At 67.6% G+C, this 223,524-nt stretch carries 208 protein-coding genes, 2 tRNA genes and 1 pseudogene (1 of these 211 running past the window's edge); 102 read left to right on the top strand and 109 right to left on the bottom strand.

Annotated features, from left to right (window positions below; genetic code table 11):
• Positions 1-61 carry the 5' end (the start) of a cupin domain-containing protein gene (locus tag A3OK_RS0118255; RefSeq protein WP_019906335.1) on the bottom strand. It extends 368 nt beyond the left edge of the window, so 61 of the gene's 429 nt are visible here — the first part of the coding sequence; it begins with the start codon at positions 59-61; its stop codon lies beyond the left edge, outside the window.
• 22 nt (positions 62-83) lie between these two features.
• Positions 84-908 (bottom strand): hypothetical protein, encoded by an 825-nt coding sequence (locus A3OK_RS0118250; RefSeq protein WP_245259379.1) that lies wholly within the window; start codon positions 906-908, stop codon positions 84-86.
• A 390-nt stretch (positions 909-1,298) separates the two neighbouring features.
• Here A3OK_RS0118250 and A3OK_RS0118240 point away from each other — a divergent pair, with 390 nt between their 5' ends.
• Positions 1,299-4,196, top strand: a complete 2,898-nt coding sequence (locus A3OK_RS0118240; protein ID WP_026597405.1) for a phosphoenolpyruvate carboxylase — start codon at positions 1,299-1,301, stop codon at positions 4,194-4,196.
• Positions 4,197-4,250: 54 nt separating this feature from the next.
• On the opposite strand, the gene A3OK_RS0118235 is transcribed toward A3OK_RS0118240, so the two are convergent.
• Positions 4,251-4,970 carry a YggS family pyridoxal phosphate-dependent enzyme gene (locus A3OK_RS0118235; RefSeq protein WP_019906331.1) on the bottom strand — a complete coding sequence of 240 codons (720 nt, stop codon included), beginning with the start codon at positions 4,968-4,970 and terminating at the stop codon, positions 4,251-4,253.
• A gap of 213 nt (positions 4,971-5,183) precedes the next feature.
• On the opposite strand from A3OK_RS0118235, the gene leuS reads away from it, so the two are divergent.
• The 7 genes from leuS to A3OK_RS0118200 all read left to right on the top strand — a co-directional run bounded on the left by leuS (position 5,184) and on the right by A3OK_RS0118200 (position 13,892).
• Positions 5,184-7,784, top strand: a complete 2,601-nt coding sequence (gene leuS, locus A3OK_RS0118230; RefSeq protein WP_019906330.1) for a leucine--tRNA ligase — start codon at positions 5,184-5,186, stop codon at positions 7,782-7,784.
• A 129-nt stretch (positions 7,785-7,913) separates the two neighbouring features.
• On the top strand, positions 7,914-8,465 hold the full coding sequence (gene lptE / locus A3OK_RS0118225) for an LPS assembly lipoprotein LptE (RefSeq protein ID WP_019906329.1): 552 nt from the start codon (positions 7,914-7,916) through the stop codon (positions 8,463-8,465).
• Positions 8,462-9,493, top strand: a complete 1,032-nt coding sequence (holA, locus tag A3OK_RS0118220) for a DNA polymerase III subunit delta (protein WP_026597403.1) — start codon at positions 8,462-8,464, stop codon at positions 9,491-9,493. The genes lptE and holA overlap by 4 nt, the downstream gene beginning before the upstream one ends.
• 92 nt (positions 9,494-9,585) lie before the next feature.
• On the top strand, positions 9,586-11,475 hold the full coding sequence (mnmG, locus tag A3OK_RS0118215; RefSeq protein ID WP_019906327.1) for a tRNA uridine-5-carboxymethylaminomethyl(34) synthesis enzyme MnmG: 1,890 nt from the start codon (positions 9,586-9,588) through the stop codon (positions 11,473-11,475).
• Entirely contained in the window at positions 11,465-12,106 is a 642-nt protein-coding gene (gene rsmG, locus A3OK_RS0118210) for a 16S rRNA (guanine(527)-N(7))-methyltransferase RsmG (protein WP_026597402.1), read from the top strand. The genes mnmG and rsmG overlap by 11 nt, the downstream gene beginning before the upstream one ends.
• The gene (locus tag A3OK_RS0118205; RefSeq protein WP_019906325.1) at positions 12,103-12,945 is read left to right on the top strand and encodes a ParA family protein; all 843 of its coding nucleotides are present in this window, start codon (positions 12,103-12,105) and stop codon (positions 12,943-12,945) included. Before rsmG ends, A3OK_RS0118205 begins: the two co-directional genes overlap by 4 nt.
• Before the next feature lie 53 nt (positions 12,946-12,998).
• Entirely contained in the window at positions 12,999-13,892 is an 894-nt protein-coding gene (locus A3OK_RS0118200) for a ParB/RepB/Spo0J family partition protein (protein ID WP_019906324.1), read from the top strand.
• 86 nt (positions 13,893-13,978) lie between these two features.
• Here A3OK_RS0118200 and mnmE read toward each other — a convergent pair whose 3' ends face one another.
• From mnmE to A3OK_RS0118175, 5 genes are all read right to left on the bottom strand, one after another.
• Positions 13,979-15,286 carry a tRNA uridine-5-carboxymethylaminomethyl(34) synthesis GTPase MnmE gene (mnmE, locus tag A3OK_RS0118195; protein WP_019906323.1) on the bottom strand — a complete coding sequence of 436 codons (1,308 nt, stop codon included), beginning with the start codon at positions 15,284-15,286 and terminating at the stop codon, positions 13,979-13,981.
• 243 nt (positions 15,287-15,529) lie between these two features.
• Positions 15,530-16,873, bottom strand: a complete 1,344-nt coding sequence (gene rho / locus A3OK_RS0118190) for a transcription termination factor Rho (protein ID WP_019906322.1) — start codon at positions 16,871-16,873, stop codon at positions 15,530-15,532.
• A gap of 373 nt (positions 16,874-17,246) precedes the next feature.
• The gene (locus tag A3OK_RS0118185) at positions 17,247-17,948 is read right to left on the bottom strand and encodes a Smr/MutS family protein (protein ID WP_019906321.1); all 702 of its coding nucleotides are present in this window, start codon (positions 17,946-17,948) and stop codon (positions 17,247-17,249) included.
• Positions 17,945-19,126: an MltA domain-containing protein gene (locus tag A3OK_RS0118180; protein ID WP_051093043.1), complete on the bottom strand. Its 1,182-nt coding sequence runs from the start codon at positions 19,124-19,126 to the stop codon at positions 17,945-17,947. Before A3OK_RS0118180 ends, A3OK_RS0118185 begins: the two co-directional genes overlap by 4 nt.
• A 58-nt stretch (positions 19,127-19,184) precedes the next feature.
• Positions 19,185-19,913: a Tim44/TimA family putative adaptor protein gene (locus A3OK_RS0118175; protein WP_019906319.1), complete on the bottom strand. Its 729-nt coding sequence runs from the start codon at positions 19,911-19,913 to the stop codon at positions 19,185-19,187.
• A gap of 417 nt (positions 19,914-20,330) precedes the next feature.
• On the opposite strand from A3OK_RS0118175, the gene secB reads away from it, so the two are divergent.
• The 3 genes from secB (at position 20,331) to hisS (ending at position 23,228) form a co-directional block, all read left to right on the top strand.
• Positions 20,331-20,840, top strand: a complete 510-nt coding sequence (gene secB, locus A3OK_RS0118170; protein ID WP_019906318.1) for a protein-export chaperone SecB — start codon at positions 20,331-20,333, stop codon at positions 20,838-20,840.
• 252 nt (positions 20,841-21,092) lie between these two features.
• Entirely contained in the window at positions 21,093-21,578 is a 486-nt protein-coding gene (locus tag A3OK_RS0118165) for a DUF3429 domain-containing protein (protein ID WP_019906317.1), read from the top strand.
• Between the two features lie 111 nt (positions 21,579-21,689).
• On the top strand, positions 21,690-23,228 hold the full coding sequence (hisS, locus tag A3OK_RS0118160) for a histidine--tRNA ligase (protein WP_019906316.1): 1,539 nt from the start codon (positions 21,690-21,692) through the stop codon (positions 23,226-23,228).
• 105 nt (positions 23,229-23,333) lie between these two features.
• Here hisS and A3OK_RS0118155 read toward each other — a convergent pair whose 3' ends face one another.
• Positions 23,334-23,774, bottom strand: a complete 441-nt coding sequence (locus A3OK_RS0118155; protein ID WP_019906315.1) for a MarR family winged helix-turn-helix transcriptional regulator — start codon at positions 23,772-23,774, stop codon at positions 23,334-23,336.
• Positions 23,775-23,934: 160 nt separating this feature from the next.
• Here A3OK_RS0118155 and A3OK_RS0118150 point away from each other — a divergent pair, with 160 nt between their 5' ends.
• Positions 23,935-25,260, top strand: coding sequence for an MFS transporter (locus A3OK_RS0118150; RefSeq protein WP_019906314.1), 1,326 nt, complete (start codon positions 23,935-23,937; stop codon positions 25,258-25,260).
• 12 nt (positions 25,261-25,272) lie between these two features.
• On the opposite strand, the gene A3OK_RS0118145 is transcribed toward A3OK_RS0118150, so the two are convergent.
• The gene (locus tag A3OK_RS0118145) at positions 25,273-25,824 is read right to left on the bottom strand and encodes a L,D-transpeptidase family protein (RefSeq protein ID WP_019906313.1); all 552 of its coding nucleotides are present in this window, start codon (positions 25,822-25,824) and stop codon (positions 25,273-25,275) included.
• Between the two features lie 299 nt (positions 25,825-26,123).
• Between A3OK_RS0118145 and A3OK_RS0118140 the strand changes: the two genes are divergently transcribed.
• Positions 26,124-26,810: a response regulator transcription factor gene (locus tag A3OK_RS0118140; protein ID WP_019906312.1), complete on the top strand. Its 687-nt coding sequence runs from the start codon at positions 26,124-26,126 to the stop codon at positions 26,808-26,810.
• Positions 26,811-26,826: 16 nt separating this feature from the next.
• Here the strand turns inward: A3OK_RS0118140 and A3OK_RS0118135 are convergent, their stop codons facing one another.
• Positions 26,827-27,048, bottom strand: a complete 222-nt coding sequence (locus A3OK_RS0118135; RefSeq protein ID WP_019906311.1) for a hypothetical protein — start codon at positions 27,046-27,048, stop codon at positions 26,827-26,829.
• A 187-nt stretch (positions 27,049-27,235) separates the two neighbouring features.
• On the opposite strand from A3OK_RS0118135, the gene A3OK_RS0118130 reads away from it, so the two are divergent.
• The 5 genes from A3OK_RS0118130 (at position 27,236) to A3OK_RS0118110 (ending at position 31,163) form a co-directional block, all read left to right on the top strand.
• On the top strand, positions 27,236-27,688 hold the full coding sequence (locus A3OK_RS0118130) for a Crp/Fnr family transcriptional regulator (RefSeq protein WP_026597401.1): 453 nt from the start codon (positions 27,236-27,238) through the stop codon (positions 27,686-27,688).
• A 92-nt stretch (positions 27,689-27,780) separates the two neighbouring features.
• Positions 27,781-28,044: a YARHG domain-containing protein gene (locus A3OK_RS0118125; protein ID WP_019906309.1), complete on the top strand. Its 264-nt coding sequence runs from the start codon at positions 27,781-27,783 to the stop codon at positions 28,042-28,044.
• An 85-nt stretch (positions 28,045-28,129) separates the two neighbouring features.
• Entirely contained in the window at positions 28,130-28,972 is an 843-nt protein-coding gene (dapD, locus tag A3OK_RS0118120; protein WP_019906308.1) for a 2,3,4,5-tetrahydropyridine-2,6-dicarboxylate N-succinyltransferase, read from the top strand.
• Between the two features lie 222 nt (positions 28,973-29,194).
• Positions 29,195-30,076 carry an alpha/beta hydrolase gene (locus A3OK_RS0118115; RefSeq protein WP_019906307.1) on the top strand — a complete coding sequence of 294 codons (882 nt, stop codon included), beginning with the start codon at positions 29,195-29,197 and terminating at the stop codon, positions 30,074-30,076.
• 166 nt (positions 30,077-30,242) lie between these two features.
• A complete protein-coding gene (locus A3OK_RS0118110) occupies positions 30,243-31,163 on the top strand; it encodes a phosphatase PAP2 family protein (protein ID WP_019906306.1) in 921 nt (306 codons plus the stop codon).
• 484 nt (positions 31,164-31,647) lie between these two features.
• Here the strand turns inward: A3OK_RS0118110 and A3OK_RS0118105 are convergent, their stop codons facing one another.
• Positions 31,648-32,400, bottom strand: a complete 753-nt coding sequence (locus A3OK_RS0118105; protein WP_019906305.1) for a TerC family protein — start codon at positions 32,398-32,400, stop codon at positions 31,648-31,650.
• Positions 32,401-32,445: 45 nt separating this feature from the next.
• A complete protein-coding gene (locus tag A3OK_RS0118100) occupies positions 32,446-33,384 on the bottom strand; it encodes a lipid kinase (protein WP_019906304.1) in 939 nt (312 codons plus the stop codon).
• Between the two features lie 478 nt (positions 33,385-33,862).
• Between A3OK_RS0118100 and A3OK_RS0118095 the strand changes: the two genes are divergently transcribed.
• The 4 genes from A3OK_RS0118095 (at position 33,863) to A3OK_RS0118080 (ending at position 37,744) form a co-directional block, all read left to right on the top strand.
• On the top strand, positions 33,863-34,711 hold the full coding sequence (locus tag A3OK_RS0118095; RefSeq protein WP_019906303.1) for a hypothetical protein: 849 nt from the start codon (positions 33,863-33,865) through the stop codon (positions 34,709-34,711).
• Between the two features lie 15 nt (positions 34,712-34,726).
• The gene (locus A3OK_RS0118090) at positions 34,727-36,202 is read left to right on the top strand and encodes a hypothetical protein (protein WP_019906302.1); all 1,476 of its coding nucleotides are present in this window, start codon (positions 34,727-34,729) and stop codon (positions 36,200-36,202) included.
• A 118-nt stretch (positions 36,203-36,320) separates the two neighbouring features.
• Positions 36,321-37,313 (top strand): SPFH domain-containing protein, encoded by a 993-nt coding sequence (locus tag A3OK_RS0118085; protein ID WP_019906301.1) that lies wholly within the window; start codon positions 36,321-36,323, stop codon positions 37,311-37,313.
• Positions 37,310-37,744 carry an NfeD family protein gene (locus A3OK_RS0118080; protein ID WP_019906300.1) on the top strand — a complete coding sequence of 145 codons (435 nt, stop codon included), beginning with the start codon at positions 37,310-37,312 and terminating at the stop codon, positions 37,742-37,744. The genes A3OK_RS0118085 and A3OK_RS0118080 overlap by 4 nt, the downstream gene beginning before the upstream one ends.
• Before the next feature lie 86 nt (positions 37,745-37,830).
• Here A3OK_RS0118080 and A3OK_RS0118075 read toward each other — a convergent pair whose 3' ends face one another.
• Complete coding sequence (locus A3OK_RS0118075) at positions 37,831-38,253, bottom strand: organic hydroperoxide resistance protein (RefSeq protein WP_026597398.1); 423 nt, start codon at positions 38,251-38,253, stop codon at positions 37,831-37,833.
• A 288-nt stretch (positions 38,254-38,541) separates the two neighbouring features.
• On the opposite strand from A3OK_RS0118075, the gene A3OK_RS0118070 reads away from it, so the two are divergent.
• The gene (locus A3OK_RS0118070; protein ID WP_051093042.1) at positions 38,542-39,054 is read left to right on the top strand and encodes a MarR family transcriptional regulator; all 513 of its coding nucleotides are present in this window, start codon (positions 38,542-38,544) and stop codon (positions 39,052-39,054) included.
• 194 nt (positions 39,055-39,248) lie between these two features.
• On the opposite strand, the gene A3OK_RS0118065 is transcribed toward A3OK_RS0118070, so the two are convergent.
• On the bottom strand, positions 39,249-39,617 hold the full coding sequence (locus A3OK_RS0118065) for a cytochrome c family protein (protein WP_019906297.1): 369 nt from the start codon (positions 39,615-39,617) through the stop codon (positions 39,249-39,251).
• 331 nt (positions 39,618-39,948) lie between these two features.
• On the opposite strand from A3OK_RS0118065, the gene A3OK_RS0118060 reads away from it, so the two are divergent.
• Together A3OK_RS0118060 and A3OK_RS0118055 are read left to right on the top strand one after the other, a co-directional pair.
• A complete protein-coding gene (locus tag A3OK_RS0118060) occupies positions 39,949-41,382 on the top strand; it encodes an FAD-linked oxidase C-terminal domain-containing protein (RefSeq protein ID WP_019906296.1) in 1,434 nt (477 codons plus the stop codon).
• 80 nt (positions 41,383-41,462) lie between these two features.
• Positions 41,463-41,750, top strand: coding sequence for a hypothetical protein (locus A3OK_RS0118055; RefSeq protein ID WP_019906295.1), 288 nt, complete (start codon positions 41,463-41,465; stop codon positions 41,748-41,750).
• Between the two features lie 12 nt (positions 41,751-41,762).
• Here the strand turns inward: A3OK_RS0118055 and A3OK_RS0118050 are convergent, their stop codons facing one another.
• The 5 genes from A3OK_RS0118050 to A3OK_RS0118030 form a co-directional block, all read right to left on the bottom strand.
• A complete protein-coding gene (locus A3OK_RS0118050) occupies positions 41,763-42,443 on the bottom strand; it encodes a hypothetical protein (protein ID WP_036303135.1) in 681 nt (226 codons plus the stop codon).
• A gap of 26 nt (positions 42,444-42,469) precedes the next feature.
• A complete protein-coding gene (rlmJ, locus tag A3OK_RS0118045) occupies positions 42,470-43,315 on the bottom strand; it encodes a 23S rRNA (adenine(2030)-N(6))-methyltransferase RlmJ (protein ID WP_019906293.1) in 846 nt (281 codons plus the stop codon).
• Positions 43,316-43,319: 4 nt separating this feature from the next.
• Positions 43,320-43,979, bottom strand: coding sequence for a ribonuclease T2 (locus A3OK_RS0118040; protein WP_019906292.1), 660 nt, complete (start codon positions 43,977-43,979; stop codon positions 43,320-43,322).
• Positions 43,976-44,443 (bottom strand): hypothetical protein, encoded by a 468-nt coding sequence (locus A3OK_RS0118035; RefSeq protein WP_026597396.1) that lies wholly within the window; start codon positions 44,441-44,443, stop codon positions 43,976-43,978. The genes A3OK_RS0118040 and A3OK_RS0118035 overlap by 4 nt, the downstream gene beginning before the upstream one ends.
• Positions 44,444-44,571: 128 nt before the next feature.
• Entirely contained in the window at positions 44,572-45,618 is a 1,047-nt protein-coding gene (locus A3OK_RS0118030; RefSeq protein WP_019906290.1) for an extensin family protein, read from the bottom strand.
• Between the two features lie 87 nt (positions 45,619-45,705).
• Here A3OK_RS0118030 and A3OK_RS0118025 point away from each other — a divergent pair, with 87 nt between their 5' ends.
• Positions 45,706-46,569 carry a methyltransferase domain-containing protein gene (locus tag A3OK_RS0118025; RefSeq protein ID WP_019906289.1) on the top strand — a complete coding sequence of 288 codons (864 nt, stop codon included), beginning with the start codon at positions 45,706-45,708 and terminating at the stop codon, positions 46,567-46,569.
• A 183-nt stretch (positions 46,570-46,752) separates the two neighbouring features.
• Here A3OK_RS0118025 and A3OK_RS0118015 read toward each other — a convergent pair whose 3' ends face one another.
• The 4 genes from A3OK_RS0118015 to A3OK_RS0118000 form a co-directional block, all read right to left on the bottom strand.
• On the bottom strand, positions 46,753-47,013 hold the full coding sequence (locus A3OK_RS0118015; protein WP_019906287.1) for a hypothetical protein: 261 nt from the start codon (positions 47,011-47,013) through the stop codon (positions 46,753-46,755).
• 223 nt (positions 47,014-47,236) lie between these two features.
• Positions 47,237-48,529 (bottom strand): adenylate/guanylate cyclase domain-containing protein, encoded by a 1,293-nt coding sequence (locus tag A3OK_RS0118010; protein ID WP_019906286.1) that lies wholly within the window; start codon positions 48,527-48,529, stop codon positions 47,237-47,239.
• 126 nt (positions 48,530-48,655) lie between these two features.
• Positions 48,656-49,330 carry a methionine biosynthesis protein MetW gene (gene metW / locus A3OK_RS0118005; protein WP_245259378.1) on the bottom strand — a complete coding sequence of 225 codons (675 nt, stop codon included), beginning with the start codon at positions 49,328-49,330 and terminating at the stop codon, positions 48,656-48,658.
• 14 nt (positions 49,331-49,344) lie between these two features.
• Complete coding sequence (locus A3OK_RS0118000; RefSeq protein WP_026597395.1) at positions 49,345-50,487, bottom strand: homoserine O-acetyltransferase; 1,143 nt, start codon at positions 50,485-50,487, stop codon at positions 49,345-49,347.
• 373 nt (positions 50,488-50,860) lie between these two features.
• Between A3OK_RS0118000 and A3OK_RS0117995 the strand changes: the two genes are divergently transcribed.
• The 3 genes from A3OK_RS0117995 (at position 50,861) to A3OK_RS0117985 (ending at position 53,886) form a co-directional block, all read left to right on the top strand.
• Positions 50,861-51,724, top strand: coding sequence for a chorismate mutase (locus tag A3OK_RS0117995; RefSeq protein WP_019906283.1), 864 nt, complete (start codon positions 50,861-50,863; stop codon positions 51,722-51,724).
• Positions 51,725-51,812: 88 nt separating this feature from the next.
• On the top strand, positions 51,813-52,934 hold the full coding sequence (locus A3OK_RS0117990; RefSeq protein ID WP_026597394.1) for a histidinol-phosphate transaminase: 1,122 nt from the start codon (positions 51,813-51,815) through the stop codon (positions 52,932-52,934).
• A complete protein-coding gene (locus A3OK_RS0117985) occupies positions 52,927-53,886 on the top strand; it encodes a prephenate/arogenate dehydrogenase family protein (RefSeq protein ID WP_019906281.1) in 960 nt (319 codons plus the stop codon). The genes A3OK_RS0117990 and A3OK_RS0117985 overlap by 8 nt, the downstream gene beginning before the upstream one ends.
• Positions 53,887-53,913: 27 nt before the next feature.
• On the opposite strand, the gene A3OK_RS0117980 is transcribed toward A3OK_RS0117985, so the two are convergent.
• From A3OK_RS0117980 to A3OK_RS0117935, 10 genes are all read right to left on the bottom strand, one after another.
• Positions 53,914-55,008, bottom strand: a complete 1,095-nt coding sequence (locus A3OK_RS0117980; protein ID WP_019906280.1) for a DUF2125 domain-containing protein — start codon at positions 55,006-55,008, stop codon at positions 53,914-53,916.
• 105 nt (positions 55,009-55,113) lie between these two features.
• Positions 55,114-55,503: a hypothetical protein gene (locus A3OK_RS23055; protein WP_036302375.1), complete on the bottom strand. Its 390-nt coding sequence runs from the start codon at positions 55,501-55,503 to the stop codon at positions 55,114-55,116.
• A gap of 197 nt (positions 55,504-55,700) precedes the next feature.
• Positions 55,701-56,480: a lysophospholipid acyltransferase family protein gene (locus A3OK_RS0117970; RefSeq protein ID WP_019906278.1), complete on the bottom strand. Its 780-nt coding sequence runs from the start codon at positions 56,478-56,480 to the stop codon at positions 55,701-55,703.
• A gap of 72 nt (positions 56,481-56,552) precedes the next feature.
• Positions 56,553-58,289 carry a gamma-glutamyltransferase gene (ggt, locus tag A3OK_RS0117965; RefSeq protein WP_019906277.1) on the bottom strand — a complete coding sequence of 579 codons (1,737 nt, stop codon included), beginning with the start codon at positions 58,287-58,289 and terminating at the stop codon, positions 56,553-56,555.
• A 79-nt stretch (positions 58,290-58,368) separates the two neighbouring features.
• A complete protein-coding gene (locus A3OK_RS0117960; RefSeq protein ID WP_019906276.1) occupies positions 58,369-58,851 on the bottom strand; it encodes a hypothetical protein in 483 nt (160 codons plus the stop codon).
• A 9-nt stretch (positions 58,852-58,860) separates the two neighbouring features.
• Positions 58,861-60,147: a 23S rRNA (adenine(2503)-C(2))-methyltransferase RlmN gene (rlmN, locus tag A3OK_RS0117955; protein WP_019906275.1), complete on the bottom strand. Its 1,287-nt coding sequence runs from the start codon at positions 60,145-60,147 to the stop codon at positions 58,861-58,863.
• Positions 60,148-60,241: 94 nt separating this feature from the next.
• Positions 60,242-60,613 (bottom strand): hypothetical protein, encoded by a 372-nt coding sequence (locus A3OK_RS0117950; RefSeq protein WP_245259448.1) that lies wholly within the window; start codon positions 60,611-60,613, stop codon positions 60,242-60,244.
• A 175-nt stretch (positions 60,614-60,788) separates the two neighbouring features.
• Positions 60,789-61,478, bottom strand: a complete 690-nt coding sequence (locus A3OK_RS0117945) for a uracil-DNA glycosylase (RefSeq protein ID WP_019906273.1) — start codon at positions 61,476-61,478, stop codon at positions 60,789-60,791.
• The gene (locus A3OK_RS0117940; RefSeq protein WP_019906272.1) at positions 61,475-62,995 is read right to left on the bottom strand and encodes a bifunctional UDP-sugar hydrolase/5'-nucleotidase; all 1,521 of its coding nucleotides are present in this window, start codon (positions 62,993-62,995) and stop codon (positions 61,475-61,477) included. The genes A3OK_RS0117945 and A3OK_RS0117940 overlap by 4 nt, the downstream gene beginning before the upstream one ends.
• A 121-nt stretch (positions 62,996-63,116) precedes the next feature.
• Positions 63,117-64,070 (bottom strand): class I SAM-dependent methyltransferase, encoded by a 954-nt coding sequence (locus A3OK_RS0117935; protein WP_019906271.1) that lies wholly within the window; start codon positions 64,068-64,070, stop codon positions 63,117-63,119.
• 127 nt (positions 64,071-64,197) lie between these two features.
• Here A3OK_RS0117935 and hemH point away from each other — a divergent pair, with 127 nt between their 5' ends.
• The 3 genes from hemH to hisG all read left to right on the top strand — a co-directional run bounded on the left by hemH (position 64,198) and on the right by hisG (position 67,554).
• Complete coding sequence (gene hemH / locus A3OK_RS0117930) at positions 64,198-65,280, top strand: ferrochelatase (protein ID WP_019906270.1); 1,083 nt, start codon at positions 64,198-64,200, stop codon at positions 65,278-65,280.
• 107 nt (positions 65,281-65,387) lie between these two features.
• The gene (locus tag A3OK_RS0117925) at positions 65,388-66,542 is read left to right on the top strand and encodes an ATP phosphoribosyltransferase regulatory subunit (RefSeq protein ID WP_019906269.1); all 1,155 of its coding nucleotides are present in this window, start codon (positions 65,388-65,390) and stop codon (positions 66,540-66,542) included.
• A gap of 31 nt (positions 66,543-66,573) precedes the next feature.
• A complete protein-coding gene (gene hisG, locus A3OK_RS0117920; protein ID WP_026597393.1) occupies positions 66,574-67,554 on the top strand; it encodes an ATP phosphoribosyltransferase in 981 nt (326 codons plus the stop codon).
• 8 nt (positions 67,555-67,562) lie between these two features.
• Here hisG and A3OK_RS0117915 read toward each other — a convergent pair whose 3' ends face one another.
• The 3 genes from A3OK_RS0117915 to hemE are packed head-to-tail and all read right to left on the bottom strand — an operon-like array spanning position 67,563 to position 69,449.
• Positions 67,563-67,919, bottom strand: coding sequence for a lysozyme inhibitor LprI family protein (locus A3OK_RS0117915; RefSeq protein WP_019906267.1), 357 nt, complete (start codon positions 67,917-67,919; stop codon positions 67,563-67,565).
• A complete protein-coding gene (gene hemJ / locus A3OK_RS0117910; protein WP_019906266.1) occupies positions 67,916-68,368 on the bottom strand; it encodes a protoporphyrinogen oxidase HemJ in 453 nt (150 codons plus the stop codon). The genes A3OK_RS0117915 and hemJ overlap by 4 nt, the downstream gene beginning before the upstream one ends.
• Positions 68,369-68,378: 10 nt before the next feature.
• Positions 68,379-69,449: a uroporphyrinogen decarboxylase gene (gene hemE, locus A3OK_RS0117905; RefSeq protein ID WP_019906265.1), complete on the bottom strand. Its 1,071-nt coding sequence runs from the start codon at positions 69,447-69,449 to the stop codon at positions 68,379-68,381.
• Positions 69,450-70,072: 623 nt separating this feature from the next.
• Between hemE and A3OK_RS0117900 the strand changes: the two genes are divergently transcribed.
• From A3OK_RS0117900 to A3OK_RS0117870, 6 genes are all read left to right on the top strand, one after another.
• Entirely contained in the window at positions 70,073-70,903 is an 831-nt protein-coding gene (locus A3OK_RS0117900) for a pyruvate, water dikinase regulatory protein (RefSeq protein WP_019906264.1), read from the top strand.
• A 51-nt stretch (positions 70,904-70,954) separates the two neighbouring features.
• A complete protein-coding gene (locus A3OK_RS0117895) occupies positions 70,955-71,569 on the top strand; it encodes a Maf family protein (protein WP_019906263.1) in 615 nt (204 codons plus the stop codon).
• Between the two features lie 56 nt (positions 71,570-71,625).
• Entirely contained in the window at positions 71,626-72,468 is an 843-nt protein-coding gene (locus A3OK_RS0117890) for a shikimate dehydrogenase (protein WP_019906262.1), read from the top strand.
• Positions 72,465-73,070: a dephospho-CoA kinase gene (coaE, locus tag A3OK_RS0117885; RefSeq protein ID WP_019906261.1), complete on the top strand. Its 606-nt coding sequence runs from the start codon at positions 72,465-72,467 to the stop codon at positions 73,068-73,070. The genes A3OK_RS0117890 and coaE overlap by 4 nt, the downstream gene beginning before the upstream one ends.
• A 35-nt stretch (positions 73,071-73,105) precedes the next feature.
• Positions 73,106-73,831: a DNA polymerase III subunit epsilon gene (gene dnaQ, locus A3OK_RS0117880; RefSeq protein WP_026597392.1), complete on the top strand. Its 726-nt coding sequence runs from the start codon at positions 73,106-73,108 to the stop codon at positions 73,829-73,831.
• Positions 73,832-74,009: 178 nt separating this feature from the next.
• A complete protein-coding gene (locus tag A3OK_RS0117870; protein ID WP_019906258.1) occupies positions 74,010-75,290 on the top strand; it encodes a PHB depolymerase family esterase in 1,281 nt (426 codons plus the stop codon).
• A 7-nt stretch (positions 75,291-75,297) separates the two neighbouring features.
• Here the strand turns inward: A3OK_RS0117870 and panC are convergent, their stop codons facing one another.
• The 9 genes from panC to A3OK_RS0117825 form a co-directional block, all read right to left on the bottom strand.
• Complete coding sequence (gene panC, locus A3OK_RS0117865) at positions 75,298-76,161, bottom strand: pantoate--beta-alanine ligase (RefSeq protein ID WP_019906257.1); 864 nt, start codon at positions 76,159-76,161, stop codon at positions 75,298-75,300.
• Positions 76,162-76,250: 89 nt separating this feature from the next.
• Positions 76,251-76,658: a hypothetical protein gene (locus tag A3OK_RS0117860; protein WP_081631263.1), complete on the bottom strand. Its 408-nt coding sequence runs from the start codon at positions 76,656-76,658 to the stop codon at positions 76,251-76,253.
• Positions 76,659-76,706: 48 nt separating this feature from the next.
• A complete protein-coding gene (locus A3OK_RS23050) occupies positions 76,707-77,966 on the bottom strand; it encodes a BatD family protein (RefSeq protein WP_019906255.1) in 1,260 nt (419 codons plus the stop codon).
• Positions 77,967-78,040: 74 nt separating this feature from the next.
• Positions 78,041-78,982, bottom strand: coding sequence for a tetratricopeptide repeat protein (locus A3OK_RS0117850; protein WP_019906254.1), 942 nt, complete (start codon positions 78,980-78,982; stop codon positions 78,041-78,043).
• Complete coding sequence (locus A3OK_RS0117845; protein ID WP_019906253.1) at positions 78,982-79,911, bottom strand: vWA domain-containing protein; 930 nt, start codon at positions 79,909-79,911, stop codon at positions 78,982-78,984. Before A3OK_RS0117845 ends, A3OK_RS0117850 begins: the two co-directional genes overlap by 1 nt.
• Complete coding sequence (locus tag A3OK_RS0117840) at positions 79,908-80,921, bottom strand: VWA domain-containing protein (RefSeq protein ID WP_019906252.1); 1,014 nt, start codon at positions 80,919-80,921, stop codon at positions 79,908-79,910. Before A3OK_RS0117840 ends, A3OK_RS0117845 begins: the two co-directional genes overlap by 4 nt.
• 5 nt (positions 80,922-80,926) lie before the next feature.
• Entirely contained in the window at positions 80,927-81,394 is a 468-nt protein-coding gene (locus A3OK_RS0117835; protein ID WP_019906251.1) for a DUF4381 family protein, read from the bottom strand.
• A gap of 3 nt (positions 81,395-81,397) precedes the next feature.
• Entirely contained in the window at positions 81,398-82,330 is a 933-nt protein-coding gene (locus tag A3OK_RS0117830) for a DUF58 domain-containing protein (protein WP_019906250.1), read from the bottom strand.
• Between the two features lie 25 nt (positions 82,331-82,355).
• A complete protein-coding gene (locus A3OK_RS0117825) occupies positions 82,356-83,369 on the bottom strand; it encodes a MoxR family ATPase (protein ID WP_019906249.1) in 1,014 nt (337 codons plus the stop codon).
• A 385-nt stretch (positions 83,370-83,754) separates the two neighbouring features.
• Here A3OK_RS0117825 and A3OK_RS0117820 point away from each other — a divergent pair, with 385 nt between their 5' ends.
• The 3 genes from A3OK_RS0117820 (at position 83,755) to A3OK_RS0117810 (ending at position 86,211) form a co-directional block, all read left to right on the top strand.
• Positions 83,755-84,657, top strand: coding sequence for an alpha/beta hydrolase (locus A3OK_RS0117820; protein WP_019906248.1), 903 nt, complete (start codon positions 83,755-83,757; stop codon positions 84,655-84,657).
• A gap of 49 nt (positions 84,658-84,706) precedes the next feature.
• Entirely contained in the window at positions 84,707-85,423 is a 717-nt protein-coding gene (locus A3OK_RS0117815) for an MgtC/SapB family protein (RefSeq protein WP_019906247.1), read from the top strand.
• 101 nt (positions 85,424-85,524) lie between these two features.
• Complete coding sequence (locus A3OK_RS0117810) at positions 85,525-86,211, top strand: SDR family oxidoreductase (protein ID WP_026597389.1); 687 nt, start codon at positions 85,525-85,527, stop codon at positions 86,209-86,211.
• 21 nt (positions 86,212-86,232) lie between these two features.
• Here the strand turns inward: A3OK_RS0117810 and A3OK_RS0117805 are convergent, their stop codons facing one another.
• Positions 86,233-86,589, bottom strand: a complete 357-nt coding sequence (locus A3OK_RS0117805) for a hypothetical protein (protein ID WP_036302370.1) — start codon at positions 86,587-86,589, stop codon at positions 86,233-86,235.
• Positions 86,590-86,856: 267 nt separating this feature from the next.
• Here A3OK_RS0117805 and A3OK_RS0117800 point away from each other — a divergent pair, with 267 nt between their 5' ends.
• Entirely contained in the window at positions 86,857-87,729 is an 873-nt protein-coding gene (locus A3OK_RS0117800; RefSeq protein ID WP_026597388.1) for a C40 family peptidase, read from the top strand.
• Between the two features lie 138 nt (positions 87,730-87,867).
• Here the strand turns inward: A3OK_RS0117800 and A3OK_RS0117795 are convergent, their stop codons facing one another.
• The 4 genes from A3OK_RS0117795 to A3OK_RS0117780 are packed head-to-tail and all read right to left on the bottom strand — an operon-like array spanning position 87,868 to position 90,690.
• Positions 87,868-88,329 (bottom strand): low molecular weight phosphatase family protein, encoded by a 462-nt coding sequence (locus tag A3OK_RS0117795; RefSeq protein ID WP_019906243.1) that lies wholly within the window; start codon positions 88,327-88,329, stop codon positions 87,868-87,870.
• 36 nt (positions 88,330-88,365) lie between these two features.
• On the bottom strand, positions 88,366-88,878 hold the full coding sequence (locus A3OK_RS0117790) for a UPF0262 family protein (RefSeq protein ID WP_019906242.1): 513 nt from the start codon (positions 88,876-88,878) through the stop codon (positions 88,366-88,368).
• A gap of 7 nt (positions 88,879-88,885) precedes the next feature.
• A complete protein-coding gene (gene hisD, locus A3OK_RS0117785; protein ID WP_019906241.1) occupies positions 88,886-90,181 on the bottom strand; it encodes a histidinol dehydrogenase in 1,296 nt (431 codons plus the stop codon).
• Positions 90,181-90,690 (bottom strand): DUF2948 family protein, encoded by a 510-nt coding sequence (locus A3OK_RS0117780; RefSeq protein WP_019906240.1) that lies wholly within the window; start codon positions 90,688-90,690, stop codon positions 90,181-90,183. Before A3OK_RS0117780 ends, hisD begins: the two co-directional genes overlap by 1 nt.
• A gap of 215 nt (positions 90,691-90,905) precedes the next feature.
• On the opposite strand from A3OK_RS0117780, the gene A3OK_RS0117775 reads away from it, so the two are divergent.
• Positions 90,906-91,271, top strand: a complete 366-nt coding sequence (locus A3OK_RS0117775) for a hypothetical protein (RefSeq protein ID WP_019906239.1) — start codon at positions 90,906-90,908, stop codon at positions 91,269-91,271.
• Positions 91,272-91,329: 58 nt separating this feature from the next.
• On the opposite strand, the gene murA is transcribed toward A3OK_RS0117775, so the two are convergent.
• Both murA and A3OK_RS24400 read right to left on the bottom strand, forming a co-directional pair.
• Positions 91,330-92,619 (bottom strand): UDP-N-acetylglucosamine 1-carboxyvinyltransferase, encoded by a 1,290-nt coding sequence (gene murA, locus A3OK_RS0117770; RefSeq protein ID WP_019906238.1) that lies wholly within the window; start codon positions 92,617-92,619, stop codon positions 91,330-91,332.
• A 151-nt stretch (positions 92,620-92,770) separates the two neighbouring features.
• Positions 92,771-92,947: a hypothetical protein gene (locus A3OK_RS24400; protein ID WP_196805450.1), complete on the bottom strand. Its 177-nt coding sequence runs from the start codon at positions 92,945-92,947 to the stop codon at positions 92,771-92,773.
• Positions 92,948-93,292: 345 nt separating this feature from the next.
• On the opposite strand from A3OK_RS24400, the gene hemA reads away from it, so the two are divergent.
• Positions 93,293-94,636 (top strand): 5-aminolevulinate synthase, encoded by a 1,344-nt coding sequence (gene hemA, locus A3OK_RS0117760; RefSeq protein ID WP_019906236.1) that lies wholly within the window; start codon positions 93,293-93,295, stop codon positions 94,634-94,636.
• 7 nt (positions 94,637-94,643) lie between these two features.
• Here hemA and A3OK_RS0117755 read toward each other — a convergent pair whose 3' ends face one another.
• Positions 94,644-95,162, bottom strand: coding sequence for a TspO/MBR family protein (locus A3OK_RS0117755; RefSeq protein ID WP_019906235.1), 519 nt, complete (start codon positions 95,160-95,162; stop codon positions 94,644-94,646).
• A gap of 127 nt (positions 95,163-95,289) precedes the next feature.
• On the opposite strand from A3OK_RS0117755, the gene A3OK_RS0117750 reads away from it, so the two are divergent.
• Together A3OK_RS0117750 and A3OK_RS0117745 are read left to right on the top strand one after the other, a co-directional pair.
• Positions 95,290-96,456, top strand: a complete 1,167-nt coding sequence (locus tag A3OK_RS0117750) for an aminotransferase class V-fold PLP-dependent enzyme (protein WP_019906234.1) — start codon at positions 95,290-95,292, stop codon at positions 96,454-96,456.
• Between the two features lie 62 nt (positions 96,457-96,518).
• Complete coding sequence (locus tag A3OK_RS0117745; protein ID WP_019906233.1) at positions 96,519-97,016, top strand: hypothetical protein; 498 nt, start codon at positions 96,519-96,521, stop codon at positions 97,014-97,016.
• Positions 97,017-97,025: 9 nt separating this feature from the next.
• Here the strand turns inward: A3OK_RS0117745 and mdoH are convergent, their stop codons facing one another.
• On the bottom strand, positions 97,026-98,948 hold the full coding sequence (mdoH, locus tag A3OK_RS0117740; RefSeq protein ID WP_019906232.1) for a glucans biosynthesis glucosyltransferase MdoH: 1,923 nt from the start codon (positions 98,946-98,948) through the stop codon (positions 97,026-97,028).
• 238 nt (positions 98,949-99,186) lie between these two features.
• Here mdoH and A3OK_RS0117735 point away from each other — a divergent pair, with 238 nt between their 5' ends.
• Positions 99,187-100,662: a glucan biosynthesis protein gene (locus tag A3OK_RS0117735; protein ID WP_019906231.1), complete on the top strand. Its 1,476-nt coding sequence runs from the start codon at positions 99,187-99,189 to the stop codon at positions 100,660-100,662.
• A gap of 105 nt (positions 100,663-100,767) precedes the next feature.
• On the opposite strand, the gene A3OK_RS0117730 is transcribed toward A3OK_RS0117735, so the two are convergent.
• Entirely contained in the window at positions 100,768-101,877 is a 1,110-nt protein-coding gene (locus tag A3OK_RS0117730) for a hypothetical protein (RefSeq protein WP_019906230.1), read from the bottom strand.
• 212 nt (positions 101,878-102,089) lie between these two features.
• On the opposite strand from A3OK_RS0117730, the gene A3OK_RS0117725 reads away from it, so the two are divergent.
• Complete coding sequence (locus A3OK_RS0117725; RefSeq protein ID WP_019906229.1) at positions 102,090-104,423, top strand: Tex family protein; 2,334 nt, start codon at positions 102,090-102,092, stop codon at positions 104,421-104,423.
• A gap of 60 nt (positions 104,424-104,483) precedes the next feature.
• Here A3OK_RS0117725 and A3OK_RS0117720 read toward each other — a convergent pair whose 3' ends face one another.
• The 9 genes from A3OK_RS0117720 to A3OK_RS23045 all read right to left on the bottom strand — a co-directional run bounded on the left by A3OK_RS0117720 (position 104,484) and on the right by A3OK_RS23045 (position 112,319).
• Entirely contained in the window at positions 104,484-105,830 is a 1,347-nt protein-coding gene (locus A3OK_RS0117720; protein ID WP_019906228.1) for an L-serine ammonia-lyase, read from the bottom strand.
• Positions 105,831-106,020: 190 nt separating this feature from the next.
• Positions 106,021-106,539, bottom strand: coding sequence for a phosphate-starvation-inducible PsiE family protein (locus A3OK_RS0117715; RefSeq protein WP_019906227.1), 519 nt, complete (start codon positions 106,537-106,539; stop codon positions 106,021-106,023).
• 190 nt (positions 106,540-106,729) lie between these two features.
• Positions 106,730-107,287: a DUF4337 domain-containing protein gene (locus A3OK_RS0117710; RefSeq protein WP_019906226.1), complete on the bottom strand. Its 558-nt coding sequence runs from the start codon at positions 107,285-107,287 to the stop codon at positions 106,730-106,732.
• Positions 107,288-107,388: 101 nt separating this feature from the next.
• On the bottom strand, positions 107,389-108,435 hold the full coding sequence (locus A3OK_RS0117705; RefSeq protein WP_019906225.1) for a sulfate/molybdate ABC transporter ATP-binding protein: 1,047 nt from the start codon (positions 108,433-108,435) through the stop codon (positions 107,389-107,391).
• Between the two features lie 4 nt (positions 108,436-108,439).
• On the bottom strand, positions 108,440-109,318 hold the full coding sequence (gene cysW, locus A3OK_RS0117700; protein WP_019906224.1) for a sulfate ABC transporter permease subunit CysW: 879 nt from the start codon (positions 109,316-109,318) through the stop codon (positions 108,440-108,442).
• On the bottom strand, positions 109,311-110,168 hold the full coding sequence (gene cysT, locus A3OK_RS0117695; RefSeq protein ID WP_026597385.1) for a sulfate ABC transporter permease subunit CysT: 858 nt from the start codon (positions 110,166-110,168) through the stop codon (positions 109,311-109,313). The genes cysW and cysT overlap by 8 nt, the downstream gene beginning before the upstream one ends.
• Positions 110,169-110,275: 107 nt before the next feature.
• The gene (locus tag A3OK_RS0117690) at positions 110,276-111,238 is read right to left on the bottom strand and encodes a sulfate ABC transporter substrate-binding protein (RefSeq protein WP_081631262.1); all 963 of its coding nucleotides are present in this window, start codon (positions 111,236-111,238) and stop codon (positions 110,276-110,278) included.
• A gap of 693 nt (positions 111,239-111,931) precedes the next feature.
• Entirely contained in the window at positions 111,932-112,078 is a 147-nt protein-coding gene (locus A3OK_RS24165; RefSeq protein ID WP_019906221.1) for a hypothetical protein, read from the bottom strand.
• A 4-nt stretch (positions 112,079-112,082) separates the two neighbouring features.
• A complete protein-coding gene (locus A3OK_RS23045; protein WP_019906220.1) occupies positions 112,083-112,319 on the bottom strand; it encodes a hypothetical protein in 237 nt (78 codons plus the stop codon).
• Between the two features lie 400 nt (positions 112,320-112,719).
• Between A3OK_RS23045 and A3OK_RS23735 the strand changes: the two genes are divergently transcribed.
• Complete coding sequence (locus tag A3OK_RS23735) at positions 112,720-112,941, top strand: hypothetical protein (protein WP_081631214.1); 222 nt, start codon at positions 112,720-112,722, stop codon at positions 112,939-112,941.
• A gap of 322 nt (positions 112,942-113,263) precedes the next feature.
• Here the strand turns inward: A3OK_RS23735 and A3OK_RS0117670 are convergent, their stop codons facing one another.
• Both A3OK_RS0117670 and A3OK_RS0117665 read right to left on the bottom strand, forming a co-directional pair.
• Positions 113,264-113,659 (bottom strand): hypothetical protein, encoded by a 396-nt coding sequence (locus tag A3OK_RS0117670; protein WP_019906218.1) that lies wholly within the window; start codon positions 113,657-113,659, stop codon positions 113,264-113,266.
• 75 nt (positions 113,660-113,734) lie between these two features.
• A complete protein-coding gene (locus A3OK_RS0117665; protein WP_019906217.1) occupies positions 113,735-114,190 on the bottom strand; it encodes a helix-turn-helix domain-containing protein in 456 nt (151 codons plus the stop codon).
• A gap of 68 nt (positions 114,191-114,258) precedes the next feature.
• On the opposite strand from A3OK_RS0117665, the gene A3OK_RS0117660 reads away from it, so the two are divergent.
• Positions 114,259-115,032, top strand: coding sequence for a cation transporter (locus tag A3OK_RS0117660; RefSeq protein WP_019906216.1), 774 nt, complete (start codon positions 114,259-114,261; stop codon positions 115,030-115,032).
• A gap of 29 nt (positions 115,033-115,061) precedes the next feature.
• Here the strand turns inward: A3OK_RS0117660 and A3OK_RS0117655 are convergent, their stop codons facing one another.
• The 4 genes from A3OK_RS0117655 to zapE form a co-directional block, all read right to left on the bottom strand.
• Positions 115,062-115,574, bottom strand: coding sequence for a DUF3060 domain-containing protein (locus A3OK_RS0117655; protein ID WP_019906215.1), 513 nt, complete (start codon positions 115,572-115,574; stop codon positions 115,062-115,064).
• Positions 115,575-115,848: 274 nt separating this feature from the next.
• The gene (locus A3OK_RS0117650) at positions 115,849-118,188 is read right to left on the bottom strand and encodes a xanthine dehydrogenase family protein molybdopterin-binding subunit (protein ID WP_019906214.1); all 2,340 of its coding nucleotides are present in this window, start codon (positions 118,186-118,188) and stop codon (positions 115,849-115,851) included.
• Positions 118,185-118,664: a (2Fe-2S)-binding protein gene (locus A3OK_RS0117645; RefSeq protein ID WP_019906213.1), complete on the bottom strand. Its 480-nt coding sequence runs from the start codon at positions 118,662-118,664 to the stop codon at positions 118,185-118,187. The genes A3OK_RS0117650 and A3OK_RS0117645 overlap by 4 nt, the downstream gene beginning before the upstream one ends.
• Before the next feature lie 467 nt (positions 118,665-119,131).
• Positions 119,132-120,277: a cell division protein ZapE gene (gene zapE, locus A3OK_RS0117640; RefSeq protein WP_019906212.1), complete on the bottom strand. Its 1,146-nt coding sequence runs from the start codon at positions 120,275-120,277 to the stop codon at positions 119,132-119,134.
• Positions 120,278-120,584: 307 nt separating this feature from the next.
• On the opposite strand from zapE, the gene A3OK_RS0117635 reads away from it, so the two are divergent.
• From A3OK_RS0117635 to A3OK_RS0117625, 3 genes are all read left to right on the top strand, one after another.
• Entirely contained in the window at positions 120,585-121,175 is a 591-nt protein-coding gene (locus tag A3OK_RS0117635) for a GNAT family N-acetyltransferase (protein ID WP_019906211.1), read from the top strand.
• A 119-nt stretch (positions 121,176-121,294) separates the two neighbouring features.
• Complete coding sequence (locus A3OK_RS0117630; protein WP_019906210.1) at positions 121,295-121,606, top strand: hypothetical protein; 312 nt, start codon at positions 121,295-121,297, stop codon at positions 121,604-121,606.
• Positions 121,607-121,724: 118 nt separating this feature from the next.
• Positions 121,725-121,943: a hypothetical protein gene (locus A3OK_RS0117625; RefSeq protein ID WP_019906209.1), complete on the top strand. Its 219-nt coding sequence runs from the start codon at positions 121,725-121,727 to the stop codon at positions 121,941-121,943.
• Between the two features lie 15 nt (positions 121,944-121,958).
• Here the strand turns inward: A3OK_RS0117625 and A3OK_RS0117620 are convergent, their stop codons facing one another.
• The 3 genes from A3OK_RS0117620 to A3OK_RS0117610 all read right to left on the bottom strand — a co-directional run bounded on the left by A3OK_RS0117620 (position 121,959) and on the right by A3OK_RS0117610 (position 124,942).
• The gene (locus A3OK_RS0117620) at positions 121,959-122,645 is read right to left on the bottom strand and encodes a hypothetical protein (protein WP_019906208.1); all 687 of its coding nucleotides are present in this window, start codon (positions 122,643-122,645) and stop codon (positions 121,959-121,961) included.
• Positions 122,646-122,760: 115 nt separating this feature from the next.
• Entirely contained in the window at positions 122,761-124,434 is a 1,674-nt protein-coding gene (locus A3OK_RS0117615) for a formate--tetrahydrofolate ligase (RefSeq protein ID WP_019906207.1), read from the bottom strand.
• A 286-nt stretch (positions 124,435-124,720) separates the two neighbouring features.
• Positions 124,721-124,942: a heavy-metal-associated domain-containing protein gene (locus A3OK_RS0117610; protein ID WP_026597382.1), complete on the bottom strand. Its 222-nt coding sequence runs from the start codon at positions 124,940-124,942 to the stop codon at positions 124,721-124,723.
• Positions 124,943-125,225: 283 nt separating this feature from the next.
• Between A3OK_RS0117610 and A3OK_RS0117605 the strand changes: the two genes are divergently transcribed.
• Positions 125,226-126,698 (top strand): EAL domain-containing protein, encoded by a 1,473-nt coding sequence (locus A3OK_RS0117605; RefSeq protein WP_019906205.1) that lies wholly within the window; start codon positions 125,226-125,228, stop codon positions 126,696-126,698.
• Positions 126,699-126,800: 102 nt separating this feature from the next.
• Positions 126,801-127,715 (top strand): TIGR01459 family HAD-type hydrolase, encoded by a 915-nt coding sequence (locus A3OK_RS0117600; RefSeq protein ID WP_019906204.1) that lies wholly within the window; start codon positions 126,801-126,803, stop codon positions 127,713-127,715.
• A 43-nt stretch (positions 127,716-127,758) separates the two neighbouring features.
• Here A3OK_RS0117600 and A3OK_RS0117595 read toward each other — a convergent pair whose 3' ends face one another.
• Both A3OK_RS0117595 and A3OK_RS0117590 read right to left on the bottom strand, forming a co-directional pair.
• Complete coding sequence (locus A3OK_RS0117595; protein ID WP_155912068.1) at positions 127,759-128,292, bottom strand: protein phosphatase CheZ; 534 nt, start codon at positions 128,290-128,292, stop codon at positions 127,759-127,761.
• A gap of 61 nt (positions 128,293-128,353) precedes the next feature.
• The gene (locus A3OK_RS0117590) at positions 128,354-128,737 is read right to left on the bottom strand and encodes a response regulator (protein ID WP_018046001.1); all 384 of its coding nucleotides are present in this window, start codon (positions 128,735-128,737) and stop codon (positions 128,354-128,356) included.
• Between the two features lie 276 nt (positions 128,738-129,013).
• Between A3OK_RS0117590 and A3OK_RS0117585 the strand changes: the two genes are divergently transcribed.
• Entirely contained in the window at positions 129,014-130,027 is a 1,014-nt protein-coding gene (locus A3OK_RS0117585; protein WP_019906202.1) for a bifunctional riboflavin kinase/FAD synthetase, read from the top strand.
• Between the two features lie 27 nt (positions 130,028-130,054).
• Here A3OK_RS0117585 and A3OK_RS0117580 read toward each other — a convergent pair whose 3' ends face one another.
• The 3 genes from A3OK_RS0117580 to A3OK_RS0117570 all read right to left on the bottom strand — a co-directional run bounded on the left by A3OK_RS0117580 (position 130,055) and on the right by A3OK_RS0117570 (position 132,721).
• Positions 130,055-130,825 carry an anti-sigma factor gene (locus A3OK_RS0117580; RefSeq protein WP_036303113.1) on the bottom strand — a complete coding sequence of 257 codons (771 nt, stop codon included), beginning with the start codon at positions 130,823-130,825 and terminating at the stop codon, positions 130,055-130,057.
• Between the two features lie 90 nt (positions 130,826-130,915).
• Positions 130,916-131,563: a sigma-70 family RNA polymerase sigma factor gene (locus A3OK_RS0117575; protein ID WP_019906200.1), complete on the bottom strand. Its 648-nt coding sequence runs from the start codon at positions 131,561-131,563 to the stop codon at positions 130,916-130,918.
• A 48-nt stretch (positions 131,564-131,611) separates the two neighbouring features.
• Positions 131,612-132,721: a patatin-like phospholipase family protein gene (locus A3OK_RS0117570; RefSeq protein ID WP_051093037.1), complete on the bottom strand. Its 1,110-nt coding sequence runs from the start codon at positions 132,719-132,721 to the stop codon at positions 131,612-131,614.
• Positions 132,722-133,147: 426 nt separating this feature from the next.
• Here A3OK_RS0117570 and ispG point away from each other — a divergent pair, with 426 nt between their 5' ends.
• Positions 133,148-134,461, top strand: a complete 1,314-nt coding sequence (ispG, locus tag A3OK_RS0117565; RefSeq protein ID WP_019906198.1) for a flavodoxin-dependent (E)-4-hydroxy-3-methylbut-2-enyl-diphosphate synthase — start codon at positions 133,148-133,150, stop codon at positions 134,459-134,461.
• A gap of 329 nt (positions 134,462-134,790) precedes the next feature.
• Positions 134,791-136,728 (top strand): potassium transporter Kup, encoded by a 1,938-nt coding sequence (locus tag A3OK_RS0117560; protein ID WP_019906197.1) that lies wholly within the window; start codon positions 134,791-134,793, stop codon positions 136,726-136,728.
• A 24-nt stretch (positions 136,729-136,752) separates the two neighbouring features.
• Here A3OK_RS0117560 and A3OK_RS0117555 read toward each other — a convergent pair whose 3' ends face one another.
• The 3 genes from A3OK_RS0117555 to A3OK_RS0117545 all read right to left on the bottom strand — a co-directional run bounded on the left by A3OK_RS0117555 (position 136,753) and on the right by A3OK_RS0117545 (position 141,245).
• Positions 136,753-137,508 carry a cell wall hydrolase gene (locus A3OK_RS0117555; protein ID WP_245259447.1) on the bottom strand — a complete coding sequence of 252 codons (756 nt, stop codon included), beginning with the start codon at positions 137,506-137,508 and terminating at the stop codon, positions 136,753-136,755.
• A gap of 330 nt (positions 137,509-137,838) precedes the next feature.
• Positions 137,839-140,736, bottom strand: coding sequence for a preprotein translocase subunit SecA (gene secA, locus A3OK_RS0117550; protein ID WP_019906195.1), 2,898 nt, complete (start codon positions 140,734-140,736; stop codon positions 137,839-137,841).
• A 296-nt stretch (positions 140,737-141,032) separates the two neighbouring features.
• Positions 141,033-141,245 carry a hypothetical protein gene (locus A3OK_RS0117545; RefSeq protein ID WP_019906194.1) on the bottom strand — a complete coding sequence of 71 codons (213 nt, stop codon included), beginning with the start codon at positions 141,243-141,245 and terminating at the stop codon, positions 141,033-141,035.
• A gap of 457 nt (positions 141,246-141,702) precedes the next feature.
• Here A3OK_RS0117545 and A3OK_RS0117540 point away from each other — a divergent pair, with 457 nt between their 5' ends.
• A complete protein-coding gene (locus A3OK_RS0117540) occupies positions 141,703-142,605 on the top strand; it encodes a peptidylprolyl isomerase (RefSeq protein ID WP_019906193.1) in 903 nt (300 codons plus the stop codon).
• A gap of 121 nt (positions 142,606-142,726) precedes the next feature.
• Here A3OK_RS0117540 and phbB read toward each other — a convergent pair whose 3' ends face one another.
• Together phbB and A3OK_RS0117530 are read right to left on the bottom strand one after the other, a co-directional pair.
• Positions 142,727-143,455: an acetoacetyl-CoA reductase gene (gene phbB / locus A3OK_RS0117535; protein WP_019906192.1), complete on the bottom strand. Its 729-nt coding sequence runs from the start codon at positions 143,453-143,455 to the stop codon at positions 142,727-142,729.
• A gap of 200 nt (positions 143,456-143,655) precedes the next feature.
• The gene (locus A3OK_RS0117530; RefSeq protein ID WP_019906191.1) at positions 143,656-144,837 is read right to left on the bottom strand and encodes an acetyl-CoA C-acetyltransferase; all 1,182 of its coding nucleotides are present in this window, start codon (positions 144,835-144,837) and stop codon (positions 143,656-143,658) included.
• 325 nt (positions 144,838-145,162) lie between these two features.
• Here A3OK_RS0117530 and phaR point away from each other — a divergent pair, with 325 nt between their 5' ends.
• Complete coding sequence (gene phaR, locus A3OK_RS0117525) at positions 145,163-145,783, top strand: polyhydroxyalkanoate synthesis repressor PhaR (protein WP_026597377.1); 621 nt, start codon at positions 145,163-145,165, stop codon at positions 145,781-145,783.
• A gap of 98 nt (positions 145,784-145,881) precedes the next feature.
• Positions 145,882-146,157, top strand: a complete 276-nt coding sequence (locus A3OK_RS23040) for a hypothetical protein (protein WP_026597376.1) — start codon at positions 145,882-145,884, stop codon at positions 146,155-146,157.
• A 99-nt stretch (positions 146,158-146,256) separates the two neighbouring features.
• Here the strand turns inward: A3OK_RS23040 and rpmF are convergent, their stop codons facing one another.
• On the bottom strand, positions 146,257-146,445 hold the full coding sequence (gene rpmF, locus A3OK_RS0117515) for a 50S ribosomal protein L32 (protein ID WP_018046018.1): 189 nt from the start codon (positions 146,443-146,445) through the stop codon (positions 146,257-146,259).
• 336 nt (positions 146,446-146,781) lie between these two features.
• Here rpmF and A3OK_RS0117510 point away from each other — a divergent pair, with 336 nt between their 5' ends.
• The 12 genes from A3OK_RS0117510 to A3OK_RS0117455 all read left to right on the top strand — a co-directional run bounded on the left by A3OK_RS0117510 (position 146,782) and on the right by A3OK_RS0117455 (position 157,164).
• Positions 146,782-147,177, top strand: coding sequence for a helix-hairpin-helix domain-containing protein (locus tag A3OK_RS0117510; RefSeq protein WP_019906188.1), 396 nt, complete (start codon positions 146,782-146,784; stop codon positions 147,175-147,177).
• A 110-nt stretch (positions 147,178-147,287) separates the two neighbouring features.
• A complete protein-coding gene (locus tag A3OK_RS0117505; protein WP_019906187.1) occupies positions 147,288-147,914 on the top strand; it encodes a ribonuclease D in 627 nt (208 codons plus the stop codon).
• 323 nt (positions 147,915-148,237) lie between these two features.
• Positions 148,238-149,005 (top strand): lipopolysaccharide-assembly, LptC-related protein, encoded by a 768-nt coding sequence (locus A3OK_RS0117500; protein WP_051093036.1) that lies wholly within the window; start codon positions 148,238-148,240, stop codon positions 149,003-149,005.
• The gene (locus A3OK_RS0117495) at positions 149,005-149,745 is read left to right on the top strand and encodes an LptA/OstA family protein (RefSeq protein WP_051093035.1); all 741 of its coding nucleotides are present in this window, start codon (positions 149,005-149,007) and stop codon (positions 149,743-149,745) included. Before A3OK_RS0117500 ends, A3OK_RS0117495 begins: the two co-directional genes overlap by 1 nt.
• A 38-nt stretch (positions 149,746-149,783) precedes the next feature.
• A complete protein-coding gene (gene lptB, locus A3OK_RS0117490) occupies positions 149,784-150,638 on the top strand; it encodes an LPS export ABC transporter ATP-binding protein (protein ID WP_026597373.1) in 855 nt (284 codons plus the stop codon).
• A 484-nt stretch (positions 150,639-151,122) separates the two neighbouring features.
• Complete coding sequence (gene rpoN / locus A3OK_RS0117485) at positions 151,123-152,670, top strand: RNA polymerase factor sigma-54 (RefSeq protein WP_026597372.1); 1,548 nt, start codon at positions 151,123-151,125, stop codon at positions 152,668-152,670.
• 152 nt (positions 152,671-152,822) lie between these two features.
• Entirely contained in the window at positions 152,823-153,434 is a 612-nt protein-coding gene (gene raiA / locus A3OK_RS0117480) for a ribosome-associated translation inhibitor RaiA (RefSeq protein ID WP_026597371.1), read from the top strand.
• Positions 153,435-153,618: 184 nt separating this feature from the next.
• Positions 153,619-154,086 (top strand): PTS IIA-like nitrogen regulatory protein PtsN, encoded by a 468-nt coding sequence (ptsN, locus tag A3OK_RS0117475; RefSeq protein ID WP_019906181.1) that lies wholly within the window; start codon positions 153,619-153,621, stop codon positions 154,084-154,086.
• A complete protein-coding gene (locus A3OK_RS0117470; RefSeq protein ID WP_019906180.1) occupies positions 154,083-154,424 on the top strand; it encodes a hypothetical protein in 342 nt (113 codons plus the stop codon). Before ptsN ends, A3OK_RS0117470 begins: the two co-directional genes overlap by 4 nt.
• Positions 154,425-154,501: 77 nt before the next feature.
• Entirely contained in the window at positions 154,502-155,944 is a 1,443-nt protein-coding gene (locus A3OK_RS0117465) for a Wadjet anti-phage system protein JetA family protein (protein ID WP_019906179.1), read from the top strand.
• A 209-nt stretch (positions 155,945-156,153) separates the two neighbouring features.
• Positions 156,154-156,438 carry a hypothetical protein gene (locus A3OK_RS0117460; protein WP_019906178.1) on the top strand — a complete coding sequence of 95 codons (285 nt, stop codon included), beginning with the start codon at positions 156,154-156,156 and terminating at the stop codon, positions 156,436-156,438.
• Positions 156,439-156,528: 90 nt separating this feature from the next.
• Positions 156,529-157,164 (top strand): DUF4194 domain-containing protein, encoded by a 636-nt coding sequence (locus A3OK_RS0117455; RefSeq protein WP_019906177.1) that lies wholly within the window; start codon positions 156,529-156,531, stop codon positions 157,162-157,164.
• Between the two features lie 68 nt (positions 157,165-157,232).
• On the opposite strand, the gene A3OK_RS0117450 is transcribed toward A3OK_RS0117455, so the two are convergent.
• Positions 157,233-158,129: a LysR family transcriptional regulator gene (locus A3OK_RS0117450; protein WP_026597370.1), complete on the bottom strand. Its 897-nt coding sequence runs from the start codon at positions 158,127-158,129 to the stop codon at positions 157,233-157,235.
• Positions 158,130-158,258: 129 nt separating this feature from the next.
• On the opposite strand from A3OK_RS0117450, the gene A3OK_RS0117445 reads away from it, so the two are divergent.
• A complete protein-coding gene (locus tag A3OK_RS0117445) occupies positions 158,259-159,053 on the top strand; it encodes an SDR family oxidoreductase (RefSeq protein ID WP_019906175.1) in 795 nt (264 codons plus the stop codon).
• Positions 159,054-159,176: 123 nt separating this feature from the next.
• Positions 159,177-162,662, top strand: a complete 3,486-nt coding sequence (locus A3OK_RS0117440) for an SbcC/MukB-like Walker B domain-containing protein (RefSeq protein ID WP_019906174.1) — start codon at positions 159,177-159,179, stop codon at positions 162,660-162,662.
• Between the two features lie 40 nt (positions 162,663-162,702).
• Here A3OK_RS0117440 and A3OK_RS0117435 read toward each other — a convergent pair whose 3' ends face one another.
• From A3OK_RS0117435 to A3OK_RS0117410, 6 genes are all read right to left on the bottom strand, one after another.
• Entirely contained in the window at positions 162,703-163,641 is a 939-nt protein-coding gene (locus A3OK_RS0117435; RefSeq protein ID WP_019906173.1) for an ABC transporter ATP-binding protein, read from the bottom strand.
• A gap of 24 nt (positions 163,642-163,665) precedes the next feature.
• A complete protein-coding gene (locus A3OK_RS0117430) occupies positions 163,666-163,929 on the bottom strand; it encodes a hypothetical protein (protein ID WP_036303101.1) in 264 nt (87 codons plus the stop codon).
• A 243-nt stretch (positions 163,930-164,172) separates the two neighbouring features.
• Positions 164,173-165,864: a SpoIIE family protein phosphatase gene (locus A3OK_RS0117425; protein WP_019906171.1), complete on the bottom strand. Its 1,692-nt coding sequence runs from the start codon at positions 165,862-165,864 to the stop codon at positions 164,173-164,175.
• Positions 165,861-166,718: a GGDEF domain-containing protein gene (locus A3OK_RS0117420; protein WP_051093034.1), complete on the bottom strand. Its 858-nt coding sequence runs from the start codon at positions 166,716-166,718 to the stop codon at positions 165,861-165,863. Before A3OK_RS0117420 ends, A3OK_RS0117425 begins: the two co-directional genes overlap by 4 nt.
• A gap of 5 nt (positions 166,719-166,723) precedes the next feature.
• Positions 166,724-167,119 carry a DUF1987 domain-containing protein gene (locus A3OK_RS0117415; protein ID WP_019906169.1) on the bottom strand — a complete coding sequence of 132 codons (396 nt, stop codon included), beginning with the start codon at positions 167,117-167,119 and terminating at the stop codon, positions 166,724-166,726.
• A gap of 13 nt (positions 167,120-167,132) precedes the next feature.
• On the bottom strand, positions 167,133-167,687 hold the full coding sequence (locus A3OK_RS0117410; protein WP_019906168.1) for a SiaB family protein kinase: 555 nt from the start codon (positions 167,685-167,687) through the stop codon (positions 167,133-167,135).
• Positions 167,688-168,028: 341 nt separating this feature from the next.
• On the opposite strand from A3OK_RS0117410, the gene A3OK_RS0117405 reads away from it, so the two are divergent.
• The 7 genes from A3OK_RS0117405 to A3OK_RS0117375 all read left to right on the top strand — a co-directional run bounded on the left by A3OK_RS0117405 (position 168,029) and on the right by A3OK_RS0117375 (position 174,251).
• Positions 168,029-169,102 carry an HD domain-containing phosphohydrolase gene (locus A3OK_RS0117405; protein WP_051093033.1) on the top strand — a complete coding sequence of 358 codons (1,074 nt, stop codon included), beginning with the start codon at positions 168,029-168,031 and terminating at the stop codon, positions 169,100-169,102.
• 300 nt (positions 169,103-169,402) lie between these two features.
• Complete coding sequence (gene msuE / locus A3OK_RS23035; protein ID WP_019906166.1) at positions 169,403-170,029, top strand: FMN reductase; 627 nt, start codon at positions 169,403-169,405, stop codon at positions 170,027-170,029.
• 7 nt (positions 170,030-170,036) lie between these two features.
• On the top strand, positions 170,037-170,168 hold the full coding sequence (locus A3OK_RS24760) for a hypothetical protein (RefSeq protein ID WP_019906165.1): 132 nt from the start codon (positions 170,037-170,039) through the stop codon (positions 170,166-170,168).
• Between the two features lie 3 nt (positions 170,169-170,171).
• On the top strand, positions 170,172-170,960 hold the full coding sequence (gene ssuC / locus A3OK_RS0117390; RefSeq protein ID WP_019906164.1) for an aliphatic sulfonate ABC transporter permease SsuC: 789 nt from the start codon (positions 170,172-170,174) through the stop codon (positions 170,958-170,960).
• Between the two features lie 3 nt (positions 170,961-170,963).
• Positions 170,964-171,911 carry an ATP-binding cassette domain-containing protein gene (locus A3OK_RS0117385; RefSeq protein ID WP_019906163.1) on the top strand — a complete coding sequence of 316 codons (948 nt, stop codon included), beginning with the start codon at positions 170,964-170,966 and terminating at the stop codon, positions 171,909-171,911.
• 40 nt (positions 171,912-171,951) lie between these two features.
• Entirely contained in the window at positions 171,952-173,115 is a 1,164-nt protein-coding gene (gene ssuD, locus A3OK_RS0117380; protein ID WP_019906162.1) for an FMNH2-dependent alkanesulfonate monooxygenase, read from the top strand.
• 161 nt (positions 173,116-173,276) lie between these two features.
• Positions 173,277-174,251, top strand: coding sequence for a sulfonate ABC transporter substrate-binding protein (locus tag A3OK_RS0117375; protein ID WP_019906161.1), 975 nt, complete (start codon positions 173,277-173,279; stop codon positions 174,249-174,251).
• 10 nt (positions 174,252-174,261) lie between these two features.
• Here A3OK_RS0117375 and A3OK_RS0117370 read toward each other — a convergent pair whose 3' ends face one another.
• The 3 genes from A3OK_RS0117370 to A3OK_RS0117360 form a co-directional block, all read right to left on the bottom strand.
• Complete coding sequence (locus tag A3OK_RS0117370) at positions 174,262-174,987, bottom strand: hypothetical protein (RefSeq protein WP_019906160.1); 726 nt, start codon at positions 174,985-174,987, stop codon at positions 174,262-174,264.
• 121 nt (positions 174,988-175,108) lie between these two features.
• Complete coding sequence (gene pbpC, locus A3OK_RS0117365; protein WP_245259446.1) at positions 175,109-177,142, bottom strand: penicillin-binding protein 1C; 2,034 nt, start codon at positions 177,140-177,142, stop codon at positions 175,109-175,111.
• Positions 177,143-177,377: 235 nt separating this feature from the next.
• A complete protein-coding gene (locus tag A3OK_RS0117360; RefSeq protein ID WP_019906158.1) occupies positions 177,378-182,723 on the bottom strand; it encodes an alpha-2-macroglobulin in 5,346 nt (1,781 codons plus the stop codon).
• A gap of 175 nt (positions 182,724-182,898) precedes the next feature.
• On the opposite strand from A3OK_RS0117360, the gene A3OK_RS0117355 reads away from it, so the two are divergent.
• Positions 182,899-184,362 carry a trypsin-like peptidase domain-containing protein gene (locus A3OK_RS0117355; protein ID WP_019906157.1) on the top strand — a complete coding sequence of 488 codons (1,464 nt, stop codon included), beginning with the start codon at positions 182,899-182,901 and terminating at the stop codon, positions 184,360-184,362.
• A 91-nt stretch (positions 184,363-184,453) separates the two neighbouring features.
• On the opposite strand, the gene A3OK_RS24160 is transcribed toward A3OK_RS0117355, so the two are convergent.
• Both A3OK_RS24160 and A3OK_RS0117345 read right to left on the bottom strand, forming a co-directional pair.
• Positions 184,454-184,609 carry a hypothetical protein gene (locus tag A3OK_RS24160; RefSeq protein ID WP_018046049.1) on the bottom strand — a complete coding sequence of 52 codons (156 nt, stop codon included), beginning with the start codon at positions 184,607-184,609 and terminating at the stop codon, positions 184,454-184,456.
• 133 nt (positions 184,610-184,742) lie between these two features.
• Positions 184,743-185,792 (bottom strand): cysteine synthase A, encoded by a 1,050-nt coding sequence (locus tag A3OK_RS0117345; RefSeq protein WP_019906156.1) that lies wholly within the window; start codon positions 185,790-185,792, stop codon positions 184,743-184,745.
• Between the two features lie 208 nt (positions 185,793-186,000).
• On the opposite strand from A3OK_RS0117345, the gene A3OK_RS0117340 reads away from it, so the two are divergent.
• From A3OK_RS0117340 to A3OK_RS0117320, 3 genes are all read left to right on the top strand, one after another.
• A tRNA-Arg gene (locus A3OK_RS0117340) sits at positions 186,001-186,077 on the top strand.
• Between the two features lie 395 nt (positions 186,078-186,472).
• Entirely contained in the window at positions 186,473-186,925 is a 453-nt protein-coding gene (locus A3OK_RS0117335; protein WP_019906155.1) for a hypothetical protein, read from the top strand.
• A gap of 729 nt (positions 186,926-187,654) precedes the next feature.
• Complete coding sequence (locus A3OK_RS0117320) at positions 187,655-187,912, top strand: hypothetical protein (RefSeq protein ID WP_019906152.1); 258 nt, start codon at positions 187,655-187,657, stop codon at positions 187,910-187,912.
• Positions 187,913-188,095: 183 nt separating this feature from the next.
• Here A3OK_RS0117320 and A3OK_RS23030 read toward each other — a convergent pair.
• Positions 188,096-189,282: pseudogene (locus A3OK_RS23030) on the bottom strand (IS3 family transposase).
• A 99-nt stretch (positions 189,283-189,381) separates the two neighbouring features.
• On the opposite strand from A3OK_RS23030, the gene A3OK_RS23025 reads away from it, so the two are divergent.
• Positions 189,382-190,095, top strand: a complete 714-nt coding sequence (locus A3OK_RS23025; protein WP_245259445.1) for an IS3 family transposase — start codon at positions 189,382-189,384, stop codon at positions 190,093-190,095.
• 108 nt (positions 190,096-190,203) lie between these two features.
• Here A3OK_RS23025 and A3OK_RS0117300 read toward each other — a convergent pair.
• Both A3OK_RS0117300 and A3OK_RS0117295 read right to left on the bottom strand, forming a co-directional pair.
• Positions 190,204-190,279 (bottom strand) — tRNA-Lys (locus tag A3OK_RS0117300).
• Positions 190,280-190,382: 103 nt separating this feature from the next.
• Positions 190,383-191,957 (bottom strand): 2-isopropylmalate synthase, encoded by a 1,575-nt coding sequence (locus A3OK_RS0117295; RefSeq protein WP_019906148.1) that lies wholly within the window; start codon positions 191,955-191,957, stop codon positions 190,383-190,385.
• Between the two features lie 499 nt (positions 191,958-192,456).
• Here A3OK_RS0117295 and A3OK_RS0117290 point away from each other — a divergent pair, with 499 nt between their 5' ends.
• The 4 genes from A3OK_RS0117290 to A3OK_RS0117275 all read left to right on the top strand — a co-directional run bounded on the left by A3OK_RS0117290 (position 192,457) and on the right by A3OK_RS0117275 (position 196,062).
• The gene (locus A3OK_RS0117290) at positions 192,457-192,942 is read left to right on the top strand and encodes an SRPBCC family protein (protein ID WP_019906147.1); all 486 of its coding nucleotides are present in this window, start codon (positions 192,457-192,459) and stop codon (positions 192,940-192,942) included.
• A 138-nt stretch (positions 192,943-193,080) separates the two neighbouring features.
• Positions 193,081-193,425, top strand: a complete 345-nt coding sequence (locus A3OK_RS0117285) for a hypothetical protein (protein ID WP_019906146.1) — start codon at positions 193,081-193,083, stop codon at positions 193,423-193,425.
• A gap of 353 nt (positions 193,426-193,778) precedes the next feature.
• On the top strand, positions 193,779-195,116 hold the full coding sequence (locus tag A3OK_RS0117280) for a hypothetical protein (protein WP_245259377.1): 1,338 nt from the start codon (positions 193,779-193,781) through the stop codon (positions 195,114-195,116).
• A gap of 217 nt (positions 195,117-195,333) precedes the next feature.
• Positions 195,334-196,062: an ABC transporter permease gene (locus A3OK_RS0117275; RefSeq protein ID WP_019906144.1), complete on the top strand. Its 729-nt coding sequence runs from the start codon at positions 195,334-195,336 to the stop codon at positions 196,060-196,062.
• Between the two features lie 80 nt (positions 196,063-196,142).
• Here the strand turns inward: A3OK_RS0117275 and A3OK_RS0117270 are convergent, their stop codons facing one another.
• Positions 196,143-198,755 carry a bifunctional acetate--CoA ligase family protein/GNAT family N-acetyltransferase gene (locus A3OK_RS0117270; RefSeq protein WP_019906143.1) on the bottom strand — a complete coding sequence of 871 codons (2,613 nt, stop codon included), beginning with the start codon at positions 198,753-198,755 and terminating at the stop codon, positions 196,143-196,145.
• A 98-nt stretch (positions 198,756-198,853) separates the two neighbouring features.
• Here A3OK_RS0117270 and A3OK_RS0117265 point away from each other — a divergent pair, with 98 nt between their 5' ends.
• The 3 genes from A3OK_RS0117265 (at position 198,854) to A3OK_RS0117255 (ending at position 201,912) form a co-directional block, all read left to right on the top strand.
• Positions 198,854-199,516 carry a class II aldolase/adducin family protein gene (locus A3OK_RS0117265; protein WP_019906142.1) on the top strand — a complete coding sequence of 221 codons (663 nt, stop codon included), beginning with the start codon at positions 198,854-198,856 and terminating at the stop codon, positions 199,514-199,516.
• 568 nt (positions 199,517-200,084) lie between these two features.
• Positions 200,085-200,588 carry a MucR family transcriptional regulator gene (locus tag A3OK_RS0117260; RefSeq protein WP_019906141.1) on the top strand — a complete coding sequence of 168 codons (504 nt, stop codon included), beginning with the start codon at positions 200,085-200,087 and terminating at the stop codon, positions 200,586-200,588.
• Positions 200,589-201,132: 544 nt separating this feature from the next.
• On the top strand, positions 201,133-201,912 hold the full coding sequence (locus A3OK_RS0117255) for a restriction endonuclease (protein ID WP_019906140.1): 780 nt from the start codon (positions 201,133-201,135) through the stop codon (positions 201,910-201,912).
• A gap of 86 nt (positions 201,913-201,998) precedes the next feature.
• Here the strand turns inward: A3OK_RS0117255 and zwf are convergent, their stop codons facing one another.
• From zwf to A3OK_RS24395, 6 genes are all read right to left on the bottom strand, one after another.
• A complete protein-coding gene (gene zwf, locus A3OK_RS0117250) occupies positions 201,999-203,522 on the bottom strand; it encodes a glucose-6-phosphate dehydrogenase (RefSeq protein ID WP_019906139.1) in 1,524 nt (507 codons plus the stop codon).
• A gap of 86 nt (positions 203,523-203,608) precedes the next feature.
• Complete coding sequence (locus tag A3OK_RS0117245) at positions 203,609-205,252, bottom strand: efflux transporter outer membrane subunit (RefSeq protein ID WP_155912067.1); 1,644 nt, start codon at positions 205,250-205,252, stop codon at positions 203,609-203,611.
• The gene (locus A3OK_RS0117240; RefSeq protein WP_019906137.1) at positions 205,249-208,527 is read right to left on the bottom strand and encodes an efflux RND transporter permease subunit; all 3,279 of its coding nucleotides are present in this window, start codon (positions 208,525-208,527) and stop codon (positions 205,249-205,251) included. The genes A3OK_RS0117245 and A3OK_RS0117240 overlap by 4 nt, the downstream gene beginning before the upstream one ends.
• A 49-nt stretch (positions 208,528-208,576) precedes the next feature.
• Positions 208,577-211,696, bottom strand: a complete 3,120-nt coding sequence (locus A3OK_RS0117235; RefSeq protein WP_019906136.1) for an MdtB/MuxB family multidrug efflux RND transporter permease subunit — start codon at positions 211,694-211,696, stop codon at positions 208,577-208,579.
• A 106-nt stretch (positions 211,697-211,802) separates the two neighbouring features.
• Positions 211,803-213,173 carry an MdtA/MuxA family multidrug efflux RND transporter periplasmic adaptor subunit gene (locus tag A3OK_RS0117230; RefSeq protein WP_019906135.1) on the bottom strand — a complete coding sequence of 457 codons (1,371 nt, stop codon included), beginning with the start codon at positions 213,171-213,173 and terminating at the stop codon, positions 211,803-211,805.
• Between the two features lie 272 nt (positions 213,174-213,445).
• On the bottom strand, positions 213,446-213,586 hold the full coding sequence (locus tag A3OK_RS24395; protein WP_019906134.1) for a hypothetical protein: 141 nt from the start codon (positions 213,584-213,586) through the stop codon (positions 213,446-213,448).
• A 451-nt stretch (positions 213,587-214,037) separates the two neighbouring features.
• Between A3OK_RS24395 and A3OK_RS0117220 the strand changes: the two genes are divergently transcribed.
• The 8 genes from A3OK_RS0117220 to A3OK_RS0117185 all read left to right on the top strand — a co-directional run bounded on the left by A3OK_RS0117220 (position 214,038) and on the right by A3OK_RS0117185 (position 221,464).
• On the top strand, positions 214,038-215,228 hold the full coding sequence (locus tag A3OK_RS0117220; protein WP_019906133.1) for an aminotransferase: 1,191 nt from the start codon (positions 214,038-214,040) through the stop codon (positions 215,226-215,228).
• A gap of 113 nt (positions 215,229-215,341) precedes the next feature.
• Positions 215,342-215,833: a DUF4112 domain-containing protein gene (locus A3OK_RS0117215; protein ID WP_019906132.1), complete on the top strand. Its 492-nt coding sequence runs from the start codon at positions 215,342-215,344 to the stop codon at positions 215,831-215,833.
• A gap of 25 nt (positions 215,834-215,858) precedes the next feature.
• Positions 215,859-217,070 carry an ABC transporter permease gene (locus A3OK_RS0117210; RefSeq protein WP_019906131.1) on the top strand — a complete coding sequence of 404 codons (1,212 nt, stop codon included), beginning with the start codon at positions 215,859-215,861 and terminating at the stop codon, positions 217,068-217,070.
• A 224-nt stretch (positions 217,071-217,294) separates the two neighbouring features.
• Positions 217,295-218,515: a Gfo/Idh/MocA family oxidoreductase gene (locus tag A3OK_RS0117205; protein WP_019906130.1), complete on the top strand. Its 1,221-nt coding sequence runs from the start codon at positions 217,295-217,297 to the stop codon at positions 218,513-218,515.
• Positions 218,516-218,656: 141 nt separating this feature from the next.
• Positions 218,657-219,940, top strand: coding sequence for a cation:proton antiporter (locus tag A3OK_RS0117200; protein WP_019906129.1), 1,284 nt, complete (start codon positions 218,657-218,659; stop codon positions 219,938-219,940).
• Positions 219,941-220,215: 275 nt separating this feature from the next.
• Positions 220,216-220,425: a cold-shock protein gene (locus A3OK_RS0117195; protein WP_026176335.1), complete on the top strand. Its 210-nt coding sequence runs from the start codon at positions 220,216-220,218 to the stop codon at positions 220,423-220,425.
• A 149-nt stretch (positions 220,426-220,574) separates the two neighbouring features.
• A complete protein-coding gene (locus A3OK_RS0117190) occupies positions 220,575-220,937 on the top strand; it encodes a DUF6481 family protein (RefSeq protein ID WP_026597364.1) in 363 nt (120 codons plus the stop codon).
• Positions 220,938-221,266: 329 nt separating this feature from the next.
• Positions 221,267-221,464, top strand: coding sequence for a hypothetical protein (locus A3OK_RS0117185; protein ID WP_019906127.1), 198 nt, complete (start codon positions 221,267-221,269; stop codon positions 221,462-221,464).
• Positions 221,465-221,568: 104 nt separating this feature from the next.
• Here A3OK_RS0117185 and A3OK_RS0117180 read toward each other — a convergent pair whose 3' ends face one another.
• Both A3OK_RS0117180 and A3OK_RS0117175 read right to left on the bottom strand, forming a co-directional pair.
• Positions 221,569-222,105: a DNA starvation/stationary phase protection protein gene (locus A3OK_RS0117180; protein ID WP_019906126.1), complete on the bottom strand. Its 537-nt coding sequence runs from the start codon at positions 222,103-222,105 to the stop codon at positions 221,569-221,571.
• Positions 222,106-222,319: 214 nt separating this feature from the next.
• Positions 222,320-223,255, bottom strand: coding sequence for a L,D-transpeptidase (locus tag A3OK_RS0117175; protein WP_019906125.1), 936 nt, complete (start codon positions 223,253-223,255; stop codon positions 222,320-222,322).
• Between the last annotated feature and the right edge of the window lie 269 nt (positions 223,256-223,524).

Raw genomic sequence — 223,524 nt, 5'->3', positions numbered from 1 at the left:
AATGGCCGCCCTCCGGGTGGGGCTGCAGCCCCAGTCTGGCGATCACCTCGGCAGCGTTCATGTCGGTCCCCTCGTCGCGTCGATCACGGTTGCGGCGCCGGAATGGCGCCCTGCGGCACCTGCAGACCGCGCGGGGCGGCCCCCTCCCCTCGTCCCGCCCCCTCGGCGGCGGGGGCCTTGGGCGGACGCGGCGACTTCGCGACGGGCTTGGCCTTCACCTTGGCGACCGGGGCCACCTTCACCTCCGGCGCATCGCCGCAGCGGCGGTAATCGAGCCGCGCCAGAACCTCGCCGGCCTCGGAGACGATGTTGAGAAATTCGGGCAGCACCGTGAGCTGCTCGTCCCAGCGCACCGGGCCGCCCGTTGTCGCCTCGAGAGCGGCCGGGCTTCCGCCCCTGCGCAGGGCCAGGAGGTCGGGGCCGAAGGCTGTGGCGGCCTTGTTGCCGATGACGACCTGGAGCACGCGCGTCGTCTCCGGTGTCAGGGGGCGCAGCGGGTTGTCGACGGTGATGGCGCCACTGCGCGTCACCCATAGCGAGACGGCGCCCTCGCCCTCGTAGAAGGCGGCCTGGCCGTTGTCGCAGACCACGATCAGTTCCGGCAGCTTCACGGGGGCGAGTTTGGCCGCCGGCATCGCGAAGGGCGTGGCAGGGACGGCCTCCGCCGGATCGACGGGCTTCGCGACGGGTTTCGGCTTCGGCTTGGGTTTTGGCTTCGGTTTCGGTTTCGCGGCCGGAGTCTCGACTTCGCCCGTCGGCGCGGCCGCATCCTCCTGGGCGAGGGCGGAAGCGCCTCCCAGCGTCACGCACAGGAGAGCGGCGCAGGAGGCGAGAACGAGGCGGCTCGCGGGCCGCACCGTCCCCGGCCGAAGCGTGGAGGGAGGATTGCCGGGGGGGAAAGGCGGCATCGACGGGATCTGCATGGTCCCGAGGGTTACCCCAGGCGGAGCGCGGTTGCATCCACTCGTCGCGCATCGCGAAGCACTTGCCGCGCCTCCCGGGCCATTCGGCGCGTATGCGACGAGCGCTTTCGCACAAGAGCGGAAGGCCGACGCCCGAGGCGCGCATGCCGGAACGGTCCTTGCGTCGTGTCCAACCCCTTGCGTCGATGGGATGCGGAGCCGAAACCATGCGGACGGATTGGACTTGCACCGCGAAGACGCTGGCCGACAAGGCCATCCGGCGGTGGATGGCGGATCGTCATGCGCCCATTGTCGCCAGACCGACGCTCAACCTGATCTAAGACGGTTCGACTTCACGACCACCCAGCTCTTCTTCTGCCCAGACAAGGTCGATCGATGCGCATGCTTGACCGCAGCCCAGCCCATGCGGTTCCCGATTCCGGTGAGCTGGAACAGGACCTGATCGCCCTGATCGAGGAATCTCGTGAGCGGGCGAGCGAGGATCCGTTCCGCAATCCCGTCCTCGCGGTGACGCTCGCGATCACCCGCCGCTTCGACCGCGAGGAGATCGGCGAGGATGATCTCGACAGTCTGTTCGCCCGGCTGCGGCTGCAATCCCTGGTCGCTCGGGCCGAACGCCTGCGCGGCTATGTCGGGCTGGATCACGACGCTCACGCATCGGCGGACGCCACGATGCCCGCGCGCCTGGTGGCCGCGATCCCGAAAGGGACGGGCGATTTCGAGACCTTTCGCGATCTCGTCGGGCGCACCGGCTTTGCCGTGGTCTTCACCGCCCACCCGACCTTCGGCATGCCGAAGGCCGTCGCCGCGCTGATCGCGGAGGCCGCGTCCCAGGACAAGGCGGTCGCGCGCCTGCCCCTGATGGAGAAGGCCGCCGCCCTCTCGACGCGGCCGGATGCCAAGATCAGCCTCGACGACGAGTTCGAACAGGCCTGCCTCGCCGCCAATCACGGCCGCACGGCCCTGGACAGCTTCAACGCCGCCCTCCTCGACGCCGCCCGTGCGCGCTGGCCCGACCGCTGGACCGAACTGGTGCCCAAGCCCTTCGCCATTGCATCCTGGGTCGGCTGCGACACCGACGGGCGCACCGATATCGGCTGGTGGGACACCGTGCGCTACCGCCTGGAATCGAAGCGCATGCAGCTCGACCGGGTGATGCGCCACCTGCCCGACGTGCCGGCCACCAAGGTGGTGCGCGACCTGACGCAGGGCGCGCTGGCGGCCGTGAACCGGCAGCTCGCCGTCGCACCGCGCCTCGGCACCAAACCCTCGCTTGAGGCGGTCCACCGCTTCGCCCTGGCGCTCATCATCGAGCGCGAGCGGGCGCAGACCGATTCCGGTCCGATCCTGGCAGGCCTCGCCGGCGCGCTCGGAGGCGTCGAGAGCGACGAGGACAAGCGTGCCATCGCGCTCCTGCGCTCCGGCATCGCCACCCATGGCCTGTCGAACGCCCTACCGCATTTCCGGCTCAACGCCAGCCAGATCCACAATGCCGTCCGCCGGGTCATCGACCTCGAAGGCGAGCCGACGGATGCGGCCCAGCGCCGCTCGCACCTCTCCACCATCCACGCGCTGCTCAACGACGTGCATCCGGTGGCCGTCGATTTCGGAGCGCTGGCCGCCGAACGCGCCTCGGCCGCGCGGCTGATGATGACGATCGCGCAGATCCTCAAGCATGTGGACGGCAGCCATCCGGTGCGCTTCCTCATCGCCGAGACGGAGACCGGCTATACGTTGCTCGCCGCACTCTGGCTGGCCCGGCATTACGGCATCGCCGACAAGGTCGAGATCACGCCGCTCTTCGAGACGGCGAGTGCCCTGGAACAGGGCATCCGCGTGCTCGACGACGCTCTGCGCAACCCGCATTGGCGTGCCTACCTCAAGCGCATCGGCCGGCTGACCGTGCAGTTCGGCTATTCGGATTCGGGCCGCTACGTCGGTCAGCTCGCCGCGAGCTTCTGGATCGAGCGGCTGCGTCTGCGCATCACCGACCTGATGGCGCAGAACGACCTCACCGGCGTCGAGCTCGCGATCTTCGACACGCATGGCGAATCGATCGGGCGCGGCGCGCATCCGACCTCCCTGCGTGACCGCCTCGCCTATCTCGCGCCGGAGGATTCGCGCCACAAGAACCGCAAGGCCGGGATCAAGGTCCGCCTCGAATCGAGTTTCCAGGGTTCGGACGGCTACCTGATGTTCGGGACGCAGGCGCTCGCGCGCTCGACGGTGGAGCGGATCGCCGAGCACGTCTTCGCCTTCGATGTCGCCGACGACGATTCCTTCGCCGACTATGTCCTGTCCGACGCGCCGGGTGCCGACGAGACCGACGACCCGATCTATGGCGAGGCCGATTTCGCCGCCGAATTCTTCACCGTCGCCCGCCAGGACATGGAGGCGCTGGTGGACGATCCCGGCTATGCGGCCCTTCTCGGCACGTTCGGCCCGAGCCTGCTCGATCGCACCGGCTCGCGTCCCGTGGCCCGCCAGACGGATGGCGGCGGCCCCAGCATGATCACGCATCCGCGCCAGATGCGGGCGATCCCCAACAACGCGATCCTGCACCAGCTCGGCTATCTCGCGAATTCGCTGCATGGCCTCGGCCGGGCGGCAAGCCGCGCGCCCGACCTGTTCCGCGACATGCGCCGCGATTCGGTCCGGTTCTCACGTGCCTTCCGGTTGGCCCAGCACGCCTCGGCGGTGGGCGACCTCGACGTGCTGCGCGCCTATATCGACACGCTCGATCCGGCGATGTGGCTGGAGCGGGCGAGACGGACCCAGCGGGACGACCGGCGCGACGAACTCCTCGTCATCGCGACTGCCCTCGATCGCCTGCGTCTCGCACCCGACCTTCGCCGCCTGTTCGGCCGCCTCACCAGCGACTGGCTGAGCCTGCAGGCGGCCGCGCCCGATCTCGGCAAGATGTCGGTGCGGCTGACCATGCTGCACGCCCTGCGCCTCGCCCTGATCCACAGGATCTGGTTCCTCGCCGTGCATATTCCGGGCTTCCGCCCGCAATCGGGCATCACCCGCGAGCAATTGATCGAGCGCTTCCTGCGCCTCGATATCGACGGCTGCCTCGCCATGCTCGACGAGATCTTCCCGATCACGCCGGACCCGACGCTCGGCCTCAATTTCGGCGAGCCGGCCGGCCCGCGCGACGTCGGCACCTACGAATCGGAACACACGACGATCTTCGGTCCGATCCGCCAGTCCTTCGCCCGCGTCCGCGAACTCTCCGGCATGATCCAGCATGAGGTCGGCGCGTTCGGGTAGCCGACCTCGCCGCTACGACCGAAGCGAGCGCCAGGGGGGTTCGGCGAAGCCGCCTCAGGCTCCCGCCGGGCGCGGCCTTTCACCGAAGATCGCGGTGCCGACGCGAATATGGGTCGCGCCCATCTGGATCGCGGCCGGATAATCGGCGCTCATGCCCATGGAGAGGATGGGCAGGTTGTGGCGCTCGGCGATCCGCGCCAGCAGGGCGAAATGCGCCGAGGGCGGCGCGTCGGCCGGCGGAATGCACATCAGCCCATTGATCGCGAGGCCATGGGTCTCGCGACATTCGCTGAGGAGAACGTCGACCTGCGAGGGCGACACCCCGGCCTTCTGCGGTTCATCCCCGGTATTGACCTGAACCAGCAACTTCGGCGTCCGACCCGTGCGCTCGATCTCCTTCGCCAGGGCCGCCGCCAGCGACAGCCGGTCGAGGGCGTGGATCACGTCGAACAATTCCACCGCCTCGCGGGCCTTGTTGGACTGGAGCGGCCCGACGAGATGAAGCTCGACATCGGGGAAGCGCTCGCGGAGCGCCGGCCATTTCGCCTTGGATTCCTGAACGTAGTTCTCTCCGAAGACACGATGCCCCGCCTCCAAGGCCGGCACGATCCCCTCCGCATCGATGAGCTTCGACACGGCGACCAGCGAGACCGTGGCCGGATCCCGCTCGGAATCATGGGACGCCTGGACGATCTTATCGCGCACGGCCTTCAGGCCGGCGACGACGTCGGCGGCGTTCGGATGAGCGTATCTCGGCGGGGAGGTGTCGGGCATGGTGTCTCGTCAGCGAAGGAGGAAGGGCGCTTTGCGCCTGACCTATCACCCGCAACGCACGCTGCAAGCGCGGGGCTCCGCCGATCATGGCTCTGTTGACCGGCAAACGTGCCGTGCTAGTCCGGCATCCAATCGATCCGGCGCTGCGTCAGGCGCCTCGCCAGCGTGGCATGGCCCATATTCCGGCCTGACCCACTTTTCAGAGTCCGCACCATGACCTCCTCTCCCACGCCCGCCCCCGAGCGCTACAACGCCAAGGATGCCGAGCCGCGCTGGCAGGAGGCCTGGGCCGCGCAAGGCATCTACGCCACGCGCAACGACGATCCGCGGCCGAAATACTATGTGCTGGAGATGTTCCCCTATCCGTCGGGGCGCATCCATATGGGGCATGTCCGCAACTACGCCATGGGCGACGTGGTGGCCCGCTACAAGCGCGCCAAGGGCTTCGCCGTGCTTCACCCGATGGGCTGGGACGCCTTCGGCCTGCCCGCCGAGAACGCGGCCATGGAGCGCAAGGTCAACCCGCGTGAATGGACCTACGCCAACATCGCCACCATGCGCGGCCAGTTGCAGAGCATGGGCCTGTCGCTCGACTGGAGCCGGGAGATCGCGACCTGCGACCCCGATTATTACAAACACCAGCAGCGGATGTTCCTCGACTTCCTCGACAAGGGCCTCGTCACCCGCCGCACGGCCAAGGTGAACTGGGACCCGGTGGACCACACCGTGCTGGCCAACGAGCAGGTCATCGACGGGCGCGGCTGGCGCTCGGGCGCGCTGGTGGAACAGCGCGAGCTGACCCAATGGTTCTTCAAGATCACCGACTTCGCCCAGGATCTCTATGACGCCCTGGACGGTCTGGAGCGCTGGCCCGAAAAAGTACGGGTCATGCAGAAGAACTGGATCGGCCGCTCGGAAGGGCTCGAGGTCCGGTTCGCTCTCGATGGCGGGAGCCGTGAGGCCTCCGAGATCAAGGTCTACACCACACGCCCCGACACCCTGTTCGGCGCCAAGTTCCTGGCGATCGCCGCGGATCACCCGGTCGCCGCGTCGGTCGCCGCGACACGCCCCGAGTTGCAGACCTTCATCGACGAGTGCCGCCGTACCGGCACGGCGCAGGCTGCGATCGATACCGCCGAGAAGCTCGGCTTCGACACGGGCCTGCGGGTGCGCCACCCGCTCGACCCGTCCTGGCTGCTGCCGGTCTACGTCGCGAATTTCGTGCTGATGGAGTACGGCACCGGCGCCGTGTTCGGCTGCCCGGCCCACGACCAGCGCGATCTCGATTTCTCCAACAAGTATGGCCTCGGCAATACGCCCGTGGTCTGCCCGGAGGGACAGGACGCGGCGAGCTTCATCATCACCGACACCGCCTATGACGGCGACGGGCGGATGGTGAATTCGAGTTTCCTCGACGACATGACGACGGACGAAGCCTTCCACGCCGTGGCCAACCGGCTGGAGGGCGAGATTCTGAACGGCGAGGCCGTGGCGCAGCGCAAGGTCCAGTTCCGCCTGCGTGACTGGGGTGTCTCGCGCCAGCGCTACTGGGGCTGCCCGATCCCGATCATCCATTGCGATGCCTGCGGCCCCGTCTCAGTGCCCGTCGCCGACCTGCCGGTGAAGCTGCCGGACGAGGTCTCTTTCGACACGCCCGGCAATCCGCTCGAGCGCGACCATGCCTGGCGCAACGTGCCCTGCCCGCAATGCGGCGGCGCGGCGCGGCGCGAGACCGATACGATGGACACGTTCGTCGATTCGTCCTGGTACTACGCGCGCTTTACCGCACCGTGGCTGCAGGACGCGCCGACCGACCGCGCGGCGGTCGATCATTGGTTAGCGGTGGATCAGTATATCGGCGGCATCGAGCACGCGATCCTCCACCTGCTCTACGCCCGCTTCTTCACCCGCGCGATGCAGGCGACCGGGTGGTCCGGCGTATCCGAGCCCTTCGCCGGATTGTTCACGCAGGGCATGGTCGTCCACGAGACCTACAAGGACGAAGCCGGAGCCTGGGTTCAGCCGGCCGATATCCGGATCACCGCCGATGGCGGCGAGCGTCAGGCGTTTCACGTGAAAACAGATGCTCCGGTGTCCATCGGCTCCATCGAGAAGATGTCGAAGTCAAAGAAGAACGTGGTCGACCCGGACGACATCATCGCGAGCTACGGCGCCGACACCGCCCGCTGGTTCATGCTCTCGGATTCACCACCGGAGCGCGACGTCATCTGGACCGAAGACGGCGTGCAGGGCGCGGCCCGCTTCGTCCAGCGCGTCTGGCGGCTGATTTCGCTCGCGACCGCGATCACCTCGGAAACCGGTGGCTCCGATGCCTCCCTGCGCAAGGCGGCTCACAAGGCCCTCGCGGCGGTGGAAGACGATGTGGAGCGTCTGCGCTTCAACCGTTGCGTCGCGCATATCTACACGCTGTCGAATGCCCTCGACGAAGCGATCCGGTCGGCCTCGGTGTCCCGTGCCGCGGTCACGGAAGCCGCCGGTATCCTCACGCAGCTCGTCGCACCGATGATGCCGCATCTGGCCGAGGAATGCTGGTCGGCCCTCGGACGCGATGGACTCGTCGCCCAGGCTCCGTGGCCCGTGGTCGACCGCGCGCTCCTCGTCGAGGACGAGATCACCCTCCCCGTCCAGCTCAACGGCAAGAAGCGCGCGGATGTCACGGTGCCCCGCACGGCCGATACGGCAACGGTGGAAGCCCTGGTCCTCGCCGACGAAGCCGTCCAGAAGGCTCTCGAAGGCCGCTCGCCGCGCAAGGTCATCGTGGTGCCGGGCCGGATCGTGAACCTCGTCGTATGAGCGCGGCATCATGCTTCCGATCCGACCATCGTCCTGCCGCAGAGGAATCGTAAAGCTTGACGCTTATACGGGTGACGTGAGGGGCGGGATCGCCGTAAACAGCGAGACCGGACGGAGAGCAGTGCTGCGATGATGATGCATGGGTTGAGACAGGCGGTGCGGTCCCGGGCGGCGAAAGTCGCGCTGGTCTCCCTGATGGCCGTCAACCTGTCGGCCTGCTTTCGACCGCTCTACGGACCGACCGCGTCGGGCGAGCCCATGGCCGCCCTCCTCGCCTCGGTGCAGGTCGACGACGTCTCGACCGCATCGGGCCAGGAGCGGCTCGGCCATTACCTGCGCAGCGAGTTGATCTTCGATCTCGACGGCTCGGGCCAGCCCTCTCCGAAGCGGTACCGGCTGAAGATGCAGGGCAGCGAATCGATCCAGACTCCGATCGTCTCCTCGCAGACGGGACGTGCCGAGGCCGGCACCCTGGTCGGGACCATTCGATTCTCCCTCGAGACCCTCGATGGTACGAAGATCATCAGTGAGGGTGTCGCCGTCGCCACCACCACCTATGATCGCTCGATCCAGCGCTTCGCCTCCCTGCGTGCGGCCCGCGATGCCGAGATTCGTCTGGCCAAGACCCTGGCAGATCAGATCAAGACGCGGATCGCCTCCGTGCTGGTGACCAAGCCCTGACCGCCGTCAAGGCCGGCGAGATCGAAGCCCTGCTGCGACGCGGACCCGCGTCGCAGATCGCGGTGATCCTCGTCTACGGGCCGGATACCGGCCTTGTGTTCGAGCGTGCCAAGCGCCTGGCGGAAAGCTTCGTCACCGATCCGTCCGACCCGTTCGCACTGGTCAAGATCGATGGCGATATCCTGGCCTCGGATACCGGCCGCCTCGTGGACGAGGCCGGTACGGTCGGCCTGTTCGGCGGCCAGCGCAGCATCTGGGTCCGGCCGGGAAGCCGCAATTATGCCCCCGCCGTGGATGCGGCTCTGAAGTCGGAGATCCCCGGCGCCCGCATCGTCGTGGAGGCGGGTGACCTCGCCAAGAGCGCGCCGTTGCGAACGCTCTGCGAGAAGTCGAGCCGGGCTCTCGCGCTGCCCTGCTACGCCGATGACGAGCGAACCCTCGCCGACCTCATCGACCGCACCCTTCAGGACCACGGCTTGCGCATCGCCCGCGAGGCACGGGACGTCCTCGCCATGAGCCTCGGTGGCGACCGCCGGGCCAGTTTATCCGAGATCGAGAAGCTCGCTCTCTATGCGAAGGGCCAGACCGAGATCAGCCTGGACGACGTCGAGGCGGTGGTGAGCGACGTCGCCGGTAGCGTCCTGAATACCTTGATCGATGCTGCCTTCGTCGGCCGTAGCGAGGAGGTCGAGCGTGATTATCGCCGGTTTCGCCACGAGGGTATGGATCCCTCGGTGATGCTCGGCTCGGCCTTGCGCCATGCCCTCACCCTTCTCTCGACGCGGATCGCTGGGGATGGGCAGAGCCCGAGCATGATGGTCGGCAATTGGCGCGGCTTGCACTTTCGCCGCAAATCCATCGTCGAGGCCCAGCTCGGGCGGTGGTCGCCCGTCGCCCTGCGCCATGCGGTGCAGCTTCTCCAGGAGGCCGTGCTAGCCTGTCGCCGCGCGCAACCCGACCTTGCCCATGCCCATGCGTCGGCGACGCTCCTGCGCATCGCCACCGAGGCTGCGCGTCGAAGAGCGTGACGATGCCTTCGGTCGTACATCGTCGATCGAGGGAAGGCCTGTCCCGTCACGCCCGGCGTTGACGACTCGCTCCCGCCGCGCCTAATCACCCCATGTCCCAGACGAGTCTCTCCTTCGACGTGGTCGTGGTCGGCGGCGGCCATGCCGGAGTGGAAGCCGCCAGCGCGGCCGCCCGCATCGGTGCCCGCACCGCTCTTGTCACCCATTCCGCCGCCACGATCGGCGCGATGTCATGCAACCCGGCCATTGGCGGGCTTGGCAAGGGCCACCTCGTCCGCGAGGTCGATGCGCTCGATGGCCTGATGGGCCGTGTCGCCGATGCGGCCGGAATCCAGTTCCGGTTGCTCAATCGGCGCAAGGGACCGGCCGTGCGCGGCCCTCGCACCCAGGCCGACCGCAAGCTCTATGCGCGGGCGATGCAGGAAGCCGTGGCCGAGACGGCCAACCTGACGGTCGTCGAGGGCGAAGTCGCCGATATCGAGATCGACAAGGCACGCATCGCCGGCGTGGTCCTGGCGGATGGCCGGGCGATACCCTGCGCAGCGGTCGTGCTCACCACCGGCACCTTCCTGCGCGGCCTCATCCATATGGGCGAGGTCCAGATTCCGGCCGGGCGCGTCGGCGAGGGCCCATCGGTCGGCCTTGCCCAGACCCTCGACCGTCTGGGCTTCGCCCTGGGACGCCTCAAGACCGGTACCCCTGCCCGCCTCGACGGCCGTACCATCGATTGGTCCGGCCTCGACATGCAATCGGCGGATGACGATCCGGTGCCGTTCTCGACCCTGACCGAGCGGATCACCACCCCACAGGTCCAGTGTGGCATCACTCGTACCACGCAGGCGGTACACGATCTCATCCGCGCCAATCTCCATCGCTCGCCGATGTATTCCGGTGGGATCAGCAGCCGCGGCCCGCGCTATTGCCCGTCGATCGAGGACAAGGTTGTGCGCTTCGGCGACCGGGAAGGACATCAGATCTTCCTCGAGCCTGAGGGTCTCGACGACCCGACCGTCTATCCCAACGGCATTTCCACCGCCCTCCCCGAGAGCGTGCAGCGCGACCTGATCGCCTTGATCCCCGGCCTCGAACACGCGGCCATCGTACGGCCCGGCTACGCGATCGAATACGATTACGTCGACCCGCGTGAACTCGACACCACGCTCCAGGCCAAGCGCCTGCCCGGCCTGTTCCTCGCCGGACAGATCAACGGCACCACCGGCTATGAAGAGGCGGCCGGCCAGGGTCTCGTGGCCGGCATCAACGCGGCGCGTCTCGCCGGCGGATCCGCTTTATCCGGCTTCGACCGGGCTGAGTCTTATCTCGGCGTGATGATCGACGACCTCGTGACTCATGGGGTGAGCGAGCCCTATCGCATGTTCACCTCGCGCTCGGAGTACCGGCTCTCGCTTCGCGTGGACAATGCCGACGAGCGGCTGACCCCGCGTGGTGCCGCGCTCGGCTGCGTCGGATCGGTGAGAGCCGAGCATTTCGCCCGCTCACAGACCGAACTCGAGGCAGCGCGCGCACGATTGGACGGCCTCTGCCTGACGCCGGCGGCAGCGGCCCGGCATGGCATCGCGCTCAATCAGGACGGCATCCGTCGCAGCGCGTTCCAGCTGCTGTCCTACCCTGAAATCGGCTGGGACCGCTTGGCCGATGTCTGGCCCGAGCTGAAGGAGGTGTCTCCGCGCGTCGCCGACCGGCTTCGAACGGACGCGACCTATGCGGTCTATCTCGACCGACAGAGCGCCGACATCGCCGCCTTCCGGCGCGATGAAGCCGTGACCCTTCCGATCAAGCTCGATTACGCCGCCATTCCGGGCCTCTCGAACGAGATGCAGGCCAAGCTGGAGGCCATTCGACCCGGCACGCTCGGTCAAGCCGCCCGGATCGAAGGCGTTACACCGGCTGCTCTGACATTGCTGGCGGCGCATGCCCGCCGGGCCGACCGCTCCGCCTCGGCTGCCAGCCATGGCCGGTAAGCCGGACGACCGGGCGCGCGTTCTCGCCCAGGCGAATGTTTCACGTGAAACAGCCGCCGCATTGGATCTCTATGTCGAGCAATTGCGGCGTTGGCAGAGCGTCAAGAACCTCGTGGGTCCGGCTACCCTCACCGAGGTCTGGACGCGTCACATTGCCGATGCCCTTCAACTTTTGGACCTCGCACCCGACGCCACCACCTGGCTCGATCTCGGCTCCGGAGCCGGCATCCCGGGGCTGATCCTTGCCATTGCCGGTCGGGACAGGCCTGGATTTCGTGTCGACCTGATCGAGAGCAACGCCCGCAAATGCGCCTTCCTCACCGAAGTCGCGCGCCTGACCAAAGCACCGGCACACGTGCGCAACGTACGGATCGAGGACGCGATCGGCAGTCTGTCCGGCGTTGCCGTGGTCTGCGCCCGCGCCCTCGCCCCTTTGGACCAGTTGCTCGCTTGGACCGAACCGCTGTTGACAACCGGCACCATCGGCCTGTTTCCGAAGGGGCGTGATGCACAGACGGAATTGACCGAGGCAGCGCAACGGTGGAGATTCGTTTACGATCTGGTGCCGAGCCGTACTGAGTCGGAAGCGCGGGTCGTCCGCGTCACGACACTCTCCCGCGTGGATTCATGACCATCGAACCCTCCTCCGCCTCCAGGGCGACGCCCGATCGGCCTTTGCGCGTGCTCGCGCTGGCCAACCAGAAGGGTGGCGTCGGCAAGACGACGACGGCCATCAATCTCGGCACTGCCCTCGCCGCCATCGGAGAGCGCGTGCTGGTGATCGACCTCGATCCGCAGGGTAACGCGTCGACCGGGCTCGGAATCGATCGGCGCTCGCGCAGGGTTTCGACCTACCATGTGCTCGCCGGCGACGCCTCGCTCGCCCAGGCGGTGGTACCGACCGCCGTGCCCCGTCTACTGGTCGCCCCCTCCACGATGGACCTTCTCGGCCTCGAATTGGAGATGGCGAGCTCCTCCGACCGAGCCCATCGCCTGCGCAACGCCATGGCCGATATCGGCAAGACCGGCGCGACGGAGGGCGTGACCTACGTACTGATCGATTGCCCGCCCTCGCTGAACCTGCTCACGATCAACGCGCTGGCGGCCGCGGATGCCGTTCTCGTTCCGATGCAATGCGAGTTCTTCGCCCTCGAAGGATTGAGCCAGTTGCTGCGGACGGTCGAGCAGGTGCGCGCCGCTCTGAACCCACGTCTGACGATCCAGGGCGTGGTGTTGACGATGGTGGACCCGCGCAACAACCTCTCGAACCAGGTCGCGGCCGATGTTCGCGGCTTTCTGGGGGACAAGGTCTACGAGACCACGATCCCGCGCAACGTTCGCGTTTCGGAGGCCCCGTCGCATGGCAAGCCGGTGCTGCTCTACGATCTGAAATGCGCCGGCTCGCAGGCCTATCTGCGCTTGGCCTCGGAAGTGATCCAGCGCGAGGGCCGGCTTCCGGTGGCGGCGTAGAATCCTCGTTTTTCTCGTGTTTGTGTAGCGTACCGGAGTTGAAGCAGGTGGCGATGGCGGATGAAGTGGCGCGGCCCCGGCTCGGGCGCGGGCTCGCGGCCCTGATCGGGGATGTGGGTGACGATAACGGCGATGCGGGCAAGCCGCAGGCACAGCGCAAGGTCGCCGTCGAATTCCTGCGTCCCAATCCGCGCAATCCTCGCCGTCGCTTCCATGAGGCCGAACTCGACGAGTTGGCGGCATCGATCAAGCTGCGCGGCATCATCCAGCCCATCGTCGTGCGCGCCCTCGCCGGCGTTCCGGATACGTACGAGATCGTCGCCGGTGAGCGTCGTTGGCGGGCTGCACAGCGTGCCGGCCTTCACGAAGCGCCGATCGTCGTCGTGGAGATCGACGACCGGACGTCGCTCGAATACGCCATCCTGGAAAACGTCCAGCGCAGCGACCTCAACGCCATCGAGGAAGCCGCCGGTTACGAGCGGCTGATGAGCGAGTTCCGCTACAGCCAGACCGAACTCGCAGAGATCATCGGCAAGAGCCGCTCTCACCTCGCCAACACTCTGCGCCTGCTGCAATTGTCCAGTTCGATCCAGGACCGTGTCGTCGCCGGCGAGATCACGGCGGGTCATGCCCGCGCCTTGCTGGCGGTGAGGGATCCTGAAGCCGTTGCGCGGCGTATCGTGGCCGAAGGCTTGTCCGTGCGCGAAGTCGAGGCTCTCGCCTCGGCCGAGGTGCCGGACGGGGATTCGCCGCGTCCCGGCCGTCCGCGCAAGCCCGAGCGTGACGGGCAGGTGCACAGCCTCGAACAGGCGATGGCGCGGGCGCTCGGTGTCTCCGTCTCGCTCAAGTCGAAGAACCAGGGCAGCGGCGAAATCCGCATTCGCTACGAGACGGCCGAGGAACTCGACGCCCTGTGCCGGCGGTTCAAAGTCTCAGACGGGGCGTGACGAGACCCTCATTCCGGACCTCGGTGGCTGCACCGCGCGGGCAGGCCTCGGCGAGGCAGGGTCATCGAGGTCGGCTGTAGGTGCATCTACTTGCCGATACAGAACCCCGAGAACAGGCGATCGAGCATGTCCTCGACGCCGACCCGGCCGGCGACTTCGCCCAAGGCCCTCACGGCTAGGCGCAGATCCTCGGCGAGGAGCTCGGGGAGGGCAGGTCCCGCTAACAGTCTGTCGAGATGATCGCGGCACCGGGTGAGCCCGTCGCGGTGGCGTTCGCGCGTAATGAGCGCATCGCCTCCGCCCAATGCGGATTCGGCTCGGGCCTCGATGAGCATGAGAAGCTGGTCGAGCCCCTGCCCGGTCACCGCCGAGATGGCGATCTCGCCATTCGCGATGCCTCCGAGATCGGCCTTCGTCCGCACCGTAACGGATCGATCGGAGAGGGGCTTTGCGTCATTCGCGGGCTCGTCTCCCGCATGAAGGGCGAGGACGAGATCGGCCTGATCCATCCGTTTGCGGGTGCGGCGGATGCCTTCGGCTTCCACGGGATCGACCGTCTCGCGCAAGCCCGCCGTATCGACGATAATGACCGGCAATCCGCCGAGATCGCAGCGAATCTCGATGAGGTCGCGGGTGGTGCCGGGTATGGCGGACACGATGGCCGCATCCCGTTCGCTCAAGGCGTTGAGCAAGGTCGATTTACCGGCATTGGGCGGGCCGGACAGCACCACAACGAAGCCCTCGCGGAGGCGCTCGCCGCGGCGGCCATCCGCGAGGATCGTAGCGATCTCATCGCGGATAATGCGAGCCTTGGCGTGAAGGAGCGCGTCGAGAGCGGTGTCGTCGACATCGCCCTCATCGGAGAAGTCGAGGGCCGCCTCCGCACCGGCCAGGAGGTCGATCAGGCGCTCGCGCCACTCGGCCACCTTGCGGCCGAGGACGCCGTCGAGTTGGCGCAGAGCCTGGCGTCGCTGGGCGTCGGTTTCCGCCTCGATGAGGTCGGCGGCTCCCTCGGCGGCGGTGAGGTCCATTCGCCCGTTCTCGACGGCCCGGCGGCTGAAGGCACCGGGTTCCGCGAGGCGGCAGCCGGGATGCGTGGCCAAGGCCGCCATCACGGCTGAGCGCACGGCGAGGCCACCGTGGAGGTGAAGTTCGGCCATGTCCTCGCCCGTGAACGTATCCGGTCCCGGCATCCAGGCGACGAGGGCGGAATCGAGCACGGTGCCGGTCCCGTGCTCACGAAGCGTTCGCAGGGACAGGCGGCGAGGTGGCGGCAGGCGCTTGGCCAGCCTCACGATGAGAGGTCCGGATTCCGGGCCGCTGATGCGGATGACGGCGACGGCAGCACGGCCGAAGCCGCTGGCGGGGGCGAAGATGGTGCTGCCGTCGCTCATCGCTCAAACCATGCCGGAAAATCGACCTGCGAGCAGGGCTATCGAAAGCCGGCGAACGAGATATTTTCTGAAAGAAAACATCGTTATATCGCAGCGACTTCCACGATGCCCCTCGCTCTTATCCCGACATGGGGAAGAGAACCGGAGGGTGAGGAAGCCTTCCGGATACCGTGCCCGCCGAGACTCGTCTTCGAGTGAGCCTCGGGAGAGGTTCGCAGTGAACGAGAGAGAGACCAGCGCCCCTCAGGTGTTCATCGAATCGAAGAAGTCGTTGTTGCTCTTGGTCTGGCGCAGCTTGTCCATGAGGAACTCGATCGCGTCGGTGACGCCCATCGGGTTGAGGATGCGGCGCAGCACGTAGGTCTTCTTGAGCGAATCCGGCGGCACCAGGAGCTCTTCCTTGCGGGTGCCCGAGCGGGTGATGTCGATCGCCGGGAAGATGCGCTTGTCCGAGACCTTGCGGTCGAGAATGATTTCGGAGTTACCCGTGCCCTTGAACTCCTCGAAGATCACCTCGTCCATGCGCGAACCGGTATCGATGAGCGCGGTGGCGATGATCGAGAGCGAGCCGCCTTCCTCGATGTTACGCGCGGCGCCGAAGAAGCGCTTCGGGCGCTGGAGTGCGTTGGCGTCGACACCGCCGGTCAGCACCTTGCCGGAAGACGGCACCACGGTGTTGTAGGCGCGGCCGAGTCGGGTGATCGAATCGAGCAGGATGACCACGTCCCGGCCATGCTCCACGAGGCGCTTGGCCTTCTCGATCACCATCTCGGCGACCTGGACGTGGCGGGTGGCCGGCTCGTCGAAGGTGGAGGCGATGACCTCGCCCTTCACCGAACGGATCATGTCGGTGACTTCCTCGGGGCGCTCGTCGATGAGCAGCACGATGAGGTAGCATTCCGGGTGATTGATGGTGATCGACTGCGCGATGTTCTGCATCAGCACGGTCTTGCCGGTGCGCGGCGGCGCCACGATCAGGGCACGCTGGCCCTTACCGATGGGCGCCACGATATCGATAATCCGCGGCGAGAAATCTTTCTTCGGCGGAGCGTCCAGTTCGAGCTTGAAGCGCTGCGTCGGGAAGAGCGGCGTCAGATTGTCGAAATGGACCTTATGCTTGATCTTCTCCGGGTTCTCGAAGTTGATCGTGTTGACCTTGAGCAGCGCGAAGTAGCGCTCGCCATCCTTCGGACCCCGGATCGGTCCCTCGACGGTGTCGCCGGTGCGCAGGCCGAAGCGGCGGATCTGGGTCGGCGAGATGTAGATGTCGTCAGGGCCGGGCAGGTAGTTCGATTCCGAGGAACGCAGGAATCCGAAGCCGTCCTGCAGCACTTCCACGGTGCCGGCACCGATGATCTCGACCTCCTTGGCAGCGAGCTGCTTCAGGATGGAGAACATCAGCTCCTGCTTGCGCATGGTGGAGGCGTTCTCGACCTCGACCTCCTCGGCGAAGGCGATCAGGTCGGTCGGGGTCTTGGACTTCAGATCCTGAAGCTTGACCTCGCGATGCTGGCCGAGATCGGCAGCGACCAGCCCGACATCTGCCGACGGATCCACGGGAAGGAGGGAGTCGTTCTGTGACGTCATGGGAGAATTGGAACCGACGATGGACGAGGGTTGATCGGGGAGGACAGTCGGAGGAGCGCCGGATGCCTTGTCGGCACCTGTGGTCGGAACGGCGGTGAAGGCCGGTTCCGCGCATCGTCTATGGGGAGCCAATGGCTCTCGGATGCAACACGGCGTAAAAGGAGGGACTTCCCCATATCGCGTTTCCGCATCCGGCTCAAGTCCACCCCGTCGCGATTCGTCGAAAACGAAACCGGGCTGCCTTCGGCGCGACCTCGCACAGGGTCGGTGCAGGCGAGGCGAGGATGATGATTGAGAAACGCGGATGTCGTCAAATCAGGCGGGACGACCGATCGGTGTTCGTCTCGCCGGAGACGCGTTTCGGTGGGTTGCGTCAGCGCCGCCTGAGCCGCACGTAGAGGGCACCGGCGCCGCCGTGATGGCGCGCGGCCTCCTCGAACCCGATGACGATGCTGCGCAGTTCCGGCGAGCGCAACCAATGGGGAACGCTGCGGCGCAGGACGCCACGCTCCGAGAACGCGTCGTCATAGCCCGCCCCGCCGCCCTTGCCGGTGACGACGAGGACATGGGCGTGGCCCGCCGAGCGGCAGCGCATCAGAAAGCCCACGAGGGCCCCGTGGGCTTCGGCCTGATACATCCCGTGGAGATCGATCCGCGCCTCCACCTTGAGAGACCCCCGTCGCAGGGCGAGGCGCGCCTTGCGTTCGAGACCGGGTAGGGCCGGAGCCGTGACGACCATGGCCGCCGCAACGGTCGACGGCGGAGGTGTCGGCTTCACGACGCGTTTTGGAGGTGCCTTGAGCGGCGCATGGGCGGGGACGGGCATCGGCAACGAGGTCTTGGCCGCGACCGGCTTGGTTGCCACGGCCTTGCCCGCGACGGCCTTGCCCGTGACCGCCTTGGCGTCGGGGGCCTGCGTCTCCGACGTCTTCCGTGGCGGGACTGGAGCGCCGCTCGGCAAGGCCTTGGCCTTCTGCACGGCGCGCCCGCGCAACGGGGTGATCAGCCGCGCGATCTCGCCCCAGAGGTAGGCATCCTCGCCCGAGAGGCCGCGGGGTCTGCGTGGCAGCCTCATGGAATGCCAGCCGGGGCGGCCGGGCCGGAGGAGGGCCCCGCACGCGGCTTCGGCAGCAGGACGATGAAACCGACCGCCTCGCGCAGATCGCCGGCGGCGATCCCCGCCGCTTCGCCGGTACCGAGATAGAGGTCTCCCCGTGCCGGGCCGACGATGGCCGAGCCGGTATCGGCGGCGATTACGAGACGCCCCGGTGCGCCGTCTCCGGCGATCCGTCCTTCGAGCCAGAACGGCGTTCCGTAGCGCCACAGGGTGGAATCGACGGCGATGCTGCGGCCGGGCGTCAGCGGAACGCCGGCCGCGCCCGGAGGCCCGAGGCTCGGATCCTCCACCTCGGCGAGGCGGAAGAAGATGTAGGAGGCATTGGCCCGCATCAGCGGCTTGGCGAGTTTCGGATGGGCGCGAAGCCAGCCGGTCCAGCGCGCGAGCGTCAGCCCTTCGAGGGGCAGGTGCCCGGCCTGAACGATGAGCTTGGCCACCGAGGTATAGGGCTGCCCGTTGCGCCCGTCATAGAGTACGCGCACCGCTCGCCCGTCCGGCAGGCGCACCCGTCCCGAGCCCTGGACCTGGAGCACGAACAGATCGACCGGGTCGCGCAGGTACAGCAACGGACGGGTACGGTCGCCGATCCCGCCATCCTCGATGGCGGCACGATCGGGATAGGGCTCGAATCCGGTCCCCGTCGCCCGTGCGGCCCGTAACGCCGGGTCCAACCCCGGCAACGTCTCGCCGGGGGCGAGGCTGACGAGGTCGTCGGGCCGGGCGAGGGCAGGGGTGGTGAAACCAGGTTCGGCGGAAAGCGCGCCGGTCAGCTCCGGCTCGAAATAGCCGGTGAGGAAGCCCGTCCTCCGCGGCGGGCCCCCCACCTCGCCCGGCCTGACGATGCGATAGGCTTCGAAACTCCCCGTGAGGAAGGCCACGGCCTCCTCGGGCCCGACCGTGGCCGCGCGGGCGCAGGCCGCGGCGAGGTCCTCCGCCAAGCCGGTAACGCTCGGAGCGATCACGACCGGGGGTGCCGAGCAGGTGCGCCGGAACGTCTCGAGGGAAGCGGCCGGATCGGAGCCGGGAAAACCCGGCAGGGTGGCGAGATCGACGGGTTCGAGAACCGCCTCACCGACGCGAAGCGGCCCGGCCGCGAAAGCGACCGGGCCGGGAAGGAATGCTCCGACAAGAGCCAGGACGGCGAAGGACGCGATCGTCCGATACGAAAACCCGGTCACGACAAACCCTGGATCCTCAGGCGCCGGCTTCCGTGGCGACGAGCTGCCAGTTTGGATCGCGGCTGCCCAGGGTGCGGGCGAAGGTCCACACGTCCGGCACCTCGGCCACCGCCTCGGCATTGCCGTCGATCACCTGGCCCTCGGCACTGCGGGTCGCGGTGATGAGGTGCGACAGGAACCGCACGGTCACCTGCGCCACGCGGTTGCGCACGTCCACGGCCACGATCTCCGCCTTGTCGAGGGAGACGAAGGTGGTCTCCACCGTCTCGCGGCGCGTCTCACGGGCCGTGATCTCACGCTCGAACCCCTCGCAGACTTCGCGCGAGAGCAGGCTGCGCAGGGTCTTGCGGTCTCCCTTGGCGAAGGCGATCACGATGGCCTCGTAGGCTCCCTTGGCGCCTTCGACGAAGGAGCGGGGGTCGAAATTCGGCTCGACCTGAACGACGGCTTCGAGCCCGTGCGCGACAGCCGAGCCCGGCTCGGCGATGCCGCGCCAATCACGGACTTCGGACACGGGGGCCGGCGCCGAATCGGATTGGGGCTGAGCCCGGTCGGCCCCCGGGAGCCGCACCACGTTGTCGCCCTCCGGCCGCGCCGGCGCTGCCGGATTGCGGCTCCTGTCGACCGGCTTGAACGGCGAGCGCTCGGTTCCGGTCTTCTGCCCCAGCACCGAGCGGAGCCGCCAGATGACGAACACCGCCAGCGCCAGAAAGATCAGGGTCGTCAAATCGAAAGAATCCTGCATCACCGATCCGATCGTGGCCGTCGCACGACTTGCTTGTTCGAGGAGGCTCCCGAAATCCCGCCGCTGCGCCCTTTATCGGAACGCCGCGCAAGGATCGAGCCGAAGAATCCAAGGATTCCGCCCTGGATATGAAGGCGCAACCCGCGAGGTCAGCCCGCATATGGGACTTCCCGCGCGCCGTATCCAGGCAGGGAGGAGCCATGCCGGAGGCCTCAGGGTCAAGTGCGGATCGCCATCCGCGGAGGCGGCTTCGCGTCTCGGGGCGGACTCGCCGCCCGGCCCCTTCGTCTTGTCGGAGATGGCCCATCGTGTTAGCGCGCTGTCGCTCGGACCCGGCCCTGCGACGATCGGACGATACGCCACGCAGTGGATCGCCGAGGTGCCCCGAAAGACCCCGCGAAAGAGGACGAGAACGCCATGGCCGACACCCCGGCACCGAACGGCAACGGCGCGGCTCCCGCCGAAGACCAGTCGCCCGCCATCAATGCGCTGGCCCAGTACGCCAAGGATCTCTCCTTCGAGAACCCGAACGCGCCGCGCTCGCTCCAGCCGCAGGAAAGCGGCCCGCAGATCAACATCCAGGTCAACGTCAATGCCAAGCAGTTGGCCGAGGCCGATTTCGAGGTCGAGCTGACCCTGGAAGGCGATGCCAAGATCAACAACGAGGTTCTGTTCGCGTTCGAGCTGAACTATGCCGGCATCTTCCGCATGCGCAACATCCCGCAGGACCAGCTCCACCCGGCGGTGATGATCGAGTGCCCGCGCCTGCTGTTCCCGTTCGCGCGCCAGATCATCGCAGAGGCCGTGCGCAACGGCGGCTTCCCGCCGCTCTACATCGATCCGATCGATTTCGTCGGTCTCTACCGCCAGAAGGCCTTCGAGGCGCAGAACCAGCAGGGCGATCAGACCGGCCCCCTCGCCTCCTGATTCGCCGACATCTCAGCGTCGATCTCAGACACGCCCCGGCCGCCTTCGGCGTGCCGGGGCGTTCTCGTTTCCGGATAGGGCGCAGGGCGGGCCTGCTGTTGCACGTGAAAACAGCCGCGCTTGGCGTGGATCGGAGAAGCCTTCCTGGGGTGGAGGAGGCTCCTGAACCGGCGGCGTGGGATGCGAGCCGAGCCGGAACCGTGTCCCGATGCGGGGGTTGCCCGGCGAGACGGATCGAGGAGCTTTTCGCGGATGAGGCCGGACGACAGACGCACGCTCACCGTCAGCGAACCCCGCGCGATCCCCTGGCTCAGCATCGTGTTCGGCTACGGACCGATGCTGCCCTTCGCCTTCGGCGCGGCCTTCGCCTGGTGGCGGCGCGACGATCTCGGAGATGCGATCCTCTACCTCACCATCCTGTGGGGCTGCGCCATCCTGCTGTTCCTGTCGGGTGTGCGTCGCGGCGTCAGCTTCCGCACCGAGGGCGGCCCGAGCTTCACCCAGATCGCCACCATGATCGGCCTGTTCAGTCTCGGCTTCGTGGCGCTCCTCGCCGCCTCCCTCGGCCAGACCGTGACGGCGCTCGCCCTCCTGATCGCCGGTTTCACCGCGGTGGCGATCCTCGATCCCGTCGCCGCCCGCAGCGGAGAGGCGCCGCTCTTCTTCGCGCGCCTGCGCCCGACTCAGATCCCCATCGCCATCCTCGGCCTGTGCGCGCTGCTGGCCCTGAAGCTCTGACGATCTTGCCCCTGGCCTTTCCTGGCCTGATACCCGGCGCGCTTGCCGCTCGGGGGCACCCGCGATAGAGCCCGCGTGACACCGACAGCCCGAACGCAAAGCGAAAACACCATGGCCAAGGCCGAATCCGAGAAGGCCGCCTCCACGAAGGCCGAGACATTGAAGGCGCGCCTGCCGCGCGGCTTCGTCGACCGCCGCACCGACGAGATCGCCGCGCAGCACCGGATGCTGGAGACGATCCGCCAGAGCTTCGAGCTCTACGGGTTCGAGGCGCTGGAGACCCCCTTCGTCGAGTACACCGAGTCGCTCGGCAAGTTCCTGCCCGACCTCGACCGCCCGAACGAGGGCGTGTTCTCGTTCCAGGACGACGACGAATCCTGGCTGTCGCTCCGCTACGACCTCACCGCGCCGCTCGCCCGCCACGTGGCCGAGCATTTCGACGCGATCCCGAAGCCTTACCGCAGCTTCCGCGCCGGCTACGTCTTCCGCAACGAGAAGCCGGGCCCGGGCCGCTTCCGCCAGTTCATGCAATGCGATGCCGACATCGTCGGTGCCGGCTCCGTCGCGGCCGATGCCGAGATCTGCATGCTGATGGCCGACACGCTGGAGAAGCTCGGCCTGTCCGGCCAGTACGTCGTCAAGGTCAACAACCGGAAGGTGCTCGACGGCGTCATGGAGGCGATCGGCCTGGCAGGCGAGGACAAGGCCGGCCAGCGTCTCACCGTGCTGCGCGCCATCGACAAGCTCGACCGGCTCGGCGTTGACGGCGTGCGCCAGCTCCTCGGCGAGGGCCGCAAGGACGAGAGCGGCGACGTCACCAAGGGAGCGGGCCTCGCCCCCGAGGCGATCGAGCGGATTCTCGCCTACGTCTCGTTCCAGGCAGCCCCCGATGCGCAGGGCGACCGGATGGCCTTCTGGGAGCAGTTCTTCGGCTCCTGGAGCGACGTCGTCGGCTCCTCCGAGACCGGCCGCGAGGGCATCGCCGAGCTGCACGCCATCATGCGGCTCTGCGCGGCGGCAGGCTACGGCCACGACCGCGTCAGGGCCGACCCCTCCGTGGTGCGCGGCCTCGAATACTATACCGGCCCGGTCTACGAGGCCGAACTGACCTTCCCCGTCACCAACGAGGACGGCCAGACCGTGCGCTTCGGATCGGTGGCGGGCGGCGGCCGCTATGACGGCCTCGTCGGCCGCTTCCGCGCCGAGCCCGTGCCCGCGACCGGCTTCTCCATCGGCGTCTCGCGCCTGATGTCGGCCCTGCAGCTGATCAAGAGCCCGCTTCTCGAGGGCACCGCGAAGCCCGGCCCGGTGGTGGTGCTGGTCCTCGACCGCGACAACATCGCCGATTACCAGCGCCTCGTGTCGCGCCTGCGCGAAGCCGGCATCCGCGCCGAGCTCTATCTCGGCAGCTCCGGCATGAAGGCGCAGATGAAATACGCCGACCGCCGCAGCTCACCCTGTGCCATCATCCAGGGCTCGAACGAGCGGGAGGCCGGCGAGGTCCAGGTCAAGGATCTGATCGAGGGCGCCAAGGCAGCGGGCGCCATCGCCAGCAACGCGGAGTGGAAGGCGGCTCGCCCGGCGCAGTTCTCGGTCAAGGAAGACGAGATGGTCGAGCGCGTCCGCGAGGTGCTGGCCCGGCATTTCTGAAACGATCGCGCGCCTGTCCCGGACACCCGGTGGGTGATCCGGGAGGCGTTGCGATCAGAGGCTGCGATCTCGCCACGACCCGGAGCGCGCCGGTCGCCTCCGCCCTCACCCGGCCAAGGACAGGTCGGACCTCGCCACGCGGGCAACCGCCCGGTGCAGGTCGCTTGCCGGTGCAGTCCCGTAACTCTCCTCGAACGATCGCTGCGCCCGCTCCCAGAGGGGCAGCGCCTCCTCCATCCGCGCCCATCCCGCTGTGGTGACGGTCAGGGACCGGGTGCGGCCGTCCGGCCCCGGACCGACGGCGACGAGACCGTCCCGGGTCAGGGGCCGCAGGGCGCGGCCCATCGTGGTCCGGTCCATCACCATGATCTCGGCGAAGGCGTTGATGGAAATCGGCGCGACGCGGCTCAGACCGCGCAACACGCCGTATTGGCTGGCGCGCAGGCCGCTGGGGGCAAGGTGGTGGTCGTAATGCTGCGTCAGTCGCCGCGACGCCTGCCGAAGGGTGATGCAGTGGCACGGCGAGGTCGGCGCCGGTTGGTCCATCGCGACAGGTCCTCGATCCACGATCACGGCGTTAAGAGCTGAGCGCTTGTCTAAAGGGTGCATATGCGCCTAAGCAAGGGCCTCACCACCGCGCGATGCCGGGCTGCCGTCTTGCCCGATCGTCGCGCCGGAACATCATGCGGGACCCTGAAGAGGCCGTATGTCCAACGCCACCCCATTCGGCTCGTTGTCGAACGCCGTTGCCGCCCCCCTCGCCCGGCGGAACGTCCATTACGGCTGGGTCGTCGCCGGCGTCACCTTCCTCACCATGCTGGTGACGGCGGGAGCCGTCGGCGCACCGGGCGTGCTGATCCTGCCGCTTCAGAAGGAGTTCGGCTGGGACACGGCGACGATCTCCTCGGCGCTCGCCGTCCGCTTCGTCCTGTTCGGCCTGATGGGGCCCTTCGCCGCCCAGCTGATGAACCGCTACGGCCCGCGCCGCATCGTGCTCCTGGCGCTGCTCCTCATCGTCGGCGGCCTGCTCGCGTCCCTGTTCATGAGCGAGGTCTGGCAGCTCGTCCTGCTCTGGGGGGTCGTGGTCGGAATCGGCACCGGCCTGACCGCCCTGGTCCTCGGCGCCACCATCGCGACCCGTTGGTTCTCCCGCTCGCGCGGCCTCGTCGTCGGCCTCCTCACCGCGAGTTCCGCCACGGGCCAGCTCGTCGTGCTTCCGCTGCTCGCCGCCCTCACCGAGGCGCTCGGCTGGCGCGCGGCGCTCCTCGTGATCTGCGGCCTCCTGCTGACGGCAGGGCTCGCCGTGACGGCCCTGATGCGCGACCGGCCGGAGGAGATGGGTCTGGCGCCCTATGGCGACACCGCCGCCGCCGGGTCGAGGCAGGCACCGGTCGCCATGGCCGGCTCCGCCCTCGGTGTCCTGCGGGAGGCGTCGCGCACGAGCGTGTTCTGGGTGCTGTTCGCCACGTTCTTCATCTGCGGAGCCAGCACGAACGGGCTGATCCAGACCCATTTCATCCCGCTCTGTGCCGATTACGGCATCGGCCCGGTGCAGGGGGCGAGTGTGCTCGCGGCGATGGGCGTGTTCGATTTCGTCGGCACCGTCGCCTCGGGATGGCTCTCCGACCGCTACGACAACCGTTGGCTCCTGTTCTGGTATTACGGCCTGCGCGGCCTCTCGCTGATGTTCCTGCCGTTCTCGGATTTCTCCTTCGTCGGCCTGTCCGTCTTCGCCGCCTTCTACGGGCTCGACTGGATCGCCACGGTACCGCCCACGGTCAGGCTCACCGCCACCCGGTTCGGCCGCGAGAAGGCCAACCTCGTCTTCGGCTGGGTGTTCGCGGGTCACCAATTGGGTGCGGCGACCATCGCTTACGGCGCCGGCCTCTCGCGCACCGCCCTGTCGAGCTACCTGCCGGCCTTCTTCGCCGCGGGCGCCCTGTGCTGCCTCGCGGCCATCCTGGTCATGACCCTGTCGCGTCCGGGCGAGCGCCGGGACGGGGCCGCCGCCGCCGTTCCAGCGAAGGGGTAGCGCATGCGGTCATCACAGGATGTCCAGATGCGTGCGCGCTCCGACGCGCCGCAGAAGCCGGACGAGATCGGTGCGCTTCACCGCGACGCAGCCCTCCGTCGGCAGGTATCCCGCCCGCGCCACATGGAGAAAGATCGCCGAGCCGCGGCCCGGCCGGATCGGCTGGCGATTGTAGTCGAGATCGACCACGAGATCGTAGAGACCGTCCTCCCGCCACATCCGCTCGGCGCTCACATGGGGCGTGGGCAGGGTGATCGGGCGGTTGTAGCGCCGGTCGCGCGGGTCGTCGCACCAGCCGTCGCTCCGTCGCGTCGGGCGCAAGCCCAGCGTGGTGCGTGGACGCGCTCCGAAATGGTCCGGGCGATAGGCACCGGCCCGGAGGCGAAATCGCCCCCTCGGAGACTTGCCGTCCCCTTCCCGCTTCACCTGACCGATGCCCGAGCGGCCGAGCGCGCAGGGGATGATCGCGCCACCGGCGAGGATCTGCCCGCGGGTCGGATCACCGACGAGCCGGCGGACACGGATGTGAGTGAGCGTCGTACGGATCGGACGTTTGGAGATCATGCGTTCGGAGATCGTGCGTTCGGGGATGATGGCCGCTTTATCGACCGGACGGACACAGCGGGGCCAGCCCTGCCCCGGCGACGATGCCCGAAGGTCGAGCCCGGGCGAAACTTTTTCGGTCCTTGGCCCGTCCGGTATGTGCGAAGGCGGCCTTCGCCTCGAAGTCGTTCAAGGTTCTGACATAATAGACTCATCACTCTGGACTGTACGCTAGCGGCCGAGAACTCGGCCGTCTCTCAAGTTCTCGGGATCGACCCATTCGGGGTGCATCCCAGTTGCGTGTGAAAGTATCCCGGCCGATGTCGACCACCCATCGCCTGCTCATCTGCGACGACGACGCGTCCTTGCGCGAAACGCTGATCGAGCAGCTCGATCTCTACGAGGAATTCATCGTTCTCGGCGCGGAGGATGCGAAGACCGCCCTCGCCCGCGTGACCGAGGAGCGGATCGATCTCGCGATCATGGATGTCGGCCTCCCGGACATGGACGGGCGCGAGGCGGTGCGGATCATGCGCCGCAACGGCTATCGCGGCCCGGTCATCATGCTGAGCGCCCAGGATTCGGAACAGGATACGGTCGAAGGCCTGGAAGCCGGCGCCAACGATTATGTCGGCAAGCCGTTCAAGTTCGCCGTGCTGCTCGCCCGCATCCGCGCGCATCTGCGCAGCCACGAGGCGAGCGAGGACGCCGTCTTCCAGATCGGCCCCTACACGTTCCGCCCCGGCGCCAAGCTTCTCGTCTGCGAACGCGGTTCGAAGCTGAAACTCACGGAGAAGGAGACCGCGATCCTGCGGTTCCTCTACCGTGCCGGCCGCGAGGTGGTGGGACGCGACACGCTGCTCGCCGAGGTCTGGGGCTACAACGCGCAGGTCACCACGCACACGCTGGAGACCCACATCTATCGCCTGCGCCAGAAGATCGAGCCGAACCCGGCCGTCACCGCAATCCTCGTCACCGAAGGCGGCGGCTACAAGCTGTTGCCCTGAGGCGCGGATCCGGGCGTCAGGCGATCGCGATCGGCGACTCACCACCGGGCCTGTAGAAGGCGGCGATCTCCCGAATGAGATCGCGCTGCTGTTCGTCGACGAGATCGGCCAGGATCTCGTCCGCGTTGCCGTCGATGACCGACAGCAGACGGATATTGGGATATCTGCCTTCGAAGAAAACCAGGACTTCGGTCTGGGCATAGGGATCGTTGGGATCCAGGCAGATGTGATTGGCCACCGCTTTGTCCGTCTTCGTCTCGATCGGGAGAGACCTGTATCCCTCGGCTTCGTGACAGCTGTTTGTTGGCGACCACGACCTCCACGCGTCCCGTAAAGTCAGCACGGCCGGATTTCCCCCCTCGCCCGCCTTCGGCTAAGGCTGGTTCCTCTGGAGGGTCGCCTCCGTTTCGAGGGAGCGGGTGGCCTTGGGGCTCGACGACGACATCGCGATCCTGGCGGCCGCCCCCCTGTTCGGCTTCATGGGGCGAGACGCCCTGAGGCTCCTCTCCTTCGCAGCCGAGCGCCGCGGCCTGATGCCGGGAGACGTCCTGTTCGCCCGTGACGAACGCACCGATGGCGGCTTCGTGGTGATGTCGGGGACGATCGAGCTGGCGCCGCGCGTCGCCGACGCCGAGCCCATCAGCGTCGGCCGTTCCGCGCTGATCGGACGGATGGCGCTGTTCCTGCGCGGCGACCGCCCCACCGATGCCCGCGCCGTCACGGCGGCGGAGGTCATGCGCATCACCCCGACCCTGATGCGCCGCGTGCTCGAGGAATTCCCGGATGCGGCCGACGCCATCCATGGCGCCCTCGCCGACGACCTCAGCGAGCTGGCGCAAGGGCTCGATCGCGTTCGCGCCAGGATCGATGCCACCTGACGGAGCCTCACCGGAGTCGCGGCCGGATCCGGCGCACCTTGCGAAGACGGGCGAAACGCCTGCACTCTCTCACGCCCTCCCAGGAAATGCCGATGCGCCCTCTCGTGATTCTCTGCCTCGCCTTGCTGCCGGCCTCCCCGGCATTGGCGGCATTCCCCTGCGACGAACTCTGGGGCGAGCGGAACGCGGTCTATGCGGAGGCGGGATACTGCTTCAAGACCCCGCGCGGGATCGCGGCCTTCGGCAACGAGAAATGCCGCTTCTCCGACATCCGCGACGTCCCGCTCTCCGCCCGCGATCGCGCGAAGGTCGCCGAGATCGTGCGGGACGAAGCCCGCAGCGGCTGCCGCGATTGAGACCGACCCACGCCTGTTCCGTGAGGTGACAGGCCGGGCCGCCTTTTGTAAGCACGGCCCTTCCCCAACCGACCGGAACGCCGCCATGTCCCACGCCGACCTCGCCACCACCATCGAGACCGCCTGGGAGGAGCGCGCCGGAATCGACACCTCCACCAAGGGCGCCGTGCGCGACGCCGTGGACGAGGCCCTCGACCTGCTCGATTCCGGCAAGGTCCGCGTGGCCGAGAAGGCCGGCGAGGAGTGGCAGGTCAATCAGTGGCTCAAGAAGGCGGTGCTGCTGTCCTTCCGCCTCAACGACATGGAGATCATCCATGGCGGTCCCGATGGCGCCAATTGGTGGGACAAGGTGCCGTCGAAGTTCGAGGGCTGGAAGAAGAAGCACTTCCGCGAGGCGGGCTTCCGCGCGGTGCCGGGCTGCATCGTGCGCCGCGGCTCCTACATCGCGCCCGGCGCCGTGCTGATGCCGTCCTTCGTCAACCTCGGCGCCCATGTGGGCGAGGGTACGATGGTCGACACCTGGGTGACGATCGGCTCCTGCGCACAGGTCGGAAAGAACTGCCACATCTCCGGCGGCGCCGGCATCGCCGGCGTGCTCGAGCCGCTCCAGGCCAATCCGGTCATCATCGAGGACGATTGCTTCATCGGCGCCCGCGCCGAGGTGGCCGAGGGCGTGATCGTCGGCCAGGGCAGCGTGCTGTCCATGGGCGTCTATATCGGCGCCTCCACCAAGATCATCGACCGCGCGACGGGCGAGGTCATGTATGGCCGCGTGCCGCCCTACTCGGTGGTGGTCTCGGGCACCACGCCCGGCAAGGACCTGCCGGACGGCAGCCCCGGCCCCGGCCTCTACTGCGCCGTCATCGTCAAGCGCGTCGATGCCGGCACCCGCTCCAAGACCGCCATCAACGAGCTTCTGCGCACCTGAGCGCATGACGCGGATCCCCTTCTCCCCCTCCGGCGGGGGAGGGGACGAGCGTGCTCGATCCCATGGCTATCGATTCTCATGGCTACCGATTCTCATGGCCCACCGATCTCATGACCCACGGAGTGACGGCGGGTCGCCCTGGGCAGGGGGCCGACGCCGGCATAGATCTCACATCCGAGACAGCGGCGAACCGGCGGCGAAGCGTATGAGGGCGTGCGAGCGATGATCGAGCCTGCCCACTCCACCCGTGGCTTTCAGCTCGACGTGCTGGAGCGGAAGGTGCCGACGCCCTGCGACATCGTCGGGGGCGGACCGGCCGCTCTGTTGCTGCCGGCCCTGTCGTCGATCTCGGCGCGTGCCGAAATGCGACCGCTCGCCAAGAACCTCGGCCATGATTATCGCTGCCTCATCCCCGATTGGCCGGGCTTCGGCAATCACCCGCGCTCGCGGATCGCGATGGAGCCGGAGACCTTCCACGCGTTCCTGGATTCCCTGATCGCGGCGGTACCGGGACCCTATGCGATCGGCATCGCGGCGGGTCATGCCGCACCTTATCTCGTGGCCGCCGCGCAGCGACATCCCGGCTTGTTCGACCAGCTCGTTCTCGTGGCCCCGACCTGGCGGGGGCCGCTGCCCACCGCCATGGGCCAATCGCGCCGTGGCCTGTTCTCGGGCATCCGCAAGGCACTCGAACTGCCGTTCTTCGGCGAGGCGCTCTACCGCATCAACATCAGCCCGCCGGTGATCGGCCGGATGATGCGCGCGCATGTCTATGCCGATCCCGACCACGTCACGCCCGGCATCATCGCCGACAAGCACGCCGTCACGCTCCAGCCGAGTGGCCGCTTCGGCACCGCCGCCTTCGTCACCGGCGGGCTCGACCCGTTCAAGACCCGCAAGGACTTCCTCGCCCTGTTCGAGGCGGACGGCCTTCCGCCGATCCTGGTCCTTCGCCCGGAGCGCGCGCCACGCCGCTCCGGCGCCGAGATGGATGCCCTCATCGCCTCAGGCAACGTCGCCAAGGCATCGGTGCCGGGGGCCTTGAGCCCGCACGAGGAATATCCGGGCGAAGTCGCCGCCGCGATCCGCGCCGGCATCGGGTAGGGCGCCAAGAGACGCCAAGAGACGCCGAGAACGGCGATTCCTGACCGATCTCGTTACGGATTGGCGAAATGTCATGCGCTCCGGGCGCCATACGAGTGTCGTTCAGGAACCCTATGGCTCTCCTGTCGCTTGCCAATCCCGACGCCTTTCATCCAGAGCCGCCGCCATGTCTCCCCTGCTTCCCGCTCTCGCGTCGCTCGCCTTCACGTCGGCAGCCTTGACCTCGACAGCCTTGACCTCGGTAGCCCTGACGACGTCCCCTGCCTGGGCGCAGGCTCCCGCCCCGAACGCCGTCGAGAAGAAGGCCGCCGATCAGAAGCCCCGTTCCGCGCCGGCCGTGGCGACGACATCGTTGACGCCGGGGGTCGCGGCACGCGCGCCCTACCTGTCCGATGCCACGGCACCGGATACCGTCGCGATCCTGCCGCCGCCGCCTCGTGGACAATCGGCCGCCGAGACCGCGGACAAGACCGCCTTCTCGGCGACCCGCGCCCTCAAGGGCAGCCCACGCTGGGAACTCGCGACTGCCGATGTCGCCGACGGACCGTCGGCCATCCTCGACGATTTCGCCTGCGTGCTCGGCCGCAAGATCGACCAGTCGCGCTCGCCGGCCCTGATGACGCTGCTGGAACGGACCCGCCTCGACATCAGCCGCGCCACCCGCTCGCTCAAGGAGCATTATCGCCGCCTGCGTCCCTTCGTCGGCAACGAGGCCGAGATCTGCGTGGCGCGCACGCGCGAACTCGGGGACGCCTACAGCTTCCCCTCGAGCCACGCGACCCAAGGCTGGGCCTACGCCTCCATCCTCGCGGCCCTGGTGCCCGAGAAGGCGACGCAGTTCTTCGTGCGCGGTAAGGCTTACGGCGAGAACCGGATCGTCTGCGGCGTGCATTGGGCGAGCGATGTCGAGGCTGGACGCACGACCGCCAGCGTCGTCGTCAGCTCGCTCCAGGGCGATGCAGGCTACCGTGCGGATTTCGATCGCGCGCGCGTCGAACTCGCAAAGAACCTCTCCCAGGAAGGCTCGCCACCCGACCAGGCCATCTGCGCCCGCGAGACATCTGCTCTGCGTGAGCCGATTCTGTAGCACGAGCCATTCTAAGTCATTACACAATAACAATTTTTACTTGATAACCGTGGGGAGCGGCGTCAAAAAAACGAGCGTCGCTTCTCTCAGCGACGCGACGGGTGTCCCCGCGAACGTGTTCGGCTTCGATCCGCGCTACCACTCGGTCTAGGTCCGCGGGTTCGATCGCTCTGGCGGCATCTTCTGGCACGGCCTCCGTCAGGTCGGGCCGAGCCGACCCCGCGTGCCCGAGACCTCTCCGGATTAGAAGCAGTCGGCGTCGAGGCGGCCCCCTTCCTAGGCGGTCCGGCCGACGCCTACCGGCTCGGCTCTCGTGGCAGCAGCCTCGACGTGACCGTCGACCCCACCGATCTCACGCCCTTCGGCGAAGTTCGGCAATGACGACAGCGACCAGGGCCATGTCGAGATCGGCGGTCCGGTCGAGGGCAGTGACGGCACGTTGGCCCTTCGCCCTCAACCGGCATCCGCCGGAACCGATGCGGTCCTAGCCGGGCTCCCCCGCCTTCTTGCCCCGCTTCCGGCGTCTGGCGAGAAGGTTGAGCCCCTCCACGCCGGCCGAGAAGGCCATGGCGGTGTAGATGTAGCCCTTGGGCACGTGGGCGCCGAAGCCCTCGGCGATCAGCGTCATGCCGATCATGATGAGGAAGCCGAGCGCCAGCATCACCACGGTCGGGTTGGCGGCGATGAAGCGTGCCAGCGGGTCGGCCGCCAGAAGCATGACGGTGACGGCGGTGATGACGGCGATCACCATGATCGGCACATGGTCGGTCATGCCGACCGCCGTGATGATGCTGTCGATGGAGAAGACGAGATCGAGGACCAGGATCTGGCCGACCGCGGCGGCGAAACTCATCACCACCGGCGACGTCGACGCGTCCTCGTGGCCGTCATCGGGGTCGACGCTCTCGTGGATCTCCTTCGTGGCCTTCCACAGCAGGAACAGGCCGCCGCCGATCAGGATCATGTCCCGCCAGGAGAAGGCCTTCCCGAAGATCTCGAAGACCGGCTGGGTCAGGTGGACGATGTAGGCGACGGTGCCGAGCAGGCCGAGGCGCAGGATCAGGGCGAGGCCGATGCCGATGCGGCGCGCCTTGGTCTGCTGATGGGCCGGCAGCTTGTTGGTGAGGATCGAGATGAAGATCAGGTTGTCGATGCCGAGCACCACCTCCATCACGATGAGGGTGGCGAGCGCCACCCACGCGGTGGGGTCTGCGGCGAGTTGAAATAGGGAATCCACGGGAAGAGAACCTCGAACGTCGTCAGGTCGGGAAGCAGCGGGATATCAGGACGCTGTGGGGATGATGCCGGGGCGCTCGGAGGGCTCGGGCGCATAGATCCGGATGGCCTTGGGCACGACCTTGAAATGGGCCGGCGTGTAGGTGGACAATTCCCCGTCCGTGTTCACCGGCCTCGGCTTCTTGGTCTTCACCACGATCTCGGTGGTGTTGAAGGCCCGCACATCGGCGGCCTTGCCCTGAGTGCCTCGGCGAAGGGCCGGCAGGAGCGCGAGAAGCCGCCACCAATGCGTGACTTCGAGGCTGTAGAAATCGAGCTTTCCGTCATCGACGGTCGCCGTCTCCTCCACCGTCATCCCGCCGCCATAGTGGCGGCCGTTGCCGACCGAGACCTGGATCGTGGTGATGGTCTCGGTCTGCCCGTCATGTTCGAGATAGACCGTGAACGGGCGCACCCGTCGCAGGACCCGCATGGCGGCGATGGCGTAGCCGAGGGTGCCCCACTTCTTCTTCGATTCGGCAGTGAGGTCGCCGGCCAGTTCGGCCGAAAAGCCGATGCTCGCCACGTTGAAGTAATAGCGGCCGTTGACCCAGCCGAGATCGACCGGCTGCGGCTGCGCCGTGCCGATGAGGCGCGCCGCCTCCACCGGATCGGTGGGCAGGCCGAGGGAGCGGGCAAGATCGTTGGCGGTGCCGAGCGGCAGGATGCCCAGGGGCAGGCCGGTCTCGACCAGAGCGGGGGCGGCCGAATTCATGGTGCCGTCGCCGCCGCCGAGGATGACGAGATCGCAGCCTTTCGCATGGCGCTTGATGACCGCCGTGCAATCGGGATCGCCCGGCGGTTCGAACGGCTCGATGCCGGCGTCGCGCAAGGCATCGCGGACGGTATCGAGGGAGAACGTGCCATTGCGCGCGTTCGGATTGACGAGGAGGAGCGCCCGGCGCGGGGAGGCGGCGCTCACGCGGCGGCCTCGACCGATGGGCATCCCGAGATGCCGCGCGAAATCATTGCAACAACCACCTGTGTCAGAACCCCCCGGTGCGTTCGCGCCGCGTGAGCGCAAAGGCAAAGAAGGGGTCCGACATCGCGGCCGACGCCTCGGCCGCCAGAGGGGCCCGGACCCGTCAAGCTCTTCAGAGGTGGGCCCTTGCGCGGCGATGGCAAGGGGTCTTCGTCAGAAGGGAGCTTCGGCCGAAGAGGCTTTACCGGAGATGGGGGCAGGCCGGCTCGGCGGGCATCGGTCGCCGATGGGCTGGGAACAGCGGGCATAGCGCGGGGAATGACGCCTTTGGCGGCCGGTCGGCGACCCGGCGTGCTAGTCCTCGCCGCAGGGCGCGTCTGCGTCGCGAGTGGACCCACTCACGAGAGCAACCGAAAGCCCCACCTTGACGTTTCCCCCAGGCCGGGCGCTCCGATGCGGTCGTGCCCACCCTCCACGTCGTTCGCGACAGCGGTGAGATGCCATGCGCCACGGTCTTGTCTCCACCTGCTCGGCCGCCCTCCTCGGCGCCCTGCTCTCCACCGGCAGCGCCGGAGCTCAGACTCGCCCGGCCTGGGTCGATCCTCCAGCCAAGGCGGACCAGAAGCCCGAGCCGAAAGCCGAGGCCAAGCCCGCCTCGCCGCCGGCTGCCAAAGAGAACCTGCAGGGCAGCGCATCTCAGGCGACGAAGCCCGACACCATGACGGCCGATTCAGGCGCCTCCGCCGTCGACGAGAAACGTGCCGAGGCGCCGCTGCGCGCCCGTCGCAGCATCCGTCAGGCGGATTCGGGTGTCCGGCGCTCCCATCGCCGGCTTTCGCAGGTCCCGCCGAACGCATTGCCGCTCACCGTCGCCCCCGGCATGGCCATGGCCTCCGACGACCGCTTCCCGGAATGGGCCGGCAAGGCCCAGAGGCTGAACGAGGATTATCTCGACGCCGTCTCGGCTCCTGGTGACGGCATGGTCGCGGCCGCACCTCGCTTCTATGCCGAGCGCGTCCGATTCCACGGCCGCACCCTGTCGCTCGCCGCTCTCATGGCGGAGAAGCGGCGCTTCGTCCGTCGCTGGCCCGAACGCCGCTATGTGGCGCAGGGCGGTTCCGCACGCACGGCCTGCAGCGTCGCGACATCGAGCTGCATCGTGCGCTCGACCTTCGATTTCCGGGCCGACAACCCCAGGAAGGGCGCCCGCTCGCAGGGCGTCTCGGAGCTGACTCTCGAAATCTCCTTTGCCGGACCGCGCCCGGTGATCGTGTCCGAGTCGAGCCGTGTCCTCAGCCGTTACGCCCCCGGCCCGCTGAGTGCCATCACACCGACACGGCATGGCGCCTGAGACACACCCGAACCGATGACATCGACCGCAGCCAAGAACCGCGCCGCAGGCAAAAACCTCTCCGCCGGCAAAAACCCTGCAGCAGGCGGGCCGTCCGACGAGGTCGAGGCGCCGGCCCTCCTCGCTGCACGACAGGGACGGGAATCGGTGAGAGCGCTGATCGAGGCGGAAATTCGCCGCCAGGACGCGTTTCCCGTGGCTCGGCGGACGCTGCAACTGCTTGCCGAGGCCGTGGTCGAACCGACCGCCGCCCCGCCTTTCCACAGGATCGTCGACCGTCATGGGGCCCCGCGCCAGGGCGAGAACGGGCCCCTGACCCTGGACGAGCTGTTCGCGGAATTGCGTGAGCGCCACGGTGCGCTCTTCCTGCCGGTCCCACAAAAACCCGTCATCGAACAACCGCCCGAGCCGACCGCGTCGGAGGAGATCAAGGCGGCCACGGCGCGGTTCGTCGAGACGCAGTCGGAGCTGGCGCGCTCGGTGATGTCCCGCTCGGCCGCGAGGGGGAGGGCTGCCGCCGCCACGGTCTCCGCCACCTGGGCGGAAACCCTGAGCGGCGTCCGGGCTCAATTCGCCGATCGGCCGGTCTCCGAGCGGAGCGCGAGCCCCGGGCCGACCCTGCGCGAGCGTGGCCTGCGCATCGGTGCCTCCTTCGGCGACAAGGCGCGGGAGACGATCGGCATCGCCCGCGAGAGACTCTCCACCGTGGGCAGCAAGGACGCTGTTCCGCCTTCGTCCGGGCCTCACGCCCCGTCGTCGGCTGGCGAGCCGCGTCTGGCCGGCATGATCACGCGTGCCGGAGAGGGTTTGCGTCGCCTGCGCCCGGATGATCACGGCGTCCTGACCCGGCCGAGCACGCTCGCCGCTGCCGGCCTGCTCGGCGGGCTCGTCATCGTTCTTGTCCTCGCCAATAGCGGCGGGGACGACAGGCCGGCCGTCGCACCGGATGCCGAGACTTCTCGGCAAGCGGCGAAGGTGCCCGATCCGGTCCAGGCGGCCCCCTCGTCCCAGCAAGCCGCGAACCCGCAGGCCCCGAATCCGCAGGCTCAGGGCCAGCCATCCACACCGGCCAATCCGCGCGAGACCGTATCCCCCGCGACGCCGCCCGGCATCCCCGCGGAGGAGCCGAGTCCGCCCTCGGCCGAGGAGAGCCCCGCCAAGGCACCGGAGCCGTCCAACGCCATCACCGGCAAGTCCGAGGTGATCGACACCGCGACCCTCCGTGTCGGCGGCAAGCTCGTGCGCCTGTTCGGAGTGGAGTGGGTCCGAGGCGGTCAGCCGGAGGAGCTGACGCGCTACCTCGCGGGGCGCCCGGTGACCTGCCAGCCGGTCGCCGGAAGCGCGGCCTATCTCTGCGCGGTGGAAGGCCGCGACCTCTCGGAGGTCGTGCTGTTCAACGGCGGGGGCCGCGCCTCCTCGGAAGCGACACCCGACCTCGTCGCCGCCGAGGACCGCGCCCGCACGGAGCGCCTGGGAGTGTGGGCGCGATAAGGCATCGCCCGGAAGCACCGGCAAGAACGGTTACAAAACGCCCCCTCGGAGTGGGACCGAGCTTGCGCGGAGAGCGCAGCGCGGTGTCAATGTCGCGAAACGGCGGCAGGGGGCATGGATGGATCTCTCGATCGGGTTGAGCGTGGTGGCGGTGGCGATCGTCGTCCTCGTGGTCGTCACCCTCGCCATCGGCATCAACATCATCCCGCAGGGCCACGTCTACACGGTGGAGCGGTTCGGGCGGTATTCGCGCACCCTCGAATCCGGGCTCGGCCTGATCGCACCGTATGTCGAGCGCATCGGCCGCCGCGTGAACGTCATGGAGCAGGTGATCGAGGTGCCGAGCCAGGAGGCCTTCACCCGCGACAATGCGGGGGTGAAGATCGACGCGGTGGTGTTCTACCAGGTGCTCGACGCGGCCAAGGCGTCCTATGAGATCTCGAATCTCGAGACCGCGATGATGACGCTGACGATGACCAACATCCGCACGGTCGTCGGCTCGATGGATCTCGATCAGCTGCTGTCCCACCGCGACGAGATCAACGAGCGGCTGCTCCATGTGATGGACGCGGCCTCTTCGCCCTGGGGGGTCAAGATGACCCGGATCGAGATCAAGGACATCCTGCCGCCTGCCGACCTCGCCGGCGCCATGGCGCGCCAGATGAAGGCCGAGCGCGAGAAGCGCGCCTCGGTGCTGGAGGCCGAAGGACATCGCCAGGCCGATATCCTGCGCGCCGAGGGCCGCAAGCAATCCGCCATCCTCGAAGCCGAGGGTCGGCGCGAGGCCGCCTTCCGGGATGCGGAAGGCCGCGAGCGCAGCGCCGAGGCCGAGGCCCGCGCGACGGGCCTCATCAGCGAGGCCATCTCGAAAGGCGATCTCGCGGCGGCGAACTTCCTGGTGGCCGAGAAATACGTGGACGCGATCAAGGCGCTCGCCACGGCACCCAACCAACGGGTGGTGATCGTGCCGATCGAAGCGGCCTCCCTCGCCGGCACCCTGGGCGGCATCGCCGAGATCACCCGCAGCGTGTTCGGCGAGAACGCCGCGCAGCCACGAAAGAGTTCGGGCCTGCCACCGAGGGTCGGACCGGGCGGAGGAACCTCCGCGTGATCCTCGACATCGTGACGGCCTTGGGGCCGGTCTGGACCTGGATCCTGATCGGACTGATCCTGATAGGGGCGGAGCTCGCCATCTCCGGCGTATTCCTGGTCTGGCTCGGCACCGCCGCCATGGTCACGGGGCTCGAAATCGCCATCGTCCCGATGCCCTGGCAGGCTCAGATCCTGTTCTTCGCGGGCCTCTCGGTCGGCCTCGTCATCGTGGCGCAGAAGCGGATGACCGGGCATCCGAACAGCCTCAACCGTGGCGCGCACGGATTGATCGGCCAGGAATTTCACCTCGACGCCGCGATCGCGAACGGGTCCGGGCGGATCAGGGTGAACGACACGCTCTGGCGTGTCACCGGCCCCGATGCTCCATCGGGCGCCCGCGTCCGGGTGACCGGGATCGAGGGAACGACGCTCATCGTGACCGCAGCCTGACCTCGGAGCATCGGCTCGGCCGGGCGGTTGCGGCACGCACAGCAGGAGCCGGAGAGGTATCGCCCCCTCCGGCTTTCGCGCGCGATCTACGCGACGCTGATATCGACCTGGATGTTGCCGCGGGTGGCGTGCGAATAGGGGCACACCACGTCGGCGCGCTTCACCAGATCCTCGGCCTTGTCCCGCTCGATGCCGGGCAGCGTGGCCTTCAGGGTGACGACGAGACCGAAGCCCTCGCCATCGTCGCGCGGGCCGATGCCGACGGTGGATTCGACCTTGGCGTCCTCCGGGATCTTCACCTTGTCCTTGCCGGCGACGAATTTGATCGCACCGAGGAAGCAGGCGGCATAGCCGGTGGCGAAAAGCTGCTCGGGGTTGGTGCCGTCGCCGCCGCCACCGCCGAGTTCCTTCGGCGTCACGAGGGTGACGTTGACTGCGTTGTCGTCAGTGGAGGCAGAACCTTCACGGCCTCCCGTAGCGTGGGCGTGGGCGGTATAGAGAGCTTTCATGGTCGTCTTTCTGCTGGGAGGGGAGGGGCGGCTCGACGTCGGATGGTCCGTACGAACCGAGACGGTTGTCCGTCCGCCGCCTGATGAATGCTATCGATCGACCGGTCCGTCCGAGGATCAGAGATAAATTGCGCGCAACCGATGTCTCATATGGCATCGAATTAGATTGCGCGCAACCATCATGCGGAAAAGCCACGAATGCTGGTGACCATTCCGCATAATCAACTAGATAGGGTAGTCGGGTCGGGCTCGACACCGTATCCGACCGACATGAAGGAGGCCGCAACGATGGCGGGCCGGCGCAACACGCAGACCAAGGCAGTCGACGACGTTCCGGCATCGGGCCAAGGTGTCGACGGGCAGCTTTGCTTTGCGGTCTATTCTGCGGCTCACGCCTTCGGGCGTGCCTACCGCGCGCTTCTGGCGGCCCATGATCTCACTTATCCCCAGTATTTGGTCCTCCTCGTCCTATGGGATCATGAGGGGCTTACGGTGAAGGAGATCGGGACCAGGCTGTTCCTCGATTCCGGAACGCTCACGCCCCTGCTGAAGCGCCTGGAAACGTCAGGTCATGTCCGTCGCGCCCGCGACCGGGCCGACGAACGTCAGGTCAGCATCTTCCTGACGCCCAAGGGGCGCGAGCTCGAGGGCCGTATGGATTGCGTCCCCGGCCTCGCCGGAGCTCTGACCGGCATGTCGGACGATGCACGCCAGGCCCTCCTCGATTCCCTGGTGATGCTGCGCGGGGCACTCCACGACAACGTGGCCAGCACCACGGCGGATGCCGCGGCCTCCAGATAACGATGTCCCGATAGGGACGGTATCCCGACGATCAGTCCCTTGGAGAGGGGCCGGCACTTCGGATCGAACCCGGCTGTGGTTCGGCGCGACGAGAAAAGGCCGCCCCTGAGCGAACAGGGACGGCCTCGATGGAAATCGCTGGACGACGAAGGCTCGAAACCGCAACCGATTCTATCGGCTGCGGTCCCGGCTCGTCAGGACTTCGACTTGAGGTAGGCGATGACGTCCGCGATCTTCTTGTCGTCCTTGAGACCCGGATAGACCATCTTGGTGCCGGGCACCTTGGCCTTGGGATCCTTCAGCCACTCTTTCAGATTCGCCTCGTCCCAGGTGATTCCGGAATTCTTCAGCGCGGCAGAGAAGCTGTAGCCGTCATGGCCTTCGCCGGCCTTTTCGCCGTACACGCCCTTGAGGCTCGGGCCGACGCCGTTCTTCTCGAAATTGTGGCACGCCTTGCAGGCGGAGAAGACTTTCTCGCCGGCAGCGGCGTCGCCGGCTTCCTGGGCCTGCGCGGACATCGGGAGCATCAGCGCGAGCGCGGCGCCGAGGATGAGGTGACGCATCGTTTTATTTCCTCCATTGGTCGGCATGAGCCGACCGAGCTTATGGCAGAGCTTTTGGTTTTAGAACAGATCGAGACTGGGAACGTTCCAAACTCTCTCAGGGTCCCTTCGGCGAAAAAAAGCGCAACGCGGCGATCTTTCTCCTGGGCGAGCGTATTGTCTCCTGGGAAAAGGTCAAAACATCACGAACGGATGCGCCGAAACGGGTTTTCGTTTAGACGTCTTCCCACCTCGCAATTCCAAACTCTTGAACGGCTCACCGCTTAGTTTTAGTCCTGCCAAGCTGAGCGGCAGCTGAAGACGTATCGATACACCGAGGAGCGCCCGCCCCATGTCGATCGCCTTTCCCATCCCCGATCCCGATATCCTCGCCCGTCGCGACTCCATCATCGCCGGCCTGCGCCCGCTGGTGGCGGCGGAGGCGCTGATCGTCACCGAGGACGAGCGCCGCGCCTTCGAGACGGACGGGCTCACCGCCTATCGCAAGATGCCGCTCGCCGTGGTCCTGCCCTCGACCACGGCCGAGGTCTCCGCCGTCATGGCCTATTGCCACGCCAATGGCGTGCGCGTGGTGGCGCGCGGGGCCGGCACCTCGCTCGCCGGCGGGGCGATCGCCCAGGAAGACGCGATCATCCTCGGCGTCGCCAAGATGACCCGCGTCATCGACATGGATTTCGAGAACCGCGTCGCCCGCGTCGAATCCGGCCTGACCAACCTCGCCATCTCGGGCGCCGTCAGCCACGAGGGGTTCTTCTACGCACCGGACCCGTCGAGCCAGCTCGCCTGCACCATCGCCGGCAATATCGCGATGAATTCCGGCGGCGCGCATTGCCTGAAATACGGGGTGACCACCAACAACCTGCTCGGCGTCACCCTGGTGATGAACGACGGCACCGTGGCCGAGATCGGCGGCGCTCACCTCGACAGCGCAGGCTACGACCTCCTCGGCCTGATCTGCGGATCGGAGGGCCAGCTCGGCATCGTCACCGAGGCGACGGTGCGCATCCTGCGCGCGGCCGAGGGAGCACGCCCGGCCCTGGTCGGGTTCTCCTCGGTGGAGGATGCCGGCGCCTGCACCGCCGCCATCATCGCCGCCGGCATCATCCCCGTGGCCATGGAATACATGGACCGGGAGGCGATCCTGATCACCGAGGATTTCGCCCAGGCCGGTTACCCGCGCGACGCCGAGGCGATGCTGATCATCGAGGTCGAGGGGTCTGACGCGGAATGCACGGCGATGCTGGCCCGGATCGAGGCCATCGCCCGCGATTACCGGCCCACCAGCATCCGGGTCTCGACCTCCGAGGCCGAGAGCGCCGCGATCTGGAAGGGCCGCAAATCCGCCTTCGGCGCCACGGGCCGCATCTCCGACTACATCTGCATGGACGGCACCATCCCCACCGGGCAGTTGCCGCTGGTGCTGGAGCGCATCGGCGCGATCTGCGCGGAGAAGGGGCTTCGCGTCGCCAACGTCTTCCATGCCGGCGACGGCAACCTGCATCCCCTCATCCTGTTCGACATCAACAAGCCGGGCGAGTTGCAGAAGGCGGAGGCCGCCGGCGACGAGATCCTGAAGCTCTGCGTCGAAGTCGGCGGCTGCCTCACCGGTGAGCACGGCGTCGGCATCGAGAAGCGCGAGCTCATGCGCTTCCAGTACGCGCAGGCCGATCTCGAGCAGCAGATGCGGGTCCGCAACGTGTTCGACCCGAAATGGCTGATGAACCCCGCCAAGGTGTTCCCGCTGGAGGGCCGGGTCGCGGCCTGAGCGAAGGCGGCTTTTGCGACGCCGCTGGAACGCCACGCTCCAGGGCGGTGTTTCCTCCCCGCTCAATCGTGGAGGACACCATGCGGATCGTTGCGACACTCTCGGCCCTGGCACTGCTGACGCTGGCGAGCACGGGAGCGGCCGAGGCCAAGGGCTGCATCAAGGGCGCGATCATCGGCGGTCTCGCCGGGCATTACCTCGCGGAGCGCGGTGTCGTCGGCGCAGTCGCCGGCTGTATCGGTGGCCGTTACCTCGCCAACCGCCGCGCCAAGCAGCAGCGCGAGATCGAGTACGGCTCCCGTGTCCAGCAACGCGGAGCCGGCTATGCACCCAATCAGGCCTATCCGCGTCGGAGCTACAATTACTGAAACCGGCGTGTCTCAGCCCGGGATGTCGGTGCGCACCGCGATCCAGAGGACGTGGCGGCGGCCGCCGGGATGGGCGGGATAGCGCAGTTCCTCGACATCGAAGCCGAACCGCCGGAGCCGTGCCTTGAACCTGCGGTCCGGCCCTCCCGACCACACGGCGAGAATGCCGCCCGGCCGCAGGGCGTAATGGGCCCGCTTCAAGCCCCAGGTATCGTAGAGACGGTCGTTCTCACGCCGCGTCAGGCCCTTGGGGCCGTTGTCGACGTCGAGCAGGATGGCGTCGAACTGAGCCGACCCGGACTGGATGAGGCGGTTCACATCCGCTTCGACCAGGGTCACGCGCGGATCGTCGAGGCTTCCGTCGAAGAGGTGGGTGAGGGGCCCGCGCGCCCAGGCGATCACCGCCGGCATCAGTTCCGCCACGACCACCCGCGCCTGCGGCCCGAGGGCGTCGAGGGCCGCACGCAGGGTGAACCCCATGCCGAGGCCACCGATGAGGAGGGTCGGCGTCGTGTTTTCCTCGAGCCGCGCGCAGGTGACCGTGGCCAGGGCACGCTCCGAATCGCGGTGCCGGTCGTTCATCAACTCGGCCGTGCCGACCAGGATCGAATAGGCGTCGTCGTAGCGGACGAGATGCATCGTCTCGACGCTGCCGGGAATGGCGGCGCTGGCGACAGGGGTCGCGGAGCTCACGGGATAGGCGGCCTTCACGACGGGTTCTACGCCTCGACGCCGAACGCGTCGCAGCGGAACGCGCCGTAATCGCCGCGCGCCAGCCGCTCCGCCAGGGCGGGGAGGAACAGGGCCGCCTCGTCGGCGAGGCGCCAGGGCGGGTTGATGACGATGAGGCCGTTGCCGTTGAGGCGGGTCGGATACGGCTCCGAGATCATCAGGTCGATGCGCAGGGCAGGGCGGGACAGGGACTTGTCGAGCTCCGCCACCATGCGGTCGATGAGGTCCACGTCCTTGATCGGATACCAGCCGAGATAGATTCCCGTCGGCCATTTCGCCACGGCCTTCGCCAGGGCCTCGCCGAGCCGGTCGATCTCGCCGAGTTCCTCATAGGGCGGGTCGATCAGGACGACGCCGCGCCGCTCCGGCGGAGGGATCAGCGAATTGAGCGCGGTCCACCCGTCGAGATGCATCACCTTCGTGCGGGGATCCTGGTTGTAGCGCTCGCGCAGGATGTCGGCATCGGCCGGGTGAAGCTCGACGAAGACGCCCTGATCGGTGGGCCGCAAAAACTCGCGGATGATCGCGGGCGAACCGGGATAGATGTCCGCACCATGCCGCGCCTTGGTGGCGGCGACAGCTTCGCGGTAGGGCGCGAACAGCGCCTCCACCTCGTCGGGGAAGGGAGTGTCGAGACGGCCCCAGCCATCCAGCCATTCGCCGGTCCGACCCGCCTCGTCGCCGGTCAGGTCGTAGAATCCGAGGCCCGCATGGGTGTCGATGGCGCGAAAGCCCGTGGGCTTGGCCTGGAGATGATGGAGCACGCGGGTCAGCACGAGGTGCTTGAGCACGTCGGCGAAATTGCCGGCGTGGAAAGCGTGCCTGTAGTTCATGGGGTCACCGGCTCGCGTCGACGGCGATCTCGCCCGCGCGGCAATTCTGCCGCGCTACTTCGGGACAAGGCGTAAAGCCGCGCAGGTCCTTGGTGAAGCAGATTCGCACCTCCTGCAACTCTCCCCTGATACAGGTGACGGACATCATATCGGGGCGCAGGCCCCTGTTCGAGGCCACGAACTGGCGGGCGATGTCGATCGGCGCGATGCGCGTATCGGAATCGGGCTTGGCGAAGGCGGCCGGGATGGTCACCGCCTCGCGCGCCTGGGCGGCCGCCTTGAAATACGCCATCGGGTCGAGGCCGGAACAGGTGCCGTGCTTGCGCCACTCGTAGCGGGCGAGCCCCTCGCTCGGGTAGACTTCGCCGGCCGCATCGATGGCCTGCCGTGTGGGAGACCGCTCGACGGAAGAGCAGTCGGACGGGTAGCCCCGCGTATATTGCGGCCACAGCCCATGGACGACGAAGCCGAGGCCGCGCCCCGGCCGGCACTGGCCGTCGGCGTCGCGGCGTCCCGCCGTCTCGCAATAGGTCGGCGACCAGGACAGGGCCAGCACGTAGAAATCGAACTCGCCGGGCGTGCCGCCGCGGCCGTAGCCTTGCGCCTGAGCCGTTCCCGAAAGCGCGGTCAGCGCCAGTGCGGCGAGCGCCGACGCCCGTCTCACGGACGGGCTTCGCGGCAGGCCGTGGCGTAGGCATAGGCGAGGTTGCGGTCGAGGCCGTGGACGCAGAACTCGACGCCCCAGGTCACGCCGATGATGCCGAGACCCTCGCGCACCGAATAGTCGACCTTGCGCTTGATGCCGTCCGACGTGGTCGCCACCGCGCTGCAGAAGCGGCGGGGATAGGTGTCGAGGCCCCAGGGGCGCCAGGCCGTGCGCTCGATCCGGTCATAGGCGACGATGGTGAGGCTCGAGTTCCAGAACTTCGCCTCCTTCTCGGCGAACTGGCTCGACATCTGCTCCAGCACCGAGGAATCCTGGCATCCCGGAATGTCGCCGTCGAAGGGAAATTCGCGCTCCTCGGCGGGCGTGATCTCCTCCCGTCCCGAGCGGGCGAAGGCGGGTTGCAGGCTCCCCGCGAGAACGAGGCCGAGGGCCAGGGCGGTGGCGAGGGAATTCGGGCGCATGCCGGCGTCTTTTCGCTGGAGTCCGTTCATTCCGGGACGATGGCGTCTCGCCGGACGGTGTCAAGCGCAAGGGAGAACGCGGCGTCGCTTTCGCTCCGGCCTGGGGCCGCCGGAACACAGTCCGGCGCTCAGTAGATCGGGTCCGAGAGGCCCGGAGCGGCGAGGGACAGCGGCTCGCCGGAGAAGCCCGGCGCCGGCTCGTCATAAGCGGGCGCCGCCGCCAGACGGGAGGTCTGGGGGCGCGGTGCGAAGCGGGGCACCGGCGCGGAGGCATAGGCCGAGGGCGCGCGGGGGGACGGGGCGGCAGCGGAGAGGGCGGGGGAGGGCGCGCGGGCGACCTGAGGGTTCGGCCGAGCCGGGCGCTGGTTCGAGGACATCGGCGTCACGCCGTAGGGATCGTCCTCCTCGACGTCGACGGGAGCCTGCGGCGCGGCGGGCTGGCGCTCCACCGGGCGCGGACGCGAGACGGGCCGGGGAACGCCGTCGGCGCCGAGTTGCGGCGTGAACTTGAGCAGCGGCTGACAGATGCGCTTCAGGCCGCGCGGATCGTGCCGGGCGAGATCCACGTGGATGTGGTCGTAGTGGAAGACGTTGGAGCCGGGGGCGAGCACCGTCGAGAAGCGCTGGCACGCCCCGATGAAGACCTCGCGCAGGAAGCCCTGCTCGGCCTCGGTGCCGCGCCATCCGCCCTTGACGGTGATGACGTAGCCGTCGGCGAGCTTGAACGACATGATGTCGACGGCATTGCCGAACGAGTGTTCGGAAAGCTTGGCGCCGGCCTGGTTGTTGCGGCCGCGGCAGGCATAGGAGCCCGCGTTGATCTCGGCGACCGGCTGCCCGAAATACAGGTTGGCGGCGGGCTGGATCGTGTCGGCGAGCCAGGCCTCGGCCTCGGCCAGGGCCGGGCAGGCCAGCGTCATCCGCTGTTTCAGAACCACGGAGCCCTTGCCGAGACGGGTGATCCGGTAGGGCTGCAGCATGCCGCAGACGCCGGGACCGCTGATCTCCTTGACCGGCGTGACGAACTCGGTGGCCTCCACCAGCCGCCGGGCGTTGCAGGCCTGTTCGGTTTGGTCGCGCCAGGGCTCGCGGCTCTCGAACGCACTGCGCCCGCAGCCGGTGAGGCCTGCGCCGATGAGCCCGAGAACGGAAAACGCGAGTACGCTACGCCACATGATCCGGACAATGGGCGGCTTTCCGTAAAGCGTTCGTCAACGATGCAAAGCGATCGGCGCGCCTGTGGACAGGTGTGGACGAATCTCATGGCAAGCCCGACCGCCACGACCGCGGGCGCCGGCTCGACGCTTGAGCGCGCCTCCGGCCCAGGCTATCGCAGCCGCACCATGACCCCGCAGACGGCACCGATGCGTCCCTGGAAACAGGCTGTGGCCCGGGCCTTCGACGGGGCCGAAGGCTACGATGCCGCGGGCGTCATCCAGGCGGTCGTGGCCGAACGGCTGGCGCAGCGCATCATCGGCCGGCCGCTTCCGCAAGCGCCGCGCATTCTCGAGATTGGCTGCGGCACCGGTTTCCTCACCCAGGCCCTTCTCGCTCATGTGACGCCGAGCCTCATGATCGCCTCGGACCTCGCGCCCGCCATGGTGCAGCGGGCTCGCGAGCGGCTGAGGGGGCGAGGCGGATCGAGGTTTCTCGTCATGGACGGCGAGCGCCCCTGCCTGTCGCCGGGCTTCGACCTGATCTGTTCCAGCCTCGCGGCACAATGGTTCGAGGATCTCGAAACGGCCCTCGGCCGTCTCGCCGGCCTGCTCGCGCCGGGTGGATTTCTCGCGGTGACGACCCTGGCTTCGGGAACCTTCCGCGAATGGCACGAGGCGCATCATGCCGCCGGCCATCGCCCCGCGACGCCGTCCTATCCGACGGCGGATACCCTCGCCCGCCTCCGGTTCGAGGGCTGTACCAGCAGCCTGTCCCTGGAGCCGGTGGTGGAGCGGCATGCCGATGGCCGGGCATTCCTTCATTCGCTCCGGACCATCGGAGCCGGAACGCCGGCCTCGGCCGGCACCCTGTCGCCCGGCGCGCTGCGGGCGATCATCCGGCGCTTCGAGGAAGGCGGATCGGCCATCACCTACGAGGTCGCCGTGCTGGAGATCCGACGCAATCCGTAACGCAGGAACGGCGGAGCTTTCGCCCCGCCGCTGCCGCCATCGTGTCGCGGAATGGTCGGCCCTAGGAGCCTGGGAACATGCCGGCCGAGCCGAGAATCGTCAGGATCAGACCACCGGCGAAGGCGCCGATCATGGCGTAGGAAAAGCCCTTCAGAACCATATCCGCCGCTCCCGATCCGGGAATCAGCAGCGGTTTCCGCCGGAGGTCTGGCCGTACTGCTGGACCGGGAAGCTCGGCTGGTTGGCGTTGCCTTCGGCGGCCGAGCTCATCGGGCAGCCGAGATAGGCGGGCGAGCGGCGAACCTCATTGAGGGAGCCCGTCTCCGTGACGTCATAGGGCGAGTACGAGGTGTAGCGCGAGGGGCGCTCGAACGCCGCGGCCGAAGAGATCGAAGCAGCGCCAAGGACAAGAGCGGTGGCGACGGCGGCGATACGATTCATCATGGCGTTTTATGAGATCCTTTACAGTGCAGACCAGATGTTTGGTCCGCTTCACTCTGTATGAACCTAATATAGGAAGCTTGTTTCATCCTTGACGTGTCGCGCCGCACGAACCACGCGGGATTAAAGCTCGGAGATGGCCATGGCATCCGAAGAGATAGTCTAATTCGTTGTCATACATCGCCGATTCTATCCGAAGGGGTGGTTGCCCTTTCCGGCGCCGGCTTCAGGACGCGACCGCATACAGCCGAGGCCCCGACGCACCGCTATCTTCGACCGCGGCCGGAATCCAGTTCAGGCCGCTCGCTCCGGATCCGGCGAGGAGATCGCGGAAATCCTCCGAGATGGCGATCGGGAGATCCGCGGCCTTGGCGCGTGCCTCGATCCGGGCGAGGGTGTTCATCGCCGGGCCGAGGACGGTGAATTCCGCGCGATGGCCGTCGTCGAAGACGCCGACGAGAACGTCCCCGGCATGCAGCGCGATGGTCACGCGCAGGGTGGGCAGAGCCTTGTTCGCGAGGCGCCGGTTCAAGGCCGTCAGCCGCAACTGAACGGCCTCGGCACAGGTGAGGGCCGCACGCGCCTGCGCCTGGGGCGGCCCCACGAGGAACTGCGCCAGCACCCCGTCGCCGATATATTTGTCGATGATGCCGCCGCGTTCGGTCACGGCCCGGTGCGTCAGAGCGCGCATCTCCATCAGCACTTCGAACACCTGCTGGGGCGGCCGGGTCCGCGTCAGCGCGGAGAATCCACGGATATCGAGAGCGAACAGGCAGGCATGCCGCTCCTGGACCTCGCCCGGATCACCGCCTTGCGCCAGATCCTCGGCGACGGCGGCCGGGACGAAGCGCGTGAGCATCAGACGCTCCCGCTCCAGCCGGAACGTCGTCGCCACCGCCCAGGTCAGCCGCCGCATGCCGTCGAGGACCACGAGGCTGGCGACCAAGAAGGTGAGAAGGCCCGGTACTTCCTCGTCGAGGGTCACGTGAGGCCCGAGATGATGGCTCTCGGGCGACAGATAGACGAACACGATCGCTCCGCCCCATCCCGCGGTCACGAGACCGGCAAACGCGAAAGTGTGCCAGACGCGCATGGTCAGCGCGGTCTGCAGCAGGATCAGGAAGGCCGGAAGCCGGCTGGCCGCGGCGGCCGCCTCCTCGGTATCCGCAGCCCCGAGGAACATGTGCTCGATGAGGACATAGATCGCGACGCTGGCATTCAGCAGGGTCGAACCCCAGCCGAGCCACCCCTGGGCCGGGCCCGCAGGGATGCCCGTGTCGGGCGCCGTTCGCAGGCCGACCAGCATCAGGACGATCGAGGCCACGGCATAGGCCGACAGCACGATCCAGTGCCCCAGGCCGTGGATCGATCCGTCATAGGTCTGCGCGGTGGCGAGCAGGACCAGGACGATGAGCAGGTGCAGGGCGAAGGTCCGGCCACTCGATGCCTGCTGCAAATGCGTGATCGTCGGCGAACGCAGTCCGTCCGCACGGGTCCGATCGCGATCGCCGTTTCTCAACAGACTGTCTCCCCCAGCGCCATCGGACGCCCCTCATGCCGGATGTCGACCATCCGGGCCATCGGTGGAGATTGCTGCATGCCGGATACCGGCCTCATGGGAGAGGGTGCTCGCGCCCGGATCGCCCTAGCCGGCCTCGGACGACGATCCGTCGCCTCTGCGCAGGAGAAACACCCCTTGCGCGCCCATCAGGTTCCAGACCCACCACGGCATCGAGATCCGCATCGGCCGGCCACGCGCATCGAGGGCGGTGGCCTTCTCGATATGCGCGCCCACGGTCCGGCATAGGCCGACGAAGTCGCGGATGGTGCAATGGTGGATGTTCTGGGTCTCGTACCACTCTTCCGGCATCAGTTCGGTCACCGGCATCCGCCCGCGGAAGGCGAGTTCCGAGCGCACCCGCCAATGGCCGAAATTCGGGAACGAGATCACCACCTGCCGCCCGATGCGCAGCAGATGCTCCAGCACGATGCGCGGATTGCGCGTCGCCTGGATGGTCTGGGACAGGACCACCACGTCGAAGGCGTCGTCGGGATAATTGGCGAGGTCGGTATCGGCATCACCCTGGATCACCGGAAGTCCACGGGCGAGGCAGGCGTTGACGCCTTCGCGCGAGAGTTCGATGCCGCGCCCATCGACGCCGCGCCGGTCGCGCAGCAATGCCAGGAGCGTCCCGTCACCGCAGCCGATATCGAGGACGCGGGCGCCCGGCGACACGAGGCCGAGCACCACGAGATGGTCGACGCGGGCGCCGTCGCTGTGCGGCAGCGTATCGATCGAGCTCCAGGGTGCCGCAGCCACGCGGCTCACCGACTTCACAGGCCCCTGGCCCTGGCGGCGGCGTCGATGAAACCCTTGGCGGCGTTGAACATGACCGGCTCATCGAGGAGGAAGGCGTCGTGCCCCTTGTCGCTCTCGATCTCGACGAAGGCGACCGGCGCCGAGGCCGCGTTCAGGGCGTGCACGATGGCGCGGGAATCGGCGGTGGGGAACAGCCAGTCGGAGGTGAACGACATCACGCAGAACCGCGTCCCGGTGTTGCGGAAGGCATTGGCGAGCACGCCGCCATGGTCGGCGGCGAGGTCGAAATAATCCATGGCGCGGGTGAGGTAGAGATAGGCGTTGGCGTCGAACCGCTCGACGAAGCTCAGGCCCTGGTGCCGCAGGTAGCTCTCGATCTGGAAATCGGCGTTGAACGAGAAGGTCGGCGCCGAGCCGCCCTGGAAGCGGCGGCCGAACTTGCGATGCAGAGCCGGCTCGGAAAGGTAGGTGATGTGCGCGCCCATCCGCGCCACGCCGAGGCCCTTGGCGGGCCGCGTGCCGGCCTCGAGATAGCGTCCCTCCGCCCAGGCCGGATCGGCCATGATCGCCTGGCGGCCGACCTCGTGGAAGGCGATGTTCTGGGCCGAGTGCCGGGCTCCCGTGGCGATCGGGAGAGCGGCGAAGACCCGTTCCGGATAGAGCGCCGCCCATTGCAGCACCTGCATGCCGCCCATCGACCCGCCGACGCAGAGGAACAGGTCGCGGATGCCGAGCCGGTCGAGGAGCATGGCCTGCCCCCGGACCATGTCGCGGATCGTCACCAGCGGGAAGTCGAGGCCGTAGGGTCGACCGGTGGCGGGATTCCCGGAGGCCGGACCCGTGGAGCCCATGCAGGAACCGATCACGTTCGAACAGATGACGAAATAACGATCGGTGTCGACGGGCTTGCCCGGTCCCACCAGCGTCTCCCACCAGCCGCGCTTGCCCGTCACCGGATGGGTGTGGGCGAAATGCTGATCGCCGGTGAGAGCATGACAGATCAGCACCGCATTGGACCGCTCGGCATTGAGGGTGCCGGCGGTCTGGTAGGCGATCTGGAACGGCGCGAGGTCGACGCCGGCATCCATCCTGAGAGGCTCGTCGGGGCCGAACGCGGCCACCGGGCTTCGCGGGTCGAGGGAGGGCGGCGCATCCATCGGAATGCCATCCGGACGGAGGTCTCCGTCGTCGGGTTTTGCGAGACTATCGAGCGACATGGTCATCAGGCGTCTTCGCGCGTCATTCGCCGATTCGCTTTCGCGGTGATGCGAAGGAGCAGCCGATTGCCGCCCTGTCGTCGCGTCGCGAAGGTCCATCCCCATCGATGCCCGAGGAAACCGGACACCCGTTGGGCGTAATGTGCGCATGCACGGGCGTCAACGAAAGGGGGGGCTTTGGAAAGGAGGCGCGTGCGCGAAGGATGCAAGACCGGCACTGGCCCTCGGCCCCTGGGAAACGTAGACACGAAACGCCGTTCCCTCCATGCGGGAACGGCCATCCTCACACCCGCCGCCGGACTCGACAGCCCGCATGCGCTTCACCACGAGACCCGCACCGCCCCTCGACAACCTCGCCGAGTTGCGCGCCGAGATCGACCGGATCGACGCGGAGATGCACGCCCTGCTGATCCAGCGCGGCTCGATCATCGATCGGCTGATCGCGGTCAAGCGAACCTCCGCCAGCGGATCGGCCTTCAGGCCGGGCCGCGAGGCCGCGATGATGCGCCGCGTCGCCGAGCGCCATCGCGGACTCCTGCCCCTCGACACCGTGGAGGGGATCTGGCGCGTCATCATCGCCACCTTCACCTGGGTCCAGGCGCCGTTCAGCGTCCATGCCGATATTTCCGACGGCGATGCTCCGATGCGCGACTCGGCGCGGTTCCATTTCGGCTTCACGGTGCCCTACCGGCCGCATCCCACCTGTGCGGCGGTGATCGAGGCGGTGGCCGCCTCGCGCGGCGATCTCGGCATCTTCCGGCTCGACCCCGACGGCTCTGCGCCTCCGAGTCAGGAAGCGCCGTGGTGGGAGGGTCTCACCGGCGAGGGTCGGCCCAAAGTGATCGCGCGCCTGCCCTTCATCGAGCGCCCGACCCATCCCGCCGGCACGCCAGTCTTCGTCGTCGCCAATCCCCTCGACGACCCGGCCGCGGCCCAGCGCGACTGGGTGCTCCACGCGGCCCGGCTCGAGACCTGGTCGCCGGAAGCCGCCCGTGCCTTGCAGGGCCTCTACGGCGAGATCGTCGCGCGCGCAGCGACGGCGGATGGGCACCGACTTCTCCTGGCGGTTCCGGGCGGCGTCGGTGGCCGCCAGTTGCGGGAGACTTTGGAACGGGCCGGCGCCAGGGTCGGTAGCCTCGACGAGATCGGCAGCCACGCCGCCCGGTTCCGGGTATGACGCGGGCGGGCGGGACGGCCGGTTCCCTCGTCAAGGCCGGCAAGCTGGGTTAGAGGGGCAGCCTGAACTCCACAGCCGGCCCACGCTCATGTCCTCCGCTCCTTCCGCGTCCCGTCCCGTTCCCCGTCCGGGGGTTCTCGCCATCGAGGCTTATGTGCCCGGCAAGAGCGGCGCTCCCGGCGCGGTGAAGGTCCATAAGCTCTCCTCCAACGAGACGCCGCTCGGCCCGAGCCCGCTGGCCATCGAGGCCATGCGCGAGGAGGCGTTCCGCCTCGCTCTCTATCCGGACGGCAATTCCACGCGCCTGCGCGAAGCCATCGCCTTCCGCTACGGGCTCGACCCAGCCCGCATCGTCTGCGGTGCCGGGTCGGACGAACTCCTGTCCTTCCTCGCCTACGCCTATCTCGGGCAGGGCGACGAGGGGATCTTCACCGAGCACGGTTTCCTGGTCTACCGGATCGCCATCCTGGCCGCCGGCGGCACGCCCGTCGTCGTCCCCGAGCGCGACCTTCGCGCCGATGTCGACGCCATCCTCGCCGCCGTCACGCCGCGCACGAAGATCGTCTACCTCGCCAACCCGAACAACCCGACGGGCACCTACCTGCCCTTCGCCGAGATCCGGCGCCTGCATGCGGGCCTGCCTCCGCACGTGCTCCTCGTCCTCGACGGAGCCTATGCCGAGTATGTGCGAACCAACGATTACAGCGCCGGGCTCGAACTCGTCCTCGAATCCGAGAACGTGGTGATGACGCGCACCTTCTCGAAGATCCACGGCCTCGCCGCACTCCGCATCGGCTGGATGGTCGGTCCGCCGGAGGTGGTCGATGCGGTCAACCGCATCCGTGGGCCGTTCAACCTGTCGGGCAGTGCCATCGCGGCCGGTGCCGCCGCCATCGCCGACGAGGCGCATGTGGCGGCCGCGATCGCCCATAACGAGACCTGGCTCGCCTGGACGAGCGAGGTCGTGTCTTCGCTCGGGCTGACGGTGACACCGAGTGTGGCGAACTTCATCCTCGTCCACTTTCCCGACGAGCCGGGCCGTAACGCGGAGCAAGCCGATGCCTATCTCGCCGCGCGCGGCGTGATCGTGCGGCGGGTGACGTCCTACGGGTTACCGCACGCGCTGCGCGTCACCATCGGCAGCGAGGAGGCGAATCAGGCCTTCGTCACGGCGCTCACCGCCTTCGTGAAGGACGGCATCCGTGCCTGAGGCGAGCCCAATCTGCGAGCGCCTCGCCATCGTCGGCCTCGGGTTGATCGGGTCCTCGATCGCCCGCGGCGCGCGCCAATACGGTCTGGCACGGAGCATCGTGGCCATCGACCGCGACCCCAGCGTGATCGAACGCGTGCGCGCGCTCGGTCTCGCCGACGAGGCGACGAGCGAGGCCTCCGGCGTCCTTGGCGCCGATCTCGTGATCCTGTGCGTGCCGGTGGGCGCGGTGGGAGCGGTCGCCGAAACGATGGCGCCGCATCTGGAATCCGGCGCCATCGTCTCCGATGTCGGCTCGGTGAAGGCCTCGGTGGTCGCTGCCGTCTCCCCCCATCTGCCGGAGGGCGTCCATTTCGTGCCGGCCCATCCCGTGGCGGGCACCGAGTATTCCGGTCCCGATGCCGGATTCTCGACCCTGTTCTCGGGCCGCTGGTGCATCCTCACCCCGCCCGAGGGAACCGACGAGACCGCCACCGCGCGGGTTCAGGCCTTCTGGGAAGGGCTCGGCGCCATCGTCGAGAGCATGACTCCGGAGCATCACGACCTCGTCCTGGCCATCACCAGCCACGTGCCGCACCTCATCGCCTACAACATCGTCGGCACGGCCGCCGACCTGGAAGCGGTGACGCAATCGGAGGTCATCAAGTTCTCCGCCGGCGGCTTTCGCGACTTCACCCGCATCGCCGCCTCCGATCCGACCATGTGGCGGGACGTGTTCCTGACCAACAAGGATGCGGTGCTGGAGATGCTCGGCCGCTTCAACGAGGATCTCGCGGCCCTGGCCCGCGCCATTCGCTGGGGCGACGGCGACGCGCTGTTCGACCTGTTCACCCGGACCCGCGCCATCCGCCGGGGCATCGTCGCCCTGGGGCAGGAGACGGCGGAGGCGGATTTCGGACGCAGCCGCACCCCGCCCGAGCAGGCGAAGGACGAACCCGTCTCCGAGCGATAGAGAAGCAGGATTCGCCGGGACGCCCCGTCAGTAGAGCGGCGGCACCTGGACGTTGGGGATCGCGAACGGGCCGAGCATCAGGCGTCCGTCGGTGAGGCGCAGGGGCGGCATCGCCTTGAGGGACGCATCCCCGGAATTCGGCACTGCCGCCGTCTCGGCCTCCTGGCGACGGCTGCCGCCGCCGAGAAGCTTGCCGACCAGTCCTCCGATAAGGGCACCCTTCTCGGCTCCGAAGCGCTGGCCCATGATCTGGCCCACGAGCGCCTCCACCCCGGCGGCCCGCGTGTCGAGCTGCCCGGTCGGGCGATGCGCGTCGTCGAGGCCGATCTTGCCCTGGGCCTGAAGGCGGCGATCGCCCTTCGCCAGCGACAGCAGAGCGATGTCGAGATTGCCGCCAGCCTGCCGCCAGGCTTCGAGCTCGCGTGCCACCTGCCCCGTCCGGAAGATGGCCGCCTGATTCACCGTGGCGTCGAGCGCCGCGTCGAGCGGGGCGGTATTGCCGAGGAGAGGGTCGAGCAGCGGCACGTTCGCCTGCGTCAGGCGAAGGCTCATGTCGACGGCGCCATCCGTGGCGAAACGGGCCGGTGTCGGACGGGCGTGCAATTCGAGGTGCTTCGCGGCGATGTCGATCAGCTGCGGCCCGGCATCCTTCACGGCGACCTTGGGCGCCTCGACTAAGAGAGAGGCGCGCACGAACCCGTCGGAAGCACCGTGGAAGCTCGCTTCCAGCGATGTCCAGCTGGCATCGGCGACGAGGCCGTCCTGTTCCACGTGGAACGGTCCGGCCGCCTGCAGGATACCCTGGCGCGGCTGGTAGACCTGCACGACGGCCGTCAACGGGCCGAGGGTGAAGCGGCTATCCGCCCGCGAGAAGGCCAGGGATGCGCAGCGCAGTTCGATGCGGAAGGGATATCCGGTGATGGAGCGGTCGGCGCAGGTCCAGTTGCGGCCGGCCGAGGCTTCGCGGGCCAGCCAGGCATCCATCTCGGATTCGGCCTTGCCGCGGATCCAGAACCAGCCGGCACTCCAGAGAAGAACGACGCCGAGGAGGAGGATGTAGGGCAGGAACAGGCCGGTGCGCGAAAGCCGTTTCCTGGCCGTCAAATCCGGTGCCTGCGCCATTGTCGACCTGCCTCGATCTCGAAGCCGCGTCGCCATCGACGAGGCCTTCTCGGTGAGGGAGCTTTGGCGGGTCTCAACGCGGCGAAAGCATGGCCGCCGGCGGATTCAGGCGGCGGCGCTGGTGGTCTGGTCCAGCTGCGACAGATGATCGACATGGAGGTCGGCGACGATCTCACCCCGCTCGGCTTCGTCCTCGGCAAGGCGATGGACGTGCATCTCGGTGGCACCACCGTGGCGGGCGCGGGCGATCCAGTTGCGGGTCAGACGCTCTCGCGGGCTGGAACCGGCCGCGGCGACAGCGATGAGTTCACCGATCCCGGCCGAATTCCGACGCACGGCCATGACCACCGCTTCGCCCATATCGTCGAGTTCGAGCTCGGCCAGTTCATGGATGCCGACGACGTAGCGGCGGCCGGAGCGGCCACGCCAGGCGCTCAGCGCCAAGGCAGGAGTTCCACGCAGGCTGGCTGCCGTCCTCAGACGTACTTCGCGCATGGGCGGGTCTCCGGATCAGGGGATTGGCGTCGATCGCCATCGCGTGTCGCGCCTTGCGGCACGAGAACGGGACGTCTTTCGTGTTCGCCATTTGTTCCAGAATAATCTTAACAATTTCGAACCGTCAAGAGTCTCTGTTTCGCTCCGCAGCAGGGGCGCCGGAAGCACTTATCCACAGGCTGTGGATGGATGAGGGTTCAGGCGGTCCGGGTCGGTTCGCCGACGGAGCCGGTCTCCGGCACCCTATGCCCGCGCGCCGCCAGTTCGGCGCGGCCGGAGGCGATGAGGACATCCGAGGCGGATTCGATCCGCTGCTGCATCTCTTCCAGGAAAGCGATGCGGTCGAGGCCGGGGGCGATCGGAGACAGGAATTCGATCACCGTGGTGCCGGGGCGGCGGGTGAGCTGGCGCCGGGGCCAGTAGAGGCCACTATTGAGGGCGATGGGCAGGCAGGGCACGTCCAGGGCGGCGTAGAGATGGGTGATGCCGAGCTTGTAGGCGGGCGGCGCCCCCGGTGCCTTGCGGGTTCCTTCGGGGAAGATGATGAGCTGGCGTCCCTCGCGGATCGCGCGGGCGGCCGCCTCGTTCATGGCTGCCATGGCGCGAGCGCCCTTGGAACGGTCGATGGCGACCATGCCCGAGCGGGACAGAAACCAGCCGAAGAGCGGGATCCAGAGAAGCTCGCGCTTGAGGATGTAGGCGAAGTTCGGGAAGGCGGTGACGAGGGCCAGGGTCTCGAGGGCCGATTGGTGCTTGGCCGCCACGAGGAGGGCACCGGGCGGGCGATGGTGCAGACCCCTGAACTCGACACTGACGCCGCCGACCACGCGCAGGAGCCATAGGCTCACCCGCGCCCAGAACTGGGCCACGCGAAGGGAGGCCTTCTGTGAGACGAGGGCCGGCAATCCACCGACCGCGATGACGGTGGTGGCGAGATAGAAGACGATGTTGAAGGCGATCGAGCGAAGGATGAGCATCGGAAACCCGGACTGATGCCCTTCCTGTAGCGCGGGCGCTTCCGCGGCACCATCCGCCGGGATCGATGAGCCCTAATCGCCCTCCGCCAGGGTTCCGCGCTGCCGCGTGTCGGCGGCCCCGGCCACGAGCCCGTCCACCGCCATCACGGAATTGGCCGAGCCCGAACTCGATCCGACCCGGACCTCGTGGCCCTTCGCCCGCAGCAGCGCCAGGGTGTCCGGCGAGAGCCCGTCCTCGGCGAAGAGCACGTCGGGGCGCCATTGGTGGTGGATGCGCGGAGCGGTGACGGCTTCGGCGAGATTCATGCGGAAATCGATGACGTTCACGATCACCTGCAGCACCGTAGAGATGATGCGGCTGCCGCCCGGGCTTCCGGTGACGAGAACGAGGCGTCCGTCCTTGAGCACGATGGCCGGCGTCATCGAGGAGAGCGGCCGGGCGCCGGGCGCCACCGCATTGGCCGGGCCGCCGACGAGGCCGTAGGCGTTGACGCTGCCGGTCTTGGCGGAAAAATCGTCCATCTCGTTGTTGAGGAGGACGCCGGTCCCCTCCGCCACGAGGCCGAGCCCGTAGGAAAAGTTGAGGGTCGTCGTGGTGGAGACGGCGTTCCCCGCGCGGTCGACCACGGAATAATGGGTGGTGTGGTCGGATTCGTAAGGCAGCGGGTCGCCGGCCTTCACCGCCTCGGCCGGACGGGCGCGGGCAGGGTCGATGGCAGAGCGCAGGGTCTCGGCATAGGCTTTCGCGGTGAGGCCCCGCATGGGCACATTCGAGCGGGACGGGTCGCCGAGCCAGGTGGCGCGGTCGGCATAGGCCGGCTTCATCGCCTCGGCGAGGATGTGGAGGGCCTGGGCGCTGCCGGCACCCATGGAGGCCAGGTCGAACCCTTCGAGGATGTTCAGGATCTCGATGAGGTGGACGCCGCCCGAACTCGGCGGCGGCATCGAGACGATCTCGTAGCCGCGATAGGTGCCCCGGATCGGCTGGCGGATCGCGGGGCGATACGCGGCGAGATCGTTCGCGATCATCACTCCGCCGGCGCTCCTGACCGCGGCGGCGATCCGCTCGGCGATCGGGCCGGTATGGAAGGCATCGGGGCCGCGTTCGGCGATGGACGCGAGGGTCGCCGCGAGATCGGGCTGGACCAGGGTCTCGCCCCGCGCGAGGGGACGGCCATCACGAAAGAACACGGCCCGGCTCGATGGCCAGCGCCCGAGACGGTCGGCGGCGCGGGGAAGAGAATCGGCGAGGCCGCCCTCGACGGGAATCCCGTCCCTGGCCAATGCCCGGGCCGGGGCGACGAGCTCGGAGAGAGTGAAGCGGCCGGACCCGTAGAGGCGGTGCGCTTCGGCCAGTCCGCGCACGGAGCCCGGAACGCCGACGGCCTTGCCGGTGCGAATGGATGCGGCGCGGTCGGGTTGCCCATCGGGTTTGAGGAACATGTCCTCCCTCGCCGCGGCGGGCGCCGTCTCGCGAAAGTCGATCGCCACGGTCTCGCCGGTCGCTGCCAGCCGAACGAGCATGAACCCGCCGCCGCCGAGATTGCCCGCCTGGGGCAAAGTCACCGCGAGGGCGAACCCGACGGCGACGGCGGCATCGACGGCGTTCCCACCCTGTTTCAGGATCGCGACACCGACCCGAGTGGCCAGGGCGTCCTGCGAGGACACCATGCCGTGGGTCCCGAGGACCGGGAGGATGCGCGCGTCGTCGGAAGGGATCGGCAGCGGTTCGGGAACGGGTTGCGCCAGCGACGGTCCGGAAAGGGTCGCCAGAAGCGCGAAGGCGAGGCTGAAACGACGTCCGGTCATGCCATATCCGTCATGCAGGGCTCTCCACGGCTCGTCGCCGATGCTCCAGGGCAGGCAACGCTTCCAGAGGGGTGCGCGTTCAGGCGCCCTCCGGCCGGTCGCGGATGGCGATCCAGCCATAGACCAGCCCGGCAGCCGCGCCGGCCAGGAACAACAGCGCCGTCACCCTGCCCTCGATGGCGAGGTTTCGGGCGGCGAGCGAGCCCGAGGCACCCCGCATCAGCCAGGGCACGAGGGCGGTGGCGAAGCCCGTGCCGAGCGCATAGGCCAGGGCACTGCGCAGGCTCATGGCCTCGCCGATCAGCGCCATGGCGACGGGCGGCAGTACCAGCAGGATGAAGCCGGCCCTGGCGAGCCCGGCCGCGAGGGCGAGGAGCGCATCGGGACCGATCCCCGAGGCGAGATCGGTCATCCCCTGCAGGAAGCCGAACAGACCGAGCCGGGTGAGCGCCTCGCTCGACACCGGATCGAACAGGATGGCGACGACGAGCACCAGGGCCCCGCACGGAATCGCGAGGCACAGGGCGACACTCGCCCAGATCAGGCGGCCGACGAGCCGCATGGCGCGCGCTCAGGCCTCGTCGTCATCGGCCCCGGCATAGACGCCCTCGGCGCCGATTCCGTCTTCCAGCATCATCCGGGCGCGGGCGCGCAGCTTCTCGGTCTCGCTCTTGAGCTGTCCGCAGGCCGCCAGGATGTCGCGACCGCGCGGCGTCCGCACCGGAGACGCATAGCCGGCTTGATAGACGATCTCGGAGAACTGCTCGATCCGCTCCCAGTCCGAGCATTCGTAGATGCTGCCGGGCCACGGGTTGAACGGGATCAGGTTGATCTTGGCCGGGATGCCCTGCAGCAGCCGGACCAGTTCGCGCGCATCCGCATCGGTATCGTTGATGCCCTTCAACATCACGTATTCGAAGGTGATGCGGCGGGCATTGTTGAGGCCGGGATAGTGGCGGCAAGCCGCGAGCAGTTCGGCCAGCGGATACTTGCGGTTCAGCGGCACGAGGGTGTCGCGCAGGTCGTCCCGCACCGCGTGGAGCGAGATCGCCAGCATGGCATGGGCCTCGGTGCCGAGCCGCTGCATCTGCGGCACGACGCCGGAGGTCGACACGGTGATGCGCCGACGCGAGAGGCCGAGGCCCTCCTGGTCGGACATCACGCCCACCGAATCGATGACGTTGTCGATGTTGTAGAGCGGCTCGCCCATGCCCATGAAGACGATGTTGGTGACGGCGCGACGGGTCTCGTCCTCGCCGGCGGCCACCGGGTTCTGGCCGACCCAATCGTTCAGCCGGTCGCGGGCCACCACCACCTGCGCGGTGATCTCGGCGGCGGTCAGGTTGCGCACGAGGCGCTGCGTGCCGGTATGGCAGAAGCTGCAGGTGAGGGTGCAGCCGACCTGGCTCGAAACGCAGAGCGTGCCGCGCCCGCGTCCGGGAATGTAGACGCACTCGATCTCGGCGCCGCGATTGTGGTCGTGCTTGCCGGTGGGTGCCATCCGCAGCAGCCACTTGCGGGTGCCATCGCGAGAGACCTGCTCGCTGACGACTTCCGGCCGTTCGAGGGTGTAGGCCTGCGCCAGATCGGCCTTGAGGCCTTTGCCGACATTGGTCATCTGATCGAAGGAGGTGGCGCCGCGCGCGTTGAGCCAGTGCCAGAGCTGGCCCGAGCGCATGCGCTGCTCCCGCTCCGACACGCCGATGGCGGCAAGGCGCCCCTTCAACTCCTCACGGGTCAGCCCGATGAGGGAGGAACGCCCCGGCGGCACAGGGTCCGGCTGGAACTCGGGGAGTTTCTCGATTGCGGCCACGACGTCAACGTCGCGACCGGCGGTGTCGAATGACGCCGTCGCCATGGATCTCTAACCTTCGGACTTGGAATCAGTCCGATATAAGCGATCCTGCAGCGGAACGCGAATGGCGCTCCGCTGCGTGTAAGGAATGGCGGATCTACTGGGCCGGCTTCGCGTCGGCGGGCGGCTTGGCTTCGGCGGGCGCGCCCTCCATGGCGGCCGGCAGCAGCACGTTCTTCGTGACGTTGCCCTCGGGCCCGTACTCGCCGGCGACGGCGAGGCAGGCCTGTTCGCGGTTGAGCTGCATCTGGTTCGACATCAGCGCGAAGATCGTCTGGACCTTACCCCCGAAAGGCCCGCGCGGCCCGACATCGGCCGCGTTCACGCCCTGCTTCTGCAGCAGCGCATCGAACTGGTCGACGCCGATCCGGTAGCCGCAGACATTGGCCGCGGCGAAGATGTAGGCGGCGAATTCCAGGGCGCGAGGCGGAGGCGCATTGCGGATCTGCGCATCGGCCAGGGTCGTCATGAGCAGACCGGCGGCAAGGCCACCGGCGAGAACGGTTTTAGGGGACATGGACGGCGTTTCCTCGGACAGGCGCGAAATCTTAAGTTCCGCTTATGGTGCCCCTTCGAGATAGTCCGCCGGGCCACACTGTCAAAGCGACCGTTTCGCCGCGTCAGCCGAAAGACAGGCCACAGGATCACCCCAGCGACCAGTCGATCGGCGCGAGGCCCCTGTCCGCCAGCCAGGCATTGGCCTCGTCGAAGGGCCGAGTGCCCGAGAAATCCCGCAGACGGTTGAGCGGGGAGGGATGGCCGGTCTCGATCACCCCGCATCGCGCGCGGTCGATCAGCCCTGCCCGCGCGCGGGCCTGTGCGCCCCAGAGCAGGAAGATCGCAGGCGTCGCGCGGGCCGAGACGGCCGCCACCGCCTCATCGGTGAGAGCAGACCAGCCGTAGCGCAGATGAGCACCGGATGCGCCGGCTTCGACGGTGAGAGCGGAATTCAGGAGCAGCACACCCCTTCGCGCCCAGGGCGTGAGATCGCCGCTCGTCGGCTGGCCGGGCAATTCGGCGAGGATGACCTTCAGCGAGGCGGGAAGCCGGCGAGGGCCGACATAGGAAAAGGCGAGGCCGTTCGCGTCGCCCGGCGTCGGATAGGGGTCCTGCCCGAGGATGACCGCCTTCACCTCCTCGAGCGGCGTCAGGGTGAGAGCGCGAAAGACGGCATCGGGGGAGGGCAGGACGCTCGCCCCCTCCGCGATCCGCCGGTCGACCCGTGCGCAGACGGCCTCGGCCGCGCCTCCGGCGAAGAATGGCAGCGTCAGCCAGGACGAGCCCGAGGAACGGAAGCGGTCGAGGGCCTCGGAGAGGGGACCGGATGCCGTCATCGCATCACGATCCGGCCGTCATCGGGAACGGAGAGGGGATCATGCCGGCCGATATAGGCCATCACCTCGTTGGCGACGAGCTTGCCGTCGGTGGCGCCGATGAGGGTACGCCCATCGGCGAGGATGCCGTAGCCGTTGCCGCCATCGTAGAGGAAGTTGTTGGAGGCGACCGTATAGGAGCGCGCCTCGTCGAGGGGCCGTCCGTCGACGAGGATCGACAGGATGCGATGTCCGGCACTTGCCGCCGGGTCGAGGGTGACGACGAGACCGGAGACCTGAGGGAATCGCCCGGCGGGACGGCCGAGATCGGCGAAGGCCGATTCCAGCAGGGCCCGTACCTGCGCGCCTGTCAGCGACACGAGAATCGTCGTGTTGCCGAAGGGGAGTTCGGTGAGGATGTCGCGCCGGGTCAGGATTGTGCCGGCCGGATAGAGCCGGTTACCGCGGATGCCACCGCCATTGGTGATGGCGATCTGCGCCCCCGTCGCCGCCCGGAGCGCATCGCCGACGAGGTTGCCGAAGCTCGCCTCGCGAAGGCGCACCGTCGCGATGCGGCTGTCGAGGGGCGTGCCGATCGTCCCGACCGGCACGTCGAGTTCCTTCGCCAATCGGCCCTCGAGCCGCTGCGTCAGGGAGAGGGTCTCGGGATCGGGCGTGACCTCCGCAGTGTCGTAGACGCGAAAGTTCGGATGCCAGGACAAGGACTTGGCCTTGCCGCTCCCTTTCACCGTCACGGTGACGTCGATGGCCGTGACGTAATGGGCGTCGAAGCTCGATTCCGCCAGGAGGGTCCGGCCATCGTATTGCACGATGAGGTCGTGGTCGTGGCCCGACAGCAGGATGTCGACGATCCGCGCCGCCACGATCGCCTCGTCGGTGACGCGCGCCGTATGGCAGATGCCGACGATGAGCTCGGCTCCCTCCTCACGAAGGGCCTGGGCCTGTGCACGCAACGTCTCGATTTCGGGACCGAAAACGAGATCGCCGGATTGCGACTTCTCGGGCGTGCTGGCGAGAGCGATGCCGACGATGCCGATCCGGATTCCGCCGAGCGTCATCACCATCCGGTCGCGGATTCCGGTGAGCGGCTTGCCCTCAGCGTCATGCAGATTGGCGGCAAAGACCGGAAAGGCCGCCTCGCCCATGCGCTGGGCGAACGTGGTCGGGCCGAAATCGAATTCGTGGTTGCCCGGCACGAACACGTCGGGCGGTGCGACGTTCAGGAGCTCGATGATATGCGCGCCGCGATCGAACCCCGACATCAGCGAGGGCGACAGGGTATCGCCGGCATGGGCGTAGAGTAGCGGCACGCCGCGGGCCCGCTCGGCCTTCACCACCGCGTTGAGCCGGGGGAAGCCGCCGCGGCCATCGACTTCCGACATCAGGTAGACGTCGTTGACGAGGAGCAGGGTGAAGGTCGGTTCGATCGCCCCGGCCTGTGCGGGAGCCGGCAGGCCAGCCGCGAGACCCGCCCCGAGGCCGAGGCTCAGGGTCTGACGACGGGTGGGACGGGTCATTGAGACGGGTCTCCGAGGGGTCGGGCTGTCGAGAACCCGCTCGGAGCCGAGTGTGGATGCCATCGATGAAGCCGATGCAACACCGCTGCATCGGCACAGAGAATATCCGGCCCGTCAGCCTCTAGCGCGAGGCGAAGCCGTCGCGCACGGCCTTGGCGTTGCGGCGGATCATCGGCCAGATCCAGGCACCGGAGACGAGGTAGGCTGCGGCCGGCATGGGCTTGAGGTCGACGGCGAGACGCCGGGCGAGACCGGGATTGGCGAGTTCACCCACCGGGGCATCGCTCTTGCGGTAGATCACCGTCGTGTCCTCGCGCCAATATTCGGGATGGGGCACGAGACCGGCGCGGCGGGCGAGAAGATCGAAGGTCTCGCGGACGTAGCCGTGCACGTGGGCGAAGTGGAAGCGCTCGTGCGGCGGCTTGCCGGTGGCGGCCATGTTGGGCACGGCGGCATAGAGCACCCCGTCGGGCTTCAGCCAGCGCGACAGACGCTCCATCACCACGGCCGGGTCGCGCAGGTGTTCGAGCACGTGGTGCGTGGAAATCACGTCGAAATGCCCGGCCGGGAAGCGCTCGTCGGCAGCGTCGTCGAGGACTTCGACCTTGTGATGCTCACGGGCATAGGCGGCGTAGTCGCGGCCGGGTTCGACGCCGATGGCCTCGCAGCCCCTGGCGCGGGCAGCGGCCAGGAATTCGCCGGAGCCGGAGCCGAAATCGAGAACCCGCGCACCCGGCTTGAGCTTCGGAGCCAGCAGGTCGGCGCGGAAGGTCGCCTCGCGAGCGGAACGGTTGAGGTGGTGGCGCGGAGGGCCGCCGGCGAAGGCGAGCTGATAATCCGCCCGGTAGGCATGGGCGTAGTAATGCGCCAATTCGTCCGGGGTCGGCATCGGGTCGGTGCGAATCAGCCCGCATTGGGCGCAGGCGATGGATTTCAGCGTCTTCAGCCGCCGATCGGTCTCGGCCACCGTCACGGTCTCGGCCGATCCGCAGAGATTGCAGACGGTTGGCGCGCCCTTATAGGGATAGCCGGTGAACGGCATGAAGTGGTTGAAGAAGTACCGGGGAGACGGCATGTCGCGCCTTCATTGACGAGATGGTCGCTGGCAGGTCTCGTGCTCTAGATAGATATGCCGTCCCGTACAACTGTGCCGGAATGGCGGCATGTGACAACCGCGCCGAATCAGGGCGCTCGGAAATCCGATGAACGAACGCGTCGAACCGACGTCCCTCAAGGACATCATGCCGTTGCAGACAGGCTCCTCCGAGACCGCCACCCTCCCGCCGGACCATCCTCGCGTCCGCTGGGGCCGGGTCGGCGTGCTGCTGATGAATCTCGGCACGCCGGAGGGCACGAGCTATTGGCCGATGCGCCGCTACCTCAAGGAATTCCTGTCCGACCGGCGCGTCATCGAGGTGCCGCGGCTGATCTGGTGGCCGATCCTCAATCTCATCATCCTGACCAAGCGCCCCGGGCCGAAGGGCCGCGATTATGCGAGCGTGTGGAACAACGAACGCGACGAGGGGCCGCTGAAGACCATCACCCGTGGACAGGCCGAGCGGCTGCAGGTGGCGATGGGGGAATCCGTCGTGGTCGACTGGGCGATGCGCTACGGCAAGCCGGAAGTGCGCCTGCGCATCCAGGCCCTGCTCGACCAGGGCTGCGACCGCATCCTGCTGGTGCCGCTCTATCCGCAATACGCCGCCGCCACCTCGGCCACCGCCTGCGACCAGGCGTTCAAGGCCCTGATGCAGATGCGCTGGCAGCCGACCGTGCGGGTCTCGGCGCCGTATCACGACGACCCGGTCTATATCGAGGCCATGGCCACCTCGATCCGCGAGGGTCTGGCCAAGCTCGATTTCGAGCCGGAGGTGATCCTCACCTCGTTCCACGGCGTGCCGAAATCCTACCTCCTCAAGGGCGACCCGTATCATTGCCAGTGCGTGAAGACGGGGCGGCTGATCCGCGAGGCCCTGGGCTTCTCGACGGAGCGGATGCGCACCACCTTCCAGTCGCGCTTCGGCAACGAGGAATGGCTCAAGCCCTATACCGACGAGACCGTGCAGAACCTCGCCAAATCCGGCGTCAAGCGCATGGCCATCGTGGCGCCGGGCTTCACCGCCGATTGCCTCGAGACCCTGGAAGAACTCGACGGCGAGAACCGCCACTATTTCGAGGACAATGGCGGCGAGCACTTCGCCTATATCCCCTGCCTCAACGACAGCGACCTCGGGATGAAGGTGATCGAGAACGTGGTCCGCCGCGAATTGCAGGGCTGGATCTGAGGAGAGCCGGCGATCCGCATGGCGGGTCGGCGTTCTTCGCGCTCCGTGGGTGGTCGCCAAGTCCGGATGCGGTTGATAAAGGACGCCCATCAGACGGCGAGTGAACCATGACGAGACCGGAGGCAGTCGATCCGATCGACACCGTGCGAGCGGATGAGGGAGCGCGGTTGCTCGCGCATTTCTCGGGCGCCGGCTACGGCGTCGTGACCCCGGCGGTGCTCCAGCCGGTGGAGCCGTTCCTCGAACTCTCCGGCGAGGAGATCCGCCGGCGCATCTTCGTGACGCAGGATGCGTCCGGGGCCGAGCTCTGCCTGCGTCCGGAATTCACGATTCCGGTCTGCCGCCAGCATCTGGCGCGGGGTGTCGGGGCGACAGCCGATTACAGCTATCTCGGCCCGGTCTTCCGGCTCGGCTCCGGCGAGGCGGAAGAGTTCCTGCAGGCCGGCATCGAATCGATCGGACGCACCGACATCCCGGCGGCGGATGCGGAAGCGCTCGGCCTCGCCCTCGAAGGCCTGGAGCTTCTCGGCGCCGGCGACGTCTCGGTGAGACTCGGCGATATGGGCGTGATCGACGCGCTGCTCGACGGGCTCAACGTGCCGCCGGCCGCCAAGCGGCGGACCTTGCGGGCGCTCGCGGCGGGACGCTCCCTCGACGACGTCACCAATGTCGCGATGGTGGAAGATCCGCATGCCGGTCTCCTCGCCGCGATCCAGGGACAGGATCCGAAGGGCGTGCGCGCCTTCGTGGAGGACGTGCTGTCCATCGCCGGCATCTCGCGCGTCGGCGGACGCAGCGCCGGCGAGATCGCGGAACGCTTCCTCGCCAAGGCCTCGGCGCAGGCCAATGGCGGCGCCGGCCTCAATGCCGAGAACCGGGCCATCGTCGAACGCTACCGCGCCATCTCCGGCGATCCGGACCAAGCCGCCCGGTCCATGCGCGACCTCGCATCCTCGGCCGGCATCGCCTACGCACCACTGGAGGCCGCCCTCTCCCTGTTCGAGGAGCGGACCGGCTTCATGGCCGCACGCGGTCTCGACGTGGAAAGCTTCCGGTTCTCCGGCAGCTTCGCGCGCAACCTCGATTATTATACCGGCTTCATCTTCGAAGTGACGCGGGGACAAGGGTCGGCTCCCCTCGTCGGCGGCGGCCGCTACGACGGGCTGCTCCAGCATCTGGGCAGTCCCACGCCGGTCCCGGCGGTGGGCTGCGCCATCTGGCTGTCCCGTGTCCTCACGTCGGAAGGATCGTCCCGTGGCTGAGACCGCTCCGACGTCCCGGGATTCTCACACGGTGGTCGACGGCCCGCTCGTTCTCGCGGTCCCCTCGAAAGGGCGACTGCAGGAGAATGCCTCGGCCTTCTTCGCCCGTGCCGGGCTGAAGCTCGCCCAAGGGGCTGGCGCGCGCGACTATCGCGGCAAGCTCGTCGGCGTGCCCGATGTGGAGGTGCGCTACCTCTCGGCCTCCGAGATCGCCAATCAGCTCGCCAGCGGCAGCGCCCATCTCGGCGTCACCGGCGAGGATCTCATCCGCGAGAGCCTGCCCGACGCGCGGGGTCAGGTCGAGCTGCTGACCCCCCTCGGCTTTGGTCAGGCGACGGTCGTCGTCGCGGTGCCCCAGGCCTGGATCGACGTCCGCGCCATGACCGATCTCGACGAGGTCGCGGCCGAACTCCGCATCCGCCACGGACGCCGCCTGCGCATCGCCACGAAATACGTGAACCTGACCCGGCGGTTCTTCGCCGAGCACGGGGTCGCCGATTACCGCATCGTGGAGAGCCTCGGCGCCACGGAGGGGGCTCCGGCCTCCGGCTCGGCGGAGATCATCGTCGACATCACCACCACGGGGGCGACGCTCGCCGCCAACGCGCTGAAGATCCTCGATGACGGCATCATCCTGCGTTCCGAGGCGAATCTCGTCGCCTCGCTGACGGCATCATGGGGGCAGAGCCAGAAGAAGGCGTTGCGCACCGTCCTCGGCCGGATCGCGGCGGAGGAGCGCGCACGGCTGACCCGCGAGATCCGGGCGGCGATGCCCCCCGACGGCAATCTCGATCTCGCCGGGATCAGCGCCCTGCACGACGCGCAGCTGCCCTACGGCGTGCCGGAGAGCCGTGGCGCCGAGATCGTGCTCCACTGCCCGGTGGACGCCACGTTCGACCTCGTCGACGACCTGGTGAAGTCGGGTGCGAGCGCCGTCAGCGTCAGGCGGATCGATTACGCGTTCGGCCCGGACAACCCGTTGATCGACCGCCTGCTCGCCCGCCTCGGCTGAGCCCGATCTTAGAGCGGACCCTGTTTGGCGAATTCGGAGAAGACCCCGCGCAGGGTCTTCAGCCGGGCCTCATAGGCCTTGGTCAGGCAGGCGGTGTCGGCGGCGCAGGTCCGCCGTTCCTGCAGCCAGGCTTCCTGATCGTCGCGCAGCTTGGCATTGCCGCCCATGGGCAGGAGCCCGCGCAGGATCTCGAACCGGACCGCCATCTCCACGTCGAGATCGTTGAGGGGAAGATGGGCGCAGATCGCCTTCTCGTCGGGCGTCTCGGCCTTCTCGCACGGGAAACTCGCGGCCTCGGCGCCGGAAGCCGCCAGCATCACGGCGGCCGCCAAGCCCCATGTCCGGTAGCGATGCGATGCGATCATGACCCGAATCCCGGCTTGACGATGACGAGGATGACGATGGCGACCATGAGGAGCGTCGGCACCTCGTTGACCATCCGGTAGAAGCGGTGGTTCCGCGCGTTCCGGTCGGCGGCGAAGTCCTTGACCATCCGCGAGAACCAGCCGTGGCAGCCGCTCATCGCCAGAACCAGGGCGAACTTCGCCTGCATCCAGCCCGACGCGTAGAACGCGCTCTGCCAGACGAGGAAGAGGCCGAGCACCCAGGTGACGACCATGGCCGGGTTCATGATCGCCTTCATCAGGCGCCGTTCCATGACCTTGAACGTCTCGGACTGGGCGGAGGAATCCGCGCCCTCGGGCAGGGAGGCGTGGTAGACGAAGAGGCGCGGCAGGTAGAGCAGCCCCGCCATCCACGAGATCACCGCGATGACGTGGATCGCCTTGATCCAGGGATAGAGCGTGTCGGCCATGGGCTGGTCGTCAGCGCCGCAATCTGGCGAGCATCCGCTCCACATGGGCGATCGGCGTCTGCGGCGTGATGCCGTGGCCGAGGTTGAAGATGTGCGGCAGCCCCTCGGTTGCCTCGAGCACCCCGTCCACGGCCGCATCGAGGGCGTCGCCGCCCTCGATTAACGTTTCCGGGTGGACATTGCCCTGGGTCACGGTGCGGGGCGCCACGGCATCGCGCAGGGCCTTCAAATCGACGCTCCAATCGACACCGACGGCATCCGCGCCGGTCTCCCCCATCACGCGGGCATGGCCTTCGAGGCCGGACCCACGCGCGAAGACGATGATCTTCGCTCCCGGCACACGCGCCCTGACCCCTTCGACGATGCGGGCGATGGGAGAAAAGCTCCATTGCGTGAGCGCATCGGTCGCCGCTCCGGACGCCTGAGGCAGCGAACCGGCATGGCTTTCAAAGATCTGGACCGCATCGGCGCCGGCCTCCAACTGGCGCGACAGGTACTCGATCTGGACCGAGACCAGGCGGTCGATGAGAGATTCCACCAGGGAGGTATCGGTATCGGCAAGCGCGCGGGCGGGCGCCAGATCGGGCGTGCCGCGCCCGCCGATCATATAGCTCGCAACGGTCCAGGGGCCGCCGCAGAATCCGAGAAGCGTCGTCTCGGAGGGCAGCGCGGAGCGCAGGCGGCGAACGGTCTCGAAGACCGGCTCCAGATGCTGGAAGATACTCGGATCGTCGGCCAGTTTCAGGGCGCTGAATTCGTCCCGGCCATGGACCGGATCGAGCCGCGGGCCTTCTCCCTCGACGAAACGGACGTTCTGCCCGAGCGCGTCGGGCACGACGAGGATATCGGAGAAGAGGATCGCTGCATCGAAGCCGAAGCGCCTGATCGGCTGCAAGGTCACTTCGGTGGCGAAGTCCGGGTTGTAGCAGAGGTCGAGGAAGGAACCGGCCTTGGCCCTGACCTCGCGATATTCCGGCAGGTAGCGCCCGGCCTGTCGCATCATCCAGGCGGGAGGAATCCTGGAGGGCTTGCCGTCGAGAACCTGGATCAGCGCACGATCGGTGGTGTCACGTCGATTCATGCCTGTCCTGCCCGGTCCATGGTTGAGTGGAGGAGATCGTCATCGCTGGGAGAAAGCTATGACGCTCCTGGCTGTCCTCGGGAAGGTCTTTTGTCCTGGGACGTTGTTTTACCGCAGGACGTCCTTTCGTCTCCGAGGATCTCGCCCGCGAAAAGGATATTGCCCGCCAAACTGCTTCACCTCGGAGAGCCGCTGAGGGTGGCCGATCACCCCTGTCCCGTCCCGTCTATCTAATAAGAAAAGAGAGATTCTAGGACTCTGTTTTTTCTTTTAGACGGGGGACGATGGGAACGCGAACTTGTCCACACCCCGTCCCCGCATCACCGCCGTTAACGGGGCTTTAACGGGTTCGCGCTAACTTTCCAGAAGCGGAAGTCCGATCAGCGACTTGCACCGCGTGATAGGGTCTCACCGCCCGAACCCTCCCTGAATCTCCCAAAACGAGATCGGGACGAGGCCCGACGTGCTGCATGTTGACGGAAGAGTCGACAGACCGGGGCCAAGCTTCGAGCCTGACACTTGCCGGGGGGCTTTATCCCCACCTGTCGACTCCGGCCTTCAGGTGTGGTGGATAACCCTGAGATCCCTCATGCCCGTCCGATGGCCTGGGATGGGAATTTCCGATGAGTCGCAGCTACTTCCATCTCCATCTCGTCTCGGATTCCACCGGTGAGACCCTCATCAACGTGGGTCGTGCCGCCGCGGCCCAGTATGAGGGCGTCTCGGCCATCGAGCATGTCTATCCGCTGGTGCGATCGGCGGCCCAGCTCGAACGCGTGATCTCCGAGATCGAGGCGGCACCCGGCCTGGTCCTCTATACCCTGGTGGGGCACGATCTGACCGAGCGGCTGGAAGCGGCCTGTCGCGAGACCGGCTCGCCCTGTCTCTCGGTGCTGCAGCCGGTCCACGCGCTGCTTCAATCCTATCTCGGTGCGGAGACGACGGCCCGGCCGGGGGCTCAGCACATGCTGAACGCCGAATATTTCAAGCGCATCGACGCGATGAATTTCACTCTCGCTCATGACGACGGCAACCTGCCCTTCGACATCGACGAATCCGACGTGATCCTCGTCGGCGTCAGCCGCACGTCGAAGACGCCGACGGCGATCTATCTGGCCAATCGCGGATTGAAGACCGCGAATTTTCCTCTCGTTCCGGGAATGCCGGTTCCGCCTTCATTGGAGAATGCACGCAAGCCCCTCGTCGTCGGATTGCTGGCGAGCCCGGAGCGGATCGTGCAGATCCGGCAGAACCGGCTCTTGAGCCTGAAGGCCGACGACACCTCGCTCTACGTCGATCGCGATGCCGTCGCCGACGAGATCGCCGCCTGCCGGAAGCTCTGCAATCGTCATCGCTGGCCGACCATCGACGTCACCCGACGGTCCATCGAGGAGACCGCCGCCGCGATCCTCGACCTGCACCGCGAACACAGGCTCAAATTCATCGTGGCGTAAGGGACTGGGCGCGTTGCGCCAGTGCCCGTATCTGTGTCTCCGGATTCCGTCATGACCCACCTCTGGCTTCCCGAACGGCCCCTTATCCTCGCATCCGGCTCGCCGACGCGGCGACATCTGCTCGAAGCCGCCGGTCTGGAGGTGGAGGTTATGGTCCCGAACCTCGACGAGCGGCGCGTCGAGGCCGAGGCCGGTCCCCTTACTCCCGTCGATCTCGCGCGCAGGCTGGCGCTGGCGAAGGCTTTGGCGGTTGCGGCGACAGCCGGGGATCGGATCGTTCTGGCGGCGGATCAGGTCCTCGCCTGCGAGGGCGAGGTGTTTCATAAATCATCCTCCCTCGACGCCGCCCGTGACCAGTTGAGCCGACTATCGAACAGGATGCATTCGCTGCATTCCGCCGCTGCTCTCATCGTGCCGGGCCGGGAACCGGAGCTCATTCACGACGACGCCCATCTCACGATACGGGATCTCGGCAGCGTCGATATCGACACTTATCTGGCCATCGCCGGTCTTCACCGCGTCACCGGCACGGTGGGGGGGTATCAACTGGAAGGTCTCGGCATCCACCTGTTCAGCAGGATCGAGGGTTCCCATGCCACGATCCTCGGCCTGCCGTTGACCGGATTGCTCGACCGCTTACGCCGCCATGGTTGCCTCGCCTTCTGATCGCTCATCGTCGTCCCTGCCACGACCGACACCGAAGCCGTTCAAGAGACCCGTTCATGATCAAAGCCTTCGTCGTCGGTCATCCGATCGCCCATTCCCGATCGCCGATGATCCACGGTCATTGGCTCTCCACCCTCGGGCTCGACGGCTCCTATGAGCGGATCGATGTGGCGCCGGACGGGTTCGAGGCGTTCCTGCGCGGCCTGAAGGCGGCGGGGTTTGCGGGCGGCAACGTGACCCTGCCGCACAAGGAAGCCGCCTTCGCCCTGGCCGACATATTGACCGGAGCAGCCCGGCGGATCGGCGCGGTCAACACGCTGTCCTTCGACGAACAGAGGCGGCTCGTCGGCGACAACACCGATGCCGTCGGCTTCACCGCCCATCTCGACGAGACGCTCGGCCGGGATTGGCTGAACGCGGATGCCCGTGATGTCATTGTTCTCGGCGCCGGCGGTGCGGCACGGGCCGTGGTGGCGGGATTGCTCGACAGGCCCAATGTCCGCATCGTCGTCGCCAACCGAACCCGCTCGCGCGCCGAAGCCATTGCCGGCCTCGATCCGTCGCGTGTCGACGTGATCGACTGGGACGACCTCGACGGCGCGTTCGGCCATGCGCGACTCCTCGTCAACACCACCTCCCTCGGCATGACCGGCAAGCCGCCCCTCGATGTCGCGATCGATAATTTGCCGGCTCATTGTGCCGTTGCCGATATCGTCTACTCGCCGCTTAAGACCCCGCTCCTCGCGGACGCCGCCTCACGCGGACTTCGGGTCGTCGACGGACTCGGGATGCTGCTGCATCAGGCCGTTCCCGGTTTCGAGCGCTGGTTCGGAACACGACCCGTGGTCACGCCGCAATTGCGCGCGCTGATCGTCTCCGATCTGACCGCTTCACGATGAGCCGACCGTTCATCCTCGGCCTCACCGGCTCGATCGGCATGGGGAAATCGACCACCGCCGCCATGTTCGCCGAGCGTGGAATTCCGGTTTACGACGCGGATGCGGCGGTGCGAACCCTCTATGCAGCCGTCGGATCGGGTGCCCGGATCATCGCCGACCTGTTTCCCGACGCGATCGGTGAGGATGGCTCCGTCGACCGGGCGCGCCTGCGGGATCATGTCCTCGGCCAGCCCGATGCTCTGGCCCGGCTCGAAGCCGCGATCCATCCCCTCGTCCGGGGTGAGGAGCAGCGCTTCCTCGCCCACCATGCCGATGCCGATCTCGTGATCCTCGACATTCCCCTCCTGTTCGAGACCGGTGGGGGGGCGCGATGCGACGCGGTCCTGGTGGTGAGTGCGGATCCGCTCGTTCAGCGGCAGCGGGTACTGGCGCGTCCCGGCATGTCGGAGGCTGCGTTCGCCGCCATCCTCGCCAAGCAGATGCCCGATGCCGACAAGCGCGCCCGGGCCGACTTCCTCATCGATACCGGGCTTGGCCTTGCTGGTGCCGAAAAGCAGGTCGACGCTCTGATCGCGCGTCTCGCCGGTAGCCGCATCGCCTGATCGAACGACCCTTATCCCCGCGAATGGACCGCACCATGCTCCGTGAGATCGTCCTCGACACCGAGACCACCGGTACGGATGCCAAGAACGGTGACCGGTTGATCGAGATCGGCTGCGTCGAACTGATCAACCACGTCCAGACCGGGGTGACCTTCCACCGATACGTCAATCCGACACGGCCGGTGTCGCAGGGCGCTTTCGGTGTCCATGGCCTGTCCGACGCTTTCCTCGCCGATAAACCGTTATTCTCGGCGATCGTGGCGGACTTCGTCGCCTTCTGCGGCGATTCTCCCCTCGTGATCCATAACGCGCCCTTCGATGTCGGCTTCCTCAACATGGAATTCGCCCGTCTCGGTGAGAACGGACCGCCGCAGATCGCGCTGGACGCCGTTGTCGACACGTTGCAGATGGCGCGGCGCAAACATACCGGCGCCTCCAACAGCCTCGATGCCCTGTGTGTCCGTTACGGGATCGACACGACGCGGCGGACCAAGCACGGCGCGCTCCTCGACGCCCAGATCCTGGCCGAGGTCTATATCGAGCTTCTCGGTGGCAAACAGACCAGCCTCGGTCTCGCCAGCGCGGAACCGACCGATCCGGCGCGACGCGTCACGTCGAGCGACGGGCCGATCGCCACAGGGCCACGCCAATTACGCAACCGTTTGAAGCCTTTGGAAGTTAGCCAGCACGCTGCGTTCGTCGCGGGCCTTGGCGCCAGTCCAATCTGGCGCGACTATGTCAACGAGAATGACAGCGACTGAAGGACCGCGAGTGCAATGCAATAAAAGACATATTGCATTGCAACAAAACCTGTCTACATCTTTAGCCATCGAGTCGGCGCGGAGGCCAATTGAGCCCTTCGTCGATGTTGGATCGCTTTGTGTTCAGCATCGACCGGAACCGTCGGCCACTCCCCATCATCCAGAAAGCGATCAAGCGATGGCTGATCATACGAACCGGACGCAAACACGTCTGGCCGACCTCGTCGAAGCGACCAAACTGACAGGGACGGGCCGTCTGCAGGAAGCCACCGATCTGATCCAGCGAAGCCTCTTCGGGCAGCAGAACACCACCACATCGCCTCAGACAATGGACGGCGCCTATCGTCTCGATGACGGTAACGAGGCCGCCACGCCCCACCATCCCAAGTCCGGGTTCATCCCCGAAGGCCTGCAGGAACAGTTGCGGGATGCCCTGGGCCAGGTCGCGCGGAAATTCGGTCTGTCGTCCCCCTCCGGTTCGGTCACTTCGGGGCTCGAAGCGTTCGACCCGACGGCGTTGTTCCGGGATGGCGCCGGGACGGTGCCGCCGGTTTCCCCGATTCCTCCGGCACCCTCGGAGCCCTGGTCTGCCCCGGATGCTCCCGTGCGAGAGGGGGCGTTCACCGAACGATCCTTCTCCAACGCCGCAGGTGCGCGCGACTACAAGCTCTACATCCCGAGCCGCACCGTCGCCCAGCCTCCCCTCGTCGTGATGCTGCATGGCTGCACCCAGTCACCCGACGATTTCGCGGCCGGGACCGCCATGAACCACCTCGCCGAGGTGGAAGGGTTCCTCGTGGCCTATCCCGCCCAGAGCTCGAAGGACCATGGCCAGCGCTGCTGGAACTGGTACCAGCCGGGCGACCAAGGACGTGGCTCCGGCGAGGCCGAGATCATCGCCGGTCTCACCCGTGCGGTGATGAGCGAGTACGATGTCGATCCGCGCAGGGTCTATATTGCCGGTCTCTCCGCCGGTGGTGCTGCCGCGGCCAACATCGCCCTAGCCTATCCCGACCTCTATGCCGCCGTCGGCGTGCATTCGGGACTCGCCGCTGGCTGCGCCGGCGACATCTCCTCGGCGCTGACCACGATGCGTCTCGGACCCTCCGGTGTCCTGCAGGGGGAGACCGCACGGGTGCCGACCATCATGGTCCATGGTGAGAGCGACAGCACCGTCCATCCGCGCAATGGCGAGCAGGTGCTCGTCCAGGCGGGCGTCGACATGCTGACCCCGTCCGTCTCGGATGGCGTGAGTCCCGGCGGACTTGCCTACATCCGGACTCGCTACGCCGATGAGAGCGATCGTGTCGTGGTGGAAAGCTGGGTCGTGCGCGGCCTGAACCATGCCTGGTCGGGGGGCGACCCCTCGGGTAGCTACACTGACCGGCGGGGACCGGATGCATCGCGGGCGATGGTCGACTTCTTCATGGCACACCGCCTGGACCGGCCGCGTCACTGAATCGGGTTCACACCGCGACGTTGTCGATGAGCCGCGTCGAGCCGAGATAGGCGGCCACCAGGATCCTTGTCGGGCCCGTGGCGTGCTCCACCGGGGCCAGTGTGTCGGCATCACACACGCTGAGATACTGGATGGTGCTGAACCCAGCCTCGGTCAGGCGATCGGTCGAAGCCGCAACCAGAGGTGAGGCGGCCTTCCCGGTTCTCAGCCCCTCGGCGATCCGTGTCAGCTCGCGATGGATGATGGGCGCGATCCGCCGCTCCTCCGCGTCGAGGTAACGGTTGCGCGAGGAGAGGGCGAGCCCGTCCTCTTCCCGCAAGGTCGGGACGCCGCCGATCTCGACCGGAATGTCGAGGTCGCGCACGGCACGACGTATGACCTGCAACTGCTGGAAGTCCTTCTCGCCGAACAGGGCGATGTCGGGCTGGACCTGATTGACGAGCTTCGTCACCACGGTGGCGACGCCGGCAAAGTGACCCGGCCGATAGGCACCGCAGAGGCCGTCGGTGATGCCCGCCACCGTGAGGCTGGTGGAGAAGTCCTTCGGGTACATCGTTTCCACCGACGGAAGGTAGGCGGCGTCGACGCCGGCTCCCGCGAGGAGGGCGAGATCGGTCTCGGTATCGCGCGGATAGCGTGAGAAGTCCTCGCTCGGCCCGAACTGCGTCGGGTTGACGAAAATACTGACGATAACTCGCTGCCCCAGTTCCCGCCCCCGGTTCACCAGGGAGAGGTGGCCCCGATGCAGGGCGCCCATGGTGGGGACGAGGACGACACGCTCCCCCGCCGCCTTCCATTCGGACACGCGGGCACGCAAGGGGGCCACCGCATCGAACCGGACCAGGGCGACGGACGAGGCTTGGCTGCTCATCGGGACTCTTCAGGATCTCGGGCGACGTCGGACAAGCCTGCGACTAACCCAACTCGGCGGCGGAAGGCCAGAGCGGCTCGCGACGGAGGTCAGTTGCAGTAGGGCAGCAATGAGCGGCCGAACGGATCGTCGACGCCGAGAGCCGGCTTGATCCCATAATAGCTCGGCTTTCCGAGGCCGTAGGTCGATCCGACATAGCTCGGATCGTCCGGCGCATCGGTAGGGATCGGGACGCTCCTCGGGATGCAGGCGAGACGGCGTGGTCTGGCACGGTAGCGTCGCGGGGTGCTGTCCTCTTCCGCGCGCGGAAAGTAGCGCGGCGGCGGCTCAATCTCGACGATGGTGCCGGGGCGGTTTGCGTCCGCGCCGTAGGGGGCGAACCCGGGCTCGCGGAAATCGGCCGCTTTCACCGAACCGCAATAGGCAGGGACGACGAGGCAGGCCCCGAACAGCACCCGCACGGCGTGGCCTGTCGCTGTCTTCCGCCGTCGGTTCATGTCGCCCCACTTCCCGGCCGAGGCTGACAGGGCATGGTAAATCAATGGTTACCGAGGTTGCGCCCTGCCATCGAGTTCGGCCAGCCGGACACTCGGCTCGGCCGGACCATGGGCGACCCTGACCGGCTTCGACAGAATGCCGGCTAACAGCGTCAGGTCGGGCGGTGTCGTGTCGGTTCGGCCGTAGAGGGTCGCATCGAGGGCCGCCAACGCGTCGGCGATCATGGGCGTCGAGCGCCAGGATCGCGTCAGTTCGGGCTCGCGTTGGAAGACCGGTTCCAGCGCCGCGCGAAAGGCCTTCGCGTCTCCCGCTCGCGCATGGCGTGTGAGTTCGCGACCTGTCGCACGGTCGAGGCGCAGGGATTGCCACCGCCTCGGAATGCCGAAGCCGATGAGGGCGAGACCGAGGCCGAAGGCCCCGATCGCCGCTGCCGCGACCGCGATCGGCGAGGCCGGTGCGATGGGTTTCGCATCCTCGTCGCGATCGGGCAGGCCGCCACCGATCTGCCGGGCCGGGATTTCCGCTTCACGCAACGTCCGCGACACGGTGTCGAACCAGGCGATGGTGATCGCTTCCAGGGGGACGATCTCGGTCACAGCCGGGCGCACATCCCACTGATAGGTCGCCCGCGCCACCGGCCCGGTCGGGGTGATGATGGTCTCCCGCGTCACCGGACCCGCGAAGGTGAGGACGCCGCGCGTGCGCATGACCGGGCGCGGCGGCAGCCCTTCGGCCACCAGCCCCTGTGCTTCCAGGGTGACGATCCGTCTCGTGGTCTCGCCGATCTTCACCGTCTCGGGGTCGGGGCTCCAGGAATCGGTGATGGTCACGTCCCGCGCCGGCAGCCACCACGGCTCCTTCACGTCGGGTCCGCCCACCGGCTTCGTCCAGGTCGCGACCGGTAGAGAAACCGGTTCCGAGGGAACGTCCACCACCTTGCGGGCGCCGCCCTCGTTGATGGTCAGGCGATGGATGAACGGATCGATGGTGAAATCGCCGGGATGATGCGGAAAGATCGCGATTGTGCGGTCGAAGGCCACCGCCACCTGGCCGTCCGGCAGGCGGGTCTTCGACCAGGTGTCGCGGCCGAGCTGGGTCCAGCTGAAATTCGCCAGCGACGGCTGAATCACTTCTTCCAGCAGGATCGCCTGCCGGTAGACGCCGCGAATGTGCAGCAGCACCATCTCGCGGGAGAACGGCGATGCGTTGCCGTTGAGCTCGGGCGTCACCGTCAGGGTGAGGTCGCCGGGGGAGATCTCGGCACGGGCAGGCACCAGACCTGCCATCAGCAGGACAGCACCGAGCATGAGAACGCCGCGTCGGGCAGGGGATCCCTCTCGCGCGGGAGCGGGAGAGTTGGCGTCGGGACGGTGGAAGCGGATCACCATGGGTTGCTGCCTTCCGGGACCGCGGTTCCCGCCTCCACGCGGACCGCCTGCTCCGCCTTCAGGCGCAGCTTGAGGTAGCGGCCCGGATCGTCGGGCAGGGTCTGGAGCCAGAGGCGGTCCGGCCGGATCTCGTGTGCCTCGAAGCTCTTCGTCACGCGCCGTGCCTCCCGCTCGGGTGCGGCCGCGACCATGGCGGAACCGGCTCCGGTGCGGCCGCGCCCGGCCGCGTCGCTGGCCGAACCACGGGCCTCGCCCTTACCGGAATCCACCGATTGCTGCTCGGCCTTGCCGCGCCGCGCCACCTTGCTGTTGCCCGGCGTCGAGGACGAAGTGCCGCCCTCCTTGTTGCCGGCGAGGCCCTCTCCGACGGAGGAGGCTTTCATCTCCTCGTTCGGGTCCTGGTTCGAACTCTTGTTGTAGCGCGAGCCCACCGTCGCCGTGGCATTGGCGAGGCCGCCGCCCTTGCCGCGGTCTTGCGGCCCCTCGGCGACGAGGCGGGCGATGAGGGAGCGATTGGCCTGCGCGTCGGCGTCGCGCGGGTTGTATTGCAGGGCGACGTCGTAGGTGTCGAGGGCGCCCTGGTAATCGCCGGAGCGCGCCAGGGCATTGGCGAGATTGTAGGCGTTGCGCCGGCCGCCATTCTGGAAGATCGCGATGGCCTCGTCGTAACGGCCGGCCTCGTAGAGCGCCGGCCCGCGCCAGGCCGGATCGGCGAAGACGAATGCGGCGGCGCTCGGCAAGCCGAGGCTCATCAGGCTGCGGCCGAGCGTCGTGCGCGGCTCCGAGACCAGGGCGAGGCCGAGAATGCCGGCACTGGCCAGGGCGACACCCACGATCCTGGCCCATCCGGTCCAGTGCCGAGGCAGGCTTTTGGCGAAAGCGAGACGACCCGAGTGGACGAGACGGCCGGGGAGGGGGAGACGCGCCGTGTTCATCAGGCGCTCCTGCGGAACAGAGCGAGGGCGGGAAACAGGGCGAGCAGGATCAGCCAGCGCCCCAGATCGGCGAAGGCGAGCACGGTATAGCCGCCCGCCGCCAGATGCTGTGCCGTGCTGGCGCCCACCGTGTCGAGGAGCGCGGTCGGCGTGCCGAGATCGACGGTGATGCCGTTCCCCGCGCCGGTCACGCGGTCGAGGGCCGCCCGGTCGGGCTTGGGCACTCCTGCCGGCAGAGCCTTCGTCGCGGGCACGAACACGGCATGGAGATGCCAGCCCTTGGCCTTGATCGCGGCGGCCTCGCGCATGGCCGCGTCGCCGATCCCATCCCCGTCGGTGACGAGAACCACGTCCCCGGCAATGACGCCGGCCTCTTCCAGGGTCCGTCGCGCGATGGCGAGGCCGCGCTCCGGATGCGTGCCGCGATCCGGGACGGTATCGCCGTCGAGGGAGAACAGGACGAGGCTCAGGGCGTCACGGTCCGTGGTCGGCGGGGCCGCGAGATAAGCGTCGCCGGCATAGACCACCATGGCGACGCTGCGTGTGCCCGCCGCCTGGGCCACGCTGTCGGCGATCTGGCGCACGTCCTTGAGGTGGCCGCCCTCGGCGACCGAGCGCGAGAGATCGATGACGACGACCGTCGCATCGAGGTTGCGGAAGGTCGCCGCATCCGGGCGCTCGACGGCCGGTCCGGTGAGGGCGATGGCGATGATGCCGGCCGTGATGGCGGCGATGAGATTGGCTTGGCGTCGCCCGCCGAGCACGGCTCCGCGCTTCTCCAGAAAGGCCATCAGGCCGGGATCGACGGCCTTCGCCCAATCACCGAGCGGTGCCGAGCGCCAGGCCGCGCGCAGGGCGAGGATGACGATGACCGGAATTGCCACGAGCCACCACGGCCGCAGGATGGCGAAGTCGAAGAGGGCGCTCATGCCTTGCGCCTCGCTGCCAGCAGGCCCGCCGCGCAGAGGAAGGCGAGGGCGGCCGGCCACGGCCACAGATCCTGTCGCAGGGGGACCGGAGGTGCCTTGGCGCGTCCTCCCTCGATGGCGTCGATGGCATCGGCCATGGCGATGAGGTCGTCCGTGGTCTTCACCCGGAAGAAGGTGCCGCCGGTGAGGCTCGAGATGTCGCGCAGGGTCTCGGCATCGACCACATCCTGCTCGCCATCGGCATTCGACATGTCGCGGGGGCCGAGCGCGATGGTGTGGACCTTCACGCCGAGTTCCTTGGCGAGAGCCGCCACGTCGCGCGGCGTGGTCTGGCCGGCATTGTTGGCGCCGTCCGTCATCAGCACCACGACCTTCGATGCGGGCTCCGGCGTCCCGGGGCTCTCGCCCGAGGTCGCCGGCACCAGCCGCTTGAGGGCGAGCCCGAGACCGTCGCCGATGCCGGTGGAGCGGCCGACGAGCCCGATCGTCGCGTCGTCGAGGGCACGCGCCACGGTGGCGGTATCGAAGCTCGGGCTCGCGGCGACGTAGGATTCGTTGGCGAAGATCACGAGGCCGATCCGGTCGCCGGCGCGGCGGCGGATAAAATCGGTGCCGACCCGCTTCACGGCGGTGAGGCGCGTCACGGTCTCGCCGTCGAGGTCGAAATCCCGGCGCTCCATGCTGCCGGACAGATCCATCACCAGCATGATCTCGCGGCCCGAGGCCGGGAGAGCGGTGGCCGGCAGGACGAGACGCGGACCGGCCAGAGCCACCACCAGGGCGGCCCAGAGGGTCCAGATCAGGATGGCACGTCCGCGACCGCGCGCCGCCACGCTGTCACCACGGGCGGAACCCGTCACCAGGGAGGCGGGAACGCGCAGGGCACCGCTCGACCCCATCCGCTCGGGCGGCAGCAGCCGGCTCGCGAGGAACGGCAGCGGCAGGAGCAGCAGCGCCAGGGGCGCGGCGAGATCGAAGGCCGAGGTGAAGGCGGTGAACCAGGCTGGCATCGGGTTCAGGCCCTGATCCGTGCGAAGAGACGGCCGAGTTCGGAATCGATGGCCTCGGGATCGACCGGGGCGGAGCGTCGATATAGGCCCTCCGTCACGATCGCACCTGCGCCCTTGCTGAAGAAGACGGTGACGAAGAGACGGTCGAGGATCGCCGCCCAGTCTCGCCCCTGCGTCGAAGCGGCGTCGTCCCCTGCGAGCGTCCGGGTGAGACGCCGCAGCAGGCGCGCCTGTGCGATCAGGCGCTTATCGGGGGCGAGTCCGCGCGTCTCGGCGAGACCGCGCAGGGCCGAGGCCCGCACCGAGGCTTTCGCCCTCGCCCGCATCAGCCTGACGAGGCCGACGAGCAAGGCCGCCACGAAGCCGAGTGCGATGGCCATCACCACCTCGCCCTGCGCGCCGCTGCCCGCATCGGCCGGCAGATGCAGGCCGCGCAATTGGGAGAGACCGGTCGGGGAATCGGACGGGTTCACGCGCTATAGAACCGCATCGAGACGTTCCATCAACGGCGCATAGGCCTCGGGGCCCGCCTCCGCATCGAGGCGCAGGCCCTCGATCCCGCGCCGGGCGTAGTCGATGAGCCGGTCGTCGGGGCCGACGCTCGCCCTGGACGCTGACCGGCTGACCTGAACGGTGCCGCGCTGCCCATCGGACGTGGAGAACGGGAAGAAGCCGGCCGGCTTCGTGCGCTCGAACGCATCGCTGACGAGGACGAGGCGGATCGACAGGCGCTCGGCCAGCACGGTGAGCAGGTGGTCGAAATCAGGCCCCGGTGCATCGAGGGCGCTGCCGATGACGAGATGGCCTCCCGAAGGCAGGAGGCTCGCCGCGACGCTCAAGCTACGGTCCAGCGGAGGGTCGACGGTGTCGGAGGCGGCAAGCGCCTGGGCATGCGCCATGGCCAATGCACCGGTCACCGCCGTCATCGCCCGCTCGCCGCTGCCGGGACGAACCACCACTGGCTCGGCCGACGACGCGGCGACGAGGCCGATCCGGCCGCCATCGCCGACGATGCGCCAGCCGAGCAGGACCAGGGCTTCCGCCGCGGCCACGGAACGGAGTGCCCGGCGCGTACCGAACAACATGGAGGGGCGGAAATCCGCCAGCAGCACCACGGCCCGGTCGCGTTCGTCATGGTGCGTTCGCACGTGGAGGATACCGGTGCGGGCGGTGGCGTTGCGGTCGATATGGCGGCGGTCGTCGCCCTCGGACCACAGCCGGACGTCGTCGGGTTCGGAGCCGCGTCCGCGCCGACGGGTGACGATGCCGCCGGGGAGCCCCGCGAGGGTGCGCGTCGCCGGCGAGACGCCGCGGCGGGCGAGGTGGCGCAGGCCCATCAGGGCCTCGCCCGAGAGATGGATTCCGGGGCCGAGGTCGGACTCTGGGGTCTGGCCGGGTGAGGACGCCATGGCTGTTCTACGCGACCATCCCGCCTCAGAGCGCCCGAACCCGCTGGACGAGACCCTTGATGATGCCACGCGCCGTGTGTCCCTCGGCGGCGGCTCGCCAGGTGAGGCCGATCCGGTGTGCCAGGGCATCGGCCGCGAGATCCGAGATGTCCTCGGGGATCACGTGATCGCGGCCACGCAGATAGGCCCGCGCCTTACCGGCGAGCATCAGCGCCAGCGTCCCGCGCGGGGAAGCCGGATGCTCGATCGAGGCGCGCAGGTCGGGCGCGGCCTTGTCGTTGCGGGTCCCGGCCACGAGCCGCACCAGGTAATCCTTCAAGGCCGGCGAGACATGCACGTTGAGCGCCGCCGCGCGGGCGGCACGGATCTCCGCCACGGTGAGCTTCACCGGCATCGCCTCGGCGTGATGGTTCAACTCGCCCTCGACGAGGTCGAGGATGCGCCGTTCGGAGGCCTCGTCGGGCATCTCCACCACCACGTGGAGGAGGAAACGGTCGAGCTGCGCCTCCGGCAGGGGGAAGGTGCCCGCATGCTCGATCGGGTTCTGGGTCGCCACCACCATGAACGGGTCGGGCAGAACGTGGGTGTGGCCGGCCACCGTGATCTGGCCCTCGGCCATGGATTCGAGCAGCGCGGACTGAACCTTGGGCGGCGCGCGGTTCACCTCGTCGACGAGGATGAGGGAGTGGAACAGCGGGCCGGGCAGGAACTCGAAATCTCCGGCATCCTGGCGCCAGACAGTGGTGCCGGTGAGGTCGGCCGGCATCAGGTCCGGCGTGCACTGGATACGGGCGAAGCTGCCGTCGAGACCGTCCGACAGGCGCTTCACCGCGCGGGTCTTGGCGAGGCCGGGCGCGCCCTCGATGAGGAGATGCCCGCCGGTGAGAAGCCCGATGAGCAGGCGTTCCACCAAGGTCTCGGCACCGATGAGCCCATGGCTCAGGCCGTCACGAAGGGCGAGGATGCGAGCGCGAAGGGCATCGTCGGCAGCGCGCGGCGCCGTTGCGGCGGGACGCGTGGCCAGTGTCGCATCGCTCATGAGCGAGCACCGCCGGTGACCGCCGGAAAGGCAGCCGCAACGGATAAGCGGGACATGATCGTGGCAGGGCCGGCGTACAGCACCATGCGCGTCTCCTCGGGCGGATTCTTAAGAGATCCCTATGTCCATCGGGTGTGCCTGTTGCGCAGTGCCGGCGTCAATCCCGCGGGACGTTTCCCGTGAAACACGAGGATGAGATCGGGCAAAATGCCCAAACCCCAAGGATTTCATGAAGAAGGATGCATGCAGCGGCACTTGCTTGCCCTGCCTATCCGAAGCCGCCTCCGGAATCGGCGTTATGTCGCATCTCTGCCGATGTTCGTGAAACCCTGGACCGGCTTTCCGGCTTCTTCTCACAGCGAGCGGCCAGACCGGAGACAGGACAGTGAGTGCAGATCTCTTTCCCGGTTTCAGCGCCGACTGGATCGACCTTCCGGAAGGTCGCTTCTTTGCCCGAAGCGGAGGCGCGGAGGATGCCCCGCCCCTGATCCTGCTGCACGGCTTTCCGCAGACCCATGCCTGCTGGCACCGCATCGCACCGGCGCTCACCGAGACCCACCGCGTCATATGCCTCGATCTCAAGGGCTATGGCTGGTCAGGGGCGCCGAAGGGCGATTCCAGCCACGAGACCTATTCCAAGCGCCGCATGGGCCGGGACGTGGTGGCGATCATGGAGCGTCTCGGCCATGTCCGCTTCGGACTCGTCGGCCACGATCGCGGCGCGCGGGTCGGCTACCGCCTCGCCCTCGACGAACCGGGTCGGATCGAGCGTCTCGCCCTCCTCGATATCCTGCCGACCCTCGTTCAGTGGGAGCGGATCGAAGGCGATGGCGACGTGTCGGCGCATTGGGTCTCCCTGGCCCGGCCGGCACCCGGACCGGAGGAGGAGATCGGCCGGGATCCGGTCGCCTATTTCGAGGGGCTCTTGCGGCGATGGAGCAATGCCAAGAGCCTCGATCCCTTCGCCCCGGCCGCGCTCAAGCTCTATCGCGAGAACTGGAACGTGCCGGAGCGCATCCATGCCTTCTGCGAGGATTACCGGGCCGGCGCGACCCGCGACCGCGAGGCCGACCTCGACGATCTCTCGGCGGGCAAGACTCTCTCCTGTCCGACCCTGATCCTCACCGGGGACGGCTATCTCGATCATACGCACGAAAGCCCGTTGGCGGCCTGGCAGCGCACCTTCGCGCCGAAGGCCATATCCGCCGAGATCACATCGGGGCATTTCCTCGCCGAGGAGAATCCTTCCGCGACCCTCGAGGCCCTGCTGGGCTTCCTGAACGGCTGAGGAGGCCGGCTGTCACCATTCCGTCATGGGCGGGCGACATGCAGCGCCCATGACCTCGCTTCTCGCCTCGCCGCTTCCCGAATTCGTCAACTCCGCCATCAGCCTCATCGTGGCTTTCGCCCTCGGCACGATGATCGGTGCCGAGCGGCAATACCGCCAGCGCACGGCGGGCCTGCGCACCAACGTCCTGGTGGCCGTCGGCGCGGCGGCCTTCGTCGATCTCGGCATGCGGCTCGAAGGAGCCCGCGGTGCGGTGGGGACCGTCGCCTACGTAATCTCGGGCGTCGGGTTCCTCGGGGCCGGCGTCATCATGAAGGAAGGCATGAACGTGCGCGGCCTCAACACCGCCGCCACGCTCTGGTGCTCGGCGGCCGTGGGAGCCTTTGCCGGCGCCGATTTCCCCCTGGAGGCCTGGTTCGTTACCGCGGCCATCCTGTCCGGCAACACGTTGCTGCGGCCCCTGGTCAACGCCATCAACCGCGTCCCCATCGACGAGAGCCAGACCGAAGCCACCTATGAGGTGCAGGTCACGGTGCAGGCCGACCATGCCGGCCCCGCCCGCGACCTCCTCGTCGAACGGCTGGAGGCCGCGCATTATCCCGTTGGCGGCATCGAGGTGGTGGAGCGCGGCGAGGATATGGTGGAGGTGGTCGCGACCCTGGTGGCGACGGCGGTGGACTCCGTCGAACTCGACGCCGTGGTCACCGGGCTGGAACGCGACGGACGGATCAGTCACGCGACCTGGTCGGTGCAGACGGCCGATTGAGCGATCGTGCAGGTTCGGCCGGCACCATTGCCGTCATGCGCCTGCCGACCAACCTATCCCCCGTGATGCCGAGCCTCACCCTCGGCAGCGGAGACATCGCCATGACCGAGACACGCAAGAACGCACTGATCGTCGGAGCCTCGCGCGGCCTGGGGCTCGGGTTGGTGGAGACGTTCCTGAAACGCGGCTGGGCTGTGACCGCGACGCAGCGCTCCCCGTCCAAGGGATTGGCGGCCCTGACATCGGAGACGCTCACCGTCGAGACCGCCGATATCGACGATGACAGCGCGGTCGCCGCTCTCCATGAGCGGCTCTCGGACCAACGCTACGACCTGATCTTCGTGGTGGCCGGCGTGGCGACCCAGGCGCACGACCCCGCCCATGACGTCCCTCGGGATGTCGCCGCCCAGGTCTACCTGACGAACGCGATCAGCCCGATCCGCTTTGCCGAACTGTTCCGTGACCGGCTGGCGGGCAACGGCCTCATGGCCTTCATGAGTTCCGTCCTCGGCAGCGTCTCGCTGAACGACAGCGGGGGCTGGGAGACCTACCGGGCGAGCAAGGCGGCGCTGAACACGTTGGCGATCAGCTTCGAGATCCGTCACCGCGAGGAGGGTTTCGGCGTCGCCCTGATCCATCCCGGCTGGGTCCGCACCGAGATGGGCGGCGAGGACGCCGATATCGACATCGAAACCAGCGTTACCGGGATGGCCGACATCCTCGAACGGCAAATCGGCAAGGCCGGCATCGCCTATCTCGATTACACCGGCGAAACCTTGACCTGGTGAGAGGTTCTATTTGGCGAGAGGTCAGCGCCGCCCGTCGACCGGGGGACGGCCGCGCCGCTCGACCACCACGGGGGGACGGGTGCGGCGCTCGACGATGACGGTGCGCGGCGCCCGGCTCGGGCTGCCGGCGGTGAGGATATGCTCGGACATCCTCTCGGGCTTCGGCTTTTCCGCGGCGAGCACATGCGGGCGAATCTCGTCGATCGGGAGTCCGATCAGGCCGGCGGCGATCTCGACCTGTTGTTCGAGGTCGTCCGCGAGATCCTGGGCGGCTGCCACCGCCTCGGGAATCGTGGGGGGCTCGCGCCGTACACGGATCGGCGGCAGATCCTGAAAGGATTTCGAAGTCTTCTTCACGACTCGGCCCGCGCTCATCATGCGGAGAAGATAGCGCGAGGCGCGGCGCGGTGCATTGCACCATTTTGGCGGTACACCCACGCGTTCCGTGCATTCCGTGCGGATCGCCGGAATTTCCGCCAGAGCGGCCGTGAGATGCCGGTTCCGTATTCGCTTGCCTGAACAAATGCCCATCGGAGAAGCAATACAAGCGTCACTATGACGCACGTTCAAATCGGTGGCCCGGCCATCGCCGGGCCCGTTGCACGGGGTCGGTCTCGCGCCGATACTGGCGCCCACATGTTTCCCATCACCGATCTCACCGATGCCCGGCTGGTTCCGGCACGTCCCGACCTCGCCGATATCCGCCTGCGCGGCCGTGTCGATGCCGAGCGCTACGTCGCTGGACAAAGCGGCCGGCTGATCGTGCCCTCGGCCCCGCTCCGGCGCCGGCCGAGCCTGGAAGCCGGGATCGAGACCGAGGCGGTCCTGGGCGATTCCGTCACGATCTATGAGACCGGCGACGGCTTCGCCTTCGTCCAGCTCGGGAGCGACGGCTATGTCGGCTACCTGCCGGAGGAATCCTGCGCATCGGACGCTCCGGCCCCGACCCACCGGGTGACGGCGCTGCGCAGCTTCCTCTATCCGGCCGCCGACATGAAGCGGCCGCCGCTGGGCCATGTCAGCCTCGGCGCAGGACTCTCTTGCAGGGAGCGGGAAGGCGACTTCCTGCGCCTCGCCGACGAATCCTACGTCTTCGCCGATCACTGCGCCCCGATCCCTACGGTGGAGCCCGATCATGCCGCCACCGCCGAGCGTCTCGTCGGCACTCCCTATCTCTGGGGCGGCCGCACCAGCCTCGGGCTCGATTGCTCCGGTCTCGTCCAGCTCTGCCTGTCCATGGCGGGCATTCCCTGTCCCCGCGATGCCGATCAGCAGGAAGCGGCTCTGGGCACTCCGCTCCCTCCGAGCCTCGACGGCCTGCGGCGCGGCGACCTCGTCTTCTGGCGCGGCCATGTCGGGATGATGCTCGACGAGACCCGCCTCATCCACGCCAACGGCCACCACATGGCGGTGGCGGTGGAACCCTTGGCGGGAGCGGTGGAGCGGATCGCCGAGAAGAGCTACGGCGCGGTGACCTCGCTCCGGCGCATCGGCCCGGTGAGCGGACGCCCGGAATAGCCGGGGTGGTGGGTAAGGCTTACATCGGACCTCGATGAGCGTTCCTCATCGAGGTCTGCCCGCCCGACGGCGCGGCGGCGGTCGTCCGCCGAAGCTCGATGAGACTGATCTATGGGGCAGGCTCATCGAGACTTGGTATCAGCTCTTCAGCCGGGTCTTGATGCGGGTGATCAACCCGTCGCGGACGTCGCGATAGGCGTCGAGGCGCTGCTCGCGCGAGGCTTCCTGCATCAGCGTCGGGTCTGAGGTCGCCCAGTATTCCACGTCGACGGCGTTCGTGCGGGTGACTTCCAAGGCCGCGTGGTGGGCCTCTGGTGCCAGGGTGATGATGAGGTCGAAATTCAGGCCCTCCCACTCCTCCAGTTCGAGGAGGGTCCGGGGCCGGTGCTTCGAGGCATTGATGCCGATCTCGTCGAGGGCGGCCACCATGAACGGGTCCGCCGGCTCGCCGGAGCGGACACCGGCCGACTGCACGTAGGTCGACTTGCCGAAATAGTGCCGTGCGATCGCCTCCGCTGCGAGCGACCGCACGGCGTTGAAGTTGCACATGAATAGCACGGACTGCACGCGCGTCTTCTTCGGGCCGGCCTCTTCCACCATGCGGTGACTGCCTCGGACTTCAGATGGGGAAGGCGCTCACGCCTTCCAGTGCAAGGCGAAGACCAGGGTGAAGAGGCGCCGCGCCGTGCCGTGGTCGAGATCGACCTTGCCCTCGAGCCGCTGCTTGAGGAGTTCCGAGGCTTCGTTGTGCAGGCCGCGCCGCCCCATGTCGATCGCCTCGATCTGGGTCGGCGAAGCCGTCTTGATCGCGTTGTAATAGCTCTCGCAGATCATCTCGTAATCGCGGATCACCCGGCGGAACGGCGTCAGCGACAGGAGGTGGGTCATCACCGCCTCGCCGTTCTCGTGGCGGATGGCGAAGGAGAGCTTGTTCTCCACCAGGCCGAGATTGAGGGCGTAGGGCCCCTCGCGTCCGGGAATCGAGAAGTGGTTCTCCTCCAGGATGTCGAAGATCGCGATGGCGCGCTCGTGCTCCTGGTCGGGATTGCCCCGGCCGATGGAATCCTCGTCCAGGGTTACCGCGGCGAGGCGGTGGATGGACGATGCCTCTGCCGGTTGTCCCGTTTCCGGTTGTTCTGCGCCTGCCATCGTCCCCTCACAGATTCAGGCGGATCGCCACCGAGCGGGCGTGACCGTCGAGGCCCTCCGACCGTCCGAGGGCGATGGCTGCCGGCCCCAAGGCCCTCAGCGCCGCGGGATCGCAGCGCAGGATCGTCGTCCGCTTCATGAAATCGAGCACGCCGAGACCCGACGAGAACCGGGCCGAACGGGCGGTGGGCAGCACGTGGTTGGGGCCGCCGACGTAATCGCCGATGGCCTCCGGCGTGTGGCTGCCGAGGAAGATCGCGCCCGCATTGCGCACCTTGGCGGCGAGCGCCTCCGGATCGGCGGTCTCGATCTCGAGATGCTCGGGCGCGAGGCGGTCGACGAGGGGCACGGCCTCGTCGAAATCCGAGACGCGGATGATCGCACCGTAATCGCGCCAGCTCGCCCGGGCGATGTCGGCACGGGGCAGGGTGGCGAGGGCCCGCTCCACGGCTGCCTCCACCGCATCGGCGAGATCGGACGAATCGGTGATGAGGATCGATTGGGCGGCGACGTCGTGCTCGGCCTGGGCAAGGAGATCGGCGGCGACCCAGTCCGGGTTGGCGTGGCCATCGGCGAGGATCAGCACCTCGGAGGGGCCGGCGATCATGTCGATGCCGACCTGCCCGAACACCCGGCGCTTGGCCGCCGCGACCCAGGCATTGCCCGGCCCGACGATCTTGGCCACGGGAGCGATCGACTCGGTCCCGTAGGCGAGGGCGGCCACGGCCTGCGCTCCGCCGATCCGGTAGATCTCGGTGACGCCGGCGAGATCGGCGGCGGCCAGGACCAGCGGGTTCATCTGGCCTTCCGGCATCGGCACGACCATGACGACGCGCGGAACCCCGGCGACGCGGGCCGGGATCGCGTTCATCAGGACGGAGGAGGGATAGCTCGCCGTCCCGCCGGGAACGTAGAGCCCCACCGATTCGAGCGACGTCCAGCGCCAGCCCGAAGTCACGCCGAGATCGTCGGTGGCCATGTGGTCATCAGGCACCTGGCCGCGATGGAAGGCCTCGATGCGGGTTGCCGCGAGCCGCAGGGCATCGAGGGATTCGGCCGGGCAGGCGGCGATGGCGGCTTTCACCTCCTCCGGCGTCACCCGCAGGGTCGCTTCGGAAAAGTCCTCACCGAGCCGGTCGAAGCGGCGGGTATAGGTGACGAGGGCCGCATCGCCGCCGGACACCACGCCGGCGATGATCCCGCGTACGGTCTCGTCGACATCCTCCGAGATCTCGCGTTTGACGCTGAGAAGACTGGTGAAGGCGGTGGCGAAATCGGCGTCGCGGCTATCGAGGCGCACCATCAGGCGTGATCTTTCCGAGCGTCGTCTGTTCTGGAGGGATTCGTGCCCGCACGGCCCTCGATCGCGGCGCGGCCGGCTTCCGCCGCCTCGTGATCGGGCCGACCTTCCACCTCCCAGACCGGGCCGAGGTCCTTCAGCCTCGCCTCGATGCATTCCACATCGAGCTGAATTGCCGCTTTGCCGGCAAAAAACAGGGTGATGGTACCGGAGGGTTCCTCGCTCGGTTCGAAGGTGATGGCGAGGAGATCGAGCGGCTCGTCCGATGCGGAACCCGGCGTCAGGCCGCGCGCGCGCACGGCCATGACCCGCTCGAAATGCAGGCCGGTCAGGCGGCGGCGCGGTGCCTCACCCTCAGCCGCCGACCAATCGAAACGACGTCCCACCAGGACGAAGCGGTGCGAAGGCGCGAGATAGGCGAGATCCTGCGGGCGCAGGACCGCATCCTGGAGGTGGGCCGAGAGGATGGCGAGATCCTCCGCGTCGAGGGCAGCGAGCTTGAGAAGCTCCATGGCGGGTTCGCATCTGGCCGGACGCCGCCGGATCGGGCGCCGGATGTGGAAGAGGGTCGGCCGTAGGTAGCGAGGCGGCCGCCCTGCGGCAACTGTGCGGCCGGGATCAATTGCTGTGGCGACGACGGGGGAGGTCGGTTCCGGCGAACTCAGACGGCGTTCAGGCGGCAGGGTCCAGTGGTCAAGGGAACCTCCACTCGGGAACATCCATCATCATGACAGTCGGACCATTACGCCGCATCGCCTTCGCCGCCATGACAGTCTTGACCGTGGGGACCGGCCTCGGCGTGGGACAGGCCCAGGCGCAATATTACCGCGACGAGGGCTACGGCAGGGCGCCCTATGGCCAGTCACCCGACGGCTACGACCGGCGGCAGGGCTATGATCGCTCGCAAGGGTACGATCAGCCCTACGATGAGGGCGAACGCCGGCCGCTGCCGCCCCGCTACGGCCGCCAGCGCATGGGCAGCGTCTGCGTCACGGCGCGCGGCAATTGTCCCGCCTATCCGAGCCCGATCCAGACGCCGTGCCGGTGCGACATTCCGGGCTTCGGCCCCAAGCGCGGCGCCGTCCTGCAATAGGGCCAGTAAGGCATCTGCCTGGGACGCGGTCACCGCGTCCCGGCGGGAGACGCCGCGTTCAGGCGCGGATGCGGCTGATCTCGGCCCCGCAGCGGCCGAGCTTGGCTTCCAGCGCCTCGAAGCCGCGGTCGAGATGGTAGACCCGGTTGATGCTGGTCTCGCCCTCGGCGGCGAGGCCGGCGATGACGAGGGAGACCGAGGCGCGGAGATCCGTGGCCATCACCGGCGCGCCCTTGAGGCGCTCCACTCCCTCGACGATGGCGAGATCGCCTTCGAGCCGGATCTTGGCGCCGAGGCGCGCCAGTTCCTGCACATGCATGAAGCGGTTCTCGAAAATGGTCTCGCGGATGTGCGACTGGCCCTTGGCCAGCGTCATCAGCGCCATGAACTGCGCCTGCAGGTCGGTGGGGAAGCCCGGGAACGGGTCGGTGGTCACGTCGACGGCCGCGATGCCGCCGCCGTTGCGCCGGATGCGGATCGTGTCGGCCGTGCTGGTGATCTCGGCGCCGGTGGTCTTCAGCACGTCGAGGGCGCTGTGCAGGAGGTCGGCCCGGGTGTTCTCCAGGGTCACGTCACCTCCCACCATCGCGGCGGCCATGGCGTAGGTGCCGGTCTCGATCCGGTCCGGCAGGACCGTGTGGCGGGCGCCGTGCAGGCGCGAGACGCCCTCGATGGTGATGCGCGGGGTGCCGGCCCCTTCGATCTTCGCGCCCATCTTGATGAGGCAATCGGCGAGATCGACCACTTCCGGCTCGCGGGCGGCGTTCTCGATCAGGGTGGAGCCGTTGGCCAGGGCGGCGGCCATCAAAGCCACATGCGTGCCGCCGACGGTGACCTTGGGGAAGTGGATCTCGCCGCCGCGCAGGCCGTTCTTGGCCTTCGCCACCACGTAGCCGCCATCGATCTCGACGGTGGCACCGAGGCGCTCCAGCGCCATCAGCAGGAGGTCGACGGGGCGCGTGCCGATGGCGCAACCGCCGGGCATCGAGACGCGGGCCTCGCCGAAGCGCGCCAGCAGCGGAGCGATCACCCAGAAACTCGCCCGCATGGTCGAGACGAGCTCGTAGGGCGCGGTGGTGTCGATGACGTTCGAGGCGGTGAGGCGGATGGTCTGGCCGGTCTCCGTCGTCTGGCCCGGACGCTTGCCCACCACCATGTGGTCGACGCCGTGGTTGCCGAGGATGCGCAGCAGGGCGTGAATGTCGGCGAGGCGCGGGATGTTGATGAGTTCGAGGGATTCCCCCGTCATCAGGCTCGCGATCATCAGCGGCAGGGCCGCGTTCTTGGCGCCCGAGATCGGAATGACGCCGTTGAGCGGCTTGCCGCCGATGATGTTGATCCGGTCCATCGTCGTCCTTCGCGAGGCGCCGCGCCGGCCTCCTCGTGACGAGGAAACGGGAGAGGGCGGCACCTTCATGGTTCAGCAAAACGGTGGCGGTCCGCTACCGGAGCCGCGCTATCGAGCCGCCTATACGGTAGTTTTGTCCGAAAAGGGATCGTCAGCCGTGCTCATCGGCCTCGGGCTCCGGTTTCCGTTCCGTCCCGGCCTCGTCCGCTTGCTGTTCGGAAGGTGCCGGATCGGTCTGGGCACGGACCCGGCTCTGAACCTTCCGGCGCCTCAGATTGTCCCGCAGAGCAGCCTTCAGCCGCTCGTTGCGCGTGGCGTCGTTCGTCATGGCGGTCACTGCGCGACCCATCGTCGCCAGGGCGACGTATCGACTTTGCCAACCGGTCTCAACAGGTGCAGAGCTGGAATGCAGGAGTCGACTTGAACCAATTCCAAGTTCGCCTGTATCGTCGGGGCGGTGGCGTCGAAATCAGCACTGCCTGATTCCTTCCGCGCCATACGAAGCAAAATCGTTGCGCAAGCGGGTATCCCGTCGGACGAGGCCTGCAGCGGAGAGTTTGGTGCTTCGGAACAAGCCCTTTGAAACGATGCCGCTGCTGAATGCAGACGAACGGATGTGGCAGGTCCGCCCATGGCGGTCCCACCCCTCGATCGGCCAGAACGCGAAGGACGGATGCCCGTGAATCGGATGCCCGCGATGACGATGATCAGCGATACGACGACGCCCCGCGATTCCTCCGCTGAGGGATCCTCGACCAGCGCGTCATTCGGGCACGGACGGACCGATTACGAGGCCTATTTCCGCAAGGCGGTCGATCGGCTGCACGACGAGCGGCGCTACCGGGTCTTCGCCGATATCGAGCGGATCGCCGGTCGCTTCCCCACCGCCAACTGGCGCCGCCCCGATGGCGGCACCCGTGAGATCACGGTGTGGTGTTCCAACGATTACCTCGGCATGGGCCAGCATCCGGACGTGGTCTCGGCCATGACCAAGACCGCCGCCCGTTGCGGCGTCGGCGCCGGCGGCACCCGCAACATCGCCGGCAACAACTCGCCGCTGGTGGACCTCGAGCGTGAACTCGCCGACCTGCACGGCAAGGAGGCGGGTCTCGTCTTCACCTCGGGCTACGTCTCGAACCAGGCCGGCATCTCGACCATCGCCAAGCTGATCCCGAACTGCCTGATCCTGTCGGATGCGTTCAACCACAATTCGATGATCGAGGGCGTGCGCCATTCGGGCTGCGAGAAGCGCATCTTCCGCCACAACGACCTCGCTCATCTCGAGGAATTGCTGATCGCGGCCGGCGACCGACCGAAGCTGATCGCCTTCGAGAGCGTCTATTCGATGGACGGGGACGTCTCCGATATCGGCGCCATCTGCGACCTCGCCGACAGATACGGCGCCATGACCTATCTCGACGAGGTCCATGCGGTCGGCCTCTACGGCGAGCGCGGCGGCGGGATCGCCGAGCGCGACGGGGTGATGCACCGGGTCGACGTGATCGAGGGGACGCTGGCCAAGGGCTTCGGCTGCGTCGGCGGCTACATCACCGCCTCCACCGTGCTGTGCGACGCGGTGCGCAGCCACGCGCCGGGCTTCATCTTCACCACCGCCCTGCCTCCGGCCATCGCCGCCGCCGCCCGCGCCTCGGTGCGCTATCTCAAACGCTCGCAGGTCGAGCGCGCGGCGCATCAGCGCCAGGCCGCCCTGACCAAGATCGCACTGGAGGAGGCGGGGCTGCCGGTGCTGCCCACCGAGACCCATATCGTGCCGGTGATGGTGGGCGATGCCGAGCTGTGCAAGGCGGCGGCCGACCACCTCCTCGAACAGCACGGCATCTACATTCAGCCGATCAACTACCCCACCGTGCCGCGCGGCACCGAGCGCCTGCGGATCACGCCGTCGCCGTTCCACGACGCGGCCCGCATCGCCAAGCTGACGGCCGCGCTGACCGAGACCTGGGACACGCTGGACCTGCCGCGCGCCGGAACGGTGTTCGTCGAGGCGGCGGAGTAGGAACCGGTCAGTTCAACCGCCAGATCGCGACGGTGAGCACGGTCGCGAAGGTGACCCAGGCGGCGTAGGGCACGAGCAGCCACGCCGCGAGACGGTCGAAGCGCCAGGACAGGCGGATCGTCCAGAGGATCATCACCAGCATCGCCGCGCTGACGATGCCGGCCCAGCCGAGGGCATGGGCCGAGAAGAACGTCGGCGACCATGCCGCGTTGAGCGCGAGTTGGACAATGAAGGCACCGAGCGCCAGCCACCAGGCCTGCCGCATCGGACCCTTTACCGGAAACGTCCCGAGCAATCGCCAGAACGACAGCGCGATCATCGCGTAGAGAATCGTCCACGCCACCGGAAACAGCCAGTTCGGTGGGTTGAAGTCCGGTTTGTTCAACCCGGCATACCAGCCCTCGATATTGGGCGTGGTGCTGAGCGAGCCGAGGACGGACGTCGCCACGACGGGCAGGATGGCGAGGGCGAGACGTGGCCAGAGGGAGAAGACCGGCTGTTCTGGAACGCGGAGGGCGGACGTCATCGCGAGGGGTGTTTCCTTCGGGGCGCTGAGGCTCGGACCCGCAATTCCGTCTTGCGACAGCGACGACGTCGCCGAAACCGGTGTCCTGCCGATGACACTCCAACGCCCGCACCGTACGGATGGTCCGATGACAGAGTCCAGCATCCCATCCCGTCGCCCCAACCCCTTCGCCAAGCGCACCCTGGCCGCACAGGCCATGGGCCATGTCGATCCGGCGACGCGGGCGGTGGTGATGCCGCTGCACGTCTCGACGACGTTCATCCGCGATCCCGACAACGGCTACGGTTCCGGCTTCTCCTATGCCCGGCCGGACAACGCCACGACCCGTGAGGCGGAGGCGGTCATCGCCATGCTGGAGGAGGCGGAAGCCGGCGCGATGCTGTTCGGCTCCGGCATGGCGGCCGCCACGGCTATCTTCTCGGCCCTCGAGCCCGGAGACCATATCGTCGCGCCGCTCGTGATGTACTGGGCTCTCAAGCGTTGGCTCCAGCAGGAAGCGCCGCGCCGGGGCTGGGGCCTCGATTTCGTCGCCATGGACGACCTCGACGCCCTCCGCGCCGCGATCAGGCCGGGAACGACGAAGCTCGTCTGGATCGAGACGCCCGGAAACCCGCTCTGGACCATCACCGACATCGCCGCCGCCGCCGGGATCGCGCATGAGGCCGGCGCGCGCCTCGCCATCGACTCCACCGCCGCCTCGCCGATCCACACCCGGCCCCTGACGCTCGGGGCCGATATCGTCATGCACTCGGCCACCAAGATCCTGAACGGGCATTCCGACGTTGTCGCCGGTGTCGTGGCCGGGGCCCGCGCCGATGCGTTCTGGGAGCGGATCGGCGCGATCCGGGCTGGCGGCGGGGCGATCCTCGGGCCGTTCGAGGCCTACCTGCTGATGCGCTCGCTGCGGACCTTGCCCCTCCGCGTCGCCGCGCAATCGGCCTCCGCGGCAGACCTCGCCCGGCGCTTCTCGGTCCATCCGCGCGTCTCGTCGGTGCTCTATCCCGGCCTGCCCGACGATCCCGGCCACGCGGTGGCGGCGCGCCAGATGGAAGGCGGCTTCGGCTTCATGCTGTCGATCCGGGTCGCGGCCGGCGAGACGGCGGCGATCGCCACGGCGGCGCGGGTGCGGCTGTGGAAGCGCGCCACGTCGCTCGGCGGCGTCGAAAGCCTGATCGAGCACCGCGCCTCGGTGGAGGGGCCGGGCACGCCCTGTCCGCCCGATCTGCTGCGGCTCTCGGTGGGGATCGAGCATGTGGACGACCTGTTCGCCGATCTCGATGCGGCCCTCGACTGATTTCGTCCTCCGTCCCTGGTGTGATCGCGGCCTTCGCGCGTTGTGCGAGGGACGGGCCGCCGATGGGCGGCCGCCGCGATACGATCGAGGACGACCCGATGCGATACCCCTTCACCCTCCTGACCGGCGCCCTCGCGCTCGTCGCCCTCACCGGTGCTGGCTCGGCCGCTGACGGTCCGCCCACGCTCGACGTGAAGGCGACGTGCAAGTCGGATGTCCGCGCGGAAGCCAGCGTCAGCGATAATTCCACCGTCGAGGGCTGCCTCCGGTCGGAGGAAGATGCGCGAAAGGAGGCCCAGCGCCGCTGGGGCGATTACTCGTCGGCCGCAAAGAGCCAGTGCGAGAAGCAGTTCCAGGCCGGCGGATACCCCTCCTACGTGGAGATGGTGACGTGCCTGGAACTGGCGAGCGGGACGGTGCCGACCCAGGGCACCGGACCCGGCGCGGATAAAAGCTCCGGTGCCCGTCGTGAGAAGGCCGATGGAAATGCCGGCGCCGTCACCGCCGAGCCCAGGCCGAGCCAGCGCACCAACCCGATCGAGGTGCTGGAGAAGCCGTAGCCCCAGGATTCAGCGTGGCGCGGAGACCTCCGCGTCTCCGCTCGCCCATGCTTCCTGGCGGATGCGGTTGCCCCGCTCCTCGCCGCGGCGGGTGGCCGCGAGGTCGAGGAGTTCGGCGGCGCGGTCCGTGTCGTCGATGGACAGGAACAGGCCGTTCCTCTGCGACGCGCGGCCGAGATCGGCGCGGCTCGTCAGCACGCTGAAGGCGGGGCTCGTGAGCAGGGCGATGGCCACCGGAGCCATCCACAGGGTGAGCCAGAGGTCGCCGGCATAGGCGAGGAGGCCGGCGAGCAGGACGCCCGCCACCAGGGCATCCAGCTGCAGGCGGATCGCCTCGGACCACGGCACCTGCCGGTCGTCCCGCACCTGCGAATCCCAGCGCACCACGCGGCCGATGAAGGTGGTGGCGACGGCGCCGGCGGCGAAGACGGTCATGACCGGCCAGAGCAGCACCCAGACGATCTGTTCGAGCACGGCGCTCCGCAGAAGGGAGGCGGTGCCACCGAAGGCTGCGCGGCGGGTCCGCGAGGCGAGGACATGGCCGAGGCTGAGGAGCTTCGGCAGCGCCAGCACCGTGACGACGAGGGCTGCGAGTCCATGGGCGGCGAGCCCGGTGCCGGTGAGCCCGTAGGCCAGCAGGCCGAGATCGCCGGTGACGGCGGCCCGGATCGAGGCGGCGGCGAGGAACAGCACCCAGAGCGGGGAAGCGAGGTAGGACACGATCCCGACGATCAGGTGCCAGCGGCTCGCCGCGCGCAGTCCGGGCAGGGTGGTGACGCGCAGGTGCTGCATGTTGCCCTGGCACCAGCGCCGCTCGCGCCCGAGGAGATCGACGAGGTTCGTCGGCATCTCCTCCCAGGTTCCCCCCATCTCCGGCAGGAGACGGACCTCCCATCCGGCGCGGCGAAGGAGTGCGCCCTCGACGATGTCGTGGCACAGGATCTCGCCGCCGAGCGGCGCCTTGCCCGGCAGCACCGGCAATTCGGCGTTGTCGGCGAAGGCCGCGACCCGCAGGATCGCGTTGTGCCCCCAATAGCTTCCATCCGCGCCCTGCCACGTCTCGAGGCAGCGGATCGACAGCGGCGCGTAGAGCCGCACGGCGAATTGCTGGATGCGGGCGAACAGGGTGTCGCGGCCGGTGGCGTAGGAGACGGTCTGGATCAGCCCGACCTTGGGAGCCTCCTCCATCAGCCGGGCGAGGCGGCGCATGGTGGCGCCGGTCATGAGGCTGTCGGCGTCGAGCACGATCATGAAATCGTACTCGGTGCCGTAGCTCCTGCAGAACTCGGCGATGTTGCCGGCTTTCCGGCCCGCATTGTCGAGGCGGCGGCGGTAGCGGAAGCGCGGCAGGCCGGGGCCGTTCAGGCCCGCCCAGGCCTCGATCCGCGCGAATTCATGCTCCTCCACCGCCGCTATGGCGCCGTCGCGCGTGTCGGAGAGGACGAAGATGTCGAGATCGGACCCGTCGCCGCCGGCGCGCTGGAGCGAGCGGGCCATGACCCGCAAGGCGGCGAACACCGCCACCGCGTCCTCGGCATGGATCGCGACCACGGCCGCCGTGCGGCTCAGGCCCGAGGCGGTCGCCGGCACGGCGGCCGAGCGGATCTCGATCGCGGATTTGGCGGCATCGCCGAATCCCGCCGCCACGAGCCCGTAGACGTATTGCCAGGCGACGAAGGATTGCCACGCCATCACGAGGCAGAACAGCACCAGCACGGACCAGTCCAACGCGCCGTCGGGGCGTCCGTAGGCGGAGACGGCGAGCCACGAGATCGCCCCTGCGGTGGCCAGCGTCGGCACCGCCAGCAGGAGCCGTCGCCACAGGAGCGAGGGCGTCTCCAAAGAAGGCGTCTTGCCGGACTGGCTCTCGGGAATCACCGGGTTCGGGATACCGGCCGGGGATGCGTCGTGCGACAACCGTGTGGTGGACATGGGGCGCGGGACACTCGATCGAGGCTGAAGTGAACCGTCGTCCGTCACGAAGAAAAGGGCATCGATGATACGGGGCGACGGTGGAGACGAATTTGCGGGGCGCGACACCCTCTCGCGGCGGCAGACCTTGCGAACCGCGCTGAGCGTGGCGGCAGGCATGGCGATTCCTAGTGCCGTCGACCTGAATACCGCCAGAACGATGGCCGCGGACAGAGTTGAACCTCGCCAGGACGAGCCGATGACCTTCGAAGGCGTGATCGAGCAGGCACGGCGTCTCGCCGGCGCGCCCTACAGCCCCGCTCCCGAGGATCTCCCGGCCCCGCTCGCCGGCCTCAGCTACGATGGATACCGCGCCATCACCTTCCGGCCCGATGCGGCGCCCAAGCTCGGCGAGTCCTTCTCGCTGCAGCTGTTCCATCGCGGCTTCCTGCAGAAGAAGCGCGTCGCCCTGTTCCTCCAGCCCCCGGACGGACCGCCCCAGCCGATCCTCTATCGGTCGGGTCTGTTCGAACTCGGCTCCGCCCTGGCCGGACAGGATTTCCCGAGCGATCTCGGCTTTGCCGGTTTCCGCCTCCATTACGCCTTCGACGATGCAAAGCCGGCTCAGCAAGAGGAATTCCTGGTCTTCCTCGGAGCCTCCTATTTCCGGCTCCGGGGAAAGACGCAGGAATACGGCCTGTCGGCGCGTGGTGCCGCGATCCAGACCGGTGGTCCGGGAGCGGAGGAGTTTCCCGACTTCACGGCATTCTGGATCTGCGAGCCGAAGGCCGAGGCCCGCACCGTCACGATCCTGGCCCTTCTCGATTCACCAAGTCTGGCAGGGGCCTACCAGTTCGAGGTCCATCCCGGCGAGACTTCACGGATGGTCGTGACCGCCTCGCTGCATCCGCGCGCCGCGATCCCGCGCCTCGGCCTCGCGCCTCTCACCAGCATGTTCCTGCACGGCGAGAACGGGCCGGGCGCCCGAGGGGCCGAGCCCTTCGACGATTTCCGGCCCCAGGTCCACGATTCCGACGGGCTCGTGGTCTCGACCAGGGACGACCGTCTGTGGCGTCCGCTCATCAACGGACGGCGCGGCCCGCAGATCTCGGCCTTCCAGGTCGATCCCCTCGACGGGTTCGGCCTGCTTCAACGCGAAAGGAATTTTGCCGGCTATCTCGATGTCCAGGCGCGTCATGAAGCCCGTCCCGGCCTCTGGGTCACGCCTCAGGCAGGGTTCGGCGCCGGGGCCGTGCAGCTCTTCGAGATACCCTCCCGCGAAGAATACATGGACAACATCGTCGCCGCCTTCGTGCCGGGCGCGCCCGTGGCGGCGGGGAGCGCCCTCGACCTCGCCTACACGCTCTCCACCGTCGGGGCCGAGCCGGACACCGCCGTTCTGAGCGCCCTTGCCAGGGTGGTCTCGACCCGCGTCGGTTCGGCGGAGCGCCTGCGGCCGACCACGCCGCCGAGCCCCGAGCGCCGCCTCTACGTCATCGATTTCGAGGGACCGGGATTGCCCGCCGGCCCTGACGAGGGGGTCGCCGCCGAGGTTTCGGCCAGTGCCGGCACCATGGTCGACCCGGTGGTGGAGCGTGTGCCCCAGACCGGGGGCTGGCGCCTCTACGTGGAATGGCGCCCGCCGACGCCGCTGCCACCCGGCGACGTCATCCTGCGCGCGCGCCTCATGCGGTCCGGTCGCCCGATCAGCGAGACCTGGGACAACGCGGCCTGATCACGGCTCGGTGGAGGCCGAACCGGGTGAGATCGCGATCGCCGAAGGGCAGTCCAATGCGGCATCCGAACGCCTGGGAGACGGCGCCTTCGGCCATCTCCGTCTCTACGGCGCCGCCCGCTTCCTCAGCACCATGTCCCCCTTGAACAAAAACTTCTGCGCGCGCTTGCCCGTATCCACCTCCGTCGTGAACACGTTGCCCCGGCTGTCGACCGCGAGGTTGTGGACCCAGTGGAAATCGCCGGCCATGCGGCCGTTGCGGCCGAAGGCGCCGAGCACCTCGCCGGTGTCGCGCTTCAGGGTGCGGACCTCGTTGTTGGCGCCGTCCGCGTTGAGCAGGTAGGTCTGGTCGGCGTCGGGCCACAGCGCCAGCTCCCAGACCGAGCCGTTGGCGCGGGTGCTCGCCTCCACGAAGAACTCCTTCACGAAGGTCCCGTCGCGGCGGAACACCTGGACGCGGTCGTTGGCCCGGTCGCAGACATAGACCAGCCCGTCGCGGGCGATCTGGACGCAATGGACGGGGTTGCGGAATTGCTGCGCCGGCGCGGCGGCCGGGTCGTAGGCCGGCAGCGCCTCGTCGGTGGGGGGCCGGCCGTAGGCGCCCCACATCCGTTTGAACGCGCCGGTCTCGGCATCGAACACGATGACCCGGTGATTGTAGTAGCCGTCGGCGACGAACAGTTCGTTGGTTTCCGGGTCCACCTGCATGGCGGCCGGCCTGCCGAGGCGCGTCGTGTCGAGGCTGTTGGTCTGCGGACCCTGCTTGCCGATCTGCAGGACGAATTTGCCCTCCTGCGTGAATTTCAGGATCAAGCCATCCTGCTCGCCGTTGCCGGCGAGCCAGACGAAGCCCTTGTGGTCGATATGGATGCCGTGCTCGTTCTGGGGCCAGTCATAACCCTCGCCGGGGCCGCCCCAGGCGCGGACGAGGGTGCCCGCCTGATCGAAGACCAGCACGGGCGGCGCGGGATGGCAGCATTTCGTGCGCGGCGGTGAGAGGCTGGCGGCCTTCTCGTCATCGGTCAGGGAGCGGGGGCGCTGCACCACCCAGACCCGATCCTCGGCATCCACGGCGACGCCGGAGGCCTGACCCATGATCCAGTTGTTCGGCAGGGGTTTGGGCCAGGCCGGGTCGACCTGGAAGGTCGGGGGCTCCGCAGCGGCCGCGCCCGCGAAGGCGATGACGAGCACGGCCAGACCAAGCCTGAGCCTCATGCGCTTCTCTCCCTGACCCGTTCGTTCTTGCCACAAGTCTCCGCCGGGCCGGGGCCTTTGTCCATCGCCTCTCGCGCTCCGATCGGTATCGACACGGGGCCTTTGTTACGGGGACGTCTTGGCCCGGAGCCCGTCGGATCGAGCCCGTGAGGTTTGACCGGTCCGCCGCCCGGCCTGTAGACACCGCGGCCTCGTCTGTCCGTGAGGAATCCATGGCCGCCATCACTGCAACCATCGCGGCGGAACTCAAGGTCGCCGAGCGGCAAGTCAATGCGGCGGTCGAACTCCTCGACGGGGGATCGACGGTGCCGTTCATCGCGCGCTACCGCAAGGAAGCCACCGGCGGCCTCGACGATGCCCAGCTGCGTGACCTCGAAGAGCGCCTCGCCTACTTGCGAGAGCTGGAAGCGCGCCGCGCCGCGATCCTCGAGAGCATCGACGGACAGGGTAAGCTCGACCCGGCCCTGAAGGCCCGCATCCTGGCCGCCGACACCAAGGCGCGGCTCGAAGACCTCTACCTGCCGTTCAAGGTGAAGCGCCGAACCAAGGCGCAGGCTGCCCGCGAGGCCGGGCTCGGCCCCCTGGCGGAGGCTCTGCTCGCCCATCCCGAACGCGCGCCGGAACAGGCGGCGACGGGCTTCGTCGATGCGGCCAAGGGCATCGCCGATTTCGACGCCGCGCTGGAGGGAGCCCGCACCATCCTGATCGAGCGGTTCGGTGAAGACCCGGAGCTCGTCGGGACCTTGCGCGATACGGTCTGGCAGCGCGGCCGGATGACCTCCACCGTGAAGAAGGGCAAGGAGGCCGGCGGCGAGAAGTTTGCCGACTATTTCGACTTCTCCGAACCCCTTACCCGTCTGCCCTCGCACCGCATCCTGGCTCTGTACCGGGGCGAGAAGGAGGAGATCCTCGACCTCGACATCACCGACGCTCCCGGCGACGTGGCGGAGAAGGGTCTGCCGTCCTGGCAGGAGCTGCGCATCGCCCGCGCCTTCCGCATCGGCGATCACGGCCGGCCGGGCGATCGCTTCCTGATGGAAACGGTGCGCCGGACCTGGCGTACCAAGCTGAAACCCGCCCTCGACACCGATCTGCGTTCGCGCTTGCGGCAGGTCGCCGAGACCGGTGCGGTGGGAGTCTTTGCCGGCAACCTGCGCGACCTGTTGCTGGCCGCTCCCGCCGGGGCTCGGCCGACAATCGGGCTCGATCCGGGGTTCCGCACCGGGGTGAAGGTCGCGGTGGTCGACGCCACCGGCAAGGTCGCGGCCACCGAGGTGATCTATCCGCACGAGCCGCGCCGCGACTGGAACGGCGCGCTCGCCGTGCTGGCCAAGCTCTGCCGCGCACACAAGGTCGAGCTCGTCGCCATCGGCAACGGCACCGCCTCGCGCGAGACCGACAAGCTCGCCGCCGAGCTGATCGCCAAGCAGCCCGAACTCACCCTGACCAAGGTGATGGTGTCGGAGGCGGGCGCCTCGGTCTATTCGGCCTCCGCCTATGCCAGCGCCGAACTGCCGGGCCTCGACGTGACCCTGCGCGGGGCCGTCTCCATCGCCCGCCGCCTGCAGGATCCTCTGGCCGAACTGGTGAAGATCGAGCCGAAGGCCATCGGCGTCGGACAGTATCAGCACGATCTCGCCGAGGGTCAGCTCTCCAAGGCCCTCGACGCGGTGGTGGAGGATTGCGTGAACGGCGTCGGCGTCGACGTGAATATCGCCTCCGCGCCGCTGCTCGCCCGCGTCTCAGGCCTGTCCGAGCGGGTGGCGGCCAATATCGTGACGGTGCGGGACGAGAAAGGTCCGTTCCGCACCCGCGCCAGCCTCAAGAAGGTCGCAGGCCTCGGTCCCAAGGCCTACGAACTCGCCGCCGGCTTCCTGCGCATCCGCGGGGGCGACGATCCGCTGGACGCGTCCGGCGTCCATCCGGAGGCCTATCCGGTGGTGCGCCGCATCCTCGCTGCCGCCGGGCAGCCCATCACCGCCGTCCTCGGCAACGGTCCCGTCCTGAAGGGGCTCGATCCGAAGCGCTTCACCGACGAGACCTTCGGCCTGCCCACCGTCACCGACATTTTTTCGGAGCTGGAAAAGCCCGGTCGCGACCCTCGCCCCGCCTTCAAGACCGCGACCTTCCAGGATGGGGTGGAGAAGATCTCCGACCTCAAGCCTGGCATGCGGCTGGAAGGCGTGGTGACGAACGTCGCCGCCTTCGGCGCCTTCGTCGATATCGGCGTCCACCAGGACGGCCTCGTCCATATCTCGGTTCTGGCCGACCGGTTCGTGAAGGACCCGCGCGAGGTGGTGAAGCCCGGCGACGTGGTTCAGGTCCGCGTGGTCGAGGTGGATGCTGCCCGGAAACGCATCGCGCTCAGCATGCGTTCGGAGGAAGCGGGTGCCGAGCGGAGCGGACGCTCGATGGAGCGCCCGTCCTCCTCACGGCCTCAGCAGAAACCGGCTCCCGCACCGGCGCCACGGAGCCCGGCCCCCGACGGAGCCCTCGCCGAGGCCCTGCGCCGGGCGGCGGAGGGGAAGGATCGCGGACGGCGCTAGGGGGAGTTCGGAGGACCGTTCATTTCCTTCGGAGCCCGGCGTTCAGGTGGCGCGTCCCCCTCAGCACGCAGCCACGTTCACCGCGAGGCCGCCGAGCGAGGTCTCCTTGTACTTCGCCTGCATGTCGTGGCCGGTCTGGCGCATGGTCTCGATGACCTCGTCGAGGCTGACCCGGTGGATGCCGTCGCCGCGTAACGCCAGGGAGGCCGCCACCACCGCCTTGTTGGCGCCGAAGGCGTTGCGCTCGATGCAGGGGATCTGGACGAGGCCTCCGATCGGGTCGCAGGTCATGCCGAGATGGTGCTCCATGGCGATCTCGGCGGCGTTCTCGATCTGCAGGGTCGAGCCGCCCAGCAGGGCGGCGAGTCCGGCCGCCGCCATGGCCGCCGCCGAGCCGACCTCTCCCTGGCAGCCGACCTCGGCCCCCGAGATCGAGGCGCGGCTCTTGATGAGGCCGCCGATGGCGGCCGCGACCAGCAGGAATTCGCGGCCGCGCTCGTCCGACCAGCCCGGGCAGAAGTCGCGGGCATAGCGCAGGACGGCGGGGACGATGCCGGCGGCGCCGTTGGTGGGGGCGGTGACCACACGCCCGCCGGCGGCATTCTCCTCGTTCACGGCAAGCGCGAACAGGCTGATCCAGTCCATGATCTCGTGGGCCGGCCGGGTATTGAGGTGGCGGTGGGCTTCGAGATCCTCGAACAGCTTCTTCGCGCGCCGCCGCACCTTCAGGCCGCCCGGCAATTCTCCGGTCTGGCGAAGGCCCCGGTCGATACAGGCGAACATCGCGTCGCGGATGGTGTCCAATCCGTCGTCGATCTCCTCGCGGCTGCGGCTGGCCCCCTCGTTGGCACGCTGGACCTGGGCGATGGAGAAGCCGGTCCGCAGGCATGTCGCCAGAAGGTCGGCGGCGCTGGCATAGGGCAGTGGGTAATCCACCGCCTCACCCGCCAGGACGTCGTCCTCGCCGACGACGAAGCCGCCTCCGATGGAGTAGCAGGTGACCGTGTCGAGCAATGCGCCGTGACCGTCGAGGGCGCGGAACCGCATGCCGTTGGTGTGCACCGGCAGCACTTCGGTGAAGTTGAAGACGAGATCCGTCTCGAGAGCGAAGGCGGGGCCGCCGAGGCCGAGCTTTGCCGTCCGCTTCACCTCGGCCACGTATTCGTCGACGCGGTCGGGGTCGATCGCTGCCGGGCTATGGCCGAGGAGACCGAGCAGGATGGCGACATCGGTCCCGTGCCCGCGCCCGGTCCAGGCGAGGGAGCCGAAGATCTCGGCACGGATACGGGCGAGGCCGGCAAGGCGTCTCGTCCGCTCGCGGAAATCGCGCGCCGCCACCATCGGACCCACCGTGTGCGAACTCGACGGGCCGATGCCGATCTTGAACAGGTCGAAGGCGCTGATCATCGGTCCCGGTCCGTCCCACAGGCAGCATCGCGACTCCTCGTCGAACGAGCCCCGTTTTCCGAAGATCGGGGTTCGCTTCTCGACATGCGATAGCGAGCGCGCCGGCCCCGCTTGCGAAATTCGCGCCGCCGCTCCTCCGACAGATGTCTCTCGACCGTCGTCCGGGCGGCCGTGGCAAAGCCGCGCAGGGTCACTCCTGGCCCGCCACCTTCTGGTCGTCACGGGCGCGGTGCAGGAGGAAGATCGAGATCACCATGGTGAGGATGAGCCCGGAGAGCACGCCGAGTTCGATCATCGAGGCACGGAACAGGGCGTCGCGCTCGGGGCTCATCGGCCCGTGCATCACCTCCGAGGATTGCAGGGTGATGACGAGGACGCGCCGGATCGAGGCGATCAGGCCGACGATGAGGAAGGGTTCGCAGGTGAGCTTGCCCGAGCGCATCGACACGCGCACCGTGTGCAGGATTTCCACCAGCATCAGCAGGAACAGCAGGCTGTCGACGATCTTGAGGAGCTGAGCCGAGCCGCCGAGTTCGCGGATCGCAGCGAACAGCATCCCGGTCGCGTCGATCAGGGCGAGGACGGCGGTGGCCGCCAGAAGCAGCCCAAGCGCGGCATAGATGGCGTGCTCGGTATGCAGAAAGACGAAGGCCGAGATCCGGGTCAGCCGGCCTTCCTGCTCGCTGTCCTGCTCGCGGTCATGCGCCATGTCGTGCCGGCCTCCACCCAGCACGCTACATGTGTCAGGCGTTGTGCCGCTTCCAGCGTCTCGCCGCCGAAGTGGCGTGGCCCGTCCATCGGCTCGGTGCGGGAAAGGACTCCGTCCAACTCCGACTCAGGGCAACTCCGACTCAGGGCAACTCCGATTCAGGGCAAGTCCGGCTCAATGCATGTCCGGTTCAGTGGAAGAACGGCAGGACATGCGGTGCGTAGAGGCCGAACCCGAGCATCACGAGGCCGGCGATGCCGAGAAAACCGCCTGCCAGCGTCAGGGCCGCGATGCCGGTGATGACCTGTGCCGAGGCGAGCACGATGCCGATCTGGAACGCGGCCGAGCCGAATTCATAATGATGGTAGCGATGAAGGGCGAGGTCGCGGTGCTCCTGCGACGCCCGCGCCTTCTCCTGCAGCTCCTTGCGCCCGTCGCCGGTGGCGGGGTCCGATTCCCAGCGGGCCATGGTCTTGGCCCATTCCGTCCGCTTGGCGGTGATCGCCTCGGCATTGATGCTGCCGGGGGGAATGAGCGCCAGGGTCTCGTCGGCGGTCTTGAGGATCGTGCCGCGGATGGTGCGGGCCTGATAATACGCCCACTGGTTGGACGATTCGACGTTGGCGCTGAGCGCCTCGGTCTGCGCACCCTTGGCCAGGGTCTCGGCCAGCGCCAGGAACAGCGCCAGCACCGAGATCAGTAGCGCGACCTTCTTGTTCGAGCCTTCGACGGCTCCATGACCCGACATGCCGGATGCTCCCTCTCGTTTCGACGGCGGGAGTCACAGCCGATCCGGGAAGGAAGCGCAACCGTTTCCTCCGTCATCTTAAGTCGCGCCGGGTTCGCGCCTCAATCCTTGAACACGTACCCGCCGATGATCTTCAGGCCGACATGGCGGCCGGCGGCGAGGCGGGCGGTGTCCGAGGCTTCCACCACGACGGTCTTGCCCTCGGGCCGGTCCACCTCGATCCGCTGGCGGCCCTGGCTGCGATAGGACGAGCGGACCGAGCCTTCGAGATGGGCCTGGTCGGGCTCGGCGAATTGCAGCTGCCACGGCCGCGCATAGAGCTTGACCGGGCCGACGAGACCGCTCGGTGCCTTGACCGGGGTCAGCCGGCCGTTGACGCGCACCTCGCCGCCCTGGACGATCGCCTCGACCTCGATCGTATCGCCGAGGAACTTGAGCACGGTGGACGAGACCGGGTTCTCCTGGACCTCGTCGGGGGTGCCGATCTGTTCGAGGCGGCCCTTGGACAGGACGGCGACGCGGTCGGAGAGTTCCAGGGCCTCGTCCTGGTCGTGGGTCACGAAGATCGTGGTCTGGCCGGTGCGGTCGTGGATCTCGCGGAGCCAGCGGCGCAGGTCCTTGCGGACCTGGGCGTCGAGGGCGCCGAAGGGCTCGTCCAGCAGAAGGACGCGCGGCTCCACGGCGAGGGCGCGGGCGAGCGCGATGCGCTGGCGCTGGCCGCCCGAGAGCTGCGACGGGTAGCGGTCGGCGAAGCCCGAGAGCTTGATGAGGTCGAGGAGATCGCCGACGCGGCGCTTGATCTCGGCCTTCTCCGGCCGGTCGGCGCGCTTACGGGCCTTCAGGCCGTAGGCGATGTTCTCGGCCACGCTCATATGCTTGAACAGGGCATAGTGCTGGAACACGAAGCCGACGGCGCGCTGCTGTACGGGAACGCGCGTGGCATCGTCGCCGCCGAAGATGATGCGGCCGCGATCGGGGAAGTCGAGCCCGGCGATGATGCGCAGCAGCGTCGTCTTGCCCGAGCCCGAGGGCCCGAGCAGCGCCAGCAGCTCGCCCGCCCGCACGTCGAGGGAGAGGTCGTGCAGCACGGCCGCCGTGTCGAAGGTCTTCGACAGTCCCTCGACCCGGATCGCGGTTGACGATTCCACCGGCTCAGTGACCTCGTGCGCCCGCTGCGATCTCGGCGCTGAAGCGCCATTCGAGGAGGGATTTGACGAGGAGGGTAACAAGAGCGAGGCCGGCAAGGAGGGAAGCGACGGCGAAAGAGGCAACGAAGTTGTACTCATTGTAGAGGATCTCCACGTGGAGCGGCAGTGTGTTGGTCAATCCGCGGATGTGGCCCGAGACCACCGACACCGCGCCGAATTCTCCCATCGCCCGAGCGTTGCAGAGCAGCACGCTGTAGAGCAGCCCCCAGCGGATGTTGGGCAGGGTCACGGTCCAGAAGGCGTGCCAACCGGACGCTCCCAGGGTCAACGCGGCTTCCTCCTCCGCGGTCCCCTGCTCCTGCATCAGCGGGATCAGCTGGCGGGCGACGAAGGGGAAGGTGACGAAGATCGTGGCGAGCACGATGCCGGGAACGGCGAAGATGATCTGGATGTCGTGCTCGATCAGCCACGGGCCGAGGATGCCCTGTGCGCCGAAGACGAGCACGTAGATCAGGCCCGACACGACCGGGGAGACCGAGAACGGCAGGTCGATGAGGGTGACGAGGAGGTTCTTGCCGCGGAACTCGAACTTGGCGATCGCCCAGGAGGCCATGATGCCGAAGGCGAGGTTGAACGGCACGGCGATCGCCGCGGTCAGCAGGGTCAGGCGGATCGCCGCGCGGGCATCCGTTTCGGTGAAGGCGGCGAGATAGGCCGACCAGCCCTTGGCGAAGGCCTGGATGAACACCGTCACCAGCGGCAGCACCAGGAACAGCGCGAGGAAGACCACCGCGATCCCGATCAGCAGCCAGCGGACGATACGGCCTTCCGTGACCACGCTCTCGGCGCGGGCGGGTGGTTGGGTGGCGACGGCGCTAGACATAACCGAACCTCCTGCGGCTCCAGGCCTGGATCAGGTTGATGGCGAGCAGGGTCAGGAACGAGATCCCGAGCATGATCGTGGCGATGGCGCAGGCACCGCCGTAATCGAACTCGGAGAGCTTGATGACGATGAGGAGCGGCGCGATCTCGGAGACGTAGGGCAGGTTGCCGGCGATGAAGATGATCGAGCCGTACTCACCGACGCCGCGCGCGAAGGCGAGGGCGAAGCCGGTGAGCACCGCCGGGATCAGGGGCGGCAGCACGACCTTGACCAGGGTGTGCCAGCGCCCGGCGCCGAGGGTGGCGGACGCCTCCTCGATCTCCTTGTCGATCTCGACGATCAGCGGCTGCACCGTCCGGACGGCGAAGGGCAGGCCGATGAAGACCATGGCGATGTAGATGCCGACCGGCGTGTAGGCGGCCTCGATCCCGAGCTTGGCGAGCTGCTCGCCCACGAGCCCGTTGGGCGCATAGAGCGAGGCGAGGGCGATGCCGGCCACAGCGGTGGGCAGCGCGAAGGGCAGGTCCACCACGGCATCGACGAGCTTGCGCCCGGGAAACCGGTAGCGGGTGAGCACCCAGGCGATGAGGAAGCCGAAGATCGAGGCTGTCAGCGCCGCGATCAACGAGACGCCGAAGCTCACCCGCAAGGCGCTGGCCACCCGCGGATCGGTGGCGACCCCCCAGATCCCCGAAAGTCCGAGGCCGGAGGCGCGGGCGACGAGGGCGGCCAGCGGCAGCAGCACGATGACGCCGAGGCAAGTTAGGGTGTAGCCGAAGGTGAGCCCGAAGCCGGGAATCACGCTGGGCTGACGAAAGCGTCGTTTCGGACGCAGAGGCGGCTCTGCCATGGGGGTGGTCCTGGTGTTGATCTCGTCCCGCCTCTCCCGCGGGGAGAGGGTGACCCGCCTGCCTCGCAGGCACCCTCCCCGGAGTGAGGGGAGGGGTCATGAGCGGGCTACGGCGCCGGCTTGCTCAGCTGGTCGAACAGGCCGCCATTGTCGAAGTTTTTCTTCTGGATATCGTCCCAGTTGCCCTGAAGATCTTCGATCTTGAACAGCTTCAGCTCCGGCAACTGCGCGAGATCCTCGGCCTTGGCCGCCTCGCGCTTGATCGGACGGTAATGGTGCTTGGCGAAGATCGCCTGCGCCTTGTCCGTGTAAAGGAACTGGAGATAGGCCTCGGCCTGCTTGCGGGTGCCTTTCTTGTCGACATTGGCATCGACGAGGGCGACCGGCGGCTCGGCGTAGATCGAGGTCGGCGGCACGACCACATCGAACTTGTCACGACCGAACTCGTCGAAGACGAGATAGGCCTCGTTCTCCCAGGTCGGCAGCACGTCGCCCAGGCCGCGCTGCGCGAAGGTCACGGTGGAGCCGCGCGCGCCCGTGTCGAGCACCGGGACCTGCTTGTAGAGCTGGCCGACGAAGGCGTTGGCCTTGTCCGCGTTCTTGCCTTCCTTCTCGTAGGCGTAGCCCCAGGCCGCGAGGAAGTTCCAGCGGCCGCCGGCGGAGGTCTTCGGATTCGGGGTGATGACCTTCACGTCGGGCTTCACCAGATCGCCCCAGTCCTTCACGCCCTTCGGATTGCCCTTGCGCACGAGGAACACCACGGTCGAGGTATAGGGCAGACCCTCGTTGGGCAGCTTCGTCCGCCAATCGGCCGGGATCTTCTTGGAGAGGCGGCTGATCGCGTCGATGTCGGAGGGGATACCCAGGGTCACCACATCGGCGGGAATTCCGTCGATGACCGTGCGAGCCTGAGAGCCGGAGCCGCCATGGGCCGCGCGGACGGTGATGGTCTCGCCGGTCTTCGCCTTCCACTCCTCGATGAAGGCCGCGTTGATGTCTTTGTAGAGCTCACGTGTCGGATCGTAGGACACGTTGAGGAGTTCGGTCTGAGCCAGGGCCGCGCCGGACATCGTCAGGGCCGCACCGAACCCTGCCGATACCAGGCAGGCCGAGCCGGCGCACAGAGCGAGCGCCAACTTCCTGCGGGAAGGACGGCGGAAGGTCGGCGTCGAGGACATGGTCGCGCTCACAGGGTTATCTCCGGCTACGTCGCGGCCGCGGGACAGATCAGTCCCGATGGCCTCGATAAAGCTACGTTTCGTTCGGTTTAAAGAACAATGTCAAGCTTGACCGACCGTGACGTATTGAGCCTGAGATAGGCAATTCTCCTTCAAAAATCGAGATCCAGAAGAACGGATGACTGTATCGAGAATGATGTTCCCTTCGAAGACGCATCAAGGGAAGAAATAATCTGCAGGACCGCGTTCTTTAGAAAGAACGTTCCGTTGTAAATCGGTGGCCCATGATGCGACGCGTCATGCTTCGGGCGCGAGACCGTGAGTCTCTCGGCGCATGCGGGCCACTCGCCCATGCGAATCCGTTTGTGTCTGCAAGTCTTTCGGCGCCTGAAGTGAATTGCCGGATCCGCCAGACGAGGCTGGAGGATCGGGCCGATCGATACGCCGAACGACGAAAGACCGGTGCGGCATCCCGCAACCGGCCGCTCAGGCTGTGTCGTCTCTCAGGAATCTGGAAGGGCCACGTCCGGAGAGCTCGAATCCGATCGTCGATACCGGCGGGAGACGTCTCCGGAGACGGGCGGCTCAGTCTGAGGCCAGGGCCACCAGGGAGAACAGGGTAGCCAGCAGAACGTTGCCGGCGACGACGAGAACGAGGATGGTCATGGAAATGGGTTTCGCGCGTTGGATCAGGGGCGACGCGGACGGTGCCGATGCGTCGATACGGTCCATAGCATCACGATTCTGAACGCCGTGTGTCGTCTCGCTCCTCCAGCGACGAAATTCCGGTCCTGATGCGTCCGAGCTTCGCCAGGAGGGTTTCGATCCGTTCGCTGACCGGTTCGACCAGGGAGGTCGCATAGAGGTTGCGCAGGTTCATGCCGAGATGCCGACGCACGCTCGGGCTGAGAGTGGCGGCGCTCGCCGGCCGCATCTGACCGTTCCGCCCGTCATCCGGCTGCACCTTGGTCATGAGTGGCACTCCGCTCATCCCGGCTCCATCAAGAGTGCCGGCGCCGTCACACGTGAACGTGTCGGTCCTGACGAGAAGGCTGCCACAGCTTGGTTAAGAACAATCTTATCGATTCCGACGAAATGCGTCTTGGACGAGGCCCCATTTTCCCCCTCGTCTGTCAATGACATTTTACGCTTTCCGGGGCGAAATAAATCTGCCGCTCGAGCATATGCGAGGAAATGGCGCGCCTGCAAAGGGTTGCGTCCGGCAGGGCCGCCGGGCGACTTCCCGACATGGTTACCGAGTGGTTTCCGGCTGTGGACGACGGCGCCAAAGCGGGGTTACAACGCTCAAGCTCGCTGAGTCGGATTCAAGTCTTCAGCGTGTATCTGTCGCACGAACGGGAGATCTTCAAAGAATGCAGACCATCACCATCACCGTGCGAGAACGCGACACCGTATTGGCGGCTTTGCGTTACTATCAATTCTATCGCCTACAGGGGCACCCCTTTGACCCTCGGCAAGATCACCTGATCGATGCGATTGCAAGCCACTCAGGTGAAAGTCTTGATCTTGCAGAAATCGACGATCTTTGTGCCGGTATCCACGGCAACAAGCATGCCCTGAGCGCTGCCGCGTAACGCCGACATCAGGTCCGGTATCGAAGCCGAAAGTCGTCGATTCGACGACAACCACCCGTCCACTGTGTGGATGGGAAGACGAGGCGCCGCGCGCATCCGGTCTTCGCTGAGAGAATGCCACACGGCGCGTTTCACTTCATAACCGCCGAAGAAGAAACTTCTCTTTTCTCGATCACCCGCGCGAGGCTCTCGCAGCAGCAACTGTGCCGGGCTTCCCCGGCCAGTGCACGACGATCCATCATCGAAAAAGCCGATCGCCACCGATCGCTGCCTCTTTCCGCGATGAGCCTACTTTCGTCCTCTCGAGGAGCCTTTCGCCCTCTCACGGAGCCTTGGCGAGGTGGCCCTTGGCACGCTCCAGGGCCTCGGCGCAGGCCTTGGCGTCGCCCTTGCCGTCGGCCGTGCGCGCTTCATCCAGGGCGACCTTGGCCTGCATCGCGGCGTCACCTCCCTTTCCGGCCTCCGCCGATTTCTCGGGCGGTGCGGCCGGGGTGGAAGCATTGCCGCGCTCGGCGGTTTCTCCCTGGCCTTCACGCGCGCCCGCCGCTGCCTTGCCCGAGGTCGAGGCGGAAATGGAGCCGGTCGCTTCGTCCTTCACCTTTACATCGAGGCGGGCGATCTCCTCCGAACAGGGAGAGGCGAGGACCGGGCCTGCGACCAGGGTGGCCGCGCATCCGGCGGCCAGCAACGCGGCGAGAGGTCGGGGCATCCGGTTCATGTTGCATCCTCGAAGGGCGTGTCTGTGAACGGACAACCCCGTCCCGCCGGTTCGGCTCCGCGACGGCGGCGAAGTTTACGCCCCGGCGAAACCCGATGAGCCGTTTCTCGCACCGTCATGGTCGTGGTCGCATTCGCCGTGGTCGGCGAGAACCTGGATGACCCGGCACTCGCCCACCCGGCCGTGTCCGCATTCCGCCACCATGCGCTGCAGCTCCGTGCGCAGGGAGATCAGCCGGGCGATGCGCTGCTCCACTTCCGCCAGATGCCGGCGGGCGAGGCGGTCCACCTCGGCGCAGGATTCGTCCGGCTGTGCACTCATGGCGAGGAGTTCGCGGATCGCGTCGACCTCGAACCCGAGTTCACGCGCATGCCGGATGAAGTTGAGCCGTGCCACTTCCGACTCGCCGTAGCGCCGCTGCTGTCCCTCGGTACGCGGCGGCGAGGGCATCAGGCCGACCTGCTCGTAGTAGCGGATCGTCGGCACCTTCACTCCTGCGCGGCGCGACAGGATTCCGATCGAGAAGGCCATTTTTCGCTTGATCCTCTAGTCGCTAGAGCTTGTAGACCCGTTTCTAACGACGAAACGAGGAGAGAGCCATGGCCGAATCCTGCTGCGGCACGAGTCAGATCCACGCCGAGACCCACGCTCACGCACATGAGCATTCACCGGGCGACGCGCACCGTCATGCCGCGGCGGCGCAGGCTCCGAAGGTCTCGGCGCATGAGGAATCCTGCGGCTGCAGCGGCGGTGTTCCGGTCTTCGATGGGGTGGATCCGCGCTACAAGCGGGTGCTCTGGTTCGTCATCGCCCTCAACGGCGCGATGTTCGTCACCGAAATGGCGGCGGGGCAGGCGGCCGGATCGCAGGCGCTGAAGGCCGACGCCCTCGACTTCCTCGCCGATACGGTCACCTACGGCCTCAGCCTCGCGGTCATCGGGGCGAGCCTGCGGACCCGTTCGATGGCGGCGCTCGCCAAGGGAGTGAGCCTCAGCCTGATGGCGCTCTGGGTCTTCGGCTCGACGGTCTACCAGACCCTCGTCCTGGGCGTTCCGAGCGCGGAATGGATGGGCGGCATCGGCCTGATGGCGCTCGGCGCCAATGTTGCCTCGGTCCTGCTGCTGATGCGCTACAAGGACGGCGACGCCAATGTCCGGTCCGTCTGGCTGTGCTCGCGCAACGACGCCATCGGCAATATCGTCGTGATGGGCGCGGCCTTGGCCGTCTGGGGCACGAAATCGGCCTGGCCGGACCTCGCGGTCGCCGCCCTCATGGCCGGCATCTTCCTCACCTCTTCGGTCCAGATCCTGAAACAGGCCTGGGCCGAGTATCGCGAGGGCGGTCGGCGGATCCCGGCCGTGGCAGCGGAGTGAATGCCGCGCCGACTGTCCGGCGGGCGCCGCTACGGCTTGCGCCGGATGGTGTTCTTCACACCCATGGCGTTGACCTCCGGGTTCGGCACACCGTCCTTGCGCGACCACTCGACGACGTGGTCGGCCCCGGACACGCTGAATGCCGCAGGTCCCGCCAGGATCAGGTCGGCGCGATTCCCGGCGCCCGTCATCTCGAGTTTTCCGGGAACTCCGACGCCGCCCATCGTCGCCGTCACGGTGTTTCCCGATACGGCCACCGTCAGCTGCTGCACGGTCCCGCCCGTGACCTTGTGATTCGCGCCGGAGATCGCCAAAGCCGTCGCCTTCTCGAAGCTGACGGTATGAGTCGATCCGTGAACCACGATCTGCTTGCAATCCCCCGTCAGGGCGATGGCGTTCTCCGCCCCGTAGACGCCGACATCCCTGCCGCCGCAATCGACGTCCCGGCTCAGGCCGACACCTTCGACGAGGAGCTCCTCCGCTTGCGCAGGGCTCGCGTAAGCCAGGGCCACCACACCGATCGTCAGGAGAAAACCGCGCATTCGAGGGTCCGTCACTGTTGGGAAGCGGCAGAGCCGTCCGTCTCGTTCGGTGCGCCCCACCGCAACGGGATCAAGGGCTTGACCTACCGGCGAACGGACGAGACCCGCGAGGCGGATCAGCATCGGTACGCCAAGGTCGAGGACCGCGCTATAGGATGGCCGGGCCGGGAGGACATCCCGCAGCCCGGTCGGTCAGGGACGGGCCCGGCGGGGCTCGATTCTGCAGGCTCGTCCTGGCCTTCCAGCCCGGTGCGATCCGGGCCGGAAGATGGTCTTACGAGCTCAGCTGGTCGCGGATCGGCAACTGCCGGATCCGGCGGCCGGTGGCGGCGAAGACCGCGTTGGCGATGGCCGGCGCCACGGGGGGCACGCCCGGCTCACCGACACCACCGAGCGGGCGGCTGTAGTCGTTGTTCTGGATCAGGTGGACGTGCAGCTCCTTCGGGGCGGCGTCGAGACGGGTGATCTCGTAGCCGTCGAAGTTGTTCTGCTGCGCGCGCCCGTCCTTGAAGGTGATCTCGGCCGACAAGGCCAGGCCCATCCCCATGACGACGGCGCCCTCCATCTGCGAGCGGATCCGCTCCGGGTTGACGTGCGGCCCGCAATCGACGGCGATGTCGATGCGCTTGACCGAGACCTCGCCCTTGGAGCCCACCTCCACCTCGGCCGCGACCGCCGTGTGGGTGACGAAGCTGTAATGCCCGGCAATGCCGAGGCCCCGTCCCTTCGCCAGCTTGCGGCCCCAGCCGATTCCCTTGGCCGCCGTCTCGATGACCCCGCGCAGGCGCGCGGTCTCGATCGGGTAGCGGGCGGGATCCTCGCCGTAGTTCCAGACGTCGCCGATGCTGGTCGGGTCGATCACCCGGTCGGGGCCGATCAGGGCCAGCAGGTACTCCTTCGGGTCCTTGCCCGCCGCATGCGCCAACTCGGCGACGAAGGACTGGATCGCGAAGGCGTGCGGGATGTTCGAGACCGAGCGGAACCAGCCGATCCGCACATGCGCGTCCGCCGCCGGGTTCTCGAGCCGGATGTTGGGCACGTCGAAGGGCGTGTTGGTCAGCCCCATCCCGAGTTCGAAGGGCAGCTCGTTCTTGGCGCCGGCGGCGAAGATCGAGCCGATCGTGGGGGCGGCCGACCGATGGAGCCAGGCCACCGGCATGCCCTTGTCGTCGAGGCCGGCCTCCAGGCGCTCCACCGAGATGGTGTGGTAGTAGCCGTGGTGGAGATCGTCCTCGCGGGTCCAGGTGAGCTTCACCGGGGCACCGTCGACGGCCTGCGAGCACAGGGCCGCCTCGACCACGTAATCGGGCTTCGACTTGCGGCCGAAGCCGCCGCCGAGCAGCGTCACGTTCACCTTGACCTTGTCGGCGGGCAGGTTGAGCTTCTTGGCTAGGCGGTCATGCGTCGCCTGTGGCGCCTGGGTGCAGGCCCAGGCTTCGCAGAACCCGTCCTTGATCCGCACGGTCGCTGCCGGCGGCTCCATCGGGGCCTGGACGAGGTGGGGCACGAAATACTCGGCCTCGACCCGGCGCTTGGCCTTTGCCATCGCGCCGTCGACGTCGCCCTGATTGCGCACGACCTTGCCGGGCGCACGCGCCGCCTTCTCCAGCTCGCCACGGAAGGCGACGGAATCGTAATTCGCGTTCGGGCCGTCGTCCCAGGTGATCTTCAGGGCCTCGCGGCCCTTCATCGCCGCCCAGGTGTTCTTGGCGATGACGGCGACGCCGCCGATCGGCTGGAACTCGGACGGGATCTCGGGCGCGTCGATCTTGAACACCTTGACCACGCCGGGGATCTTCATGGTCTCGGCATCGTCGTAGCTCGCGACCTTGCCGCCGAAGACCGGCGGGCGGGCGACGAGGGCGTAGAGCATCCCGTCGAGCCGGATATCGAGGCCGTAGATCGCCTTGCCGGTGGTGATGTCGCGGTTGTCGATGAGGCCGATCTTGCCCTTGCCGATGAACTTGAAGGCCTTGGGATCCTTCAGGGTCACGCTCTCGCGGGCGGGCACGGCGAGTTCGGCGGCAGCTGCCGCCACGTCGCCGTAGCCGAGGGTGCGCTTCGACTTGGCATGGGTGAGGACCGAGTTCTCGGCCTTCACCTCGGTCACCGGCACGCCCCATTGCTTGGCGGCGGCCTGGACCAGCATGGCCTTCGCGGCCGCACCCGCATGGCGCAGATGCGGGAAGAAGTGGCGCAACGAACGCGAGCCGTCGGTATCCTGGTTGCCGAACCGGGCCTCGTCACCCCAGGCCTGGGCGACCTTCACCTTGGCCCAATCGGCCTCGAGCTCGTCGGCGACCACGAGGGCGACGGAGGTGCGCACGCCCTGGCCCATCTCCGAGCGGTGGCAGGTGATGGTCACGGTGCCGTCGGGGGCGATGGCCACGAACACTTTCGGGTCGTCCTGCCAGCCATGCGGCATGGCATCGGCCCCGAATTTCTTCGGCTCGTCCTTCTTGTCCTCGGCGCGCGCGGAATCCCGCCATGACAGGGCGAGCACCAGGGCGCCCATGCCGCCGAGCATGGCACGGCGGCTGACATTGGCGAGGGCGCTGGGGGCAGCGGCCGTCTCGGTGGCGAGATCGGTCATGAGCTGGGCGTCGTGAATCACAGGCGCTCTCCCTTGTTGGTGGCGGGGGCGTTACCGGCGGCCTGATGGATCGCGGCGCGGATGCGCGGGTAGGTGCCGCAGCGACAGAGGTTGCCGCTCATCGCCTCGTCGATCTGGTCGTCGTTGGGCTTCGGGGTGTCCTTGAGGAGGGACGCCGCCTGCATCATCTGCCCGCACTGGCAATAGCCGCATTGCGCCACGTTGAGGTCGCGCCACGCCGCCTGGACCGGGTGGTTGCCGTCGGGCGAGAGCCCTTCGATGGTCACCACCTCCTGGCCCTCGGCCGCGGAGACGGGGGTGACGCAGCCGCGCACGGCGGTGCCGCCGAGATGGATGGTGCAGGCGCCGCACAGGGCCTGTCCGCAGCCGAACTTGGTGCCGGTGAGGCCGACTTCGTCGCGCAGGAACCAGAGCAGCGGCATGTCGGGATCGCCGTCGAAGCTGCGTTCAGCCCCGTTCACGGTGAGTTTGATCATCGGTGTATCCTGTCATCGATCAGGCCACGGACCGGTCGGGATCGGCTGACCGCCAATCCGTCGGGTCCCGAATACCTTGAAGGTCGTCAATCAGGCGCGGGGCGCGCGAGACATCGTCGCCGTCCCGCATCGAAACGTGCCTGAGGTGCGGCAGCGGATCCGGCGCCCCTCGACAGGGAGCCGTCGCAGTGCACGAAGCTCCCACGCCCCGTACCTCATAATGAATCCAATTAACCGGTGCGGGTGCTGCGGTGCAACGGTTCGCAGCCGTGGACGCTGCCTCGGCGAAGCTCGGCCATGGGCTCGATGTGCTGTTGCGCACAGGACGTATCCGGCCGATGCGAGAGGGGGCGATGTCGTGCGTTGTCTAGGCCGGTTTCCCACGATGGCGCGCCGATCGGGCTCCAACCCAGCCGTCACCTCTCGATTCGACCCGGCATCCTCCGCGCGTCCCGGCGTCGTCTGGATCAGGTCTCGACCAACCCGGAACTGGAGCCGCTGGCCTCGGAATCCCCACGCCCATGCGGCAAGGCGAGGTATTCCGACGATCGCATCTCGATGAGGCGCGAGACCGTGCGGTCGAATTCGAAGGCTTCGCGGCCTTCGGTCACCGTGTAGAGCCCGGTCGGCTCGGCCGCGGCGGAAGCGATCAGCTTCACGTGGGCATCGTAGAACGTGTCCACCAGAATGATGAAGCGCTTGGCCTCGTTGCGATTCTCCTCACCCATCACGGGGATGTCGGACACGATCACCGTCTGGAAGGCATGGGCGATGGCCATGTAGTCGGAGGCGCCGAGCGGCTGGGCGCAAAGGTCCGAGAACGTGAACCGGGCGACGCCGGCGGCCTCTTCCGGCACGGCCACTTCGCGGCCCTTCACGCGGATCGTGGTCGGCTTGCCCCTGGCCTTGCCGGTGAGCCCCTTGAATGCCCGGTCGAGGGCGGCCGTCGCGGTCTCGTCGGCGGGCACGTGATAGACCGAGGCGCCGCCGAGCTTCTCCAGACGGAAATCGGTGCGGGAATCGAGGCGCAGGATCTCCACCCGGTTCTTGAGTTCGTCCACGAAGGGCAGGAACAGCGCGCGGTTGAGGCCGCCCTCGTAGAGCCGGTCGGGCTCGACATTCGATGTCGCCACCACGGTGACGCCGCGCTTGAACAATGCCCCGAACAGCCGCCCGAGGATCATCGCATCGGCGATGTCGGTCACGGTGAATTCGTCGAAGCAGAGCAGCGTCGCCTCCTCGGCGAGGGCGTCAGCCACCACCGGAATCGGGTCGTCGCCCTTGGCCGTGCCCGCCTTCAGGGCCTGCCGGTGGGCGTGGATGCGCTCATGCGCATCGGACAGGAAGCCGTGGAAATGCACGCGGCGCTTCTTGCCCGGCGCCGCCTCGTGGAACAGGTCCATCAGCATGGTCTTGCCGCGCCCGACGGAGCCCCAGATGTAGAGGCCCTTCGGCGGGCCCTCGCTGTCGCTGCTGCGCCCGAACAGCCAGCCGAGCGCGCTGCCCTTCTTCGCCCGTCGGCGTCGGTCGAGATCCTGCACCAGCCTGTCGAGCGCGCGCACCAGATGGATCTGGGCCGGGTCACGCTCGATGGCGCCGGACGAGACCAGCATGTCGTAGCGCGCCGAGACCGGGCCGGGTGGAGCACCATGTCCCTGCTGGCTGACGGACGGAGCGGAACCGGACGGGGGACTCACGGGGATGACGACCTCGGATACGTGAAGGCGCGATGGCCATGCGCTCGTCGATGGAACCGGTCTGCAATGCGCAACCGGGAGGATCAAGCGCGACACTTCGGCGGGATGACGTTTTGTTGCATTGCACAAAAGTTGAGGCGATGCCATCTGATGGCCTCCTCGAGGGAGGTCACGCCCGGAGCCAGCGCAAGATGCGCGACGTCACCCGGAGCACGGCACCACGATGCCTGATACCCATCCGACCGGACAGAATGTCCGGCGTCTCTGGCCGAGCGACCGTGCCATGGTCGAGGCCTATTTCCTGCGGCTCGACCCCGATACCAGAGCCAACCGCTTCATGGCCGCCTTGAGCGACGCCGCGGCGGTCGCCTACGCGTCCCGCGCCCTCAAGGTCGAGGGGCTCGTCTTCGGCGGTTTCGTCGAGGGAGAATTGCGCGCGCTCGGCGAGTTGCGTCCGCTGACCGGTCCCACGCCGGGACTGAGCCTCGGCCGCGAGGCGGAGGCCGCCTTCGCCGTGGAGCGCGGATTCCGCCGCAACGGCCTCGGCCAAGCCCTCTTCCGCCGGATCGCCGCGGCTGCGCGGAATCGCGGCGTCCGGGATCTGCATGTCCGCTGTCTCAGCCGGAACGCGCCGATGCGCCGCCTCGCCGCCAAGCTCGGTGCCGAAGTGACGCTCGCCGACGGCGAGGCGGAGGGAGCTCTCACCCTGGCGCGGCGGACGCCGATCTCACTCTGGCGGGAGGGACTGGACGAGGCGCTGGATTTCACGCTCGCAGTGGCGGCCGCCGCCGAACCGCTGAAGCGGGCGGCGTGAGGGGAGAGCCGGGGGGGCGGATTGGCGGCGAAAGCCGGCAGGGTTACCCTGGGGCCATCCCCGGGCGGTGCCGCCGGCTTCGCATCCGCCCGACCCCCTTTCGAGAAGACCACTTCGCCATGAGAGTCTCGTTCGCCCCGACATACGCACTCGTCGCCGGTGCCATCCTGGCTCCCCTCGCCGTCTCGGCGCAGGGGCGGCCGGCGACCCCGGCCATGCTCTGCGCCGAGGCCGCCGCCCTGGTGAACCGGGCCGGTGCCATCGTGATGACGACGGGACCGATCACCTATGACAGGATCGTCCGCGACGGCGGTTTCTGTGCCTTGCCCGAAGCGCCCAAGCCCGCCTTCGAGATGACGCGGGACGTCGCGAAATGCTTCGTCGGCTATGTCTGCCGCGACAAGTTCAACGAAGGCAGCACCCGCGACTGAGCGCCGGCCCCGATCGTCGATACGGCCAAGCTGCCATCTTGCGGCCAAGCCTCGACCCGATCGCCGCCGCACGGCTCCCTTAGCGAGACTCCATCGATCACGATCGAGGGGGCCTTCCATGACCAAAGCCGAGAACCCGATCCACGACCGACGCTCCCCCGACGGTACCGCCGCGCTGCGACTGGAGCGGTGCGTGGCGCATACGCTGCGCGTCATCGAGGCGGCCTGTGTCGAGCGCGAGGACGCGCCGGTGAAGGCGGCGCGGCGGCATCTCGCCGAGATCTACGGCGTGACCCGCCTCAGCCGCCGCCTCGAGCGCCGTGGAACCCCGGCCTGAATCCGGCCCTGCGGTTCAGCGCTGCGGGCGCCCCGGCTTCGTCGCGAGCCAGATCGTGTGGCGGGCGCCGCTGGTGACGTTGGCCCGGACCGGCACTTCGTCGACGCCGAATCCGCCCCGGCGCAGGCGCTGGGTGAAACTGTTGTCCGGATGCGCGGACCAGATCGCGAGCACGCCGCCGGGCCTCAGCGCCGCCATGGCCGCGCCCAATCCCGCTCCATCATAGAGCCTGTCGTTGGCCGGTCGGGTGAGGCCGTCCGGGCCATTGTCCACGTCGAGCAGGATCGCGTCGTAGGCGGAACTCGCCGAGCGGATCGCGCCGACGATGTCGCCGATCCGCAATTCCACCCGGGTATCGGAGAGGGCATCCGCCGACAGGGCGCTCAAGGGGCCGCGCACCCACTCCGCCACGTTCGGCACCAGTTCAGCGACGACGATGGTGGCGTCGGGCCGCAGGGCGTCGAGGGCGGCGCGCAGGGTGAAGCCCATGCCGAGTCCGCCGATGAGGAAGCGTATGCCGGCGCGGCCGCCGACCCGTTCCGCGGCAAGGCTCGCCAGCGCCTTCTCGGAGCCGCTGAGCCGGCTGTTCATCAGCTCGTTGTGGCCGAGCTGGATCGAGAATTCGGTGCCGCGCCGAAGCAGCCGCAACTGTCCCGCATCGCCGGGGATCGGTGCCGTGTCGAGAACGGTCCAGGGGATCATGGGCGGGGTCGACAGCGGAACGGCATGGCGTCCCGGCTATCACAGGTGGCGCGAGGGATCACGCGATCCGCGCAAGTTCCCGGCCGGGCAGGCCCGGCCGGGAGGGGCAACGGGGCTAGAACAGCCCCTCGATCTGCCCGTTGGCATCGAGGTGGATGCCTTCCGAGGCCGGAACCTTGGGCAGGCCCGGCATGGTCATGATCTCACCGCAGATCACCACGACGAAGCCGGCCCCGGCCGAGAGCCGCACGTCGCGCACCGAGATGAGGTGGCCCGAGGGGGCGCCCATCAGGGTCGGGTCGGTGGAGAACGAGTATTGCGTCTTGGCCATGCAGACCGGCAGGTGGCCGTAGCCGTCCTTCTCGAACTGGGCGAGCTTGGTGGCGGCCTTCGATTCCACCTGGATGTCGCCCGCGCCGTAGAGCTTTGTGGCGATGGTGCGGACCTTGTCGGTGAGCTTGGTCTCGGTCTCGTAGGCGAAGGTCAGCGGCTTCTGCTCGCCCTCGGCGAGCTTGACCACGGCATGCGCCAGTTCCTCAGCGCCGGCGCCGCCTTCCGCCCAATGCTTGCAGGTGATGGCCTCGACGTCGAGCTTCTCCCGGCACAGCTCCTTGAGCTTGGCATGTTCCGCGTCGGTATCGGCGTAGAAGTGGTTCACGCCGATGACCACGGGCAGGCCGAAGCCGCGCACGTTGGCGACATGGCGGGCGAGATTGGCGAAACCCTTCTCCAGGGCGTCGAGGTTCTCGGAGCCGAGTTCCTTCTTCGACACGCCGCCATGCATCTTGAGGGCGCGCACCGTGGCGACGATGACCACCGCCGAGGGCTTCAGACCCGCCTGACGGCACTTGATGTCGATGAACTTCTCGGCGCCGAGATCGGCGCCGAAGCCGGCTTCGGTGACCACGTAGTCGCCGAGCTTGAGGCCGGCGCGGGTGGCGATCACCGAGTTGCAGCCATGGGCGATGTTGGCGAAGGGGCCGCCATGGATCAAAGCGGGGTTGCCCTCGAGCGTCTGCACCAGGTTGGGCTGCAGAGCGTCCTTGAGGAGCACGGTCATCGCGCCCGTGGCCTTCACGTCGGCGAGGGTCACCGGCTTGCGGTCGCGCGTCTCGGCGATGACGATGCGGCCGAGCCGCGCTTCGAGATCGTCGAGGTCCTTGGCGAGGCAGAACACCGCCATGACTTCCGAGGCGACGGTGATGTCGAACCCGTCTTCGCGCGGGAACCCGTTGGCGACGCCGCCGAGGGACTGGTTGATCGAGCGCAGCGCCCGGTCGTTCATGTCGACCACGCGGCGCCAGTGGATGCGGCGCACGTCGATGTTGAGCTCGTTGGCCCAGTAGACGTGGTTGTCGATGAGCGCGGCGGCCAGCGAATGCGCCGAGGTGATGGCGTGGAAGTCGCCGGTGAAGTGCAGGTTGATCTGCTCCATCGGCACGACCTGGGCCTTGCCGCCGCCGGCAGCTCCGCCCTTCATGCCGAAGCAGGGGCCGAGCGAGGGCTCGCGCAGACACATCACGGTCTTCTTGCCGATGCGGTTGAGCGCGTCGCCGAGACCGACCGTGGTCGTGGTCTTGCCTTCTCCGGCAGGGGTCGGGCTGATGGCGGTGACGAGGACGAGCTTGCCCTCGGGCTTCGATTCGAGCGACTTGATGAACGCGTGATCGATCTTGGCGATATGCTTGCCGTAATGGTGCAGGGCTTCGTCCGGCACGCCGATCTTCTCGGCCACCTGCGTGATCGGCTTCAAGGTGGCCGCGCGGGCGATCTCGATGTCTGAGGGCATTCAACTCTCCCGGTCTGTCGTCGCGATGGCGTGTCGCGCTGGCGTTTGTTTGAAGGGGGTCGCGTGTTCGGATTGTCCGGCATCGGCATCGCGGGCATCCCGCGCGCCGTGCAGCCATGTTCCACCGTTGCCATCACTGTGAGCGATGGAGCAAGCAAAAGCGCGTCGGATTTTTTCAACGCAGCGGCAAAATTTCATTTGAGATCAGGACGTCCACAGCATCCGGCCCGGCTCGTCCAAGATCCTGCCGGCGGATCGGCGCGTCGAACACCGTGTCGAAGCGCCGTCAGCCGGTCATCGCCGTCGCCGTGTAGCCGGCCTGGTCCAGCGCCTCGGCGATCGTCAGGCTCTGGGCATTCGTGGTGAGCGCGACGCGGCCGTGATCGAGGTCGACGACGACGTGCGCTTCCGGATCGATGCGCAGGATGGCCCTGCGCACGGCCTCCGCGCAGCCGTCGCAGGTCATGCCGTCCACCTGCATCAGGAGGTCTACCCGTCTCGCGTCCATCGGCCGGCTCCCGTCGCTGGGTCGTGTCCCTCGCCAATGTAGAGCCAAATCCCGTGTCGCCGCGAGGGGCGGTGGCCGGGGCGACCTCGGTGTCGATGCGAGACTGCCTGAGCCCATGCGTGGAAGCTCATGCAACACATGGCAAAAAACCGGTTCATGCAGCCCGCACCCATCTTGTGAGACCTCGTCGTCTCGGCGACAACCGGGGACTGTCTCGATTCGCGAAATCCGTGGACGAGGCCCCTGATCTCCGTTCGATCGTCGTGAGGGTAAGAGTATTCCGATGGCCCGGATCGTCGGCCGACGCACGGGATTGTGGGTCCTGAGTCTCATCGGGTTCGTGGTCCTGGCGCCGCTCGCAGTGATCTCTCCCCTCGGCGGCGCCTTCGGATTGGCGGCCATGAGCGGCGTCGTCGCCATCCTGGCCGCGCGCCGGGCACGCAGCCTCGACAAGCGCTGCGAGAAGCTTTCGGGCGAGGTCGATATCCTGTCCCAGCGCCTCGTGCGCCTGGAGACGGTGGCCCGCCTCATCGCCGACCAGCAGATGCGGATCGAGCGCGCTCGCGGTGTCGAAGCCGGCGCGCCGGAGGCTGGGCCGGTCGAGACTGCCTCGGTCAACGCCGCCGTCGAAGAGGTCACGGCGGAGATCGGCCTGCTCAGCGGCATCGTCCGCGAACTCGCCGCCGTGGTCGCGACGCAGGACGGTGAGATCGCCCGGCTTAAGGAGACGCCGCCGGCCCCTCCGCTCCCGGCCGTCAGGCCGGTGGCGATGCCCGTCGTCTCTCCGCCTTCCCCCGCATCGGGGAGCAAGACGGGCGGGGCTCCCTGGGTTCCGCGTGCCTGGCCGCTCCAGGAAAGGCCGGAGATCGCCGAGGATCCTGCGCAGCCGGACCGGAGCCGGGATAGGGTCATCGTCGGGGCTTTCGACGGCGAGGGGCTCGAAGTCCATCTCCAGCCGATCGTCTCCCTGCCCCAGCGCAAGGTCGTGTCCTACGAGGCGCTGGCGCGCCTGCGCATCGGCTCCGACATTCTCAAGCCCGAGCAGTTCCTGCCGGTCCTCGAGCGCCACGGGCGTACCACCGAACTCGACCGCCGCATGCTCCAACTCGTCGCCACGGTGGCACGCCACCTCGCCGGGCGCGGCAGCCAGGCGGTGGTGAGCTACGGCCTGTCGCCGCATTCCCTGTTCGAGCCCGGATTCCTGCGCACGCTGCCGCGGCTTCTCGCCGGCGAGCCCGACCTGTCCGGGCGCCTCGTGATCGCGCTGCCCCAATCGAGCTGGCGCAGCCTCGACGCCGAACAGGCCGGGGCGCTGGCGGATCTGCGCGGCCGCGTCGGCTTCGCCCTCGACCGGCCCGTGGATTTACGCCTCGATCCGTTGGCTCTGGCGGATCGTGGCGTCAGCCAGGTCAAGGTGCCCGCCGATCTCCTGCTGCGTCCCGGCTCGCGTCAGGCCATGCCCGATATCGCCCTCGACGATCTCGTCGCCTCCCTGTCGAGGGCCGGCATCCGCCTTGTCGCGGAGGCGGTCGAGCGCGAGAGCGATGTGCCGGACCTGATCGACCTCGACGTGCCGCTGGCGCAAGGCTCGGTCTTCGCCCCGGCCCGGGCCGTGCGGGCCGAGGTTCTCGGCGCCACGCCGCCACAGGCCGCGCCGCCCCAGGCACCCACGCCGACGCGGGAGCCAGCCGGCGACGAGCCCGAACCGCCGCCGCAGCGCCGCCCGTTCCGCGACTTCCTGCGCCGGGCCGGCTGAGCTCCCGCGCCATGATGCCGGTGCGTTGATTTCAGCCCCCGGCCGGCCTAACCGGTCGGCCATTCCCGTTCGCACCCATTCCTTGCCAGTCAGGCCTGCCTCATGAGCGAAACGATCGCGCGCGCCACGAAGGCGGCTCACATCCCGATCCTGGATGGGTTCTCCGTCGTCGCCGAGCGCTACGACCTGATCCTGTGCGACGTCTGGGGCGTGCTCCATGACGGAACGCGGGCGCATCAGGGCGCGGGCGATGCCCTGATCCGATTTCGCAATCTGCCCGAGGACGGTCGCCGGCGGCGGGTCATCCTCGTCTCCAACGCGCCCCGCCCCTGGGCCGGCGTACAGGTCATCCTCGACGGCTACGGCGTGCCGCGCGAGGCCTACGATGCGATCCTGACTTCGGGCGACCTGACCCGGCGGCTGATCGCCGAGCATCCCGGCGAGCGCATCCATCATCTCGGGCCGGAGCGCGACGCGACGATCTTCGACGGACTCGACCTTCGGCTCGTGGCGGCGGAGGAGGCGGATCGCGTGGTCTGCACCGGCCTGTTCGACGATACCTGCGAGACGGCGGACGATTACCGCGACATCCTGGCCGGGTTCCGGGCGCGGGAGGTGCCGATGATCTGCGCCAATCCCGACCTCGTGGTCGAGCGCGAGAAGAAGCTCATTCCCTGCGCCGGTCTGATCGCACAGGCCTATGCGGAGATCGGCGGCGCGGTGACCTATGCCGGCAAGCCGTACCGCCCGGTCTACGAGGCGGCGCTCGCCATGGCGGGAGATCTCGATGGCGGGCTCGTGCCGGACGTCGCTCGCGTCCTCGCCGTCGGCGACGCCCTGCGCACCGACATTGCCGGGGCCGCGGCCTACGGCATCCCGAACCTGTTGGTGGCGCGCGGCATCCATGCGGAAGAGCTGGGCGTTCTCGCCGAGCACGACAGGCTGGGTGAGGTGGCCGAATGGCTCGCCCGTCAGGACGTCCGCCCCGATGCCGTCATCGAACGGCTGGTCTGGTAGCGTCTCCCGACCTCGTCATGCGTGGCCGACGAGACCGCGAGTGTCAGGAGAACAGGGCGTCGATCTCGTCCTGGGCCGTGGCCGGCCCCTTGATCTGAGGTCCGTTGAGAAGGAGCAGCTCGGCACGCACCCGACGCTCCACCTCGGCCGGGTCGACGCCGCCCTCGTCCTTCGCCTTCACGGCGGCGGCGAAGCGCGACAGGCGGCTTTCGAGCTGTCGCAGGGACTCGCTGACCTTCGAGATGCGTTGACCGGTAATGTCCTGGAACGTGCAGGCCTCGAAGATGTCGTTCATCCGCGCCTCGACGGCGGCGCGGTAGTTCTTGTCGTCAGGCAGGCTGAGGATTTCCTCGGCTGCCGTCATGATGGAGTTCGTCGCGCCCGCCGTCGCTTCGACGACGCTGCCGAGTTCCTCATGCGCCATCGGCAACCGATCGCGGGTAAGCTCGTTTGCCCGGAGCGCCGCGATCTCCTTGCGGACATGCGCGATGTAGTCGGCGATCTCGACCAGCTCCCGGATCAGCGTCGGTCGGGTCGCTGCCGGTGTCTTGCCGACCGTTCGTGCTTGTTGCGCCATGACCATCGCCGATCGCTCCACGCCCATGTCAATCGCTGAAGAAGAGGAGCGAGTCCGCGGCTCAGGCGCCGCAGACAGCTTCGATCTTGCTCTTCAGGGTCGCCGCATTGAAGGGCTTGACGATGTAGTTGTTCACGCCCGCCTTCTTGGCGGCGATCACGTTCTCGGTCTTCGACTCGGCGGTGACCATGATGAACGGCGTGGTGCGCAGAGCTTCGTCGGCGCGGACGTGGCGCAGCAGCTCGTAACCGGTCATCGGCTCCATGTTCCAATCGGAGATCACGAGGCCGTATTTGCGGTTCTTCAGTCGGGCGAGGGCGGCGGTACCGTCGGACGCATCGTCGACCTCTTCGAAGCCGAGCTGCTTGAGCAGGTTGCGAATGATGCGGACCATCGTCTGATAATCGTCCACGACGAGGATCGGCATGCCGAGATCGAGGGCCATGGGTCGGGGTGCTCCGTCGGTGCAAGGGCCGGTGCGGCGTGCCGCGACCCAGATAAGTGGCAATGTCTTGGGGAAGCGCCGCCACGCGCCGCCTCTCATTCATGAAAGTACCGCGATCGGCATTGCGAAGCGGTTAACTGCGCAAGGGATCGCGCATCCCGTTGCGATCTGCCCCGTTGCTTCCCTTGACCCTCCCTTGGCTTTTCGACAGGTTCCGCGCGAATTCTCCCATGGGCGCCGCGTCGTCCACCGCTTTTTCGAGACCGCTTGAACCCGATGGCGCCAGCCGACGATCCTTCCGCGCGCCCCGGAGCCGGCTCCCCATCGGAGCGGCCCTTCACGATCTGCCGCGAGGACGAGGCGGTGCCGGCGAACCTTGCCGGAGCCATCGCCGCGATCGGCAATTTCGATGGCGTGCACCGGGGCCACGGCGCCCTGGTCGAGGCTGTCCGCGAGGAGGCGGACAGGCACGGGCTGCCGGCGGTGATGCTGACCTTCGAGCCCCATCCCCGCGCCTATTTCGCTCCCGATCTGCCGATGTTCCGGCTGACGGGGCCGGCCGCCAAGGAGGTCGTCTTCGCCCGCCTCGGGCTCGACGGCCTGATCGTGCGCCGTTTCGACGCGACGATGGCGGGGACGACCGCCGCCGATTTCGTCCACGGCCTGCTCAAGCGCGATCTCGGCCTTTCCGGCGTCGTGATCGGCCACGACTTCCATTTCGGGCGAGGACGCGAGGGCACGCCGGACGTGCTGGCCCGGCTCTGCGCGGAAGCCTCCTTGAACTGCCGGATCATCCCCGCCGTCTCCATCGGGGAGGGCGAGGCTCCCGTCTCGTCGAGTGCGATCCGGGAAGCCTTGCGGCGGGGCGACATCACCCTCGCGAACCGGTTGCTCGGCTATCGCTGGTTCGTCTGCGGCGAGGTCCGGCATGGCGACAAGCGTGGCCGGACACTGGGCTATCCCACGGCCAACATGGCCCTGCCCGATTGCGCTCTCGCGCACGGCATCTACGCCGTCCGCGTCGGATTGCCCGACGGGACGGTGCGGGACGGCGTGGCGAGCTACGGCCGGCGCCCGACCTTCGACGACGGCGCGCCGTTGCTCGAGGTCAACCTGTTCGGGTTCTCGGGCGACCTCTACGGCCGGACCATCGCCGTGGAGTTCCTGGGTTACATCCGCGGTGAAGAGCGCTTCTCAGGGGCCGAGGCCCTGATCGCGCGCATGGATGTGGATGCCGCCGAGGCGCGCACCCTCATCGCCGCCGACGGCGTTCCATCGATGATCGGCTGAGACCCGGCTCGACCGGTCTCAGGGCGATCAGCGGTTGGTGGTGTCGATGGAGGCGAGGCGGCGGGCCGCCTCCTGCAGCGCGCTCCGATGGCCGCTGCCGCTGAGCGCGTAGACCGAGCGTCCCGCGGTCCAGTAGGCGGTCTCGCCGTCGCCCGGGCTCGTCACCTCACCGGTCGAGATCGCCTCGTTGGTGGCGCGTGCGGCGAAGAGGGAGACTTCGCCGAGGTCGGGTGCATCGATCAGAACCTCGACGCCCGCGCCGTGGCGTCCGGGCACGATCTGGACGTCGCGCACGGACCAATCCCCCGGAAGATCCGGCAGGACGATGCCCGTGGCGTTCGAAATGCCGGCCTTGTCGTAGCTCGGCGTCGCACGCGAGCCGAGGCGGACGCGGATCTGGGCCGCCTCCCTGGCCTGGCGCGCATCGGCCACCAGGGCCGGATCCACCGGCGCGGCGAAGGTGTCGGGCACGCCGAACTCGCCGGTATCCGAATGCGCGATCCAACCGGCGCCGACGAGGAGCACGATCACCGCCGCGCGCTTCAGCCGGTCGCCGAAGCGGCGCCATGCCATGGACCGGTCGAGGCGACGGGCCGCGGAGCGGTTGCGCTCGGGGCCGGGTCCCGGCAGTTGCGAGAAGGCCTGGCGCAGGGCGTCCCTGTCATGCATCTCGGCCATCACCCGCGCCGCGGCAGCGGGCGTGCGTGCGAGGTAGGCTTCGACCTCGAGCCGGCGCATGACGTCGAGTTGGCCATCGACGAAGGCGGCGAGGTCACTGTCGGTGATCGGGTCGATCATGACGGGCATTTCCAGTTCGACGAGTCGGAAGAGGCCGCGCCTCGATGCAGTCCTGGTACTCTCGACCGAGTACCCACGAGTTCGATGCCCTTACGATCCGCCGACGGCTTTGGGGGCTATCCTCGTGTCGTGGCGGGTATCCTGGCCGCTCCAGTCGCTCACGAGACGCAGGTGCGGACGCTCGGGCTTGATCGAGCCTCCGCCCTGCGACGGTTCGGAGCGATTCCGGCCGCTACCGGCCTCTCCCTCCTCGAAGGCGCGCAGGGCGGCGCGACCACGACCGAGCCGGGACATCAGGGTCCCGATAGGAATTCCGAGCACGTCGGCCGCGTCGGCATAGGCCATGCCTTCGAGGGTCACGAGGTGGAGCGCGGCGCGCTGCTCCTCCGGCAGGGTCAGGAAGGCCTGGCGGATCTGGGCGAGGCGCACCTGCCCTTCCTGGGAGGGTGGCACGCTCTCGTCGCCCATCTGGACGAGTGATTCGACGTGGCGGGCTTCGACCCGCTTACGGCGTTGATCGTCGATGAAGACGTTATGCAGCACGGTCATCATCCACGTCCGCAGATTGGTGTTCGGCCTCACGGAGAGGCCGGATTCCAACGCGCGGACGAGGGTATCGTGGACGAGATCGTCGGCCTTCAGCGCATCCCGCGTCAGCGAGCGCGCATAGCGTCGCAACGGGACCAGAAGGTCGACGATGGAGGAGGCGGAGGCGGTCTGAGTCGGTTCGGCCGTCATCAGCAATCAACGCGTGAGCCCGGCCGTCTAATCCGGCCGGGCGACGGACTATTGATAGGTCGCCTTCAGATTCAGGGTGCAGTCGCGGCCGATGCCCTCGTAATGCTCGGCCAGCCAAGCCTGCGCCGCCGCACGGCCCTTGTCGCGGAGATCCTCGAACGAGCCGATCCGGGCATCCATCCGCGAGGACGCCTTGTAATCGTCGAGGGCTCCGGTCCCGTCGATGCGATGGACCAGCATGCGATGATAGTCGTTGCGACCGAGCACGCCGTCCTCGATCAATCCGTCGACGAAGTCGATGGCGCGCAATTCCCGCATCAGGTTGGCGTTGAAGGTGATCTCGTTGAGCCGGTCCTGAATCTCCTCGCGCGAGCGCGGGGTCTCCCGGCGCTCCACCGGGTTGATCTGAACCAGCACGACGTCGCGGGTCTGGGCTCCGTGAAACAGCGGGTAGATCGGCGGATTGCCGAGATAGCCTCCATCCCAGTAGGGCACGCCGTCGATCTCCACCGCCTGGAACACGGTCGGCAGGCAGGCCGAGGCCATCAGGTGGTCGACACTCAGGGCTTCACGCTCGAAGATGGCGAGCTTGCCGGTCCAGACATTGGTGGCCGAGACATAGATGCCGGCGGTCTGGGCCGAGCGAAGGCGGTCGAAATCCACGTGCTTGGCCAAGGCCTTGCGCAGCGGGTTCACGTTGAGCGGATTGGAGACGTAAGGGCTCGTCTTCAGGGCGCGGGTCCAGAAATCGAGGACCGGGTTCTGGCTCCAGAAATCGAACACGTGATCGAAGACGCCACGCTGGGCCGGCCACAGGTCGCCGTCGAGACTCGCCTCGCGCCAGAACCGGTCGAGGGCGGCGCGGGCGCCGTCGGGGCCGCCGGCGACCCACCCGTCCACCATCACCACCGCGTTCATCGCGCCGGCGCTGGCGCCGGTCACGGCTTCGAAGGCGAGGCGGCCATCCTCGATCAGGGCATCGAGCACGCCCCAGGTGAAGGCGCCGTGCGCGCCGCCGCCCTGAAGCGCCAGTGCCACGGTCTTCTCGGCGTTCGGACCGGCCAGGCTGACGGCCGGGTGCGCGACGGGCCGCGGTTGGACCGTCTCGACGTCGGTCGAGAGCGAATCGGCGGGGGCAGGCTGTTGGGAATCGAGCATCGTCAGCTCCACATGGGAGGATTGCACAGGCGCATCGGAGACGGGAACATGGTCATGGTGCGGTGCAGCATCAAAGGTCGCAGGGCAGCAAACCGCTGGCTGCATGGATCGGTTCCGCTTGGGCCGTCGCTGTGGCGGACATGTCGCACTGCGCCAATTCCCTCGACATCGGCCATGGGATAAGACATGTCACCCGACGCTGGGCCGGAATGCTGCGCGCGGACCGTATCGCCACGTGGCTTCGCCATGTGGCATGCGGCCTTGACGCATGCGGCACGCCATCTCAGCTAACCGGCAGGGTCCTCGAAGTCCGGACCCTTCACCCGATCTTCGCGAGAAGTCGGCAGAATTCGATACCAGACGACCCTGGCCCTGCGCCCGCTTTCCGGGCAGGCAAGGCCACATGCAAGGTCAGCGATGGACGCCATGATGGAAGCCAACTCCGCCGATCCCTTCGGCCCCGGTATCTCGATCTCCGGCCCGGAGATCGCCGGTCCCGCGCCGCGCCACCGTACGGTGGGTGTCACGGTCGGCGAGGGCGAGGGAGCCGTCACCGTCGGCGGAGGCGCTCCGGTCGTCGTCCAGTCGATGACCAACACCGACACGGCCGATATCGATGCCACGGTGGCGCAGGTCGCCGCCCTGTCGCGGGCCGGCTCCGAACTCGTGCGCATCACCGTCGACCGCGACGAGGCGGCGGCGGCGGTGCCGAAGATCCGCGACCGGCTGGCGCGCATCGGCGTCCACGTGCCGCTGGTGGGCGACTTCCACTATATCGGCCACAAGCTCTTGTCCGATCATCCGGCCTGCGCCGAAGCCCTGTCCAAGTACCGGATCAATCCGGGCAATGTCGGCTTCAAGGAGAAGAAGGACACGCAATTCTCGACCATCGTCGAGCAGGCGGTCCGCTACGGCAAGACCATCCGCATCGGTGCCAATTGGGGCTCCCTCGACGAGGCGCTGCTCACGCACCTGATGGATGAGAACGCCAAGTCCGCACGCCCCATCGACGCACGCGCCGTGATGCGCGAGGCCATGGTGCGCTCGGCCCTGTCCTCGGCCCAGCGCGCGGAAGAACTCGGTCTCGGCAAGGACCGGATCATCCTCTCGGCCAAGGTCTCGGCGGTGCAGGACCTCATCGCGGTCTACCGCGAGGTCGCCAAGCGCTCGGATTACGCGATCCATCTCGGTCTCACCGAGGCCGGCATGGGCTCGAAGGGCCTCGTCGCCGCCTCCGCGGCGATCGGCGTGCTGCTCCAGGAAGGCATCGGCGACACGATCCGCTACTCGCTGACCCCCGAGCCCGGCGGTGACCGCACCGTCGAGGTCAAGGCCTCGCAGGAACTCCTGCAGACCATGGGCTTCCGCACCTTCGTGCCGATGGTCGCCGCCTGTCCCGGCTGTGGCCGCACCACCTCGACCACGTTCCAGGAACTCGCCCGCGACATCCAGAACTGGATCGTCACCTCGATGCCGGAATGGAAGAAGACCTATCCGGGTGTGGAAGGCCTGAACGTCGCGGTGATGGGCTGCATCGTCAACGGTCCCGGCGAATCGAAGCATGCCGATATCGGCATCTCGCTTCCGGGCACCGGCGAGACCCCCACCGCCCCGGTCTTCATCGACGGCAAGAAGGCGATGACCCTGCGCGGCGCGACGCTCGCCAAGGATTTCGAGACGGTGGTGATCGACTATATCGAGCGCCGTTTCGGCCAGGGCGCCCGCACGGCCGCCGAATAACGACGTCCGGCACGAACCCTGTCGTCCTGCCTTGCCTCGGTGCGGGGCGAGCGCGCTCGCTCGCCTGCGACGAGGACTGCAAGCGGGAGGGTTCGCCGGTCACGGGATCGTCGTTCTCTGCCCAACGGCCGCATGATACGACGTTGGCATGCTTCGCGCTGGTACGCTCGGGACCGGTCGCGAGGTGTCCGTGCCGACGTGTTCGGGCGATGGGGGACCGAGTGTCGGTTTCCGCTCTCGACTCGTCAGTCTCCGCCACCAACGCCCTGCGGTAAGCCAAGCCTCCCCCTTCGACCCCTCTCTCCGTCGCAGAAGCCTGATCGCAGCGCATGACGCAAACCGCTACCCCGAGCGTACCCGGCGCTCAGCCCGATCCCGCGGCCCGGCCCGAGAGCGGGCCGGCCGAGCACGGGCACGGGAAGACGAGCTTCTGGACGCTGGTCGTCGGCTCGGTCGGCGTCGTCTACGGCGATATCGGCACCAGCCCGCTCTACGCGTTCCGCGAAGCCCTCGGCCCGGCGAGGGCGGACGGGATCCTGCTGCCCGAGGAGATCCTCGGCACGACGTCGCTGATCCTCTGGGCGCTGCTCCTGATCGTCACGATCAAGTACGTCGTCATCCTGCTGCGCATGGACAATAACGGCGAGGGCGGAATCCTCTCGCTGATGGCGCTGGCCCGCAAGGCGCTCGGCGGCTCGCGCATCGTCTTCATGCTTGGGCTGCTCGGTGCCTCGCTGTTCTACGGCGATGCCGTGATCACCCCGGCGATCTCCGTGCTCTCGGCGGTGGAGGGCCTGAAGCTCGTCACCCCGGCCTTCGAGCATTACGTCCTGCCGATCACGGTGGCGATCATCTTCGCCCTGTTCATGGTGCAGAGCCGGGGCACCAGCAAGGTCGCGGCCTTCTTCGGTCCGATCATGGTGGTGTGGTTCCTGGCCCTCGGTCTCGCGGCCCTGCCGCACATCATCTCGCGGCCGGACGTCTTCCTCGCCTTCAATCCCTGGTACGCGGTGCACTACCTCCTCGGCCACGGCACCGGGGCGCTGGTGGCCTTGGGCGCGGTGTTCCTCGCGGTCACCGGCGCCGAGGCGCTCTTCGCCGATCTCGGGCATTTCGGGCGCCGGCCGATCCAGGTGGCGTGGCTCGGCCTCGTGGCCCCGTGCCTGACCCTGAACTATCTCGGCCAGACCGCCCTCGTGCTCAACGTGCCCGAGACGACCGACCCGTTCTTCCAGCTCGTTCCCGAATGGGGCCTGCTGCCCATGGTGATCCTGGCGACCATCGCCACCGTCACCGCGAGCCAGGCCGTCATCACCGGCGCGTTCTCGCTGTCGCGACAGGCGATCCAGCTCGGCCTGCTCCCGCGCCTCGAAATCCGTCACACCTCGGAATCGCATTCGGGCCAGATCTTCCTGCCGCAGGTGAACATCCTGCTCCTCATCGGCGTGGTGGTGCTCGCCGTGCTGTTCCGGTCCTCCTCGGCCTTGGCCTCGGCCTACGGCATCGCCGTGACGGGCACGATGCTCCTCACCGCGAGCATGGCCTTCATCGTCTTGTGGAAGTCGTGGAAGTGGTCGCCGATCGCCGCCGCCGCCGCGATCATGCCGTTCATCTTCATCGAGTTCCTGTTCCTGCTCTCGAACCTGCTGAAGGTGTTCGAGGGCGGCTACGTGCCCCTGGTCCTCGCCGGATGCCTCATCATCGTGATGTGGACCTGGGTGCGGGGCGTGAACATCCTGTTCAACAAGACCCGCAAGACCGACGTGCCGCTGCTGGAACTCGTCGGCATGCTGGAGAAGAGCCCGCCCCACCACGTGCGCGGCACGGCGGTGTTTCTCACCAGCGACCCGTCGATCGCGCCGGCCGCCCTGCTCCACAACCTCAAGCACAACAAGGTGCTGCACGAGAAGAACGTCATCCTCACGGTGGAGACCGTGGATACGCCGCGCTCCAGCGATGCGGACCGTATCCGCATGGAGCCGATCGGCCCGCACTTCTCGAAGATCGTGATGAAGTTCGGCTACATGGAGACGCCGAACATCCCGCGGACGCTGACGCTCCTGAAAAAGCAGGGCTTCAAGTTCGACATCATGGCGACGTCGTTCTTCCTGTCGCGGCGCTCGATCCGCCCTGCCGCGCATTCCGGCATGCCGCTCTGGCAGGACCGCATCTTCATCACGCTGGCCAAGAACGCCAACGACGCCACCGACTTCTTCCAGATCCCCACCGGCCGCGTGGTGGAAGTGGGGACGCAGGTCACCGTCTGAGGCCGGCCTTTCCCCCTCGAGGGGCTACGGCCGCGGCAGGTTGATGATCGGCGGCGGCGGCGGTGCCTCGGGAGCCAGTGCGGCGAGCGTCGCCGGGCTGCCGGCATGCGCGACGTGGGTTCTGCCCTGCGGCTTTGCCGCGACCTTGGCCTTAGCCCGAGCACTCGTTGCCGCGTGAGTGGTGACAGCGCGATACGATGCCGACGGAGCCGCCTGGGCGTTCGCTGCCTCGCCCGCAGCGGCAACCGCCAGCGGCGTTGCGGAGGCTTCGGCGGCCGGACTCGCGGCAACCGTCTCCGTCGCGACCGGAACGACCGGGGCCGGCAGAGCCTCGGGGACAGCAGCGACCGGTGTCGCGGCAAAGGCCAGGGCGGCAGGGGGTGTCGCCTGCTCGACGGCACCGGGCTTGCGCTTCTCGTAGAAGGCGTTGCCGCCGGCCACCGCCACGTAATGCATGTTGTTGTAGTGGAACGTGCGTCCGGCGGTGTGGAAGTACATGGCGCGGCCGACCTTCGGGTGGCGCTGGCCGGCAATGACCGCGTCGGCGGCGTCCGCGACCTTGGTCAGGTCCTTTTCCGTCATCGGCTTGGTGAGCACGCCCGTGGCGAACTGACGGGGCTGGCCGACCACGGCGCAGATACCGCCATCCGGGAAGGCCGCCGCCTCCAGACGGTTCATCACCACCGTGCCGACGGCGAGCAGGCCGTCGGAATCGCTGCGGTTCGATTCGAAATACATGGCGCGGCCGAGGCAGTCGCGCTCCGCGTCGCTCACCGCCATGGGCTTCGCGGCGAGACCCGGGCCACCGAGGGAGCCGGTCGTGGTGGGAGAATTGCAGGCGCCGAGGCCCATCGTCGTCATCAGCAGGACCCCGTAAAGTCCTGTCGTCGCCGATCGGGGATACCCCATGCCGTCCCGCTCCCGTTTTTCCTGAACGGTCTAGCTCGGCGGGAAATGTGGTTTCTTTTGGAAAGGGTGAGGCGCTTGGCAGTGCCGGAGCCAGCGAACCGGACCCGGACGGGGGAACCGGTTCGCGAAAAATCAGTCGTGCGATGAGTAGCTTGGTAGGAAACCGATGCGGCGAGGCCACACCGCACCGGTTTCTCCGTCTCAGGCCGTCAGGCTGCCGTGGCAGTGCTTGAACTTCTTGCCCGAGCCGCAGGGGCAGGGCTCGTTGCGCCCGACACGGCCCCAGGTGGTCGCGTCGTTCGGATCGCGTTCGATCACGGCGGCATCGGTCGACATCGCCTGGGCGGCGTAGCCGTAAGCCGGCCCGCCACCGCCGTCGCTGCCCGTGCCGCGCCCGGAGAAATCCATCTCGTTCTCGCCCGTGACGGGATCGAGGTGCTGGGCGAACATGGAGGGCAGTTCGGGGCTCGCGAACGGGTTTACCCCTTGCGATTCCGGCTCCTGATACGTGATCTCGATGCGGGCCAGCTGCTGCGTCACCTGCTCGCGCAGGCTGCCGACGAGGCTGTTGAAGAGCTCGAACGCCTCGGACTTGTACTCGTTGAGCGGGTCGCGCTGGGCGAAGCCGCGCCACCCGATCACCTGGCGAAGGTGGTCGAGGGTGACGAGATGCTCGCGCCAGAGATGGTCGAGGGTCTGGAGCAGGACCTGCTTCTCGACATAGGTCATGACCTCGGGCGTGTTCTTCTCGGTGCGGGCGACATAGGCCTCGTCGGAAGCGGTGCGCAGCCGATCGCGCATCTCCTCGTCGGCGATGCCTTCTTCCTTGGCCCAATCCTCTACGGGCACGTCGAGGTTCAGCACCTCGGTGACGCGCAGGCGCAGGCCCTCGATGTCCCACTGCTCGGCATAGGCGTTCTCGGGCACGTGGACCGCGACGAGATCGTCGACGACGCCGTGGCGCATCTCGTCCACGGTGTCGCGCACGCTGTCCTGGCCCATGAAGTCGCGGCGCTGCTCGAACACGACCTTGCGCTGGTCGTTCATGACGTTGTCGTATTTGAGCACGTTCTTGCGCATGTCGAAGTTGCGCGCCTCGACCTTCTGCTGCGCCTTCTCGATCGCCTTGTTGATCCAGGGATGGATGATCGCCTCGCCCTTCTCCAGGCCGAGGCGGGTCAGCATCCCGTCCATGCGGTCGGAGCCGAAGATCCGCATCAGGTCGTCCTGGAGCGACAGGTAGAATTTCGAGCGGCCGGGATCGCCCTGGCGGCCGGAGCGGCCGCGCAGCTGGTTGTCGATGCGCCGCGATTCGTGGCGCTCGGTGCCGATGATGTAGAGGCCGCCGGGGAGGGGCTTCTTGCGACCGGCCTCGATGTCGGCGGGCTCGCCCGAGGCCAGCACCTTGGCGCGGTTCTCCTCGATCTCGGCCTTGATCGCCGTGGTCCTGGCATCGCGCTCGGCGCCTTCGGGAAGGTCGGCGAGCTCCTTTTCCAGGCGCATCTCGAGGTTGCCGCCGAGTTTGATGTCGGTTCCGCGCCCGGCCATGTTGGTGGCGATGGTGATGGCGCCCGGCACGCCGGCCTCGGCCACGATATAGGCCTCCTGCTCGTGGAAGCGGGCGTTCAGCACGGCGAAGGTCTTGGTCACCCGGCCCTCGCGGGCGGCGGCATAGACGTCGGTGAGCGCGTTCAGGTCGGAATAGTCGAGCTGGCGGAAGCCGGCCTTGATGAGCATCTCGGCGAGGTGCTGCGACTTCTCGATGGAGCCGGTGCCGACCAGGATCGGCTGGTGGCGCGCATGCGCCTTCTCGATCTCGGCGATGATGCCGTCGTATTTCTCGCCCACCGTCCGGTAGACCTCATCGTCCTCGTCGACGCGCTCGACCTCCTTGTTGGTCGGGATGTCGACGACTTCGAGCTTGTAGATCTCGGCGAACTCGTCGGCCTCCGTCGAGGCGGTGCCGGTCATGCCGGCGAGGTTGGTGTAGAGGCGGAAGTAGTTCTGGAAGGTGATCGAGGCCAGGGTCTGGTTCTCGGGCTGGATCGTCACCCGCTCCTTGGCCTCGAGCGCCTGATGCAGGCCTTCCGAGTAGCGCCGGCCCTGCATCATGCGGCCGGTGAATTCGTCGATGATCACCACCTCGTCGTTCTTGACGATGTAGTCCTTGTCCAGGGTGAACAGGGTGTGGGCGCGCAGAGCCTGGTTCACGTGGTGGACGAGGCTGACGTTGTGGGCGTCGTAGAGGTCGCCCTCCTTCAGCAGATCCGCGCCGCGCAGCAGGTCTTCGATGAACTCGTTGCCGCTCTCGGTCAGCGAGACCGAGCGCTGCTTCTCGTCGAGGTCGTAATGCTCCTTCTCGAGATGGGGCATCAGCGCGTCGACGGAGACGTAGAGTTCCGAGCGGTCGTCCACCGGACCGGAGATGATGAGCGGGGTGCGCGCCTCGTCGATCAGGATCGAATCGACCTCGTCGACGATCGCGAAATTGTGCCCGCGCTGCGAGAGCTGCGAGAGCTCGTATTTCATGTTGTCGCGCAGGTAATCGAAGCCGAACTCGTTGTTCGTGCCGTAGGTGATGTCGCAGGCATAGGCGTCCCGGCGCTGCTCGTCGTCGAGCCCGTGGACGATGGTGCCGACGGTGAGACCGAGGAAGCGGTAGACCCGGCCCATCCACTCGGCGTCGCGGGAGGCGAGGTAGTCGTTCACGGTGACCACGTGGACGCCGAGACCCGACAGGGCGTTCAGGTAGACCGGCAGCGTCGCCACCAGGGTCTTGCCCTCGCCGGTGCGCATCTCGGCGATGCCGCTCTCGTGGAGCACCATGCCGCCGATGAGCTGCACGTCGAAATGGCGCTGGCCGAGGGCACGCTTGGCCGCCTCGCGCACGGTGGCGAAGGCGGGCACGAGGATGTCGTTGAGGCTCTTGCCGGCCGCGAGCTCGGCTTTCAGCATCACGGTCCGGGCGCGCAGCGCCTCGTCGGACAGGGCCGCGATCTCCGGTTCCAGAGCGTTGATCTCGGCAACGCGCGGGCGATAGCCCTTGACGCGGCGGTCGTTGGACGAGCCGAAAATCTTCTTAGCGAGGGCGCCGAGCATCGTGAACCTGCGGTCGAGATATCTGAAGCGAGATATCGGAAGTGTGTGTTGGGCGGGCTTATAGAGGTAAATATTGCAGGACGCATCCGAAAGGGCAGCGTCGTCATGCGGTCGCGCCGGCCGTTGCCGCAGCGCCTGTCGCGCCGCCCCCATGCGGGAATCGCGAAAGCTTTCGCGTGCGACGACAAAAAGCCCGCGCCTTCCCGGGAAGGGCGGATTGCTCGGACGGGCAAATTGTCTGGACGGACAGGTCGAGAGCGCGCGAATCGGCTCCGGGACGGCGGAACCGGCAGGGTTCAGTTGATTTCGCAGAAGCCTGAGCCCGACCCGACGATACGCTTGTCGGAACACCAGGCGGCGGTCGTGCGGGCTTCCTTCGCCGGAATGGGCGCCGGTGCGGTCACGGGGAGGATCGGCCGCAGGGTCACGGGCCGGTCCGTCGAGGCATCGCCGGCCATGTCCGCCCTGGCGGAGCGGACGGGCAGGGTGGCCCCGATTCCGACACCCAAAGCCGCGGACCTCGTGGAGGCAGGGGACCTCGTGGAGGCAGGGGATCTCGTGAAGGCAGGGGATCTCGTGAAGGCAAGGGATCTCGTGGAAGCGACCGACGGGGCCGGGCGGGAGACATGGACGGATCGTCCGCCGCGGAACCTTGCCTCCGCGGTCGAAACCGTTCCGGACAGTGCCAGGACTGCCGCCGCGATGATGAAACCGGTCCGCATGCCGCTCTCCCTGCGAGCCTTCGTCCACGAGTCGCCGAAGGATAGCCGCGCGGGCTTAAGGCCGCTTTATCGTGATCCGGCGGATTCGTCGCAAACCTCGGCCGAGCTTGCCTTCACCCCTTGCCCGCGCCACCTCTCACCCACAGATCTCCGCGGCGTCCCGCCGCTCGCTGTTGCCACGTCTCAAACCCGGCCGGACAGAGCCTCGACGGCGTGGCACCCTTACTCTTCGAGGAACCCCATCATGACGACGCCTCACCTCCTCCGGCGCTCGGGCGCCGTAGCGCTCGCCCTTGCCCTGCCGCTCGCCTCCGTCGTCCTGCCGCTGCAGGCCCTGGCGCAGACGCCGCCGGCACCGGCTGCGGCCCCCGCGCCGGCCGCCGCTCCGCTGCCGCCCGAGACGGTGGTGGCCAAGGTGAATGGCGCGCCGGTGACCGCGGGTGATCTCGCCATCGCGGCGGAAGACCCGGCCCTGTCGCTGCCCGGCGTCGACGAGGCGCAGAAGAAGAACCTGCTCATCGACTACATGGTCGACCTCAAGGTCGGCGCCCAGGCGGCCGAGGCGGCCAAGGTGGCCGATTCGCCCGAGTTCCAGCGCAAGCTCGCCTATTTCAAGAGCAAGCTCCTCCTCGACGAGTACCTGGAGCGCGAGGCCAAGAAGTCGGTGACGCCGGAGGCCGCCAAGGCGCTCTACGACCAGACCCTCACCACGATGAAGCCGGATGAGGAGGTCCATGCCCGTCACATCCTCGTCGACAACGAGGAAGAGGCGAAGAAGATCTCGGCCCGGATCAAGGGCGGCGAGGATTTCGCGAAGATCGCCGCGGAGACCTCGAAGGATCCCGGCTCCAAGACCGAGGGCGGCGATCTCGGCTGGTTCACCAAGGAGCGCATGGTCGCCCCCTTCGCGGAGGCCGCCTTCAAGCTGCCGATCGGTCAGGTCTCCGACCCGATCAAGACGCAATTCGGCTGGCACGTGATCAAGGTCGAGGAGAAGCGCACCAAGCCGGTGCCCACCTTCGCCGAGATGAAGGACCAGGTCGACCAGTACCTCACCCGCAAATCGCAGCAGGATCTCATCCTGAAACTGCGGGAGAGCGCCAAGATCGAGCGCACGGATGCAGGCGCCGAGCCGAAGAAGCCGTAAAGCGCGAGTTATCGCGGAGGAACTCTTACAAAAGGAGTTCCTCCGGGTTCGAGACGGAAAAGGCCTGCCCCGTCGCCGGGGCAGGCCTTCTTTTGTCCAGCCGGCCGACGCCTGGAAAGCGTCAGGCGATGTACTGGGCGCCGTTGATCGTCAGGGTCGAGCCGGTGATGAAGCCCGAATCCTCGGCGGCGAGGTATTCCACCGCGCGAGCGATTTCCGCGGCTTCGCCGAGACGGCCCACGGGGATCGTCGAGATGATCTTGTTGCGGATGTCCTCAGCCACCGCCATCACCATGTCGGTGGCGATGTAGCCCGGCGCGATCACGTTGACCGTGATGCCCTTCGAGGCGCTTTCCTGGGCCAGCGCCTTGGCGAAGCCGATCACGCCGGCCTTGGCGGCGGAGTAATTGGTCTGGCCGGCCTGGCCCTTCTGGCCGTTGATCGACGAGATCAGGATGATGCGACCGAAGCCGCGGGCGCGCATGCCCTCGATGACGGGGCGGGTGCAGGTGAACATCGAGTCGAGGTTGGTCTTGATGACCGCCTGCCACTTCTCGAAGGTCATCTTGTGGAAGGCACCGTCACGGGTGATGCCGGCATTGTTGACGAGGATGTCGATGGGGCCGAGTTCGGCCTCGACGGCCTTGATGCCGGCCTCGCAGGCGGCGGCGTCACCGACGTCGAACTTGAAGACCGGAATGCCGGTCTCGGCCTTGAAAGCGTTGGCCGCCTCGTCGTTGCCGCCGTAATTGGCGGCCACCTTGTAGCCCTTGGCCTTGAGGCCCGTCGAGATCGCGGCACCGATGCCGCGTGTTCCGCCCGTGACGAGGGCAACGCGTTCCTGAGCCATGGCTTCCTCCGATTTTCTTGAATGCTTGATTGTTCGTAGGGTGCAATTTCTTGCACGTTCGCAGTGCGAGAGGGCTTAGCCCACTCGGGCCTTCTCGCCCATTCCATATAAATTTGCTGCGCCCTCAAGAATTATCCCAGAGAGTTTCCCAAGGTTTTGTCAGGGGCGCAGCAAATTATACTGTATTCAATCGCGGCTGATCAGACGCGCTCGACGCAGAGGGCGACGCCCATGCCGCCGCCGATGCACAGGGTCGCGAGGCCACGCTTGGCATCGCGGCGCTTCAGCTCGTGCAGCAGGGTGACGAGGACGCGGGCACCCGACGCGCCGATCGGGTGGCCGATGGCGATGGCGCCGCCATTGACGTTCACCTTGTCGGTGTCCCAGCCCATGTCCTTGTTCACGGCGAGCGCCTGGGCGGCGAAGGCCTCGTTGGCCTCGATCAGATCGAGGTCGGACGGCTTCCAGCCGGCCTTCTCGAGCGCCTTGCGGGAGGCTGGGATCGGGCCGGTGCCCATCACCTTCGGATCGACGCCGGCGGTGGCCCAGGACACGATCCGGGCGAGCGGGGTGATGCCCCGGCGCTCGGCCTCGGAGGCCGACATCAGCACGAGGGCGGCGGCGCCGTCGTTGAGGCCCGACGCGTTGGCGGCCGTCACGGTACCGTCCTTGGAGAAGGCTGGCTTGAGCTTGGCCATCGCCTCGACGGTGGCGCCGTCACGGATGTACTCGTCGGTGTCGACGATGGTGTCGCCCTTGCGGCCCGAGACGGTGACGGGGACGATCTCGTCCTTGAAACGGCCTTCCTTGCGGGCGGCCTCAGCCTTGTTCTGGGACTTGACGGCGAACTCGTCCTGCTGCTCGCGCGTCAGCTGGAACGCCTGGGCCACGTTCTCGGCGGTCGTGCCCATGTGGTAGCCGTTGAAGGCATCCCACAGGCCGTCCTTGATCATGGTGTCGACGAGCTTCACGTCGCCCATCTTCTGGCCGCCGCGCAGGTACTGCGCATGGGGGGAGAGCGACATCGATTCCTGGCCGCCGGCCACGATCACGGTGGCGTCGCCGTTGGCGATCTGCTGCATGCCGAGCGCGACGGTGCGCAGGCCCGAGCCGCAGACCTGGTTGACGCCCCAGGCCGTCGCCTTCTCGGGGATGCCGGCCTTGATGGCGGCCTGGCGGGCGGGGTTCTGGCCGGCGCCGGCGGTGAGGACCTGTCCGAAAATCACCTCGTCGACGTCGTCCGGGGAGACGCCGGCACGATCCAGGGCGGCCTTGATCGCCACGGCGCCGAGCTCATGGGCGGGGACGGTGTTGAAGACGCCTCCGAACGATCCCACTGCGGTGCGCGCTGCGCCCACGATGACGATGTCTTCCGCTGCCATTGACGTTCTCCTCATTCGGCCTGCGCGACGTTGAAGCCCTCCGATGGGCATGCGCGCTTGAGGCCAACTGAAGCGATGAAAGCGTTGGGCAGGGTGAAGTCAAGCGCGCCGGGAAGGGAGGTGAGTGACCTGCCGATGTTTGTCACCGAGGGGCCTGCGCGGCGTGTGGCACTATTCTGCGGGGATCCGGGTCGAATTGCTGTTTTCGTCAGCGGGCGAAAGCCTTAAGGTCCGCCCACGCGCGGATACGAATGATACCCGGACGGCGCATCGGGCCTCGAAGGGATTGGGCGCTGGAATGAATGTGTCGGGAAAGGCCACGAGGATGGCGGAGAACGGTAAGTCCCAGCAGACCGTCATCAAGAAGTACGCGAACCGGCGGCTGTATCATACGGGAACCTCGACCTACGTCACGCTCGAGGATCTCTCGACCATGGTGCAGAACGGGGAGGACTTCCTCGTCTATGATGCGCGCTCGGGCGACGACATCACCCGCTCCGTGCTGACTCAGATCATCTTCGAGCAGGAGAACAAGGCCGGCGAGGACAACCTTCTGCCGGTGGCCTTCCTGCGCCAGCTCATCCGTTTCTACGGCGACAGCATGCGGACGATGGTGCCGAGCTTCCTCGAATTCTCGATGGCCAATTTCGCCCGCGACCAGGACGGCCTGCGCGAGAAGATGAACCAGAGTTTCGCCCCCACGGTGTTCCAGAGCGCCATGGAGGAGCAGGTGCGGGCCAATATGAGCTTCTTCGGCGATGCCATGAAGATGTTCACGACCTTCGGCACCGGGCCGCTCTCGGGCATGAAGACCTCCGCATCGACGCCGACGCAGCCGACGTCGGTCACTGCGGCATCCGCGCCCTCGTCGGACAGCGACCTCGACGAGCTGAAGCGGCAGATGGCGGAGATGCGCAACCGCCTGGAAGATCTCGCCAAGAAGTAGGCTCGGTTCGGCTGAGCGTCCCGAGAAAGTGTTGACGAACCGTTAACGACGGCCCAACCCTTGCGCCTTCCCTGCCGATCGCAGGCAGAGAGGCGCGCATGGCACGAACCGGCACGGATGGTTGTCCGGAAACGGCACCGACGGGTCCCGCAGGGGATCACGATGCGACGCGGACGCTCGTGGTCATCGACGGGAGCGAGCCGGTCGGCCGCAAGGCGGGCCTCGCCTACGGCAGGCCGAGAGCCGAATTCCTGACCCAGCTCATGGTCAGTTCGGACCCGGCGATGCGCGCATCCCGCGCGGAGCGCATGCGCTCGGCCACGGCGCGCTACGCCGAGACGCCGTTGGCCGTGACGAATCGGCGGCGCGCCTGATCCACCACGGCATAGAACGACAAAAACCGCCCGAAGGCGGTTCTCATCGGACATCGCATCATCCCGGCTCTCCGCCGGGACGCTCACGACGAGAGAAGCTCAGGCCTCGGCCGACTTCACCTTGAGGACCTGGCGACCACGGTACATGCCGGTCTTCAGATCGATGTGGTGGGGACGACGCAGCTCGCCCGAATCCTTGTCGGCGACATAGGTCGGGGCCTTGAGGGCGTCGGCGGACCGGCGCATGCCGCGCCGCGAGGGGGAGGTCTTTCGCTTCGGAACGGCCATGGGGTAGTCCTGCTACGGCAAAAAGGATGCTCGGGCGCCACCCCGCGAGAGAGGAGGCAACCTCGGCACCGTGTTCAAACGGAGATTCGATGGCGGGTGTATAGCTGCACAACCGCCGTCTGGCTAGAGCCGTCGGAGGCGAGGCGACAGATACGAGCCTCCGCCCGGCGGTTCCGCCCCTTCCGCCTGACGGCGCTTGCGTCCAGGCCGCGCTCGCGAGCCTGTGATGGGCCGTTAAGCGCCGGTTCAACCGCCACGCCCTAACTCCGAATGCGGTGACGCTTCAACGAAGACGGCGCCGCCGCATTTCGGGAGATTGTCATGACCCCATCTCGCATGTCCACATCCCTGTTGCGCACCCTGGCGGTGCTCGCCTGCCTCGGGGCCGCTCCCGCCCTGGCGCAGACGCCGAGCCCCGCGACCCCCACCCCATCGACCACCGTGCCGAAGGCGCCGATGGCCCCCGCCGCGCCGGCCAAGCCCTCGATGGACAAACCGACCGCCCCCACGGCGGCCGCCCCTGTCGCGCCGGCGGCCAAGACCGATCTCATCGACCTCAACAGCGCCTCGCCCGCCGAGCTCGAGGTGCTTCCCGGCATCGGAGCCGCGCGTTCGGCCGCGATCGTCAAGGGCCGCCCCTACCGCGGCAAGGATCAGCTCGTGTCGAAGAAGATCCTCACCCAGGGCGTCTATGACGGGATCAAGGACAAGGTGATCGCCAAGCAGAAGTAGTCTCGCCGCTTGAACGACCCGGCACCGATCCCGGCGCCGGGTTGTTCGCCGAGGGGCACGGTGTTACGCGGCGCGAGACCTTGGTCTCCCGCCAGAAGACATAAGCCCCGATGCCTCCCCAGCCCATCATCCGCATCCATCGCGGCGATCTCCCGGCCGATTACGTGCCGGGGGCGGCCATCGCCATCGATACCGAAACGCTGGGTCTCAATCCGCACCGGGACAGGCTCTGCGTCGTCCAGATCTCGCGTGGCGACGGCAGCGCCGACGTCGTGCAGATCCTGCCCGGCTCCGCTCCGCCAGCCGTGCTCAAGCGAGTCCTGGGCGATCCGGCGGTGACGAAGATTTTCCATTTCGCCCGGTTCGACTTGGCGGTGCTGTTCAAAGCCTTCGGCGTGATGCCGGCGCCGGTCTACTGCACCAAGGTCGCCTCCAAGCTCGCCCGCACCTACACCGACCGGCACGGCCTCAAGGACGTGGTCCGCGAACTCGTCGGCGTCGACCTGTCGAAGCAGCAGCAATCCTCGGATTGGGGCGCCGACAGCTTGAGTCAGGCGCAGGTGGAATACGCAGCCTCCGACGTGCTGCATCTCCATGCGGCACGTACCCGGCTCGATGCGATGCTGGCCCGCGAGGGCCGCACCGACCTTGCGCGGAGCTGTTTCGACTTCCTGCCGACCCGATCCCTTCTCGATCTCGAGGGCTGGGCGGAGACGGACATCTTCGCCCACACCTGAACGTCCGGCCTCACCGAACTCGGTCGGCGAGATCGGTGGCACCCGCCGTGGCGCCTTCGCAAAGCCGGTCCACGTCGAACCGCGACGGTGCGCCGCCGCACATCGGTTGTATCGCTCCGGCCCGGGCCGGTTGATGATTCCTCAATGCTCCGCTCATAAGGTCTTGGCACGGCCACAACTTCGCCATCGGCCGCGCGCATCCGGCGCTGGACCATGGCTGTCGCCGTTTCGCGCGGCCCAGCACATGATTTGCAGGAACTGCCATGTTGCTGGACATGGCATCCACGTCGGATCGATCAGGCGGAGCGGCTCGGATCATCACCATGCACGGGGTCGACGCCATCCACGCAACCGGGACGACGGCATCGGGAGTCGATGCGCGCCGTCATCGCGCCCATACGCGAGCCCGCAGCCACAGCACGCAGGTGCGCTACCTGCGCCGTCTCATCCCCCTCGCGGCCGGCGCAGCGATCGTCGCCCTTGCCGTGGGGACGCTGTTCAACCCTTTCGGCACCGTTCTGCCCGCCGTCACCATGGGGCCCGTCACCCTGTCGGGAACCAAGGTGAAGATGGAAAACCCGCGCCTGTCCGGTTTCAGGAAGGGCGACCGGGGCTACGAAGTCATCGCCACCGCCGCTTTCCAGGACGTGCGCAAGCCGACGCTGATCGAACTCCAGGCCATGAAGGGCCATCTCGTCACCGACGATTCGGGGGGACTCGCCCATATGGAGGCCGCCGCCGGCCTGTTCGATTCGGCGCGCGAGACCCTGTCGCTCGAACGCGACATCAAGTTATGGACCGATAAGGGCGAAGACGTCCGCCTCCAGACCGCCGCCATCGATTTCAAGGCCGGGACCGTGAAATCCGATCAGGCCGTGGCCGTCACCCTGCCCACCGGGACGGTCGTGTCCGACAGTCTCGACATGGTCGATAACGGCCGGGTCATCTCCTTCATCGGCAACGTCCATGCGCTGTTCCACGGGTCGGACAAGGCTGAGAGCCAGGCCGCATCCGAGATCAAGCCCGACGTGAAGTCGCCGCGCATCCTCACCTCCGCCGCCGAACCGCAGGACGGGGAGGATCGCCGGTGATCCGTTCCACGCTGTTCTCCACCCTCGCTGTCTTCGGCATCCTGGCGGCAGGCGGCGCGGTCGCGCAGACCGCGTCCGGCACGGCACCGGCAGCGGCGAAGGCGAGCAAGCCCGTCGCTCCCGGTGGGACTTTCGGCGCGAGCGGCGGCAAGGAGCCGGTGAAGATCGACGCGGATCGGCTCGATGTGTTCGACCGCGAGAACAAAGCGATCTTTGCCGGAAACGTCGTGGCCGTACAGGGCGACAGCACCATCCGCTGCTCGACGATGACGGTCCATTACAAGCGCGGCAAGGACGCCAAGCCGGGTGCGCCCGCTCCCGCCGCCGATGCCCCCGCCAAATCACCCGGCGGCATGGCCGAGAACGGCATCCAAAAGGTGGAATGCGCCGGCCCCGTGACCGTGGTGCAGAACGACCAGGTCGCCACCGGCGACAACGCCGTGTTCGACCAGGAGGCCAAGCGCATCGTGCTCACCGGCAATGTCGTGCTGAGCCAGTGCCAGAACGTCACGCGCGGCAGCCGCCTCGTCTACGACATGAACACCGGACGGGCGAACATGGACCCTGTGCCCGGCGGGCGCGTCTCGGCGATGATCGTGCCGCAGCAGAAGGACGATGCGCCGAAAGGGGGCGCCAAAGGCTGTGCCCAGCCGGCCGGCGTCGCGGCAAAGCCCGCGCCGAAACCCTCCGAGGCCAATGCGGACAAGCCCGCCGCGAAGCCGAGAGCGCAGGCCAATTGACCGCCGCTCTGCCGGTGTCGCCCTCGACGCCAGACCCGATCAGCCCGCGCATCTCCAGAGCCGCCCCTCTCAGCGCCGCTCGCGCGCCGTCCCTCCTGTCGCGCCTCTTCGGCCGCGGCAGGAAGGGAGCCGCCGTCGGCGAGGCCGGATTGTCGGGGAATGGCGGCGGACCGGGCATCCTTCACGTGGAGGGCCTGCGCAAGAGCTACGGCGCGCGCACCGTGGTGCACGAAGCCGGCCTCACCGTCCGCAACGGCGAAGCCGTGGGGCTGCTCGGCCCCAACGGCGCGGGCAAGACCACGATCTTCTACATGATCACCGGTCTCGTCTCTGCCGACCGAGGCTCGATCAGTCTCGATGGCCTGCCGATCACCCATCTGCCGATGTATCAGCGCGCCCGCCTCGGCATCGGCTACCTGCCGCAGGAAGCATCGATCTTCCGCGGCCTGTCGGTGGAGGACAATATCCGCGCCGTGCTCGAAGTGGTCGAGCCGGACCGCAAGGAGCGTGAGCGCAAGCTCGATTCGCTCCTCGAGGAATTCGATATCGCGCGCCTGCGCAAAGCGCCGTCGATCGCGCTTTCGGGCGGCGAGCGCCGCCGCTGCGAGATCGCCCGGGCGCTGGCGACCTCGCCGAGCTTCATGCTTCTCGACGAACCCTTCGCCGGTATCGACCCGATCGCGGTCGGCGACATCCAGGATCTGGTGAAGCACCTCAAGCAACGCGGCATCGGCGTGCTGATCACCGATCACAACGTGCGCGAGACGCTGGGCCTGATCGACCGGGCCTACATCGCCCATTCCGGCCGCATCCTCACGGAAGGCACGCCGGACGAGATCGTCGCCAACGAGGATGCGCGGCGGCTCTATCTCGGCGAGGATTTTCGCCTCTGAGCCATCGGCGCGAGCCGGTGTAGAGCCCTATCCGCAGACCATGTTTCCCGTCGTAGGACCCGAGCCTTTGGATTGCCCGTCTTCGGCAATCCGGAAGTGGCCGAGCTTGCGGTTGGAAGACCGGCCTTGTCCCGCCTTGTCCACTGCCTCATTTGGCGGCAAACTTCATGCCTCGCACGTTCTGCATGCGTTTTGTGCATGTCGGTTCGCGAATCTACGGCGCCTGGCGCTCAGTAGAAAAACGTTTCCTGTTTAAAATGAGATGGTTGCCAAGCACCGACGCGAGCCGGTCGTGTCGACGTCCGGTGCGGGCGATGTTGCGGCGCGGCACGGCCATGGCGATCGCCCACATCGCGCTTTGACGTGGGCGCGAGATGGCGATAGACATGTGATAAGAGAAAAAGAAGCAATATTCATGCCGGCCGACGTCGGGCTTCCGTGCGGTCGTCCGGTTGGGCTCACCTGAAGGCGTCGGGGCGACACCATGAGTTTGCTGCAGCGGCTAGAAATGCGCCAGGGCCAAGCCCTGGTGATGACGCCACAGCTTCTTCAGGCAATCAAGCTCCTTCAGCTCTCCCAACTCGACCTTGCCGCCTACGTGGATGCCGAACTCGAGCGCAACCCGCTTCTCGAGCGGATCGAGGGCGAGCCCGACGGCGAACGCGGGGTCGCGGAGGCGGCGCCGGAAGCGTCGGGCGATGGAGATGGCGACTTCGAATCCGGCGAGCCGGATAACTGGATGTCGACCGAGCTCACGGCCAGCAGCGCCGAGATGGAGAGCGTCCTCGACACGCGGCTCGACAACGTCTTCTCCGACGAGAATCCCACCCATGCCCGCGAGGCGGCATCGGGCGACATGCTCTCCCTGACGCCGGCGCCCTACGGCAATACCGGCGGCAGCTTCGACGGCGAGGCGCCCGATTTCGAGGCGACCCTGACCTCCGAGGTCTCCCTGCGCGAGCATCTCAGCGCGCAGCTCGACCTGGCGACCCGCGATCCGACCGACCGGCTGATCGCCGGCTTCCTCATCGATGCCGTGGACGATGCCGGCTACATGCGCGAATCCATCGACGCGGTGGCCGAGCGCCTCGGCGCCGGCCTCGATTCGGTGGCGCGGGTCCTCAAGCTGATCCAGACCTTCGATCCGCCGGGCATCGCCGCCCGCGACCTCGCCGAGTGCCTGAGCCTGCAGCTGCGCGAGCGCGACAGGTTCGATCCGGCGATGCAGGCGCTGGTCTCGCGCCTCGACCTCGTGGCAAAGCGCGATTTCCCGAGCCTTCGCCGTCTCTGCGGCGTCGACGACGAGGATCTCGTCGACATGCTGGCCGAACTGCGCCGGCTCGACCCCAAACCCGGCCGGGCCTTCGGCTCGCGCGCCGTCGAAGTGCTGATCCCCGACGTGTTCGTGCGTGCGGCCTCCGACGGGTCCTGGCTCGTGGAGCTCAACGCCGAGGCGCTGCCGCGGGTGCTGGTGAACCAAAGCTACTACGCCCGCGTCTCCCGCGGCGCCTCGGCCGATGGCGACAAGGCGTTCCTGTCCGAATGCCTCCAGACCGCCAACTGGCTGACCCGGAGCCTGGAGCAGCGGGCGCGCACCATTCTCAAGGTCGCCTCCGAAATCGTGCGCCAGCAGGACGCGTTCTTCGTGAACGGGGTCGCCCATCTGCGTCCTCTCAACCTCAAGACCGTGGCCGAGGCGATCGGCATGCACGAATCCACGGTCTCGCGGGTCACCTCCAACAAGTCGATCGGCACGAGCCGGGGCACGCTGGAGATGAAGTACTTCTTCACCGCCGCCATTCCGGGTGCTGCCGGCACCGCCTCGCATTCCTCCGAGGCCGTGCGCCACCGGATCAAGCAGCTCGTCGACGGCGAAGCGGCGAGCGCCGTGCTCTCCGACGATGCCCTGGTTCAGCGCCTGCGCGACGAGGGCATCGACATCGCCCGGCGCACGGTGGCGAAGTACCGGGAATCCTTGCGCATCCCATCCTCGATCGAGCGCCGCCGCGAGCATTTCGCCTACGCGCGCTGAGGTTTTCGCCGATCCGGCCTCGCCCATCGCGGCTCTCGGCCGCCCAGCGACAATCCGCGTCCGGTGGCTCTAAGCCGGCGTCCGATTCCGTTGACTTCTCCCCCCGAGGCTCCTTTACTCGCCTGCCGAAAGTCGAAAAAACCGGAGGATACATGGGGTCATTGCGTGTCACAGGCCATGGCCTGGACCTCGGCGAAGCCCTTCGCGGGCGTGTCGAAGAGCGAATGGCCGGAACCTTGTCGAAATATCTCGACAGCCACATGAACGGCACCTGCTCCGGCCATGTGACGCTTCGGCGGGACGGAACGGCCTACCGCACGGATTGCGTGCTCCACCTCGTCTCGGGCCTCACCCTCGAAGCCTCCGGTGCTTCGCACGACCCGCATTCGAGCTTCGAGCAGACCGCCGACAAGCTCGAGAAGCGCTTGAAGCGTTACAAGCATCGCCTCAAGGATCATGGCGCGGCCCTTCATGAGGGGGCGACGGTCCAAGCGGCTTATGCGGTGTTCCAGTCCCCGAGCGAGTTGGACGGGGACGATTACGATGAGGATGCGGACCAGGAAGACGAAGCGCACCCTCCCGTGGTGGCCGAGAGCACCAAGGCGCTGAAGCGTCATTCGGTGAGCGAGGCCGTGACCGCCCTCGATCTCACCGGCGCCCCGGTGATCGTGTTCGTTCACGCTGGCACCGGGCGCATCAACGTCGTATACCGCCGCAGTGACGGAGCGATCGGTTGGGTCGACCCGCCGGACGCAGCGGCCTGATGCATCGGCCCGGAGGGGGAATTCTCTCTTCGGAATTGGCCGATCCAAAGTGCTGCGCCCGACCGCCGCAAGGCTGTTTGCCGACCATCGGCCGTTTCGCGATGCGTGGGAACCACGCATCCGGAGCGTTATTTTAAATGAGCGGCGTCCGTTTGGCCGTCGCCGATGGGGCGACAGTCCTTCCATGCCAGTTCTGGAATTCCTCAGTCCGGATTCCGTGGTGACCTCTCTGCGCGCGCGCGCAAAGAAGCAGATCCTCCAGGAATTGAGCGCCCATGCGGTGCGTCAACTGCCTGCGCTCGACGAGCGCGAGGTGTTCGAGACCCTGCTCCAGCGTGAGCGCCTGGGTTCCACCGGCATCGGCGACGGTGTCGCGATCCCTCATGGCAAGCTTCCGGGCCTCGACCGGCTGTTCGGCCTGGTCGCCCGCCTTGAGCGCCCGGTGGATTTCGAGTCGCTGGATGGCCAGCCGATCGATATCGCCTTCCTTCTCCTCGCCCCGGAAGGGGCAGGGGCCGAGCACCTCAAGGCGCTCGCCCAGGTCGCGCGGCTCCTGCGCGAGCCGGGCGTCCTCGACCGCATCCGCGCGGCGAGAGATGCCAATGCGCTCTACGCTCTCCTGACCCAGACGACGAAATCGGAAGCGGCATGATCCGTCTCCATGCAAAGGGCGAACGGGCGCTGACGGCGGCCGCGGTCGCAGGGCTCACCCTATGGGTCGTCCCCGCCCGGGCCGATGTCGCCTGCGCCCGCGACGTGCTCGTCGCCAACTCGATGCAGCGACAGGCCATCGACCAGCTCGAACAGGCCGAGGGCGACGATGCCAATCGCTGCCGCGTCTGGCGCCGGCACGTGGAGACCATGCGCAGGGTGGCCAGTGTCTATGGCCGCTGCCTCTCGGGAGCGGAGCGCGGCGAGAAGCTCAACGAGGTGCAGAGTTCCGAGAAGGACTTCTCGGGTCTCGTCCGCACCCGCTGCCGCGGCCTCTGAGAGCCGTCGCACACAGGCCTTTGGTGCCCCTCGATTGACTTGAGGCCGGGGCGCGGGCTGTCCTCCGCTCACGCGCCATGCTCTTCGCCCGCCTCTCCGACGACCTGTTCAAGCCGCTGGCGTCTCCGAGCCGGGCCTTCAACGCGGCCCTGCTGCTGCACCTGCATGCGCGCGTCTTTGCCGAGACCACCGAGCCGCTGCGCAAGAGCGAGGTGCTCGCCTCCATCGGCGATTTCTCGGCCGACTGGTCCCAGGGCGAGATCGCCGACGACGAGGCGACGCCGGCCGATCCGATCGAGCGCCGCTCGGCGGTCTACCGGCGCCTCCTCGATGCCGGTTGGCTGGTGGAGCGGCGCGAGCGCTACGTGCCGGTGGTGGATTTCGACCCCGATGCCCGCCACGTCGTCGAAGAACTCGCGCGCATCGACCGGGGCGAGACCCGATCCTATGGCGGCGCGGTGCTCGAAGTTTTGGGCAGCCTGGAGAGCGCCGTCGCCAACCCGGCCGAGCGTTCCGAGGCCCTGGTCAACGCGGCCAAGGCGTCTCGTGCCTTCCTCGGCCACTTGCGCAGCCTCGCCGGCTCCATGCGCAAGATCGAGGAGCGCATCCTTCGCGAAGAGGACCAGGGCACCGCGTTCCGGCTCTATTTCGAGGAGTTCGTGGCGCGCCATCTCGTCAGTGATTATCGCACGCTTCACACCCGCCTGAACCCGTTCCGCTTCCGCTCCGGCATCGTCCGCGAGGCGGGCCGCGCGTTGCGCGACGACCTCACCATCCGGGCGCTCGCCGAAGCGGGACTGCGCGAGGGGAGGGCCGCCGACCTCACTTTGGCCGAGCGGGCGGTGCGGGGCGATCTCGCCGAGATCCTGTCGATCTTCGAGGGCATCGACCGCCATCTCGACAGCGTGGCCGACATCGTCGCCCGGCTGGAGCGCCGGATCGCGGCCGCTCTCCGCTACATGGACCATCGCGATTCCGACCGGATCGAGCGCACGGCGGCGGCGCTACGGGCGGTGGGGGCCGCGGAATGGTCGGATGCTGCGCCCCCCGCGCAGGTCTCCCTGCTACGCCCGCCCATCGGCGAGCCGCATGTCTATACCCCCCGGATGAGGCGGGCGGCGATCCTGTCCGAGCCGCTGCCGGAGATCCGCCTCGACCCGGCGATCGAGGCCTTCATCCTGGCCAAGGACGCCTTCCGTCAGCGGGTGATGGTGACGCCGGAGCGGGTCATCGCCTTCGTCGAACGCAAACTCGGGGCGAGCCCCGCCATCCGCGGCTCCGAGATCACCGTGGCGGATGTAGACGAGTTCGTGGTGTTTCAGCGCCTGCGCGAGATCGACGTCCTGTTCGACGGTCTGCTCAATGCCCGCTACCGCCTGTCGCGGGTGGAGGGCCGCGTCTCCAACGGCTGGCTCGACTGTCCGGATTTCCTGGTGGAGCGGTCGCGCCCGGCTCCCCAGCCGATCCCGCGGCGACAGGGCGCCAGGCTTGCGGGCACCGAGCGAGGATCGTCGAGGTGACGGCCCGCGCAGGCTCGATCGGATCTCGAGACGCGAGATCGCGTTCTCTCACATCGTGATCTGAAACGCGATTGGCTCGATTGCGCTGCACAATCTTCGGGATGGCCACGGCGCGATCACAAGAGTGTTCATGCCCTTGGCAGGAGCGCGAAGTCGGATCATTCTCTTGCCATACCCGTATAAAGCGGGAGCTGAGAGGATGCTCACCCATGAATTCCGGCAAATGCTTGATCAAGTCCGCCTGGATCGCCGTCGAGGTTGGCAAAGAGCGGACGGAGCGCGTCCTCGTCGTCGAGACCTACATCGCCGTCAGCCCGCTGGAGCGGAATTTCGATGCCGCCCGCTACGGCAAGGTGGTGGAGGAGGTGCAGCGGGTGCTCTCCGAGAATCCGTCCATCGACCGCGCCTCGATCCTCAGCATGCACCGCGACACGGAATGCCTGTCGCTGTTCAAGGCCTCCTCCGCCAAACCCACTCCCGCCAAGGCGGCGTGAGGGAGCGGATTTTGTGTCGGGGCCGCGATCCGGCTAACGAGGCGGGATGACGGGGCACCGTGTCCCGTTCGACCGGACCGGATCCTCCCTATGATCGAGGCCTTCCGCGCCATCGTCGATGGTGACGAACCGCCGCCTCCGGGCGCACGCGCGCCGTCCGAGGATGACCTGACCCGCGCGTTGCAGGTCGTCTTGAAGAGCCAGTGCCTTTACGCCGACACGCCCGGCATCGGCCGGTCCTACGACATTGCCCGGCACTACGCGCCCTTCTTCAAGAGCTACTTCGCCTGCCTCGGCTACGGGTTCGAGGTCTCGCCCCGCGATCAGATGGTGTTCCTGCGCGTGCCGGCCGACGGCGTGCGCCACGATGGGCAGGCCGAGCGCCTGCGCAAGGACGAGACCCTGGTGCTGCTCGCGCTTCGACTCGCCTATGAAGAGGGGCTCCGCGACCATCGCGTCACCACCGACGGCGTGGTGGAATGCACCACCGACGACATCGCCGAATCGATCCGCACCGCCGCGCGCAGCGAAGCACCGGAAGAAGCCCGCCTCACGGAGATCCTGCGTTTCTTCGCCCGCAGAGGCGGCCTACGTCTCGGCGAGCGCGACAAGGTCGAGAAGATCACGCCCCTGATGGTGCTGCCCGGAATCGCCGTGCTGTCGCCCGATGCCTGGATGGAGCAGGTCCGCGCCTGGGCCTCGGCACGCATGGAGGACGAAGTCTGAGACCCGGTCGACGGGCGCCCTCGGACCCCATGGTTAAGATTTCACATGAAACACGGGCGGCGCACGGCTCAACCCTCGACCGTCATTCGCTCACCCAGAAAATCCAGCATGCTGCGCAGGCGCGGCGACAGGCGTTCGCTGCCGGCATAGAGCGCATGGATATCCTCGGCATCGCCCGGGTTGAACGATTCGAGCAGAGGTTCGAGCCTGCCTGAGGCGAGGTCTGCGCCCACATGGAAGCGGGCAAGCCGGGCGATACCGCCGTCGCCGATCGCCATGATGCGGACGATCTCTCCCGAGTTGCCGTAGAAATTGCCGGTGATCGGCCGCTGGACCACCGCGCCGTCCACCCGGAACGGCCACGAATCGAGCGAGCGGCGGAAGCTGAAATTGAGGCATCTGTGCCGCTCCAGTTCCGCCGGATGGTCGGGAGATCCATGCTCCGCCAGATAGCCGGGGCTCGCCACGACGACCATCCGGCTCGAGCCCAGGCGCTTCGCCCGCAGGCGCGTGTCCCGTAACGGACCGATCCGGATGGCGATATCGGCTCGCGCCTCGACGAGATCGACCACTTCATCGGTCAGGGTGAGATCGATGGTGATCCGAGGGAAGTCCGCGAGATAGGCCGGCAGCATCGGCACCAGAACATGCATTCCGAACGGGACCGACGCATTCACCCGCAGGATGCCGCTCGGTTCGGCCGAGCCGCGATCGAGGCTGCCCTCAATGGCATCGACCTCGGCCAGAACATCGCCGGCGCGGAGCAGATAGGTCTCGCCTTCCTGCGTGAGGCGAAGCGAGCGAGTGGTGCGCACGATCAGGCGCGTACCCACGCGCGCCTCGATCCGTGCCACCGCCCGGCTCACCGCCGAGGGCGTCTGTCGCAGGGCCCTGGCGGCCGCGGCGAAGCTCCCGGTCCGGGCCACCTGCACGAAAACCTCCATCTCGCCGAGACGATTGTCCACCGACGGCTCCATTCGTGATTTCGATGCACGACCATCGTGCCTGGTCGCGTCCTTCTCATCAATGGTCCTCGGGCGCACCTGTGGTCCATGGACAGGCGCGGCATCCGCGCTGCAACGGAGGATCGACCCATGGATTTGAAGCTCGCGGACAAGATCGCCCTCGTCACCGGCTCGACGGCGGGAATCGGCCTGTCCATCGCCAAGGCCCTGGCCGGCGAAGGCGCGGAGGTGGTGATCACCGGTCGCTCGCAGGCCAAGCTCGATGAGGCCGCATCCCTCGTCAGGGCGGTGCCCGGTGCCGGTGTGGTCCGCGCCGTACTGGCCGATGCGGCGAGCGAGGAGGGAGCGGCGATCCTTGCCCGCGAGGTTCCGCATGTGGACGTGCTGGTGAACAACCTCGGCATCTACGAATCCAAGGCCTTCGCGGACATCTCGGACGACGATTGGCGCCGGCTCTTCGACGTGAACGTGGTCGGAGGCGCCCGCCTCGCCCGGACCTATTTCCAGCCGATGATCGAGCGCGACTGGGGGCGCATCATCTTCATCTCCAGCGAATCGGGTCTGCTGCCGCCGCCCGACATGATGCATTACGCCGTGACGAAATCGGCCCAGCTCGCCATCGCGCGGGGCCTCGCCCAGCTGGCCAAGGGGACCGGCGTCACCGTGAACTCCGTCTTGCCCGGACCGACCCGCTCGGAGGGCATCGTCGACTTCCTGAGAAGCGTCGCATCCGATCCCACGGCCTCGCCGCAGGCGATGGAGGAGGAGTTCTTCCGGGTGCATCGGCCGCTCTCGCTGATCCAGCGCATGATCGAGCCCGAGGAAGTCGCCTCGATGGTGGCCTATCTGGCCAGTCCCCTCTCGGCCGCCACCAACGGCGCCGCCCTGCGCGCGGAAGGCGGCATCGTCCCCACCATTGCGTGAGGGGATGCCAGGTAAGGACTTGCCGCGCGAGTTGGCGGCAGTGGATCGAGCCGCCGACTTGCATCATCGGCCGGTGGCGTTCATGCCGGGCTTCGCCATACTCCCTCTGGAGCCCCCTGCCCGGTGTATCGCCTCACCGACATCGTCCTCTCCAACTGGTACCTGATCCGGCGCGAGCAGATCCGGATCCGGGGGGCGGCTGCCTTGGTCGGGCCGACGGGGGCGGGAAAGTCGACGATCTTCGATGCCGTGGGCACCGTCCTCGCCGGCAACAACGCGAGCCGCCTCGCCCTGAACGCCTCCGCCTCCGGTCGCAGCGCCCGCACGGTGCGCGATTACTGTCTCGGCTGGATCAGCGACCCCGCCGAGGGCGGGCGCCCGACCCGCGAGGCCTGCGAGACCCTGATCGTCCTGGTCTTCGAGAACGAGACCACCGGCCGCGTGGTGTCGGTGGGCCTCGCCATGGCGGCCCGCGCCGAGGATAGCCGCGAGACCACGCTGTCACGCTTCATCGCGGTCGGACACCGGTTCGAGATCGCCGATTACGTCCGCGAGACCGCCGAGGGCAGCTACGTCGCGCCCTGGCCGGAGATCGCCAAGGATCTGCGCGTTCAGGCCGACCGGTTCGAGGAATTCCGCGCCTCCGGAGAGCGCTTCACCGCCGAGGTGCTGGCGCTGATGCGCGAGGGCGCGCCGAGCCCGGAGCCGCGCCATTTCCTGCGGACCTTCTCCAACGCCGTGGCGTTCAAGCCGATCTTCGATTCCTCCGCCTTCGTGCGCTCCTTCGTGCTCGAGCCGGAGCCCCTGGACGTGGCCCGCATCCGCCAGTCGGTGGAGAACTGGCGCCGGCTCCTGGAGACGATCGAGGAACTGGAGCGCCGGCTCTCCCATCTCGGCCGCATCCTCAAGCGCTACGAGACCTGGGCGCAGGCCAGCCTCTCCGCCGCCCTGGACGAGCTGCGTGCGGCCGGCGCCGACCTGCGTCGCCGCATCCTCGATGTCACCCAGGCGCGGTCCCGGCTCGTCGAGACGGCCGAGCGCCTGCGCATCGCCCGCGAGAGCGTGAGCACCAGCCAGGGCTTCGTGCGCGAGATCGACGGCGAGATCGCGGGTAAGAAGGCGATGCTCGCCGGAAGTCAGGGGGAAGGGCGGCTCGCCGCCTCCAATGCCGGCCTCGCCATGCTGGCGCGCGACAAGCGCGACCTCTCCACCCGCGTCGCCGATCTCGTCGGGATGGTCCAGGAGGCGGGTAAGCTCAACGTCGTCTTCGCCGAGATCCAGCGCATCGACAGGGAGGCGGCGCGTGTCGTGGCCTCGTGCTCGCGCTCCGGCCTGCGCCGTGACGCGCCGCCCGAGGAATCGCTCCGCTCCGACGGTCCCCTGGGCGGACTTCTCGCGGCACTGGCCTCGCTCTCCGACATCGCCACTCCGCTCGACACCGCCGCCGAGGACATGGCCCTGCGCGCCCGCGCCCAGGAGAAGGAAGCGCAGGCCCTCTCGGCCGAGGTCGGGACCGGGCGTGCGAGCGGCGCGCGCCTCTCCTCCGACACGGCCGGGTTCCGCGACGAACTCGCCCGCCTCGGGATCGACGCGACGCCGATCTGCGAGCTCGCCGAGATCACCGACCCGAAATGGGGGGCGGCCCTGGAAGGCCTGCTCGGCGGTGCTCGCGAGGCACTCGTGGTCGAGCCGGACCGGCTGAACGAGGCCTTCGCCCATCTCGAAGTCCGCAAGAGCCAGTTCTACCGCTGCCTGCTGGTCAAGACGACGGATACCGCGCGGCGACGGGGCGGGCGCGACGACGAGGGGCCGATCTCGCTGATCGAGACGCGCGATCCCCATGCCCAGGCCTTCCTCGCCGCCCGGCTCGGCGGCTACGATCTCGCCCCCAACGACGCGGCCCTGGCTCATATGAGCCGTGCCGTGGCGCCGAGCGGCCGCTCGACCTCCGGCATGGCCTATTCCGTGGTACGGCCTGTCCAGCTGATGATGACCCGCGGCAGCCGCGGGCCCACCGCCGAGAGCCGCCAGAACCTGGAACACGCGGTGACCGAAGCGCGGCGCCTGCGCGGCGAGGCCGGCGTCTTGCGCGAGGCCGCCCGGATCGCCGCGATCCTGCGGGGCCGCCTCGCCGAGGCGAATCTCGACATCGCCTCCCTGCGCGAGGAGGCCGATGCCATGGAGGGCCGGCGGCGCAGCCTCACCACCGAGCGCGAGGCGGTGGAGAAGGCCGATACCGGCGCACTGGAAGCCGAGATCAAGGAGCTCGCCAAGGAGCGCTCGGCCTATCTCACCGAACTGGTCCAGGTGCTGGAGCCCAAGCGCGACGCGCTTCTCGGCGAGGAAGCGGGGCTGAAGGCGAAGGTCTCCACCTCGCGCGAGGCCATGCGCGGCGCGCTCCAGGCGAGGCGCAGCGCGCATGCGCGCTGGGTCGCGGGGGATTCCGTCCGCATCCGCCTGGTGCGGCCGGACGGGTTCGACCCGAGAGCGGTCGCCAAGGCGCGGGCCGATGCGGCGGGCCTCGATGCGAAGGAGTTGGCGGCCCTCGCCAATGCCGCACGCGGTGCCGCCCGCGAGGCGATGGAGACCGCGCGCACCCAAGGTCGGGCCGCCGAGCGCGATCTCGCCGAGTATTGCGTGCAGTGGCGCATCGAGAACCCGCTCGGCAATGGCGATGCGCCGGCCTCGTTCGGCTATTCCTGGGTCGCCCGCGCCCATGAGGAGGTAGCGGGCCATGAGTTGCGGCGCTACCGCGATCAGGCCGTGCGGGCCGAGGGCGAGATGCGGCGGCTCATGACCGAGGATCTGCTGACGCGCCTCGCCGACAAGTTCGAGCGGGTCCGCGCCCGGCTGGATGCCCTGAACGAGCGGCTCTCGACCCAGACCTTCACCGGCCAGACCTATGCCTTCGAGGCCACGGTCGACCGCCGCTACGCCGCCGTTCACGCCCTCGCCACCGAAGTCGCGCGCTCGGCCGACGCGGCGCAGGCGATTCTGCCGGGCGGGATCTCGTCGGGCGGGATTTTGCCGGAGAAGGCCGGTGAGGCGTCGTCCGGCCCGCTCGCGGCCGCGATCGAGGAGATCACCGCCCTGATCGACGGAGACGAGAGCGCGGCGCGGCTCGCCGATTACCGCAATTACTTCGTCTACGAGATCGGCATGCGCGACACGGCGGGCAACCGCACCACGATGTCGAACCGGGCCCTGCGCGGATCGGGCGGCGAGGCGCAGGCGCCGTTCTACGTCGCCATCGCGGCCTCGCTGGCCTCGGCCTATTATCCCGGTGACAGGCCCGGCGACGAGAATCCCGGCCTCGGCCTCTGCCTCCTCGACGAGGCCTTCTCGAAGCTCGACGTGCGCAACTCCCAGGCCCTGGTCGACCTCTATCAGGCCTGGGGGCTCCAGCTTCTCATCGCCGCGCCGGAGGACAAGCGCACGACGCTCACCGAGGTGATGGACACCATCGTCACCGTCTACAAAAGCCCGGACCTGACCTCCGTGAGGATCGAGGCCGAGCATCCGCTGGAGACGGCCAAGCGCGCGCTCGCCGCCATCAACCCGGAACGCATCGGCATCGCCGGCTTCCAGGTCTCCGACGCAGCGGAGTGAGCCCTCTCCCCTGAGGGGAAGGGGAGCGATGCGCACCCGATCAGGTCGCGCGCCTCGCCGCCTCGCGAATGGCTTCCAGGGTCAGGATGGCGGGAGCGCCATCCCCGGCCACCGACAGATGATTGGCACCGCTGGAAAGGAGCAGGGCAAGGGCGTCCTTCAGCGACGTCTCGGCGGTGACGCTCGGCGCATCGCCCGGATCGCCCGGAACCGCGATCGCGCCCGCAACGAGCAGCGCCAGACGCCGCAAGGCGCGGTCCTCGCCGACGAAGCGCTCGACGAAAGCGTCGGCGGGATTGGCCAGAAGGCGGTCCGGCGTATCCGCCTGGACGATCCGGCCCTCGCGCATGAGGACCACGCGATCGCCCATCCTCATCGCCTCGTCGATGTCGTGGGTGACGATGATGACGGTCTTGCCGAGCCGGCGAAGGATCGCGCCGATCTCGCCCTGGAGCCGGTCGCGGGCCACCGGGTCCACGGCACCGAAGGGTTCGTCCATGAGGAGCACGGCCGGGTCCGCCGCCAGGGCGCGGGCGACGCCGACGCGCTGGCGCTGACCGCCGGAGAGGGCGTCCGGCCTGCGGTCGCGATACGCGGCCGGATCGAGGCCGACGAGGGCGAGCATCTCGTCCACCCTGTCCGCGATCCGGGCGCGGGTCCAACCGAGGAGGCGAGGCACGGTGGCGATGTTCTCGGCGACATTCCGGTGCGGGAACAGGCCGATGCCCTGCAGGACGTAGCCGATCCCGCGGCGCAGACGCACCGGATCGACCCCCGCCACGTCTCGCCCGTCGAGAAGGACGCGGCCGGCATCCGGCTCCACCAGCCGGTTGACCATGCGCAGGGTGGTGGACTTGCCGCAGCCGGAGGGGCCGATGAGCACGCAGGTGGTGCCTTCGGCAATGTCGAGGTCGATCCCATCGACGGCAGGACGCTCAGCGCCGGCAAAGCGGCGCGACACGCCCTCGAATCGGATCACCGCCCTAGCTCACGGGCGCGCGTCTCAGCAGCCGAGGCAGATCGAGCCCATCGTGGTCCGCATCTTCCGGTCCCAGGCCTTGTCGCGGGCGGCGGCGACCTTCTGGGCCTTGAGCATGGCGCCTTCCGTGGAGGCCCGGTTGAAGGTGGAGCCCGGCGGCTTGGTCACGCCCGTCGTGGTGGTCATGCGCGTCGAGGCCGTCTGCTGATGCGGATTCGAAGGCTGAGCCTGAACGGGCACGGCGGCGAGCAGGGCCAGACAGACGGACGCGGCAAGGAAGCGTGTCATGATCAATCTCGACTCTCGTAATCTGTAGAGGCGCGCATAAAACGTGATGAGACCCGCCGGGGACCGGTGGTCGCCCGTTCCCTTGGCCCGTCATGACGGCAAGGTTGAGGCATGCACGATCGAGTCGGCGGGCCGCGCTCCCGACGCTCCACGCCATGGTGCCGAAACATCACGACATCGAGCGTGTGCCAGCACACCGGACGATCGTCGGCCGCTGCCTCGGCGACGGGTCGACCGCGCGCCTCAGGCAATCCCGCTCGGGCGGAAGGCGACGAGGGTCATGTCGTCCCGGCGATTCTCGGAGCCGCGATAGGCGGCAAGCTCGGCTTCCAGCAACCTGATCTGGGGGCCGAGTTCCTCGTCGCGGCTGCGCAGCAGGATGTCCGAGACACCCCGATGCCCGAGCAGCCGGCGCTGCGCGCCGACGGTCCCCATCTGGTCGGTGATGCCGTCGGTCATCAGGTAGAAGGTATCGCCCGGCGCCACATCGAGCGTGACGTTCTCCGTGCTGAACCGCTCGCTGCCATGGTGAGGATAACCGAGGCCGCGCTTCGCCCCCTTGATCCGGGACGTGCCCGCTTCGGTGACGGCGGTCAGCGAGAGCCCGGCGCCGGCGAAGCTCAGTCTTCGGGCCGTCGGGTCCCAGAGGCACAATCCGCAATCGAGCCCGTCATCGGAATCGGACCCGCGCCCGTCCTGGCGCAGCTGGGCGCGGACCATCTCGTCGAGGGCCACCAGGATCTCGGCCGGTGAGCGCAGGCCGCGCTCGTGCAGGATGCGGTCGAGGGCGGTGGCGACGATGAGGGTGATGAAGGCCCCCGGCACGCCGTGGCCGGTGCAATCGGCCACCACGATGACGCTGACGTCGCCGAGGCGCTCCAGCCAGAAATAGTCGCCGCCGACCTGATGCAGCGGCTCCCACAGCACGGCGACGTCGAGGCCGGCACCGAACAGCGCCATCCGGTCGGGCAGGACCGAGGTCTGGATACGACGGGCGTAACCGATGCTTTCCATCACCAACCGGTTGGCGTCGGCGAGCTTGGCATGGGCCTGTTCGAGTTCGGTGAGGAGCTGTTTCGCCTCGTCGCCGGTGCGCAGGCCCTCCACCATGCGGTTGAAGGCGGATGAGATCACGTCGATCTCGTTGCTGGCCCGGACGGCCCCATCGAATTCCACCCTCGACCAGCGCTTGTGTTCGACCTCGCGCATGGCGATCAGCAGGCGCTTCAGGGGTGCTAGGACATGCCTGCGCACATTGGCATGCAGCGTCAGCACGAAGGCGATCATCAGGACGAGGCTCGCGCCGATGGCCAGCAGCGCCTGTTTCTCGGCATTGCCGCGCAGAGCCTCGGCCGAGAGGCCCAGGGTCAGGCTGCCCACGGGCTTCGCACGCCCCGCGACGGTGATGTCGGTGGAGGCGCGGATGAGTTCGATGCTGCGTCCGCTCGGCATGTCGCCGAGGGACATCACCAGATTGCCTGCCGCGTTCCAGACCCGGACGAAACGGAATGCCGGGTCCAGGGCCAGGGCCTGGACCTGCGCCGTGTAGATGTCGGGCCGGTCGCTCCAATCGGGCCGGGCAATGGCCTGGGCGGTCAGGGTGACGAGCAGGTTTGCCCGGTCGGTATAGAGCCGGAGACTGTCGTTGTAGTTCACCCAGGCGATGCCGATCTGCGTCGCCAGCACCACGAAGGCGATGACGGGGTAGATCCGAAGGAACAGCGTGTGCGCCAGGCTGTCGAGGTCGCGGCCGCGCGCGGAGCCGCGCAAGGCCCCCGGCCGCATCGTGCCGGAGGTGGCCGCCGACACGTCGGTGAAACCCGCCAGCGCCAGGAAATCGTCACCGCGCAGCGGGCCGCCGCCTCTCAGGGAGCGGCCGCGGGCGGGAGGTGCGGCTGCGGGCGAAGGCCCCTCGGCGGCGGAGTCGAACGTCATGGCTGCGGCATGTCGGTGATCGGGCCACGGGACGAGCGGACGCAACGGCGTCCGGCATGTTTGGCGGCATAGAGCGCGGCATCGGCACGGCCGAGGGTCTGCTCGAAGGTTTCGGAATCCTCGATGACGGCGACGCCGATGCTGACCGAGAGCGCCAGCGGTCCGCCGGGCCAGGCCACGACGGTCTCGCCGACGAGGCGGCAGAGATCCTCGGCGACCAGGAGCCCGGCATCGGGCTCGATCTCGGTGAGCAGGATCGCGAATTCCTCGCCGCCCATGCGACCGATCACGTCGATCTTGCGCAGGCGCTTCCGGCAGGTCTCGACGAAGCAGATCAGGGCCGCGTCTCCGGCGGCATGGCCGAACTCGTCGTTGAGCCGCTTGAACCGGTCGAGATCCACCATCAGGAGGCAGGCCGGAACCCGGTCGCGCTCGTATCTCAGCCATTCCCGCTGGCTGATCTCCATGAAGCGCCGGCGCGTCATCGCCCCGGTGAGGTCATCGGTGTCGGCGAGGCGCCTCAGCTTCGCTTCGAGGCGGGTCCGGTGCTCGATCTCGCCCGACAGCGCCTCGTTCAGGGCCTGGAGATCGCGCTGCTGCTCGGCGAGGCGGTGATTGGCCTTCTGCAGGTCGAGCTGCATCCGGTCGCTCATCCGGACGAGGCGTCGCTGCTCGCGGTAGCTGCGGCGGTAGGCTTCGGCGAGCTGCTGGACGCCGCCGGCGACCTGGGCGAGCCCCGACAGCATCGCGTCGGTCTTTCCCAGGACCGCTTCCTCGGTGTCGTAAAGACTGAACGTGTCGCCGACGACGGGCGGATGGTCGATCGGCGAAACGATTTCAGGCTTCGACGTCATCCGCATCAGCTCCCCGCCTGTGATGTCTCGACGAGATCGAAGCGTGCGTGGGAGAAGTCGGACGCGAAGTCCTCGCCGGCCTCGGCGATCGTCTCGTCGCCCTCGGTATAGAGCCAGCGGATCGTCACGGCACGGCCTTCGGCGGCCGCCTCCTCGAGGGGCATGAACAGGTTCATCAGTGCCTTGGCGCTGGAACTGTTGAAATAGGCGAGCTCGACCTCGAACACGATCGGATCCGAGGTCGAGGCGGACAGGTAGGTTCGCAGGCCGTGCAGCAGCGGGCCGAAGAAGGCAGCGGCATCCTCCGGGTACGATTCACCGCTCAGGGTGAACCGGCCGGCGGCGAAATCGAAATCCACCCGGGGAGACCGGTCGCTTGCGGGGATCTGGATGGGGTCCATCGGTCGGGCGCCGTCAGATGTAGGCTTTGAGGCAGAACAGGCTGCGCTCGCCGCCAAGATCATGAAAATCGAACTCGACGGGAGCGCTCGATCGGCGAGCGATCTCGATCAATCCGATGCTTCCGCCGAGACTGCCTTCATCGGGCGGCTGGCGCAGCTTCTCGCGGTAGAAACGCTTGAGTTCTTCGCTCGACATGCTGGTAATCAGGTCCAATCGCTCTCGCAGGACGGCGGTCTCGGTCTTGGAGACCTCGTTGCCGCACACGACGAAGAAGCGCTCCTTCTCGACGCCGACGACGATCATTCCTGCACTGATCATGCCGCCGGAGGTGGCGGCTGCCTGCGGGAGCTTGTCGGCCGAGTAGCGGATGATGTTCTGGGCTTGCTCGACGAAGATCGAGAAGACCCGCTTGGCGATCGTCGCGTCCGTCTCACCCTGGATCATCCGAAGCTTCAGGACTTCCCCGAGCGAGAACAGGACGTTCTCCGAGAAGTCACCGCCGAAGGAGAGGATGATGCCGTTGCGTTTCGATGTTTCGAAAAACGACTTGAAATCTTGCGCGAGCAACGCTTCCTCCCCGGCAAGGCGGAAATGCGCCGCGAGGCCAGCACCTCACGTCGCTGCCCGACAGCAGTAATCCGAATGCCTCTACAGACGGTTACCGCAGGTGAGATCGCCGAATGCAGGTCGGAATTGCTCCGGTGCATCGGGCCGGTTGCATAGTGCAAGGCCTCGCATGGTCCGGGCGAGGGAGATGCCACCCTCCGCATTGATGACGGCAGGCCGAGTTTCGTTAATCTAGTCGCGCAAAAAGAAACAATTTATAGGGATTTGTATCTGTACATGTCGCGGGTTCGCCTCAGCGTAGGGACGAACCCGGACCGTAACGGTCTGAAGTGGATCGGATCGTGACACAAGAAAAGTCCGTCCTCATCGTATCGGATCAACCAGAACGAGCGAAGCGTCTCGCACGCAGCATCACGACGATCCTTCCCTGCCACAGCATCGCCGGCGACCAGCCGGTTCCCGCCATCCTCCCCATCGTGGCGGTGATCGACGTCGATGCCCGCGAAGGCGTGGCTGCGTCCTGGACGGCGCGTCTGAGCGTGATGCGCGTGCCGTGCCTCGTCCTCACCGATTCGCCCGCCGACATTTTGAATCGGAGAAGCCCGGCCCTGCGTGTCGTCCCGGTCGACACCCCGCGGCCGGCCATTCTGTCCCTCGTGTTCAGTCTCATCGATGTCGGTCTGGTACTGCCGGCCCGTTGCGACGGCGAAACCGTCACGGTGGAAGGCAAGGCCCACCGCGCCTGTTCCGCCGTGGCGGACATGTTTCATGCGGCGCAATCCGATCGCCCGATCTCCGTGGAGGAAGCCGAGGCCGGCACCGATGTCATCCTGGAGGCCGTCTCGGAGGTCGGCATCCGCGCATGGCTCGATGTGATCGGACGCTACGACGAGCAACTCTACCAGCATTCCTTGAGCGTCGCGGGCTTTGCCGCGGCCTTCGGCTTCAGCCTCAAGCTTCCCCGGTCCGATCAGAAGCGTCTCGCCAAGGCCGCGTTGCTGCACGATATCGGCAAGTCCAAAATCCCGCGTGCCATTCTCAACAAGCCCGGCTCGCTGACCGCCTCCGAGATGGCGATCATGCGCACTCACGCCGGTGCCGGTGCCGATCTGCTGGCAAGGGAACACGGGTTCGATTCCGCGATGCTCGACGTCGTCAGGTATCACCACGAGATGCTGGATGGCAGCGGGTATCCGGCCGGCCTGGCGGGCGATGCGATCCCCGACCTCGTCCGGCTCGTGACGATCTGCGACATCCACTCGGCCCTCACCGAGCGGCGCGCCTACCGCGAGCCGCTCCCGCATGCGGAGGCCCATGCCATCATGCTCGGCATGGCAGGCAAGCTCGACATGGCCCTCCTGGCGGCCTTCCTGCCGATCGTGCGGCAATCGACCCACGGCGACGTGGCGGTCTGAGCACGGTCAGGTTCGATTTAAAGAACGACCCGGTTCGACGGCGCGAGTTTTTCTCTCCCGATCCCGTTCATCGCGTGCGTATTCTGCACGAAATTGCCGATTGAAAAGTTTCGTCTCTTCCTGTCGCGTCTCGACGAAGACTCGTCTCCCCTGCTTCGTTCTTTTAAAAGCACGTTTCGTTGACCCGGAAGGCCACTGCGATCACAGTTCGGCAACGTTGCCGAGGGGCATGTCGTTGCCGGACGATGGGTTCGGACGGATGCCCTCGGCTCAGTCCCGAACCTGATCGGCAGGCGATTCATGTCACTTCCAGGCAGCTCTTTTCCCGGCGGCCCGCTTCCCCGCATCGTCGGCTTCAGCGCCAACCTGCAGCGTCCCTCGAAGACGCGTGCACTGGTCGAGGCGGTGGCCGAGGCGACCGGCGCACGGCTCCGCGCCGACATCCGCCTGTTCGACGTCGTCGATGCCGGAACCGGGCTCGGTGCGGCCTGGTCGCGCGATCAGCTCTCCCTGCCGGCCCGCCGCATCCTGGAGGCGATCGAGAATGCCGACGCGCTCATCGTCGGCACGCCGGTCTACAAGGGCGCCTATACCGGCCTGTTCAAGCACCTGTTCGACTTCGTCGATCCCGCCGCACTCGTCGGCAAGCCGGTCGTGCTGTCGGCGACCGGTGGGGGCGCGCGTCACGCCCTCGTCGTCGAGCATTCGCTGCGTCCGCTCTTCGGCTTCTTCAGCGCGCAGACCGTCCCGACCTCGGTCTACGGAAGCGACGCGGATTTCTCCGACGGTATCCTCGTCGACGAGGGTGTGCGGGCACGGGTCTCCGACGCGGCTGACCAGCTCGCTGTCCTGCTCGGTGCGCGGGCGAAGCCTGTGGCGTCGTTCGACGCCGCGCCGGCGGCCGCCTTCGCCGCTCCGAGCCGATAGGCACGCGATGATCGACCGTCGTGCACTCTCGGCCGCCGGCCTCTCGGCGGTCGACGCTCCCTCCCGGTCCGTCGCGGCCTCACGGGTCGCGGATGCGGTCCGGGCGCGGCCGGGCGATGCCCCCGCGAGCCAGGGCTGAACCATGGCACAGCAGAAGTCCTTCCGTTCCGACATCCTGGCCCGCCTGACGCCCTGGCTCGTGCCGGTGGCGATCATCGCCGGCTGGCAGGCCGCGGCCTCGGCCGGCCTCGTCTCCACCCGCTTCATGCCCGCGCCATCGGACGTGGTCGCCGCGGGCTGGCAGGCGAGCAAGACCGGCGAGCTCTGGACCAATCTCTGGATCAGCTTCCTGCGCGCGGCCAGCGGCTTCCTCATCGGCGGCGCCATCGGCTTCTCCCTCGGCCTCGCCAACGGCCTGTCGCGCCTCTCGGAATCGCTCACCGACACCACCCTGCAGATGGTGCGCAACATTCCCCACCTGTCGCTGATCCCGCTGGTGATCCTGTGGTTCGGCATCGACGAGGAGGCCAAGCTCTTTCTCGTGGCCATCGGCGTGTTCTTCCCGATCTACGCCAATACCCTGCACGGCATCCGCTCGGTGGACCCGCAACTGGTGGAGATGGGCCGGGTCTACGGCATGTCGCCCACCACCCTGTTCCTGCGCGTGGTGCTGCCCGGCGCGCTGCCCTCGATCTTCGTCGGCCTGCGCTACGCGCTCGGCATCATGTGGCTGACGCTCATCGTCGCCGAGACGATCTCGGCCTCGTCCGGCCTCGGCTACATGGCGATGCAGGCGCGCGAGTTCATGCTGGTGGACGTCGTGGTGCTGGCGATCGTGATCTACGCCCTGCTCGGCAAGATCGCCGACACGCTGACCCGGCTGCTGGAACGCTCGTTCCTGGCCTGGAACCCCGCCTATCGGAACATCTGAGCCATGTCCGTCTCCTCCGTTCTCGCCACGACAACTTTCGGGCTCACGGCCATGATCGCCACCGCCTTGCGTCCCAGGGACGAACTCGGCGCCCGGGATGACGAGACCCTCGTCCGGGAGCCGGCACTGCGCGCCGACCCCACCGGCACCGATCCCGTCACGCTCAAGCCCAACCCCGACCACACGCCTTCAAAGGTCGAACGGCCGGCGCCAGCCGGCGGCATCGGGGTCACCCTGCGCGACCTGAAGAAGTCCTTCGACGGGCATCGGGTCATCGAGGGGCTCGACCTGCACATCCCGGCCGGCCAGTTCGTGGCCATCGTCGGCCGCTCGGGCTGCGGCAAGAGTACCCTGCTGCGCCTGATCCTCGGGCTCGAACAGCCGAGCGGCGGGCGGATCGATCTCGAGACGCAAGGCGCGCGCTCGGCGACGAAGCGCATCATGTTCCAGGAGCCGCGACTGCTGCCCTGGGCCAGGGTGGCCGACAACGTCGCCGTGGGCCTCGGCGGAGCGGGGCGTCGTCAGGAACGGCGTGAGCGGGCCGCGTCCGTGCTCGCCGAGGTCGGCCTCACCGACAAGGCCGGCAACTGGCCGGCCACCCTTTCCGGCGGCCAGCGCCAGCGCGTCGCCCTCGCCCGCGCCCTCGTCAGCCGACCGGGGCTGCTCGCCCTCGACGAGCCGCTGGGCGCCCTCGATGCCCTCACCCGGATCGACATGCAGGACATGATCGAGCGGATCTGGCAGGCGCAGGGCTTCACCGCCATCCTGGTCACCCACGACGTCGCCGAGGCGGCGGCCATGGCCGATCGCATCCTCGTGGTGGAGGAGGGCCGGGTCGCCCTCGACCTCAAGGTGGACGTGCCCCGGCCGCGCCGGCGCGGCGACCCCGAACTCGCGCGGCTCGAGGGCCGCATCCTCGACCATCTGCTCAAGGACCGCGCCCCGGCCTGAGGCCGGGCGAGCGCGAGACCTCTCACTCCAGGAGACTTCCATGACCGCAGAGACCGACGTTCTCTGGTTCCTGCCCACCCACGGCGACGGCCGCTATCTCGGTGCCCAGGAGGGCGCCCGCGACGTTTCCCTCTCCTATCTCCGCCAGATCGCGCAGGCCGCCGACGAACTCGGCTATTACGGCGTGCTGCTGCCCACCGGCCGGTCCTGCGAGGATTCCTGGGTGATCGCCTCGGCGCTGGCCGCCCTGACGAAGCGCCTGCGCTTCCTCGTGGCGGTGCGTCCCGGCCTGCAGGAGCCGTCCATGGCCGCGCGCATGGCGGCGACCCTGGACCGGATCTCGGACGGGCGGCTCCTCATCAACGTCGTCACCGGCGGTGACCCGGTGGAATTGCGCGGCGACGGCGTCTTCCTCGACCATGACGAGCGCTACGTCGTCACCGACGAGTTCCTGCACATCTGGCGCGGGCTGATGTCCGGCGAGACGGTGAGTTACGAGGGCAAGCATCTCAAGGTGGAGGAAGGCCGGGTCATCTTCCCGCCGGTGCAGAAGCCCTATCCGCCGCTGTATTTCGGCGGCTCGTCGCCGGCCGGAATCGAGGTCGCGGCCGAGCATTGCGAGGTCTACCTGACTTGGGGCGAGCCTCCGGCCGGCGTCGCCGAGAAGATCGCCAAGGCGCGTGAGGCCGCCGACGCCAAGGGCAAGACCTTCTCCTACGGCATCCGCCTCCACGTCATCGTCCGCGAGACCGAGGGCGAGGCCTGGGCGGCCGCCGAGAACCTGATCTCGCGCCTCGACGACGAGACCATCGCTAAGGCGCAGGCCACCCTCAAGCGCCAGGATTCGGTCGGCCAGAGCCGGATGATGGCCCTGCACGGCGGCGACCGCTCGAAGCTCGAAGTCTCGCCCAACCTCTGGGCCGGCGTCGGCCTCGTGCGCGGCGGCGCCGGCACGGCCCTGGTCGGCTCGGCGGATCAGGTCGCCGACCGGATGAAGGAATACATCGACCTCGGCATCGACCGCTTCATCCTCTCCGGCTACCCGCATCTGGAGGAGGCCTATCGCTTCGCGGAACTGGTCTTCCCCAAGCTCCCCTTGCGCGCCACCACCGGCGTCCCGCCGAGCAACGCCCGCAACAACGGCCCCTTCGGCGAAGTCATCGCCAACGACATCGTCCCGAGCCGCCGCATCGCGGCGCATTGAGACGGCGTTCCTCCCGCTAGCGGGAAGGGACAGAGGGGGAGGGTGGCCCCCAGGCCCCGGCGCGCCCAGGGGCATCCGACCACCCCGCCTCCTCCTCCCGGCAAGGGAGGCGGGTGCGCACACAGACGACCGCTTCCTTCGACGAACGACGAGAACATCCCATGCCCCTCGCCACCGCGCGCACCCTCACTCTCCCGAAACCAACGACCCTGGCCTTCCTGACCGCCCTGGCGTTCCTCATCCTCGGCACCCTCGTGGCGCGCGCCGAGGACAAGGTGATCCGCATCGGCTACCAGAAATACGGCACGCTGGTCCTGCTCAAGGGCAAGGGCCTGCTGGAGCAGAAGCTGAAGCCGCTGGGCTACCGGGTGACCTGGGCGGAGTTTCCATCGGGGCCGCCCCTGCTCGAGGCGCTGAATGCCGGGGCCATCGATCTGGGCTCGGCCGGCGAGGCCCCGCCGATCTTCGGCCAGGCCAACAACCCGGACTTCCTCTACGTCGCCCACGAGCCGGCGGCTCCTCTGGGCGAGGCGATCCTCGTCGCCAAGGACAGCCCGATCACCTCCGTCGCCGACCTGCGCGGCAAGAAGATCGCCCTGAACAAGGGCTCGAACGTGCATTACTTCCTGGTCCAGGCTTTAGAGAAGGCCGGCATCCCCTACGACGCCGTGACGCTCGTGTTCCTGGCGCCGGGCGACGCCGTCGCCGCGTTCTCGCGCGGGGCCGTCGATGCCTGGGTGATCTGGGACCCCTTCCTCGCCTCCGGTGAGCGGGCGACGGGCGCGCGGACACTGATCAACGGCACCGACATCGTCCCGAACCGGCAGTTCTACCTCTCGACCCGGACCTACTCGGACGCCAACAAGGTGGCGCTCGACACGACGCTCGCCGCGATCGGCGAGATCGATGCCTGGGCCAAGGACAATACCGACGCGGTGGCCGCCGAGCTGGCCCCCGCCATCGGCATCCCCGCGCCGGTTCTCACCGTCGCCCTCAAGCGGCTCACCTACGGCGTGACGCCCCTCGATGCCGCCGTGACCGCCGACCAGCAGAAGGTGGCCGACACGTTCCACCGCCTCGGCCTGCTGCCGAAGGCGATCACTATCTCCGACGCCGTCCGGAAGCCTGGCAGTTGAAGGGACCGACCTATGCCTCGCCTGGCGCCGGCATCAACCGTCGCAAGGCGAGGTGGGTCGTTCCGCAGAGGACGACCGGGACGACGACGATGAGGCTCGCGAACCAGGCCCAGGCCGGCATCATCGTCTGGGCAACGGCGTCGCTCATGCCCCAGACGTAGTTGATGTTGACGGGCTCCAGCCCGGCATCGGGACGCGGCCCCGGCATCGTGAAGAAGCAGACCGTCAGCACCATGACGGCGAGGCCGGACCACGCAGCCCAGGCACGACGGTCATAGCCGAGGCGCCAGACCAGGAAGACGAGCAGGAACGGCAGCCAGCCGTGGAACAGCGAGAGGCCGCGCAGGAACAGCGGATTCTCCGCCTTGAACATGTAGGCTGTCATGCCGGTGAGCGGCATGCCGCCGAGTTCGGCCAAGAAGTCCGCCACCCACAGGATCTGCGGGGCCAGGATGCCCACCGTTGGCATGGAGACGAGGAGCGGGCTCTCCCGCCAGATGCCGATCAAGGTGAGGATCAGAGCGAGGTCGCAGAAGTAGAGGAAGTTGGTCGGCCCGTACCAGGTCCAGTAGACGGGCACCAACACCGCCATGAAGGCGGTAAAGGCGAGCTTGAGGGCGAGCGGCAGGCGCTGGCCGAGCGCAGGCTCGAAGAGTTCGGTCGCCGCTTCGGCAATGGCCGCTTCCGCGACGGCAAGCGGGCCAGGATCGGACGCGGGATGTAGGCTGCCGCTCATGGTCGATGGTCCCCGATTTCCGAATCGCGCCGGGCTGTTCAGCGCCGCGTCAAAGCCATGACATCGCAAGTCGGAGCCGTCCGGCGTGACGCCCGGCACACTCCGATCCTGGTCGCCACCATCATTCCAGCCGGACCACCACGCTGTCGCTGGCGCCCGAGGCATCCATCACCGAGATGCGGGCGAAGCCCGCCCCGTCCGGTGCCCATTCCGACTGGCGCCGCGCGCTCTCGGCCACCGGCAGGCTGTTGACCATCCATGTGAGCGGCGGCACTCCGCCCAGAGCCTTCAGGGCGAGGTTCGGTGGCGTGCCGGGCTCGGCCAAGCCGAGATCGATGCGCGCCCCGTCCGGCGGGTAGGCGATCTTGAGAGCCGATCCCAAAGCGGCCGACAGTGTCTTTGGGACATCCTTGCGGATGTGGCGCAGGGGAGGCGGCAGGCCGGCGGTGGTGGTCACCAGCGCATCGCGCGGCATCGGCACGGTTTCCGGCTCGCCGCCGAAGCGCGAGAAGGCGTCGAACAGGATCGGCGCGGCGACCGCCCGCCCGACGAGGCCCGGCACGGCGTTGCCATCCGGCCGCCCGACCCAGACGGCGATGGTGACGCGCCGGTCGAACCCCACCGCCAGGGCATCGCGATAGCCGTAGGACGTGCCGGTCTTGAACGCGATCCGGTTCGGCAGCGCGTTCTCCGGCGGCGGCGCGCCGCGCAACGTATCGGCGACGTACCAGGCCGACACCGGTTCGGTGACGCGGGTCGCCGGCGAGGGGAGGGCGGTCGGCCCGTCGAGGCGGCGGATCAGGTCCGGCGCCGAGCCGCCTCGGGCAAGGCCGGAGAACAATCGCGCGAGATCGGTCAACGTGATGCCGAGGCCGCCCAGCGCCACCGGCAATCCCGGCGCGGTGTCGCGCGGCAGGTCGATCCGTGCTCCCGCGCCGCGCAGGCGGGCAATGAAGCGGGCGGCGCCCACCGCTTCCAGCAGGTCCACCGCCGGGACGTTGAGGGAGAGCTGGAGCGCGCGCCTGGCGGTGACGGTGCCCTGGTAGCTGAGGTCGAAATTCTCCGGCGCGTAGGAGCCGGCAAAGCGCACCGGCCTGTCGTCGAGGAGTGTCTCGGGATGGGCGATGCCGTTCTCGAAGGCCAGGGCGTAGATGAAGGGCTTCAGGGCCGAGCCGGGCGAGCGGATCGCCCCCGTCATGTCGATGGCGCCCGAGCGGCTGGCATCGAGGTAACCCGCACTTCCGACCTGGGCGACGACCGCGCCGCTGCGGTTGTCGATGGCGAGGATCGCCGCCGAGATGCCCGGTCCCGTGGCGGCGGCGCGCTCGGCCGCGAGCTGTTCGAGGCTCGCCTGCAGGCGCCCGTCGAGGGAAAGGCGCTGGATCCGGGCGGCCGGATCGGCCGCGACCGCCGCCTCGGCCGCATGCGCCGCCAGCATCGGGAAGGGTTTTCGCCCGCTCGGCACCGGCTCCGTCTTGGCGGCGGCGGCCTCGGCCTGCGTGATGACCCCGTGCGCGGCGGCGATGTCGAGAACCCGGTCCCGTGCCTGCCGCGCGCGCTGCGGGAAACGATCGGGCCGGCGCGCCTCCGGTGCCTGGGGCAGGCCGACCAGAAGCGCCGCTTCGGCGAAGGAGAGCCGGGCCGGTTCGCGCCCGAAATAGGCGAAGCTCGCCGCCCGCAGGCCTTCCACCGGACCGCCGTAGGGGGCGAGCACGAGGTAGAGGTCGAGGACGCCGTCCTTTCCGAGCCGGCGTTCCAGCTCCACGGCGCGGACCATCTGTCGGAGCTTGGCGCTGAGCGAGCGTTCGGGCCGCGGCTCCACGAGCCGGGCCACCTGCATCGACAGGGTCGAGCCGCCCGAGACGATCCTGCGGTGCCGGAGCCACTGCCAGGCGGCGCGCAGGGTCGCTTCGGGGTCGATGCCGTGATGATCGGCAAAGCGCCGGTCCTCGTAGGCCATCAGCATGGCGAGCATCCGGGGATCGACATCCGCCGCCGTCACCGGCAGCCGCCAGCGCCCGTCCGCGGTGGCGAAGGGGCGCAGGAGACGACCGTCGCGGTCGAGGATGACGGTGGAGCGGAGGCTCGCCTGGGTCAGGTCGAGGGGTGGCAGGGTCGCAACGAAGCGCCAGAGGGCCAGCGCAGGGAGGAAAATGAGAAGGGCGATGACGCCGACGAGAACCCTCCCCCCACGGAACTCGGGCCTGCCCGAGTTCCGCTTGCAAGTGCTCAAGTCGGACAGCGCCGACGTGAGGCGGGGGAGGATGCCTGCGGAGCGGGCGGGCGAGGGGGCGACCGCTCCGGAGGTGGCCCTCTCCTCACCTGACCCACTTGGTGCGACACCCTCTCCCGCAGGGGGGGCAGGGGAGGGGACCGCGCGATCCATGAGCCTACTTCGCGCTCACCTCGACCGAGCCGAAGGCGGTGCGGCCGAAGCGTTCGGGGCGGTACATGTCCTCGATGGTGGCGCCGGGATGGACATAGGTGCCGGGCGAGACCGCGCGCACGGTATAGACCGCCGTTAAGAAGGCGGATTGCTCGGGGCTCCGCTCATAGGCCGCCACGAAGCGGTCGTCGCGGAACTCGGTGCTCACCGGCTGGACGTCCGACTTGGCGAAGGTGAGCCCCGCCAGGGCATCGGAATCGAGGAGCTTCGGATTGTCGATCTCGAGACCGGCGGGCAACCGGTCCACCAGCAGGAGGCGGCCGGCGCTGGCCTTGGCCTCGGCCACCTTGAGCACCACCACGAGGCGATCGTTCTGGCGGACCCCTTGAGCGAGATCCACCAGAGTCCCGTCGAGGCGGTGATACGTCCGCTCGATGGAATAGCCGCGCGATTCCGCCGGCTCGGGCGCGATGGGGTTGCCGGAGACGCTCACCACCGTCTGGGCGGCACCCTTCCCGTCATTGGTGATGGTGACGGGCTTCGCGTCGAGGGCGGGCGCGCGATAGAGCCGCGAGACCGGGCCGGCCTGCCTCGTGCCGTCGACGCTGAAGCTCAACGCCTCCGCATCTTTGGCGAGCCCCTCGGCGGCGAGCACCATCCAGGCATTCTCCTGGGTGCTGGTCAGCCGGCCGCTGGCGCGCTCCTGGGTGATGACCTGCCCCAGCGGCTGGATCGTCTCGCGGGCGAGGCCCGTTTCGGCGGCGAGTGCCAGCAATCCGGCCCCGTCGCGCAGGCGCGAGCCGTAATCGGCGCGATAGGCTGAGGAATCGCGCGCGACCTTGAGGGCGGTCACCGCCGAGTCGAAGGCCTTGGCCGCGCGGCCCCGGTCGCCGAGGAGGGCGAGGGCCGCCGCGATCTGGCCGCGGCCGAGGGGGGTCGCGAACTCACCGAGCTTGGTGTCGGCGAGGTAGCGCAGGTCGCCCATGACCGGCCGGCCGTTCCGCGCCAGCACGTAGGCCGCATAGGCGATGTCCATCCCGCCGTCTCGCACCTCCGTGGTGTTGGCGACGGTGTTGCGCAGGCGATCCAAGGCGTTGGCGAAGGCGGTCTGCGGCACGGCGAAGCCGCGCTCGCGCGCCCGCGTCAGGAAGTCGGTGACGTAGGCGTTGAGCCAGACGTCGCTCGATCCGCCGACGCTCCACAGGCCGAAATCGCCCGAGGCATCCTGGCGCGAGAGCACGCGGTCGATCGCCTCCCGCACGCGCTGGTCGACGGTGTCGTCGAGGCCGAGCCTGTCGAGGGCCGCGAGCTTGTTGACGTAGAGCAGCGGCATCGCCCGGCTCACGGTCTGTTCCGAGCAGCCATAGGGATAGCGGTCGAGGGCCTGGAGCAGGGCCGGCACGTCGAGGGCGGCGAGCGAGGAGGCGGTCACCGAGACCGACCCGGTGCCGGGCAGGATGTCGGCGAGAAGTTCGCTCGTCACCTGCAGGCTGGCGCCGGGCTCCAGGGTGCCGACCGAGCGGCGGACCAGGGCGCCGGTGCCGGGGCCGATGTTCAGCGAGAAGCTCTGGCCGACCGTGCCGGTGATGCCGGGGCCGGACAGGTTCACGTCGAGCCGCGACAGGCCGGGGCCGGCGGCGGTGATCGGGATGACCAGGGATGTCTTCGCCCCGGCCTCGAGGCGGAGGGTGCTGTGGACCGCGGCGGCCGAGACCAGGACCGGGCCGCTGAGATCGAGATCGACGGTGTAGTCGCCGGCCTGACCCTCGACATTGTCGATGGCGATGAAGAAGCGCGAGCGGTCGCCGACATTGAGGAAGCGCGGCAGGGTGCCGGTGAGCACGACGGGATCGCGGATGATCACGTCGGCCTGGGCCGAGCCGACCTTGGCCTTGCTCCAGGCGGTCACCATCACCCGGCCGGTGCCGTTGAAGGCGGGAAGCGGAAAGCTCACGCTGGCCCTGCCGTCCGGGCCGACGCCGACCACGCCGGAATAGAGCGCCAGCGGCGCCTGGGTCGGAGGTGAATCGGAGAGTTCCGCCGCACCCCCGTCGCCGCCCGAGCGAATGGCGCCGACGATGCCCTGCATGCCGTCGATCAGGTATCCGTAGAGGTCACGGATTTCCGGTCCGAGTGCCTTCTGGCCGAAGAAGTAGCCGAAGGGGTTGGGCGATTCGTAGCGGGTGAGGTTGAGGATGCCGACATCGACCAGGGCCACGCTCACCCGCGCCTCCTCGCCGGAGGAGAGCCCGGCAAGCTGGATCGGCAGGGTGAGGGTTTCGCGGGGCCGCGTCGTCGCCGGCGCCGCGATGGTGACGGCGAGGCTGCGCTTGTCGGTATCCACCGAGAACCAGGCGAGGCCGAGCGCCCGGCCGGGCAGGCGCTTGGCCGCCTGATCGAGGGGCCGATAGGCGGTGGCGACGAGGTAGGCGCCGGATCCCCATTCGGCCTTGACGGGGATGTCCACCGTGGTGCCGCCCTCCGGCACCACCACGTCGAGGATGTCGTGGACCTTCTCGCTCACTACGGCGAGGGTCGCGGTTCCGCTGAAGCGCGGTTGCAGGCGCGCCCGCAGGGTCTCGCCGGCGGCGTAAGCCGGCTTGTCGAGCTTGAGATCGAGGAGGTCGGGCACGTCCGCGGCCTCGGACCCGCCCCAGCCCACGGTGAAGGTAACGCTGACCGTGGCTTCGGGCCGGCCGGCCACCAGCGCTTCGAGGCGATAGGTGCCGAAACCGACGGCGGAGCTGACGCGGCCCGGCGCATCGGCGGAGAGATCGAGCCGCCCGTCGGCGACGCGGCGCGTCGAGGTGACGGGCTCGAACGACCAGCGCCCGCCCTCCCGGTACCATTGGTAGTTCCGGTCGACCTTGGACAAGGTCCAGGCGATTCCGGTCTGCGCGAGCCTGCGCCCGTCGGGCGCGGCCATCGCCACGTCGAAAGTGGCGACACCGCCCTCGGCGAGATCGCCGGAGAAGTTCTTGCGGATGGCGAGGACGGGGCCGGAAGGGAGGATCGGCAGGGTGACGCTGCGGCTCAGCGCCCGTCCGCCCGGCTCGCCGACCTGAAGCGTGATCTTCGCCTCGGTAGGGCGGGGTGCGCTGAGGGACTGGACCGGCACGGTCACGATCGCCGATCCCTTGGCATCGGTGGTGGCCTTGCCCTCGATCTCGGACGAGGTCGCCTCGACCTTCTCGTCGTCGAGGCCGATGGAGAAGCCGTCGAGCCCCTTGATTCCGCTCGTCGCGGCGGCCTGGACCAGGACCGTGCCCGACACGTCGAGTCCCGAACCGGGCGCGCCGTAGAGGTAGCGCGCGGCGACATCGATGATGGCCGGCTCATCCTTCGTCAGGCTCGGGTTCTTCGGCGTCAGCGTGACTTCCAGCCGCTCCGGCACGTAATCCTCGACGAGGAACGTGGCCTCGCCGATGGCGGGCGCCTTCGCGTCGGTATAGGCGGCGACCCGCCATGTGCCGTGCATCGCGCCCGGCAGCAGGGGGAGCGGCAGCGCGCGGCCGCCGAGGCCGGCATCGGCGACCTGGACGCGGCGATACTCGACCCCGTCCGGCCGTTTCACCACCAAAGTGAGGGGCAGGTTCGGCACGGCGATGCCGGCGGCGTCGCGCAGGAGGGCGGTGACCTGTACCGTCTCGCCGGAGCGATAGACGCCGCGCTCCGGGAAGACGTAGGCCTCCACCGCGCCCGGCTGCGGCCGGCCCTTCACGCCGCGGTCGGTCAGGTCGAACGCGCTCTGGGAGAAGTCGAGGAAGCCGTAATCGTCTCCGAGCTGCGCCACGACGAGGCCGGGAGCGATGCCGCCCTCGCCCCGCGCGAGGCCCGGATCGAAGGCGACATGGCCCTGGCCATCGGTCTTCTTCGTCGCCAGCACCTCGTTGTTGCGGGCCACCAGCCGGATCTCGGCGCCGGAAATCGTCTTCGCGCTCGCGAGCGACCGGGCGAAGACATGGATGCCGTCGCGGCCCTTGAAGGCGGTGAGGCCGAGATCGGAGACGACGAACCATTGCGTCGCCTTGGCCTCGTAGCCGCCATCCTCATCCACGGAGGCGGCGACGCCGCTCGCCTGCGCCAGCATGATGTAGATGCCGGGCTCCAGCTTGCCGACCGCCTGCAGGACCGGGAAGGCGGTGACCGCTTCCTGGTTCAGCTCGGCCTTGGCCGTATCGAGCGTGCCCTTCCAGATTCGGGTGCCCTTCTGGTCGGCGATCGTCTTCGCCGTCATGCCGTTGAGCTGGCCGAGGAACTCTTCCGAGCGGAGCGAAGGAAGCAGGCCCCGGTCGCCGATGCGCAGCACTTCCACGTCGATCCTGGGCGCGTTGACCGACACCAGCGGCACGCCGGCCTGTCCGGTGCGCGGCAGGACGTAGTTGCGTCCGGTGAAGCGTACCTGGGGCGAGCGGTCGCGCACGTAGACTTCGTAATCGGCCGATTTCAGCAGGGTCTCGCCGACGGCCGACGGGACGCCCGAGCGCAGCACGAAGGCGTAGCGCTCGCCGTGTTTCAGTCCATCGACGCAGATCTGCTGGCCGCTGCCGGTGACGGCGGCGTTGGCCGCGCCGGACACGGCGACGAAGGGTGCGAAATCGGTCTTCGGCGCCAGACTTTCCGAGAACTGGAAGCAGACGCGCGGCGCTGCGGCGTCGGAATCGACCTTGTAGTCGAGGATGCGGAAGCCGTGCTCGACGCGCAAAGCCTCATAGGTCTCGCGCACCGTCGCGTCGTCGGCGAGCGCGAGACTGGCGCGATAGGCTTCGAGCGAGGGCCGCCATTCGGTTTCGTCGGCATAGACCTCGCCGAGCGTCGCCAGGGCCTCGGCCTCGGCGGCGGCACCGCGCGCTTTCAGGTAGGCCTGATAGGATGCCGCCCTCGCATGGGCGCGCAGCCGCTGGCGGAAGGCGTAATCGCCGGTCTGGTCGTCATTGCCGACCGTGCTTGCGGCGCGAGCATAGGCGATCCAGTTCGCCGGGTCGCCCGCATTGGCAGCGACGGCACCGGCCAGGGGTTTCAGGGCGTCGGCCGGCTTCTCGGCTTCCACCAGGGCCTCGCCCTCGGCCCGCAATTTCGCCGCGGGTTTGGTTGAGCCCGAGGCGGCGGCTTCCGCCTTCAGTGTCGCTTCGAGGCGCAATCCGTCGCTGGCCAGCCCGTCGCGCAGGAATGTCTTCGGTGACGGGGCGGGCTTCGCGGCGATAGCCCTCGCCGCCGGACGGTCCGGCGCCTGAGCGAGAGCCGGCACTGCAAGACCACCGCCGAGCGCCAGGGCGCCGGCAACGAGGGTCGCGAGAAAGGTCTTCGCAAGAAGAGCGGGCGCGCGCCCGTGCCCGGTTGATCCCGACATCGCCCACCTCATCCCCGGCGGCGTCCGATCCCCCCTCGGCGCCGCGCCGGACCCTATCATCTCGCGCGGCCGCCGCAATGAGGCGTTCGCACCCGACGAGCCCTGGAAATCAAGCCGTCCCTCTGCCACACCTTCGCGACCGGCATCGGCACAAGCGATCGGGAGGGCGTGGACCATGGCGCGGAGCGCTCGTTTCGCAAATGTGGTGGCGGCTTTGGCCTGCTTCACCCTTCCGGCCCAGGCCCAAGTGCAGGCCCAAGTGCAAACTCAAGCGCCCGCACGCCCGGCACCGCCAGCCGCCGCGGCCGACCCCGTCTTCGAAGCCGCGAAAGCGGCGTTCGAGCCTTTGCCCGAGGCCGAGCGCAAGGGGTTGCAGGACGCCCTGGTCTGGACGGGCGACTACAACAGCGTGATCACCGGCACGTTCGGTCGACGCACCTACGACGCGCTCCTCGCCTACCAGAAGCGGACCGGAAATCCGGCTCCCGGCTTCCCCGACGCAAAGACGCGGGCGGCGATTCTCGCGGCCGGAGAGGTCGCCCGGAAGGCCGCGCGTTTCACGGTGAAGCCCGATCCCGCGAGCGGCGTCGTCATCGGCGTGCCTGAGCGCCTCCTCGCCAAGCGCAGCCCCCAAGGTGGCGGCACCCGCTGGCAGAGCGGGGATGGCCACGTCACCCTCGACACCAAGTCCTTCGGTCCGGGGGAAGCCGATCTCGACGCCCTGTTCGCCCGCGTCACCGCGCCGGCCGCCGACCGAAAGGTGACCTACAAGATCAAGCGGCCTGACTTCCTCGTGGTCACCGGAGAGACGGCGACGGGCAAATCCTACATCCGCTACGCGGCCGGCCCGCTAGGGATACGCGGCTTCACCATCGGCTACGACAAGGCCCTCGGGCCGGATGTGGACCGTCTCGTCATCGCCATCGCCAACAGCTTCGTCCCGTTTCCGGATGCGGCCGACGCGGCGCCCGCCCAAGTCGCCGCCTCCAATCCGGCGTCGGCGAAGCCTGCAGCGTCGGCCGACAAGCTCGCACCGGGCCCGGCCGCCAGAGCCATGCCGCTCCCCGGCCAGAGCGCGGCGCCGGTCGCCATCGGTCTCGTCGTCGCTCCGGGCCGTATCCTCACGAGCGCATCCGCACTGGAAGCCTGCGCGACCCCGCGGATCGCCGGATTGGCCGCGAAGATCATCACGACGGATAAGGGTCGCGGTCTCGCCCTGCTGGAAGCGCCCGGCCTGAAGACCCGCGCCGCCGCTTTGGCCGGGCGCGAAGCCGCGCTGGCGCCGGGCGATGCGGTCGTGGTGATCGGAGCCGATGCCGGGGGAGGCGTCGCCGTGTCGTCCGGAGAATCCGGTCATGACAGGCTCTATGCGCCGCTCCAGCCCGGATCGTCGGGTGCCGTCGTGCTCGCCCGTGACGGGACGCTGGCGGGCATCGTCGCCCGTTATCCAGCGGCGCCGCGCCTCGTCGCCGGAGTGGCTCCGCCGATGAGCTATCCGCTGGTGAGCGGTCGCATGGCGATGGCGTTCCTCAGCGAGAACGGAATTTCGTCGGGGCTGGCGGCGGAAAGGTCGGGGTCCACGATCGGCGCGGTCGCCCACGGGGCTGCCGGCTCGGTGGTGAGCCTCACCTGTCAGTAGACGTGCCGCCCGGCCGTGTCTGAAGGGCGAAGTTCGGTGACGCCGGAACGGCGGGGTGCCGGAACACCCCACCGTCCCTGGGATAACGCGATCAGAGACGTCCCGTGACCAGCAGCACGATCAGAATGATGATGAGGATGCCGCCGAGACCGAAGCTCTGACCGCGATAAGCGCCTCCACCGAGAAAGTTACCGCCGCCGAGAACCGCGAGGATCAGGATGATGAGCAGGATGGTGGTCAGGGTCATGGGATAGAAACTCCGGTCACGCCCAACCAACATTGCTTGAGCTTGACCGGTGAAACGTCCCTGCGTCGATTCCGTTCAACGCTCGGATGCCTGGATGATGCAGATTGATGACGGTGTTGCAGGAAAGTCGATCTCAAGCCCGCCAGTCCGGTAGGGCGCCCTGGTTTTCCGTGAGCCAGGCCGGCACCGGCAGGCCCCGTTCGGTGAGGAAGGTCGGGTTGAAGAGCTTCGAGGCATAGCGCGCCGCCCCGTCGCACAGGATGGTCGCGATGGTGTGGCCCGGGCCGAGAACCTGTGCCAGGCGGATCGCGCCGGCGACGTTGATTCCCGACGAGCCGCCGAGGCTCAAGCCTTCCTCGCGCATCAGTCCGAACACGATGTCGAGGGCCTCGGTGTCGGGAATGCGGAACGAATGATCTGGCCGGAAGCCTTCGAGATTGGCGGTCACCCGGCCCTGGCCGATCCCCTCGGTGATCGAGGAGCCCTCGGCCTTCAGGGTGCCGGTGGTGTAATAGGCATGCAGCGCGGAGCCTTCGGGATCGGAGAGGGCGATGGTGACGCCCGGCTTCAGGGCCCGTAGCGCCTGAGCGGTGCCGGCGAGCGTTCCCCCCGTGCCGGCCGCGCAGACGAAACCGTCGATGTCCCCGTCCGTCGCCGCGAAGAGTTCCGGGCCGGTCGTGTCCACATGCGCCTGTCGGTTGGCGATATTGTCGAACTGGTTGGCGAAAAAGGCACCGGCCAGTTCCGTCGCGGCCAGCCGCTCGGCGAGCCGGCGCGCCACGTGAACGTAATTGTCCGGGTTGGAGAACGGCACGGCCGGCACCTCGACGAGGCGGGCGCCTGCCAGCCGCAGCGTTTCCTTCTTCTCGGCCGACTGGGTCTCGGGGATGACGATGACCGTGCGGTAGCCGCGCACCGAGGCGACGAGGGCGAGCCCGATGCCGGTATTGCCCGCCGTGCCCTCGACGATGGTGCCGCCCGGCCGGATCAGTCCGCGCCGTTCGGCATCCTCGACGATGGACAGGGCCGCCCTGTCCTTCACCGACAGGCCGGGATTGAGGAACTCGGCCTTGCCGAGGATGGTGCAGCCGGTGAGGTCCGAGGCGCGCGACAGGCGGATCAGCGGCGTGCCGCCGATGGCGGCGAGGACATTGCCGGAGAGGGAAGCGTTGCGCGTGGTCATGGCTGGTCGGAAATGTCCTGCGAAGAAGGATCGTCGAAGACGTTCGACGACGCGCGAGCATGACGGAGACCACGTCCTCCGGCCACCCTCGATCGCATGGATCGCAGAAAGGCTGGCCGATCGGTCGGGAAGGGGTTGCCAAGCTGAAAAGGAGATTCTAGACACCCCCACCGACGGCGGAGCGCACAGCTCTCCCCCGGTCAGGTCGGCGCCCGTAGCTCAGCTGGATAGAGCACCAGACTACGAATCTGGGGGTCAGAGGTTCGAATCCTTTCGGGCGCGCCAAACACTCGGCTCGGTTTCCAGACCGGCTGAAACAGCAGGGGTAACGCTGTGGGTAGAACCACGAGCACCCTGAACATTCCAGCCGATCTCACGCTCCGTTCTCCGAACCGGCAACCGGACCGTTATGAGCGAGCGGGGATTGCCGCTATGGGCTCGGGCACCCTTCGACACCGCCGTCTTTCCTCATTCTCCCGAGCGACCTGATACGGCCCACCGATCCGTCGGTGCTGGCGGGTGGGACACGGTCTCGTCTGGCCTCGATACGGCCGGGGGTCTTGATTGATCGGAAGGGCATAAGAACTGGAACCGGCGCCGAAATTTTTCGAACGAGACCTAAAGTCGGCTTGAGCGTTGCTACGTCGCGGACCTTCCGGGGCCGCTCATAGGAGTCCGGGATGGGCATTTTCCAAGACCTCGTCGAAAGCGTCACCGCCTATATGGGCGACAAGACGCTGATGCATGCAGCCGTGTCGGCTGCCTCGAACGTCATCGTGGCTGACAGCGAGGTCGAGGAGGCGGAGGTCGAGGTCGCCCTGGCGGCCATGCGAGCCAACCCGATCATCGAGAAGGGCTACGACACGCTGATGCTGGAGGCCGAACTGTTCGACGGGATTGCGAGGGCTCGGACCCGTGTTGGGCGGGCCGACAATCTGAGCCGAGTCGCCGCCATCGCCGACAGGTCCGTCGAGCAACGGAACAGCGTGTTCCTGATCGCTGCCGATGCCGCCGACCATGAAGGAATCAGCGAGGTCGAGCATCTGGCGCTCGAAGAGGTCGCAGCCGCTCTGTCCGTCGATAAGGACGCGCTTCTCAGACTGGCTCCCGTGAAGCCTGCCATCCTGTCGTGAGACGACCGCGTGGGGTGAGTGCGAAACCCTCGCCCTCACTCTCCGAGCGGTTGATACGACCGATCGCTCCGTTTCGACATGCTCAAGGCAGGCCGTCGGGACGAGCCGGGGCGGGCGTTCCTGCACATCATGTGTGACCTACGCGCGACACCAAATGGTTAAGATGAAATTAACCATTCATGACGACCCCACGTTAGAGAACCTTCGACTATAGAGCCGGCATCGAACCCCTGCCGGTCATCGCCATGATCCTCGCTTCCCGCAATCTCGTCCACGACCACCGTGAGATCGCTGCCATCGCGATCACCTATGGGATTTTCCTCAGTGGGATCCTGTTGCTCACCTGGGCGATGGCCTGAACCAAGCTGCGTTTCGCCGGAAGCGTGTGCGTCTGGCGTCAGGAAGGGCGGCGGCGGTCCGTATGATGGTCTCGTCGCTCGGGCGCGCGCATCCGTCGAGTTCTCCGGATGTCCCAAAGCGGCCGGCCACGAAGGATGAGCCCGAGACGGATCTTCTCTCCGTCTTGGGGCGGTCCTTCGATCGCGGGATGATGGACTAGACGGCCGGTCGACCGATCACATCCGAAACCCGAGGTCATCGTCGCGATCGTATGGGCCCGACCGAACGTCGGACAGGCTTGCCCGCAGCCTCACCGGAACAAGCCCGAGAGACAACTCCTTTGCTCGTCGAGGCCTTCTTGAAGGCAAGCCGGACAGAGGAGGCGCATCCATGCAGAACAAGCTGACGAAGACCATCATCGGCGCCGTCATCGCCGTCGCGCTCGCCGTCGCCGTATCCTATGGGCTGATCAACCAGCAAACCGCCGATCAACTGCAGACCAAGGCGAGCCAGACTCTGTCGGACAATCAAGCTGCACCCCAGACCGCTCCCCAGCAGCCGACACCCGCGCCACAGGCCCCCAATCAGCCGGCGCCGACGCAGCCTGGACCCAACCAGCAGAACCCCGCGCCTGCACCTCGTCCGTGATGTGGCGGAGCCGCGCGCAGGCCTGAGCCGAGAGAGCGAGACTTTACCGCTCGGCGCTCCAATCTTCGGCGTGGAGAGGGGGGACCAATTCCAGTCCGCTACAGCGGAGCTAAATCAGGCCGGTGGCGGTCCGCAGCTTGGAATGTGAAGGGTTGATCCTCCCCCGCCTTCACGGACACGGGTTCAGCTCGCGTTCCGCTCGGCCTGCTCGGGCGTGATGTCGCCGAGAGCTGAGTGTATGCGCTGTCGATTGTAGTAGCCTTCGATGAAGGCGAACAAGTCGCGTCGGGCCTCCTCCCGGGTCGCCCATCGTCGTTGGTGGACGAGTTCGACCTTGAGGGTGTGGAAGAAGCTTTCCATCGGGGCGTTATCGTAGCAGCAGCCGGTCCGGCTCATGGAGGGTATCGCCTTCATGCCGACGAGCTGCGCTCGGTAGGCCTCGGCGGCGTATTGGCTGCCGCGATCCGAGTGGCAGATGAGGCCAGCCCCCGGTCGCTGCCGTTGGGTGGCCATCATCAGGGCCGCCGACGTCAGTTCGGTCCGCATGTGCTCGCGCATGGACCAGCCGACGATCTTGCGAGTGGCGAGATCGAGGACGGCGGCCAGGTAGAGCCAGCCCTCTCCGGTGGGGAGGTAGGTGATATCGGCCAGCCAGACGGTGTTGGGCAGCGCGGCGGAGAAATGCTGCCTCAAGAGGTTCGGCGCGATCGGCAGATCGTGGCGGCTGTCGGTGGTGCAGGGCCGAAATCGACGCCCTGCCAGAGCCTGAATGCCATGACGGCGCATCAGGCGCTCCACCCGCCCGCGACTGGCCGTTCGGCCCTCCGCGCAAAGGGCAGCATGAATCCGAGGCGAGCCGTAGCGCCTGTGATGCCCGGTGTGGATATGCCGGACGTCGTCGAGGAGTTGACGGTTGGACGTCGCCTAGGCGCTCTCGGAGCGTGATCGCCAGTCGTAGTAGCCGCTGTGAGAGACTTCGAGCACGCGGCACATGAGACGCACCGGCCAGGTGCCCGCATGCTGCTCGATGAAAGCGAACGTTACTTGGGCATCTCCGCAAAGATGCCGATCGCTTTTTTTAGGACGTCGCGCTCCATGCGCGTCCGGTCGAGTTCACGCCGCAGACGGGCAATCTCAGCGGCCTGGTCGGAGGGGGAAGCCACCGGGCTCGCAGGCGCGGCTCCTGGTGATGCTGCTGCCCGTGGTGGCGGTGAAGAGCCCCCCATCAGCGCCGTGCGCCACTGCCTCAGCATGGAGGGTTGGATTCCAAGTTCGGCCGCGATCTGCATCTGCGGGCGGCCACTGCTCTCCAGCAAGGCCACCGCCTCACGTTTGAACTCGGGTGTGAACTCGCGTCTCGTCTTGGTCATCAAACACCTTCCCCGCCCGTAACGAGCGTATCAGAGGTGTCCGTGAAACCAGGGGGAGGATCAGGTCGGCGGTTCGAGGCCGTCACCGTGCAGCGCTACATGCGCGCCAACGTCGAGCGTGCCGAGAGCGGTAGCCTCTCGCTGCGCTTGCTGCATGCCGAGTACGTCCAGGAGCTGCAGCGCATCCGGGGCAACCCGATTGGCGAAGAGAGCTTCCGAACCCGCCTGGAGAGCCTGGGCTACAGCATCGTGGATGGCGAATACGGCGAGATGGTCGAAAATGTAAAGACCATCTCTGTTGCCACCAAGCAGCATTTCTCCGCCGCGCTGCCCAACACCGTCTGGCTGGCCGATATCACCTACCTCCCCACCGGAGAGGGCTGGCTCTACCTGGCCGCCGTCCTCGATCTCGCCACTCGCAAGATCGTCGGCTGGTCCATGCGCGAGCACATGCGGACCGAACTGACGTCGGCGGCCCTGATGATGGCCACCCAACGGCAGCGACCGGGGGCTGGCCTCATCTGCCACTCGGATCGCGGCAGCCAATACGCCGCCGAGGCCTACCGAGCGCAGCTCGTCGGCATGAAGGCGATACCCTCCATGAGCCGGACCGGCTGCTGCTACGATAACGCCCCGATGGAAAGCTTCTTCCACACCCTCAAGGTCGAACTCGTCCACCAACGACGATGGGCGACCCGGGAGGAGGCCCGACGCGACTTGTTCGCCTTCATCGAAGGCTACTACAATCGACAGCGCATACACTCAGCTCTCGGCGACATCACGCCCGAGCAGGCCGAGCGGAACGCGAGCTGAACCCGTGTCCGTGAAGGCGGGGGAGGATCAAAGCTGTCTACTGCAGCCCAGTTGCAGTCCCAACCTGACGGGGCTGAGCTGCAAAGTCACCTAAGTCAGTGAGATATTTGGTGGGTGCACAAGGGTTCGAACCTTGGACCCGCTGATTAAGAGTCAGCTGCTCTACCAACTGAGCTATGCACCCATCGCCTTACGGCGGTCGCTGCGGTCCACCAAGCCCGCTGCGACGAGGGGGCTGATAGCAAAGGCCCCAGGGGGTGTCCACCCCCGGGGCCTCATTTTCCCGGCTAAACCGTCGCCGGGTGCTGGGCGTGCAGGCGCACCGCCGTGGCGGAGAGCTTGTTCAGGGCCGAGAGATAGGCGCGGGCCGAGGCCACCAGCGTGTCGGGATCGGCGCCCCGCGCCGTCACGCTGCGCTCGCCGTCCTTGAGGCGCACGGAGACCTCGGCCTGGGCGTCGGTGCCCTGGGTCACGGCATCGACCTTGTAGAGTTCGAGCTGCGCCTCATGCGGCACCAGGGCCTGGATCGCGTTGAAGACGGCGTCCACCGGGCCGTTGCCATCGGCTTCCTCGGTGACGATGCGGTCGTCGATGGCGAGCTTCAAGGTCGCCCGCTGCGGACCGCGCGTGCCGGCGATGACCGAGAGCGAGACGAGGCGGATGCGATCGTGCGCCGTGGCGAGGTTTTCGTCGACCAGGGCCTCGATATCCTCGTCGTAGACGTGCTTCTTGCGGTCGGCGAGCGCCTTGAATCGCTCGAACGCGTCCTGCAGCTGGTTGTCGGCGAGCTGGAGGCCGAGTTCCTCCAGTTTCGAGCGGAAGGCGGCGCGCCCGGAATGCTTCCCCATGACCAGGGAGGTCTTGGCGACGCCGACGGAGGCCGGCGTCATGATCTCGTAGGTCTCGGTGTGCTTGAGCATCCCGTCCTGGTGGATGCCGCTCTCGTGCGCGAAGGCGTTCCGGCCGACGATGGCCTTGTTGTACTGCACGGGGAAGTTCGTCGCGTGCGAGACGAGCTTCGAGGCGCGGGTCAGCATCGTGGTCTCGATGCCTGTCTCGTAGGGCATCACGTCGCCGCGTGTGCGGATCGCCATGACGATCTCCTCCAAAGCCGCGTTGCCGGCGCGTTCGCCGATGCCGTTCACGGTGCACTCGACCTGCCGGGCGCCGCCCTCGACGCCGGCCAGCGAGTTGGCGATGGCGAGGCCGAGATCGTCGTGGCAATGGACCGAGAAGATCGCCTTGTCGGCATTCGGCACCCGCTCGCGAACCTGGCGGAACATGCTGCGGTATTCGTCGGGTGTGGCGTAGCCCACCGTGTCGGGCAGGTTGATCGTCGTTGCGCCGGCCCGGATCGCGGCCTCGACGCAGCGGCACAGGTAGTCGATCGGCGTGCGGGTCGCATCCATGGCCGACCATTCCACGTCCTCGACGAGGTCGCGGGCCTGGGCCACGGTCTTGAGGATGATCTCGATGACCTCGTCCTGGGTCTTGCGCATCTGGTAGGCGAGATGGATCGGCGAGGTCGAGACGAAGGTATGGATGCGCCCGCGCCGGGCGTGACGCACAGCCTCGCCGGCCCGCGCGATATCGGCGGGAATCGCGCGGGCCAGCCCCGCGATGGTGGCGCGCCTGGAGCGGCGGGCGATCTCGGACACGGCCTCGAAATCACCGATCGAGGCGATGGGGAAGCCCGCCTCGATGATGTCGACGCCCATCGTATCGAGCAGTTCGGCGACCGCCAGCTTCTCGTCGAGGGTCATGGTCGCGCCCGGGCACTGCTCGCCGTCGCGCAAGGTGGTGTCGAAGATGAGGACCCTGTCCTTCGGGGAAACCGTCGGCTGGCTGGTGATGTCGGTCATGGCGTGTCGTCCTGTCGGAGGCGCGGTCGCTTGGGGACACGGCGCCTTTGAATCCATCGATCGGTTCGACGAGGCCTGTCGAGACCCTTCCGTCGCGAAACGATCCCCTGAATGCCCAGGCGCAGGCGCCCAGCCGGCCCTCAGGGGCGGATAAGGAGGAGGAGGCCGGCGAGAAGCGCCTGGGGACGCGCATGACCGCGCGCTGCCGCGAAGGCGGCGTCTGCGGTTCCGTGCGTGGAGCCGGCGCTGGCCAAGGCTCGTCTCTCCCGAATGGCGTGACAGGCGCGCAGGCGGCGCAACCTAGCGGCTTCGTACCCTTCGCCGCCCGCGTTGACAAGGATCGCACCGCACCGCCTCGCGCCCGTATCAAATCTCCGTGGGCAACGCCGCGGTCATTGTCGGGCGCCGGATCGCGCCTAGCTTGACCAGCACCCGTTCAGCGGCACGGCGCGGAAATCTCACCGCGCCGACATAACAATATCGGAAGGAACCGCCTCCCATGTCGCGCATTCTTACGCGTCGCTTCGTGCTACCCGGCCTGGCCCTGATCGCCGGCACCGTTCCCGGCTTCGCCATCGATCTCACCAAGACGATCGATGTCGCCGCTCCCCCGGCCAAGGTCTGGTCGACGATCGGCGATTTCTGCGGCATCGGAAACTGGCACCCGGCCATCGCCAAATGCGAACCCTCCACCAAGGGCGGTACGATGCTGCGCACCCTCAGCCTCAAGGGCGGTGGCTCCATCGTCGAATCGCAGACGGCGCGCGACGACAAGGCGATGAGCTACACCTACGCCATCGTCGAGAGCCCGCTGCCGGTCTCCGACTATTCCTCGACCATCGCCGTGAGCCCGAAAGGATCCGGATCGACGGTGACGTGGAAGGGAAGCTTCAAGGCCAAGGGCGCACCGGACGCGGTGGCGACGGACGCCATCACGGGCATCTACGAATCCGGCCTCGCGTCGATTGCCGAGAAGGCGAAGTAGAACGCGTTTACCGGGATCGACGGAGGCCGTTTCGCCCCCGAATCTCGTGATTGACGCGTTCCTTGCGCGAGGGCAAAGACCCGGCGCGGCAGCCACGCCGCGCCGGCACCTTCTGCCGGAACGCCGAAGGAAAACCCCGTGATCAGGAACGCCGTGTCCATGCAGCGCGCCAGCCTGCCGCTCGTCGTCTGCCTTGCCGCCGCGCTCGGGGCCTGCACCTCGTCCGGCCCGTCCCCGACGGCGGCCGCACCCGTCGCCGTCCCGGTCATGGCACCCTTGCCGGAAGGTTCCGGCTGCGGTCCGGGCATCGCCCGCACCCAGGCCGTCGTCGACAGCGACGTTGCGACCGGCAACCTCAACCAGCCGGTGGGCGCGCGCTTCTCGGGCGATCTCGCGCGTGCTGCCGAGGCCTGTCGCGCCGGCCGGGACCGGGAGGCGATCGGTCTCCTCGCTGCCGCCAAGGCTCGCTACGGCTATCCGTAGATCCGAGGTAACCGTCCCCTGTATCGACCTCTCCGAGAGACAGTCGGGCGTTTTCCGCGCCGATGAAGGGGCGCAGCCGAAGCATCCTCACGCCATCACGAAGGTGTGACCGCTTTAATGTCAGACCGTTTCTTCATGTGAACGCGTGAGGCGGAAGTCGGTGCCTGAGAGGACCGGCGCCATATCCTCTTCGAAAACTCGCAGGTCCTTGTCAGGCAACCGGAAAGTCACACCTGCCACATCCCTGGTGCGCTGCCATAAAAGGGCCGGGAAATCACCTATTGTCCAGGCCGACAAAATTTCGGTGACAGGCCCCGCGACGCATGAGCTCAGCGCCCAACAACATCACGCGATTGCCGACCGCCAAGGTCACCGCGCTCCAGTCGAAGGAAGCCGTGGCCCAGGAAGAGCGTGCGCGGGCCAACGAACTGGCTGTCAACGAGGATCGTGAACTGGTCCCGCAGCGGGATGACGAGACCAGGCGGGATCTGGCGCTCGGTTCCGAGGACGACGATACTTTTTCCCTCGTTCCCTTGCCGCCGCCCGAAAATGGCTGGGGCACCACGCTGATCAGCTTCGCCGTAGTCGTGCTCCTGCCGCTGTGCCTGCTCGGACTGTACTTCCTGTTCATGGCGACGCCGCAATACTTCGCGGAATTTCGTTTCTCGGTCACTGAAGTAACCCCATCGAGTGGGGCGCTCGGTGGGGGAAGCAGCGGTGGCACGGCGGCCGCTGCTGTCGCCAGCGCCATGGGCGGCCATGGCGGGGCGGTCACCGGGGGCACGGCCCAGAACTTCGTGGTGGTCGACTACCTCAAAAGCCGGCAGGTGCTCGACGAGCTCGCGCAGACCGTCAATGTGCGGGAGATTTACAGCAGGCCTGAGATCGACTGGCCGAGCAGGTTCGACAAGAACAGTTCCACGGAGCAACTGCTGCGACATTGGAACAAGATGATCTGGACGAATTTCGATCCGCTCACCGGATTGGCGTCGGTCGAGATCAAGGCATTCCGTCCCGACGACGCGCTGACCATCGCCAATCAGCTCGTTACCCTGTCGGAGACCCTCGTCAACAAGATCGCCAAGCGCGCTGAAGAAGATGCGGTCAAGTTCGCCGAGCAGGAGGTCGTTCGTGCCAAGGCGAGCCTCGACAAGACCCGTGCCGCCATGGCGGATTTCCGCGAAAAGGAAGGGGTGATCGACCCGATTCCCAGCGTCGTCACCGGCAACACGCAGCTCATCGGCACCCTGCGCGGGTCGGTGTCGCAGCTGGAGGCCGATTACGACACGATCCGTCGGCAGAACCTGAGCGAGACGGCGCCTTCGGTCCTGGCGCTCAAGTCCCGCGTTCAGGCCGCACGCGAACAGCTGGCCTCCGTCGAGCGTGAGGTCTCGGGCAGCCGCTCCGGTCGCAACGTCCTGGCCGGCGTCGTGGCCCGGTTCGAGGCGCTCGACATGGATCGGCAATACGCGCAGGCGATCCTTCTGACGTCGCTACAATCCCTGGATCGCGCGCGCGCGAGTGCTGCGGCCCAGCACCTCTACCTCACGCCCTACGTCCGCCCTGCTCTCCCAGAAAGCGCCGGTGGCCCACGTGTCTTCCTTTGGATGATACTCGCAGCGCTTCTGCTATCGATCGTCTGGTTCGTCGGTCTGCTGTCCCTGCGGTCGATCCAGAATAGCCGTGCCTAATGGCACAAACCTTCGACCGATGCGTCTAGATCATCTGCTTCGGTCAATGACTTCGACCAGTGCCAGCAACCGACAAGAAGGTTGAACACACGTCGGTCTGGGAAGCGGCAGCTTCGTTTCAGGCGGCATTATCGGATCATCATTGACGATGTCAGATTCCTCTATTGTCCTTCCGACGCCGCGCTCAAGACGGACCGCGAGGCCGTGGCTGACAATCATGGTCTCCTTGATCGTCAGGGATTTTGGATTCCGCTTCCGTAATTATAATCCGCTGATAGGAATCTTGATTTTCGTCGAGCCGATTTTCATCATTCTGACAGTCGCCGCGATGCGGATTTATCTCTTCGGAAAGGTGCCCCCTTTCGGTTCTTCAGTCGTTCTCTTCATGGGAGCCGGGGTCTTTCCGTTCTACATATTTCGTCGTTGTGCTCGCGGCGTTCGGGCGCTCAAGTCGCGGACGGCTGAATACTATTTTGTAAAACCCTTCGATTTTTTGCTCGCACGTTTTCTAATACAGCAATTTCAAAACATTGCTCTGATGTTTCTATTCTTCCTGACCATGTGGCTGTACGGTATACCCGAAGCGGCACCTTGGGCGCCGGAGAAATGTGCGCTCAGTCTTCTGGCGGTCAGCTGTCTCGCACTTGGAACTGCCCTCATCAACTCTGCGATCCGGTCTTACTTCCCCGGATGGGCAAAGATCTACGCCTTCCTCAGTCGACCTCTGATGATGTTCAGCGGAGCTTTCAAGACGGTGGACCTGACTCCCGAGCCCATGCGAACGATATATGCGTGGAATCCGCTTTCCCATGTCATCGAACTATTCCGATGGGGCATTTACCCGAATTATCCGGTTGCAAGTTTAGACGGAATATATCTTGCCAAATGGTCAGTCGGAACTCTCGTTGTTGGTATTATCTTATATAACAACAGAGAAGATGCCTGATTGAATTTGTTAGGAAAAAGTGGAGCGGAGGATCAATCTTGTCGCTCCACTCATGCGGGGAGCTTTCCATCACCGCTGCTTCACATCCCTGAAAGCGCCAAGCTCACCTTCATCACGGTGCCATCGTCCTTGTCCGGCTGGGCCGCGAATCCGAGGCGGCGGCACACGGCCAGCATGGCGCGGTTCTCGCGGAGCACGGTGCCCTCGATGCGCTGGAGGCCCTCCGCCCGCGCCCAGTCGATCATCAACTGCATCAATGCGAAGCCGAGTCCGGTGCCCTTTCGGTCGCTGCGGATGAGGATGGCGTATTCGCCGCTCTCGTGGTTGGCGTCCGCATGCAGGCGAACCGCACCGAGCATCGACGCCGTCTCCGCCTCGATGGCGACGAAGGCGATGGCACGGGCGTAGTCGAGCTGCGTCAACCGCGCCAGGAAGGCGTGGTTGAAGTCGCGCACCGGCATGAAGAAGCGCAGGCGCAGATCCTCGGCGCTGACCTGCTCGAAGAAGGTCTTGAACAGCCCCTCGTCTTCCGGCCTGACCGGACGCACGGTGATCTTCTCGCGCTTCAGGACGAGATTGCGCTCCCATTCCACCGGATAGGGGCGGATGGCGAAGCGCGGATTATGAGTGCCGCCGCGCCGTTCCGGTGCGGGGCCGATCATCACACGGGCATCGAGGGCCAGCACGCCGTTGGCGTCGGCGAGCAAGGGATTGATGTCGAGTTCGCGCACCTCCGGCAGGTCGGCCGAGAGCTGTGCGAGCTTGACGAGGACGAGGCCGAGCGCCCTCCGATCCACTGCCGGCACGTCACGATAGGCGGCGAGCCGCCGTGCCACCCGCGTGCGGTCGATGAGTTCGCTGGCGAGCCGGAGATCGAGGGGAGGCAGGCTGAGTGCCCGGTCGTCGATGACTTCCACGGCGACGCCGCCCCGGCCGAACACCACGACGGGGCCGAAGACGGGGTCCTCGGCAAGGCCGGCGATGAGTTCGCGGCGCTTGCCCTTGCGGATCATGGGCTGGACCGCGAATCCCATGATCCGCGCATCCGGCCGCTGGCGCCGGGAACGGGTGAGAATATCGGCGGCGGCGGCCCGCACATCCGCCTCGCTGGTGAGGTCGAGGCGAACCCCGCCGACATCTGATTTGTGGACGATATCCGGCGAGACCACCTTCAACGCCACCGCGCTGCCCTCGGCGATGATGGGCCAGGCGGCGGCGGCTGCCGCATCGATGTCGGGGGCGAGCGTGAGCGGCACGCTGTCGATACGATAGGCGGTGAGCAGGCCTGCCACGGCGAGGGGATCGAGCCAGGTCTCTCCTGCTTCGAGAGCGGTGGCGACGATCGCGCGGGCGGCCTCGACGTCGGGTGAGAATTCGCGGGGCAGCGAATCCGGTGTGCGCATCAGGTCGTCCTGCGCCTCGCGGTAGCGGACGAGGTGCATGAAACCCTCGACGGCATCCGCGTCGGTGGCGAAGCGCGGGATTCCGGCAGCGGCGAGCACCGCCCCGGCCTCTCCGTCATCGCCGACCGTCACCGCGAAGACGGGCTTGCGCCGTCCGCCCTTGCGTCTGGCGGCGCTCACCGTGTCGGCGATGGCCGAGGCGACGCCGGCACTGTCGGAGCGGGCGGTGGGCACGTGGATCGCCAGCACGGCGTCGTTGGCGGGATCGGCGAGGAGGGGGGCGAGGGCGCCGGCATAGGCCAGGGCGTCGGCCTCGACGCCGAGATCGGCGGGATTGCCGCCCGCCCCTGTCGCGGCCAGCGTGCCGCCCCGATCCGCGAGCCTGTCGGCGGCGAGCGCTCCGATGCCCTCGCCATTGCCGAGGATGGCGAGGCGCTGGCCGGGGAAGGGTCGTTGCCGGCCGAGGGTCTCCGCCGCCGAGAACATGGCGTCGAGCCCATCGACGCTCAGCAGACCCGCCCGGCGAAACGCCGCCTCGTAGACGGCATCCGGCCGGGCAAGGGCGCCGGTATGAGTGACGGTGTGGCGCAGGGGGGCCTCATGGCGACCCGTGCGCAGGACGAGGACGGGCTTGGCCCGCGCCGCGGCACGGGCGGCCGACATGAACTTGCGGGCGTTGGGGATCACGTTCAACGACAGCAGGATCGCCCGCGTGTGGATGTCGGCCGCGAAATGGTCGAGGCAATCGGCGATGTCGATATCGCAGGCGGTGCCGAGCGACAGGATGGCCGAGAATCCGACGTCGCGATGCGCCGCCCAGGCGACGATGCCGGCCGCCACCGTGCCCGATTGCGAGATGAGGGCGAGATCGCCCGCCTTCGGGGTCCCCGCGAACAGGCTCGCATCGAGCGCCGCGCGCGGCACCATCAGCCCCATGCTGTTGGGACCGAGGAGGCGCATGCCCCATCGTCTGGCACGGTTGCGCACCGCCTCGCACAGGTCGGCCGGCATGTCGGAGGTGAGGATGACGGCCACGGCGGCACCTCGCAGGCCCGCCTTGTCGACCCAGCCCTCGACTGCTGGGGCTTCCGCCACGATCACGACGAGATCCGGCGTCACGGGCAGATCGTCGAGGGTCGGAAGTCCCGTCTCGCCGACGAGGTGGACCGAACCGCCGAACCCGGCCTTGGCCAGGTTACCGGCCACGGCAAGACCGAGCGCGCTGCGGCCGAAGCCGACGATCGCGATCGTCCGTGGCGCCAGCAACGCCTCGAAACGATAGGTGCTCATGGACGGGCGTGACCTTCGTTCGGGCCGGCGCGAAGGATTGCGACATCGCGCCGAGCGGCAAGGTATAGGCGCGGATCACTCACGATCGGGGGAAGAAAATGTCAGAGACGGCAGCTTACGAGATTTCCGGCGCGATCGTCGAGGCGATGCGATCCCTGATCACGCTGGGATTGAGCCAGGGCACCGCCGGCAACGTCTCCGTACGTTTCGGCGACGGCTTTCTCATGACACCTTCAGGCATCCCGGCCGATGAATTGCGGCCCGACGACATCGTACCGATGACGATGGAGGGGACGCATCGGCATGCTCTTGTCCCCTCGTCCGAATGGCGCTTCCATCGCGACATCCTGCGGCAGAGGCCCGAAATCGGCGCCGTCGTGCATGCACATCCGACGTATTGTACCGCCTTCGCCATGTGCGGGCGTGAGATCCCGGCCGTCCATTACATGATTGCCGCCGCCGGCGGCCCGACGATCCGCTGCGCGCCCTACGCTCCCTATGGCACGGAAGAGCTATCGATCGCGGCAGTCACCGCTCTCGATGGTCGTCTGGGATGCCTGCTGGCCAACCATGGGATGATCGCGACGGGCAGAGATCTCGCCAAGGCTCTCTGGCTGGCGGTGGAGATGGAGGCCCTGTGCCGCCAGTATGCCGTCGCGCTGCAGGTCGGGCAGCCGGTCATCCTCTCGGACGCCGAGATCGCGCGAACCGTGAAGCGGTTCGAAAGCTACGGACCGCGTAGCAGGACCGAGATGCCATGAGCGAAGGGGGCGTTTGGTGAAGACTCGTCTCGGGATGAATACGTAGGCGTGACTGCAAGGCCCCATATCCGAAGTTGAGAGCGGCCTTTTCTGGTCCGGGCTGGATATTGAATATCGACGTGATCTTTGCGGGAGGGGCGAAAAAAAATTTGAAGGACCACCCTTACTGCCTGTGATTATGTTGCGTGCAATCTATTTCGAGGACACGCATCGTAAGTTGCGAAGCCGAACCAAAATAGCTCTGTTACTGATCGCCGCCGCCCGATTTTATAAATAACTTGCGCATTTCATGATCGAGCGCATTTTTTTTCAGGCCGAGCGAGCTAAAAAATTTCATATCATCGCGATGTCATCAAACGATTATGCAAAATCCAGGCGTCGCTACAGCACAACCAAAGCTTCTTCTCAATTGTCGGCAGCACCCTCGTCTTGTCAGAGCCTCTTGCGCTTTGTTAACGGCTAGCATACGAACGTCCTAGTCAATCCTAGCTGATGCAAGATCTTGCCGCCTGGTTCGACTGGCACCTCAGTCTGGTCGGTTAGGCTGTGATAATTTTCGGAGGCGAACGTGGACGTCGAGAACGACTTTGTAACGGATTACATAGAGCTTACGGCGGATATCGTCTCGGCCTTCGTAAGCAACAATTCCGTGCCGGTTTCCGATATTCCGGCGCTCATCGCGTCGATTCATGCGACGCTGGGCAGCCTCTCGGCGTCCGCCGCTCCGGCGAAGGTCGAGCCTCTGACACCGGCCGTGTCCATCAAGCGCTCGATCACGCCAGACTTCGTCATCTGTCTCGAAGACGGCAAGAAATTCAAATCGCTGAAGCGCCACCTTCGGACGCGCTATTCCATGACGCCGGAAGAATACCGCGCGAAATGGAACCTCCCGAGCGACTATCCGATGGTCGCACCCAATTACGCGGCCGCGCGGTCGGAACTCGCGAAGAATATGGGTCTCGGGCAACAGCGCAGGAAGACCCGCGCCAAGGCTCCCGCGGCTGAGGCACCCGCGGCACCCGCACCGCGTGGACGTCGTCCCCGCACGGCTGCCGTAGCCGCTACAGCGTAGATATCGTTCCATGGCGGGCCTGAACGGCCTGCCTCGGCAAGATCGGGATCTTGCGGCGGATCACCGAAGGAAGACCTTCGCTCTGGGCCCGTGCCGAAGTGCTCGGGTCACTGCCAATGCTCGATCGCAGAAATTTTCCACAGGAGAGTTTCTTGATCGAGTACTGCGTAGGTCGTGACTCTTTGAGCAAATAACCCAAAATTTTGTTTTGAACTCAATGACGGAAGACGAAGAATAGCTGTCAGCCGAATAAAATATATTGAGAACCGCTTTAGATAAGCAATCATTTCTGATCGACGATTCATATATCGCCGACAGCCGGCGTCTTGTTGCATCGGAATGATAGTTTTTCGAGACACGTCTCAGCGACATCTCGAATCTTCCCTCGTTTCATCGTCGGACAGGAACGTGGAGGCTCTCCGCGTGCCCTCTCTCGTCGTCGACGTTAGGCGTGCCGCAAGACCCTCCATGCATTCTAGGAGCGACGGGGATCTGTCGATGCGCAGGTGGTGGCGCGCGCCCTGTCGGCAAGGAAAGGGTGCGCATGTCCGGTCGATCGAGCCTCGTCGCCCGCCTGTTCTGGACGACGGTGATCGGTGGGGCCTTCGCCTTCTGGTTCGGCCTCCCCGCTCTGGCGGCGACCGGTCTCTGTCTCTGCCTGATCCTGCTGCGTCGGCTCGACCGGCCCCGCCGCTTCAGGAGCTCGGTGCGCCGCCTCGCTCGGGCCCATGCCGGTACCCTCGCCCTGCGACGTCGCCAGGAATGCTTCGAGGACGCCTACGGCAATCGGATCGACGACGGCTGGTTGCGTGAGCGGGATTACTTCGCCGAGCGGACGATCCTGCCGCATCTCGACGCCAAAGGCTTCACCGATCTCGCGGATACCCGGTGGGCCACGGTCCTCGACATCATCGACGAGGTCGCCCTGTCCGTGGATCTGCCGGACGAGGACGAGGCTCCGGAAGACGGCATCGCCTATGAGCGCTTCTGTGCCGAAGCCTTGCGCGAGGCGGGCTGGTCGGCGCGCCCCACGAAAGCCAGCGGGGACCAGGGCGCCGATGTGGTTGCCGAGCGGGCGGGAACGCGCCTGGTTCTGCAGTGCAAGCGCTATACGAAGCCCGTCGGCAACGCGGCGGTGCAGGAGGTGGCGGCAGCCGCACGCTACTGGCAGGCGGATATGGCCGCCGTCGTTTCCAATGCCGGCTTCACTCCCGCCGCCCGCAGGTTGTCGGGTGCCACCGGCGTCCTTCTGCTTCACCACGATGCCCTGCGACAGCTTTCGCCGGTGCGGAAGTCCAAGCGCCTCAACACTGCGCCGGCCTGACGCAGGGATATCAACCCAACCTCAGCGATCCCTATCCATAAGGTCGAGCTCACAGAGGTTCGGCGTACGAATGCCGCCGCGCGGTCTCAACTCGTCTTGAGGGGAAGCCAGGCCCGCCCGTCGCGGGTGAGCAATGTGTCGGCTCCAGCCGGCCCGTCGCTGCCCGCCGCATAGGCCTCCACCGGGGCATCGGCCCAGGCCTGGATCAGAGGATCGACGGCCGCCCAGCCCGCCTCGATGGCGTCGGCCCGCTGGAACAGGGTCGGATCGCCGACCATGCAATCGTAGATCAAGGTCTCGTAACCAACGCTCGGCGTCTCCGTGAAGAAATCGCCGAAACGGAACGAGGACGTGACCGCGCCGAGATGCATCTCGGGCCCCGGTCGTTTGGCGTTCCACTGCGTGCTGAGGCCCTGTTCTGGGTCGATATGCAGACGCATCACGTTGGGCGCGAGTTCGGTGCCCGCGAACAGGCCATGGCTCGGCGGCTTGAAATGCACGGCGATCTCGGTGAGGCGCCCCGCCATACGCTTTCCGGTGCGCAGGTAGAACGGCACGCCGGACCAGCGCGGGTTCTCGATGGCGAGTTTCAGGGCGACGTAGGTCTCGGTGCGCGAATCGCCCGAGACATTGTCCTCCTCGCGATATCCCCTCACCGGTCGTCCCTGCTCCTCGCCGGCCGCGTATTGGCCACGCACCGCATGGTCCGGCGCCACCGGCAGCACGGCCTGCTCGATCCGCGCCTTCTCGTTGCGGATATCCTCCGCATCGAAACTGCCGGGCGGCTCCATCGCCACCATGGAGAGGAGCTGGAACAGGTGGTTCGGCACCATGTCGCGCAGGGCGCCGGTCGGCTCGTAGAAGGCGCCGCGCTGCTCCACGCCGATCGTCTCGGCCGCGGTGATCTGCACATGGTCGATGTGGCGGGCGTTCCAGATCGGCTCCAGCATGCCGTTGGCGAAGCGGAGAGCCAGGATGCTCTGGACAGTTTCCTTGCCGAGGAAGTGATCGATGCGGAACACCTGGCCCTCGTCCGCCTGTTTCAGGATCCGGGCGTTGAGGGCCTCGGCCGAAGCGAGGTCGGTGCCGAACGGTTTCTCGATCACCACCCGGCGGAAGCCGCCGTCAGCCTCCTTCAACAGGCCGGCCGCGCCGAGGTTGTCGACTACGGGGCCGAAGAAGCGGGCGGAGACCGCGAGATAGAAGATCACGCTGCCGCTGACGGCGGCTCCGAGCCGCTGGTAGGTCTCCGCGGCCTCGAAATCTCCCTTGGTGAAGGTCAGGCGGTCGCGGATGAAGCCCCAATGCCGCGGATCGATGGAAGCCGGGTGGAATTCGGAGGTGCGGTCCTGGGTGAAGGACTGCATCGTCTGCGAGAGGTCGTCGCGCCACTGATCGGTCGTGCGGTCGTTATGGTCGATGCCGACGATCTTCAGCTCGTCAGAGAGCAGGCCGTCGGAGGCGAGATTGTAGAGCGCCGGCATCAGCAGCCGCTTCGTCAGGTCGCCGGCCGCCCCGAAGATCACGAGAGTGCAGGCCGGAGCCTTCTTGATCTCGTCATTGGCGCGAGGCTGCTTGCCGGCATTCGCTGCGGCATCGGGAAGGGTCATGGGAAAAAGCACTCCGGGCATCGTCGCCGACGCCGGTCAAACCGCCGATGCGCCGCCCCGTTCCGAAGCATGGTGCAAAGCAGCGATCACTCGTCCGTGCGGACGGCTTGTCCCCTGTCGATCGGCAGGCGGTCGCCCTTCAATTCGTCGGGGGTCGGCAGGCTGCGCACGTCCCAGCCTCCGCCCAGCGCGCGGATGAGGGACACCGCCGTGGTGAACCGGTTGAGCCGCACCTGCAACGCGGTCACCTCGTTGTTGAGCTCGAGCGCCTGGGCGGTGATGACCGTGGTGAAGTTCTGCGTGCCGGCGCGATACTCGTTGAGAGTGATCTCCACGGCGCGGCGGGCCGAGGCCACCGCCTCCTCCTGGGCCACCTGCTGGCGGGTGAGGATGCGCACGCCGGCAAGACCGTTCTCCACCTCGGCGAAGGCGGTCAGCACGGTCTGGCGATAGGTCGCGACGGTGACGTCGTAGGCGGCCCTGGCGATCTGCACGGCAGCGGTGCGGGCGCCGCCGTCGAACAGGGTCTCGCTTCCGGCGGCGGCCACCGACCAGACCTGGTTCGCCGCCGAGAACACACCGTTGCTGGTCAGCCCGGAAACGCCGCCCGAGCCCGACAGAACGAGGGTGGGGTAGAAGGCCGCCACCGCAACGCCGATCTGCTCGCTCTGGGCCTGAACCCCGCGCTCCGCCTGTGCGATGTCCGGCCGCCGCTCCAACAGGGCGGAGGGGATGCCGACCGGAACCGCCGGCGGCGTCCTCGGCAGGCTTCCCATCGGTAGGGACAGCTCGGATGGCGGGCGCCCGATCAGCGTCGCGATGGCGTGTTCGAACGTCGCCCGCTGCAGGCCCACCGCGATGGCCTGCGCCTGGGTCGACTGCACCTGCGTCTGCGCCGTGATCACGTCGGACCGGGCCGCCACGCCGGCACTGTACTGGTTCTCGGTGATGGCGAGGCTCTTCTTGTAGGCCTCCACCGTCTCGTTCAGCAGCTTCTGAAGGGAATCCTGGTAACGCAGGCTGAAATAGTTCGTGGCGACCTCGGACTGGATCGCGAGGCGCACGGCGGCCAGATCCGCCGCGCTCGCCTGGGCACTGGCGACCTCGCTCTCGATGTTGCGCCGGATGCGGCCGAACAGGTCGAGCTCCCAGGAGGCCTGGGCCTGGAGCGACACCGAGGTGCGCTCGGTCCCCAACGTCCGCGAGCGCGTGATCGTCGGCGCGCCGATCACAGTGGGATACAGCGCCGCGCGCGCCTGGGACACGAGGCCCCGCGCCTGGTCGTAGGTCGCCACCGAGACCCGCAGGCTCTGGTTGTCCACGTCGACGAGGCGGATCAGCCGGTCGAGGGCGGGATCGCGGAACACGCGCCACCAATCGCCGCGCTCGGCCCCGTCATTGGGTTGGGCCGCGCGCCAGCCCTTCCGGGTGGCGACATAGGCCGTGCTGTCCTCGCGCATTCCGCCGTGCTTGAACGCGAGCGGCGTCTCGACGGCGGGACGATAGTAATCCGGCCCGACCATGCAGCCTGCAAGGCTCGTGGCAAGGCTCGTGGAGACGGCAAGCAGGGCGAAGGTTCGGCGACATGCGCGGTCGCCCTCCCGCCTCCGTGGGAGAGAGCCGCGAGAGGGAAGCGCGGTGTCCGGAATGGAAGCCCCCTGGCCCGCCTGCTCCCTCCCCAGCGGAGAGGGGCGGGTCGCGCGCGGGCCGCCGAAGAACAGAATGCTCATTCGCCCGCCACCGGCAGAGCTGCATCCGGCACGGGCTTGGGCCGGCGGCGGAGACGGTCGAGATAGAGGTAGACGACGGGCGTGGTGTAGAGGGTCAGGAGCTGGCTCACGATCAGGCCGCCGGCAATGGCGATGCCCAGCGGGCGGCGCAGTTCCGACCCTTCGCCGCCGGCGAGGATGAGAGGAGCGGCGCCGAGCAGGGCCGCCAGCGTTGTCATCATGATCGGCCGGAAGCGCAAGAGGCAGGCCTCGAAGATCGCGTCCTTCGGCGAGGCCCCGCGCGTGCGCTCGGCGTCCAGCGCCACGTCGATCATCATGATCGCGTTCTTCTTGACGATGCCGATGAGCAGGAACACCGCGATGAGCGCGATGATGGTGAATTCCGTGCCCGAGACGAGCAGCGCCAGCAGCGCGCCGATGCCGGCCGAGGGCAGGGTCGAGAGGATCGTCACCGGGTGGACGAAGCTCTCGTAGAGGATTCCGAGGATGGTGTAGACGGCGAGCAGCGCCGCCAGGATCAGCAGCGGCTGGCGCGAGGACGAGGCCTGGAAGGTCTTGGCGGCGCCCGCGAATTCGCCGTGGATGGTGGCCGGCAGGCGCAACTGCGCCTCCGCTTCCTGGATGGCGACGGTGGCGTCCGACAGGCTCTTGCCGGGCGCCAGGTTGAACGAGATCGTGGTGGCCACGAACAGGCCCTGATGGCTCACCTGCACCGGCGCGTTGCCGGTCTCGACCCGCGCGAAGGCCGAGAGCGGGATCATCGTCTCCTTCGCGCTCGACACCGGCGCGCTCGACGAGGCCCCGGCCCCGCCCGCGATGGCATTGGAGGCGGCATTGCGGGCGGAATCGGTGGCGATCGACGAGGCCGTGGTCGCCGTCGCCGACGCGCCGGCCACGGTGCCGGCTACCGCGTTGGTGACCGCCGAACCGCGTGCCTTGCCGCCTGAGGTCGAGACGAAGACCGTCTTCAGCGTGTCGGGGCTCTGCAGGTAGCGCGGCGCGATCTCCATCACGACGTGGTACTGGTTGAGCGGGTTGTAGATCGTCGAGACCTGCCGCTGGCCGAAGGCGTCGTAGAGGGTGTTGTCGATCTTGTCCGGCGTGATGCCGTAGCGGTAGGCCGTGGCCCGGTCGATGACGAGGCGGCTCTCGAGCCCGCCCTCCTGCTGGTCGGAGGTGACGTCGGCGAAGACCGGGTTCTTCTGCAGCGCATCGACGAGCCTCGGCGCGGCGGCATAGAGCTCGTCGGCCGTGTCGCCCTGCAGGGTGTACTGGTACTGCGCGAAGCTCTGGCGCCCGCCCATGCGCAGGTCCTGGCGCGGGAACAGGAACAGCCGGGCCCCGGCCACCTGAGCGAGCTTCGGGCGCAGGCGTGTCATCACATCGGTGATCGAGGCCCGCTCGCCCCGTGGCTTCAGTCCGACGAAGACGTTGGCCGAGTTGGTGCCGCGCCCTCCCGTGAAGCCGACGACGCTGTCCACTGCCGGATCGGCCTGAACGATGGCGGTGGCCTGTTCCAGCTTCTGCTTCATCGCCTGGAACGAGATGCGCTGGTCGGCCTGGATGCCGCCCATCATCTGCCCGGTATCCTGCTCGGGAAAGAAGCCCTTGGGGACGATGACGTAGAGATAGACGTTGAGCCCGATCGTCGCGAACAGCGTGGCGAGGACGAGCCGGCGATGGTTCAGGGCTACCCTCAACGTGCGTTCGTAGGCGCTGAGGGTGCCGTCGAAGGCGCCTTCCAGCGCGCGGATGAGAAGATTGGGACGCTTTCCCTCAATGCTCCCATGCGCGCCCTCCCGCTTGAGCAGGAGGGCGCACATCATCGGCGTGGTGGTGAGCGAAAGCACGAGGGAGATCAGGATCGCCAGCGACAGGGTCACGGCGAATTCCTCGAACAGGCGGCCGACGAGGCCGCCCATCAGCAGGATCGGCAGGAACACCGCGATCAGCGACAGGCTCATGGAGATGACGGTGAAACCGACCTCCCTGGCCCCGATGAGGGCGGCCTCCAGCCTCGGCTTGCCGAGCTCGATATGGCGCTGGATGTTCTCGAGGACGACGATGGCGTCGTCGACCACGAAGCCGGTGGCGATGATGAGGGCCATCAGCGACAGGATATCGAGGCTGTAATCGAGGAGATACATGGCCGAGAAGGTACCGATGATCGAGATCGGCACGGCCACCGCCGGGATCAGGGTCGCCCGGCCTGAGCGCAGGAAGGCGAACACCACGACGATCACGAGGATCACCGCGATGACCAGCGTCTCCTCCGTTTCGGCCAGCGAGGCGCGGATGGTGGCGCTGCGGTCGCCGGTGACGGTGAGGTCGATATCGCCCGGCAGTGCCGCCTGGACCTGCGGCAGCGCCGCCTTCAGCGCCTTGATCGTATCGACCACGTTGGAGCCGGGCTGCTTGTAGATGAACAGGATCACGCCCGGCTTGCCGTTGACGAGGCCGAGGTTGCGCTTGTCCTCGACCGAATCCTCGACCTTGCCGACATCGGTGAGGCGCACGCCCGCGCCGTTGCGATAGGCCACGATGATGTCGCGGTAATCGGCCGCCACCCGGCCCTGGTCGTTGGCGTAGAGCTGATAGTGCCGGGTATCGGTCTCGATCGCCCCTTTGGGCGAGTTGGCATTGGCCGAGGCGAGCGCCGCGCGCACGCCTTCGAGGCCGATCCCGTAATGGTTGAGCGCGGTGGGATCGAGCTCGACCCGCACCGCAGGGAGCGACGAGCCGCCGATATCGACGTTCCCGACTCCGGGGAGCTGGGACATCTTCTGCTGTACCACCGTGGCGGCGGAATCGTAGAGCTGGCCCGGCGACAGGGTGTCCGAGGTCAGCCCGAGGATCAGGATCGGCGCGTCGGCCGGGTTGAACTTGCGATAGGTCGGGTTCGACCGCAGGGCCGTCGGCAGGTCGGCGCGCGCGGCGTTGATCGCCGCCTGGACGTCGCGGGCCGCCCCGTCGATGTCGCGGTTGAGGCCGAACAGCAGGATGATCCGCACCGTGCCGACGGAACTGGTGGAGGTCATCTCGCCGACATCGGCGATGATGCCGAGACGCCGTTCGAGGGGGGCCGCCACCGTCGTCGCCATGGTTTCCGGCGAGGCCCCGGCCATCTGCGCCTGGACCAGGATGACGGGGAAGTCGACCTGGGGCAGCGGCGCCACCGGCAGCTTGAAGAACGCGAAGATCCCCGCCAGCAGCACCCCGATGGTGAGCAGCGTCGTGGCGACCGGGCGCCGGATGAAGGGTTCGGAAACGTTCATGGGCGATCGCCCGTCGAGGGAGACGCCGTGTGTCCCAGCGGATGCGCCCTCACGGCGTCGCCTCCGCCGCCGTCGCCCCGCCACCGCCGCGCTTCGTGAACCGCCGTTCCAGGCGGTCGAAGGCCAGGTAGATCACCGGGGTCGTGAACAGGGTCAGCACCTGGGAGACGATGAGGCCGCCGGCGATGACGATACCCAGCGGCTGGCGCAGCTCGGAGCCGACGCCGGTGCCGAGGATGAGCGGCACCGCCGCGAACAGGGCGGCCAGCGTCGTCATCAGGATCGGGCGGAAGCGCAGGAGGCAGGCCTCGTAGATCGCGTCGCGCGGGGCCATCCCGTCCTCGCGCTCGGCCTGGAGCGCGAAGTCGATCATCATGATCGCGTTCTTCTTCACGATGCCGATGAGGAGGACGATGCCGATGACGCCGATGATGTCGAGGGGCATGCCGTAGAGCATCAGGCCGAGCAGCGCGCCGATCCCGGCCGAGGGCAGGGTCGAGAGGATCGTGATCGGGTGGACGAAGCTCTCGTAGAGCACGCCGAGCACGATATAGACGGTGACGATGGCCGCGATCACCAGGAAGAGCTGGTTCGAGAGCGCGGATTGGAAGGCGAAGACCGAGCCCTGCGGCACCACGCGGAAGCTCGGCGGCAGGTTGATCTCCTCGCGCGCCGCCTCGATCGCCTTCACCGCCTCGCCGAGCGCCGCCCCTTCGGCGAGGTTGAACGAGACGGTGGTGGCCGGGAACTGGCCGAGATGGCTGATGAGCAGGGGCGCCCGGCGCTCGCTGATCCGCGCCACCGCCGAGAGCGGCACCTGTCCCGAAGCCACCGTCGAGGACGGCAGGTAGATGCCGTTCAGACTGTCGAGGGTCTTGTGCAGGTCGGGATCGGCCTCGAGGATCACCCGGTACTGGTTCGACTGGGTGAAGATCGTCGAGACGATGCGCTGGCCGAAAGCGTCGTAGAGCGCGTTGTCCACGGTGGCCGGGGTGATGCCGTAGCGGCCGGCGGTGGGCCGGTCGATGGTGACGTAGGCCGCCAGCCCGTTGCCCTGGAGGTCGCTCGCCACGTCGGAGAGAAGCGGCGAGCGCTGCAGCGCCTGGACGAAGCGCGGCACCCAGGTCTCGAACTCGGCAAGGTTCGGGTTCTCGAGGATCACCTGGTACTGCGTCGCGCTCACGGCCGTGTCGATGGTGAGGTCCTGGACCGGCTGCATGTAGAGCCGGATGCCGGCGACCCCGAGGGTCGCTTCCTTGAGGCGGCGGATGATGGCGCTGGCGTCGGTGGTGCGCGCGTCATGCGGTTTCAGGTTGATGAGGAAGCGCCCGGAATTCAGCGTCACGTTCTGCCCGTCGACGCCGATGAACGAGGACAGGCTCGCGACGTCCGGGTCCTTCAGGACGATCCGGGCGAGCTGCTGCTGGCGATCGGCCATCTCGGCATAGGAGACGGTCTGGTCGGCCTGGGTCACGCCCTGGATCACCCCGGTATCCTGGACCGGGAAGAAGCCCTTCGGGATGACGACGAACAGGTAGGCGGTGAGCGCGATGGTGCCGAGGGTGACGACGAGCGTCAGCCCCTGGTGGTTGAGGACGACCCGTAGCAGGCGCCCGTAGCCGGCGATGATGCCGTCCATCGTCCGGCGGCCGGCGCGGGCGATGGCGCCCTCGCGGCGTTTCGCCTCCGGCGCGTGCTTGAGCAGGCGCGCGCACAGCATCGGCACGAGGGTGAGCGAGACCACCGCCGAGATCACGATGGTGGCGGCCAGCGTGATCGCGAATTCGTGGAACAGGCGCCCCACCACGTCGCCCATGAACAGGAGCGGGATCAGCACCGCGATGAGCGAGACGGTGAGCGAGATGATGGTGAAGCCGATCTCGCGGCTGCCCTTCAGGGCCGCCTCCATCGGCGAATCGCCTTCCTCGACGTGGCGGGCGATGTTCTCGATGACGACGATGGCATCGTCGACGACGAAACCGGTGGCGATGGTCAGCGCCATCAGGGAGAGGTTGTCGAGGGAGAACCCGTAGAGATCCATGATCGAGAGCGCGCCGATCAGCGAGAGCGGCACCGACAGGCTCGGGATCAGGGTCGCCGAGAGGCTGCGCAGGAACAGGAAAATCACCAGCACCACGAGGCCGATGGCCAGCGCCAGTTCCACCTGCACGTCGTGCACGGAGGCGCGGATCGTGGTGGTGCGGTCGGTGAGCGGCGTCACCGTGATCGCCGCGGGCAGCGTTCCCTGAAGCTGGGGCAGCAGCGCCTTGATCTTGTCGACGGTGGCGATGACGTTGGCGCCGGGCTGGCGCTGGATGTTGAGGATGACGGCGGGCGTCTCGTCCATCCAGGCGCCGAGCTTGGTGTTCTCCGGGCCGTTGACGACGTCCGCGACGTCCGAGAGCCGCACCGCCGAACCGTTCTTGTAGGCGATGATCGCCTGCTCGTAGGCCTTCGGATCACGGATCTGGTCGTTGGCGTTGATGGCGTAGGACTGGGTCGGCCCGTCGATCGTGCCCTTCGGCGTATTGACGTTGAGGTTGGTGATCGTCGTCCGAAGGTCGTCGATGTTGAGGCCGTAGGCGGCGAGCGCGCGGGAATTGAAGCGCACGCGCACGGCGGGGCGCTGGCCGCCGCCCATGCTGACGAGGCCGACGCCGGAAACCTGGCTGATCTTCTGGGCGAGCCGCGTTTCGGCGAGGTCGCGCACCTCGGTGAGCGGCATCGTCTTGGAACTGAGTGCCAGGGTCAGGATCGGCGCGTCGGCCGGGTTGACCTTGGCATAGACCGGGGGCGCCGGCAGGTCGGAGGGCAACAGGTTGCCGGCCGCGTTGATCGCCGCCTGGACCTGCTGCTCCGCGATGTCGAGGCCGAGATCGAGGCTGAACTGAAGCGTGATGACCGAGGCGCCCGCCGAGCTCTGCGAGGTCATCTGGTTGAGGTTGGCGAGCTGGCCGAATTGCCGCTCCAGCGGCGCCGTCACCGCCGAGGTCATCACCTCCGGGCTGGCACCGGGATAGAAGGTCTGCACCTGGATCGTCGGGTAATCCACCGAGGGCAGGGCCGAGACCGGCAGGTTGAGGTACGACACCATGCCGACGAGCAGGATCGCCAGCATGAACAGCGTGGTCGCGACCGGCCGCAGGATGAAGATGCGGGAGGGATTCATCGGACGGCGGCCGGGTCGGGCGCGCCGCCGCGTCGTCCCTCTCCCCGCCTGCTCGACAGGCTCTCGCTCCCGCCGCAGGGGGAGAGTGGTCTGGCGTTCGGATCGCTCACTGCGCGGCCGGCCGCTGGCTGCGGCGCTCGCGCTTCTGCGGGGGGCTTTCCGGGGGCGTGCCGGCGGCGGGCGTGGCCGTCGCCCCGTCCGGTGCCGCGGCCTCTCCGGGTGCCGCCGCCTGACCCTTGCCGCCCTCGGTGACGCGGACCTTGGCGCCGTCGCGCAGGCGGTCGGTTCCGTCGACGACGACCCGGTCGCCCACCGCCAGCCCCTTGGTGACGGCGGTGCGCGCGCCATCCGGCTCGCCCGGAGTGATCGGGCGGACCACGACCTTGTCGTCGCCGTCGAGCAGGTAGACGTAGGCGCCGGGCGTCCCGCGCAGGATCGCGGCGGTGGGGACGATGGGAGTGTCGCGCACCGTGTCCACGGTGAGCTTGGCATTGACGAACTGGTTCGGGAACAGGCTCTCGTCCTTGTTCTCGAAGAGCGCGCGCAGCTTCACCGTGCCGGTGGTGGTGTCGATCTGGTTGTCCACCGTCTCGAGGGTGCCGGTTGCGAGCACGTTGGCATCGCCCCGGTCATAGGCGGTCACGGCGAGTTTCGCGCCGGAGCGCAGGCGCCGCATCACCCGCGCGACATCGTCTTCGGGCAGGGTGAACACCACCGAGATCGGATGCAGCTGCGTCACCACCACGATGTTGGTGGAGGCGGCGGTGACGTAATTGCCCTGATCGATCTGGCGCAGGCCGACGCGGCCGTCCACCGGCGAGATGATGCGCGTGTAGGCGATGTTGAGCTTCTGCTGGTCGACCTGGGCCTGATCGATGGCGACCGTGCCCTCGTTCTGCTTCACCAGCGCGCCCTGCGTGTCCACGTTCTGCTTGGAGATCGAGTCCTGCAGGCTGAGGCGCTGGAAGCGGGCGAGATCGAGCTTCGAGTTCTGCAGCAAGGCCTGATCGCGGGCGAGCTGGCCCTGATACTGGGCGAGTTGTGCCTCGTAGATGCGAGGATCGATCTGGGCCAGGAAATCGCCCTTCTTGACGGTCTGGCCCTCGCGAAAACCGATCTCCATAAGGTAGCCGCTGATCTGCGACTGGATGGTCACGGTGGCGAGCGGCGTCACGGTACCGAGACCTGACAGCACCACCGGGATCTCGCCGCTCGAGACCGTGGCGATGCCGACCGCCTGGGGCATGTCGCCGGAGCGACCGCGGGCACCCTTGCCGCGCGCAGGCGCGCCATCCGCGCCGTTCTCCGTCCCGGTCTTCGGCGCGAGATAGAATTTGTAGCCGGCGGCTCCCGCCCCCGCGAGGAGAAGCAACAGGATGAGCCATGTGCCCGCACGGCTACGCCGGCGCGTCGGCACCTGGGTATCCGGTCTGAATTCCCGGGCCGTTTCGGTCCGGATGGGCGATTGTTCGTTCATGCCTCGACGATCCGGCCGCTCGTTTCCGACCGGCGCTGCGTAGTGTGGACGAAATGGAGATGCGAGTCCCGGCGAAACAGGGGGCGCGACGACCTCGCACCGGCACGAAGACGGCGGACCGTCCCGAGGGCGTCGCATGGAAGCCGGAGGGCTTGGCCTGTCGGTCGATCGCTCAGCATCGTCGCCAGCTGTGGCGGGTTATTGCGACGCCAGTGCGGCGCGGAGGTTTCCCGGCTGTTTCTGCGGCCTCGAACCCGGATATTCCGACGGGTTCAGGGCAGCGGCTTCGACGGGTAGGCGTCGACCACCGCGCGGTAGGCCGCGTCCGGCGGCGTCACCGGCACCGCGAGGCGCAAGCCCGCTCCCGCCAGGGCGACGAGGATGGCGAAGGCACAGCAGGCGCGGGTGCTCAAGGGACTCGTCCTTATGATCCGGAAAAAAGGTCGCTAACGCCACGCACCCCAAATCACAAGCGGAACGCAAAAAGCCGCCACTCGGCGAAGAGTGACGGCCTTTTACTTGGGAGATCGAGTTCTTGGGGGGATCAAGTTCTCAAGAGATATCAGCGTCTTGGGAAGGACCGGAGCGGCACGTAGCCAAACAGAAACGAGGGGGCGGTGTTCCCGTCTGGCGACGACCGCTCCGGCCATGTCGAGAAGGTACGTTACGTCTGATGAATGTCAACAATCGTCAGGCCCGGCCTACGATGTCCGAAGAAGTGGAGTGCTATCGCGCACATTCTCGGCGCCTCGTTTCTCGACCCGAAACGCCCGTGCTACCGAGGCGGGACCGTCGCCCGTTGACGAGCGGAGCCTGCCCGAAATCCCGCCCGCTGCGAGCGTTGTCCCGGATGAGTTCCGCCCGATGAATCCCGTCTTCGCCGATCTTCCCAATACCGTGTTCGACGTGATGTCGGTGCTGGCGCGCGAGCTTGGCGCGATCAATCTGGGACAGGGCTTTCCCGACGATCCCGGCCCGGCGGACGTGCGTGAGAAGGCGGCCGAGGCCCTGCGGGACGGCTACAACCAATATCCGCCGATGATGGGCCTGCCGGTCCTTCGCCGCGCCATCGCCGCGCATTACGGGCGCCACCAGGGCCTCGATCTCGACCCCGATACGGAGGTCATGGTCACCTCCGGCGCCACCGAGGCTCTGGCCGCGAGCCTGCTCGCCCTGGTTTCGCCCGGAGACGAGGTCGTGCTGTTCGAGCCGATGTACGACGCCTACCTGCCGATCATCCGGCAGGCCGGCGGCATTCCGCGCTTCGTCACCCTGCGGCCCCCGCATTTTCGTCTCGACGAGGCGGCGCTGGCGCAGGCCTTCACCGAGCGCACCAGAGTCGTCGTGCTCAACAACCCGCTAAATCCCACCGCGACGATGTTCCGCGACGACGACCTCGCGCTGCTGGCGAGGTTTTGCCAGCGCTTCGACGTCACGGCGATCTGCGACGAGGTATGGGAGCACGTCACCTTCGACGGGCGCCTTCATCGCCCGCTGATCGGGTTTGAGGGCATGCGCGACCGCACCGTGAAGATCGGTTCGGCCGGCAAGATCTTCAGTCTGACCGGGTGGAAAGTCGGCTTCGTCATGGCTTCCCCACCCCTGCTCAAGGCGGTTTCCAAGGCGCATCAGTTCCTCACCTTCACCACCCCGCCGAACCTGCAGGAGGCGGTGGCCTACGGTCTCGCGAAGGACGAGGCCTATTTCCTCGACATGCGGTCACGGTTCGCCTCCTCGCGCGACAGGCTGAGCGCCGGCCTCACCGAACTCGGCTTCTCCGTGCTGCCGTCGCAGGCGACCTACTTCCTCACCATCGATATCGGCGCATTGGCGCCGAGCCTCGGTTTCGGGCTTGGTCGCGATGGCGAGGCGGACGACGTCGCCTTCTGCCAGGCCCTGGTGCGCGAGCACGGCGTCGCCGCGATCCCGATCAGCGCGTTCTATGCGGAAGGAGCGGTGCGCACCCTCGTCAGGCTGTGCTTCGCCAAGCAGGATGCGACCCTCGACGCAGCTCTCGACCGTCTCTCCGGCTTGATGCGGGGGCATACGCGGTGAAAAGGAACGGCGCATGAGGCCGGCTGGCCGGATGAGCCCACCGCTTGCGGGAGGACGGGGGCAGGGCCACATCTCGTACCATGACCACGACGCGCATCCCCCGGAGCCCCGCCATGGCCTTCAACGACGTCGTCTTTCCCGCCCGCGATATCCCCGGCAGCGATTTCGGCCAGCGCAATCGCGACTCGAGGGCGACGCAGTTCCGCGCTCGGCCCGACAGCCGGGAGGCGGCGCTCCTGCGCCTGGAGCAGTTCGCCCATCTCATGGACACGGCGTTCGTGATCCCCGGCACCAACCGGCGCGTGGGGTTGGATGCCGTGATCGGTCTCGTGCCGATCATCGGCGATGCCGCGGGCATGCTGCTCGCCTCCTATATCGTCTACGAAGCACGCCGCCTCGGCGCACCGAGATGGCTGCTCGCCCGCATGGCCATGAACGTGGCCTTCGACGGGGTCGTCGGCGCGGTCCCGCTGGCCGGCGACATCTTCGATGCGGCCTTCAAGGCCAATCGTCGCAACGTCCGCCTGCTGCGCCGCCATCTCGAAAAGACCGGCGGCCTGCGGCCCAACGAGATCGAGGGAACGGCCGTCCGTCTCGACGGCTGACGCGCAATCCAATAGGGGCGGTCTCATGAACGAGATCGCCCGCCCCGCGGAAGCCGTCCCCGTCCCCGTTGCCGCCCCGCCCGCTCCCGTGCCGACGGCACGCGGGTTGTCGCCGCTGAACCGGCGACGGCTCGCGAATTTCCGGCACAACCGGCTCGGCTTCTGGTCGTTCGCGATCTTCGTCGCCCTCTTCACGCTGAGCCTGTTCGCGGAGTTCATCGCCAACGACCGGCCCCTGGTCGTCTCCTACAAGGGCGAGATCCTCTTTCCCGTCCTCATCGACTACCCGGACGAGAAGTTCGGCGGCTTCTACGCGCGGCCGAATTACCGCTCGGCCGAGACGAGGCAGGAGATCGCCGAGAACGGCTGGGCGATCTGGCCGCCGATCCCCTATTCCTACGACACGATCATCGACGGGCTGCCGACGCCCTCGCCCTCGCCGCCGACCTGGATGCTCACCGACGAACAGTGCCAGGCCGCAGCCGGGCAACGGACCGAGGCCGCGGCCTCCGCCGATATCAAGGCCTCAGGAGAGACCGGCAGGGCAGGGTGCAAGGGGCTGGAGATGCACTGGCTCGGCACCGACAACACCACCCGCGACGTCCTGGCGCGCGTGATCTACGGGTTCCGCATCTCGGTGCTGTTCGGGCTGATCCTGGCCTTGGTCTCGTCGGTGATCGGCGTGATCGCCGGTGCGGTCCAGGGCTATTTCGGCGGCTGGGTGGATCTCAGCCTGCAGCGTTTCATCGAGGTGTGGAGCGGCATCCCCACCCTCTACCTCATCATCATCATCTCGGCCTTCATCGCGCCGGGCTTCTTCGTCCTGCTCGGCATCCTGCTGCTGTTCTCCTGGGTGGCGCTGGTGGGCGTGGTGCGCGCCGAATTCCTGCGCGCCCGCAATTTCGAGTACGTCCGGGCCGCCCGCGCGCTCGGCCTCTCGAACATCCGCATCATGAGCCGGCACCTCCTGCCCAACGCCATGGTGGCGACGCTGACCTTCATGCCGTTCATCCTCAACGGCTCGATCGGGACGCTCACCTCCCTCGACTTTCTCGGCTTCGGCCTGCCTCCCGGTTCGGCGTCCCTCGGCGAATTGCTGGCGCAGGGCAAGGACAACATCCAGGCACCCTGGCTCGGGCTGACTGGCTTCTTCGTGGTGGCGGTGATGCTGAGCCTGCTGATCTTCGCCGGCGAGGCCGTGCGCGACGCCTTCGATCCCCGCAAGACCTTCAAGTAGAACAAGACCTTCAAGTAGAACGAGTCCTTCCCTCTCAAGGCGTTTTCGATCGCCGGGACCGCGAGCGGAGAGGCCTGCGCGGAGGTGCCTTTGGCGTCTCCGTCGTACTCCCGCGCGCCTCGACCGCAGGTCCCGATGGAATCCGATCGGGCCGACGCGCGTTATCAGGAGGCGGCACCAGCGATCCGGCCGCGAGATTCACCCCTCCTGGGTCCGGAGATACGATGTCCGACGCCTCGAATACTGCGCCGTCCCGCCGCCTCTTCATGGCCGGAAGCCTCGCCGGCATCGGCGGAGCGCTCGCTTCCGAGCACGCTGCGTCCCAGACGATCCCCACCACCCCGATCGGCCGGCCGGAGCCCAAGCTCGACCAGCCGCCGCCGCTGCCGCGCGACCAGCATCTCGGCTGGGCCGTGGTCGGACTCGGCGACTTCGCCCAGGCGCAGGTCCTGCCCGCACTGGAACGCGCGCGCCGCTCGAAGATCGTCGCCCTCGTCTCCGGCAACCCGGAAAAGGCCAAGGCCGTGGCCGGCCGTTATGGGGTCGGGCCCGGCGCCCTCTACGATTACGGCTCGATGGGGAGGATGGCCGACAACAAGGACATCGCCGCCGTCTACATCGTGACGCCGAATTCCACCCATGCCGACCTCACCATCAAGGCCCTGGAGGCAGGCAAGCACGTCCTCTGCGAGAAGCCGATGGCGACCAGTTCCGCCGAGTGCCAGCGGATGATCGACGCCGCCAAGGCGGCCGACCGTCGGCTGATGATCGCCTACCGCGTCCATTGGGAGCCGCATAATCTCCGCGCCAAGGCGATGATGGACAAGGGCGAGTTCGGCGAGGTCCGGTTCGCCTCCTCCGACCATCACCGCCCGCTCGAACCGTCACGCCCACGCGACCAGTGGCGGATGCTGAAGGCGGTCGCCGGAGGCGGCTCACTCGTCGATATCGGAATCTACGGTCTCAACGGCATCCAATGGTTCTTCGGCGAGAGCCCGTCCTCCGTCTCGGCCTCGATGGGTTCGCCGCCCGACGATCCGCGCTTCGCCGAGGTCGAGGACGTGTTCACGGCGCAGCTGGTCTTTCCCTCCGGACGGCGCGCCACGGTCTCGTCGGGCTACACCTCCGACAAGAAGCGGATCGACATCTGGGGCGAGAAGGGCGTGGCCACCCTCGATCCCGGCACCGCCTACCAGGGCAACCGCCTGGTGATCGGCAATGCCAAGCGCGCCGACGAGATCCTGACGGTCGAGGGCGATGCGGTCCAGTTCACCGGCGAGATCGACCACCTTTCGCAGGTGATCGCGGAAGGTGGGGAATTGCAGACGCCGGGCGAGATGGGGCTGCGCGACGTTCGTCTGATCGAGGCGCTGTATCAGGCGGCCGCGACGCGCAGATGGGTCGATCTCAATCCCGACATGACGATGCGGTCGGGCACGCTCTGAAGGCGGGCGGGAGAAGAAGGTGGGCAGGATAGGCGGCACGAAACCGCGGCCTCTCCACCTGGAATTGTGCGGCACAAAATCGGTCTTGCGTATGGGTCGTGATGATTCCGGCGAAGAACGTGCAGGGACAAGTCGGTCGTCATGGACGCGTATATCTACATGCTCGGCGGTTTCGGAGCGCTCGTGCTCCTCACCGCCTGGCTGCCGATGGCACTCCGGCAATTGCCGCTGTCGCTGCCGATCTGCTGTGTCGCGATCGGAGCCGGCCTGTCGCTGATCCCCGGAATCTCCGGTCTCTCGCCGCAACCTGAGCATCATCTGCGGCTCATCGAGAGAACCAGCGAATTCGTCGTCATCATCTCGCTGATGGGGGCCGGGCTGAAACTCGACCGCCGCATCGGGTGGAGGCGCTGGATGGTGACGTGGCGCCTCCTCGCCGTCGCCATGCCGCTGACGATCCTCCTCATCGGGTTCCTGGCGTCGCACCTGCTCGGCCTCGGCGTCGCGTCGTCACTGCTGATCGCGGCTGCCCTCGCGCCGACCGATCCGGTCCTCGCCTCCGAGGTACAGGTCGGCCCACCGTCCCAGGGAGGTGAGGACGAGATGCGGTTCGGCCTCACTTCCGAGGCCGGGCTGAATGACGGGCTCGCCTTTCCCTTCGTCAACCTCGCCATCGCGCTCACCGCCGCCAACGGGCTCGGTGCCGGCGGATGGGCCGAATGGATCGGGATCTCCCTGGTGTGGAAGATCCTCGCCGGAATCGTCCTCGGCGCAGCCATGGGACGGGGTCTCGGCTGGTTGACGTTCCATCTGCCGAACCGGGCGCGCCTGTCGCGCACGGGCGATGGCTTCGTCGCCCTGGGCATCACCTGCCTGACCTATGCCGCCGTCGAGGCCGTGCACGGCTACGGCTTCGTCGGCGTCTTCGTGGCGGCTCTCGCCATGCGCTGGTCCGACCGCGGCAACGATTACCATCATGCCCTCTACGGATCGGCCGAGGCTTTCGAGCGACTGGCGATGATGGTGCTCCTGGTCGGCTTCGGCCTTGCCATCGGCGGCGGACTCCTGCGCGACCTCACCTGGGAGGGCATCGCCTTCGCGCTGCTCGTGCTCTTCGCCGTGCGGCCGCTCTGCGGCTGGATCAGTCTCATCGGGCATGACAAGCCCGCCAGTGAGCGGGCGGTGATCAGCGTGTTCGGAATCAGGGGCCTCGGCACGATCTACTATCTCGCCTTCGCCCTCGGCCATGCTGCGTTCGAGCGTCCGGGCCTCCTGTGGAGCACCGCCGGGCTGACCATCCTCCTCTCGATCATCCTGCACGGCGTGAGCGTCTCGCCGATCCTCGGCTTCCTCGACCGCCGCAGCGGGCGCGACACCGAGAGCGCTCAGCTCGCCCTGCCGCTGGCCTCGTCACCCGCCGAATGAGCCCCGCCTGCGAAGCGGGAGCAGCGCCGGGGAATACCGGACGTCGTCCAAATTTCATCGGGACCGATGTGAATAAAACCCAAGTTTTTCACGGCGTTTGCTAAATCGTCCCTCAGGGAGTACATAGCAGCCATCGATACGTGGTCGATTTTCATTTGCGTGAGTCGTGAGGCTTTTGCGCTGTGAGGGTCTGATGCGTGGCGAGACAACGGAGAAGGCCGTGCATCTTCGTGCGGACCTCCGAACTATGATGCCCGCAAGGGCGAAGGATTATGATGGCTGTCGGTACTGTTAAGTGGTTCAACGAGCAAAAGGGCTTCGGCTTCATCCAGCCGGATAACGGCGGCAACGACGTGTTCGTGCACATCTCCGCCGTCGAGCGCGCAGGCATGCGCGGCCTCGCCGAAGGCCAGAAGGTTTCCTACGAAATGGAAACCGACAAGCGCAGCGGCAAGCAGTCCGCCGGCAGCCTCCAGGCCGCGTAAGCCTCAACGCTGCGTGGTCCATGGTAGGCTCTTCGAGAGCCTGACAATGGACAAGGAGCCGCTCTCCATTGGAGAGCGGCTTCCTGCGTTTTCGACCAACTCTTCTCTGTCCGCGGCATTGCCCGCCGCTTCCCAAATCAGGATTCTGTGTGAGCCAATTCAACGAAAACTCCATGACCGACCGCCTCAAGGCTTCGCAGGAAGCCCGTCAGGCCGCGCTGGCGCGTTTCCGCGACCGCCCGGCCGCTGACGATCCGACGGTACTGGCCCGCAAGGCCGAGCGTGAGGCCATCGCCCGCGAGCGCGAAATCCGCTTTGCCGCCCGCGAAGCCGAACGGGCCGCCGCCGCCGCCCAAGCCGCAGCAGAGGCCGAGGCCGAGCGCGAGCGTCAGGCCATCGAGGCCGTCCGCCTCGCCGAAGAGAAGATCGCTCTCGCCGCTGCCGCTCGCATCGAGCAGAAGCAGCAACGCGATGCCCGCTACGCCGCTCGCAAGGCCAAGGCCCGCAAGTAGGCTCGCGCATAGGAAGCATCGGCGCGGAAACTGGATGCCATTTTCCGAAAAAAGATGCTGCAGAACAAAAACTTAGAGCATCGCTCTCCCGATAAGAGTTCGGGAAGCATGCTTTCGGGATTCGGTGTCGCCGCCGCGGTCAGATGATCGGGGCGGTCGCGACCGAATGGGTTGGCTCGGTCCTTCGTGAGGGTTCGAGCGCAGGGTGGCATCTCCGGACGGGGCTGCCGCTCATCTCGTCCTTTTCCGTGAGGCAAGGCGACTGGGGACCACGATTACCCGTCCGAGGACGCGAGACCGTTTCGCGTCAACTCAGAAAGGCACATCCCATGGCCCACAAGTTCAAGCTAGGGCAGCGCGTCCGCCGCGCGCGCATCGGCTATGCCGACGTCAAGACCGATCCCGCCGACGTGTTCGAGATCGTGCGCCTCGTTCCCGAGGACCAGACCGGCGAGCCCTTCTACCGGATCAAGTCCGGCGGTGGTGAGCGCGCCGTCCGCGAGGGCGAGATCACCCTCGCTTCGTGAACGACGCAGCCGCGCCGGCATCCACCGGATGCCGATGACGCGAAAAAAGGCCCCGCATCGGATGATGCGGGGCCTTTTTCCTTGGGTGATAGAATCGACCAGGATCAGTGGCCGCCCTCTGTGGCGTTGCGGGTCGCCTCGTAGAGGAACCAGGTCCGCTCCTCGGACTGGTCGATCCACTCTTCGAGCAGGCTCGTGGTCGAGACGTCCTTGGCCTCGTCCGTCACCTCGTGCAGCTCGCGCATGTTGGCGGTGAGGGTCTTGTTGTCGTCGCGCAGTTCGGCGAGCATCTCGAGCGGGCTGACATACTCGGCGTCGTTGTCTTCGACGCGGGACAGCTTCGACGCCTGGCCGAGTGACCGCAATGTCGTGCCGCCGATCTTGCGGGCGCGCTCGCCGACATCGTCGATGATGCCGAAGATCTGCTGCGACTGCTCGTCGAGCATGAGGTGATAGTCGCGGAAATTCGGGCCGCTGACGTGCCAGTGGAAATTCTTCGTCTTCACGTAGAGAGCGAAGAGGTCGGACAGCAGAACCGTCAGGCCCTCGGCGATCTTCTTGGTCGCCTCGGGGGGAAGGTCGGTGGGGGTGTTCAGGCGGTCGCCGTCAACGCGCGTGCGTCCGCTCAAGCTCTTTGCCATGACGTCATAACTCCGGTTGAATTCCGATCGTGGGCGGCGTCCAGCGCACGCCCCGTGACGGGAAAAAGCCAGAGAGGCGGGGGAAGTTCCGATTCGCGATGCAGAGTGCGCCGACACTCTCGCGGTCGTGACTGCGACACGGGCCGAGATTCACGTCGTGATCGGGGGACCCCGGCGGGACGAGCCCGCCGGGCGGAGCAGCAGGAGAAAGGGATCAGGTCAGGACGACCACCCGGGAGCCGATCTCGACACGACCGTAGAGGTCGATCACATCCTGATTGATCATACGGATGCAGCCGGAGGAGACGCTGAGGCCGATCGATTCGGGCTCCAGCGTGCCGTGGATGCGGTAGAGCGTGTCCTTGTTGTCCTGCCACAGGTAATGCGCCCGCGCACCGAGCGGATTGCGGGAGCCGCCCGGAACGCCGAGGCCGCTCTGGAGCTGGCTCACCGACCGCGCGAGCTTGGGCGTCCGGGCGATCATCTCCTTCGGCGGATACCAGTCCGGCCACATCTGCTTGGAATTCACCGTCGAGACCCCGGACCAGGAAAAGCCCTGCTTGCCGACACCGACACCGTAGCGGCGCGCACGGCCGTTGGCCTGGACCAAGGTGAGATGGTGCGCACGCGGATCGACCACGATGGTGCCGGGAGGCTCCGCGCCGGTATAGGCGATCTCCTGGCGCAGGAAGACCGGGTTCGCCTTGCGCCAGTTGAAGGCATTGACCGGGAACGGCTCGTCGGTGATCGCGGCATAGGCCCGCGCGTAGTCGATCGGCCCGTTATCCACGGGGCGGGACGCCTGATCACCCTGATTCGCGGGCGGCTGGGCGGCCCTGCGCCGGGCGTTCGGATCGGCATAGGGGTCCGCATCGGGATCGTCCTCGAAGCGCGGTGCGGTGGTGCGCTCGCGATACGGCTCGTAGCGCCCGCCACGGCGGCGGTAGAGCCGGCCCGCCTCGTCCCGGTAGAGGCGGTCGTCGTCATAGGGGCCGTACCCGTCATCGGATTCGATGGCGAGACGGCCGCGAACCTGGGCCAGGGCGGTGAGCGGGGAACCGAGGACGGTCAGTGCCGCGCCCGCGCCGCTCAGCAGGGTCCGCCGGCTGAAGGGAAGAGTGGGTCGCAGGAGGATGGGGCGTTCGGGCATGGGGTGCTCAGAGATGGGCCGCTCGCATGGGTGCGAGGACTAAAGCCAAGATTGGGCGGTGACTTAACAAGACCAGGGGCTGCCGTCACGCGATGACCATTGCTGACCAGCATTGCGGTCAGGGCAGGCTGTTCCCCTCGTCCGAATGGACAGGTCGACAGACCCTTCATCATGCCGCGAAAATGAGCGGGACATGTCTGAGGTTCGCTGACCTTTGCGATTGCAAAAACGTCCCGTCGCATCGACATAAGCTGACGCTTTTCAACACC

The organism is Methylobacterium sp. 77, from assembly GCF_000372825.1.
Taxonomy (GTDB): Bacteria; Pseudomonadota; Alphaproteobacteria; order Rhizobiales; family Beijerinckiaceae; genus Methylobacterium.
The sequence above is the reverse complement of the archived record's forward strand: the minus strand, read 5'-3'. Positions and strand labels throughout refer to the sequence as shown.

Excerpts from the sequence above, each read along its gene's own strand:
- hisD (WP_019906241.1), bottom strand. The coding sequence starts at position 90,181 with ATGGTGCGCCTCGATAGCCGCGACGCCGATTTCGCCACCGCCTTCACC.
- A3OK_RS0117810 (WP_026597389.1), top strand. The coding sequence starts at position 85,525 with ATGACCGAGACACGCAAGAACGCACTGATCGTCGGAGCCTCGCGCGGC.
- A3OK_RS0117455 (WP_019906177.1), top strand. The coding sequence starts at position 156,529 with ATGATCGAGGCCTTCCGCGCCATCGTCGATGGTGACGAACCGCCGCCT.
- A3OK_RS0117220 (WP_019906133.1), top strand. The coding sequence starts at position 214,038 with ATGAATCCCGTCTTCGCCGATCTTCCCAATACCGTGTTCGACGTGATG.
- A3OK_RS0117615 (WP_019906207.1), bottom strand. The coding sequence starts at position 124,434 with ATGCCCTCAGACATCGAGATCGCCCGCGCGGCCACCTTGAAGCCGATC.
- A3OK_RS24760 (WP_019906165.1), top strand. The coding sequence starts at position 170,037 with ATGATCGACCGTCGTGCACTCTCGGCCGCCGGCCTCTCGGCGGTCGAC.
- A3OK_RS0117270 (WP_019906143.1), bottom strand. The coding sequence starts at position 198,755 with ATGAGCACCTATCGTTTCGAGGCGTTGCTGGCGCCACGGACGATCGCG.
- dnaQ (WP_026597392.1), top strand. The coding sequence starts at position 73,106 with ATGCTCCGTGAGATCGTCCTCGACACCGAGACCACCGGTACGGATGCC.
- A3OK_RS0118145 (WP_019906313.1), bottom strand. The coding sequence starts at position 25,824 with ATGATCTCCAAACGTCCGATCCGTACGACGCTCACTCACATCCGTGTC.
- A3OK_RS0117960 (WP_019906276.1), bottom strand. The coding sequence starts at position 58,851 with ATGCGGCTCGTCGGCCGCCTGATCTGGGCGAGTGTCGCCCTGTGCCTC.
- rpmF (WP_018046018.1), bottom strand. The coding sequence starts at position 146,445 with ATGGCCGTTCCGAAGCGAAAGACCTCCCCCTCGCGGCGCGGCATGCGC.
- A3OK_RS0118115 (WP_019906307.1), top strand. The coding sequence starts at position 29,195 with ATGATCGAGCCTGCCCACTCCACCCGTGGCTTTCAGCTCGACGTGCTG.
- A3OK_RS0117610 (WP_026597382.1), bottom strand. The coding sequence starts at position 124,942 with ATGGACGCGAGACGGGTAGACCTCCTGATGCAGGTGGACGGCATGACC.
- leuS (WP_019906330.1), top strand. The coding sequence starts at position 5,184 with ATGACCTCCTCTCCCACGCCCGCCCCCGAGCGCTACAACGCCAAGGAT.
- A3OK_RS0117780 (WP_019906240.1), bottom strand. The coding sequence starts at position 90,690 with ATGGAGCTTCTCAAGCTCGCTGCCCTCGACGCGGAGGATCTCGCCATC.
- secA (WP_019906195.1), bottom strand. The coding sequence starts at position 140,736 with ATGCTCGGCGCCCTCGCTAAGAAGATTTTCGGCTCGTCCAACGACCGC.
- A3OK_RS0118235 (WP_019906331.1), bottom strand. The coding sequence starts at position 4,970 with ATGCCCGACACCTCCCCGCCGAGATACGCTCATCCGAACGCCGCCGAC.
- A3OK_RS0117215 (WP_019906132.1), top strand. The coding sequence starts at position 215,342 with ATGGCCTTCAACGACGTCGTCTTTCCCGCCCGCGATATCCCCGGCAGC.
- A3OK_RS0117725 (WP_019906229.1), top strand. The coding sequence starts at position 102,090 with ATGGCCGCCATCACTGCAACCATCGCGGCGGAACTCAAGGTCGCCGAG.
- A3OK_RS23025 (WP_245259445.1), top strand. The coding sequence starts at position 189,382 with ATGCGCGCCAACGTCGAGCGTGCCGAGAGCGGTAGCCTCTCGCTGCGC.
- A3OK_RS0117845 (WP_019906253.1), bottom strand. The coding sequence starts at position 79,911 with ATGAGCGCCCTCTTCGACTTCGCCATCCTGCGGCCGTGGTGGCTCGTG.
- A3OK_RS0117210 (WP_019906131.1), top strand. The coding sequence starts at position 215,859 with ATGAACGAGATCGCCCGCCCCGCGGAAGCCGTCCCCGTCCCCGTTGCC.
- A3OK_RS0117995 (WP_019906283.1), top strand. The coding sequence starts at position 50,861 with ATGCGCTTCACCACGAGACCCGCACCGCCCCTCGACAACCTCGCCGAG.
- A3OK_RS0118095 (WP_019906303.1), top strand. The coding sequence starts at position 33,863 with ATGCGCCACGGTCTTGTCTCCACCTGCTCGGCCGCCCTCCTCGGCGCC.
- A3OK_RS23055 (WP_036302375.1), bottom strand. The coding sequence starts at position 55,503 with ATGCGCGAAGTACGTCTGAGGACGGCAGCCAGCCTGCGTGGAACTCCT.
- A3OK_RS0118070 (WP_051093042.1), top strand. The coding sequence starts at position 38,542 with ATGGCGGGCCGGCGCAACACGCAGACCAAGGCAGTCGACGACGTTCCG.
- A3OK_RS0118000 (WP_026597395.1), bottom strand. The coding sequence starts at position 50,487 with ATGGATGCGCCGCCCTCCCTCGACCCGCGAAGCCCGGTGGCCGCGTTC.
- A3OK_RS0117500 (WP_051093036.1), top strand. The coding sequence starts at position 148,238 with ATGCACGGGGTCGACGCCATCCACGCAACCGGGACGACGGCATCGGGA.
- panC (WP_019906257.1), bottom strand. The coding sequence starts at position 76,161 with ATGAGCAGCCAAGCCTCGTCCGTCGCCCTGGTCCGGTTCGATGCGGTG.
- A3OK_RS0117600 (WP_019906204.1), top strand. The coding sequence starts at position 126,801 with ATGAGCGAAACGATCGCGCGCGCCACGAAGGCGGCTCACATCCCGATC.
- A3OK_RS0117605 (WP_019906205.1), top strand. The coding sequence starts at position 125,226 with ATGGCCCGGATCGTCGGCCGACGCACGGGATTGTGGGTCCTGAGTCTC.
- cysW (WP_019906224.1), bottom strand. The coding sequence starts at position 109,318 with ATGTCTAGCGCCGTCGCCACCCAACCACCCGCCCGCGCCGAGAGCGTG.
- A3OK_RS0117635 (WP_019906211.1), top strand. The coding sequence starts at position 120,585 with ATGCCTGATACCCATCCGACCGGACAGAATGTCCGGCGTCTCTGGCCG.
- A3OK_RS0117385 (WP_019906163.1), top strand. The coding sequence starts at position 170,964 with ATGTCCGTCTCCTCCGTTCTCGCCACGACAACTTTCGGGCTCACGGCC.
- A3OK_RS0117375 (WP_019906161.1), top strand. The coding sequence starts at position 173,277 with ATGCCCCTCGCCACCGCGCGCACCCTCACTCTCCCGAAACCAACGACC.
- A3OK_RS0118240 (WP_026597405.1), top strand. The coding sequence starts at position 1,299 with ATGCGCATGCTTGACCGCAGCCCAGCCCATGCGGTTCCCGATTCCGGT.
- A3OK_RS0117180 (WP_019906126.1), bottom strand. The coding sequence starts at position 222,105 with ATGGCAAAGAGCTTGAGCGGACGCACGCGCGTTGACGGCGACCGCCTG.
- A3OK_RS0117430 (WP_036303101.1), bottom strand. The coding sequence starts at position 163,929 with ATGACACGCTTCCTTGCCGCGTCCGTCTGTCTGGCCCTGCTCGCCGCC.
- A3OK_RS0117750 (WP_019906234.1), top strand. The coding sequence starts at position 95,290 with ATGACAGAGTCCAGCATCCCATCCCGTCGCCCCAACCCCTTCGCCAAG.
- ptsN (WP_019906181.1), top strand. The coding sequence starts at position 153,619 with ATGCCAGTTCTGGAATTCCTCAGTCCGGATTCCGTGGTGACCTCTCTG.
- A3OK_RS24160 (WP_018046049.1), bottom strand. The coding sequence starts at position 184,609 with ATGACCCTGACCACCATCCTGCTCATCATCCTGATCCTCGCGGTTCTC.
- A3OK_RS0118200 (WP_019906324.1), top strand. The coding sequence starts at position 12,999 with ATGGCGGATGAAGTGGCGCGGCCCCGGCTCGGGCGCGGGCTCGCGGCC.
- A3OK_RS0117925 (WP_019906269.1), top strand. The coding sequence starts at position 65,388 with ATGACGAGACCGGAGGCAGTCGATCCGATCGACACCGTGCGAGCGGAT.
- ssuD (WP_019906162.1), top strand. The coding sequence starts at position 171,952 with ATGACCGCAGAGACCGACGTTCTCTGGTTCCTGCCCACCCACGGCGAC.
- A3OK_RS0117850 (WP_019906254.1), bottom strand. The coding sequence starts at position 78,982 with ATGAACACGGCGCGTCTCCCCCTCCCCGGCCGTCTCGTCCACTCGGGT.
- A3OK_RS0118140 (WP_019906312.1), top strand. The coding sequence starts at position 26,124 with ATGTCGACCACCCATCGCCTGCTCATCTGCGACGACGACGCGTCCTTG.
- A3OK_RS0117425 (WP_019906171.1), bottom strand. The coding sequence starts at position 165,864 with ATGACGTTCGACTCCGCCGCCGAGGGGCCTTCGCCCGCAGCCGCACCT.
- A3OK_RS0117240 (WP_019906137.1), bottom strand. The coding sequence starts at position 208,527 with ATGAACGTTTCCGAACCCTTCATCCGGCGCCCGGTCGCCACGACGCTG.
- A3OK_RS0117620 (WP_019906208.1), bottom strand. The coding sequence starts at position 122,645 with ATGATCCCCTGGACCGTTCTCGACACGGCACCGATCCCCGGCGATGCG.
- A3OK_RS0117355 (WP_019906157.1), top strand. The coding sequence starts at position 182,899 with ATGGCGCGGAGCGCTCGTTTCGCAAATGTGGTGGCGGCTTTGGCCTGC.
- A3OK_RS0117840 (WP_019906252.1), bottom strand. The coding sequence starts at position 80,921 with ATGCCAGCCTGGTTCACCGCCTTCACCTCGGCCTTCGATCTCGCCGCG.
- hemA (WP_019906236.1), top strand. The coding sequence starts at position 93,293 with ATGCCCGTGAATCGGATGCCCGCGATGACGATGATCAGCGATACGACG.
- A3OK_RS0117790 (WP_019906242.1), bottom strand. The coding sequence starts at position 88,878 with ATGGCAGGCGCAGAACAACCGGAAACGGGACAACCGGCAGAGGCATCG.
- murA (WP_019906238.1), bottom strand. The coding sequence starts at position 92,619 with ATGGACCGGATCAACATCATCGGCGGCAAGCCGCTCAACGGCGTCATT.
- A3OK_RS0117575 (WP_019906200.1), bottom strand. The coding sequence starts at position 131,563 with ATGACGGCCGAACCGACTCAGACCGCCTCCGCCTCCTCCATCGTCGAC.
- A3OK_RS0117755 (WP_019906235.1), bottom strand. The coding sequence starts at position 95,162 with ATGACGTCCGCCCTCCGCGTTCCAGAACAGCCGGTCTTCTCCCTCTGG.
- A3OK_RS0117990 (WP_026597394.1), top strand. The coding sequence starts at position 51,813 with ATGTCCTCCGCTCCTTCCGCGTCCCGTCCCGTTCCCCGTCCGGGGGTT.
- A3OK_RS0117505 (WP_019906187.1), top strand. The coding sequence starts at position 147,288 with ATGCCTCCCCAGCCCATCATCCGCATCCATCGCGGCGATCTCCCGGCC.
- A3OK_RS0118055 (WP_019906295.1), top strand. The coding sequence starts at position 41,463 with ATGCGGATCGTTGCGACACTCTCGGCCCTGGCACTGCTGACGCTGGCG.
- A3OK_RS0117530 (WP_019906191.1), bottom strand. The coding sequence starts at position 144,837 with ATGGCAGCGGAAGACATCGTCATCGTGGGCGCAGCGCGCACCGCAGTG.
- phaR (WP_026597377.1), top strand. The coding sequence starts at position 145,163 with ATGGCGGAGAACGGTAAGTCCCAGCAGACCGTCATCAAGAAGTACGCG.
- A3OK_RS0117460 (WP_019906178.1), top strand. The coding sequence starts at position 156,154 with ATGAATTCCGGCAAATGCTTGATCAAGTCCGCCTGGATCGCCGTCGAG.
- A3OK_RS0118250 (WP_245259379.1), bottom strand. The coding sequence starts at position 908 with ATGCCGCCTTTCCCCCCCGGCAATCCTCCCTCCACGCTTCGGCCGGGG.
- hemJ (WP_019906266.1), bottom strand. The coding sequence starts at position 68,368 with ATGGCCGACACGCTCTATCCCTGGATCAAGGCGATCCACGTCATCGCG.
- A3OK_RS0117555 (WP_245259447.1), bottom strand. The coding sequence starts at position 137,508 with ATGGCGGTGAGCGACGCGGAGCGCGACTGCCTCGGCCGCGCCATGTAT.
- A3OK_RS0118085 (WP_019906301.1), top strand. The coding sequence starts at position 36,321 with ATGGATCTCTCGATCGGGTTGAGCGTGGTGGCGGTGGCGATCGTCGTC.
- A3OK_RS0118030 (WP_019906290.1), bottom strand. The coding sequence starts at position 45,618 with ATGTGGCGTAGCGTACTCGCGTTTTCCGTTCTCGGGCTCATCGGCGCA.
- A3OK_RS0118025 (WP_019906289.1), top strand. The coding sequence starts at position 45,706 with ATGGCAAGCCCGACCGCCACGACCGCGGGCGCCGGCTCGACGCTTGAG.
- A3OK_RS0118155 (WP_019906315.1), bottom strand. The coding sequence starts at position 23,774 with ATGGACCAACCGGCGCCGACCTCGCCGTGCCACTGCATCACCCTTCGG.
- A3OK_RS0117245 (WP_155912067.1), bottom strand. The coding sequence starts at position 205,252 with ATGAGCATTCTGTTCTTCGGCGGCCCGCGCGCGACCCGCCCCTCTCCG.
- A3OK_RS0117735 (WP_019906231.1), top strand. The coding sequence starts at position 99,187 with ATGACCTTCGAAGGCGTGATCGAGCAGGCACGGCGTCTCGCCGGCGCG.
- mnmE (WP_019906323.1), bottom strand. The coding sequence starts at position 15,286 with ATGAGCGACGGCAGCACCATCTTCGCCCCCGCCAGCGGCTTCGGCCGT.
- A3OK_RS23045 (WP_019906220.1), bottom strand. The coding sequence starts at position 112,319 with ATGACCAAGGTGCAGCCGGATGACGGGCGGAACGGTCAGATGCGGCCG.
- msuE (WP_019906166.1), top strand. The coding sequence starts at position 169,403 with ATGTCACTTCCAGGCAGCTCTTTTCCCGGCGGCCCGCTTCCCCGCATC.
- rho (WP_019906322.1), bottom strand. The coding sequence starts at position 16,873 with ATGACGTCACAGAACGACTCCCTCCTTCCCGTGGATCCGTCGGCAGAT.
- A3OK_RS0117915 (WP_019906267.1), bottom strand. The coding sequence starts at position 67,919 with ATGATCGCATCGCATCGCTACCGGACATGGGGCTTGGCGGCCGCCGTG.
- A3OK_RS0118185 (WP_019906321.1), bottom strand. The coding sequence starts at position 17,948 with ATGAGGCTGCCACGCAGACCCCGCGGCCTCTCGGGCGAGGATGCCTAC.
- A3OK_RS0117230 (WP_019906135.1), bottom strand. The coding sequence starts at position 213,173 with ATGAACGAACAATCGCCCATCCGGACCGAAACGGCCCGGGAATTCAGA.
- A3OK_RS0117570 (WP_051093037.1), bottom strand. The coding sequence starts at position 132,721 with ATGCTCGATTCCCAACAGCCTGCCCCCGCCGATTCGCTCTCGACCGAC.
- A3OK_RS0117935 (WP_019906271.1), bottom strand. The coding sequence starts at position 64,070 with ATGCCGTCTCCCCGGTACTTCTTCAACCACTTCATGCCGTTCACCGGC.
- A3OK_RS0118125 (WP_019906309.1), top strand. The coding sequence starts at position 27,781 with ATGCGCCCTCTCGTGATTCTCTGCCTCGCCTTGCTGCCGGCCTCCCCG.
- A3OK_RS0117980 (WP_019906280.1), bottom strand. The coding sequence starts at position 55,008 with ATGGCGCAGGCACCGGATTTGACGGCCAGGAAACGGCTTTCGCGCACC.
- A3OK_RS0117275 (WP_019906144.1), top strand. The coding sequence starts at position 195,334 with ATGGTCTCCTTGATCGTCAGGGATTTTGGATTCCGCTTCCGTAATTAT.
- hemE (WP_019906265.1), bottom strand. The coding sequence starts at position 69,449 with ATGAATCGACGTGACACCACCGATCGTGCGCTGATCCAGGTTCTCGAC.
- A3OK_RS0117320 (WP_019906152.1), top strand. The coding sequence starts at position 187,655 with ATGCAGAACAAGCTGACGAAGACCATCATCGGCGCCGTCATCGCCGTC.
- A3OK_RS0118110 (WP_019906306.1), top strand. The coding sequence starts at position 30,243 with ATGTCTCCCCTGCTTCCCGCTCTCGCGTCGCTCGCCTTCACGTCGGCA.
- A3OK_RS0117195 (WP_026176335.1), top strand. The coding sequence starts at position 220,216 with ATGGCTGTCGGTACTGTTAAGTGGTTCAACGAGCAAAAGGGCTTCGGC.
- A3OK_RS0117580 (WP_036303113.1), bottom strand. The coding sequence starts at position 130,825 with ATGATCGACCCGATCACCGACAGTGACCTCGCCGCCTTCGTCGATGGC.
- A3OK_RS0117370 (WP_019906160.1), bottom strand. The coding sequence starts at position 174,987 with ATGAGCGGCAGCCTACATCCCGCGTCCGATCCTGGCCCGCTTGCCGTC.
- A3OK_RS0117625 (WP_019906209.1), top strand. The coding sequence starts at position 121,725 with ATGACCAAAGCCGAGAACCCGATCCACGACCGACGCTCCCCCGACGGT.
- secB (WP_019906318.1), top strand. The coding sequence starts at position 20,331 with ATGGCCGACACCCCGGCACCGAACGGCAACGGCGCGGCTCCCGCCGAA.
- A3OK_RS0117660 (WP_019906216.1), top strand. The coding sequence starts at position 114,259 with ATGGCCGAATCCTGCTGCGGCACGAGTCAGATCCACGCCGAGACCCAC.
- A3OK_RS0117665 (WP_019906217.1), bottom strand. The coding sequence starts at position 114,190 with ATGGCCTTCTCGATCGGAATCCTGTCGCGCCGCGCAGGAGTGAAGGTG.
- A3OK_RS0117200 (WP_019906129.1), top strand. The coding sequence starts at position 218,657 with ATGGACGCGTATATCTACATGCTCGGCGGTTTCGGAGCGCTCGTGCTC.
- zwf (WP_019906139.1), bottom strand. The coding sequence starts at position 203,522 with ATGACCCTTCCCGATGCCGCAGCGAATGCCGGCAAGCAGCCTCGCGCC.
- A3OK_RS0117470 (WP_019906180.1), top strand. The coding sequence starts at position 154,083 with ATGATCCGTCTCCATGCAAAGGGCGAACGGGCGCTGACGGCGGCCGCG.
- phbB (WP_019906192.1), bottom strand. The coding sequence starts at position 143,455 with ATGGCTCAGGAACGCGTTGCCCTCGTCACGGGCGGAACACGCGGCATC.
- A3OK_RS0118165 (WP_019906317.1), top strand. The coding sequence starts at position 21,093 with ATGAGGCCGGACGACAGACGCACGCTCACCGTCAGCGAACCCCGCGCG.
- raiA (WP_026597371.1), top strand. The coding sequence starts at position 152,823 with ATGGGGTCATTGCGTGTCACAGGCCATGGCCTGGACCTCGGCGAAGCC.
- A3OK_RS0117465 (WP_019906179.1), top strand. The coding sequence starts at position 154,502 with ATGCTCTTCGCCCGCCTCTCCGACGACCTGTTCAAGCCGCTGGCGTCT.
- A3OK_RS0117560 (WP_019906197.1), top strand. The coding sequence starts at position 134,791 with ATGACGCAAACCGCTACCCCGAGCGTACCCGGCGCTCAGCCCGATCCC.
- A3OK_RS0118205 (WP_019906325.1), top strand. The coding sequence starts at position 12,103 with ATGACCATCGAACCCTCCTCCGCCTCCAGGGCGACGCCCGATCGGCCT.
- A3OK_RS0117825 (WP_019906249.1), bottom strand. The coding sequence starts at position 83,369 with ATGAGCGATGCGACACTGGCCACGCGTCCCGCCGCAACGGCGCCGCGC.
- A3OK_RS0118090 (WP_019906302.1), top strand. The coding sequence starts at position 34,727 with ATGACATCGACCGCAGCCAAGAACCGCGCCGCAGGCAAAAACCTCTCC.
- A3OK_RS0117890 (WP_019906262.1), top strand. The coding sequence starts at position 71,626 with ATGATCAAAGCCTTCGTCGTCGGTCATCCGATCGCCCATTCCCGATCG.
- rpoN (WP_026597372.1), top strand. The coding sequence starts at position 151,123 with ATGAGTTTGCTGCAGCGGCTAGAAATGCGCCAGGGCCAAGCCCTGGTG.
- dapD (WP_019906308.1), top strand. The coding sequence starts at position 28,130 with ATGTCCCACGCCGACCTCGCCACCACCATCGAGACCGCCTGGGAGGAG.
- A3OK_RS0117815 (WP_019906247.1), top strand. The coding sequence starts at position 84,707 with ATGACCTCGCTTCTCGCCTCGCCGCTTCCCGAATTCGTCAACTCCGCC.
- A3OK_RS0117235 (WP_019906136.1), bottom strand. The coding sequence starts at position 211,696 with ATGAATCCCTCCCGCATCTTCATCCTGCGGCCGGTCGCGACCACGCTG.
- zapE (WP_019906212.1), bottom strand. The coding sequence starts at position 120,277 with ATGCTGGTCTCGTCCGGCGCCATCGAGCGTGACCCGGCCCAGATCCAT.
- A3OK_RS0117720 (WP_019906228.1), bottom strand. The coding sequence starts at position 105,830 with ATGATCAGCGCCTTCGACCTGTTCAAGATCGGCATCGGCCCGTCGAGT.
- A3OK_RS0117655 (WP_019906215.1), bottom strand. The coding sequence starts at position 115,574 with ATGCGCGGTTTTCTCCTGACGATCGGTGTGGTGGCCCTGGCTTACGCG.
- A3OK_RS0117870 (WP_019906258.1), top strand. The coding sequence starts at position 74,010 with ATGGCTGATCATACGAACCGGACGCAAACACGTCTGGCCGACCTCGTC.
- A3OK_RS0117265 (WP_019906142.1), top strand. The coding sequence starts at position 198,854 with ATGTCAGAGACGGCAGCTTACGAGATTTCCGGCGCGATCGTCGAGGCG.
- A3OK_RS0117345 (WP_019906156.1), bottom strand. The coding sequence starts at position 185,792 with ATGACCACGCGCAACGCTTCCCTCTCCGGCAATGTCCTCGCCGCCATC.
- lptE (WP_019906329.1), top strand. The coding sequence starts at position 7,914 with ATGATGATGCATGGGTTGAGACAGGCGGTGCGGTCCCGGGCGGCGAAA.
- A3OK_RS0117950 (WP_245259448.1), bottom strand. The coding sequence starts at position 60,613 with ATGACGACCCTGGCCGATGCGCAGATCCGCAATGCGCCTCCGCCTCGC.
- A3OK_RS0118035 (WP_026597396.1), bottom strand. The coding sequence starts at position 44,443 with ATGCGCCCGAATTCCCTCGCCACCGCCCTGGCCCTCGGCCTCGTTCTC.
- A3OK_RS0117830 (WP_019906250.1), bottom strand. The coding sequence starts at position 82,330 with ATGGCGTCCTCACCCGGCCAGACCCCAGAGTCCGACCTCGGCCCCGGA.
- A3OK_RS0117445 (WP_019906175.1), top strand. The coding sequence starts at position 158,259 with ATGGATTTGAAGCTCGCGGACAAGATCGCCCTCGTCACCGGCTCGACG.
- rlmJ (WP_019906293.1), bottom strand. The coding sequence starts at position 43,315 with ATGAACTACAGGCACGCTTTCCACGCCGGCAATTTCGCCGACGTGCTC.
- A3OK_RS0118150 (WP_019906314.1), top strand. The coding sequence starts at position 23,935 with ATGTCCAACGCCACCCCATTCGGCTCGTTGTCGAACGCCGTTGCCGCC.
- mdoH (WP_019906232.1), bottom strand. The coding sequence starts at position 98,948 with ATGTCCACCACACGGTTGTCGCACGACGCATCCCCGGCCGGTATCCCG.
- ispG (WP_019906198.1), top strand. The coding sequence starts at position 133,148 with ATGATGGAAGCCAACTCCGCCGATCCCTTCGGCCCCGGTATCTCGATC.
- ssuC (WP_019906164.1), top strand. The coding sequence starts at position 170,172 with ATGGCACAGCAGAAGTCCTTCCGTTCCGACATCCTGGCCCGCCTGACG.
- A3OK_RS0118065 (WP_019906297.1), bottom strand. The coding sequence starts at position 39,617 with ATGCGTCACCTCATCCTCGGCGCCGCGCTCGCGCTGATGCTCCCGATG.
- A3OK_RS23040 (WP_026597376.1), top strand. The coding sequence starts at position 145,882 with ATGGCACGAACCGGCACGGATGGTTGTCCGGAAACGGCACCGACGGGT.
- A3OK_RS0117630 (WP_019906210.1), top strand. The coding sequence starts at position 121,295 with ATGAGAGTCTCGTTCGCCCCGACATACGCACTCGTCGCCGGTGCCATC.
- A3OK_RS0117730 (WP_019906230.1), bottom strand. The coding sequence starts at position 101,877 with ATGAGGCTCAGGCTTGGTCTGGCCGTGCTCGTCATCGCCTTCGCGGGC.
- A3OK_RS0117775 (WP_019906239.1), top strand. The coding sequence starts at position 90,906 with ATGACAGTCGGACCATTACGCCGCATCGCCTTCGCCGCCATGACAGTC.
- A3OK_RS0117540 (WP_019906193.1), top strand. The coding sequence starts at position 141,703 with ATGACGACGCCTCACCTCCTCCGGCGCTCGGGCGCCGTAGCGCTCGCC.
- A3OK_RS0117715 (WP_019906227.1), bottom strand. The coding sequence starts at position 106,539 with ATGGCGCATGACCGCGAGCAGGACAGCGAGCAGGAAGGCCGGCTGACC.
- A3OK_RS0117360 (WP_019906158.1), bottom strand. The coding sequence starts at position 182,723 with ATGTCGGGATCAACCGGGCACGGGCGCGCGCCCGCTCTTCTTGCGAAG.
- coaE (WP_019906261.1), top strand. The coding sequence starts at position 72,465 with ATGAGCCGACCGTTCATCCTCGGCCTCACCGGCTCGATCGGCATGGGG.
- A3OK_RS23050 (WP_019906255.1), bottom strand. The coding sequence starts at position 77,966 with ATGCTCGGTGCTGTCCTGCTGATGGCAGGTCTGGTGCCTGCCCGTGCC.
- A3OK_RS0117900 (WP_019906264.1), top strand. The coding sequence starts at position 70,073 with ATGAGTCGCAGCTACTTCCATCTCCATCTCGTCTCGGATTCCACCGGT.
- hemH (WP_019906270.1), top strand. The coding sequence starts at position 64,198 with ATGAACGAACGCGTCGAACCGACGTCCCTCAAGGACATCATGCCGTTG.
- A3OK_RS0117895 (WP_019906263.1), top strand. The coding sequence starts at position 70,955 with ATGACCCACCTCTGGCTTCCCGAACGGCCCCTTATCCTCGCATCCGGC.
- A3OK_RS0117710 (WP_019906226.1), bottom strand. The coding sequence starts at position 107,287 with ATGTCGGGTCATGGAGCCGTCGAAGGCTCGAACAAGAAGGTCGCGCTA.
- A3OK_RS0117745 (WP_019906233.1), top strand. The coding sequence starts at position 96,519 with ATGGGCGGCCGCCGCGATACGATCGAGGACGACCCGATGCGATACCCC.
- A3OK_RS24165 (WP_019906221.1), bottom strand. The coding sequence starts at position 112,078 with ATGGACCGTATCGACGCATCGGCACCGTCCGCGTCGCCCCTGATCCAA.
- A3OK_RS0117255 (WP_019906140.1), top strand. The coding sequence starts at position 201,133 with ATGTCCGGTCGATCGAGCCTCGTCGCCCGCCTGTTCTGGACGACGGTG.
- A3OK_RS0117335 (WP_019906155.1), top strand. The coding sequence starts at position 186,473 with ATGGGCATTTTCCAAGACCTCGTCGAAAGCGTCACCGCCTATATGGGC.
- A3OK_RS0117595 (WP_155912068.1), bottom strand. The coding sequence starts at position 128,292 with ATGGCGCAACAAGCACGAACGGTCGGCAAGACACCGGCAGCGACCCGA.
- A3OK_RS0118060 (WP_019906296.1), top strand. The coding sequence starts at position 39,949 with ATGTCGATCGCCTTTCCCATCCCCGATCCCGATATCCTCGCCCGTCGC.
- A3OK_RS0118175 (WP_019906319.1), bottom strand. The coding sequence starts at position 19,913 with ATGCAGGATTCTTTCGATTTGACGACCCTGATCTTTCTGGCGCTGGCG.
- A3OK_RS0117585 (WP_019906202.1), top strand. The coding sequence starts at position 129,014 with ATGGCGCCAGCCGACGATCCTTCCGCGCGCCCCGGAGCCGGCTCCCCA.
- A3OK_RS0117690 (WP_081631262.1), bottom strand. The coding sequence starts at position 111,238 with ATGTCCGGCGCGGCCCTGGCTCAGACCGAACTCCTCAACGTGTCCTAC.
- A3OK_RS0117670 (WP_019906218.1), bottom strand. The coding sequence starts at position 113,659 with ATGAACCGGATGCCCCGACCTCTCGCCGCGTTGCTGGCCGCCGGATGC.
- ggt (WP_019906277.1), bottom strand. The coding sequence starts at position 58,289 with ATGACCGGACGTCGTTTCAGCCTCGCCTTCGCGCTTCTGGCGACCCTT.
- A3OK_RS0117415 (WP_019906169.1), bottom strand. The coding sequence starts at position 167,119 with ATGGACCCCATCCAGATCCCCGCAAGCGACCGGTCTCCCCGGGTGGAT.
- A3OK_RS0117805 (WP_036302370.1), bottom strand. The coding sequence starts at position 86,589 with ATGATGAGCGCGGGCCGAGTCGTGAAGAAGACTTCGAAATCCTTTCAG.
- A3OK_RS0117645 (WP_019906213.1), bottom strand. The coding sequence starts at position 118,664 with ATGATCAAACTCACCGTGAACGGGGCTGAACGCAGCTTCGACGGCGAT.
- rsmG (WP_026597402.1), top strand. The coding sequence starts at position 11,465 with ATGGCCGGTAAGCCGGACGACCGGGCGCGCGTTCTCGCCCAGGCGAAT.
- A3OK_RS0117185 (WP_019906127.1), top strand. The coding sequence starts at position 221,267 with ATGGCCCACAAGTTCAAGCTAGGGCAGCGCGTCCGCCGCGCGCGCATC.
- A3OK_RS0117420 (WP_051093034.1), bottom strand. The coding sequence starts at position 166,718 with ATGACGTCGAAGCCTGAAATCGTTTCGCCGATCGACCATCCGCCCGTC.
- A3OK_RS23735 (WP_081631214.1), top strand. The coding sequence starts at position 112,720 with ATGCAGACCATCACCATCACCGTGCGAGAACGCGACACCGTATTGGCG.
- A3OK_RS0118015 (WP_019906287.1), bottom strand. The coding sequence starts at position 47,013 with ATGATGAATCGTATCGCCGCCGTCGCCACCGCTCTTGTCCTTGGCGCT.
- A3OK_RS0118100 (WP_019906304.1), bottom strand. The coding sequence starts at position 33,384 with ATGCCCATCGGTCGAGGCCGCCGCGTGAGCGCCGCCTCCCCGCGCCGG.
- A3OK_RS0117795 (WP_019906243.1), bottom strand. The coding sequence starts at position 88,329 with ATGGTGGAAGAGGCCGGCCCGAAGAAGACGCGCGTGCAGTCCGTGCTA.
- A3OK_RS24400 (WP_196805450.1), bottom strand. The coding sequence starts at position 92,947 with ATGACGAACGACGCCACGCGCAACGAGCGGCTGAAGGCTGCTCTGCGG.
- hisS (WP_019906316.1), top strand. The coding sequence starts at position 21,690 with ATGGCCAAGGCCGAATCCGAGAAGGCCGCCTCCACGAAGGCCGAGACA.
- cysT (WP_026597385.1), bottom strand. The coding sequence starts at position 110,168 with ATGGCAGAGCCGCCTCTGCGTCCGAAACGACGCTTTCGTCAGCCCAGC.
- A3OK_RS0117295 (WP_019906148.1), bottom strand. The coding sequence starts at position 191,957 with ATGACCGACATCACCAGCCAGCCGACGGTTTCCCCGAAGGACAGGGTC.
- A3OK_RS0117970 (WP_019906278.1), bottom strand. The coding sequence starts at position 56,480 with ATGCTCATCCTTCGCTCGATCGCCTTCAACATCGTCTTCTATCTCGCC.
- A3OK_RS0117860 (WP_081631263.1), bottom strand. The coding sequence starts at position 76,658 with ATGAACCGACGGCGGAAGACAGCGACAGGCCACGCCGTGCGGGTGCTG.
- A3OK_RS0117940 (WP_019906272.1), bottom strand. The coding sequence starts at position 62,995 with ATGACCCGTCCCACCCGTCGTCAGACCCTGAGCCTCGGCCTCGGGGCG.
- A3OK_RS0118075 (WP_026597398.1), bottom strand. The coding sequence starts at position 38,253 with ATGAAAGCTCTCTATACCGCCCACGCCCACGCTACGGGAGGCCGTGAA.
- rlmN (WP_019906275.1), bottom strand. The coding sequence starts at position 60,147 with ATGGCGACGGCGTCATTCGACACCGCCGGTCGCGACGTTGACGTCGTG.
- A3OK_RS0117205 (WP_019906130.1), top strand. The coding sequence starts at position 217,295 with ATGTCCGACGCCTCGAATACTGCGCCGTCCCGCCGCCTCTTCATGGCC.
- A3OK_RS0117945 (WP_019906273.1), bottom strand. The coding sequence starts at position 61,478 with ATGACGGCATCCGGTCCCCTCTCCGAGGCCCTCGACCGCTTCCGTTCC.
- A3OK_RS0117290 (WP_019906147.1), top strand. The coding sequence starts at position 192,457 with ATGTCGCGCATTCTTACGCGTCGCTTCGTGCTACCCGGCCTGGCCCTG.
- A3OK_RS0117510 (WP_019906188.1), top strand. The coding sequence starts at position 146,782 with ATGTCCACATCCCTGTTGCGCACCCTGGCGGTGCTCGCCTGCCTCGGG.
- A3OK_RS0117175 (WP_019906125.1), bottom strand. The coding sequence starts at position 223,255 with ATGCCCGAACGCCCCATCCTCCTGCGACCCACTCTTCCCTTCAGCCGG.
- mnmG (WP_019906327.1), top strand. The coding sequence starts at position 9,586 with ATGTCCCAGACGAGTCTCTCCTTCGACGTGGTCGTGGTCGGCGGCGGC.
- A3OK_RS0117590 (WP_018046001.1), bottom strand. The coding sequence starts at position 128,737 with ATGGCCCTCGATCTCGGCATGCCGATCCTCGTCGTGGACGATTATCAG.